Raw genomic sequence first — 230,686 nt, forward strand, 5'->3', positions numbered from 1 at the left:
GTAGGTAAATAAGAGGCAATAAACTTGTCCAACCAATCCCTCCTTCCACTTAACACTACTATATGTATGAGATGAAGAGATATGATATTCAAAGTATAAAAAAGAGAGAGTTATTTTCTCATTAAAAAACCCGACACTACTAAAAGTGTCGGGTTTGGGGTTATGAATATTAAGCACGAGATACATACTTACCTTCAGTTGTATTAATGACTAATTTCTCACCTTTATCAATGAAGAAAGGAACTTGAACAGTATAACCCGTCTCAAGTGTTGCTGGTTTTGTACCACCAGATGCTGTATCACCTTTAACACCAGGTTCTGTTTCAGCCACTTCAAGTTCAACGTTATTAGGTAATTCAATTCCTAACGTATCCCCTTCGTAAATTAAGACATGGGCTTGAGTACCTTCAGTTAGAAAATTTAATTCCGTTTTGATTTTATCGCCTGGGATTTCTATTTGATCAAACGTTTCAGTATCCATGAATGTATGATTTTCCCCAGTTTCATATAGATATTGCATAGGTCGACGCTCTAAATGTGCTTTGTTAACTTTCTCACCTGCTCGGAACGTTTTCTCTTGGATGTTACCATTTTCTAAATTGCGTAGTTTTGAGCGAACAAAAGCTGACCCTTTTCCTGGTTTAACATGTTGAAATTCAATAACTTGCCAAATTTTACCTTCTACTTCTATTGTTAACCCTGTTTTAAAATCGTTTACTGAAATCATGTTAATAACCTCCTTCTATCATTTACAATGTGATTAATTCTTTAGTTGAGAATGTTAATCTTTCATTTCCATTTTCAGTGACGACAGCATCATCTTCAATACGACAACCACCTATATTAGGAACATAAATACCAGGTTCAACAGTAACAACCGTGCCCGGCTCTAATGGGTGATCATTTCGGAAGGATAAAGATGGTGCCTCATGTACATCCATCCCCAGTCCGTGACCAGTCGAATGACCAAAATACTCACCATAACCTTGTTCCTTAATATAGTCACGTGTTAGAGCGTCTGCTTCTTTACCAGTAATTCCTGCTTTCAACCCATCCATACCACGTTTTTGTGCTTCTAAAACCGTGTGATAAATTGTATTCAGCTCATCGCTAATTGGTCCAACTGCAAGAGTTCTAGTCATATCAGAACAATACCCTTTATAAAGCGCTCCGAAGTCTAAAGTCACAAGTTCACCTGTTTGAATTTCTTTATCTGAAGCTACACCGTGTGGAAGTGCCGCTCGATAACCTGACGCTACAATAATATCAAACGATGAAGACACTGCACCTTGTTTACGCATAAAAAATTCTAATTCATTTGATACATCAATTTCTTTAACGCCTGGTTTAATAATAGTTTGTATATAATCGAAAGCAGCGTCTGCGATCTGTGCCGCATCTTTTAATATAGCAATTTCTGATTCGGTTTTATACATTCGCAATTGTTCGACTAAACCATCTATAGGGATAAATTCACTTGATAAAACCTGTTGGTACACTTCAAAGGTAGAATACGTCATATGATTTTTTTCAAAACCTAAACGTTTGATTCCAAGCTGTTCCACTTGATTAGCTACTTCTTGATGAATCGGTCCTTTATGTTCCACAAGTTCATAGCCTGTCACTTGCTCTTTAGCTTGTACAGTATAACGAAAATCTGTAATAAACACGGCTTGATCTAAAGAAACTAAAATGACCCCAGCCGTTCCCGTAAAACCTGTCATGTAACGACGGTTTTGGTCATTAGTTATAAGAAGACCATCTACATCATTCTGTTCCATCTTTTCTCGTAAACGAGTTAGCTTTTCCACATTATCTCTCCCTTTCATTCAATTGATCGATTAAAGCATACGCTGCTAATTTGTACCCCAATGCTCCGAATCCGACTATTTGACCAGAAGTAACTGCTGATAAATAGGAATGATGACGAAATGTTTCACGATTATGTATGTTCGATAAATGGACTTCAATAACAGGAATTTTGATCATTTCTACAGCATCTCGAATAGCTACACTGGTATGAGCATAACCGCCTGGATTAAATATAATGCCATCATAATGCATGGCATTTTGGAACCAGTCAATAATTTCACCTTCATGATTTGATTGTCCAACATCTAAATAAGCATCATTAGCACTCGCGATTTCACGCACCATGTCTTCAATATCAACTAAGGTCTCATTCCCATAGTGGGATTGGTCTCGTTGGCCTAACATATTAAGATTCGGACCGTTAATTAATAACCAGGATTTCATGACACCAGAGCTCCTTTGATTGATGTGTCCATCCTAAGTTTATCATAAATTGCCCTATTTTTGTCACACTTTTCTCGTAACTCGCTCCCCGTGTTGGTTATAAGATATGGTATAACCGACAAACACACCATATAGTACAAATTGACATAGTGTTGTTACAACCGTTTCTTTTGTTAAATTTTCAAGAGTTGGTACATAATCGAATAATCCATTAACTAACCAAAAAATAATTCCCCATAGTACGATGCCAAATAATAATCCAGGCAAAAGACCTCTGACTTTTCTTAATAGTGAATAATAGATGATCGCTGGTATAATAGCTAAAACACCTAGTATCACAGCACTTATTATCTCAATCCACCACGTTGACGTCCAATCACCTTCAAAAAAAGACCGAAAAATAAACGAAGCATGTGATACTTCGGTGAAGTTTAAAGCATAAGTAAAAGAGTTAAGTAATCCGAATATGACACCACCAAATAATCCCGTATAAATACTTTCCTTAATAACTGATTTTTCTCGCATTTTCATTAGCCTCCTCTCGCATTATTTTAACCTATAGAGGATCAATTCATGCATGACAAATAGCTATTATGTATAATGAATGACTTGACGTGTTATAATAGATTTACAAGTTACTAGCTGAATACGAAGAGAGGGATTACCATGACACAAACAAGAAGTAAAATTATTTTGTATATAGTCGTTAGTTTGGCAGCCATTGGTCTAATCGGTCAGTTAATAGTGAATCCACTTAACTTTATCGAAAGCATGCTTACCACGATCGGCCTTGCCGCTGTAATCGGTTTAGCTTTATATTTCATCTTAAAACGAATGAGACAAGGTGGAGTGCGTTCCTCTGGCTATCATAAAGCCGTTAAGCAATCGAAAAAGAAGTACGGTAAAGTAGATCAAAAGATGAGATATAACCAACACGTGGAAAAACCCTCTCCAATAAAAAAACAACGCAGACAAACCCATCTTAAAGTTATAAAAGGACACAAAAAATAGCGTTAGACGGTATAACCGTCTAACGCTATTTTTATATACCACATTTTAATTGAGCACCACAATTTGTACAAGTATTACAGCCACCAACATCTTGAATATGACCTTGGCGACAAACCGGACATGTATCTCCCACTTCAGATCCAACTGTTACATTCGTTGTCTCAAGCTCATGGACTGTATCCATTAAAACAACTTTTTGTTGATCGTCTTCGAATAATTCTGTTTGCTCTGAAGGCTCATTTTCTTCCGCTTTTAACGTTAAAACTTGTGAATCGCGGCTTCCATCTACATAGACTGTACCACCTTTGGCACCACCACGGTATAAACGTTGATAAACTTGTTCGACTTGATCAACACGATAACCTTTCGGTGCATTGACCGTTTTAGAAATCGAACTATCGACCCAACGTTGAATGACACATTGCGTGTCAGCATGTGCTTCAGGAGATAAGTCCATTGCTGTCACAAACCAGTCTGGCAGTTCATCTTGGCTAGCTTCTGGATTTTCTTTGAAATAGTCTTGCGCAATGTCAGCTTTCACTTCGATAAACTTGCCTAAACGTCCGCTACGATAATACGTGAACGAGAAATAAGGTTCTAATCCTGTTGAAACACCAACCATTGTACCCGTAGAACCAGTCGGCGCAACAGTTAATAAATGACTATTACGTATGCCATGATCTAGAACACCTTGCTTAATGTCATCAGGCATCTTTTGCATGTAGCCAGTATTAATAAAACGTTCACGAAGTGCTTGTGTTTCTTCTTTTGTTTCACCAATTAAGAACGGGAAGCTACCTTTTTCTTTTGCTAGTTCAATAGATGTACGATAAGCCGTTGTCGCAATCGTTTCAAAGATTTGATCGACAAGTTCATTACCTTCTTGTGAACCATATGCTGTTTCACAATAAATGAGTAAGTCATGTAAGCCCATGACACCCAAGCCGACGCGTCGCTCACCCAGTGCTTGTTCACGGTTTTTATCTAGGAAATATGGTGTTGAATCAATGACGTTATCTTGCATACGCACACCTGTTTCAACCGTTTGTTTCAACTTCGCGAAATCAGGTTGTTTTAATTGTCGATCCGCAATTGCTGCTAGATTAACTGCCGCTAAATTACAAACACTATAAGGCGCTAACGGTTGTTCACCACAAGGATTTGTCGCAACAACTTTTTGGCCATAAGCACTAGCATTTGTCTCTTTATTCGCATTATCAATAAAGAAAATGCCTGGCTCTGCTGAATAAGTCGCGCAAATGTTGATTAAATTCCATAATTCTTTCGCACGAATCTGTTTATATACTCTGGTTCCAAAGCCTAAACGTTCCCATTCACGAACATCACCAATGTCGTTCCAATTTTCATTATAGTAGGCCATCTCTTCTTCGGTGTAATTCGCAACATCTGGAAAACGTAATTCATAAACGTCATCGTTCTCAACAGCATTCATGAATTCATCCGTAATACAAACAGAAATGTTTGCACCCGATAAAAATTCTGGACTATTCACGCTGTAAGTACCACCGTCACGAATTTTCTGCTCAGCATCACGAATATTGTTCTCAGTGAAGCCACCGTGTCCTTCGATATGCTTATAGTTCACAATCCCTTGATATAGTTGCATTTCTTCATTTGTTAAAGGGGTGAAACTTAATTTATCTTTTGCTTCTTCTTGGATTGTTTCATCCTCTATGTTCTCGATTAAATATCTTAAAATACGCGGATTTTGCATTTTCGATATAATAAATTCGATTACATCAGGATGCCAATCGTTCAGCATGATCATCTGTGCCAATAATTGTTACTCGCTATTAATTAGCGGGATAGGTCATTTCTGCCCACCTCTTACACTTTCATGTAAGATCAGACTATATCTTCAAGGAAGAGAATTTTTCATACTTTCTTTGTAATTTCAGTTGACTTTCATGATACAAGTAGTTATAGATTTTCAATAAGTCAGTTAGGCTAGATAAATGCAAGTCATAGCACCCTTGTTTTTTGTAAAGACCGTTAACATGTTGTCCTATTCCATAGCTTTTTAAAAACTTTAGAACATCCATTAACAATGGCTTATTACTCGTGATACCAAACCTTGCTTTAGTATATTTTTTCGGTCCGTTCTTTCTATTATAGATTCTCTCATAAACTCGTATATGCCCATCAGCATCAAACAGACCTCTTAAAAAATGCCATTGCAATTCAGGATTATTTAAATCAATCCATTGTTCCTTTCCTGTTTTGTTTGGTGTGACTCCTAAGTTTATTAAATCATTGGCCATTTTAGTAGAAAATATCGTTAAGCTTAATTTATTTTGTTCACGGTCATTCCTTTTATTTCTAAATTTCACATTCCTATTAAGATTTAAGCAAGTTGCTATTTCATATAACAGGCTTTTATCTTGTTCGGCAAGTGTTAGAACTACTTTTTTTGATGATCTATTTATGACAATAGTCCCGTCACCTAATATAAATCCCAGTAAATAAGCTTTATTAGGGTGGTCAATATTTTCAAAAAAGTTTTCATTGTAATCATACTTTTTTGAGGCTAACTTACCAGCCAAACCTGGGGGCCTTGTATTGATAAAAGCCTTTTCTTTATTCCACCGTGAAATAGTACCTCTACTAACACCTAACTTCTTGGAAATCTCTACTTGACTTACTCCTTTATCATGCATCTGTATTACTTTTTTTATGATCTCTTCCTTGTCTCGCGCCCCATAAGGACGTCTCCGTACATTATGGTTTACTTCTTCCTTAGCACACATCAGATCACCTTCTTTAACGTGATTACTTTTATTATACTCATATTTTTGTGCTTTAGGAAGTTTCAATAGTCGTTGAACGTTCATCTTCATTTCTGAAGATGCTTCGCTGCTGATTGCCCATTGTTGCATCCTAATACTTTTTAAACGATCACGCTTGCCGTCACCAGCTACGTTGTCGTGTAATAGGCTTTAGGGGTTTCCAGCAATTCACGAGATTTATTTTTAGACGAGGCACAACAATTTACCACGTCTCGAACCGCCTTGCTCAACAAGGTGCGTCAACTTAGCAATATCATCTAGCCATGAGACAGAACCAGATGATTTACCGTTCACACCACGGGCTAATGCATTACGAGGGCGTAGTGTCGAACCGTTCGTACCAACACCGCCGCCACGCGACATAATTTCCATCACTTGTTTACGGTGATCACTTATTCCTTCTCTTGAGTCTTGAACAAATGGCATCACATAACAATTAAAGTACGTGACATCCGTATTTGATCCAGCTCCATATAGAACTCGTCCGGCAGGAATGAAATTTAACTCTGATAATTCTTGATAAAATTTATTAAACCATTCTTGGCGTTTTTCTTCTGATGTTTCTACTTCTGCTAAACCAGTCGCATTACGCAAAGCAATTTGTTCGTAATAGACTTCGAGAGGTTTATCAATAGCACTTAAAGTTTTTTCAATTAAGCCCGTTTCCTGTGCTTCTTCGTTATCTAGTACATGTAAATAATCATCATCTACTCGAACAGTGGCACGGTCACCTTTTAATTCATAAATAAATCCTGTACCACGTGCAGGGAACTTCGGATCGTCTTTCACTGTTAAAACGACAAAGTCACCTTCTTGAATCGTTCTCTTCTCCGTGTCCTTGAATGCATATCGGTCTAACATGACGAGTCGTGATACGCCTTTATGAGTCGTTGACATATCCGATGTGACCGGATGTACATTAGGAAATTGCTTAATGTCTTCATTTAATTGATCGACATTAATATGCAACCCTTTTTCTTTTACACCTTGCATTTCATGACCTCCTTCACGTAAAATCTAATCGTTACGTCTTTTAGTAACGTTTCTAATCATAGCTTATCAAAACCAAACCAAACAATCAATATATAGTGTTATATTTTGACGAATAATTCTATATATAGTGTTAAGGGCATAATATGTTATAAAAGTCAAGATAGATTATGTTAAATAATGAGAATAATTGATTAGTATTAGGTCAATTGTCTGATAGCTAATTGAGATAGAAATCCTTTGAATCAAAAGCAGAAGCCTTATATAATGTATAGTGGACTGAAAATAGAGAAAGAGGGGAACATTAGAATGGATCTTTTATTTACCATCCTGATTGTTGTAGCTGTATTAATTTTATTTTTCGTTTTTCGAAGTGTTCAAAAACAAAAACATGTTACAACCTTAACTGAAGAACAATTTAAAGAAAATTACCGAAAAGCCCAATTAATCGACGTTCGCGAACCAAATGAATATGAACGTGGTCACATCTTAGGTGCCCGTAATATTCCATTATCACAATTAAAGCAACGTATAGGGGAGGTCCGAAAAGATCAGCCTATATACTTATATTGTCAAAGAGGGTCCCGTTCAACACGAGCTGCTAATATTCTCCGTAAAAAAGGATATTCTGGCTTGCATCAATTAAAGGGTGGATTCAGTAAGTGGACAGGCAAGATCAAACAAAAGAAAAAAGGTTACTAAATAAAAATCCGTTGAGCTAACATTAGCTCAACGGATTTTTTGATTAATCACGATAATATCGAAGTATTGGTTTTCTGGCTGCAGTTGTTTCATCCATACGATCTACTACCGTTGTATGCGGAGCTTCTTGCACTGTTTCTGGGTCTTCTTTCGCCTCTTTTGAAATTTGATTCATAGCATCAACAAACTCATCTAATGTTTCCTTTGCCTCTGTTTCTGTTGGTTCAACCATTAACGCCTCTTCAACATTTAATGGGAAATAAATAGTTGGTGGATGATAACCAAAATCAAGCAGACGTTTAGCCATATCTAAGGTACGGACACCCATCTTCTTCTGATTTTTCCCTGATAAAACAAATTCATGTTTACAATGTTGATCATACGGCAACTCAAATTCTTCACTTAAACGACGCATCATATAGTTTGCATTCAGAACAGCACTTTCACTTACTTGTTTCAAGCCATCTGGTCCCATCGAGCGAATATAAGTATATGCTCGGACATTAATTCCAAAGTTCCCATAATAAGGCTTAATTCGACCGATCGAATGCGGACGATCATAGTCAAAGAAGTACTGTTCATCCCCTGTTTTAGCAATTAAAGGTTTTGGTAAGAATGGCGCTAATTCATTCGTTACACCAACAGGACCTGATCCTGGCCCCCCGCCACCATGCGGTCCAGTGAATGTTTTATGCAGGTTTAAGTGAACGACGTCAAATCCCATGTCAACCGGACGTGTGTAACCCATAATGGCGTTTAAATTCGCACCATCATAATATAATCGACCACCAGCACCATGAACGATTTCAGCCATTTCAATAATGTCTTTTTCGAACAAGCCCAATGTATTAGGGTTCGTTAGCATTAAAGCCGCTGTTTGTTCATCGACAACACGTCTTAAATCATCTAAGTCAACTAATCCGCGCTCATTTGATTTAACTGTGACCGCTTCAAATCCTGCTACCGTTGCAGATGCTGGATTCGTACCGTGTGCAGAGTCAGGGACAATAACTTTCGTGCGCTGATAATCCCCATTTGCTTCATGAAAAGCACGGATCATCATAAGTCCCGTCCATTCCCCTTGAGCACCTGCTGCTGATTGTAAGGTGACGTAATCCATACCTGTGATGTGACTTAAAGATGTTTGTAAATCATACATCAAAGCCAAAGCACCTTGAACTGAAGATTCAGGTTGATAAGGATGGATCGAACTAAGGCCTGGTAAGCGTGCTACATCTTCATTCATCTTAGGATTATACTTCATCGTACAAGAACCTAGTGGATAAAAACCTGAGTCAACACCATGGTTACGCGTTGATAATGCTGTATAATGACGCATGATTTGTAATTCGCTGACCTCTGGTAAATCTGGGTCTTCTTGTCGGATATACTGCTTCTGAAATTCATCATCTAAGTTAAAATCATCAACATCTAGTTCTGGCAAATGATATCCTTTTCGTCCTTCTTTACTTAATTCAAAAATAACCGGAAAATCTTGTTCATTAGCCATTTAGCTCACCTACTTTCGAGACAAACTGATCGATCTCATCTTTAGAACGCACTTCTGTTACAGCAACTAACATATGATGATCGTACTGTTCTTGATCACGACCTAAATCATAACCACCAATAAACCCTTCCTGTAATAACGCTTCATTTAACTCTTGAACTGGCTTATTTAATTTCACAATAAACTCATTGAAAAACGGACCGTCATATAATGTTTCAAATCCAGCACTCTCAAATGCTTTTTTCGCATAACGTGCTTTTTTCATATTTAATTCGGCCATTTCACGAACACCTTGTTTTCCTAGAGCACTCATAGCTACTGATGAAGCAAGCGCATTTAAAGCCTGGTTTGAACAAATATTTGAAGTGGCTTTATCACGTCGGATATGTTGCTCGCGAGCTTGTAATGTTAAAACAAAACCTCTTCGACCTTCATCATCTGTCGTTTGCCCTACTAACCGCCCAGGTACTTTTCTCATTAATTTTTTCGTCGTTGCAAAATAACCACAATGTGGGCCACCGAATTGTGTAGGAATACCGAAAACTTGAGCGTCACCCACAACAATATCTGCACCAAACTCGCCTGGCGGTGTTAAATAACCTAATGCAAGTGGATTACTAGAGACAATCATCATTGTTTTCTGTTGTTCACTGACGAGTGATTGAACATCTTCAAGTGGCTCAATCTGACCGAAGAAATTAGGATATTGCATGACAACACTCGCTGTATCATCATCTAGTTCTGCTTTTAACTGATCAAGGTCAGTTAATCCATTTTGGTGATCAATCTCAATTATGTCTAAGTTAAATCCTTTTGCGTAAGTATAAATCACATCTAATGATTCTGGATGAATCGCTTTCGATACAATGACTTTTTTCTTTTTAGTCTGACCGGCGCTTAAATTAACCGCTTCAGCTAAAGCTGTACCTCCATCGTACATAGACGAGTTAGCAACCTCCATGCCAGTCATCTCACAGATCATCGTTTGAAATTCGAAAATCGCTTGTAATTCACCTTGTGAGATCTCTGGCTGATAAGGTGTATATGCGGTATAAAACTCAGAACGAGAAATCACATGGTCTACTATTGAAGGGATGTAATGCTCGTAAACACCTGCCCCTAGAAATGAAGTGTGAGATTGAGTATGGCTATTCTGTTCAGCTAAACCAGCCATTTCTTTCTTAAGTTCAAACTCCGACTTTGCTGGTTTAATATTCAATTCACCAGTGAATCGGACAGGTTCCGGTATGTCTGCAAATAATTCATCAGATGATGAAACGCCAATGGTCTTAAGCATTGCCTGACGATCTTCATCTGTCATTGGAATATATCGATGTTGCATGATTTAACTCACCTCTTATCCTCTTTTATAAAATGGTGTCGGCACCACTTTTGCTGATAGCTGACGTTTTCGAACTTGCACAGTTAATAATTCTTCTTCATTTGCATAATCTACATCAATTAAAGCTAACCCTACATTTTTTCCTAATGTCGGCGACTGTGTGCCAGATGTGACGAACCCAATCACTTGGTCCTCTTTCAAGATATCATAACCATGTCGCGGAATGCCTTTATCAAGCATTTCAATACCAACTAGTTTTCGGTTTGGCCCTTCTTCTTTCTGTTGTTTCAAAACATCTTTTCCGATAAAATCATCGTCTATTTTAGTTTTCACAGCAAAACCAATACCCGCTTCAATTGGTGTGATATCTGATGATAATTCTTGACCATATAAAGCTAGATTCGCTTCAAATCGCAGTGTGTCACGAGCGCCCAAACCGATTGGTTGCAAGCCTTCTGATTCCCCTGCTTGCATAATCGCCTGCCACAAATCACGTCCAGAAGTTTCGTTAATATAAATCTCGAAACCATCTTCACCTGTATAACCAGTTCGTGAAACTAATGCTCCATGCTCAACACCTTGAATTTTAACATCATTCTTGAAACGAAAGAATTTGATATCGCTCAAATCATCTTCTGTAATCGTTTGTAAGATTGATTGAGCTTTAGGTCCTTGAAGTGCTAATTGAGCATACTGGTCTGATTCGTTTGAAATGATGACATCACCAAATTGATGTTCTAGTAACCATTCATAATCTTTCTCAGTATTAGCTGCATTAACGACTAGTAAATAATCATGTTCAGCTCGTTTGTAAACTAGAAAGTCATCAACTGTACCGCCATCGGGATAACACATCGCAGTGTATTGAGCCTGATTAATATTTAATTTCGTAATGTTATTGGTAATCATTTTTTGTAAGAACGATTCACTATCTGGCCCTTTCACCACGATCTCACCCATATGAGAAACGTCAAAAAGCCCTGCCTTCTCACGAGTTGCGTGATGTTCTTCCTTAATTCCCGAGAATTGGACGGGTAAATCCCAACCGCCGAAATCAACTGTTTTACCGCCCCACTTCTCATACTCTGGATAAATAGGTGTCCTTTTTAATTCAGTCACGTTCATTCCCCCTTGTAGAAGATTTTCACATTAAAAAAAGAGAATACCAAAGAAAGCTTGGTATTCTCTCTGTCCTTTCACCTGAAAGTTTCGCATGCAGGCCATGCTTACATCGTTGGTGGTTGATGAGTTTACATCAACACTCTCCAGAGGTGCGTCCTACAAGAGTCATGGTGCCTGAGAGATTCATACCCCTAAAAGTACTTGCTCCGTCGGCGTCACGACATAGCGCGAGCTCTCCTCTTGTAATCATTCGCTTATATTATTCAATTATTTGTGCACACTATCAATATATATGTAGAAATGGTAATCGTGCAAAAAGTATGAATAAAACTTATATGTATTATATCACAATCCATTCACACGTGTAAGCGTTATCTTAAACTTTAGGTGATTAAAATGAAACCAACAATTAAAACTGATCATCTATGGAACTCTTTTGAGCAAGCCATAGAAGGTCATCACAGTGATTGGGAAACATTTAAACAAGCTTATCAATTAAGCCAACTTCCTATATCACAACAAAATGAGTTAAAAGCATTGCAATACTTACCCAATCTAACACTATTAGATCATCAAGAAGAAGCTGTCAAAAAAGTATTGCACAATATGCACGGACGCGCCATTCTAGCTGATGAAGTAGGTTTAGGCAAAACAATTGAAGCTGGTGTGATCCTTAAAGAATTAATGATTAAGGGGCTTGTACGCCGAGCACTTATCTTAGTACCGCCCTCCCTCTTATCACAATGGGAAAGCGAATTAAATCAAACGTTTTATATACCAGCTCGAGCCAAACACCGTTCTTATCCATGGGAATCATATGAAATCGTTATTGCATCAATCGATCTAGCCAAAAAAGAGCCCCATGCCTCATCACTACAAGAGCAATCATTTGATTGTGTGATTGTAGACGAAGCTCATCGACTTAAAAATCCAAAAACGAAGAACTTTAAATTCGTTCAACAACTACAGTCGACTTATTGTTTGTTATTAACGGCAACACCAATTCAAAATTCAATCGATGATGTCTATTACTTAATGAAAATTGTCAGACCCGGACTATTGGGTGATAGACGACTGTTTCATAAGCGAGTCAATCACCGTCACGACGAAGCAATTCAGTCTCTTATACGGCAATCTATGGTTCGTACACGAAAACGTGATATCGAAACTCAGTGGGGTGAACGACATATAGACACTATGTATGTTGATTTTTCCTCAGATGAACAAGGTTTCTATGAAAAATTAGCTTCATCAGAAACCAACCATCAACTAACTGCTTTAACATATGAGCGTGAGTTTTGTTCAAGTCGTGAAGCTTTATACGTCTCTTTGCAAAAACAAGATGAACAGCATGCCATGCTAGAAGAAATCGGTCAACTTCCTCATCATGCAAAAGCATTAAAGGCAATAGAATTAATCCAATCGCTTGATGAACCAGTGATTATTTTCACCGAATACAAGTCGACTCAAGTCTATTTACAATGGTTGTGTCAACAAAATAATATTCGTGCCATTCCTTACAATGGCGATTTTAAAAAAAGCAAGAAACAATGGATGCTTCAACTGTTTCAACAACACGGAGATGTCCTCATTACAACTGATGCCGGAACTGAAGGTTTGAACCTACAATATTGTCACCATATGATTCACTACGATTTGCCCTGGAATCCAATGCGTTTAGAACAAAGAATTGGTCGTATTCACCGTTACGGTCAAACTCAGGACATTAATATTTATTATTTAATTTTATCTAATACTATTGAAGAACATATTTGGGAAGTATTATATGAAAAATTATCTGCATTTGAAGGGTTAATTGGAGAAATCGATCATATCTTAAGTTCTTATGGCTTATCCAATTTTGAAGATGAAATAACGACGATCTATGAAGAATCACGTTCAAAAGCTGAAGCGGATATTAAAATAAATAATTTAATGTCTGTCATTGAATATGAACATCTTGAGGAGGAAACAAAGGATGAAACAAACTGACCTCAAACCTTTTATTAAGCAATTTTTTACAAAACATCATGCTCAAATCAAAGATGAACGAGACGATCTTCTAACTGTTCAATTAACGAAATCTTTAGATCAACAATTAATGAACCGCCCTTTTTATTGGCAGTATGTTAATACAATGGGATTCGAAGGGGAACCCATGACCGTTTCATTCGCTTTCTCCGATCAATATGATCTGCATACTGAACGTATTCATCTTGGTTCTCCACGTCTTCATCAAATATTTCAAATCGTTAAAGATGAAGGGGTTTTTGCAACCCTATTTGACCAAACAGATTCCACTGACAACATGCTCGATCCGTGGTTTGTTTTTAATGGTTATATTCAATACCAAGGCGCATGGCTGGAAGAAGAAAGTGTTAGCGTCGGTATACTATTAACGAATGGTACAATGCGATTTGCTTGGATGGATGCCGTTATGGATATTCCGTTCAACCCTGTCATCCCTAGTTATCAGTTTAAGTTACCTATCATTATTTCACTTGAACATGGTTTAGAAAAAATTATTAACGAATTACAATCGCGTATTGAGAAGCAATCCAAAGAATTTGTTAAAGAATCATTGACGTTATACGAACAAGAGGTAAGTTTGTTAAACACACTTTCACATGAACAAGATGAGGAATCCAAACAATTTTATAATCATTCTCATGATCAAATCTATAATCGCTTATACCCTCGAATCGATATCAATTTGATTAACGCTGGATTATTTTATACCAATAGGCAGACAACTCAACGATTAACCAATGCATGATAAGTTAAGTTCAGTTATTTCAAAAAATAATATTTTCATGTTTTAAAATAAAAATCACGTGATTAATTGTTTAGTTCAACATTTAATCACGTGTATTTATTATCTTCGCTTCAAATTATGTTTTTTCATTAAATTGACTATTCATAGGACTTATTATATAAAAGATATAGACCGTTCGATTTCAGTTGCAATTTCTTTTGGACTTCGTTCATTTACAGAAACACGTATATCTGCGCATTCCTCATATAGACCCTGTCTTCTTTCAAACAAGGCTTGACGTTGTTCTTTCGATTGTTTCCATAGAGGTCGGGTATCGTCAAGTTGCAACCTTTCTTCCACCACGCTGTAACTAACTTCTAACCATATTGTTTGAAAACAGTTCTTCAAAACATCACGACTGTTCTGATTCATGACAATGCCGCCACCCGTTGCTACAATAACGTTATCTTCACAAAAATGATTTAACATTTTTTCTTCCACTTGACGAAAATACTCTTCACCTTCTTGAGCAAAAATAGTAGCGATCTCTCGCCCTTCAAATTTAGTGATTTCATTATCAAGATCAATAAACTTTCTATGATTCTGACTAGCTAATTGACAGCCGATCGTAGATTTACCTGATCCCATATATCCAATTAAAGCTATTGACGTCATGTCTCTACCACCTAAACATAAGGAGGACCCAATGAAATCTCCAGAACAATTATCGCGTGAAATTTTGCACGATGCTGTTAAACATGATGCAACTGACATTCACTTTTCCCCAGAGGATATCGAGGTTCCTATTTATTTTCGTATTAATGGCTATCGCTGGTTTTATCAGCGTATCACCATTCAAGAATACCAAACTTTAATTAGTTACTACAAATTTTCATCTGGAATGGATATTGCAGAAAAAAGGCTACCACAAGATGGCACCCTCTCCTTCCACCAAGACCAAAACGCTTATTATTTACGATTATCTACCTTACCTTTAAACGATCATGAAAGCCTCGCAATCCGAATCTTACCTGATCATTTTTTACCTACTCTTGATTCCTTATTTTTATTTAACGAACAAGGCCAAACCTTGCTAAATTGGATAAAGCAACGAGCTGGTATTATTTTGTTTACAGGACCAACAGGTAGTGGAAAATCCTCAACTATGTTTGCACTTATGCAAGAGGCTATTAAGCAGTTCGGATATCAAGCAATATCATTAGAAGACCCTATTGAAAGACGATTTGATCAAATTCTCCAGGTTCAAGTCAATGAAAATACCGGATTTAATTATGACGTTGGTTTAAAAGCTGCATTAAGACATGACCCAGATATTATTACAGTTGGTGAAATTAGAGATGAACTAACAGCCTCTTTTGCATTTAGAGCAGCATTAACAGGCCACCTCGTCTTAACAACTGTTCATGCTAAAAATGCAGTTGGCACACTTGACCGTTTAAAGGACATGAAAGTCTCGTCAACTGATTTATCACAAACTTTAATCGGAATTGCATCACAGCAACTTGTTATACTAACAGACCACGCCAAAAATAACAGAGGTCAATCAAGAGCTGCAATCGCTGAAATATTAGAAGGTGTCCAACTTCAACAAGCCATCTCAGGTATCACCTTAAATAATAAATCATCATTTAAATCATTTGATGAATTAAGTGAAATGGGGATCAATCATGGCCTTATCCAAAATGATTCGTCATCAAACATCATCAATATCTCTCAAGGACCAGGTCGACTTTCTTAACCGCCTAGCTAAACTTTTAAAACATAATTTCACTTTAAGACAATCACTACAATTCATGTTATACGACCCTAAATTTAGTTATTTGGCGAATGAATTCGTCATTCGTTTACAAAGAGGACAATCAATTGATTCTTGTTTTCGTGAATTGAAGTTCCACCCTATAGTTAATGCATTCTTATACTTTTCAACTTCATCTGGTCATATGAGCTATCACTTAATTCAATGCTATAACTTGGTGAAAATGCGCGTTGATTTTCAAAAGAAGCTCAAAGACATCACTAAATATCCGTTAATATTACTTATTCTATCTCTCGTTATATTTTTCTGTATGAGTTTATTCCTGCTTCCCGTTTATAACAATACTCTTAATAGTATTGCTCAAGGCGCTTCTTACATTTGGTTTAACTTATTTGTTTCAATTGTACAAGTCGTTATTCTTGCAGGTATTCCCCTTATACTTCTCTCCCTATTCATAATAGTTATCATCTATAGAAAGCAGTCTGTTGATCAAAAAATCAGAACGCTCGATAAAATCCCTCTAGTTAGAAACATTATTCGTTTATCAACCACTGCCCAATTTGCTTTTCATCTCGGATCTATCATTAGTAATGGGAAAACGGTTAAATCAGGTTTATTGATCATGAGCCAACAAAGTGACCTAACCATACTTGAACACTATGCTAAATCAATTTTAGCCGATTTAAAATTGGGTAGAACTTTAACCCAATCAATAACTAATCTCGAACTAATAGAAAAGGATTTTAAATTAATGATCAAACACAGTGTTGAACAGGGATCTTTAGCAGAAGATCTACAAGCTTATGCAGCTATTGCTCTGTCTTCGCTTGAAGAGCGTCTTCAAAAACTCATGATGACGATCCAACCAATTATGTATAGTTTGTTAGGAATTATGATTGTCATTATTTATGTTTTAACGTTGTTTCCAATGTTTCAATTAATTAATCATATCTAGAGGTGAATAATCATGTTAAAAAATCAAAAAGGTTTTACATTAATAGAAATGTTGATCGTTATGTTAATCATTTCAGTGTTGCTATTACTAACTATTCCAAATGTCGTTAAACACAATCAATTAGTTGATGATAAGGGTTGTGATGCATTTGTTGATTTAGTTCAATCACAAGTTCAATTATATAAATTAGACAAAGGCGAATACCCAGCGACTGTAGCAGACTTAGAATCTGACGGTTATGTTGATCAAACCGAATGTTCTAATAATCAAACAATAACAATCAGTTCTGATGGGCTTGTCAGTCTTGAATAATCCTTTACTTACTCAAAAAGGATTTACATTAGTTGAGACTTTAATCGTTTTAAGTATTGTTTTAACAGTTACCTTTATGAGCTGGACAACAATTCAATACATTCAACAGAAACAGCTGGAAACCCATTTTTTTGACACGTTCGAACAGGATATTTTCTTCCTCCAGCAGTATTCCTCAATTTACCAAAATGACCCTAAGTTACTTTTTTATCCAGAAGAACATCGATACATCATTTATTACAATCCATTTGACCCTCCTGTTATTAGTCGTGAATTCAATGATAATATTTCGTTTCGACTTTCATCTATAGGCAGTCAAATCCGTTTTAAACCATCCGGTACAATTGTGAATCCTGGTAGTTTATTTGTAACAATCGATTCTCAGGAATATCCAATTACATTTCCATTTGGAAAGGCTAGGTATTATGTTATTAAAGAATAAAAAAGGCTTTATTATGACAGATGCCCTCCTCGCACTTTCTTGCTTATTAATAATTGTCACTATTTTACTCCCTTTTATAATAAAGCTTAAAACTGAACAACATCATTTAAATCTTCAAGAAGAGGCATATTACGTCATGCAAGATTTTAAAAATACAGCAAGCATTTCAGCTAGTTTAGATACGAGCCTTGATTTGTTCAATAATCAATTCAATATCATAGCAACACCAAATAAAAACCATCAGTTAATATGTGTCGAATGGGTGAAGGAAAATGAGGAAATCGAAAACTTTTGTCAATATACTCCGCTCTAGTCAGGGGTACACTTTACTAAACGCCTTAATTGGTCTATCCATACTTCTTGTAATCCTCCCCTTCACTGCTCCATTACTCAAAACATTGGATTCAATACCGACAATCTATGATTTAAATCACTTAGAAATCCGTCAATTTGACTTCTTCATTTCATTTGAACTCAATCGGAGTCAAAAGGTTGTGATTAACGAGAACCAAGTTTCTTTTGAACGGTCTGATGGACGTGTTATAACACTTGATCAGTATCAGAACCAAATTAGACGCCAAACAAATTATCAAGGACACACTACCATGATGTTTGATGTGACTGCTTTTGCACTTGAACGATTGAATGAAAATACATTTAAAATCTCTTTCATAAAAGAGGGGAAATTAATTGAACAAGTCTTTCATCACTACAATATATCAAGCCCTGAAATCTAAACGAGGTATCATTTTCCCATATTTTCTCGTTTATTTACTTATCATATCCACGATCATAACGACAGGATTCTTACACCTTGCTTATCAAAAACAACAGGTAATTTGGAGTCAGGAGCAATTAATTATCCAAAACTTGATCACCACAGCGATTCATGACTTCAGAAAACAACTACCACCAATTACATCAGAAACGAAACAAGCTCATTATCAATACGAAACCGGAAAAGTAACGATCAATTATGATGCTTATGATAAACAATTTGTAAATCTTCACATGATTGTCACGACCAATGAAAAAATTCAATATGAACATATGACAAAAATCGTGTATAATAATAGTGTTGATACGTCATAATAGTAATGTTTAATGGGCCATAGCCAAGTGGTAAGGCAACGGTTTTTGGTACCGTCATGCGCTGGTTCGAATCCAGCTGGCCCAGTCTTTTTTTCCCAAAACGCCATTTACATTATGAATATCATCGTATATAATATGTCTGACGAGTTCCTGTACAAAGGAGGAAGAGACATGGATCGTATGTTTCGTGTTTTAGCATTTTGGACAGGTATTTTTGCCGCACTTTTCTATACTGGCGAATTTATTGGCATGTCCGTTTTATTTTTAGCACAAACGATCTTCTTTCTAGGGGTCGGTTTCTTAAACCTATCTGAACGCCTTTATATGTATATTTTTGGTGGTTATTTGACAGTATTCATGGTAGGTTTTACTTACTACGCAACATTTATACTAGAACCAGGTTTTGGTCACTAAAAAAGGTTCAACTCCTCCAGAGGGGGTTGAACCTTTTTTATTTTATGACCTTAAAAATGGGTTATCCATTTTCTCAACACCAATTGTTGTTTGTGGGCCATGACCAGGATAAACAGTTGTTTCGTCTGGTAATGTAAGTAATTTAGTATTAATCGAATGGATGAGTTCGTCATGTTTCCCAAACGGTAAATCTGTACGGCCAATTCCTAGTTGAAATAATGTGTCACCTGCTATTAAAACACTTTCTTGTTCAAACCAAAACGATACACTACCTGGTGAGTGACCTGGAGTGTGCAGAATATGAAATGAAAACGAACCAATTGAACAAGGTCCCTCATTCAGATAACCATCAGCACGTTTCGTGGCAGCGATATGACCAAGGTTAAACCACTCTGAGCCATTTAATTCTGGGTCCACTAACCAATCTCGCTCATTTTCATGAATATAAACATTTAATTCAAAATAATCACGTACGTCATCAACAGCCTCAATATGATCGAAATGGGCATGTGTTAATAAAATGGCCTGTGGTTGTAAATCATAATGATTAATGTGATTGATAATCTCATGAGCATCACCACTAGGGTCAATGATTAATGCTTGATGTTCTCGTTCTAAAATATAGCAGTTAGTCCCTATTATTCCTAATGACAAGCTTTTAATGTTCACAAAACGTTCCACCTTTTTTGTCTAAATTTTATTGAAATCACTCGACATCACATAGGATTTTCTATAAAATATACATGAGGTCTTTACGTTTAATACGCAGAATTATCGTAATCATAACAAATTGATTGTTTTTCATTCAAGGAGGATCAAACATGGAAGTCGGAGAGTTTGTATTTGCTATCATGATGTTAGTTGTTGCAGTTCTAAGTGGCTTTGCACTTGTTCGTGAAATTAAGACTCGTAACTTTTTTGCAGTTCTATTCGCAGGTGCCTCTTTAGGATTATTTGGATGGTACTCAATTATGACTATCTATAGTCAATTATTCGCAGGTTAATAACAGTCGGCTAACGATTTGATCTAATCAATCGTTAGCCGACTTTTTAATATCTTCTAACTTTAGTAATTGCATTTGTTGGTTAAAGAAAAATCGATACATAATCATTGAGATAAAAATCGCACTTATAGAAACTGAAGAGAATATACTTATTGATATAACAAGCTGATACTTGATAGCTACTATAGGGGCTACGCCACCTAAAATTAATCCTGTCATCATACCAGGAAGCTGAACCAATCCAATTGTTTTAAGCTGATCAATATTGGGAATTAAAGCAGCATTCAATGTTTTTTTAATCGAAAGATGTGCTGCTTGTTTAGGTGTTGCTCCAAGAGAAAGTGCAGCAATAAGTTGACCTCGATTTTGCTCGAATTCACTTTTTAAACGTTCAAGTGCCAATCCCATTGCCACCATACTATTACCAATTACCATGCCACTCATTGGAATGACTTCATCAGGCGAAAATGAAATCATCCCAAAGCTAAGCCACATCGTTAAGACTGTTAATTCAATAATGACCAAGCCCGATAAAATCGATATAAATACATTCGGAAACTCTTCCCCTTTTTTCCTCGCGTGAAATGTAGCTACAATGATCATGACAGACAACATAATAGGGATCCCTATTATTGGCCTTAAATCAAACAAGTAAGTTAAAACAAGTCCTACAAAAAATAACTGGGCAGTACCACGTATGGTTGACCAAATAATATCTTTCTTTAATCCAAGTGAGTAATAATAGGAAATTGTTAGTGGAATCATGACGAAAACTAATAACAAAAATAAAGAATAAGTAGGAATATCGCGTTCCATAACTGCCTCCTTATTAAGAGCGATTTAGGAATGCTTGTAGTTCTGGCGTGTTAGGCTCTTCAAGTAATTCCTCAATAGATCCTTGCTCGATAATTTCACCCTCTTCAAGGTATAACCCTTTAGTACCAATTCTTTTAGCTTGATCCATACTGTGTGTGACGAGAACAACGGTTAAATGACGCCGTTCAATTAAGTCAATCAAATCATTCTCAATCGCTGCAATATTTTGATCGTCTAATGCACTTGTTGGTTCGTCTAATAATAATACATCTGGCTTATTCGCTAAGGTGCGTGCGAGTGAAACACGTTGTTGTTCTCCACCTGATAATTCATCTACTGATTTCGAAATAAAATCATTGGGTAAGTTCACATAATCTAATAATCGATAAGCTAATTGTTCATCCCATTCTTGAAATAAATCAGGCCCGAAACGTAAATTGTCTTCTACCATTCCTTGAAATAAGTACGGTTGTTGTAAAACAAGTCCAACTTGCTTTCGTAATTGCGGAATCGAAAATTGATTAATTGAATCACCACGAAAATTAATGTCACCTTTTTCAGGATCATCCATGCGGTTAAATAAGTGTAGTAACGTTGATTTTCCAGATCCAGAGGGTCCAAAGATGACTAACCGGTCTTCTTCATTTAAATTAAAAGAAACATTTGATAAAATCAGTCGTTCTACTTGATTAAACTGGAACAATGGATTAGTCATATTAAATCTCCTTTTTCATCTCTAGTGTTCCTCTGCTAATGAAAAATAGACGAGTATTATGAAGGAACTAAAATAGTCGATATTCTAAAAAGTGATACTTGTTTTATTCACAAGTATCACTTTTTATCAATTTATTATTCATTTTCGCTATCGCTTTCAGATTCTTCGTCATCAAGCTCTTCAACTAACTCTCCATTTTCAAAATCATAAAAGCGGAATAAGTCGCCGTAGATGATCTCATCCGAATAGTTTAGTTCTTGTTCACTTTGTTCTTGAATATCACTACAATTCGTTTCCTCTACAATTTCACCAGATCCATTTTCATAACAATTGCCACCAGCATAAATGTAATCTTCTCCCACTACACGACCATCACGAAATGTGATAAAGTCTTTGCGATCATCTGCAAACAAGTCATTACCAAACATAATATCTTTTTCATTATTGACACCAAGCATATTTAATAACGTTGGTTTAAAATCAATTTGGCCTGATAAAGTTGACTGCGTTTTACCACCATCTTGACCAGGTACGTGGATCATTAATGGTACTTTTTGTAGTTTAACTTCATCATATGGGGTAATTTCCTCTTTACCGAGAAATTTAGCCATAGATTTATTGTGATAAGAACTTATGCCGTAGTGATCAGCCCCGACAATTATAATGGAATCTTCATAAATTCCTTCATCTTTTAATTGTCCGATAAATTGTTCTACTGCTTCGTCTGTGTAACGAGCCGTTTGCATATATTGATTCAAAGTTGTTGACTCTGAATCATACTTATCAATTGACGCTTCTTCTTCAGGAATTTCAAATGGGAAATGATGAGTTAATGTAATAAATTTAGCATAATAAGGCTCTTTTAATTCATCTAAATGATCTAATGACTGAGTAAAAAAGTCCTTATCATTTAATCCCCAACCGATTACATCTTCTTCTTTTACTTCATAAAATTCTTTATCGTAGAACTTCTCATATCCTAATGTATCGTACATTACATTTCTGTTCCAAAAACTTCCATTATTCGCATGAAAAGCATATGAAGAATAATCTAGCTCATCTTTGATGATTTTTTGAACAGAATTATATTCATTTTGTGCATGGGTAAAGAAAGCTGCACTATTAGGTAAAGGATACAAACCATTATCTAAAATAAATTCGTGGTCAGATGTTTTCCCTAATGCTGTTTGATGATAAAAATTATCAAAGTAATAACTCTCTTCTTTAAAATCATTGAGAAATGGCGTAATTTCTTTTCCATTTACTTTTTCATCAATGATAAACTCTTGCATTGATTCCATTGCAATATAAATGATGTTTTTACCCTCAGCTACACCAGTTAAATCGACACCTTCTTTTTCTTCGTCATCACGTACGTTTTCATTAACGTAATCATCGATCTCACCAATTTCTTCACCATCCGCAAACAGCCGTTTTGATTGAGTTGCTGTTGTCATTACAATATCGTAAACATGAAAAACAGGTAATCCGACATTTTTTACAAGATATTCTCGGTCAAACCCCCGTTGAAACAACTGTGGGCGTTCAATTTGAGCTAGTGTGAAATTAAGAGCTAAACCAGCTAATGCAACGACCACAACACGTCTTTTAAAAACTTTTGAAAAGGTTGGTAAACTGAATTGACTTTTCTTAACGAAAACAATTAACAGAATTAAATCCAAAAATAACAAAATATCAGTAAAATAAACTAGTGAGAGGACACTACTCCCTAAGTCACCAGCGTTATTGACTTGAAATAATGTTGGGATCGTAACGAAATCAGTAAAGTTTCGATAATACATTAAATTGGCAAATAGTAATATTGAAATAACAGTAGCTGTAATTAGAATAAACCACTTTTGTTTATTAGGTTTAAACCAAATAGCAATACTAAATAGAAAGAAACTAATTACGAGTGAATTCGTTATCAAAATAATTTCTTGAAATGTCGTTTCTATTGATAAATCAAAATAGAAACGATAAACCACATAAGATTTTAGACCAACAAGCAAGCTTGCCACTATAAACAGTGGCAGTCGATTTATATTTTTCATTTCTTTCCCTCCGCAACCCTAACACACCCAAACAACGTTCAGGCGTTACGAACAAAAGCACTTTTCTTAATTCCCGTTTTCCACAAAAATAAACATATTTAAACGGCTATTAACTGTTGTTCTTCTTTTCAGCACTCAATACTAACAAGGCACGTTGATATTCTTCAATAGAAATCAATCCATTTTCATATAACTCTTTTATTTCGTGTTCCATCATGATTATATCAGATTGTCGATTACCAATATAGACAAAAATTCCAAATTGTTTCAGAAGTTTTTGGATATCGATTAATGTTTCCATTAGTGTCACCTTTCATCATTCATTAAGCTCATTATAAAATTCTTGAAATTGATCATGACCTGGTTGAAGTTCAGTAGCTTTTTCAGCATGTTGAACAGCTTTTTGAGTTTCACCTGTCTGTGTATATAAAACAGCTAAATTATAATGAACTTCACCCAAATTGGGATTAATGTCTATTGCTTTTTTTAAGTCACTTTCAGCTTGATTATATTGTTCGGTTTCTAAATAAGCAATAGCACGATAAAAATAAACATATTCATGGTTTATATCTTGATTTACACTTGTCGTTAACAAATCGATCGTCTCTTGATAATTTTCTCGTTCGATTTGCTGTTGTGCTAATAATGCTAATGCTTGAGGGTTTTCTGGTTGTTTAGCATTAGAATAACCATAGAAACTCATTCCAATTAACAAACCAATAAAAACTACAAAAGTTACTCCTGCACGAAAAAGTTGACGTTTATAAGGGAGTTGAACAATTTGAGCTGCTAAAAAGCCTCCAATTAGACCTCCCAAGTGGGCCCCGTTATCAATCTGTGGCACTACAAAACCTAATGCAATATTAAGTGCTACAATAAAAAGCAGGTTTGTTCCAATTGTTTTAAAAAACAGTTCACGATAATTTATACCGAAAAATAACAAAGCCCCAAACAAACCAAAGATAGCACCTGACGCCCCAGCTGCTACTGCATCATTCGTAGCAAAACTTGCAACTCCACCAAATATTCCAGCTAAACTATAGATGAATAAGAAACGATTGGTACCATATATTTTTTCTGTTACCTCTCCTAAAAAATACAACGCTAACATGTTCATAAATAAATGGAAAGCACCAATGTGTAAAAACATCGAAGAACCAATTCGCCACCACTCTCCATCAGCAATGGCAGGGTTATATTTAGCACCCCAGTCAATTAAATGAGCCGTGTTTGTGCTCGTGCCGTTCATCTCAACAAAAGCAAAAACAAGTAGGTTCACCATGACTAATAGATATGTGAGTTTCGTCTTACCATAGAAGAATACACGATTAAACTCACGTTCCTTAGCTTTATGATAACTAATAACCTTCTGTTCTAAATAAACGACTTGACGGTCTAACTCTTCTTCTTCAAATTCAGAGGTCACAATGGTTTCATCAATCTTGGTATGCAAATTGTTAAATAAGCGAGTTAACCCTTGGCTAATCGCATTTTCATGTAGATAATAAACTGAAGTCGTTCGATGATTAGAGTCATTTGCTTGCGCTGAAGTTATCGCACCTTCCCAGTCATCAACAGGTGGAAGATCTGCGACGTAAACAATATGATGATGTTGTTTTCGTCCTCTAAACAAACGTGCGTTTTTATTTAAATAATTGATTTTTTCATTAATATCTCTTTGTAAATGATTACTCCAATCAAATAACTGATGAGCAACAGCAACAATATAGCTTTGACGTTTCTCGTACTTTTCTAAAATAACGAAATCCCGATATTCCGAAACGAGTCTAACTTCAAATTGATCGTTAATCAACTGATCAATTAACTTTAACATTCGATATCGTTCTCTTATATACATCCGCGTAACCCCGTTCTAAAATCACATACTAATTTGTCATCGTAATCGCTATTTGTTTTAAACTCATATTAGGAGTCACTATAAAAGACCCCGTTTGAATCGAACGACTATAATCATTCTCACGGAAATATTCCTTCAGTTTCGTTTCATCTTCAATAATACCTTCTTCTTGTAACTGTGAAGCTACTTCTTCAAGACCCATTCCCTGCTCAATCACCATTTCATATCCTACATTTTGAGATGGTTCACTGTTTTCGTTCCCTTTTTCTAATTGAGATATTTTGTCTTTTAATTGTTCATTATTTTTCTTTGAATTAGTTAATTCCTCATATTCAGAACTCGTTAATACGACATGATCTTGATCTTCTAAATATGATCTTGCTTCATCTTCTGTAATTGACTCCTCTTCATTATTCAACTGGCTTTCTTCTTCTGACATGGCTTCCGCTCCAGCTTCGTTGTCTATTTCAATGAAATAAACAACTCCAATGATAACGGTTGATAAAAGAAGACCCAATGAAAAAGACATGACAATTGGTTTCATATTATGCGTCCTTTCCTTCAAAGCTAAGCAAACACTTGATTGTCAGACTTTTGCTGAATGATAATCTTTACATCATCTTCTGCCAACCCTGTCTGTTGTTCAATTTCTTTTGGATTATAACCTTGTTCATACAAGTTCTTCACCTTTACAACAATAGCTGGTTCCTTATGAGTACTTCCTGCTTCCTTCGATTGGTCTTGCTTTGTATGGAAGTTAAGATCCATCGTTTCTGATAACAATTCTTCTTCTAATACTTTAATTTTATTATTAAGCACATATTGGTTTTGAATTTGATTCATAGACAATTGTTCTAACTCTTGTTCTATATCATTAAATCGATTACTCATAAAAAAGGATATAGTGAACAAACTAATACCAATAATTAATAATGTCGTTAATACATAAATCATCATTGTCACACCTTACATTAAATAGCATTCATATTACTAGTTTATCATGTTCAACAATACAAGAGAAATCTTTTCATAAGTCGAGTTATCTAGAAAATCTTCTTGAACGTATGATATAATTTTGATATGATAATTAAGTCAAATTGATTGTATAAATGAAACGGAGGGAAAACCCATGCGTGTACAAATTACACTAGCTTGCACGGAAACTGGTGACCGTAACTATATTTCAACTAAAAACAAACGTACAACCCCAGATCGTCTTGAATTAAAAAAATATTCTCCACGTTTAGGTCGTCATACGTTACACCGTGAAACGAAGTAAAACAGTAGGATTTCCTGCTGTTTTTCTTTATATTGGTAGAATTTAAAGGAGTTGTTCCTTTTGTACAAGCAAACCTTTCGTCAGCTCGCTAAACGGTTAATGGCTTACATCCCTTCTCAAGACAAACAAGATGCTCGGCAAATAATTGAAGACATTTTGTATACCACTGATATGTGGAAGCAAGCGGAGACAATTGCCATTACCATTCCCCGTGAACAAGAACTAGATACTCATCCAATTATCAATAAAGCCTGGAAGGAAGGCAAAAAAGTTGCTATTCCTAAGTGCTATCCCAAACAAGATCACAATATGAAGTTTTATGAATATACAAATCGATTAGAACTTGAAAATGTCTATTTAGACCTTTATGAACCTAAAACGGATGAAGTACGTTATATTGCACCGTCTCAAATCGACTTATTATTTGTACCAGGGTTATTATTTGACCAACAAGGCTATCGCATCGGTTATGGCGGAGGGTATTATGACCGTTATTTACCTAACTTTCATCAAACCACCATTAGCCTAGCGATGGAAGAACAACTCGTGAACTCACTACCCACTGATGAACTAGATCAACCAGTCGACTACATCATAACCAATCAAAAATTACTTACACCTTATAAAGAAAGACCGTAAACGACCTTTAGTCAAAAGTCGCTTACAGTCTTTTTTAGTTTACTGATTCTGCTTCAGTTTCTTCTTCTAAACTTTCTTCACTTGAAGCTCGTTCGTCCCTAATCTCAAAATAGGCATCTAGTGCTCTTTCGCTTATTTTATAATTTGGTGATTCGTCAGTATTCGTTCCTGCATGCGGAACAACGACCGCAAAAGCTACTTCAGGGTCATCTTGTGGCGCATAACCAACTAAATTAAGGTTATTGACATCAACACCATCAATTTCTGTTTGAGCTGTACCCGTTTTACCTGCAGCATCATATGATTTGTCTGCAAAATAACTTCTGCCCGTGCCCCCACTTTCTTGAAATGCTTGGCGGAACCCTTCCTGGACACGATCAATATAATTATCATCCATATTAATTTTGTTTAATAATTTAGGCTCCAAAGCTTCATATAATGGTCCTAACCCAGCTGTTTCTCCAGGATTATGCATTTGTTTGACTAATCTTGGTGCCATACGATAGCCATCATTAGCAATTGTTGATACATATTGACCTAATTGTAAGGTAGTATATGAGTGATACTGTCCAATCGCATACTGCATTTGCTGACCTGGTCCAGGATCATCATTAGGACCTTCATAACCAGTTGATTCATAGGGTAAATCGACCCCTGTTTCAACACCTAGGCCAAACTGAGAATAATAATTTCTTAAATCGAAGTAAGCTTGTTGACTTGTACTGATACCATCACCCCGGAAATCATATCGATCAGACCTTTCCCCATCCATACGCATTGATATGAATCCCATATAAACGTTTGATGACTCTCGAAGCGCACCAATATCATTTAAAAGACCGAGTGTACTATGAGAACTAAATGTTCCTCCATTTGGCAAATGAATCGTTTGATCTCTAATCACTTCTCCTGGTGAAATCACTCCAGAGTCCAAACCGGCAAGAACAGTTGCACCCTTAACAACCGAGCCTGGTTGGTAAGCGTTATTCACGACTTTAAATGATTCATCTGATAGCTTGGGTTCATCACCTTCTGACTCACGATTATATGTTTGACCTGACATCGCCAGTATTTCACCAGTGTTCGGTTCCATCATAACCGCCATTGCTGAACTCATTTTTCGGTTCTCATGTGGATCACCTTCAATTGCTTCCGTTAATTCTTCACCAACTATCTTATCTAAACGTTTTTGTAATTCAAGATCGACAGACAAGACTAAATCCTTGCCTCGCTCTCCTTCACGTACGAGTTCACTCGTTAAGACATTACCACTCGAATCTGTTATATGCTCACGAATTTCTTTTTGACCAGATAATTGTAATTCATATTGTTCCTCTAAACCACTTCGACCAACACGGTCATTTCGACTATAATTATGTGAGAGGAAGTAGTCTAACTGATCGTTTGGAATCCCCTGGTCAGTGCTTGATATACTGCCAATAAAATTCTTAAATGCACCATCTTCAACTAAATAATTACGATCCCAATCAGTGGTTACATTTACGCCATCAAACTTGCTTAAGTTTTCAGCTATAATTGCGTACTCTTCGTTGGAAACCGCTTCACCTCGTTTAATAATATGCGGTGATAAGGCGCTAGCTTGACTTAATTTACGAAAAATCGCAATTTGTTGTAATTTTTGATCAGAATAGTTATTAATATCTTCTTCCTTTACTCGGTCAAGCACTAATTGATATTGTTCATCACTATCCAATTCTTCTTCGTCTTCGCTCAACCGTCCATAAGCCTTATCACGGTTTTCCAGTATCCAATAATCCTTCAAATCCCTATCGGTAATGGAATCAACCTCATCATCTGTCATATCAATATATTCGACAAGGGTTTTGGCTATTTCTAAATTATCTTCAGGTTGAACATTTTTAGGTGGTGTATACGTAATGGCTAATACAGGGTCGTTATCAACCATTAACTCTCCCGTACGATCAAACATACGACCTCTAGGTACAGGATTTTTAGACGTTTGTTGATCAGTTCGGTTTATTTCCTCCTGTGCATCTTGTCCATATAATATTTGAACAACTCCTAATTGTAATATGAGTAGTGAAAACAACAAGAAGATAAGAAAAAACAATAAATTTAATCGAAGGGGTAAATGTGACTTACTTTTCTTCTGTTTCACTTTCAAACTCCTCTCCCTTCATATGCATAACTACATTATAGCATCATTTACAGTTTACGATAAGGAGTCAAGTGAAACAGTTTTTTGTCAATCTTTCGAATAAATCCGAACGAGCAACATGTTCACAATTAAATAGCCAACACCGAAAACGATAATGGCATAGGTCATCCATAATCTTTGTGGGAATACCTGAAGTCCAAGCAAAAATAGCAGCAATGAACTAGCTCGTCCGAAGTTAAGAGCAATTTCTCGAAGAATAATGTATTCGATTCGGTATTCTTTAGCCTCACTTGCTTCACCAATGACATCATACGATATCGACATGAATGGAGCAAAAAGTAATGGAAAAACAATTCCAACCATAGCACCATATACATAAAACTCATAAGATAAATCGGATTGTAATAGCCAAAACACTGATAAATACAATGTCACAGCACCAATCGTAATAAAACGCAAACGATTGGAAGGTTTAACATAGTTAGCCACAATTCGATAAGCGACCAGTGATGTCAGTGCATATATAAAGTTATAAATCCCTACGGTCATTTCACTCGTAGTACCAATATAAACAATTAAGCCGACTAAAAATAAGAATACTCCTTCCCTTGATCCTTGGAAAAAATGTGCATGCAGTAAATAACGCCAATTGAAATTTTGCTTTCTCTCATTTAAGGCAATACGAAGAAGATAACGTTCATCAACTTTCCTTCGTTCCATAAAAAAGCTACAAATAATCGCTAAGATAAATAGCGAGAACGAGATAAAGAAGATCGTCAAATATCCACTATATCCTTCTAACGAAGATATAATAAACCCAGCTGTAATGGGTCCAATCATCCCACTGAAAGACTGAAGCATGCCTAATGTGCTGTTAAAGTAATCTCGTGTATAAGGTTCTGTCACTTCAAACGTTAAAACACTAAACGCTAACCAAAAAAAGCCATACCCAGATCCAAGTAAAGCCCCAAGAAGATAATTATATTCAGCAGCTTGATCACCAAAACTTAAAACAGATATAAAAAACAAACTAATGAGCACAATTCCTAGCCGTAAAATCAAGACGCGGTCAATTCGTTTGGCCCATTTACCAAATAAAAAATAAGTCAATATTTGGGTAATGGCAATTAACAAATTATAGACAGCAACAACTTCAATGTCCTCTGATTGTTTCCAAAGAAAAATGTTAACAAAGATATTCGATAAGAAAATACCTAAAGTATATAAAAAACCGATTAACAATAATAACTTTAAATTCTTTCGTTCATTCTCTGTCACGTCTTCATTTAACTGGTTGAACAAAAGCATATACAACCCTCTTTTCTGTCTCTTATTTTTGACAGTAATGAGGTGCTTATTCAATTTGTTCAAAAATAAAAAGCTTGCACCCAGTTAATACTGGATGCAAGCTTAAAAAACGTTTATTTATTTAGCATCATTGTAACGTTTACTTACTTCGTCCCAATTAACCACATTCCAGAATGCATCGATATAATCAGGGCGACGGTTTTGGTACTTCAAGTAATAAGCGTGTTCCCAAACGTCAATACCTAAGATTGGTGTAACACCTTCCATAACTGGTGTATCTTGGTTTGGCGTTGAAGTGATTTCTAAATCACCATTTTTGACAACTAACCAAGCCCAACCTGAGCCGAATCGGCCTGTAGCAGCTGCTTTGAACTGATCTTTAAAATCTTCAAAGCTGCCAAACTTTTCATTAATTTTATCAGCTAATTCACCTGTTGGTTGGCCACCACCATTTGGTGATAGTACTGTCCAGAATAATGCATGGTTAGCATGGCCACCACCATTATTACGTACAGCTGTTTGAATATCACTAGGTAGTGAATCTAAGTTTTGTAGTAATTCCTCGAGTGATTTGTCTTGAAGATCACTATGTCCTTCAAGTGCTGCATTTAACTTCGTAACATACGTATTATGGTGCTTCGTGTGGTGGATGTTCATCGTTTCTTTGTCAATGTGTGGTTCTAATGCATCGTATGCATATGGTAGTTCTGGTAGTTCAAATTTAGCCATTATTAAATCCTCCTTTACATAATACGGTGGAAGTTTTTCAGAATTTCCACTCAATTAAAAGATTATCAATCGCAATAAGTTTATGCAAGTTTTATGCCTTAATTTAACTTATATTAAATATTTACCACATGTTTTATCAGCTTAAACATTTAAGATTCAACTTAAATGTTCAGAAAAATATGGTAATATAGGGTTATTAAGGAGGAGTTATATGAAATGCACCTATACAATAACTGGATTCCCAGGATTTTTAGCTAAACATCTCATTCGTGATTTAGTTACTAATCAATATGTTTCTAAACTTTATCTGTTAGTATTACCTTCAATGAAATCTAAAGCTCGAAAGATGATTGAAACACTAATAACTAATTATGCCATTGAATATGAAATAATCGAAACTGACATTACTGAACCATCTTTAAATTGGGAACAATCTACATTTGAAAAAGTGAGCCATGATACCACTCACCTCATTCATTTGGCAGCCATTTACGACTTAGCTGTTTCATACGAGCTAGCCAATAATGTCAATGTTAACGGCACCCATCATATTAATCAATTTGCCAAAAGTTGTCCTAATCTAGAGCATTATGTCTATTATAGTACAGCTTTTATATCAGGTGATCGGGAAGGCGTTGTTTATGAATCTGATTTAACTCAGCCTGTTTCCTTTAAAAACCACTATGAACAAACCAAATATGAAGCAGAATTATTGGTTGAAGAGATTAAAAGTCATGTCCCAACCACCATTATTCGTCCAGGAGTTGTCATAGGTGACTCTAAAAGGGGTGAAACGGATAAGTTTGACGGACCTTACTTTATACTGAACACATTAAGCTCATTACAATACGCACCCATTTTGCCTTATATTGGGCAACATAAGGCTAGAGCTAATTTCGTCCCAATTGATTATATAGTAGCTGCTTCAATACACCTATTACATAGTGAAACAGCTATTAACAAGACTTTTCATTTAACAGATCCTCGTCCATATCAAGCACAAGCTGTTTATTCGATGATTACAAACCATTACTTAGGCAGACAACCAGTTGGTCGGATGCCATTTTCATTGGCGCGGTTCATGTTACAATTCGCGATTATACGTAAATGGCTTGGTATCGCGCAGGAAGCACTCGATTACTTTGTCTGCAACGTGTACCACGATTGTAGAGAAACGTTAAATGAATTAAAAGGAACTGGTATTATTTGTCCTGACTTAGCAACATATTTACCTCAGATTATTAACTACTACAAAAAACATCAGCACGATCAAACGAAACATGTTTCAATTAAATAACATTAAAAAAAGCTTATCTAAGATAAGCTTTAAAACAGCGGAGGAGGAGGGATTCGAACCCCCGCGGGCCGTAAAGCCCCTAGCGGTTTTCGAGACCGCCCCCTTCAGCCGAACTTGGGTACTCCTCCGTTGGTATTTGAATTAATATGGTGGACCCTGCAGGATTCGAACCTGCGACCGATCGGTTATGAGCCGATAGCTCTAACCAACTGAGCTAAGGGTCCCTGTTCACATGGGGCGACCGGTGGGGATCGAACCCACGCGTGCCGGAACCACAATCCGGTGCGTTAACCACTTCGCCACGGCCGCCATGTTTCTTTAATTATGTAATAATAGCGGCGGAGGGAATCGAACCCCCGACCTCACGGGTATGAACCGTACGCTCTCGCCAGCTGAGCTACACCGCCAATGGCTCCAGCGGCAGGATTCGAACCTGCGACCAATCGGTTAACAGCCGATTGCTCTACCTCTGAGCTACGCTGGAATATATGATCTCGTCACTAAGGACAGCGACGAGATTTAATTTACCATGTTACTGAGACCTTGTCAACACGATATGCATTATCTTTTTACAAAATGAAAATTGATGACAGGTAAAGAATGATTTCTTTACCTGTCAACTATTCAAACACTAAACTAACTTTCTTCTAAATCAACCTCTTGAGCAATGTTGGACGCATGATCACCGATTCTTTCAAGGTTACTAATGATATCGACGAAAATGATACCAGCCGTCCCGCTACATTTTCCTTCATTTAATCGAAGAATATGCTTTTTACGATAAGCTTTTTCCATTTCATCAATTTCATTTTCTTTCTTCATCACGTTTCGTGCTAGTTCAGCATCGTTATCTTCAAAAGCTTTAATCGCTTTTTCCACAGTATCAAGTGTTAAGCTGAACATTTCATTTAAGTCATCCATAGCATGTTCGGTTAGATTTACTTTGTTTGCAATTTTATATTCATTTAGTTCGATAATATTTTCAAAATGGTCACCAATCCGCTCGATGTCACGAACAATATCGACGACTGATGAATGAATGGCACTATCAGTTTCGTTAATATCTTCACTGGATACTTGTGTTAAATAGTTCGTAATCTTCTTATCAAGATTGTTAATCGCATCTTCAATCGAATAAGCAATTTCAGAGTGTTTCGATTGGTTTGTATTTAAATACTCACGTGATTCTTCTAAACCTTTGATTGCTAATTGACCCATGTGTAGTGATTCACTTTTGGCTTGTGAAATAGCCATTGAAGGTGACTGGGATAAAAAGATAGGGTCAAGATGCTGTGGTTTAGATTCAACGATTCTTTCTTCACCAGGAACAATTTTTGTCACTAAATACGCAATTAATCCAATGAATGGGAATTGTATAATTGTGTTTGATAAGTTGAATGTACCATGAGCAAAAGCAATCGTCATCTTCGGTCCTAATGATAATGCTGTTGCTAACGATTCAATTAATGCTGTAAATGGCACGAGTAAGATGATAAATAATGTGGCACCGACAACGTTAAAGATCACGTGTGAAGCGGCTGCCCGTTTAGCTGCAACACTGGAACCAATCGCAGCAAATACAGCCGTAATCGTTGTACCAATATTATCACCAAATAAAACCGGCAATGCAGCATCTAAACTTATAGCATTTTCAGTATATAAGGACTGCAGGACGCCTATTGCGGCTGATGAACTTTGGACAGCAACTGTAAAGAATGCACCGATTGCTGTACCAAATAATGGCACGTCACTCATGGTTACCGTAAGATTTTCAAACCATTGTAAATCTTGAAGTGGGCTTACGCCATCACCCATTAATTTCATTCCGTAGAATAGGGCTCCAAACCCAAACACTGTCTGACCAGCATAGGTGATTTTCTTATTTTTGAAGAAGAAGAGTAATAAGGCACCTAACGCCATGATTGGCAGAGCATACGCTTCAATATCAATACCAATAATAAATGCTGTAGCTGTAGTACCAATGTTAGCACCAATAATAACACCAATTGATTGCCTTAATGTCATAAACCCTGCATTTACCAAACCAACAACCAGAACTGTTGTTGCTGAGCTTGATTGTAGTAATACAGTTACAATTATACCTGCTAATAAGCCCATGAATGGGTTCGTTGTAAAACGGTCTAATATATCACGTAGCTTATCACCAGCTGAACGCTGCAGGCCATCGCTCATATATTTAATACCAAATAGAAAGATTGCTAAACCACCAATAAAAGTAAATATGATGTCTTGAATTGAAATGCCATCCATTTGTGTCACCTCGTAGTAAAAATTTTATCGATTGTTGTCTGAACACAACAAGCCTATTATGTTCTGTAATACATGTAAAAGTAAACCCTTCTTCGTTATTCTTTACACAATCTTTACATTACGAATGAAATACCCTATTTTCTCCTAATCTAACCGTTCAACCAATATTCTGGTCCCATCAACACTAATCACTTTTATCGTTTTACCTCGCTCAATCCATTCTGCTTGTGAAACAGCATCATAACGCTCGTCATCAATGACAATCGTTCCTGTTGGTCTTAGAACAGTCTCAGTAACCCCTGTTTTCCCAATCAATTTAGTGTGTGAATCATTAATCGAATTATAACCTTGATCACTTGTAAGTTGATCCTTTAAAGTCATTTTCCCCCACATTTTTCTTTTCGGTAATTTCGGCACCTTAAGTAAAATCAGGCTACATACGGATCCCAAAATAACCCCTGCAATACTATAAGAAGCAGATAATGCGTCTGGGGCAGCAAAAGCAATCGAAAAATTCAAGACAATAAATCCAATTATCCCTAATATCCCATCATTAAGAAGTTTTCCGTCAGCTATAATCATTCCCAAACCTACAGCAAAACCGATTCCTACCAAAATTAGATCTATCGATGATAAATTGGCCGAAAAATACATACCAATAGTAATAATACCGATTATGGCTCCTATCCCTTTCATCCTAATTAATATTTCACCGAAGAAGAAGAACATAGCTAATGTCGTTAGGGTAAACAAACTCATTACACTTTCCATATTATTTTCTCTCCCTTATTCATTTTATCTTTATTATAGCAGTCTGTCTGATTAGCATGTTAAACTATATTTGTGTTATTATCATTGATGAAACTATAAAAAAAGATTTTTTCCATCACAAAAGGAGAGTTGAACATATGTCTGCGATTACTCATCGTAAAGATACAAGACCTGTTCGAGTAGGAAATGTTGTGATTGGTGGGCGTGACGATGTCATTATCCAATCGATGACAACAACAAAAACACATGACGTAGAAGCTACAGTTAATGAAATACATCGTTTAGAAGAAGCAGGATGCCAAGTCGTACGTGTCGCTTGTCCTGATGATCGTGCAGCTGACGCAATCCCTGAAATTAAAAAGCAAATCAATATTCCTTTAGTTGTCGATATTCACTTTGATTACCGTTTAGCTCTTAAAGCCATTGAGGGCGGTGCTGATAAAATTCGGATTAACCCGGGTAACATCGGTAAGCGTGAACGAATCGAAGCTGTCGTAAATGCGGCTAAAGAAAAAGGTATTCCAATTCGAATTGGTGTTAACGCTGGCTCATTAGAACGCCATTTACTTGAGAAATATGGTTATCCAACAGCAGATGCCATGGTTGAAAGTGCTTTGCATCATATTAAAATTTTAGAGGATCTCGACTTCCATGATATCGTTGTTTCTCTAAAAGCTTCTGATATTCATTTAGCCAACGAAGCATATGAAAAAGCAGCAGAAAACATTTCATACCCAATCCACTTGGGCATTACAGAATCTGGGACCTTATTCGCTGGAACTGTTAAAAGTGCAGCTGGCCTTGGTGCTATTTTGAATAAAGGTATTGGTAGTACAGTTCGTATTTCATTAAGTGCTGACCCAGTTGAAGAAGTTAAAGTGGCAAAAGAGTTACTCAAATCATTTGGATTAGCATCTAATGCTGCAACACTTATTTCATGTCCAACATGTGGGCGTATTGAAATCGACTTAATTTCGATTGCCAATGAAGTTGAGGAATATATCCAAAAGATTAAAGCACCGATTAAAGTGGCCGTTTTAGGTTGTGCTGTTAACGGACCAGGTGAAGCACGTGAAGCTGATATTGGTATCGCTGGTGCACGTGGTGAAGGTTTATTATTCCGCCACGGGGAAATTATTCGAAAAGTACCAGAAGAGATTATGGTGGATGAACTGAAGAAAGAAGTCGACAAGTTAGCTGAAGAACATTATCAAAAACAACGTGAAGAACAAGAAGTATAATAAATAAGGACCCGCCAAAATAAATTGACGGGTCCTTATTTATATTAACGGAAATACAAATAATCGAATAAGAACTGCTACTAATGCTGCTCCAATAGCAATATTACCTAGTGTATTAGCACCACGACGTTTTGCATAAATCCCCATCACTATACCAATTAAAGCGAATAAAAATGTCCAAACAAAAAACGATATAAATGATGCACTTAAAGCAATCCATCCCCAACCAGCATCAACATGTTCTTCATAATGTGATTCCTTCTCTTCTTTTTTAATTTTATCTCTATCTAATTCATCTGGATTCATGGTTGCTGTATCACTTGCAAATTCTACATCTTGATCATTTTTATCGGTGTGACTGTCAACCATTTTGACGCCTGTTACGGGGTCATATGATTGGTTAAATCCATTGTTTTGTTCGAAATAATTATCATCTTGGCTATAGTCTTTTGGTTGTTGGTCGTCGTTGCTCATAAAAATCCCTCACTTTCTATAGCTTGTCTATAGTGTGTGAGGGATATCAAAAATTATGCAGTTGATTTAATTATTATAGGCGACGCTCCGGTTTTGTTCTGCCTTTTCTTGAATTTCAACAGCATACCAACTTTCAGCATGTCCATTTTCAGCTTGATATTTCTCCAATCCACCAATGCCACGGTGATAAGCTGTGAGAGCTTCATCCCAATTTCCATACTTTCCATATAAATGGTCTAAATAAACAACCGATAATTGGATACTATAATTTGGATTGAACAATAACTCTTTTTCATAAGGTAAATTAGCCATGTCAGCAATCCATGGCGCTGTATTTTCCATAAATTGAGACATGCCGTAAGCACGTCCGTAATCAGTTGGTGGACCAACTAATTCAGGATCAAATGTATCCCCTGTTTCTACTTTAAGCAACTCATATACAATAAATGGATCGATATCATATGCTTTAGCTTTTTGCACTAAAAATAATGCCCATGATTTATCAAATTTACCATTACTATCTTCAACCATATTGTTAGCTTGTTGTTCGACTTTTTCCCAACTTTGATATGAGAAATCTGCACTCCAATCTAAGTGGACAGATTGCATAGGTTCTTTTTCAGAAGTTTCAGCTTGTTCTTCTTCTAAACGATCATTCTCATCTTCCAGTTCGTCTATAGTACGTTCATAATACAAATTATTAACAATAAACGCTGTAACGATCAGGATAATTATAAGAAAGAACAAACCATAATGCTTTAACCTCATGTCGACATCCTTTCTCTGCCTGCTTGTATTGAAAATTATAATGAATAATTAAATGGCAATCTTAAAAATCTTTAAGACCAAGCAAGTATTTCGATTCCAAGGCACAATATTCCCTTATGAACATATTAATAAACATCACGACATAAGGAGTGACATGATGATTAAAGATTTAATTCGCAGACGTTTATATCAAGCAACATCTAGAGAAGTTGTACAATATAGTCATGAGTACGGGATACCACTAACAATGGAAGAAGCATCAGCTCTTCTAAATTTTATTAAAAATGAAAAAGTCGACCCCTTTTCTCAAAAGGATCGACTTAAAACGTTACAGTATATAGAATTACAATTCGGAAAAGAAAAAGCTCATGATGCAGAGAAATTATTAAACCAGTTAATTGACCAATTCAATATTCACCACTTAATGTAATTTACTGATTCATGATTTTTTCTTTTAAATCGGGATCAAAAGTCCCTACCTTCAACATTTCGATTTCATAACGATAAGGTGGTTTTTTATCTTTCTTATCTGTACCGACAAACGGTGTTTCCAAAATTTTAGGTAAATGAGCTAACTGGTCATGATGTACAACATAATGTAAAGCATTAAATCCAATATGACCGAATCCTATATTTTCGTGGCGATCTTTTTGGGCGCCACGTTCATTTTTACTATCATTCACGTGGATAACTTTTAACCGATCCAAACCAATAATCTCATCAAATTGCTTTAAAACACCATCAAAATCGTTGACTATATCATATCCAGCATCATGGATGTGACAAGTATCTAAACATACAGATAAACGTTCATTATGCTTAACTCCATCGATGATCTGAGCAATTTCTTCAAAAGAACGACCTACCTCTGATCCTTTACCAGCCATTGTTTCAAGAGCAATTTGAACATCACGATTTTCCTCAAAAACTTCATTAAGACCCTGAATAATTTGATTAATCCCTTGTTCTGCACCTTCACCAACATGCGATCCTGGATGTAAAACAATTTGTTTCGCTCCAATTGCCTCTGTCCGTTCAATCTCAGAACGTAAGAAATTAACGCCTAATTCATATGTCTCAGGTTTATTCGTATTACCAATATTAATAATATAAGGCGCATGAATAACGATCTCATCAATACCATGTTGATTCATATGTTCTTTTGCTACCTCTATATTCAGCTCTTCAATTGCCTTACGACGGGTGTTTTGTGGTGCACCCGTATAAATCATAAAAGTATCAGCGCCATATTCTACAGCTGCTTCACTAGACCCAAGAAGCATTTTCTTCCCACTCATTGATACATGTGATCCTAACTTCATTGTTTAATCTCCCTTCTTACCTTTCCCTTTGCGATATTGATCTCGTTTAAGCTCTTTTTTTACTTTTTCTTGTTCTTGTTTCATTTTCTTTTTATAACCTGGTTTAACTTGTTTTCTTTTTTTAACTTGTTTCCATGCTTTTTGATTTAGCTCGTTTTCTTGAGCTTCTCTCTTCTTACGTTCATTCCATTTCTTAACGGGTACCCACTCACCATTTTTAATATCATAGTTTTCAAATTGAATACCACGACTTTCTAATGATTGAATTAAAGAAAGATCATCCTCTTGATAAAAACTTACGGCTGTTCCTTCAAGACCTGCACGAGCTGTTCTTCCTACTCGATGAATATAGCTTTCTTCGTCATACGGCATCTCAGCGTTAAATACATGACTAACCCCTGGGATATCAATGCCTCGTGCTGCTAAGTCAGTAGCCACTATATATTCATACCGCAGTGATTTTAAATCTTTAAGGATACGCTTTCTTTCACGAGGTTTTAAGCCACCATGAATAATGCCTACTTCAAGCCCGTGATCCATAAGCTGATTAGCTAACTCATCTGCATGTTCTTTCTTATTAACAAATATCAAAGCAATATAAGGGTGAATAAGCTTAGAGGCAGCTTCAATCATACTAGCGACTTCTCGGTGTCTTAACGGGATCAACCGATGTTCTAATTGTTCTGGACTCAAAACATTTTCCTCAATTTGTATATGACTAGGGTTCGTTAAATATTTGTTTAAAAATGGTTGTAACCCTTTCGGTATGGTCGCAGAGAATACCATCGTCTGCACGTCCTCATGCATGCGATACAAGACTTCATCAACATCTTCAATCAATCCCAAATCAATTAACAAATCAGCTTCATCAATCACGACACTGTTTATAGTCGATGGATTAATCGTTTGAGATTGCATAAAGTCAAGTATACGCCCAGGTGTACCAACAATAATATGCGGAGGCTTTTGCATTTTTTGTTCTAATCGTTGTTTATCAGTACCTCCAATGACTAATTTCGATGTCCAAGCTTCATTAGATAAAGAAATCATTGTTTTAACTTCTTCATAGATCTGCATCGCTAATTCTCTTGTTGGTGTAATAATGATCTTCTGTGTTTCTTGACGGTCCTCATCAACTTGATCACATAACGGTATTAAATAAGCATGTGTTTTACCTGTTCCCGTTTGTGATTGTCCAATGATGTTGTGTCCTTTTAATGCTTTAGGAATGACGCGGTGTTGAATATCAGTTGAGTAATTAAACCCTAGCTGATTGATCATTCCTAGCATTTCATGTGATAAATCATATGATTGAAAATAATGTTTCATAGTTATCCGAACTCCTTTTCTTTCTAAAACCAATTATAAACGACACGCTTTACAAATGCTACTCATTCAAAGATTTTGTCAAAGTGAGCTATAACGATTATAATAGCGAATAGAGATATATACATGAGGAGGCCATATTGACATGGAAGTCATTAAAATTGCGCCAAGGGGATATTGTTACGGGGTGGTTGATGCCATGGTTATTGCCAGTAATGCAGCAAAAGACCAAAACCTACCACGCCCAATTTATATACTCGGCATGATTGTTCATAATAGTCATGTTACACAAGCGTTTGAAGATGAAGGTGTTGTAACACTTGATGGTAAAGATAAAACACGTGAAGAATTATTGAAAGATATTGATGAAGGAACAGTTGTATTCACAGCACACGGTGTATCTCCCGAAGTTAAACAAATCGCGGAAGAAAAAGGGTTGACTGTTTTAGATGCCACATGCCCTGATGTCACAAGAACCCATGACTTAATTCGTGAACATGTAAATAATGGTTATGAAATTGTTTATATTGGAAAGAAAGGTCATCCTGAACCAGAAGGCGCTGTTGGTGTTGCGCCAGATCATGTCCATCTAATTCAATACGATGAAGAAGTTGAAGACCTTGATTTACCAGCAGATTCAAAAATACTCGTAACAAATCAAACCACCATGAGCCAGTGGGATGTTTACGATACGATGCTCAAAGTCCAAGAAAAATATCCACAAACTGAGATCGAACAAGAGATATGTATGGCAACGCAAGTACGACAAGAAGCAGTTGCAGAACAGGCAAAAGACGCTGATTTAACCTTAGTTGTCGGGGATCCAAAAAGTAATAACTCCAACCGATTAGCTCAAGTATCTAAAGAAAAAGCAGGTACAGAAGCTTACCGAATTGCTGATGTTTCTGAAATTCAGCTAGAATGGTTAGATCAATGTGAAACCGTAGCCGTTACAGCAGGTGCATCAACACCAACACCAATTGCCAAAGAAGTTATTAAATTCATCGAACAATACGATCCTAAGAGCGAAGATACTTGGGATATAACAAGTAAAGTTACGAAACAAAAGATTCTACCGAAAGTTAAACCTAAAAAACGCGTTTAACTTAACCGATTCATAACACAAAAGAACCCCAACCTGATTCAATTAAAATCAGGTTGGGGTCTTTTTATCCATCAATCACTCATAACTAGTGATTGATTATTAAGTGCTTTTTGATTTCGTGATTGTTACATCACAAAACAAAAAATTCATTTATTCCCACTCAATTGTAGCAGGTGGCTTACTTGTAATGTCATACACAACTCGGTTGACATGGCTCACTTCATTCGTGATTCGATTAGAGATTTTCTCTAGAACCTCCCATGGTAATCGAGCCCAATCTGATGTCATACCATCGACTGATGTCACAGCTCGAATCGCAACAGTATGATTATAAGACCTTTCATCTCCTTGGACGCCTACACTTTGAACGCCCGGTAATGCCGTGAAGTACTGCCACACATCACGTTCTAGATCATTTATTTTGATCTCTTCACGCAAAATAGCATCCGATTCCCTTACAATCTCCAATTTTTCCTGTGTAATTTCACCTAAAACACGAATGCCTAAACCTGGACCAGGAAAAGGCTGACGCCAAACAATATGTTCTGGGACACCTAGTTCTTCTCCTAATCGTCTCACTTCATCTTTAAATAAAGCTTTTAATGGTTCAATTAACTCTAAATTCATATGTTCAGGTAATCCGCCAACATTATGGTGAGATTTAATCGTTTGTGCTGTCTCAGTTCCACTTTCTATAATGTCAGTATATAACGTCCCTTGTGCTAAATAGTCAATATCCGTTAACTGATCCGCTTGTTCATCAAATACTTCTATGAACTCATTACCGATAATTTTCCTCTTTTTCTCAGGATCAGATACACCTGATAATTTATCTAAAAACCGATCTTGAGCATCTACTTTAATGACATTGATATGAAAGCCTTCCTCAAACATTTTCATCACGTCGTCTGCTTCGTTTTTCCGTAATAAACCATGGTCGACAAAAATACAAGTTAATTGATCGCCAATTGCTTTGTGTAATAATACAGCCACAACAGATGAATCAACACCGCCACTTAATGCACATAAAACATGACGATCTTGAACTTCTTCACGGATTTTTTCTATTTGCATCTCAACAACATGATCCATCGTCCACTCACCTTGGCAACCACAGACATCAAAAACAAAATGTTTCAAAATATCATTGCCATGCTCCGTATGGTTTACCTCAGGATGAAACTGAACACCATAAAATGATTTTGATTCATGACTAAATGATGCTATTGGACACGATTCATTGATTGCATTAACCTCAAACCCACGAGGAACTTCAGTCACTAAATCACCATGACTCATCCAAACAGTCTGTTGATCAGGTAAGCCTTCAAAAAGTTTCGAGGAAACATTGACTTCAATAGACGCTTTACCATACTCACGGTTCGAAGCTTTTTCAACAGTACCACCTAATTGATGAGCCATTAACTGCATTCCATAACATATACCTAAAATTGGAATGTCTAATTCAAATATGGCTTCATCCACTTGGGTGGCATTGGAATCATAAACGCTTCCAGGGCCACCAGATAAAATAATGCCACTTGGATTTAACTCCTTTAATTCATGTGCTGTTAAGCGGTTGGAATGTAATTCACTATACACCCCGATGTCTCTTAATCTTCGAGTGATTAGTTGGTTATATTGACTGCCATAATCTAATACAATTACTTTTTCCTTAATGGTTGTCATATCATTATCCCCTTTTGATTAACAAAAAAATACAATTCAACCTTTCAAAATTAATATGAAGGCAGAATTGTACAGAACAACCCACCTTCATAGTCCAGTTGTTTAAGGCAACTCGGTAGAAACACTTACGCCATATTCGTAAGTCTATATGAAAGCAACGGTTAAATTATATAATTGTTAATCGTGTGTTAAGTCTTTTCGTTAAACCGAATAATTCGGCGCTTCTTTTGTTACTTGTACATCATGTGGATGGCTTTCTTTTAGACCTGCACCTGTAATTTTGATAAATTGAGCTTCTTCTCTTAATTCGTCTAAAGTAGGTGAACCACAATATCCCATGCCAGACTTCAGGCCGCCAATCATTTGATAAAGGGTATCGGCAACAGGGCCTTTATAATCAACTCGACCTTCGATTCCTTCAGGAACAAATTTCTTATTATCCTCCTGAAAGTATCGATCATGACTCCCTTTTTCCATAGACGCAACAGATCCCATACCTCGATACGTTTTAAATCGACGTCCTTGATAGATTTCAATATCGCCAGGGCTTTCTGTTGTGCCAGCTAGCATGCTGCCAAGCATCACCGCGTGAGCACCAGCTGCAAGAGCTTTAACAATGTCACCTGAATATTTAATTCCACCATCCGCAATCACTGGAACTTGATGCTTCCGAGCTTCACTCGCACAATCAAATACTGCAGTGATTTGTGGAACACCAACACCTGCGACTACACGTGTCGTACAAATCGATCCAGGGCCAATGCCTACTTTAATAACGTCCGCACCTGCTTCAATCAATGCTTTTGTACCTTCAGCAGTTGCAACATTACCTGCAATAATATTCATGTGAGGGTACTGCATGCGAATCATACTGATAGTGTCAAGCACTCCTTGTGAGTGACCATGAGCTGTATCAATAACTAATGCATCGACGCCGGCATTGACTAATTTCTCAATTCGTTTTGACGTATCACCTGAAACACCAACAGCTGCAGCAACGAGTAAGCGTCCTGCTGAATCAACAGCTGAATTAGGATACTCAATGTCCTTCTCCAAGTCTTTAATCGTAATTAACCCTTTTAAAACTTGATGTTCATCCACTAATGGCAATTTTTCTATTCGATGTTTTTGTAAAATATGGCCGGCTTCTTCTAACGTTGTATCAACCGAAGAAGTAACAAGCCCGTCTTTTGTCATGACATCAGATATAGCAATCGAATAATCATGAATGAAACGAAGATCGCGGTTCGTAATAATGCCTACAAGCTTCAGCTCTTCCTTGTTATTCACAATTGGAACGCCAGATATACGATACTTGCCCATCAAGTGCTCTGCATCATACACCTGATGTTCTGGTGTTAAGTAAAATGGATCTGTAATAACACCGCGTTCTGACCGTTTAACTTTGTCAACTTGATCAGCTTGTTCTTCAATTGACATGTTTTTGTGGATGACGCCTAAACCACCATGCCTTGCCATTGCAATGGCCATATCAGCTTCAGTGACAGTATCCATACCTGAACTGATCATTGGTTTTTGCAAGGATAAAGATGGTGTTAATGCTGTTGATACATCCACTTGATTAGGTATCACATTAGATACTGCTGGCAAGAGTAAAACATCATCAAATGTTAACCCTTCTTTCGCAAATTTGTTCTCCCACACGATTAACTCATCTCCTTTTTTACAACTATTCATCTTAACTATATAACTCAGTTCATAAAAGATATATAGGCAATGATAAATATTAAAAGTAGATTAACAATCGCGTCAGTACATGTCAATGAACTTAAAACAAGTAAAAAGATTTCAAATATTTAAATATTAATCACCAAGAAATTGAAATGGCTCTGTCATTTGATTAGAACTAACAAACGACACATCATAACCTTTTGCTTCAGTGCGGGCCACTAATTCGCTCTTTAAGCCATCTTTCATCACTTCTTCAACATGATGTCCAGGGTCGATCATTCCAAGTCCCATTCCTAAAGCATCATGCGCTGTGTGGTAATAAACATCACCTGTAATCAGCACATCAGCGCCCTGCCGTTTTGCTTGATGTATAAATTTATTACCGTCACCACCGATTACTGCAACTTTTTTAACCTTTTTATTAGAACGGCCTACAAATCGGAGTTGGGGAACATTAAAGGCTTTCTTAACTGTTTGAGCAAATTGCTCTAATGTCGTTGTTTCATTTAGTGTTGCAATACGACCAAGACCTAACGGTTCACCATCAAGCTCTAAAGGATAAACATCGTAAGCCATTTCTTCATAAGGGTGTGCCTTGTTAGCTTGATCGATCACATCTTGTAATATAGAAGATGGAACGACTGTTTCCATACGTAATTCCTGTACTTTTTCTAATTCATCTGTAGAGCCAATATAAGGATTGGTTCCTTCTTGTGGTTTAAATGTACCAAACCCTTCACTATTAAAGGTACAATGACTATACTCACCTATATGACCTGCTCCTGCTTCAGCTAAGGCATTTCGCAATTCATCTTCATGTGATGTTGGTACAAAAACAACCATTTTATACAAAGTGTCTTGCGTAGTTGGGACCACAACACCTTCTGGTTGTAATCCTAATTGTTCCATCAACCAATCATTCACCCCACCTTGTGTAATATCTAAATTCGTATGGGCTGCATATACAGTAATGTCATGCTTGATTAGTTTATTAATGATTTTCCCTTTTTCATCATTCATATTAATCGATTTTAAAGGTTTAAAAATAAATGGGTGATGAGCAATAATTAAATCAACGTTTTGTTTAATTGCTTCATCGACTACGTTTTCTAGTACGTCTAACGTGATCATGACCTTTTCAACAGAACTATTTAAGTCACCAACTTGTAAGCCAATCGGATCGCCCTCAAAAGCTAAACTTTTCGGTGCAAAAGATTCTAATAAATTAATAATATCTTTTGCTTGTACCTTCTGTGTCATAGCTCCAACGCCTCCTCAATCCATAGTAACTCTTCTTGATACCGTTTGATTTTTTCTAGATTTGGTTCTTTAGCTTTACACATCTCATCGACAACGAGTTGTTGTTTTTTATAGGCACGAAGCCATTTCTCATAAAACGCTTGATTGGGTTGTTTCAGCATCAGTGGTCCTAAATAAATTTCTTTTTTTGAATAATGCACTGATGAATCACTATGCTTTAGCACTATTATATCGTAATAATACCCATCTTCTTCGAGCACATTTTCATATTCTATATTGTAACCATAATCTTGGGCAAACTGCCTAATCAAATGGGCATCTATATTCGGTTGCAAAATAAGGGTTTCTTGACCATTCAATTTAGATAGACCGTCAGTTAAAATATGCGTGATCAAAGCCCCACCCATCCCTGCTATCGTTACACAATCAACTTCTCCAAAATCAATGACAGATAAACCGTCGCCTAAGCGAACATCGATTTGATCACTTAATTGCCAATGATTGACCTGGTTTAAAGCTGCTTGCATAGGCCCATCATTGACTTCTCCAGCAATTGCCTTTAGATCGGCATTCTCAAGGCAGATTTGACATGGTAAATAAGCATGATCTGAACCAATATCAGCAAGTACATTACACGATTGCGGTATAAGTTGTTTTACTGTATTTAAACGTTTTGATAAAGGAATCGTCTTCATTATGAATCTCCTTTTACGACATTGATCTAAACAAAAACAAAAGCCCAGAAACTGTTGTCTGTATCATTCTTACAAACACGCTTCTGGACTTCAATCATTTCGACACTATTGTTCTGATAACCATTCGGCCATCATTTGAGCTTCTTCATCATTTGCATAATCACCAGTCATCATGGAACTACCTTCAACACCATTAGCAATAATATCTTGTAGTTCTTCAACTGAATAACGTTCACTAACGTTTTGTAGTTCAGGTCCAGTACCGCCACCTAGATCTTCACCATGGCATGACATACAGTTGTTTTCATAATGCGTTTCTGGATCACTAGATGACTGTTCTTCAGTCTGTTCACCATTTTCTGCATCATCAGCAGATTGCATTTGATTTAATCCAACACCGCTCATAACAATAATAGCTATAATTCCTAAAACAGCAATTGTCGCAAACGGTACTATAGGGTTCTTGCTCATCAGTCTTATCCTCCTTATGTCACCATATATGTATGCATAACTATTTATATTTTACTTTAAAAACAGAGATACGGAAAGAGATAAAATGTGAAATTATTATAAAAAAATCATCGATGCTAATAACATTATGCCTACAATTCCAGAAGCTGTTAAATAGTAATAGCGCCAAATAACACCAATTATAATCCATAATATACAATGAACAGCAACAACACTATTCAATATTATACCTTCTCCATATATAGAGCTAATAAACGAAATGGAGCTAATTAATAATATTAAAAAAACTAACATAACAGGTATGTGAATCATGGACGAAGATCGTCGTTTAAACCAATAAACATGACCAATTAAAATTAGTAAAATTCCAATAGATAGTGTCAAGTCAACATAAACATTCAAATCGATTACAACAGACATTAATAATGAAGTTGGGAGAAGAAGAATTAAAAAGATGAGATCAACGTAAAACAGCATTTGACGCCTTTTACGTTTTTGAACTGACTTTTCATCCTCTTCTACCCCTTCACCAAATGTGTAAAGCGCTAATAAGAAATCACAGTATTCAGCAGGTAATAGTTTCGATTGTTTCCAGTGTTTTATTTCATCGATAATGACTTTATTTCGTTCCTCATTCACGTGCTGCACCTCCGAATTGGAGAGGTTACTCAAGAAAGTCCTTTAATCGTTTACTGCGGCTAGGATGTCTTAATTTACGTAAGGCTTTGGCTTCAATTTGGCGTATTCTTTCTCGAGTGACACCAAAGACTTTACCTACCTCTTCTAATGTTCGTGTTCGACCATCATCTAGTCCAAAGCGGAGTCTCAGAACATTTTCTTCACGATCGGTTAATGTGTCTAATACATCTTCAAGTTGTTCTTTTAATAATTCATAAGCAGCATGATCTGAAGGTGATGTTGCTTCTTGGTCTTCAATAAAGTCGCCCAAGTGTGAATCATCTTCTTCACCAATTGGAGTTTCAAGTGAGACAGGTTCTTGAGCAATTTTGAGAATTTCTCGTACTTTATCAGGGGTTAAATCCATTTCCTCAGCAATTTCTTCAGGCGTTGGTTCACGACCGTAATCTTGAAGTAATTGTCTTTGCACACGGATTAACTTATTAATGGTTTCAACCATGTGAACTGGGATACGAATGGTACGAGCTTGGTCAGCTATAGCACGTGTTATTGCTTGTCTAATCCACCAAGTCGCATACGTACTAAACTTGAACCCTTTACGGTAATCAAACTTCTCAACGGCTTTGATCAAGCCCATATTACCTTCTTGAATCAAGTCAAGAAATAGCATACCCCGACCGACATAACGTTTTGCAATACTTACCACCAAACGTAAGTTAGCTTCAGATAGACGGCGTTTAGCCTCTTCGTCACCTTGTTCAATCCGAGTTGCTAAATCAATTTCTTCATCAGCAGATAACAAATCGACGCGTCCGATTTCTTTCAAGTACATGCGAACAGGATCATTAATTTTAACACCTGGAGGAACACTAAGATCTGTTAAGTCAAGATCTTCTTCTTTCGTGATTTTTTGCAAATTAGGGTCATCATTTTCGCCGATAATATCGATTCCTTGATCAGCTAAGGTTTCATAGAAGTCATCCATTTGTTCAGAATCTAAATCAAAATGACCTAATTTATCTGCAATCTCCTCATAAACGAGGACACCTCGTTTTTTACCTGTTTCAAGTAATTGTTCTTTTGTCTGGTCTAATGTTAGTTCTTGCTCTTGGTCTTGCCCTTGACCTTGTGTTTGTTCTTGATCCTGATTCTGTTGTTGTTCTGCTTCTTGTGATTCGATTGGCTTCTCAGCCATGCTACCCCTCCTTCCAAACTGGTCGCTATAGCTTGGATTTATTACTTTTCTTTCTCAATTCCAATATTTTCATACCTATTCTTGCTGCGGATTTAGGATCATTTTCTTTTTCAGCATTTTTAAGCATCGTTTCTAATGAACGAATTTCCTGATCTACATCCGCTTCTTTTAGAATGGCAAATAAATAATCATCTAATTCTTCTCGCTCTAACGTATCACTAATGGATATAAGCGCTAGTGACGACACCAGTTGTCTTAAAGTTTCTTCTGGTAAACGCTCCATAAAACGACTAACATTAGGTTCGTTGCCCTCCTCATAATATGCATAGAGATAAGTCACTAACACTTGATGCTCTTGCATGTTGAACTTAGAACCTAAACGTTCTTGAACTTGCTCAGCAACATAGCGGTTTTGCAACATATGAGCTAATAATTGTCGCTCTGCATTTTGAAATGCAGGATATATAGCGTCTCGACGTTTGGGTTGTCGACTTGATTGATTATCAGACTTAGCACGTTTAGCTTGTTCATGACGGCGATCATTTATTCTTCTGCGTTCTGCAATCTCATCTTCTAGTGTCTCACGGTATAAATTAAAGTTTTCTTCCAATTGCTTTAAATATACGTCTCGTTCTACTGCGTGATCCACCGTTGCTATCAAATCGAGCGCTTTTTCGATATAAGTCAGTTGATCTTGTTGAACATGTAAATTAAAATCTTTCTTGATAAAGTTCAACATAAAAGCAACATATGGCTCAGCAGTGCCCAAAACTTGATTTTGGAACTTATCTTCACCGTAAGATTGGATGAAATCATCTGGATCCATTTGGTAAGGTATGTTTGCAATTAAGACTTGTAGTCCCGCTTTTCTCGCAACTTCTGCAGCTCGCTGGCTCGCTTCTCTTCCTGGTTGATCTCCATCAAAGCAAATAATCACCTTTGATACATAACGGGAGAGTAAGCGAGCTTGATACTCTGTTAGGCTCGTTCCTAATGTGGCAACGCCATGCTTTATTCCTGCTTGACTTGCTTTAATCACATCAGCATAACCTTCAAAAAGTATGATTTCATCTTGTTTTTGAGCTGGTTTACGTGCTTGATGAAAGTTGTATAATAATTTACTTTTTTGGAAAAGCTTAGAGTCAGGGCTGTTTAAATATTTGGGTTCAACCCCTTCTTCAATTGCACGACCACCAAAACCAACAATCTTTCCTTGATGGTTGTGAATCGGAAATAAAACTCGACCTTGAAAGCGGTCAATGATGGTATTCCCGTCTCGTTGGCTTAATAAACCTGTATCAACTAGGCTTTGGAGCTCAAATCCTTTTTGTTCTAAAAATGAAACTAAAAACTGACTTTTATAAGGTGAATAGCCTAATTGAAACTGTTCGATATCTTGATCCTGAAATCCTCTTTCTTTTAAATACTTAAGCGCATCTTTACCATCATCAGTATAGCGTAATACATGATGAAACAACCGACCAGCCCATTCATAAGCATTAATAGCTGATTGTTCTGTTTCAGTTAATGTTGTTTCATTTGAATCAGGCATATATTGATCTGGAATCGTTTCACCACTTCGTTTAGCTAATGCTTGAACAGCTTCAACAAATGATAATGAATCAAGTTCCATTACAAAATTGATTACATTACCACCTTTTCCACATCCAAAACAATGAAAAATTTGTTTATCAGGTGAAACAGAAAAAGATGGTGTATTCTCACCGTGAAAAGGGCAAAGACCAAAATAATTTCGGCCTTTATGAGTTAGTTGTATATGCTCACCAATCACATCAACAATATCATTCTGTGATACGATTTGATCAATGAGTTCTTCTGGTATTTTTTCTTGCATATACATCACCATATCTATATTTATTCGATAGAAGTTTTTAAATCCCTTCAACTTTCGACAGTTTTTTTATCCTTTATATCCAGAATTCTCTTTAAAACCTCTAAAAACTAAATTGTTAATTTTTTATAGACATAAAGTGATAAATTTCACCACAAGTATGCATTATAACCTAAAATTTCAGTTAACGCTATTAGTTTGTTTAAATTTTATCCTTTGAATATTTCTTGCAACATAATAAAACGACCCGTCTATATTTGACGAGCCGATTAATAATTTTTTCACCTTATGGTATTTAAAATAGCGTTGGCAGTTTCTTCAACTGCTTTAGTTGAAACATTGATTGTTCGACACCCGATTTTATCAACAATCTTATTAAAATAGTCAATTTCTTCTTGAATACGTTCTTCTTTAGCATAATTAGCGCTTCCGTCTAAACCAAGCGATCTTAAGCGTTCTGTTCGAATATGGTTTAATTGTTCGGAGTCAATATTCAACCCAATACATTTACTCGGATGCACTTGAAATAATTCTTCAGGTGGTTCGACTTCTGGAACAATAGGAACATTCGCAACTTTTAATTGTTTATGCGCTAAAAACTGTGATAAAGGTGTTTTAGAAGTTCTTGACACTCCAATTAATACAAGATCAGCTTTTAAAATTCCTTTTGCATCCCGACCATCATCGTACTTAACCGCAAATTCAATCGCTTCAATTCGTTTATAATAATCTTCATCTAACTTATGAACTAGACCTGGTTGTAAAGCAGGTTCTTCATCTAAATATCCCTTTAAATTCTCAATCAAAGGCCCCATCAAATCCATTGCTACAACTTGATTTTCTTCTGCTTTTGTTTTAATTCGTTCACGAAATTCTGTTTTAACAAGTGTATAGGCGATTAATCCTTCACTTTCTTTTGCTGTTTGGACTGCCTCATCTAATGTCTCTAGATCTTCTACATAAGGTATACGTTGAATCCGCATATCTGAGTCAGTAAATTGACTAACCGCAGCTTTTACCATTAGTTCAGCAGTCTCACCAACGGAATCTGAAACTATATAAAACATTTTTGGGTTCATCACTCACCGCCCCCTTTTAAATACGATCTTGGTTAACTAAACCAACAAAAGCTTTAGTAATATTGGTCTTTGTTAACCGGCCAATCACTTCTAATCCCCGCTCATGTTCTTGAACGACAGGTAAAGCATCGATCTGATTTTCTATCAGTTTTATACTAGCATCTAATAGTAAATCATCCTTTTGACATACTTTAATTTTTGGCAATCGTGTCATAATGATATGTACAGGTACTTCCGTTAAGTCTTGTTGTCCCATACTTGTTCTTAATAAGTCTTTTCGAGACAGTACACCTACTAAGATCCCATGTTGATCAACCACGAATAATGTACCTACATCTTCTAAAAACATAGTCGTAATTGCATCATAAGCATGGGCTTGGTCGTTCACAACAACTGGCACTGAATAATAATCACGAACAGATAACTTTTTAATTTTATCAGTTAGTAATTCACTTCCCGTTTTACCTGTATAGAAATAACCAACACGCGGCCTAGCATCCAAAAATCCTGCCATTGTTAATATAGCTAAATCAGGACGTAACGTAGCCCGTGTTAAATTTAATTCATCTGCGATATTTTCACCTGTAATTGGCCCTCGTTCTTTTACTATATCGACAATTAATTCCTGTCTTTCAGATAAATCCAATTTCTTTCACCACCTCATAAAGGTCCTCACAACACAAATATTATACACTATTTCTTTATATAGTTAAAGAAAGTATAACACATTTAACTATTCTTGCTGCAAATCATTCATTTGTTTTAGAAATCGCTTCGATTTAATCGTGAATCCACCATAATAATCGTAATATTGATTTAAAATATGTTTGATTGCTTCTAGTGTCTCATTCTTAATCGAAATATCTCGAATATTTGTTATGCTTCTATGACTCATGATTCTTAGAACATGGTAAAGCTGTGGTGAAAGTTTAATACAATCCGTTGTTTGATATTGACAGTGTTCACATACCACACCGCCTGCCATAACAGAAAATCCAGCAATCGGTTGGTCTGAATGGCCATTAACACATTGGTCAACAACTGGCGCAAATCCGCCAATATAATACATTTTCATTTCGTACATTAAAGTAATAGCTAGTGGCGATTCTTCTTCCATTCTTTCTAAACTTACTAATAACTCTTGGAACAAAGCTGGGTTTGGGCTTTTTTCATCTAATAATTTAGTCGTTAGCTCAGCAATATATGTAGCGTATGCTGTTAACATGATATCTTCACGAATGTGCCTCATACTATGTAAAACTTCACCTTGATGAACAGTCCCCATACCTTTACCTATATAGAGCAAATATTGCCCATAGATAAATGGCTGCGCAACCGCAGCCATTCGACTCTTGTTCTTTTTTGCACCACGTGCTACTGCACTGATCATGCCATATTGTTCTGTTAGTATTGTTAAAATTTTATTTGTTTCCCCATAATCTTGTGTTCTTAGCACAATACCATTAATTTGCTCCATATCCTCTCACCTGCTCTTACCTTTTTACGTTAGGTTTAATCGTTGATGCATTTTGTGATGAGGTTAATGCTCTTTGATTACTTTGATTAGATTCTAATTGTTTCAAAAGCAAATATGCTTCGACATTTCCGGTTTTTTCAAACAAACTCCAAGGGATGTTAAACATTTTACTCTCCACCTTTCAGTTATTGAACTGAAATCTTCAAGCTTATGTTTCACCGAAATGAAACAGTTAATAAGTTAAAATAATTACCAATTCATACGATTAGTACTCATCTTCACGATATCCATAGTCTCGTAAGTGAAATTGACGATTTCGCCAATCCTTTTGCACTTTCACCCACAATTCTAAATAGATGCCAGTGCCTAATAAAGATTCTATATCTGTTCTCGCTTCGGATCCAATTTGTTTCAGCATTTTACCTTGCTTTCCTATTATAATCCCTTTTTGCGAATTTCGTTCCACCACAATCGTTGCTTGTACATCAATCATATCTTGATCCTCTCGTTCTTTAATCGAATCAATAACGACTGCAATTGAATGAGGAATTTCTTCGTGAGTATGATGTAATACTTTTTCTCGAATGAATTCACTAATGATAAATCGTTCAGGATGATCTGTTAAATGATCTTCAGGATAATATTGAGGTCCTTCTGGTAAATGTTTTGAGAGCACATTTAATAGTTCTTCTGTATTATTACCTTCTAAAGCAGAAATGGGAACAATGTCTTCAAAATCTAGTTGCTTACGGTACGTATCAATGATTGGTAATAATTCGTCAGGGTGTACTTCATCTATTTTATTAATGACCAATACAACGGGATTTTTCACTTGTTTTAACCTTTCGATGATGTACTCATCACCTTTACCAAAACTTTCGTCCGCATTAACCATGAACATAACCACATCTACTTCATTTAATGTGTTAATAGCGGACTGAACCATAAAGTCACCTAAACGATGTTTGGGTTTGTGTACTCCAGGTGTATCAATGAAAACATACTGCGTGTTATCAGTGGTTAATACACCTTGGATCTTATTACGGGTTGTTTGTGGTTTATCGCTCATAATGGCAATTTTTTCACCGATAACTCGATTCATGAATGTGGATTTACCGACGTTTGGGCGTCCAATAATCGCAATAAATCCTGAATGATATTGTTCCGTCATAACTTGTCTCTCCTATTCATAACTTGTTCTTCTAGTTTACTATAAATTAGATAAGATTTCATATAAATGACAAATGTCGTGGTTTTTAGTTCACTCATTAAGTTCTTTAAATAAATAAAACCCGCTATGAGCGAGTTTTAAAATGGTTATGAGATGATCTCCCAGAATTTCGGTAAGAGAATTAATAAACCTACAGTAAATGCTGTGATTGATGATATTAAGACAGCAGCTGCGCTAATGTCTTTAATTTGTTTAGCTAATTGATCATAATTAGGAAATAATACATCGGTCACATACTCTATAACAGTATTAATTAACTCAACCGTTAACACGACACCACTAACGACCACAATTATGGCCCATTCAGTCAAACTTACCTCGGCCATCCACCCCATGAAAAATACAATCATGAGAATACTGAGGTGGATTCGAATATTAAACTCCTGCTTAATGGCTGTCTTTAATCCAGCTAGAGCATAATTAAATCCGACACGATTACGTTTCATTTCGTTTCAATCCGAATGATTGTAAGATCGATTCTTGTTTTTGAAACATTGCTTTCTCATCTGCTTTTGTTTCGTGATCATACCCTATTAGATGTAATAAACCGTGCACAGATAAAAACGCAAGTTCACGATTTAAAGAATGATCATATTCATTGGCCTGAGCTTTAGCTCTATCAAAAGAAATGACAATGTCACCTAAATGAACAGGGAGGTCATCACCAACAATATCTAACTCTCCTTCTCCTTGTTCTTCGAGTGCGAATGAAATGACGTCCGTTGCATAGTCTTTCTCACGGTAATCAGCATTAATTTGTTTAATGGTTTCATCGTCCACGATTGTGACAGACATTTCTGCCGATTCTTCAATGTTTTCCTCATTTGCAGCATATTGCAAAACGTCTTCTAATAGCTTAATCAAATCATTTTCAACAAGCTCTGTTTCATCGATAAAGTCAATTTGCACAAGGACAACCTCCTTTGTTACGATTTAAGCTTCATATGCATCAATGATGCGTTGTACAAGTGGATGACGGACGACATCAGCACCTTTTAAGTAATTAAATGATATACCTTTCACACCTGACAATTTACCTTCAGTGACTCTTAATCCTGATTGTACACCTTTAGGTAAATCAATTTGTGTAATGTCTCCTGTCACAACCATTTTAGAACCAAATCCAAGTCGTGTTAGAAACATTTTAATTTGTTCTGGTGTCGTATTTTGGGCTTCATCTAGAATGACAAAAGCATCATCTAAGGTTCTCCCGCGCATATAGGCTAGGGGAGCAATCTCAATGGTGCCACGTTCCAACAATCTTGCCGTATGTTCTTTACCAATGACATCATGTAAAGCATCATACAATGGGCGGAGATATGGATCTACTTTTTCCTTTAAATCACCTGGTAAAAACCCTAAACTCTCACCCGCTTCAACAGCTGGTCTTGTCAGAATCATTCGCTTAACTTCACCGTTACGTAATGCTTTTGCAGCCATGACCACGGCTAAATAAGTTTTACCCGTTCCAGCAGGTCCAATTCCGAACACAAGGTCATTCGCTTTCATCGCCGCGACATAATCTCGTTGACCTAAAGTCTTTACACGAATTGGCTTACCGTTCTGGTTTTTAGTGATTTCATCTTCGAATAAGGTTTCAAATTGTTCAAGCTTGTCTGTACGCGCCAATTCAATACCATAGATAATATCTCTCTCAGTTACTGTAATGCCCTTTTTAACGACATTTAAAACTTTTTGTAGTAAGTCATGCACAAGCTCTATATCTTCTTTTTGGCCTTCTATTTTAATCTGCCCACCTCGTGTAATAATATTGACGGGCAAAAACTCTTCTATTTGCTTAATATTACGATCATTAGTACCGAACAGGTTTAGTGTATCGTTATGATCTTCAAGATGTAAATTAATGCTCTGTTTATCGTCTTGCATACATCAATCTCCTTGATCAATTATTTGTTTACTAGCAATATCTTCATGTACTTTAACAAAAATATCTAATTTAACTTTATCACTGTCGCGTTCCTCGTGCAAAACTTTTTGATAGACGACGTCGATATCAGAATCTAATTGACGTTTCATTTGATTTTCGATTTCTTCTTTTAATTGCTCGGATTCTTCAAATTCCTTGGTTTCAGTTTGTAAGTTATAATGGTCATGTCGCTTATAGGTAATGGGTAATTCCCAATTCAAAAAATACAATGGCCGTTCAGTTGTATACGTTAGGTTGTCCGTTGTAGGACCAAATATATCAAAACGGTCAAAAAGAGTTAATGAATAATTTGTTTCTTTATCACCTGTAAGCATCTCATAACTTTGCTTTAATGGAGAGGTAACTTGAACCCGGTACCACACATCTGCCAAGACCTCCCCCTCAGCATGGACTTTAACTTCACCCTCTTCATCCAATAAACCAGACACAAGCAGATCACCTTGATTAACCGTATCTTGAACATTGACCATGGGTTTACCCACTTCAACAAACATGGATTGGATCACACCTGTTTTAGACGCGATTAAGTCAACTGGCTCATCTGACTTAGGCTCTTCAAAAGTTTCAGATTCTTCAACAGTAATGGTGAAAGCAGTTCCCTGTTGATTGATACCAATATAAGAAAGCTCATCAATACGATTCATCACTTCTCGTTCAATATCACTTAAGGTCTCTTTATGTTGCATCCAGTTCCCCCGTTTTAAACCTAATTCATTTAAAGTTTCTGTTACATCATATCGTAACTCTTGTGATCCACCAATGACTTCTACACGCCATATTATGTTTGATAATAGCAAGATTAAGATAAATGCTAAACAAACCCCAATGACTATTGGGATTCCAAATTGTTTAAATTGTTTTCCTTTTAATAAACGTGGCCGATGAATTAGTTTTAATCGACATGAATATGTATGTCTTCTACGCTTCATTTCAAAATATGTTTGAGGTGTCACACGCAATGAAAATTGTTCATTATTTATTTGTTTTAAATCTCTAATAGGATGCCCATCATGAGCAATTGATTGAATAAGTTCATTTGACTGATTACCAGTAACTCTTACCTGAACTAATTTATAGTCATAATACTTGTCCAACTCATCACCCCTTTTTATAAATTTGATGGACTTCGCCAACTTACATTTTCAATCTGACCCTCTATTACGATTTCTTCTTTGAGTAAATTTTTAATCACTAGGTCCCTTCCAGTCACCACCATCTGAGATTGTTGTTGATTAATGATGATCTCTTGGTTTGAAAAGTGACTCAGTCCATGATGATTTTCAATATATAAGTGTAGCTGTCCGATCATTGTTACACGGGGATAATCATATACGATATCAACTGGTAATTGCCCATATCGACTTAACCAGTTGCGGAATGGTTTCGGTATCATTTTCATGAATCTTCCCCCTATCATCACCAATATATGAAAAAAGCACAGAATGTATACGCAAGACATTCTGTGCTTTAAATGTTTCATTATAATGTTTTATTGGCTTTTGATTTAGGTTTGCTCAATACTTCAGCCATCATGATACTTTCGACAATTCGTTTACGCGTAATATTTTCATGAACAGATACACGAGGGATTGAAGACTGATCACTTTGACTAATTGAACCTCGTTTAATCGCGTCCATGCCACCTATGGCATCACCATGAACACCACTTGAAGCTGGTTGATTTTCGACTTCTTCTAAACGTTGTCTAGAATCCTCCATCGCTTCATACCAGCTGGAAGTTTGGTTAGACAAATCATCCATTTTCTCTTGCGCTGTTTGTTGAACAGATTCTTTCACATCACTCACAGTTTTTTCAGGAGATGTGGATGTCTGTCGGTTTTGTTCTTTGAATACGGGGCGGTCACGAGAATCTTCTTCGTCCCCGCTCTTTTGAAAAATACTAAACAAGCCAGCGAGAATCGCAAAAATTATAAAGATGTTACTGGCGATTAATTCAATTAATCCGCCCATATGCAATCACTCTCCTTTAGAGCGATTATTTTTTATCATCACTCTCATCATTTTCATGTTTGCTTAATTTACCAATCATTTCACGCATATCAGTATCAGCTAACATGTTTTTATAATTCACGTAATCCATTACGCCCATGTTACCATTTCGTAATGCTTCAGCAAGTGCTTGAGGTACTTCAGATTCAGCCTCCACCACTTTAGCTTGCATTTCTTGAACTTTCGCAATGTTTTCCTGTTCTTGCGCAACAGCCATAGCACGACGTTCTTCCGCTTTTGCCTGAGCAATATTTTTGTCAGCCTCAGCTTGATCTGTCTGTAACATGGCTCCAATGTTTTTACCAATGTCGATATCAGCAATATCGATTGATAAAATTTCGAAAGCGGTTCCTGCATCTAAACCTTTCGATAATACGTTTTGTGAAATTGTATCTGGATTTTCTAGTACTTTTCCATGATTATCAGATGAACCAATCGTACTTACAATTCCTTCACCTACACGTGCGATGACTGTATCTTCACCTGCACCACCAACGAGTCGATCAATATTTGCACGAACAGTAATACGAGCTTTTGCCTTCACTTCAATACCATCCATGGCAACACCAGCAATAAATGGTGTTTCAATTACTTTCGGATTAACACTCATCTGAACAGCTTCTAATACATCACGACCTGCTAAATCGATCGCAGCACATCGTTCAAAGCTTAATTCGATATTCGCGCGTTGTGCAGCAATCAGTGCGTTTACAACGCGGTCGACATTACCACCTGCTAAGTAGTGGCTTTCAAGTTGATTGGTATGAACATCTAACCCAGCCTTATGTGCCTTGATTAGTGGGTTAATGACCATTTTCGGTACAACTCGACGTAAACGCATACCAACTAATGTGAAAATGCTAATACGCACCCCAGCTGCTAAGGCGCTAATCCATAGCATAACAGGAACAAATGTGAATAAGATTGCAATACCTATAATAAGTAATGCAACAATTATTAGTGGTAATAAATCCGCTAATGCTAATTCCATGATAAAACCTCCATAAATTTTCTCTTATTTTATTTCTCGAACCACAATCCGAGAACCTTCCACTTTGACAATTTTAATCAGTTTATTTCGGTCTATAAACTGACCTTCTGTTACAACATCAAGTCGCTCATCGCCAAAGATAGCTGTTCCTGACGGCCGTAAGAAAGTTAAAGCCGTCCCTTCTTCACCAATTAAATCATTTCGAGTTTGATTAGATAGATAACCTTTTTCAGAACTAGTTTGGTCTTTTAAAACAATATGTCTAAAGATGCCACGATTAGTATCTAATTTTTTAAACAAGAAAACTGCCACAAAAACCGCAAGTAAGATGGCTATACTTAAACTGATTGCCATTTGACCAATATCAGCACCAGATACTAATAAAGCGCCTAGAATAGAGACACCACCTATAGCTCCAAATATTCCACTCGGTACAAAAATTTCAATAACAATGCAGGTTAAACCTATTAGTAATAGTATCAAAGATTCATAGCCAGCAAAGCCAGCAATCAGATGGCCGTAGAAAAATAATAATAACGACGCACCTCCCATGATCCCAGCGACCCCGAATCCAGGTGAATATAGTTCAACGATTAGTCCGATACTCGCAACCGATAATAATATTGAGATTACGACAGGATTGGTTACGAAACGAGCAATATTTTCAGAAATCGTCGGTTGTGTTTCAACAACCCGAGCCCCTTCATAACCTAATTGACTAATGACATCCTCACGACTAGTGACTTTTGCTTCAGCATAACCAACTTCTACAGCTTCATCAGGACTTAAAGTTAAATATTCACCTTCACCTGCGTCCATGTCAGATAAGTCAATCGACGGATCAGCCATAGCTCTTGCATACAAAGGATCTCGGTCTTGCCGTTCAGCTGCTGCTTCCATTGCAGCAATCCACGCTGATTGAGCTTTGTCATCTGCTGCTGTTCCATCACCTGTAATGACACCTGAAGCTCCCATTGTTGAGGCGCTATTCATATATATGCTATCTGTCATTAATGCTATGTAAGAACCGGCTGACAATGCTTGGCTTTTAACATAAGCAGTAGTAGCTGTATTAGTATCAGATAGTAAACCAGCAATTTCATTTGCTGAATCAACTCTTCCCCCAGGCGTATCGATTTCAAAAATGATATGGTCAGCAAAATTCTCTTCAGCTTCTGTAATACTGCGTTCCATAAACGCCACTAAACCTCTTTCTACATCATCCTCAACTGGAACAATGTATACGGTATCATTTCCGGATTCTTGATCAGCCAATGATGATGGCATTTGCCCAGCTACTAAACATATCATTATTATAATACTTAATTGTAGCAAGCGTCGCAATTATGACCCCCCTTAATTAAACCGTCACAATTTTACGATAATACAGGCTAAAAAATAAGTGCTAAGCAAATCAATGCATCATTTCTAAATTCTTTCATGATGATCTCATTGACATGCAAAGCACCTATCTTTCTTTACCTACTGCAATCGTTCCATAACAAGATTATTGACTTTTGAACCGTCTGTTTTACCTTTAACTTTAGGCATGACAGCACTCATTACTGTGCCCATATCTTGTTTAGACGTTGCTCCGACTTCTTGAATAGTTTCATCGATAATCTCCACCAATTCATCATCGGATAATTGTTGTGGTAAATATGATTCAACAAGAGCTAATTCCTGCTCCGTTTTTTCGACTAAATCTTCACGATTAGCATCCTTGAACTCTTGGAGGGAGTCTTTTCTTTGCTTTACTTCCCGCATTAGAACTTGGAGCTCTTCGTCTTCTGTGAGCTCTCCACCCTTTTTATTAATCGCTTCATTTTGCAATGAAGATTTAATTCCACGAATGACTGTAAGCTTATCTTTCTCTTTATTGCGCATAGCTTGTTTCATGTCTTCGTTTAAACGATCAAGCAAAGCCATTAAAGTTACACCCTCTTCTTACTTTTTATTCTTTTTGGCAGCTTCTGTTTTCTTCTTCTTACGACGTTCGCTCGGCTTTTCGTAGAATTCGCGCTTACGATATTCTGAAAGCGTGCCATTCTTAGAAACCGATTTTCTAAAGCGTCGAAGAGCATCTTCAATAGATTCATTCTTTCTAACGTTCGTTTGATTTGACATGCTCTACCCTCCCTCCAAATAAAACGCATAAATCAATATGTGCCTTAGCACATCTTAAGTCATTATATTAAATATTTTCGCATTGGTCAATGTTTTAGACATCACTTGTCCAAATTGACATAAGATGAATTGAGGTGTTCATATGTATTCAATGTTGTTGCTCATCTTTGTTTTAATTGGTTTATTAATTTTTGGCTTAACTTTGATGAAAATAGGTTTTCAAACCCTAACAGAACAGTACATTGAGCGATTAGAATCAAAACTTTCCAAAAGAAATGGATTTCTGTTTGGCTTTGTTATGACATTACTTTTTCAAAGTAGTTCAGTATCCATTGCTATGCTGATGACATTTATCGGTTCTATGAAAAGATCAATTCCGTTCATTTTGTGTTATTTAATCGGCGCAAATATTAGCACCACGTTAACCACGCAACTTTTTGTGTGGAACAATGATGTATTAATGATTGGGTGTCTAATTGTTGGCTTTATCTTTGTGCTTCTTCCCTTTAAACATTATAGTTGGTTTAGTATTGGTGCTGTGTTACTAGGTATTGGCGTTATTTTTGCCACATTAAATGGTTTTGGAAACTTAACTCATGCATTATCTATGTCTCAGATCGATGCTTGGCTAGAATCACCTGATACGTCACCATTTCAACTTTTGTTTTCAGGTTTCGCCATAACTGCCATATTACAATCTTCAACGACCTTCACAGCCCTCTTAATTGGCTTTATAGAAGATGGTCCTATTTTATTACATCATATTTTATACTTGATCGTTGGAGCTAATCTTGGGACATGTATAACAGTGTTATTTTTTTCAATTGGACAAAGTCAATTAGCAAAATTAGTAGCTTATAGTCATATTGCCATAAATTCAGTGGGATTATTGTTGGTTCTAACATTTCCGTTGTTGTTTGAGACCTATATGATTGATGTTATTACGAATATGATTACATCGATTGAACAGCAAATTGTTTTCATCGCATTGTTTTATAATATAATCATTGGTTTGGTCATCTTGATTTTCTTAAAACCATTTGCTTCATTTATGAAATTATTCTATAAGCCAACTTAAAAAACCGCTGCGTTACCAGCGGTTTTTTTCTTAATAATCAGCGTTAGATTGTTCACCTTTAACGATTTCAACCCCAGATGATGCACCAATGCGTGTAGCACCAGCATTAATCATATCATTAGCATCTTCAAGGCTTTTTACACCGCCTGATGCTTTCACTCCCATTTCAGGCCCGACTGTTGAACGCATTAGTTTGATATCTTCAACAGTCGCTCCTCCACCTGAAAAACCAGTTGACGTTTTCACATAATCAGCACCAGCACGCTTAGCTAATTCACACGCTTTTACTTTCTCATCTTGAGTTAATAAAGATGTTTCAATAATGACTTTAACTAGTGCGCGATCTTTTGCTTCATCAACAACAGCTTGGATATCACGCTCTACTTCTTCATATTGACCATCTTTTAATGAGCCAATATTAATCACCATATCGACTTCAGTTGCTCCACTTTCTATTGCTTGGTTCGTTTCAAACACTTTAGTTTCAAGTGTAGTTGCGCCTAAAGGAAAACCAATAACAGTACAAACTTTAACATCAGTATCTTTTAACAGCTCATAGCAATGTGCCACCCATGTTGGTGTTACACAAACAGATGCAAATGCGTTCTCTTTTGCTTCTTGGCAAATTTGATTAATTTTCTCCGTTTGTGTATCTGGTTTTAGTTGTGTGTGATCAATTTTACTTGCTAACGATTGACTCATTGTGATCTCTCCTTATTAAATATACAATTAATAACGCTGATTTGGAAAATCAAGTATTATAATTTTCCTCTAAACAATAGGATAATACAGATAATACATAAAGTGAAGCTGTTTCCGTTCTTAATATACGACGCCCTAATCTAGCTGGTAGTACATCAGCTTCTTCACAAATGGTTAATTCATGCGGTGAAATACCACCTTCTGGGCCTATAATCAATAGGACTCGCTGGTCTGAATCAATTTGATTCATAATATCTGACAATGTCCACTCAGGTTTATGATCATCTTTTACCTCGTATTCACTTGCCACAATCATCAGGTCAAACTCACCTGAATCCACCACCTGTGACAATGATTGCAATGATTGAATGGTCGGTATCATCAGTCGATGAGATTGTTCACTTGCTTCTTTTGCTATTTTTTGCAAGCGATTTAGTTTTTTATCCTGCTTCTTATGATCCCATTTAACAATAGAACGATCCATTTGTAACGGGATGAACGAACGCATTCCTAATTCCGTACCTTTTTGAACAATGGTTTCTAGTTTATCTCCTTTGGGTAAACCTTGAGCCAATGTGATATGTGCAGGTAACTCTACTTGTTCATTTAATGCTTGTTTGATTGTCGCAACCAGTGTTTGCGTTGAGTCATCAAACTGACTCAGTTCCAATTCAAAACTTTCTTCGTTCTCATTACAGCCAATAACGATATCACCTGATGTCATACGCATGACTTTATTAATGTGATGATAATCCTCACTACTAATCGTTACTTGACCCTTATCATAATCCCATTGATCGTTTGAAATAAAGTATCTTTGCATCGTCATCCCTCATGATTCAGGTTTCTTTGCAATCATAGAAATCCATTCTTCCATTTTGTTAACTTCAATCACTTCAAAACCTTTGTCTTCAAGATCTGATCTAACAAGGTCTTTTTTGGCGTTAATAATACCTGAAGTGATGAAATAACCACCTGGTCTAATCAATTGGTAAGCTTCCTCAGTGGTTTGAACAATAATTTCAGCTAATATATTCGAAACAATGACATCAGCCTGAGTATCGACACCTTTTAACAAATCGTTCTGCAAAGCTGTCACACGATCTTGAACTTGATTTAACTTAACGTTAATCGTCGTGCTTTTTACGGCGACTTCATCAAGGTCATATGCTTGAACATTACTGGCACCTAAAAGAATAGCACCAATTGACAACACACCTGAGCCAGAACCTACATCAACCACATGATCGCCTGTTTGTATATAACGTTCTAAAGCTTGCAGGCTAAGAACAGTTGTCGGGTGAGTCCCTGTTCCGAATGCCATACCAGGATCGAGTTCAATGATAATCTCGTCACTGCTAACTGGCTCATAATCTTCCCATGTTGGCGTTATTGTAATACGATCTGAAATTTTTACAGGCTTATAATACTTTTTCCAAGCTGTTGCCCATTCTTCTTCGTTAATTTCAGAAATGGTTACATGGTTGTGGCCAATATCAATGTCAAATGTTACAAGATTGCTAACAGCTTGCTTAATCTCATCTACAGTTTCACCTAAGAAACTATTGACTGGTAGGTACGCTTTAATATACACACCTTCTTCTGGATAGTTGTCAGGGTCCAACTCATAAATCGTACCATACATGGTCGACCAATCTTTGTTTAAGTCATTACGATCTTCAATGACGACACCACTTGCACCTGCTTCATGTAGAATGTTTGAAACAGGTTCAATTGCCTCATTTGTCGTATGAATTTTAATTTCAGACCATTTCACTCAAATCAACTCACTTTAATTTCATTATTCACCTTTAAATGCGCGTTTAAAACGAGTAAATAAGTTATCTTGTTGTTCATCTAACGAATCCTCACCACTTAATTCATGGAACTCGCGGAGTAATTCTTTTTGACGGTCACTTAGATTCTTCGGCACCATCACTTTCACTAGAATGTGTTGGTCGCCTTGACCGTAGCCGTGAACATTTGGAGCACCTTTGCCTTTCAAACGGAAATGCGTTCCTGTTTGTGTGCCTGCAGGTACTTTTAATTTCACGCGGCCATGAACAGTTGGTACTTCAAGTTCGTCACCAAGTGCAGCTTGAGTAAACGTGATTGGAATTTCACATAAAATATCATCTCCATCACGTTCGAAGAATTCATGACGTTTGACTCGAACTAAAACAAATAAGTCTCCTGGAGGGCCACCATTAACACCAGCACGACCTTGAGAAGTCACACGGATTTGTTGACCATCTTCAATCCCGCCAGGAATATTGATATCGATTTTTTGGTGCTTACGAACTTTGCCGTCGCCACCACATGTTGAACATTTTTCTTCAACAAATTGACCAGTACCTGAACAATGTTGACAAACGCGACGGTTCACAACACGTCCAAATGGTGTATTTTGTTCAACATTCATTTGACCTGAACCGCCACAATGGGAACAAGTCGAAACATTTGCACCAGGCTTAGCACCTGAGCCATCACATGTTTCACAGTCTTCGTCTTTAGGAATTTGGATGGTTGTTTCTTTTCCGAAAATTGCTTCTTCAAAATCGATTTCCATCGTATATTGTAAGTCTTGGCCTTGGCGTGGCGCATTTGGATCACGACGGCCTCCACCACCGAAGAACATATCAAAAATGTCACTAAAGTCACCGAAGCCTTCAGCACCAAAGCCACCGAAGCCACCTTGGCCTTGTTGAGCACCAGCATGACCAAAGCGATCATATTGTTGACGTTTTTGATCATCACTTAAAGTCTCATATGCTTCTTTGGCTTCCTTAAACTTCTCATCAGCATTCTCTTCCTCACTAACATCTGGGTGATATTGTCTTGCTAGTTTGCGATATGCTTTTTTAATTTCATCTTTTGAAGCGTCTTGGGAAACACCAAGCACCTCATAATAGTCTCGTTTACTCAATTGAAGATCACACTCCCGTATCTTCTCGCATAAAGTTTATCTTAACATTATTATCTTTGTTTCTGCAATTTTGCTATGACTTATAGCACTCATAAATAAAGCCAAAGCCAAGTAAAACTTCGCTTGGCTTTGACTTTTTAGGATGAAACGAACGTATTATTTTTGTTCGTCGTCTTTAACCTCTTCATAATCAGCGTCAACAACATTGTCATCTTCTTGACCTTCGCCTTCTTGTTGCGCTTGTTGTTGTGCTTGCTCATACATTTTCACTGATAGGTTTTGAACTTCTTGTTCAAGCGCTTCTTTCTTCTCTTTGATCGCTTCAAGGTCTTCACCTTCTAATGCAGTCTGAAGTTCTTCTTTTGCTGTTTCAGCTTTTTGTTTTTCTTCTTCAGTGACATTTTCGCCAAGATCTTTGATTGTCTTATCTGTTGTGAAGATTAATTGATCAGCTTCGTTGCGAAGTTCAACTTCCTCACGACGTTTCTTATCGGCTTCAGCATTTTCTTCTGCATCTTTCACCATCTGTTCAACTTCATCTTCAGAAAGACCTGATGACGATTTAATTGTAATAGATTGTTCTTTATTTGTACCTAAGTCTTTCGCGCTTACACTAACAATTCCGTTCGCATCAATGTCGAATTTAACTTCGATTTGTGGTACGCCACGTGGTGCTGGTGGAATATCTGTTAATTGGAAACGACCTAGCGTCTTGTTATCAGCAGCCATTTCACGCTCACCTTGTAGCACGTGGATATCGACAGATTGTTGGTTGTCAGCAGCTGTTGAGAATACTTGTGATTCACTTGTTGGAATCGTTGTATTACGTTCAATTAGCTTAGTCATAACGCCACCCATTGTTTCAATACCTAATGACAGTGGTGTAACGTCTAGTAGGACAACATCTTTAACATCACCTTGTAGCACACCACCTTGGATTGCTGCACCAAGTGCTACAACTTCGTCTGGGTTAACACCTTTAGACGGCTCTTTACCAATTTCTTTTTGAATCGCTTCTTGTACAGCTGGAATACGTGTTGAACCACCGACAAGAATTGCTTGATCAATATTCGATGCTGACATGTCAGCGTCTTTAAGTGCGCGGCGTGTAGGACCCATTGTGCGTTCTACAAGTTCTGATGCAAGCTCTTCAAATTTCGCACGCGTTACATTCATTTCTAGGTGCAGCGGGCCTGCTTCACCTGCTGAGATGAATGGTAGTGAAATTTGTGTTTGAGCCACACCTGATAGGTCTTTCTTCGCTTTTTCAGCAGCTTCTTTCAAACGCTGAAGAGCCATTTTATCTTGTGATAAGTCAATGCCATTTTCTTTCTTGAACTCTGCAACCATATGGTCGATTAGCACTTGGTCAAAGTCATCGCCACCAAGTTTGTTGTCACCTGCAGTTGCAACAACTTCGAATGTGCCTTCGCCAATATCTAGGATGGATACGTCAAATGTACCGCCACCTAAGTCGTATACTAGAACGGTTTGATCTTGATCTTGATCAATTCCGTAAGCTAGTGCTGCAGCTGTTGGCTCATTAATAATACGTTCAACTTCTAAACCAGCAATTGTACCAGCGTCTTTCGTAGCTTGACGTTCAGCGTCGTTGAAGTAAGCAGGTACTGTAATAACTGCTTTAGATACTTCTTCACCTAAATAATCTTCAGCATATTGTTTGATGTGTTGTAAGATAATTGCTGAAATCTCTTGTGGTGTATACTCTTTACCTTCAATTTCAACTTTATAATCCGTGCCCATATGACGTTTGATGGACTGAATTGTATTTTCATTTGTAATAGCTTGGCGCTTAGCGACTTCACCTACTTGGCGTTCGCCATTTTTAAACGCTACAACAGAAGGCGTTGTACGGTTACCCTCAGGGTTTGGGATAACTTTTGATTCGCCACCTTCCATTACTGCTACACATGAATTCGTTGTTCCTAAGTCAATACCAATGATCTTACTCATCGTAATGTTCCTCCTTTTGCGTTCTATAAGTATTATTTATTCGTTAACTTTAACCATAGCTGGTCGAATAACGCGATCTTTTAGTTGATAACCTTTTTGCATCACTTCAATAACTTGATTGGATTCATAACCTTCTTCACTTACTTGCATAACAGCTTGGTGTTTTTGAGGATCGAATTCAGCTCCTTCAGCTTCAATCTCTTCAACACCATGGTCAATTAATGCTTGTTTTAACTGGTTATAAACCATTCGCATACCTTCTGCATAAGATTCGGTTGCTTCATCTTGAACATCTACTTGTAATGCTCGCTCAAAGTTATCTACAACTGGAATGAGGTCATTCACAATGTCTTGAGCCTTATATTTCAAATCCGCTTCACGCTCTTTTTGCGAGCGGCGACGGAAGTTATCAAAATCAGCTTGTAGACGTGCTAAACGGTCTTGTACAGCAGCGTTTTCTTCTTTTAACTGCTCAACCTCAGATAACTCTTCAGTCGCTGTTTCAGTTTCTTCTTGATTGTTATCTTCACCTTCATTAGGTGTTTCAGTTTGTTCAAACTCTTCTTCGACTGTAGACTGTCGATTTGTTTCTTCGCTCATTACAGTCACCTCCTACTTGATCATTTTCACCAATTGTTTAATATATCACTTTTGTTCTTGTAACAAAAGACTCACATGAAGAAACTTGGCAATATTTTTATCACCAAGAATCATGTTGGATATCTTAACCACTGACCATTTTACCCGCTCATTTAATCTTTAAACCACTTGTGTAATGACTGACTCATATGTCTTGACCATACATCAAGTAGTGAAACGGCTTTAGCATATTCCATCCGTGTTGGACCTAATAATGCAATTGTTCCGATCTGCTCATTACCGACCGTATAGGTTGCTGTAATTAGAGTGGAGTGATTCATTGCTTCCATGGCATTCTCATGTCCAATAGAAATATGAATTCCTTCTTCGTCAGCTTTAAGCATAGGAGCCATCTTTTCTTCATTTTCAAGCACATTAAATAACGAACGTGCTTTCTCAATGTCATTAAATTCTGGTTGCATTAAAATGTTCGATTTTCCACTCACATACAAACTTGTTGTCTGATGACCAAATAAAGCGTTGTGAATCAGATCATAAGACTTTTGATAATTAGACGTATATTGATTAAGTAAGTCTAAAACCTCACTTTCAATCATACGGTCAAGATAAATAATCGGGACACCAACAAGTTTTTGGTTTAAAATATTGACGACTTTTTCTAAATCACTGTGATCAATTGTATGCGGGACAGCAAATGAACGGTGTTCAACATGTCCTGTGTCTGTCACCAAAATTGCGATTGCAGATTGTTTATTAATCGGGACAATCTGTAATTGTTTCAATTTTGTTTCATATACTTCTGGTCCCAAAACAAGCGTCGTATATTGAGTTAATTCAGATAAGATGTGAGCAGAATTTTGCATGACCTTTTCCATTTCAATCATGCGATCATTAAATTGAGATTTAATCACTTGCATCTCTTCAGTCGATAAACTGAATGGTGATAACATGTGATCGACATAAAATCGATATCCTTTTTCGGATGGGATTCGACCAGATGAACTGTGGGTTTTAACTAAATAACCCGCTTCTTCTAAGTCAGCCATGTCATTGCGAATGGTAGCTGGACTGTATGAAATATGATCCTTTTTAGCAATATTACGTGACCCGATCGGTTGAGCTGTTTCGATGAACTCATCGATGATCACTTGCAAAATGAGTGCTTGTCGATCTGTTAGCATCTGCATCACTCCTGTTAGCACTTGGATGTTCCGAGTGCTAATGCTAAGTATAAGTTATCAAAATCATATTGGGCTGTCAATTGAAAACTTTTTATTCCATGTCGAGTCATCAATTAAAAACGATGCAAAGGCATCATTACCGAACAACATACCATCTCGAGTTAGGGCAATACGGTTGTTTTCATGGCTTAACCATCCTTTTTGCTTCAAACGATCAATCTCTTCTTTATACAAATCAAAAAGTGAAAAGCCATAGCGTTTTTGAAATTCTTCATCAGAGACTCCAGATTGGCGACGAAGACCTAAGAACATTTCCTCTTCAATCTGTTCTTTAAGCGATGTCGGTTCACGGTGCACAACTGGCTTCGTATCATTTTGAATATAATCATTATAATGATTAACTGGCCGTAAATTAACGTAACGCTCATCATTCAAATAACCATGTGCCCCTGCTCCAAATGCATAATAAGGAACATTTGCCCAGTACGTCAAATTGTGCTTGCTTTCATATCCTGGTTTCGAAAAGTTACTAATCTCATAGTGATTTAAACCATGCTCTTCCATGAGATCGACTAATGTATGAAACATAGCCGCTTCATCCTCTTCAGGAGGTTTGGTGAGTTGCCCTTTTTGATAGCGCATATAAAAAACGGTTTTCGGTTCAATTTGTAAAGCATAGGAAGAATAATGCGGTAAATCATAGGACAAAGCCTGTTCTAGAGTTCGTCGAAAATGGTCAATCGATTGATTAGGGAGTGCATAAATGAAATCCATACTAATATTAGTTAGACCGTATTGCTTAAGCAGTTCAACCGAACGACTAACATCAGCTACGGAATGAATTCGATTTAGTTCTTGCAAATAATCATCATCTAAAACTTGCACGCCTAGTGAGACACGATTTACACCGTATTTAGCCATTAGCTGAACATGTTCTTCTTGAAACTCCCCAGGGTTAGCTTCAATCGTCCATTCTTTTACGAATTTCGTATTAAAATAAAATGCAATTGTTTCGAATAAGCGTTCTAATTGTGGAGGCGTTAGACTCGTAGGTGTGCCCCCACCTATATAAATAGTATCTACTTCTAAAGGACCATTTTCTATATACATTCCGATTTCTTTATGAAGTGAAGATAAGTATTGATCAGCTGTTTCCTCATCATAATACATCTTAGCGAAATCACAGTAATGACATATTTCATGGCAAAATGGTATATGGATATAGACTGCTCTAGCTTCCATAGTTATCCTTCTTTCTTAATTAAATTATACAAAAACAATGAAAAGGCCAGTCCTAAAGGCTGGCCTTCGCTCATCATTCTAATCGTCATCATTCATTTCTAGTACAGACATGAAGGCTTCTTGCGGAATTTCTACTTTTCCAACCATTTTCATGCGCTGTTTACCTTCTTTCTGCTTTTCTAACAACTTGCGTTTACGGGTAACGTCACCACCATAACATTTCGATAGCACGTTCTTGCGCATTGCCTTAATTGTAGATCTTGCAATGACATTATTGCCAATAGCCGCTTGAACTGGCACTTCAAACTGTTGTCTTGGAATTAAGTCTTTTAATTTTTCTGCGATTTGTTTACCTCGGTGATAAGCAAAGTCGCGGTGAACAATAAATGATAAAGCGTCAATGGTCTCTCCGTTCAATAAAATGTCCATCTTCACGAGATTAGATGGCTTATAGCCTTTAAGTTCATAATCAAATGAAGCATACCCTTTTGTCTGTGATTTCAATCGGTCAAAGAAATCGTAAACAATCTCGGATAGCGGAATATCATAAACAATGTTTACACGATTTTCGTCCATATAACGCATATCGGAATATTCGCCACGCTTCTTCTGGCAAATTTCCATTACGGGACCAACATATTCGTTAGGTACCATAATAGATGCTGTTACAAACGGTTCTCTAACTTCATTTACTTGCTGAGAATCAGGCATATGAGCTGGATTCTCGATTTCAATCGTCTCACCGCCCGTTTGTTCTACTTCATAAATAACGCTTGGTGCGGTAGTAATTAATTGAATATTAAATTCACGTTCAATTCGTTCTTGAATAATTTCCATGTGTAATAAACCTAAGAAACCACAACGGAAGCCGAACCCTAAAGCTTGAGATGATTCTGGTTCATATTGTAATGATGAATCGTTTAATTCGAGACGTTCTAAAGCTTCTCTAAGATCATTATAATCATCAGCACTAACAGGGAAAAGTCCACAGAAAACCATAGGATTCAATCGTCGATAACCTGGTAATGGTTCATCAGCTGGTCGACTGGCGAGAGTAATTGTATCACCTACACGCGTATCTTTGACATTCTTAATCGATGCGGTTAAAAAGCCAACGTCACCTACTGATAACTCTTTTTTGCGCACAGCATTAGGCGTGAATACACCCATATCATTGACCTCAAACTCTTTTCCTGTCTGCATCATTTGGATCTTGTCGCCAATCTTAATTGAACCTTCTTTAACACATGTATACGCAATGACACCACGGTAAGGGTCATATAACGAATCGAAAATCAAACCACGTGTTGGGTCTTCGAGACCTCCAGATGGTGCTGGTATATCTGTCACAATCCGTTCCATAATTTCTTCAATACCTTTTCCATCCTTAGCAGAAGCCAATATTGCTTCATCTCCGTCGATGCCAATGACATCTTCAATTTCTTGTTTAACCCGATCGACATCCGCACTTGGAAGATCAATTTTATTAATAACGGGGATGATTTCTAAATCATTATCCAATGCTAAATAAACATTGGCTAATGTTTGAGCTTCAATTCCTTGGGCAGCATCAACGACTAGGATTGCTCCTTCACAAGCAGCTAAACTCCGTGACACTTCATATGTAAAATCGACGTGCCCTGGTGTATCAATTAAATGAAATATATAGTTTTCACCATCATTGGCACCATATTCTAATTGAACTGAATTTAACTTAATGGTAATGCCTCGTTCACGTTCTAAATCCATCCCATCAAGAAATTGTTCTTTCATTTCACGATCAGATAAAGCCTTTGTTTTCTCTAAAATTCGATCAGCTAATGTTGATTTACCATGATCAATATGAGCTATAATCGAGAAGTTTCGAATACGTTGTTGTCTATCATTAGTCAAAATTACCACTCCTGTATACGTCCATTCACTAGCTCGATTATAGCAATACCACGCATGATATTCAATTCAAATCTGTTAATCCCTTTATCCGAAACTCACAGCTAGACGATAAACAAAGTGAAATAATAGGGAAAATAATTCTTTAATATAGTGCTCAACTCTTGTTGCTAAATAAAACAACCCTTTTTCCTCTTCCGCTTCATCCTGAGTTAGTTGTTGATGTTGTTCCTGAAAAGATGATTCTTGCTCACTTATTTGCTGTTCATTTTGGACAACGTCTGAGTTATCATGATCACCCATTTGAAATCCGAATTGAAAGATGAGTAATAATACAAATAATAAACCAATTAACCGCATTCTATTCACCCTCTGATTGATTATTTTCTGCAATATAATCCGCTAGCACATCAGCAAACAGATCTAAGCTATAATTCATCTCTTCAAAATCATTATCAACGCCACCGACTTCTAGCAGTAACTTCTGTTCAGATAAATCTTGATTAAATACACCATTCGTCCCTTCACCCTCACTAATTTGAACGCCACGACTCAAGGATGGATAACGTTCCTCTAGCATTTCATGTAATTCTGCCGCAAACTCTAAATTCGCTTCATAGTCCTCGTGATCTCCCCCAACAACAAACATAAGCTTAGCGGCTGGTTTATCGTTGATTGTGGTTGTCGTAATTCGGTGAGGTTGACCATCACGGTGAATGTCTATAAAATACTCTGTTGGTTCTTGTTCATGATAATCTGCCACGACTTCACGAGCCACATCGTATGACTCATGGTATTCAAGTCCTTTTTGCTGCAAGATTTTATAAAAGTCTGTTTTCTCTACGTAAGAATCTATCCCTCGTTCTTGTAACCTTTCTTTTAACGTTACACTCAAGTCCACGACATTATCTACGTGATTGAATGCTTCATTGCTAGTAGCATCTTCGTCTAAATACGGCAAAAACGCTTCACGGTTATGAGTGTTGTAAATATAAACAGCTTCATCTTCATAAACATCTGTACTTCTTTGTTCTGATTCATCAATCTCTTCTTCTTGTTCAAATATATAATCAGGTGGAGCTGATTCAACAGATGTTGTAAATTGGTTTGTCCCACTCCCTGCTATCGCAATACGTCCTTGGTTTCCAGGAAAATTAGGCAACTCATGCCCAAATAACAACCGCAAATCTTGATAAGGCGAATTAGTTATGAGAGGTATTATTATATTTGAAAATGATAGTGTTTGATCGTGATCAGATTGTAAGTCTGCTAATACTGGTTGATCAAAGGACATCAACGTCGTTAAAGTGGATCCATCGATCTCTTGAATCCATTCGTGCATTAAATTTGTTGATGATTCTGGTGACCCTTTTGAAAACAATGGAATCACTAGCCATAAACATATAAATAGTACAACAAAAATCAACATTGGATTATGTTTAATGGCTTTAACTATAGATCTAAGAATATACAATGGTCTGTTCATACCTTTTCAACCTTTCTATTAACACTCTATTAAACCGTATGTGTTAAGTTGAAAAGGTAGAACTATTAACCGAGAAAATCTTTTGTATTATGTTGTTCTACTTGGTTGTGAAGTCCTTGGTTAATACCTGATGCAACCAGTTTTGACATATGCACAATCACATCATCTACTTCCTTAGGTGTGACTATTAAATTGTGTCCTATTGGGCTTAATACTTCTTCTATTAATTGTCTTTTTTCATCTTCACCCAACTGACCAATTAATCCTAAATATCGTTTCCTCTCTTCTTCTTCAGGTAAATCTTCATCTGTGAGTTCTTTTCGTTCTCCAAAAGTCATCCCACTCGGCGTTAATGCTTTACTGGCTTTGTCTTGCTCATCAACCTCACGTCCGAAATGCTTTAATAGATAGTCAATCGTATCACTCGTGATGGTGACAGCATCGACCACTGTCGGAATGCCTATCGAAAAAACAGGTACATTTAACGTAGATTCACTCACTTCTTTACGATCATTCCCAACTCCTGACCCTGGATGAACACCAGTATCAGATAATTGTATTGTTGTATTCACTCGATCGATCGACCTTGCTGCTAAAGCATCGATTGCGATAATAAAATCAGGTTTTACCTTTTCGACCACACCAAAAATAAGATCTGTGGTCTCCACTCCAGTTAGTCCCATTACACTTGGCGTAAAAGCAGTCAAAGGACGAAAGCCTTTTTCAACACGTTCTGGCTGTAATTTGAATAAATGATTGGTCACATAGACTTTCTTCGTTACTTGAGGTCCCAATGCATCAGGTGTTACATAATCATTTCCTAAACCGACAATAAGCCCCATCGCATCCGGATGAATATCATGGAACTCAAGCAGCCTTTCTAATTCACCAGCTAATAAAGTACCTAATTGCTTTTCGAAATCATCATTTAGTCGCCGCATCAGTTGAGATTCAATAGTTGTATAATGCCCCGGCGCTTTGCCTACACGCTCAGCTCCCTTTGAGTCAATCTTTACTCGCGTTAATTTAATATCATCTTCTTCAAATGTCTTAATCGTAATTCCGTCTAATTCTTCTTTTCGGTCCGGATTCTGTTCAACAAACATATCTCGCGCTTCTAAAGCTAAATCCGTTCGGCGATTAGCATTAATCTTAGTCATACAATACCTCCATCAATTAATAAACTACACATTATCATCTCCAAATAACATGTATTTTAAACGAAGGAGTATGCTTCTTAACTATTATCTATTGAAAACTGGTGGTTGCTTTGGTAAAATGACTTTTGTCCAAGATACGAATGAATTGGTACGGATATACTCATCAGGAGGTGAAAGAAATGGCTAATAACCCACAAGGTGAAAAACGAATTCGCATTAATGCTGATAAGCGCGAGCGTAATCAAGAACCTCGTTCTGATATGCGTACAGCTGCAAAGCGTGTTGAAAAAGCAGTTCGTAATAAAGATGTTGATGAAGCAAAACGTTTGCTTACAACTGCTACAAGCAAAATTGACAAAGCTGTTCAGCGCGGTATTATTCATAAAAACAATGGTGACCGTAAGAAGAGCAGATTAACACAAAAAGTAAACAACCTTATTAGTTAATGCAAAAAAGCGATCGCTATTAATAGCGATCGCTTTTTTATCTCGTTTGTGTTAGGTGACGCATAATGGATTGTAAGTACATTTCAATTGCTAACCACTTATCCATTTGACCTGTTTTTAATTTTTCATCAGTTTTTGCACCATCACTCAAAGCTGATTTGAGTGTTATTTCACTAAAAGCTCTCTCTCGTTTGAACGCCATCTTCACTGCATAAGGATGTACACGCATTTGCTTAGCTATTTGTTGTTGTTGGTACCCTCTGCGTTTTAAAAGTTTGCATTGTAAGATTAATCTGATTTGCGATGTAATAAGAGCTAAAAGAGCGATAGGTTCCTCATTTTGCTTTCGCAAAGCCTTCAGAATATTTAAAGCCTCCCCCAATCGATTGTCCACTAATGCATCAATCAAAGAAAATGTACTCGTTTCAGCGTAAGTACTAATTAACGGTTCAGCTTCATAGTAATTGACTTGGTTTGTACCAAAGTAAAGCGAGAGTTTATGTAATTCTGATTGTAAAGCTTCTAAATGATCGCCTACTCTTTCTACCAATAAGTCAATGACTGACTCAGACAAACTTAACTCAAATGAATCTGCCATCTGTTTAATCACATCATTCATATGACGTAAATCGGGTGGTGAACAATCAATCAGTTCACAATGCTCCTTTAATGTTTTTACAATTTTACGACGTTGGTCCAGTTTCTCATATGGAGCAATAATGATGAGTGTTGTGAATTCAGCAGGTTGTTTAATATATTCAGTTAACACATCAAGGTCATGTTCTATTTCACTTTTAGCTTGTCCTGTTAAGAAGCTCGCTCTATTTAAACTGACTATTTTATATTCACTGAAGAAAGGAAATGTTTCAGCATCATGAATTGCCTCCTGAACCGATACCGTTTCCATATCGTAATTTTGTTGGTCGACTTCAGGATCTTTTTCGCGAATCTGATTGATAATTTTTTCTGTCGATTGCTGTATAAAAAAAGGCTCATTGCCATAGAGTAAATAAATAGGGGCTACTGTGATTTTCTTCTGTTCAACAAATTGTTGTGCATGCATGACTCGTTCTCCTCTCTATAGCTATCCTATACTGATCATCGCTTTTTCACAAGAGTAAATCATGTAAAGAGAGGAGACCCAGAAAAAGTCTCCTCCCAGCATCTATATAAACACTAAAAACAAATACCCGGGATTCTTTGTTTTTAGTGTTATTTGTTGTTATAATTAGTGTGTGTAATTATAATCGAATTATCGTTGTTAGTTCTTAACAATCAAGGATTAACGACAGTCACAAATTTTTGACATTCAACAAAACATATAGATTTTTTTGAATGAATCGCTTATACTATTATTGAACTAGGAGGGATGGTCATGAACGATTTCGAACACGATGTGCAATCCAAAAATAATGACGTTGTTGATTCCATTAAAGGATTTGGCTTTTCGTTCATTTTCTTCTTTGTGATTTTTGCGATCGGCACCATTTTCACAATTTTTGCTAACTAAATGGTAATATGACTTATTTAAAAAGGGGCTATTAGTGCCTCTTTTTATTTTAATTTATGGGATAAATGGGTCTGCCGTGTGTTGTCCATCGATGAATTTTATTGTAATGGCGCCATTTTCATCTGTACGATAAACAGCAATATCATGCTTAACTAAACGGTCATAAACTTCTGGACTTGGATGATTATAATGATTGTTATGACCTACTGAAATAAGGCCTGTAGTTGGGTTTACGTGCTGTAAAAACGATTCAGATGTAGAGGTATCACTCCCGTGATGTGCTACCTTTAAGATATCAACTTCTCCTAATTTTTCTGCATTCATTAGCTCTTCTTCCACCGAATTAGTGATATCCCCAGTCATGAGTATTGAAAAATCATCATATTCAACTAATACCACAACAGAACGTTCATTTTCATCATCTGTTACTTTACCAACATCTGGAGCCAAAACAGTAAATGTGGTATCTTTCCACTTAATTATATCCCCTTTTTCTACCTGCATAGTTGTTCCATCCAAAGAGTCTAATTCTGACTGTTCTAATGAATATCGAAATAACAATTCAGGGTGAAAATCATGAATGACTTGTGATGCAGACCCAATATGATCATAATCTGCATGACTAATCCACAGACCATCGAGATGCTTAATACCCCGTGACCATAAAAATGGCTTAATAATATTCTCATAATTATCATGCGATTGAACTTCAGAGAAAGACACCTCTTCACCTGCATCAAACAAAAACACACCTTCACGATTAGGTAACTCCAACACAACCGCTTCAGCTTGACCGACATCCAACATCGTTAAATAAAGATTCTTATCAAGGTACACACTATATTGTGCAATTAACAAAATACTAATCATCACACAACCAGCTAAGGCTGCTTTTCCGAGTTCTTTTAATGCCCATAAACGCATCATGACTAACCAAGATATATAGAACAAGACAATTGCAATCATAGGTGGTTCACCAGTCACCCAAGTCGCAAAATAAGGTTGACCCATAATGGAAAAAATGGACTGAATTACTTCTTGCATACTTAGAAATACACGCTCTAATAAAAACGAAATGGGTTGAGGTAACCAGACACTAATCAGTAGTAATATACTTAACGGAATAATTAATACAGAATAAACGGGAACCATGATTAAGTTGATTAAAATGGATAATGCATTCGTGAAATGGAAATGGGTTAACTGGATCGGTAAAATGGCGAGCTGGCTTACCAAGCTAATAATCAAGGATTGACTCAACCAATGATTAGATTGAGTTAATAACGACTTAGATAACACAAGCGAAAACGTCACAACAAATGAAAATTGAAAACCTAACTGATAAATTAAATAAGGATCAATCCACAACACAACTAAAAATATAAACGAAAGAATATCCGTTGTATCTAATCGTTTTTTATAAAAAGATAAGATAATAAATAGTGCAGCCATTAATCCAGCTCGAATAACTGGAGGATTCGCTCCTGCGATGACAATATAAAATGGGATAAAGAATAATAATATGAGGTTAATACGTTCTTTGGGTAACTTTAATCCATACAGTAATACATAATAAATCATACCTAAGGTCAAACCAACATGAAGCCCTGAAATAGCTAATAAATGAGTAATATTCCAAAATTGATATACACCTAGAACTTCTTCATCTAATCCTTGTCTGTCACCAAATATTAAGGCATTTAGCCAAGCGATTGTATCCGCCTGATAGGTTTCATTTAGCCCACCCATCAAAGTCGATCGGTATTGATATAGATGGGATAGCACACTATTTCCATCGCAGTTTATAAGCGTGGGGTTATAACTAATGGCTACAATTCCTTCATTCTGTAAAAATGAACGATAGTCAAATTGACCTGGATTAGTGGCAGGATCAGGTGAGGATAATTCGGCTTCTAAATAACATGTAGCTCCATGAACAACATGACTTAATTCCGCCTCTTGGTCAAAGAACAACTGTACACGCTGGCCGTCTTCCAATTCGGCGACATAAGAATAAGATTGATCATGTATATTTTGGTCCGATTTGATTGTAACAGTGTGTTGGTAATTCCATTTTTCTTGGATTGGAGTTAATGATTGAGGAGTGGGCGTCAAGAGAAGAGATAGTGTAAATAAAATGAGAGAAGTTATTAACAAACCTCGGTTCTTAGAAAAGTATTCTAAAAACAAATAAATCAAGATACTAATCACAAGAATACCGAGGCCTGTTGGTAAATAACCTGCTACATAAAAAAGTGCAACAATATAAAGTTTTCCACGCATGGACTTATTCAGAGTACGTAAACAATTGATTCGCTTTCATTCGTAAATCTTTTAACTCCTCTTCACTCGCACCTCGTTCTTCTAACTTTTCAATAAGTGACGTCATGAAATATAATTTATCTTTTGTGTTGGTATCGATATGTAAATAATCTAATTCAACCTTCTCAAACTCGACACCCGCTTCTTGCAACAATTCAATCGCATAAGGGTGATTTTTGTAATCATGAGCGTAATATATTTTTTTGATACCACTTTGAATAATGGTTTTACAGCAATTTAAACATGGAAAATGTGTAACATATATTTCTGCTCCTTCTGTTGCTACACCAAACTTAGCACATTGTAGAATCGCATTAACTTCTGCGTGAATCGTTCGCACACAATGTCCGTCGATAAGTTTACATCCTTCATCGATACAATGGACACTACCTGATGGGCTGCCGTTATACCCTCCAGCAATAACCCGTTTATCACGAACAATCGTAGCACCAACAGCTAAGCGTTCACACGTACTACGTAATGCAAGTAAATGGCTTTGTGACATATAATATTGATCCCAAGAAATACGTTCCATCATTGTTGCCTCCTTATGACTGCAAATACCTTATCTTCATTGTATAGAACCGTTCTAACTCCGTAAAGAGAATGATTATGGAACAATTAGGTTTTCTTCGATCTGTTCTAACGTCTTCTCACCTATTCCACTTATATTTAACAATTCATCTAAAGACTTAAATGCTCCGTTTTCTTCTCTGTAATCAATAATAGTTTGTGCTTTCTTCTCACCTATTCCTGATAACGATGTTAATTCTTCTGCTGTAGCTTGATTTATTCTAATTTTCCCATCTTGTTGACTATTATCTATAGATAAATCAGGAGAATTTTGACCATCACTTACTTCAGGTATCATAATAATCATTTCATCATACACCAATTCAGCTAAATTAATTTGATGTTCATCTGCATCAGATTTTAATCCTCCAGCATACTCGATGGCATCGACCACTCTATCCCCTTCCGACATCTCATAAACACCCGGGTCATGTACCGCACCTTTAATATCGACAACTAGAGAATTTTCACTTACTTCACTAACTCTTTCGGTGCTTTCAGTTTCAGAAGAACGTTCTTCAACTATAACAGGTTGTCCCCCATTCTCGGAGGAACTTGATTGAAAAATGCTAATACCAATAACAACTAAAATCATCACAGTTGTAACAATCCATTTTTTTGGAACTAACATGTTTTGAACCTTCTTTCATATACATAGAGTTAAGTTGGTTTAGAGGAGGATGATTATGAATTGGGGAATAATCGGAACAGGTAATATGGGAACAGTATTGTTAAACGCTTTAGTCGATAGTCATGCAGTCGACCAAAAAAACATTTATATTCACAACCGGACATTACTCAAAGCTTATCGCCTAAAAGAAACTTATCCTGATGTTCATATTTTACAAACTGTTGATGCCATGGCTGCTTCATGTGATATTATATTTATTTGCACTAAACCGAAAGACATTATTTCAGTTGCAAATCGACTCAATCAAAAATTATCAGAGGACCAGCTGGTTGTTTCCATCACAAGTTCAATTTCTTTAGACCACCTGAGTCATATTCTAAGCTGTCAAACGGCAAGATTAATACCGAGCATTACCAATAGCGCGCTTCGCGGAAAAACATTGTTAACATTTAATGATTCCATAAGTGACGAAATGAAATATATCCTATGGCAAACATGTAAATTGTTCTCAACACCAGTGGAAATTAGTGAATCACGAGTGAGAATTGCATCAGATTTAGTATCGTGTGGACCTGCATTTGTCAGTTATCTTCTTGAAGAATTAATAGAAGCTGCTACAAGCGAAGCGGATATTGATAAGGAATTAGCCACGGAATTAGTGGAGTCCATGATGATTGGATATGGAGAGTTACTCAAACAAGACCATTTTGATTTAACATCTTTGAAAGAAAAAGTGATGGTTAAAGGTGGGATCACAGGAGTTGGCATGAAAGGCTTAGAGCAAAGTGTACCTGCTGGCTTTAATGAAGTCTTTATTAAAACACACACTAAATTTAATCGAGAAAAAGGCCATGTCGATGAGTGGATTAATCAATTGATTTAAAGCGATTACTATTATTTTACTTCATTTAACAAAAAAAGCAACCGATAAGTTCACTCATCGGTTGCTTTTATATTGAAGTTTTTTGACAAACATAAAAGATGCGATTGGCATTCTCTATGTCTGTCTCTCCCCAGTCGCCTGTGATTGTCTTTATTGATAAACCTTTCGATTCGAGTAATTGTCTAACCTCATTTACCGCAAACACACGTTGTGTATGCGTTTCATCAAATCGGCGGTATAACCCGTTTGATTCCTCAACAAAGAATGTTAGGTCATGCGTGATTTCTCCTGGTTGCTCTCCTGCCTCACAAAGCCAAACATAACTCAAATCTTCCCGAATTTCCGTAAACATTTCAGCATCAATCAAACCTTCAACATAAGACGAACTGTGACTATCAAAAATAAACAAGCCATTTGGATTAAGATGCTGATAGACAGTATCAAACATTTGCTCTAAGCTAGTATAATCAGTTAAATAATTAACAACATCACAATAACTCGTAATAATATCATAAGACTGTTCTAATCGCAGTTCACGAATATCGCTTTCAATCCAAGCCACTTTTTGGTCAGCGTATTGTGTCTTTTCTTTGGCAACATCAATCATCGTCTTAGATTGATCAACACCTACAATTTCATCAAATAAATGAGTCATTGAAAGGGTTAATGTCCCTGTACCACAACCAAGATCCAACAACTTCATTGAAAAATGACTTGATGATTCGCCCAATAAACTTTGTGTAAATTGAACCCACTGATTATAAGGCGCATCATCCATCAATTCATCATAAACATAAGCCATGTTCTCATAAATCATCGTTTATGACACAGACAGCGACACTTCTTCCGCGTCGCCCCATAGTTTTTCTAAGTTATAATATTGACGCTCTTCAGCATGGAAAATATGAACAATAACATCGTCTAAATCGACTAAAACCCAGCGTGCATCATCTTTACCTTCTATTTTTTTGACTTCAACACCCTGTTCTTCAACAGCATCTTTAATTCCCTTGCTAATTGCATCTACTTGGCGTTCATTTGAACCGTGACAGATTAAGAAGTAATCAGCCATAAGGGAAACTTCTCTCATATCTAGTGCGACTAAGTTTTCAGCTCGTTTATCATCACATGCTTGAGCCGCAATATTTAATAACTCTTTACTTTCCATATTATTTGTAACCTCCATTTTGGTTAATTAATTTCGTTAATCCATTATATGCTTGAAACGTATCAGGATAAACTGGTTGTCCTTGACTCATTAAGAAAAATATCGTTTGTTGTAATGAATAGTGACAAGCTTGATTTAAGTCAACTTTAGCTAATCGTCTAGCTTCGTGCACAGCCTCAAAATTTCTACCTGGCTCAATATAATCGGCTATAAAAATAATTTTTTCAATTAAACTCATTTGGTTATGTCCTGTTGTGTGCGATTTAATAGCGTTTAAAACCTCTTTATCTTTAACCTGAAACCAATAACGCACCATTTCAGCTCCAACTGGACCATGCCATAACTCATGATGATATTGAAGTAAATCTTTCGGTAAATTGGTTGACGTGACAATCCAATGTTTTAGCAAAGAAACTTCCATATGCTTGGCATAATCATGCAAAGCAGCTGCCAACCCAACTTTATAACGATCAGCATCATAATAATCCGCTAAATCTAAAGCTGTTTCAGTTACGCGTTCAACATGCTCATATCGCTTAACTGATAATGTCTTTTTTGTCTCTGCTAAAGCTTGTTCAATATTCATAAAGTCGATACTCCTTTATATAATCAAACACAGACTGAGGTAGCCCATCAGGTTTATTATGCGCGTGTAGTTGGTTTCTAATGTCGCTTGACGATACATTGACTTCTTCCATTTCAATACGTAATACTGATGAGTCATTGAAGTCAGAACCATGCCTTGAGACACCGATAAACTGAATCAATGACTTAAGTTCATCAATTCCGTACCAATTTGGTAAATAATCAACCATGTCACCGCCTATAATGAAATAGAATTGTACATTAGGATACCGATTTTTCAATTCTTTAACAGTCTCTAATGTATAGGAACGACCCTCTCGTTCACTCTCAATTTCAGTCACAAACAAATTTTGTTCATTTTCACTTAACGCGTGAAGCATATTAACTCGATGTTCAAAAGAGACATTAGCAGGTTCTTTATGAGGTGGTTGATACGTCGGCATTAACCATATTTCATCAAGTATTAGTTGCTCTAACACCGTTTGACATATTTTCAAATGACCTTGATGAGGTGGATCAAATGTACCACCAAAAATTCCTATACGACGCATCTTCGTCACACCTTTATGGGAGATCAATCTGCTTATATTCACGTGATTCACGATATAGAATAATGACATTTCCAATGATTTGAACGATATAAGCACCTGTTCCATTAGCTATTTGTTCAGCTAAATCCTCTTTACTTTCGAAATTATTTTGTAAAACAGAAACTTTAATAAGTTCTCGCTTTTCCAAAGTTTCATCAATTTGTTCAATCATATTGTCATTCAAACCATTTTTACCAATTTGAAAAACAGGCGTTAAATGGTGAGCATGTTTGCGTAGAAATCGTTTTTGTTTTCCAGTTAACACAGTGGTGTCCTCCTCGAGTTATTCATTCATAGTCCATATTTCAAATGCTTTGACCGCTTGATAGTATAACATGGATTCTCCAAAAAGTAAGGGACAACCTTCCTCATGAGCTTCTATTAACAATTTAGTCCACGTCGGCTGATAAACAATATCACTTATGATCGGATTAGACTCCAGCCCTTTCAATGCAATAATAGATTGATGATCATTCGGTGCCATACCGACAATCGTTGTATTTATAACTAAATCAACTTGAGATAAGACCGAAGCCACTTGTGACCACTTAATTGTTTCTATTTCAGGAAATATAGACGCTAATTCTGAAGCTTTCGATTGTGTTCGATTAGCAATAAGAATACGTCCTAACTGATGGGTCACTAATTGATGAGTAATCCCCTTAGCTGCTCCACCAGCACCCAACACTAAAACTGTTTTCTCCTGTCTATTTTTAAACCAATCTGGATAGTCTTGCTTAAGAGATTCAATATAACCTAATCCGTCTGTATTGTAGCCAATCAATCGTCCATTCACTATTTTAACCGTATTAACGGATTGCATGACTTCTGCGGACGTTTCTAAAGCATCTAAAAACGGAATAATCGTTTCTTTATATGGGACTGTTACGTTGAAGCCTTTATAGCCTTTGGTTATTAAATGCTCAAGCGTTTCTGAAATTATCGATTCATCTATTGAGAACAGATGATATTCTCCTGCTAAACCATTCTCCGCTAGCAATTTATGATGGATGGCAGGTGACTTCGAATGCTCTACAGATTTCCCAATTAAACCAAGCTTGTACATAAACGTAACACCCTTTATTTAGCTTCTTTATGTTTATAATTAAATGTTGATTTAGCACTTAGTTGTTGAATTGTGAGAAGCGAAGGTGGCGACTCCTGGTCAAATAAGTTCGGTCACGTCCTATGACCAACGTTGACATTAGGCCGTCCGGGCCGTCACGGGAAAAGCACGAGTCTCGACACCCCACAGGAAGCGCTTTTCTTCCGAGGGATGCACCTGCGTCTGCAAGTCAACGCTTCGAAGTAGGCTTCCTCGGTGCAAGTTGCAAGGTAGCACATTCGATGATGTAAACTGGCTCGAGCCGTGCCCCTGCATAGAAAACACTGTGAAAAACGAACGTAGTGAGATTGAACAGATGTTGCACTTGTGCCCTATGGGTAAAAGCGTCCACCGAAAGCGGATCACAAGATCAACAACTTAAATAAATATAGTCGATTATTTATATAATGGCATCGCGTACAATGATTCTAACACCCTTAGGTGCGTAGGCAGTTACAGATGTTTTCCCCTTCGGCACTGTAACCCAGCCAAGTCCAGAAAACACAATATCTTGTTTATGATTTCTATTTAACTGCAACGTCTGTGGTTCTAAAGGTGGCATCTCATCTAATGTTTCATCTGATGGAGGTGATAATAACTCCCCAGCATGTTGATCATATAATAAGTCAGCTTTATCTGTTTTAGTACGATGGATATGAATATCATTAGATACATAACAAACAAAGCCTTTACGTTCATCCACTTTATCAATATCCAAACGTGCTAAAGCGCCAAAAAACAATGTTTGGTCCGACTCTAATTGGAAGACTTTTGGTTTAACCTCTTTATCAGGTGTAATAACTTTCAAATCATTTTTTGATAAATAATGAGCCATCTGATGACGATTAATAATTCCTGGTGTATCAATAAGTGACGACTGATCATCTAATGGTATATCAATAAATCCAAGGGTAGTTCCAGGGAAATAAGATGTTGTAATAACTTGTTCTTGTTCAATTGAACGGTTAATTAAGTAGTTAATAAAAGTAGATTTACCTACATTCGTACAGCCCACAACGAAGATGTCTCTACCTTGTCTTAGTCGTTCTAGTTCAAAGGCGCATTCTTCCATATTCGTACCTGTCTTAGAACTGACTAGGTAAACATCTTTTACTTTTAGCCCGAATTCTTTTGCTACGCGCTTCATCCAATGCTTTACTTTATTAAGATTGATCGAGCTAGGCAATAAATCCACTTTATTGCCTACCAATATAATTTCGTTTTGGCCGACAAAACGGTTTAGACCGTCGACAAAACTGCCATGTACGTCAAACAAATCAACAATATTAACAACTAATCCGTCGTGGTCTCCGATTTCATGTAATAAGTTAAGGAAATCATCGTCCGTCAAGTCAACATCTTGTACTTCATTATAATGTTTTAAGCGAAAACATCTTTTACAGATAACATCTTCTCGTTCTAAAGCTGAAACTGGCGCATAACCTACCTTATTCTCATCTTCCGTTTGAATCTTAGCACCACAGCCTTGGCAGTAAATTGTCTCCATATTAATCCTCCCAGTGTAAATAACCTTTTCGTCTAAAGTATTTTAATAAACGACGTTCGACAATGCGATTAAAGCGCGTGAAAAACCCGTCAGTTTTTACAATCGGTACGACTAAAATCGTATAATATTTAGAGCGGTTACCACCAAACACATCCGTTAATACTTGATCGCCCACTACAGCGACGTCATTACGATTTAACCCCATATCTGTTCTAGCTTTATTAAATGCTTTTTGCATTGGTTTTCTTGCTTTTGAAATAAACGACACATTAAGCGGGCTACTAAAAGTTGATACACGTTCTTCATTATTGTTCGAAATAATAACCACTTGAATATCATGACTTTGTAGGCTTTGAATCCATTCAATAACCTCTTGAGTCGCATCAGGTTCATCCCATGCAACTAATGTATTATCTAAATCAGTAATAACACCCTTTATATTGTGTTGTTTTAACATTTCTGGTGTAACATTGTGGATCGATTCCACATAATCATTTGGTAGAAACCTCTTTAACAATACAGTCACCTCATAACATTTTCTCACTAATTTACATCATATACAATCAAGCGACATCTTTCAAAGATATTCTTGTTATTATTCATTACTGATTCTATAGCGTTTCTGGATCCTCTTAAGTAATCATCTTTGTTATATGAACACTTTCGTTCGACAATTCCTTTCATATTTCACATTTGTGGATAAAATAATTCACAAGATATACCCTGATTTGACAATATTCTAAAGGTATTAAAACGAATGTACCAACAGGTTATCAACAAGTTACACACATTTTATTCAAGTTGTCCAAATGACAAAGCAATGATAGGATTACTCATACAATAGTAATTCCCAGGGGGTGACAGTCATTAACGACTGAAAACTTATGGAATATTTATCTAACGAATTGTTAATCGAATCCTATCAGAAGGCCAAAGCACTGCAGCTCAATCAAGATTTTATTCAACTGTTTGAGAAAGAACTAAAAAAACGAAAATTATTTAAGGCGTTAAAAGAATCGTCATAATTTGAGTTTCTACCTATATTTAAGACTAGACACTTTACCGAGTGTCTAGTTTTTTTATTCGCTTGTGACACATAGTTTTTCTTTTCAAAAAGCTTATAATATCGTTATAATGGTTACTGTATTATTGTTGGGTTAGTTTGATTGAAAGGATGAACAGAACATGATTTTTGCTATATTTGCTCCGCTATTATTAGCATTTATAATTCCGTTATTGAGCAAATGGAAATATAAAGTACATACAGGTTGGCTGATCTTACCTATTCCATTTGCTATTTTTCTTTATTTCTTACAATATGTCGGAGCTGACTTTCAACCACAAATGGTTTCGGTTGATTGGATTCCTTCTCTCGATATTGCATTAAGTTTTCATCTTGATGGTCTTAGTTTGCTTTTTGCTTTATTAATTAGTGGAATTGGAACATTGGTTGTTTTGTATTCCATTTACTATTTAAATCACAAAGAACAACTTGGTCATTTCTATACATACCTCTATATATTCATGACGGCTATGTTAGGGGTTGTTCTTTCTGACAACGTATTTGGATTATATGCTTTCTGGGAATTTACATCCATTTCATCCTTTTTACTAATTGGTTATTGGCACCATCGTGAACGATCTCGTTATGGTGCATTAAAATCTATGTTAATCACAGTCTTTGGTGGTTTCAGCTTACTAGCTGGTATCATCTTATTATCCATTGTAACGGGCACGACAAGTATTCAAGGAATGGTTGAACAATCTGATACTATTGTGAATAGCGAATACTTCCCGTTCATTTTAATCTTTTTATTATTAGGTGCATTCACAAAATCTGCTCAATTTCCATTTCATATTTGGTTACCAGATGCTATGGAAGCACCTACACCAGTCAGTGCCTACTTACATTCAGCTACCATGGTAAAAGCCGGTATTTATTTAATGGCTCGGTTTTCACCCATACTAGCTGGTGAGCCTTATGTGTTTATTGCATTAAGTCTATTCGGTCTTGTGACATTAACTTGGGGCTCTTATATGGCTGTTCGTCAGACGGATCTAAAGGGTATCTTAGCCTTCTCGACGATTAGCCAACTTGGGATGATTATGGCCATGCTTGGTTTCGGCACCAAAGTTGCGCTATTTGCAGCCGTATTCCACATCTTAAACCATGCTACCTTTAAAGGTAGTCTATTTATGATTGCTGGAATTGTCGATCACGAAACAGGTAGCCGTGATATACGCAAATTAGGTGGCTTATTTACGTTTATGCCTATATCAGCCACTCTAGCGATTTTCGGTACGTTTTCTATGGCAGGTGTCCCACTTCCGTTTTTAAACGGGTTCTATAGTAAAGAAATGTTTTTCCAAGCATCTTTAGATAACACAGCATCTGGAGCGATCGCTGAAACATTAGTGACCATCATACCAGTATTAGCTGTTGTTGGTAGTATTTTTACATTTATTTATTCGATGTACTTATTCTTTAACACCTTCACTGGTAAGTCACAAGTTGAAGAATTACCTAAACATCCGCATGAAGCACCTAAAATGATGCTAGTTCCACCATTTATATTAGTTTTAGGTGTATTAGTCATTGGCTTATTCCCGACAATCTTCAATGAATCTCTAATCACGCATGCCGCTGATGCGGTTTATGGCGGGGAGGCTAATAAAGAAATATACTTCTGGCACGGTTTAATACCAGCATTTTATATGTCCATAGCCGTTGTCGTCATTGGTGCCATCATGTATCTCACGAAATCTAAGTGGTCCGGAGTGTATCAAGTATTACCTGGTCGCCTTAGTATGAATCGTGTATACGATTGGATGGTTGAAAAATCTGAAACAGCTTCACAGCGGATTACAAACACATACATGACCGGATCTCTCCGTCAATATATGGTTTTATTATTAACAGCCATTACCGTGATTGTAGCAGGTGTTTTAATTAAAACGAGTGGTATTAATTTCGATATGGCCGAGACTGCAAGTATTACAGCAACTGAAGTGATTGTCACCTTATTAATTGCTTCAGCTGCTATTGCGACGATCTTTGCACGTAATCGAATAGCGATCATACTTATTGTGGGAGTTGTTGGGTACGGTTTAGCTATTTTATTCGTCCTATACCGTGCTCCAGATTTAGCATTAACTCAACTAATTGTTGAAACAGTTACTGTAACGTTATTTATGCTTTGCTTTTATCATTTACCAAACTTGAAAAAAGACACATCATCTTGGTTTACGAAATCAACTAACATCATCATTTCAGTTGCGTTCGGTTTATTAATGATGGTGATTGGTATTAGTGCATACAATAGTCGCTCGTTTGATACAATTGCCCAATATTTCATCGATAACACATATAAACTCGGTGGCGGAGATAATATGGTAAACGTCATTCTAGTTGACTTTCGTGGAATTGATACTTTGTTCGAAGTCGCCGTACTATTCGGGGCTGCATTAGCGATTATTGGTATGATCAAACTTCGCCGAAATAAGGGGGCGAATTAAGATGGAAATTATCTTAACTGTGCTGGCATCTATTTTGTTCAGCACAGGAATCTATAACTTATTACAAAAACAACTTTTACGTATCATTGTCGGTACAGTGCTAATATCACATGGAGCCCATTTGTTTTTATTAACAATGTCTCAAGTTAAACGTGGCGCACCACCACTACTAGTAGATGATGTTTCGAGCTACACTGATCCATTGCCTCAGGCATTAATACTAACAGCGATCGTTATCAGTTTTGGTGTGACAAGTTTCCTACTTGTCTTAGCTTACCGAACATACACCTTGAATAAGACTGACAATATGGAAGAAATGAGAGGTAGTGATTATGATTAATTTAATCTATTTACCCATTGTCCTACCGTTACTAGCAAGTGTCATTGCAGCACTACTAACCAAAAATACAAATATAACACGTCTGTTTTCACAAATAACTTCAGTTGTATTCCTAATATTTGTTGGAGGTTTAGCCTTCTACATATTTCAAAATGGTACAATCGTTGGCCAAGCAGGTGGCTGGGCTGCGCCTTATGGAATATCCATTGTCGGAGATCCTCTAGCAATCTTATTGGTTTTAACAACGAACATTATTGGAACAGCTGCTATCTTCTACGCACCTAAAGTTTTAGAAGAGAAACAAGAGCGTTTTTATTTTTACGCTTTATATTTCTTACTTATAGCTGGTGTATCTGGCGCTTTCATGACTGGAGACTTGTTTAACTTATTTGTCTTTTTCGAAGTCCTATTGATGGCTTCCTATGGATTAATCGTACTTGGAAATGGCAAAGCCCAACTAAGAGAATCATTTAAATATGTGTTATTTAATTTATTCTCATCCATGTTATTTATTGTTTCAGTAGCGTACATTTATGCTATTACTGGAACTGTTAACTTAGCGCATTTAGCAGAACGAATCGAAACTGTTGAGCAACAAGGGATTTTAACAGCTGTAGGAATGATCTTATTCTTTGTTTTTGCTGTTAAAGCAGCGGTATTTCCTCTTTATTATTGGTTGCCAAATTCATATGTTGTGCCAAATCCAGTTGTCTCAGCACTCTTTGGTGCTTTATTAACCAAAGTGGGGATTTATTCCATTATTCGCGTTTACACGCTTATCTTTGTTCATGAGACTGCCATCACACACAGCATCTTTATTTGGCTGGCCATGTTTACGATGTTATTTGGTGTGATTGGAGCTCTATCAACACATAATGTTAAGTTAATTGTTACTTATAACATTATACCGGCAGTTGGTTTTATGTTAATGGGAATCGGCTTATATACACCTGAAGCAATCGCTGGTTCTGTTTATTATTTAATGCACGATATGGTTATAAAAGGAGCTCTATTCTTTTTAATTGGAGCACTTGTCATTGCTGCAGGCACAAAAGATTTGCGGCAAATGAGCGGTGTCATCCAAAAGTATCCTTTACTTGGTTGGATCTTCTTTATTGCTTCACTCATACTAGCAGGCGTCCCACCTTTTAGTGGTTTTATCGGTAAGATTTTATTACTTGAAGGTGGTTTACGACAAGAGGAATTCCTCCTTGTAATCGTTGCACTATTGTCGAGCTTACTCATCTTACTATCCATGATGCGCATTTTCGTTTATGGCTTTTGGGGTGAGCTTATGGATGGATTATCTAACGAAACAAAACGTATTCGACAACTAACCATTCCTGGTGTAGTTTTAGTCGGACTCGCAATCTTCTTAGGAATAGGTGCTGAACTTGTCTATCCTCAAATCGAGTCTATTTCGAATATGTTATATGAACGTACTGATTATATCAGTTCTGTTTTAAAGGAGTAGTGACCTATGGCGATACAAATTATTTTAAACTTGTTAGTCGCACTAATGTGGATGTTCTTGAGTGAAAGTTATACAACCCCTACCTTCTTTGTCGGTTATATTATTGGGATTGGCTTGCTATTTTTACTCAGACGTTTTCTTCCTGATATCTTCTACATTGTGCGTTTATATCGGATTTTCAAATTATTTGTGTTTATTTTTATAAAAGAACTGATTTTGTCGAGTGTTAATATTGTTGCTTTAGCTTATAAGCCAAAATTGAATGTCGAACCAGGCATTTTCAAACTACCTGTCGAGCTAAAAAGTAGCTGGGAAATCACTTTGTTATCATCTTTGATTTCATTGACACCAGGAACATTAAGTGTTGCTGTAGCAGAAGATCAAAGTAGTATTTACGTACATGCAATGGATTTACCTGATATCGAAGAGTCAATTAATGATATTAAAGCAACATTTGAAAAGGCGATTATGGAGGTGACACGTTAATGTTAAATGAATTTGGTAATCAATTTCTAGATATAGCATTATGGATAAGCTTCGTTGGTGTCACTTTATCCATTGTCTTACTTGTTTATCGAACGATTAAAGGTCCGACTAATCCTGATCGTGCTGTAGCTTTAGATGCTATTGGCGTCAATATGATGGCTTTAGTAGGGTTACAAGCGATCAATTTAGGAACGGATCGATTAAATGACGTTATTTTATTAAGTGGTATTCTGCTTTTCATTGGTACCATTGCCATCGCAAAATTTCTCGAAAAGGGTGTTATCATTGATCGAGATCATCGTTAGTTTACTTATATTAATCGGTACGTTTTTCACCTTTTCTGGTTCACTAGGCATCGTGAGATTCCCAGATATATTCAATCGATTACATGCCGCAACTAAAGCTGCAACGCTTGGTGTTGCTGGCGTATTATTAGGAGCCTTTATTTTCTTAGTATTTGATATTGGTATTATAAGTGGCAAGCTTATCTTAGGTATCTTCTTCGTCTTAATAACAGCACCTATTAGTGCCCATATGATTTCACGTGCGGCATATAACTCCGGTGTGGAACTTACAGAAGAGACTCGTCACGATCAATTAGAAAAAGATCAACCGTCTTAATCAGCAATCGTCCTATGATTTTAATAGGGCGATTTTTTATGTACAGGCACATTCGCTCTATATGGGCATATATTACATGTATAGACTCATAACCCTTTCTTAGGGAGTTGATACGTGTGTTAAGCCTCATGAAGCTTCTGTTCACCTTTTTACACAACCCTTATCTGTTTTTTGCTTACGTTAAAGGAAATGCCTTTCCACAACCCTTATCGTCTAAAGAAGAACAATACTATTTAGAACGATGGCAAGAAGGAGATGAAGAAGCAAGGAACAAATTAATTGAGCATAACTTACGACTAGTTGCTCATATTGCTAAAAAATATGAACAAAACAAAGAAGAACAAGAAGATCTTATCTCAATTGGAACAGTTGGTCTGATCAAAGGAGTTGAGAGTTATTCACTTAATAAAGGGACTAAATTAGCAACCTATGTGGCAAGATGTATCGACAATGAAATATTAATGTTTTTAAGATCAGCCAAAAAAACACATAAGGATGTGTCGTTACAGGACCCCATTGGCCATGATAAAGAAGGCAATGAAATCAGCTTGATCGATGTATTAAAGGCCGATCACCCTGACTTAACCGAAACGATACAAACAGCTATTGATATTGAACATATTTTCAATTATTTACATTTATTAGATGAACGTGAACGTGAAGTCATTGTAAAAAGATATGGATTAAATAAACAAAAGGAATATACGCAACGAGAAATCGCTGACTTATTACAAATCTCACGTAGTTATGTATCACGAATTGAAAAAAGAGCTCTTATGAAAATGTTTCACGCGTTTTATCGTGATCATAAAAAAAGTAAAAGTTCATCCTAACTAAATCAAAAAACAGCTACCTAATCAACATAGGTAGCTGTCATGATCATCACTGATTAATTTTTAAGATTTCTGCTATAAGTAAGGCGCTATGTTTAGCTGCCTTATCTAAGTAAGCTTCAAATGAAATATCTGAAGATTGGCCTGCAATATCTGATAGTGACCGAATAATTAAATAGGGGGTTTGATATTGATGACAGACTTGCGCAATTGAAACAGCTTCCATTTCTAGCGCTTTAACATCTGAAAAACGCTCAGCCACTTGTAAAACACGTTTATAATCAGACATAAACGAATCACCTGTTCCGATTAATCCTTCTACAACTGTAACGTCTTCAGGAAGAATACTTTTCGCACTTTGGGCTTGTTTGACTAACTGTTTATCTGAGTGAAACCTTGCAGGCATTTGTGGAATTTGACCATACGTATACCCGAATGCTGTTGCATCAGCATCATGATGCAAAGTCTCTGTTCCTATGACTAGATCGCCAACTTGCAAAGCCTGGTCAACACCACCACTTGAGCCTGTATTAATCACATAATCAGGATGAAAGCGTTCATGTAAAATCGTCGTTGAAATAGCTGCATTTACTTTACCAATGCCTGATCTTAGTAGTACTACTTCATGGCCATGTAGATGGCCAATAATAAAATGGCAATGTGCAATAGTTTCTTCTCGTTCAACTGTCATTTGAGATTTTAACCAAGACACTTCTTCGTCCATTGCACCAATTAAGCCATATCGCATATTAATTCTCCTGTTCTTATTCAGTATCCTCATTTGTTTCGTCGCTATTTTCATCATAGTCAGGATGTTTATCGTTCACTTCTAATTCTTCGATCTTCTGAGGTTGCCATCCTTCACCCTCAATCCAATCTAAATATACACGATAAACCTCTTCTTGATTGCTATCTGTTACGGTACCAATAACATGATTAGCCATACCACCGCTTTCTAAGCGCCAGAAAATAATATTGTCTTCACTTAGACCTGTTGCATACTCAATCGCATCTTCCATTTCAGCACGGTCTTGAGTGCCTTCAGAGAACTCTGAGTTATGAGGTTCTTCTTGTTCAGTACCAATTGGTTCCCAATCACGTTCAATGACACGAGTAACATTTTCTTTATCAGATTCAGTTACAGTTTCATCTGTTGGCTCCTCTGGTGAATCAGATTCAGTATCTTCTTCATTATTTGATTCTGAGTTTTCTTCTGTAGAATCATCAGAATTCTCATCGCCTTCTTGTCCACCTTGTTCTTCTTCATTATTGGACTCAGTCTCATTACTCTCATCAGACTCATTGGCACCATCTGCGTTTTCATTGTTAGACTCATTATCTTCAGTTGACTCTGTAGACTGATCAGTTGTTTGATCACCTTGCTGTTCCTCTGAATCATCCCCACCAAAAAACCAGAAACCAATCAATACAATAATAAGTAGTATGACCGTCCAAATTAATACATTCATTAGTCTTGTATTTTTTCGTCTTTTTTCAAAACGTTCTGAGCGACTATGATCCATTAACAGTTCCTCCTAACCCATTATCTTAAACAGTCCTACACCGATTCGTGTAGGACCTATATATTACTTCACTTCTTTAATTTTGACTTCAAATTCGCCACCAGGTGTTTGTACCATAACTTGATCCCCAATTTTCTTACCTAGCAAACTCTGCGCCATTGGTGAATCATTTGAAATACGCCCTTCAAACGGATCCGCTTCTGCACTACCAACAATTTGATATTCTTCAACGTCTCCATCTGGGATTTCTTCAAATACAACTGTCTTCCCTAATTGTACGATTTCGTTATTATCATCATCATTTTCAATAATAACTGCGTAACGAATCATATTTTCAATTTGTGAGATGCGCGCTTCTACAAATGCTTGTTCGTCTTTAGCTGCATCATACTCTGAGTTCTCTGATAAATCACCAAAATCACGAGCAATTTTTATACGTTCAACGACTTCTGGTCGTCTTACGGTCTTTAACTCTTCTAATTCTTCTTCTAATTTGCGCTTCCCATCTTCTGTCATATAATAGCTTTGTTCTTCAGCCATGCTTGGACACTCCTTCTTAATTCATATATCTGCATTAGCGATAATCATAATGGTTAAATTTGTTTTTTGTCAATAATACTTTTAATTTTTGTTGATAATAAATCGATTGCCACGTGGTTTTCTCCACCTTCTGGAATAATAATATCAGCATAGCGCTTAGCTGGTTCGACAAATTGCAAATGCATTGGTCGAACCACGTTCATGTACTGATCCATTACTGATTCTAGAGTTCGTCCACGTTCTTTAATGTCACGCATCATACGACGAATAATCCGTATGTCTGCATCTGTATCAACAAACACTTTAATATCCATCATATTACGTAATTTTTCGTCCTCTAAGATCAAAATTCCTTCTAAAATAATCACTTCTTGAGGTTCTACTGTAATGGTTTCGTCTGATCTTGTATGCAGTTCATAATTGTATACTGGTTTTTGCACAGTTTCTCGTCTAGATAGACGATCTAAATGATCAATTAACAAATCATTATCGAAAGCTAAAGGATGGTCATAATTTGTATTCAACCGTTCTTCAAATGGTATATGTGATTGATCTTTATAATATGAATCTTGTTCTAACATAAGAATAGATGTATTTTCAAATTGGTCACAAATAGAACGCGTAACAGTCGTTTTTCCCGACCCCGTTCCGCCTGCAACACCTATGATGATTGGTTTGTCATTCAAAACCCCTAAACTCCCTTCTCCTGAAGCTCAATAAATTTATTTTTTGACGGCAATTGCTACTCCATCACCTGTTTCCACAATTGTAGTATCATAATCAACGTGATTCACAAGCCATTGATTAAAATGATTAATTTTTTCTCCAATTGTTTGCCAACGTGAGTCATCATTTACCTCTTTAGCAACATACCCCTTAAACAGAACGTTGTCAACCACAAGGATTCCACCTGATTTTAGATGAGGATTTATTTTTTCTACGAAAGCTTGATACTGTCCTTTGGCTGCATCAACAAAGATAAAATCATATTCTTGTTCATGTGGAATTTGCTCAAGCCATTCCAATGCATCTTCAAAAACGATTGATATTTGTTCGGTTAAACCTGCTTGCTCCACATAATGAAGCGCATCTTGATACCGAGTTGAATCACGTTCGATCGTTGTAATATGAACATTAGAATGAGCTTTGGCCATTTGTATAGCTGAATACCCTATGGCTGTCCCGATTTCTAACAATCGTTTAGGCTGGTAAATTCGGATTAGTTGTTTCAAAAAAGCGATTCCATCAAGCTCCATAATAGGAACTCGATGTTCTTCTGCATATTTCTCCATCTCTAATAATAATGAGTCATTGTGTTGATTCAACGATTGAATATATTGTTTCGTTTTTTCCATAATGACCTCCGTCAATACTTCAAATATTGTCTAATTATATATTTAGACAGCTATTACTATCTCTGTTAGGTAAAGAGAACGACAAAAAGAGAGGAATGCGATGGTTGTTCGCACTCCTTGTTCATCCTAATCATTAGATGGGCGATGTTCATCAATATTAGCTTCATGTTCCTCTAGCGTCTCTGCATAATGTATTTCTCCATCATCGCCATGTAAGAAATACCTATAATTGTGATACTCAGGATCGACCGCGGCTTCTAATGCATTTTCCCTATAATTAGAAATTGGTCCAGGTGGTAACCCACGGTTTTGATACGTGTTATAAGGATGCTCAATTTCTAAATCTTCGTTAAGAACCCGTTCTTGATGTTCACCTTTTGCATATAAAACTGTTGGGTCAGTTTGTAGTGGCATTTCTTCTCTGCCTTCTTCAGGTCTCAGACGATTATAAAAGACGCCTGATACCATAAATCGAGTATCTGCTTCAGGTGCTTCATTTTCAATAATTGAAGCCAAAGTTAAGGCTTCATGAATTGTTAGATCGCGACTTTCAATTTGATCAATATAATTAAATACTTGTGTTCTTGTTTCATCTAACATCATTCGTACAACTTGATCAATTGTCGGATCTTCTTCATAGAAGGAATAGGTTAAGGCATTCAGATAACCTTCTAATGGGTAACGAACGTCTTCATTTAAGATATCATCTGATAATAAATCAGGATATTCTTCCATCAGTGTTTGAATGAACTCTTCGTCAGTCATTTTATTCATAAACTCTTCAGGATCAATGGACGTTTCTTCACCATAGATTTCAGCTATCTCTTCAAGTGTTGTTCCTTCAGGAATCGTAACGGTAAATTGTGGTTCTACCATAACCTTACCTGTCTTTAATGTTTCAACAATTTCATTCATGTTTAAACTCTTTGACATTTGATAGTCACCAGCTTGAAATCCTGTTTCGTTTTTGAACGTGACGTAATAATCAAAGATTGTTGCATTACTTATTATATTATTTTCTTCTAATATATTAGCAATGTCTTCTACGCTTGAACCAAGTGGCACACTGACCTCAATTAGTTCATCATCGTCAGGGTCAACAGGGCTCAGTCCCTCTTCTATATAATTGTAAAGGAAGTAACCACCCACGATAAATATAATTAGGAGTGCTAGAATTGCAATCACTATTATTCTTCTGGCCATGCTTGCTTCCTTTATTCGTTCAGCTTTAATATCTTCTGGATTATTGGAAGATGACAAATAACTTCCCCCTAACTTTCTTTATACCAAATAAAGTATAAAATAAAATGCGTCATTTTTCTATCTTTGTTTTAAATTTGTCGAAAATTTTATCTTAAATCAAAAAACAGACCATGTGAAGTCACATGGTCTAAGTCATCATTATTCGCTTTCTTCATCTGATTCAGTAAAGGTGGCAAGCATCTCTTCGACCATATTCCATTCTTCTTCTGTTTCAATTTGGAATAATGTTAAATCGTCTGAATCACCTTCAGCTTCTTCATAACGAAAAGCAAATACTTCGACTTCCTCTTCTTCTTCTTGTTCAGCAGGTACAGCGACTAAGTAAGATTTCTCAGTATGATCCACGTCAAATGTGAATAAAACATCAAATAAATGTTCTTCACCTGATTCATCAGGTATGATAATACGTTCTTTTTCCTGCATTGTGTCCACTCCTTTTATTAGCGGTTAGCGTCAAGATAACTTTGTAAGATCATGACAGCTGCCATTTTATCAATAACTTGTTTACGTTTCTGTCGACTCATATCAGCGTCCAAAAGAACTCGTTCAGCAGCCATTGTGGTTAACCGCTCATCCCATAGAACAACTGGTAAATCAAACATATCTTCTAAATATGAAGCAAACTCTTCACTCGCTTCACCACGTTCACCAATTGATCCGTTCATATTCTTCGGTAATCCAACAACAATTCGGCTAATCTCGTGATCCTGAATAATTTGCGACATTTGATCCTTAACTGATGAGTAATCCGATTCTGTCCAGTTCAGCGTTTTAATACCTTGAGCCGTTAAATGTAAAGCATCAGAAACGGCAATACCGATTGTTTTTTCACCGACATCCAAGCCTAAAATTTTCATAACATGTCCTCAAGAGTCTTTCGTAGTTTTCAAGTAATTCTTGACCACTTCTTCAATGATCTCATCACGTTCTAATTGAGACATTAAATTACGCGCGTCATTATGACGAGGGATATAAGCCGGATCACCTGATAATAAGTAGCCTACAATTTGATTGATCGGATTATAACCTTTCTCTTCTAATGACTGATAAACTTGGTGCAGTGTTTCATTCACCTGATTAGCTTGTGAGTCATCAGAAAACTGGTACTTCATAGTATGATCGTTTGACATGTACAATCCCCCTCGTATGACTTTACCTTCATTATATACCGAAATGCTATGAAGATAAAACCGTTTTGACATAATCTTTAGCAGTAGTAAGTGCTTGTTCAATTTTTTCAGGCTGTTTACCGCCGGCTTGAGCCATATCTGGGCGACCTCCACCGCCGCCACCACACTGTGTTGCTGCTTCTTTAATTAATTGACCAGCATGGAAGCCGCGGTCAATTAAATCTTGGGAAACACCTGATGCTAATTGAACTTTACCCTCATTTTCCATTGCTAACAAAATAATGCCAGAATTAAGCTGCTGTTTCAAATCATCCACCATATTCCGAAGAGCATTCATGTCACTAACGTCTACTTTCTGAGCAAGTAGAGGAACATCATTAATGTGTTCGATTTGCTCTAAAATATTAGCTGACTCCACATTAGCTAGTTTTTGAGTTAATGATTCATTTTCACGTTGCAAATCTTTTAACTCTTGATAAAGACCATCAATTCGTTGCGGAACTTGTTCTGATTTTGTTTTTAATTTTGATGCAGCATCATTTAATAATTGTTCTCGTACTTCGTAATATTCATACGCACCTTTAGCAGTACATGCTTCGATACGACGAGTTCCTGCACCAATCCCTGTTTCTTGAGTGATCTTGAACAATCCGATTTCAGCAGTATTATTAACATGACAACCACCGCAAAGTTCGATGCTGTAATCATCAACAAACACAACTCGAACCTCTTCGCCATATTTCGCATCAAACAGAGCCATCGCACCCATTGACTTCGCTTCTTCTAACGTATGGTTTGAAATTTGTACTTGGATTGACTCCCATACCTTTTCATTAACGATTTGCTCGATACGCTGAAGCTCTTCATCTGTTACAGCATTAAAATGAGAAAAATCAAATCGTAAACGATCAGGAGCAACAAGTGAACCTGCTTGATTGACGTGGTCACCTAACACATCTTTTAAAGCTTGATGAAGTAGGTGTGTAGCCGTATGGTTTTTAACAGTTTGTTTACGCTCGTATTCATTAACCTCAGCCTTTACAACTTGATCTAGGGTTAAAGAACCTTCAACGACCTCGATTTGATGTAAATTCTGACCGTTCGGCCCTTTCTGAACGTCCTTTACTTTCGCATAACCTGTTTCAGATTGAATAAGACCTTTATCTGCGATTTGTCCACCACTTTCTGCATAAAATGGCGTTTCAGTCAGGACGACTGTTGCTAAATCACCAGCTTGTAAATCTGTTGCTTCAGCATGATCTTTTACTAAAGCTGTTAATGTGGTTGTTGTCGATAAATAATCGTATCCAATAAAATGACTTGAAACATGAATTTGTTGTAAGACTTCATCTTGAACTTGCATAGAATCAACTTTTTGACGTGCTTGGCGCGCACGCTCACGTTGTTTCGTCATTTCTTTCTCAAAACCTGCTTCATCTATTGTAAAACCTTCAGCTTGAACATACTCTTCTGTTAATTCTTTCGGAAAGCCGTAAGTATCATATAAAGTAAATACTTCTTCTCCTGGGAAAATCGTGCTTTGTTTAGATTTTTCTGTTTGCATCACTTTTTCTAAGATCGCCAGTCCATCTTGCAACGTTTCATGGAAACGTTCTTCTTCCTTCTTCATGACTTCTTGAATAAAATCCTTTTTATTATAAACTTCAGGGTAGAAGTCATACATAATGTGTGCGACCTGATCAACTAATTGATACATAAACGGCTCATTCAAATTAAGATCTTTGGAAAAACGAATCGCACGTCTTAATAAACGTCTTAAAACATAGCCTCGACCCTCATTCGAAGGTAATGCACCATCACCAATCGCAAAAGCAACAGTACGAACGTGATCGGCAATAACTTTAAAAGCTACATCTTGGCGATTATACGTACCATAAGTCATGCCTGATAATTGCTCAGTTCTCTCGATAATCGGTTTAAATAGATCTGTTTCAAAGTTCGTTCTCGTATCTTGAATCACAGATACAATACGTTCTAATCCCATTCCAGTATCAATATTTTTCTTCGGAAGTGGGGTGTAAGTATGATCTGGATTATGATTGAACTGTGAAAACACTAAGTTCCAAATCTCTAAATAACGCTCGTTTTCACCACCTGGATAAAGCTCAGGGTCTTCTGGGTCATGACCATAATCCTCGCCTCGATCATAGAAGATTTCAGTATTCGGTCCACTAGGGCCTTCTCCAATATCCCAGAAATTTTCTTCAATACGAATAATCCTTTCAACAGGTATTCCCACTATATCCTTCCATATCTCGTATGCTTCTTCGTCTTCTGGATGAACGGTTACAGATAAGCGCTCAGGATCGAAACCAATCCATTGATCACTTGTCAAAAACTCCCATGCCCATTCAATAGCTTTTTCTTTAAAATAATCACCAATTGAAAAGTTGCCAAGCATTTCAAAAAATGTATGGTGACGTGCAGTAAATCCTACATTTTCAATATCATTAGTACGGATTGATTTTTGCGCATTTACAATCCGCGGATTTTCCGGAATGATACGACCGTCAAAATACTTTTTTAACGTCGCAACACCACTGTTAATCCATAGTAGTGTCGGATCTTCTTGTGGAACAAGAGAACGACTCGGTTCAACGCCATGCCCTTTTTCTTTGAAAAAATCTAAAAACATCTGTCTCACTTCATGTGATTGTAGTCGTTGCACGCTTACTCCTCCTTTAAATTATGTACAGTCTAATCAATGACAGAAAAAACCGTCCCTACATGTAACATGTAGGGACGGTTTTCCCGCGGTACCACCCTAATTATAGGCTAATGAATGCCTATCCACTTTAGTGACACAATAACGCTGTGCAAACGTCGGGGGTTAACCGCTCTCCAGAGTAGCTTCAGTGACCCTTCACTTAGCGTTTCTTCCAGCTTACAAAACACCTCTCTGTAAGTGGCCTGTCACCTACTCGTTCCTTCATTGATTTCGTTTAGTTTATGATTACCTGTCGTAATTATAGTGAAACGGACAAGTCATGTCAACTTATAACCTATGTAGTCTAGCCACCAAAGTGATGGTGACTAGACATTTGTTAGCGAAAGCGTTTCATTAGCTTTCGACTCGATTTTCGAAGCTGCTTCATCGTTTTATTTCGTCGAAAAAATCGATTGTTACGCATAGCATAAACGACTGCAGCACCGAGAACACCAGTCGACATGACACGACCCACTGTCATCACCAACCTTATGATTAGAAGCTGTTCTATACCGTAGGGTACGAACATTTTTAGTGTTCAACAATTACATAAAATCATAAGGCGAAAATTCTTCCTTTTCATCAACTTCCATATGATCTAAATTTGTAGCATCTGTAGAAACAAGCTCAGTCGTCGTACCATGAAAAGCATGAATTCTTTCAACTAATGTCGTCTGACGTTTAAAGGCATCACCTTTTTGCAGTCCTTCTAAAAAGATATCATAGTGTCCACAAATGATCAGTGATGATTTACCACGTGTCACAGCCGTATAAATTAAGTTTTTCACAAGCATTCGTTTAAACGGCCGAACGATGGGTAAAATAACAATCGGAAATTCACTGCCTTGTGATTTATGAATAGAAATGGCATAGGCCAACATGATTTGATTAAAATCTTGTCGCGTGTACGATACTTCTAATCCTTCAAAATCGATAATTAATTCGTCTTTTTTAGACTCTGCTTCTTTCGCATATTTAACTGCAATAATTTCTCCGATATCCCCATTGAAGACATCTTTTTCAGGCTGATTAACTAACTGAATGACTTTATCGCCTGTCCGAAAGATCGATTGAAAATGCTCGATTTCCCGTTTCTTCTCCATTTTGGGGTTAAAAATATGTTGCAAGGACTGATTTAATTCATGAATCCCCACTTTTGTCCGATACATAGGGGCTAACACTTGAATATCGCGCATCGTATAACCTTTATCCAATGCCTTCGTTACAATTTGCTCAATCGTATCAATCGCATGGTCACTGGATGTATCAATGAAGTTGAAATCTGCCTTTTTCCCTACTGATTGTTCTGGTAATTGATCATGCTTAATATCATGGGCTAATTTAACAATATAGGAATCATTTTTTTGACGATAGATCTCTTGTAATCGACAAACAGGAACTGCTTCAGATGTAAGCAAATCAGCTAAGACTTGTCCTGGACCAACTGAAGGCAATTGATCTTCATCACCAACAAAAATCACTTTCATGTCAGTCGGCACAGCTTTAAGCAATCGATTGGCTAACCAAATATCCACCATCGAAAATTCATCAACAATAATCATCTTGCCGCTCAACTGATTTGAACCATTGAATTCAAATTCTTCTTCACCAGACCACCCAAGTAAACTATGTATGGTCTTTGCTTTAAGTCCTGTTGATTCTGTTAGACGCTTAGCAGCTCGTCCTGTTGGTGCAGCCAGAATAAAATCACTCTGACGTTTCGGTTTATTTTTCTGAAATAAAGTCTCATAGCAATGGAGGATTCCTTTAACAACGGTAGTTTTCCCTGTACCAGGTCCACCAGTTAATAACATCACTTTATGATCTAATGCTTTTTTGACTGCTTCATACTGCTCTTCGCCGTAAGCAATTCCTTCTTGTTCTTCAATCTCACCGATTGTTGCTAACAATTCACTCTCGTCATATGAAGTCTCTTCTTCCGTTTCAAGTAATCGAGTTAATTGTGAAGCAACACCTTCTTCAGCAAAATACAATTGAGGTAAATACAACCGCTGATTTTCCAATACAACTAAACTTTCTTCGACTAAATGATTAAGATGATCTAATAAAGATTCCTCATCTTCTATTGTTTGGCCTTGAAATAATAACTGGTTTAAACGCTCAATTAAATGAGCTAATTCCGTATAAACATGACCATTTGATGCTTCTTCATCCAAGACATGAAGAATACCAGCTTGTACTCGTGTCGGATGATCATCTTTAATGCCCAAGAATTGTGCAATTTCATCAGCTCGTTGGAAACCGAAACCATCTACATGGAAAACGAAGTCGTAAGGATTATCTTGAAGTTGTTGAATCGTTCTTTCCGCATAAGCTTCATACAATTTCCGAGCTAATTGCAAACCAACACCGTATTTTGCTAACTCGACGGTTACTTGTTCAAAACCTTGATGTAATCTTAAATCAGCAATAAACTGCTTTTTAGTTTCACTTTTTACCCCTATGACTTCATCGAGTTTTGATTCATCACGCAAAATATCATCAACCGCATTTATGCCTAATGTGTCGACTATTTTCTTTGCTGTTTTCTGACCAATACCATAAAATAAATCGCTTGATAAATACTTAACCAAACTGTCTTCTGTTTTCGGCAGTTCTTTTTCGTATGTAAAGACACTTAATTGCTCACCAAATTTAGGATGTGTTTGCATCTGACCGTAAAAAATATAGTCATTTCCATGCGTCAATGCAGGGAAATGACCTTTAACCACTAATTCTTGCTCATCTAATTCTAAATCCGTATCCTCAACAGAAATAGACGCAATCGAAAATTGCGTCTGTTGATTTTGGAAAATCATTTGATTCAGCTGTCCTTTGACAAAGTATTGTTCAGCCATATCAAGTATCTCCCTTAAGAATCATCCTGGTTCAGTAATTCTTCAACTTGCTTTTTACCATTGCTTGCTAACACGTGCTCAGGTTGAATAGCCAATGCCTGATCAAATTGTTTTAACGCTTCTTCAGGTTTCTCGTGATATAATAGACAAACGGCTTTGTTATAATGGGCATCACTATGCTCATCTGTTAATGATAAGACATGGTCCATCTGCTTTTCAGCATCGTCAATCATATTCGCATACGCTAATGTTAAACCATATTGAAATTGAATGTCGACATCTTCATGATTCAATTCACTCGCTCGTTGCATATAAGGAAGAGCAAGCTTTGATTGTTCTTGATTTAACAAAGACATACCAAGCATAAAATAAACATCTTCATCTGCTAATCCTTGCTTCATCGCTTCTTGAAATTGTTCTGTTGCATCAGCATATTGTTCTTGTTCATAGTATAAACTACCTAACCCATAATGCGCTGCTGGAATCTCTTTTTCTAACTCCAGTGCTTTTCGATAAAATCGTTCAGCTGATTCAAATTCTTGTAAATGAACAAGTAAGTTAGCGAAATTAATAAACCCTACCGGATCCTGAGGGTTTGCTTCAATATAATCATTAAATGCCTGTGCTGCTTCTTCAAATTGCTGATTTTGCATGAATTCTATGCCTTTTTGTAATTCACTCATAAATAAATCCCTTTCTTCTCCAATTACATGCATTAAAAGTGCCACCATTCATTTGATGACACTTCCTAAAAATTAATTAACCTAAATGAGCCAATGCTTCTTCATGACGATAAGCTTCTTCAATCGTGCCTCCACCAAGACAAACGTCTCCATCATAAAATACAACAGCTTGTCCAGGTGTGATCGCACGTTCTGGTTGATCAAATTTCACGTAAACAGTTCCGTCTTCATTAGGATAAACCGTCACTGGGCTATCTTGTTGACGGTAACGGAACTTCGCGGTACATGAAAATGGTTGTGATAAGTCTTGTTCGACTAACCAATTAACCTCAACAGCTAATAAAGCGTCTGAATATAAAGCATTATGATGAAACCCTTGTCCGACGTAAAGAACATTATCTTTAAGGTTTTTACCGACAACAAACCAAGGATCACCTGCTCCACCAATGCCTAGACCTTGGCGCTGACCAATTGTATAATACATTAGGCCATCGTGTTGACCTTTAACTTCTCCAGATAAAGTCTGCATTTCACCAGGTTGTGCTGGTAAATACTCGCTTAAGAATTCTTTGAAATTCCGTTCGCCAATAAAACAAATGCCCGTGCTATCTTTTTTCGTTGCTGTAGCTAAATCGTTTTCTTTCGCAATATCGCGTACTTCTTGTTTCGTCAATTCACCTAATGGAAACATAATTTTCGGCAAGATATCTTGTGAAATTTGATTTAAGAAATACGTTTGGTCTTTGTTATTGTCGATTCCACGTAACATTTCAACTTGTCCGTCACGCTCACGTACGCGAGCGTAATGACCAGTTGCTAAATAATCAGCACCAAGACCCACTGCGTGATCAAGAAAGGCTTTGAATTTGATCTCTTTATTACACATCACATCAGGATTAGGTGTTCGACCTGATTGATACTCATCTAAGAAATATTGAAAGACTTTGTCCCAATACTTTGATTCGAAATTAACTGAGTAGTATGGGATATCTAATTGGTGACACACGCGTGCGACATCTTCATAATCTTCTGTCGCCGTACAAACACCAAACTCATCGGTGTCATCCCAATTTTTCATAAAAATCCCCACCACATCATATCCTTGTTGCTTTAAAAGTAGTGCTGTCACAGAGGAGTCAACACCTCCAGACATTCCGACCACTACTCGTGTATTTGCGTTATCTGACATTTATGTCACCACCTTCTTTAACCGATCAATAATCGGCTTAATTTTTTCAGCTACAATAGCCATTTCTTCTTCTGTATTATGAATCCCGAAACTAAAACGAATCGAATTGGTTAAGCGAGGATCCTCTTCCCCGTACATGGCTTTTAATACATGGGATGGATCAATAGAACCAGCTGTACAAGCAGAACCTGAAGACACAGCTACTCCTGCTAAATCCAAGTTCGTTAAAAACATCTCAACTTCTGTATTAGGAAAGCTTATATTGATAATGTTAGGCACACGAGCATTTAAATCACCATTTATCGTAAAGGTTATACCTTGTTGCTCTAATTCCATTAACAAACGGTTTTGTAAAGCTTCATAATGACGATCACGTTCTTCTCGTTCTCTTTCTAACACTTTTATAGCCTCATCAAATCCGGCAATAGCTAATGTGTTTTCCGTACCAGATCGCCACTTTCTCTCTTGCTCTCCACCATGTAATTGTTGTTGTAAATGAAGATCTTCCTTCTTATACAAGAACCCAACTCCTTTAGGCCCATATATTTTATGGCTTGAAGCTGTTAATAAATCAACACCTAAAGATTGGACATCCAATTTATAAACACCAAATGATTGAACAGCATCTGTATGAAAGATCGCTTGATGATCGTCTAATAATGCACCAATTTCTTGGATTGGCTGAGTAACGCCAATTTCATTATTAACAGACATAATCGTTACCAAAATTGTATCGTCACGTAACGCAGCTTTCACATCTTCAACCTTAACCTTGCCCAACTCATCGACAGGTAAATAAGTGACGTCAAAGCCGTCCTTTTCTAATTGTTCACATGGATGGAGAACAGCATGATGCTCAATAGCTGTTGTTATAATGTGTTTACCTTGATTCTGGTAAGCATAAGCTGAACCAAAAATAGCTAGATTATTAGCCTCTGTCCCTCCACTAGTAAAAACAATTGTTGAAAAAGGGGCATTGATCGCCTCAGCTACTGTTGTTCGTGCTTGATCAACTAGTTTTCGCCCATCACGACCAAATGCATGGATACTAGATGGATTACCGTAATGTTGATTCATCACAGCCATCATTCTCTCTTGCACTTCTTCATGTATGGGAGTTGTTGCCGCATGATCTAAATAGATTGAAGCCAAAATCGTCACCTTCTTTGAGCTTAAATATAAAACATATACTCTTCTTGGTATAAATCTTGGTCATATTCTGCCAAGTCTTCAAGCGTTGTGTGTTCTAAAACATCTTTAACTGCATCACGAATTCGTTTCCATAACTCACGTTTTGCGGGTTCTTCATCGTCCATTTCTTCAACAGGACGTATAGGACCTTCTAGTGTTCGAATTATATCTGCAGCAGTAATTTGTTTAGGTTCGCGCGTCAATAAATAACCACCCTTAGCACCGCGAACGCTTTTCACTAATCGCTCATTTCTTAAAGGCGCAATTAATTGCTCTAAATAATGTTCTGATAATCCATAATCTGCCGCAATGGATTTTAATGGAATCGGTTTGTCACCATAATTTTTAGCTAATGCAATCATAATGGTTAATCCATAGCGACCTTTTGTTGAGATTTTCAAACAAAGCGCCTCCTATCTAATCCTTATCTAAGTTTTATTATAACACGGTCAATTTAGCTTGCCGATTAAGTCGTATAAAAACCACAGGATATTATAGCATGTTTTAAAGACTAAATGCATTTATTCTGATTGATTTTGTCGTCCTTTTTCTTTTAGAGAATTTAATTTCTCGTAAGTTTGGGCTAATCGTTTTTCTTCTCCAATTTCTTTTGGTTTATAATACTTAGCATCTTTTAGTCGCTCTGGAAGATACTCTTGATAAACCCAAGAACCTTGATAGTTATGTGGATATTTATATTCTAGACCATGCCCTAAGTCTTGGGCACCTTGGTAATGCGTATCTTTTAAATGATCTGGAATATCATCGGTGATCCCTTTTTGAACATGTGTGATTGCTTGGTCTAAGGCCTTATAAGCTGTATTAGATTTTGGTGATAAACATAATTCGACGGTTACAACAGATAAAGGAATCCTTCCTTCAGGTAAACCCAGCCTTTCTACTGATTGTATGGCTGGCAAGACACGGGCAGTAAGAGATGGATTAGCCAATCCAATATCTTCATAAGCAATTACGAGTAAACGGCGGGTGATAGCTTCTAAGTCGCCACCTTCTAATAACCTGGCTAAATAGTGTAAAGCAGCATTCACATCACTTCCACGTATACTTTTTTGAAAACTCGACAAAAGGTTATAGTATATATCACCTTTCTTATCATGTGAAAAACCTTTATTTTTGATGCAATACGAAACCGTGTCATGATGAACGATATATGTCCCATCTTCATCTTGGTCTGATGCAAATACAATATCCTCTAACAAAGTTAAAGCTGTTCTTGCATCACCCGTAACAGAAGCAATTTGTTGTAATTGTTCTTCTGAGATATTGATTGATAAATGACCAAGCCCTTTCATGTCATCATTTAAAGCTTGGTGAAGTAAAGTCATGATTGCATCTTGGTCTAATAGTGATAATTGTTTAATTTGACCACATCGTGATCGAATTGCATTGTTCACACTATGATATGGATTCTCTGTCGTAGCTCCTACTAGGGTAATAACCCCTTCTTCCAATGCTTTTAATAAATAGTCTTGTTGACTCTTATTAAAGCGATGAATCTCATCTATGAATAAAATAGCCCCGCCACTCAATTTTGCCTTGGCAATAATCTCTTCTATATCTTTTTTGCTCGCAGTCGTTGCATTAATAGCATAAAAATCTTGATTAGTCGAGCCAGCAATAGCAAAAGCTAAGGATGTCTTTCCTGTACCTGGCTGACCATAAAGAATCATTGATGGCACGTGATTTTGTTTAATCATTTTATAAAGCGGCGTGTGCTCTCCAATAACATCGTCTTGTCCTATGACATCTTCTATTTTTTCTGGTCGCATGCGATACGCTAAAGGTTCTTGTACTAACATAGCATAACTCCTTTAATCTAGCTCTAATACTATTTTACATGATTAGGACATATTGTGACGAACATTCTTTCTCAACATGTATAAAGCGTTCATATTTTGTATATGATAGATATCGAAATCTATAATCAAGTTTTAATAATGATATAAACGAAAGGATCGATTCGACTATGGTGAAAGTACGTCAAGATGCTTGGTCACATGAAGATGATCTATTACTAGCCGAAACCGTTCTCAGACACATACGCGAAGGTAGTACACAATTAAATGCTTTTGAAGAAGTCGGGGATGCGTTAAATCGGACTGCGGCAGCTTGTGGTTTTCGTTGGAATGCCGAAGTGAGGCAAAACTATGAAAAAGCAGTAGATTTAGCTAAGAGACAACGGAAAGAACGGAAGCGAGCTAAAAAACAAACTCATTCCGAGAAACTTCCTGAACAAGGTGAAAGTTCTCAACTTCCGATTACTGTTGAGTCACCTTCTGTGCAAACAACAAGTGACACAGTCAATGATTCTACACTCGATGGAATTATTCAACAATTAGAGACATTAAAGACTCAAATGCGTGATCAAAGCGATATCGATATCATCAAAACTGATAATCAGCAATTGCGTGAAGAGAATGATCTTTTGAAAGAAGAACTTCAATCTTTAAAAGCACAATACAATAGTCTACAAGAGGATTATCAGACATTTATTACAATTATGGATCGTGCTCGTAAAATGATGATTCTCGAAGATGGTCAAGAATCTCCAGCATTTCAAATGGAGAAAAACGGTAATTTACAACAAATTGCTAAATAAAGAAAAGCGGTTATTTCCTTGTTTGGAAATAACCGCTTTTCTTATATGTAACAATCCCAATTGTGCCGTCTCTCCATTTTGTTTTGAACCCGCTCAAGGCAGGTGGGTGTCTTGTTCCACGTATTTTGTAAGTCCTCGAAAGGCATTTACGCACCATGGAAACGTCAGACTCCCTTTTTATATAAGTGTTCGGTCAAAACGTATTAGGAGTAAGACGAACACATTAGGATTGTTTCAATTGATTTTGTATTTAAATCATAGCATGAACATCACTGTGTTTCAAGCTTAGAAACCGTCGTTTTTTGTAGTAATTTTTTCCGATATTTACTCTTTCGGATCTTCATTTGTTTTAGTTGTTTTTAAGTAAAGTTCATCTAGTTGGCGCTCATCTACTTCATCAGGTGCCTGCGTCAACAAGTCTGATGCAGAAGCTGTTTTCGGAAAGGCAATTGTATCACGTAAATTTGTTTTCCCAGCTAAAAGCATTACTAAACGATCAAAGCCTAATGCTATACCACCATGAGGCGGAGCACCAAACTCTAAAGCTTCAAGTAAGAAACCAAATTGCTCTTGAGCTTCTTCTTGAGTGAATCCTAACGCTTCGAACATTTTTTCTTGCATTTCCTTCTTATAAATACGTAATGAGCCTCCACCCAACTCATATCCGTTTAATACGATATCATAAGCACGCGCCTTAACGTCTGCTGGATTATTTTGAAGCTCGCTTAAGTCGTTAGTTTGAGGCATTGTAAACGGGTGATGCGCTGCATGGTAGCGTCCGTCGTCCTCATCATATTCAAATAATGGCCAATCTGTGACCCATAAGAAATTATATTGGCTATCATCAATTAAGTCTAAGTCTTTAGCTAATTTCTGACGTAAAGCACCTAAACTGTCATAGACAACTTCAGCTTGGTCTGCAACAAATAATAATAAATCATTTGTTTCGCCATTTGTTGCGTTCATAATGGCATTAGCATCTTCTTCTTCAAAGAACTTGGCGATTGGCCCAGTCAGCTGACCATCATCCACTTTCATCCAAGCTAAACCTTTAGCTCCGTATATAGCGACAAATTCCGTCAACTGATCAATATCTTTACGAGAGAATTTGTCGGCATAACCCTTAACATTGATTGCACTGACTTTACCGCCAGTTTCTATCGCTTGTCTAAATACTTTAAAGCCACTATCTTTCACAACTTCATTCAAATTAACTAGTTCTAAATCAAATCGTGTATCTGGCTTGTCCGAACCATAACGATCCATAGCTTCTTGGTAACTTAGGCGTGGGAACGGTAAAGGTACATCCACATCTTTAACCTCTTTTACGACAGACGCTAACATTTCCTCTGTCATTTCCATAATTTCCTCTTGAGACATGAATGACGTTTCAATATCTACTTGGGTAAATTCAGGTTGTCGGTCGGCACGTAAATCTTCATCACGGAAACAACGTGTAATCTGATAATACTTTTCAAACCCGGACACCATAATAAGCTGCTTAAAGATCTGAGGAGATTGTGGTAGTGCATAAAATTCTCCTGGATGAACTCGGCTTGGCACTAAATAGTCACGTGCTCCTTCAGGCGTGCTTTTTGTTAGAATCGGTGTTTCCATTTCTAAAAAGTCTTGATTATTTAAATAATGACGTATAGCTTGAGCCGTCTGATGTCTTAGTTTCAACGTGTTTTGCATCGTTTCTCGTCGTAAGTCAAGATAACGATATTTTAGTCTGGTATCTTCATTTAGATCATTTGTACCATCGACTTTAATTGGCAAAGCTTTTGAGCTATTAACAAGTGTTACCTCATCAACAAGCACTTCAACTTCACCCGTAACCATATTAGGGTTTACTGTTTGTTCGTCACGACGCTTAACAGTACCTTTAATTTCAACAACATATTCACTTCGCAAGTTTTCTGCTGTTTCAAGTGCTTCTTGATTATGTTCGGGACTGAAAACAGTCTGAACAATACCAGAACGATCACGAAGATCAATAAAAATTAATCCTCCTAGATCTCGGCGTTTCTGTACCCAGCCTTTTAACAATACAGATTCATCAACTAATGCAGTTGTTACCTGCCCACAATGCGTTCTTTTTTTCATGGTGTACCTCCTTACAATCCTTGCTCGATTTGGGCTTTGACGTCATCAATGGCTATTGTTTTCTGTTCGCCATCTTCTAATCGTTTAATATTAGCTACGCCTTGTTCAATCTCTGACTCACCAATCACGATTGCATAGGACGCTTGATATCGGTCGGCCGCTTTAAATTGTGCTTTCATTTTTTTATCTAAATAATCTTGATCAACAATGAATCCCGCTTTTCTTAATTGGTAAACAAGTTTTGAACCAGCGAATTTGGCCTCATCACCCATTGTAATCACATAACAATCTAGCTCATCTTCGCTATCTAAACTAATGCCTTCAGCTTCAAGAGCCATAATTAATCGTTCAATACTTAAAGCAAAACCTATACCCGAAATTTCCGGACCACCAATATCTTGAATAAGACCGTTGTAACGTCCACCTCCAGATAAAGTAGTGATTGAACCAAAACCATCCGCTTCACTCATAATTTCAAATGCTGTATGCGTGTAATAATCTAAGCCACGCACTAATGCATCATCAACGACATAATCGATACCCATTGCATCTAAATGCTTTTTAACGTCAATAAAATACTGTTGAGAATAATCATTTAAGTAATCCAAGATTGACGGAGCATTCTGCATGGAAGGGTGATCTTGGTCCACTTTACAATCCAATAAACGTAGTGGATTTTGCTCTAAACGCATCTGACAATCTGAGCATAATTCATCTTCGTGTGGTTTGAAATGATCAACTAATGCTTGTCTATGGGCTTCTCGACTCTCATGATCACCTAAGCTGTTCAAAACAAGTTTGAGCGATTTTAAACCAAGATCTTGGTAACAATCCATCGCAAAAGCAATAACTTCTGCATCAATTGCTGGATCAGCACTTCCAATTGCCTCAATTCCAAACTGTGTAAATTGGCGTGTTCGTCCTTGTTGTGGACGTTCGTAACGGAACATCGGCCCTAAATAATACAATTTAGTCGGCTGTTCAGGATTACCATGCATTTTATTTTGAACATAAGAGCGCGCGACTGACGCTGTCCCTTCTGGACGTAGTGTTAAACTGCGTCCTCCACGATCCGTAAACGTGTACATCTCTTTTTGCACAATATCAGTTGTATCACCAACACCGCGTTGAAATAATTCGGTTCGTTCAAACATAGGTGTACGGATTTCGTGATAATGATAACGTTCGGATAATTGTTTTAATGTATCTTCAATGATTTGCCAAGTTTTCGTTTGTTCTGGAAGTAAGTCTTCCGTCCCTCTAGGAATATGGATGTTCATATAAAGTCCCTCCTTAAGTTTTCCTTAATACGCATTAAATATAAAAGCTTTGTTAAAGTCCGTTGTTGATATTGTGCTCCGCTTTCGGTGGACGCTTTCCGCGGGCACGGCTCGAGCCTCCTCGGAAGAAAAGCGCTTCCTGCGGGGTCTCGAGACTCGTGCTATTCCCGCAGGAGTCGCCACCTTCGCTTCTCACAATTCAACAACTAAATGCTTAATACTTTGAAATCAACACTAAACTTTAACATAGCCAATATAAAAAACGTCCCTATCAAATGATTATTTGATAGGGACGAGGTTCACCCGTGTTGCCACCCTGATTAAAGCATATTATCATATGCTTTCGCTTCGTTAACATAACGCTTAATCGCGATCGTACTTACTAGACAAGTGTGGTTCAGCACGACACCTCCAGAATGTCTTTCATGAAATAAACGGATAGGTTTATTTTCAGCCACGATAAACCCTCTCTGCAATTGTTCGGTTTCCACTACTTTTTCCTTCGTCGGTTTTATTTATTAAAATGTTTTTATTATCATATCCATATTTCATACGACTGTCAAGTTTATCATTCATTGGAGTCAATAATCAATGTTACTGGCCCGTCGTTTGTTAGGGAAACTTTCATATGTTCTCCGAAAGCTCCTGTTTCTACGGGAACTCCTAATGAACGAACTTTATCATTAAATTGTTCATACAGCGTATTAGCTTGCGCAGGTTTAGCTGCTTGCATAAAGCTTGGACGTCGACCTTTCCTTGTATCACCATATAGTGTGAATTGCGAAATCGATAAAATCTTTCCGCCAACATCTTTTAATGATAAATTCATCTTACCTTCTTCATCTTCAAAGATTCGTAAATTAGTCACTTTATCGGCGATATAGTCAAGGTCTTTTTCGGTATCTTCGTGTGTGACTCCAAGCAAAACCACTAATCCAAAATCAATTTCACCTGTAATGGTTTGGTCCACTTCTACTTCTCCGTTTACAGTTCGTTGTACTACTGCTCTCATCTTTCTACAGAACTCCTTATTGAATCGTTCGTTGGACAGTAAAGACATCTCTTATGTGTTTTATTCGTTCAACAATTCGTTTTAAATGATCCACATTTTGAATTAAAATCGTTAAGTTAATAACAGCCATTTTGTTCTTATCAGATTTCCCATTCACTGCCACAATATCCGTATTAGTTTCATTTACAACTTGTAATATTTCATTTAATAAACCATTACGATCGAATCCTGAGATTTCTAAATCGACACTGTAATTTTTACGTTGACTGCTAACATCTTCCCATTCGACTTCAATCAACCTTTTTTCGTCCTCATTTTTCATGTTTGGACAGTCTTCTCGGTGTACTGAAACGCCGCGACCTTTTGTAATAAAGCCAATAATGGGATCACCTGGTACAGGGTTACAACATTTCGATAATCGAACCATAAGATTATCCATACCTTTAACATTGACACCCATGCCTGTGGTTTTTTTACGTTTTGATTCTACTTCTTGTTGAGCTTCCAAAATTGAGTTCTCTAAATCTTCAGCACGTTCTTCTTTGACGATTTTTTCAGTTAATCGATTAACAGCCTGCTGAGTGGTTATCCCTTGGTAACCAACAGCAGCATAGAGATCTTCTAGTGAATTAATGTGTAATCTATCAACAGCATTTTGAATATTATCATCGACTAATACTTCTTTAGGAGATAATCCTAAATTCTTTATCTCTTTCTCTATTAATTCTTTGCCGCGTTCAACATTTTCTTCACGACGTTGTTTTTTGAAAAACTGTTTGATTTTATTTTTAGCTTGTGTTGTTTGTGTAATTTTAAGCCAATCTTCTGATGGTCCATATGAATGTTTCGACGTTAACATTTCCACAATATCGCCTGTTTGTAGCTCATAATCTAAAGGTTCAATCTTCCCGTTCACTTTAGCCCCGACTGTTTTATTACCTACTTCAGTGTGGATGCGAAAAGCAAAGTCTAGAGGCACGGAACCACTTGGTAGTTCAATCACGTCACCGTTTGGCGTGAACACATATACCATGTCAGAGAAGAAATCAACTTTAAGAGACTCCATAAATTCTTCGGCATCATTTGTTTCATTTTGCCACTCAAGTATTTCACGGAACCAAGCCAATTGCTTTGACATATCTTCCTGTGTATTTGTTGTCCCTTCTTTATAAGCCCAATGAGCAGCGATACCATATTCAGCGATTTCATGCATTTCTTGCGTTCGAATTTGGACTTCTAGCGGATCGCCTTTTGGCCCAATCACAGTTGTATGAAGTGATTGGTAAAGGTTTGGTTTCGGCATCGCAATATAGTCTTTAAAACGTCCTGGCATTGGCTTCCAACAAGTATGAATAATCCCTAATACTGCGTAGCATTCTTTAATACTCTTCACAATGACACGTACAGCCAAAAGGTCATAAATTTCATTAAAATCTTTTTTCTGATAAGCCATTTTTTTATAAATACTATAAATATGCTTTGGTCGTCCTGAAATCTCAGCTGAAATGCTGACATCCTGCAACTGATCTTGGATGTCATCAATGACTTGATCGATGTAGTAAACACGCTCATCCCGTTTCTGTTTCATCAAATTAACTATCCGATAATATTGTTGCGGATTAAGATAACGTAATGAAACATCTTCTAATTCCCATTTAATTGTGGAAATACCAAGGCGATGAGCAAGAGGTGCAAATATCTCTAGTGTTTCATTAGCAATGCGACGTTGCTTGTCCTCTGGAAGATGATCAAGCGTCCGCATATTATGCAGGCGGTCTGCTAGTTTAATGAGGATCACACGAATATCCTTGGCCATCGCGATGAACATTTTACGATGATTCTCTGCTTGCTGTTCTTCTTTGGACTTATACTTAATCTTACCTAATTTTGTTACACCTTCAACAAGTGATGCGACTTCTTCACCAAACTCTTCTGACAAGTTTTCGTACGTTGCTTCAGTGTCTTCTAATACATCATGCAAAAATCCGCTCGCAATTGTAGAAGGATCCATTTCCAACTCAATTAGAATGCCAGCGACTTGAACAGGATGGGTAATATAAGGTTCTCCCGATTTACGAGTTTGTCCCTCATGTGCGTCTTTAGCGTATTCATAGGCAAGTCGAAGAAACGTCGTGTGTTCATCATTCAAATAACGACTCGCTTCTTCAATGACTTCATCTATTGTTTTTTCTTCATGTTTAGCCATAACATCACCTAGGTGTAAAATAATTTATCTTTATTATTTAGAATATAAGAGAAATTGTAAAGTAGAAAATCATGATCAAACGTTAACAATACCTAAAAATAATAAAACTTGGCTGCCCCAAAAGTGGGTCAGCCAATATTCCTTTAATACTCCATTAATTTAAGTATATCATAGTCTTGTAATTTTTCACGACCGTTTAAGTAAGATAATTCAATTAGGAAAGCACAACCGACTACATTTCCACCAAGTTGTTCAACAAGGTCAATTGTCGCTTGAACAGTGCCGCCTGTCGCCAGTAAATCATCGACAAATAACACGCGTTGGCCAGGTTTAATAGCGTCTTTATGAATCGTTAAGACATCTGAACCGTATTCCAAACCATAATCTACTCTTATTGTTTCGCGTGGTAATTTGCCTTCTTTACGAACAGGGGCAAATCCTACCTCAAGTGCATATGAAACGGGACAGCCCACAATAAAACCGCGTGCTTCAGGTCCAACGATGACATCAACTTCTTTTTCTTTAGCATAAGCCACGATTTCGTCGACAGCTGCTTTAAATGCTGGACCATTGTCCATTAACGTTGTAATATCCTTAAATTTAATGCCTTCCTTTGGCCAATCCTCAACAATTGTTACATAGTCTTTAAAATTCATGTACAACTTCTCCTTCCATTTCGCGAGAATGAATTTTTGAATCAATCCATTCTTTCAATTCACGATAAGTTGAATAATATAAAATCTCATCTACTTTTACTGCGTCTAGCTTACGTTGATAAGTGGTTGATTGTTCAAGTGGTCGAAATGAAACACTTTCTTGAAAGACAATCAAACCATTAGTTATTTTAACAAAATCTAAATCAAAAAACACGTCCAACATAAAATCAAGTTTGTCATTTGACCAACTTTTAGCTTGAGCAAGCTGTACTTTCTGTTCAGAAGTAATTTGTTTATGTTTTTTTAATAATCCGTATAGTTGTTTAAAGTCATCTCTTGTTGGAATGACAGATAAAAAATGTGATTGGTCTTGATGAAAACACAGATAAACAGCATCGATATAACTATGCTTCAGTATATCTTCAAAAGCTTGTAAATTTTGAGGTAAATCAAGACAGACGATGCGTTTATACTCATCATGGCTGTCATTTATTAACTGCTCATAATAGACAGCACTATCCACACTCGGCTTCATTTTATGATTGAAATAGACAAACAGTGTTTCTTGATCATTCGTTAATTGATGTTTAACTGTATCTGGTAAAACTTTACCACGATAATCAAACAATTGCCATTCTTGACAACGAACGTCTTTTAACTTGATTTGTAGTTTTCGGTGTCCATTCCATTCATTCACTTCTATTTCACCAGCTACATCAATTTCAACACCTGGTGTCAATTTCTCAGCTATATCTCCCAGTTGAAAACCAATCATTTCGATTGAAACTTGATCTTTCATGCCCATCATCTTAATATGATTCTGATTAGCTCCGATTCGCTTGATTTGAGATAAGGTGATATTAGAAACCTGAAAAATCGGCTTTTCGTTTTCCATCCCAAAAGGGGATAACAATTCAAGCTCCTTAGGAAAATTGAGATCAATTTCGGCCCAATCAACGTCATCCTCAATCGATAGGGTTGGGATATAATCTTCTGGACTCATGACTTTTTGTGCTCGTTCATTAAAGGCTTCTCTTAACTGACTAACTTGATTAAGATCCACTGTCATACCAGCTGCTTGGGCATGTCCACCGAACTGCTTGAAATGATCTCTAATCAGCATCCCTTCTTGAAACAAATCAAATGCCGGAATACTACGGCCACTTCCTTTAGCAATTCCCGATTCTGGATCCTCGCCGAGAACAAGTGTCGGTCGATAATATTTATTAACAATCCGTGATGCAACAATTCCTAAAACACCCGGATTCCAGCCTTCACCTGATACAACAATAACGGAATCATCACGATAATAGCTTTCGATTTGTTCAAAAGCCTCTTCAGCTATTGTCTTAACGAGTTGTTGCCGTTCTTGATTCAACTGATCAATTTCTTTAGCCATATCTTCTGCAAGAACAGAATCTTCTTCTAGCAGTAAATCTACCGCTAAGTCAGCATCTTGTAATCGTCCTACCGCATTTAACCTTGGCGCAATAACAAAGCCGATATTCTCAGCTGTTAAGTTGCCTTCTAGTTTTCCTAATTGTTTTAATGCTTCAATGCCAGGTTGGCACTCTTTAGATAAAATAGATAGTCCTTGCTTGACGAGCAGACGATTTTCACCTCTTAAAGGAACAAGGTCTGCAACGGTTCCTATCGCGACATAGCTTGTTAACCATGTTGGGACTTCACCGATTAACGCATGGGCCAATTTGAAAGCAACGCCTACTCCAGCCAAATCATCAAACGGGTATTGACCCGATAAATTAGGATGAATAATCGCAAATGCATCGGGCATGGTATCTTGTGGTTCATGATGATCCGTAATGATTAGGTCAATTCCTAGCTCTTTTGCGACTGTCGCTTCATGAGGTGCAGCAATCCCATTGTCCACTGTAATGATAAGCGTACAACCAGATTCACCCAACATTCGAAAAGCTTCTTCGTTGGGGCCATAGCCTTCCGAAAAGCGACTCGGAATATAATAATCAACGACAGCTCCTAACGATTGTAACGTTGACACTAAGACAGATGTTGATGTCACACCATCTGCGTCATAATCACCATAAATAACAATGTGTTCACCTGTATCAATCGCTTGTTGAATGCGTTGAACCGTTTTTTCCATATCTTCAAATAAAAATGGATTATGTAAATCATTTATGTTCGGGTATAAAAATTGCTGTGCCTGTTCATCATTATCAATCCCTCGTTTCGCTAACATTCGTTTAATAACGGGGGAAACAGATACACTTAATTGTGTTTGATTTTCAATATTATTTAATTGCCAGTTCATTTTACTCTCTAACATAACGTCACCCCTGACCCACTCATTATACAAGAGCTTGCCAGGGGTATCAATTGACGATTACGTGTCTTATTATATTTTATCTGAATTTGCACCTTTATGTTCTGATGTCTGATCATCCTCAAGGTCAGTACTTTCATTTTGAACTTGTGATGATTCGTGTTCTGAATGAGTGTTAGCATATTTGAGTTGTCTTTGTAATTGATAAATTTTTGCAAAACTACCACCAGCGACAACTAATGCACCTAAAAGAACCGATATTAAAATAACAAGAATCAGTGGTGCTTCAGTTCGTGTAAACAGAAAATCGACGGGCACTGATTCCACATTAATCACGGCAAAAATCGCTATGATCAGTGTAAAAATAAGCGATAAAATAATCATCGTTTGTTGTTTCATATAATCTCTCCCATTCCAGAATAGTCTTTGTTATTTTATACCCTATAATAATATTTCTTAATCTTCGATCAATATAAAAAGATGGCAGACTTTCGATCTGCCATCTTTTTGACCACCTTACACTTGTGGTCCTTCTTGTTTTTTCTTCTTACGGTAATCAACTGGTTTGTCTTTGATGTTACGACCACGAGATACGAGCCATAATTGGGCACCTAGGAATAGTGATGAGTACGTACCAGCAATTAGCCCTACAATCAGTGCAAATGAGAAGTAGGTAATAGCTTGTGCGCCGAATACAAATAGCATAACAGCAGCAAACACAACCGTAATAACAGTGTTAAAGCTACGTGCTAATGTCTGCATCAAGCTCTTATTAACAATGGATGCTAATTGACTGAATGATTTCACTCGTTGTTCTATCCTTAGATTCTCCCGTATTCGGTCGTAGGTCACAATCGTATCATTGACCGAATAACCCACAATGGTCAGTATCGCAGCAATAATCGTGACATCAAACTCAAATTGGAAGATGCTGAACAGTGCTAAGATAAAGAACGCATCATGTAGCAATGCTAAGATAGCAGTTATCGCAAAGAACATTTCGAATCGGAATGTGACATAGATAATAATCGCAATAGATGCATATAAAACTGCATAGATAGCATTCATTGCAAGTTCTCTTCCAATTTGTGGTGTAACCGTACTAACGCTCGGTTCATTACCATATTGCTCAGTGAAATGATTGTTAACCTCAGCAATTTGATCTTGGTCTAATACACTATTAAAACGCACCATTGCCATATCATTTTCATCACCAGCCATGACAACTTGTGTTGGATTTAAGCCGAGCGAATCAAATTCTGATTCGACCTCTTCAGTTGTTATCGTATCATCTGATAACACTTGAACGCGCGAACCGCTTTCAAAATCAATGCCTAAGTTTAATCCAGCTGTCATTAAGAAAATGGCACCTGCTATAATTAACGCAATAGATATACCGAAAAACTTCTTACGATGTTTGATGAAATCAAATGATTTACCAAACACATGTGGGTCAACTTCTTCACCTTTGGATATATCTTTGATTTCTTCTGGTTTAACCCCGAATAATTTCGGTTTATTATTAAGTGCTTTACTGTTGACCCATAGATTTAACAGGAGACGAGTTAAATAAACAGCTGTTATAAAGCTTAATATAATACTAATAATTAGCATCGTCGCAAAGCCTTTAACTGAACTCGTTCCGAAGATAAAGAGTACAGTTGCTGCAATGATGGTTGTGACGTTAGCATCTAAAATAGTGGCTAACGATCGTTTGTTTCCTGCTTTATAGGCGGATTTTAATGTTTTACCTGCTTTTAGTTCCTCTTTAATTCTCTCAAAGGTGATAATATTGGCGTCCACAGCCATACCAACACCTAACACTAAGGCCGCAATGCCTGGTAATGTTAATACACCATTAATCAAATTAAAGACTAATAAAATGAGATAAATATAAACACTTAACGTTACCGCAGAAATAATACCTGGGAAACGATAATAACCTATGATATACAGAAGGATCAATAAGACACCTAAAGCACCTGCAATAATCGTCTTATCTAAAGCTTGTTCACCAAACTGAGCACCTACAGAGACTGAATATACTTCATTTAAATCAGCCGGTAATGAGCCAGAATTTAATAAATCTGCTAACTGTTTGGCTTCTTCAATTGTGAAGTTACCCCTTATCATGACATCGTTTCCTGGGATTGGATCATCGACTGCAGGTGCTGATAAGTATTTCGGATCTTCAGATTGTCTTTGTTCTTCGAATGAATCGCCTTCTTCATAGTCTAACCAAATGACTAGTAAATTCTCTCCTCGTGGCTTGGCGGCAACTTCTTCGGTTACATCACGAAAATTTTCGTATTCACTGTCTTCGAATTGACGCTTTGTTTCTAAAGTGACAATCGGTTGATTGGTCTCATTAAAATCTTGGGCCGCACTTCCTTCAACTAACTGACTACCGTCAAAATATAATTCATCATCGACACCACGAAACGAAATGCTGGCCGTCGTCGATAATAACTCTCTCGCTTCATTTTGGTCACTTACACCTGCTAGTTGAACGCGAATCCGATTATCCCCTTCAATATTAATTGAAGGCTCATTAACACCTAATACGTCGACACGTTGGTACAAGCTCTCTACCACCGCATCGAGCATGTCATCAGTTACTTCGTCCCCCTCATTTAATGGTTCCACTTCATATAAAACTTCAAAGCCACCTTGTAAATCTAAGCCAAGGGGAATATCTTTTGTGACTGAAGTAGTCGTTGTTCCAATAATTGTTCCTAATAATATTACAATTAAAAAGAACCCGACTATTCTACCCTTCCTTTTCATTTTTCTCGTATCCTCCTTTTATCGATCCAACGCTTTCTCTTTATTTAGTTTGTTCAGGTTCTCCATTTGTTAATGCTTCTATATGTTCCATTAAATTGCCTGTATCTTGTTGAGCTTGTACAGTTAAATAACTCATAAAAAGTTGGTCACTCATATGTAAAATGTCTTGAACAACTTCATGTAACGTTAATTCCTTATTTTTACGCCAAACTTTTTGATTCAGGCAAAACCATACATCTTCATGTGTTACTTCATCATATCCTAGTAGCGTTAATTCTTCTACTTTACTTTGAATGACATGATCTAATTCAGGGCGCCACGTTTCTACGTGTTTTTTTATCGGTTCCACCAAGAACCCTCCTCAATTTCCATTAAACGTAATAAATCCCACTCATATTTTAAAGGACTGTACCAATCAATACCTAACTAATCGAAAAACTTACACACGTTTAACATGTTATACGAATAGACAAGCATATAAATTATTGTATCGGAATTTCTTATGTTTGAGAAGGTAGGTATTCAAATTGTCTAAACAGACTTTCATAAAAGGCGCTTTAATTTTAATGATAGCAGGCATGATCAGTCGATTATTAGGTTTCATCAATCGCATTGTGTTGGCACGCATGCTTGGTGATGAAGGTGTTGGCATTTATATGCTCACACTACCTGCTTTGTTTTTTGTCATTACATTATCACAAATTGGAATACCCGTTGCGGTCTCAAAATTAGTCGCTGAAGCTGAAACGAATCAACAATATGATAAGATTAGAAAAATTGTCTCTCTCTCGTTAATCATTACTGTCTCATTAAGTATTGTTCTAACACTTTTATTAGTCGCTTTTGCACCCTATATTTCAACCTACCTCATCTTGGATGAGCGCACACATCTATCACTTCTTGCGATCAGTCCTATTATTATAATTATTGCTATTTCTGCTGTATTTCGTGGCTATTTCCAAGGGTTACAAAATATGAAACCACAAGCCATAGCCCAAGTCATTGAACAAATCATAAGAATCATCTTTGTTTTTATACTCGTTAGATTGACATTGCCTTATGGATTAGAAGCCGCTTCTGCTGGAGCGATGGTTTCAGTCGTTATTGGTGAATTTGGTTCGCTGTTATACATTTATTATTGTTATAAACGAAATAAGCAGAACATTGTCGCAAAAACTGTCAACACAGCACATTATAAGATGAAACAGCTTTATAAACGGATTCTTGATATCGCTTTACCAACAGCTGGAACACGTATCATCGGGTCCATCACCTATTTCTTAGAGCCCATATTCGTGTCACACACTTTAATCATTGCAGGCTATACCATTAGCGAGAGCACCAGTTTATACGGGCAGTTAACAGGCTATATTATGCCATTATTACTATTACCGACATTTATTACGCATTCACTATCTGTTGCTTTAATCCCTTCAATTAGTGAAGCTCATGCTTTAAATCATATGCAAACCGTTCATTATCGAATTAGACAAGCTATTAGATTGTCATTCGCTTCAGGTGGTATTGCGACGGTCATTTTTGTGTTATTAGCATCCACACTACTTCATTTGATGTATGACACTGAAGCAAGTGCTGATATGTTGACTTTTATGGCGCCGTTTTTCTTATTACTATACATCCAAGCACCTCTTCAAGCCACATTACAAGCATTAGAATATGCGAAGCAAGCGATGATTAATAGTTTAATTGGCGCTGTTGTAAAGTTAAGTACGTTATGGTTACTGGCCACACAACCTTCATTTGGTATTGATGGAGTCATGCTTTCCATCATCATTGGTGTTATAGTAGTAACCTTCTTACATATCATTTCATTGTATAAACTCATACATTTTACGATTCCATTATCTTTAATCTTAAAAATGCTAGGACTTATCTCAGTGTTAATCATAATTGGTCAACCTATATTATCAATTCTAAGTTACTTACAACCATTGTGGTATGTCATCACATCGATAGGTTTTCTTGGTATCATCTACTTACTTGGATTGGTCCTGCTTCGCATTATCTCTAAAGATGAATGGGACCAACTTAGAGCTGGACGATTTTAATCAACGAATTTCAAATCAATGTGTATAGAGCCATCTTGTTGGATTTGAGCAAATGAGATTTTATCAATTTGCTCAATCCCATGATGCTCCAATTGTTTTAGGATATCTTCTTTCGTCACTTGATGTTGATCTAAAGACTTTTCTTGCCACTTTCCATCCAAGATAATGGGCTCAAAATAATTTAATGGTTGATCATCACGTGTAAACACAGAGAGCTTGCCACTTGTTTCCAAAATGGCAAGCTCTACTTCTTTTAGATTCACAACACCTTTTTCCCTTAATTGGACCATCAAGTCATCTAGATTATATCGTTGTTTTTTCATGACTTCTTCATCTATTTTGCCATGTCTAATGATAATCGATGGCTGCCCATCCAACAAAGAACGCACGCGATGGTTTTTTAATGACAACCAAGCCGTTGCTCGCTGAATGACAAATAAGACGAGCATGGGGGTTAAGAGGACTAAAAATGAATCATCAGTCCGTTCAATCGATAAAATACCGATCTCAGCAAGCATAATGAAAATGACCAGATCCATCACACTTAATTCCCCGATCTCGCGCTTACCCATAAATCTAAAAAGTAGATAAATCGCTATATAAACCCCAATCGTACGTATAACTAATAAAATAATTTCTTCTACCATAATGTTCAACTCCAAAAGCTAATCCATAGTTAGGATGAGCCTTTGGAGTTGTAATTATACGGTCTAAAAATACCGAATGTACAAATAGCCTGAGGCAATTAATAACGATAACAACACAACTGTAAAACCATAAACCATATATCTTAAAAACGGAATACGAACGCCATTCGTACTTGCAATACCTGCTACTACAACGTTTGCAGAAGCACCTAATAGCGTACTATTGCCACCTAAGCATGCCCCTAATGCCAGAGCCCACCACATTGGGTCTGTTGCTTTCATCCCGAACTCTTCTAATTCTAATAAAACTTGAATCATTGAAGCCACATAAGGGATATTATCAAGAAATCCTGATAACAATCCAGCAGACCAAAGAATCGCATAGGAAGATTTTAAACTTTCACCCTCTGTAATTGACATAAACATAACAGCTAAATGATCTATAATACCTGTCTGCTCTAGTCCTCCTACCAAAATAAATAAACCGATAAAGAAAAACAAAGTCGTCCATTCTATTTTTGAAAAAACTATATCTGTTAAACCATCCTTTTCCGATAGCAGTAACAATAATAAAGCACTAACCAATGCAATTGTTGTCAGCTCCACATGCAGAAGTCCATGGAACATAAATGCGATAATCGTTAAACATAGAATACTGACTGACTGGTATAAGAGTGGGGTGTGTTTAAGGGCAGATTTGGGATCGACATTGCGAACTGAACGATTATTTTCAGTTTCAACCTGTTTTAATGAACGGTTAAAGAAAAGAAATAAAAGACCCATTGTCATTAAAAATATAATCACAACTATTGGAGCTAAATGCACAATAAATGACATAAAGGTTAAATGTTCTACAGCTTGTCCAATCATTATATTAGGCGGATCACCAATCATAGTAGCTGTACCGCCAATATTAGAAGAAATAATCACCATAACAAGATAAGGAAAAGCTGGCAAATTCAACTCTCGGATCATATGAATTAAAATCGGTACAAATAACAAAACAGTTGTCACGTTATCTAGTAACGCTGAGCCAACTGCTGTTAGAACAGCTATCCAAAAAAATAGTGCATAAGGCCGCTCACCAATACGTTTAATTAACCATAAGGCTATAAATTCAAAGATACCTGTACGCTGTGTAATGGTTATAAGTACCATCATAGAAAACAAGAGCACAATCGTACTCCAATCAACATAACTAGTCATCGCATCGTCAATTGTGAAAATATTAAACACAATTAATAATGCCGCACCACACAATGCGACTAAAGCACGATTTATTTTCTCTAACAATAAGAATAGATAACTTATTGCAAAAATAGCGATAGCAATAATGGCTTCCACTCTGATTACCCCTTTTCTACTAACCTAATCCATTCATACGTCTTTTTTAATCTATTCATGCATAGTTTAGAGTAAGACAAGCAAAAGTTTAGAAAAGGGTGTGGTGACATTGAATCAACGTTTGAAGGCAGTGTTACTAGGTGTGTTGTCCATTTATGCATTAATGATTACGGTAAGTTTTGTTTTAGCTTTACTCATTCGATTTGATTGGCTTAATACTGATCAGCTGACTTGGTTACCATTTATTGTTAGTACACTAATTGTTATGGTAGGTGGGGGTATCAGTGGATATTTAACCGAACAAAAAGGTTGGTTATCTGGACTACTCGTCAGTAGTTTGTACATAATCAGTTTGATCGGTTATCAATTTCTAGCGCATGATACTGGTATTTATTCAGGGCAGTGGTTACATTTCGTCATATTTATTATTGCAACGATTATTGGTAGTATTTTAGGTGTACAATTACGTGGCCAATCTAATAATACTTAACCCGAAATCCATTTGTTCATATGCATACTTATAATCTAATCATCGTTTAGGTGCAGAGTTTTTAAATAATAGTTCTGTTAAAGTTTAGTGTTGATTTCAGATGATGTAGCACTGAGTTGTTGAATTGTGAGGAGCGAAGGTGGCCACTCCTGCGGGAACAGCACGAGTCTCGAGACCCCGCAGGAAGCGCTTTTCTTCCGAGGAGGCTCGAGCCGTGCCCGCGGAAAGCGTCCACCGGTAGCGGATCACAATATCAACAACGGGCATTATCAAAGCTTGAATAATAAAAGCCGCTTCGAGTTCATCGACTCAAAGCGGCTTATTATTATGCTTTCTTTTCACGAACTGCTGAACGATCATATGTAAGCTTCTGACCTTCATTAACTTCTAATACAATCGTACCTTCGTCTAAAGCGTGCACTGTAGCGTGAAGACCACCAATAGTGATAATCTCATCGCCTTTTTCTAAGTTGTTTTGCATTTCCGTTACTTGTTTTTGACGTTTTTGTTGTGGTCTAATCAAAATAAACCAAAACAAAGCAATAAACAAGACAATTGGAAGCAACGCACCAATAATATCCATTGATTCACCCCTCCTTTCTAGAAGTTTTTAGCATCTGGTTTATTAAAACCATATTGTTCAAAAAATGCATCGCGAAAATCTCCTAAGCGATCTTCTCGAATCGCATTTCTAACTTCATCCATTAATTTTACCAAAAAGTATAAGTTATGATAAGTCGTAAGCCTAATACCTAAAGTTTCATTCGTCTTAATCAAGTGTCGAATGTAAGCTCTGGTATAATTGCGACAAGTATAACAATCACAATTTTCATCAATCGGTGTGAAGTCACGGGCAAATTTCGCATTTCTAACAGTTAGTCGGCCGTTAGATGTCATGCATGTTCCATTTCGTGCAATACGAGTTGGTAAAACACAATCAAACATGTCCACACCTCGCATAGCTCCGTCCACTAAGGAATCAGGTGACCCTACACCCATTAAATAACGAGGTTTATTATTGGGTAGCAATGGTGTTGTATAATCTAGCATGCGATTCATAACATCTTTAGGCTCACCTACAGATAAACCGCCAATAGCATAGCCCGGAAAGTCTAAACTCGTTAAATCCCGAGCACTTTGTTTACGGAGTTCTTCATATTCGCCACCTTGGATGATGCCAAACAATCCTTGCTCATTAGGCTTTTGATGAGCTTCTAAACAACGTTCTGCCCAACGGCTTGTCCGTTCAACTGACGATTTCATATATTCATAGGATGCAGGGTAAGGCGGGCATTCATCAAATGCCATCATAATATCAGAACCAAGTGAATTTTGAATATGCATCGCTTTTTCAGGTGATAAGAATAACTTCGCACCACTTATGTGGTTACGAAAGTGTACACCTTCTTCTTCAATTTGACGCATATCGCTTAAACTAAACACTTGAAAACCACCAGAATCAGTTAAAATGGATCCATCCCAGTTCATGAACTGGTGTAGTCCACCTGCTTCTTCAACAATATCTTCTCCAGGTCTTAACCACAAGTGATACGTATTTGAAAGTATTATATTCGCACCAATCGATTTTAATTCTTCTGGCGCCATTGTTTTAACTGTTGCCAGAGTCCCTACAGGCATAAACGTTGGGGTGTCAAATGATCCGTGTGGTGTATGAACTCTACCTAATCTGGCACCTGTTTGTTTACACGTTTTAAACAACTCATAAGTAATGGCCATGGTCACGTCTCCTAATCTTTATAATATGATCATCGCATCGCCGAAACTAAAGAAACGATATCTTTCTCGAATCGCTTCATGATAAGCGTGCATGATAAAATTCTGATTCGCAAAAGCACTAACTAACATAATCAATGTTGATTTAGGCAAATGAAAATTTGTAATTAAGCCATCGACGGCCTGAAACTGATAAGGAGGATAGATAAAAATATCTGTCCAACCTGAAGCTTCCTTTAATTCGCCATAATCACGCATAACCGTTTCTAACGTTCTAATTGACGTCGTCCCAACAGCAATAACGCGACCACCGTTTTCCTTCGTTGCTTTTAATTGTTCAGCCGATTCACGAGACAAATGATAATACTCTGCATGCATATCATGCTCTTCTATATCATCGACCTGAACAGGCCTAAACGTTCCTAGCCCTACATGTAACGTCAGATAAACAATATTAATACCTTGCTCACGAATCTTGTTCAATAATTCTTCAGTGAAATGCAACCCTGCTGTTGGAGCTGCAGCCGAACCAGGATCTTCAGCATACACCGTCTGATAACGCTCTTGATCATCTAATTGTTCTTTAATATAAGGAGGTAAAGGCATTTCACCAAGTTCATTAAGTACTTCTAAAAAGATGCCCTCATAGTCAAATTCTACAATTTTGCCACCTTGGTCGAGTGTCTCAACACAGGTTGCTGTTAATAAGCCATCACCAAAATGAATAGTGGTGCCTTCTTTAAATTTCTTAGCTGGCTTTGCTAATACTTCCCAGCGATCCCCTTCAATTTGGTGTAACAATAATAATTCAATACTAGCACCCGTCTCTTCTTTCGTCCCTAATAAACGAGCAGGTAATACTTTTGTATTATTGAGAACTAAACTATCTCCTGGTTGTAAGTAATCCAAGAGATCTGAAAAGGTTCGATGTTCAATCGATTCATCTTCACGGTTTAACACCATCAAATTAGAAGCCGTTCGGTCCTTTAATGGGGTTTGAGCAATTAGTTCTTCAGGTAAGTCAAAATCGAAATCTTCTATCTTCATTGTTTCTACACGTCCCTTTATTTAAACCTTCCAATAATCATGAAAATCACACTTAAAATGATACTGACAACAATTGAAGTTACAATCGGAAAATAAAACGTTGTGTTGCCTGTCTTAATCGTAATGTCTCCAGGTAATTTACCGATGAAACTCCAAATCAAGCCAATCATAATAAATAGTACGCCTATTAAGATAAAGAACTTGCCAAATCCAGTCAAGTTTCATGAACCTCCCGATTAAAATGATCATATGCTTTATGCGTTGCCACTCGCCCTCTTGGTGTACGTTGAACATATCCTTGTTGAAGTAAAAATGGTTCATAGACATCTTCAATCGTTTGAGACTCTTCTCCAATAGTAGCAGACAATGTATCTAAACCAACAGGACCACCTTTGAACTGATCAATGATACTGAGTAGATATTTATGGTCGATATGGTCCAAACCTGATGCATCTACTTGTAACATATTTAACGCTTTATTAGCACTATCAATCGATATAATGGGTTCACGATTCACTTGGGCCAAATCTCGAACACGCTTTAATAAGCGATTAGCTATTCTTGGGGTCCCCCGTGAACGTGAGGCGATTTCTTCCGTTGCTTGTTGGTCAATGTCAAATTCAAACACAGATGCTGTTCGTTCGATTATCGAACAGAGATCAGTCACTTGATAAAATTCAAGACGACTAAGGACACCAAACCGGTCGCGTAGAGGTGCTGATAATAGTCCAGCCCTCGTTGTAGCTCCCACAAGGGTGAATGGAGGTAAGTCTAACCTTACCGATCTCGCTGCATCCCCTTGACCTATAACAATGTCGAGTACAAAATCCTCCATTGCAGGATATAATACTTCTTCAACTGAGCGTGGTAGACGGTGAATTTCGTCAATAAACAAGACATCCCCTGCCTCTAACGAGGATAGAATGGCAGCTAAATCACCAGCTCTTTCAATCGCTGGGCCTGATGTCGTCCGAAATTGCACACCCATTTCTTCAGCAATAATCGCAGCTAATGTCGTCTTACCAAGTCCAGGTGGGCCGTATAATAAGACATGGTCCAATGGCTCCTCGCGCATTTTAGCCGCTTCAATAAATATTTTTAAGTTTTCTTTTGTTTTATCTTGTCCTATATATTGTCTCAGTGTTGACGGACGTAAACTTTGTTCGACTTGTACATCTTCCCACTGAGCCTCACTCGACACCATTCGTTCATCCATTCAACTCACCCTTAACGCATTAATAATTGCAGACCTTGTTTCACCAGTTCATCTGTCGAATCTGCTTGATACGATTTTAATGTTGGCGCGATTTTATCAATTTCTCGTTTCGTATAACCAAGTGTCAATAACGCTTCAATAGCCTCGTCATATTGTTGATGGTTGGGTTGTGCTTCATGCTCAATCGTCAACATATCATCAACAGATGTTTGCATCCATGCATCCACTTTTCCTTTTAAGTCTAAGATCATTTGGCGGGCTGTCTTTTTACCGACACCAGGAAATTTGGTTAAGTAAGCATCATTTTCTTGTTCAATTGCTTGAGCAAAATCATGAACAGATGTTTCACTAACGATACTTAACGCATTTTTAGGACCAATTCCTGAAACGTTTAATAATTTCTTAAATAAATCTTTTTCTTCGCTCTGATAGAAACCATAAAGCATCTGAATATCTTCACGGACATAAAAATATGTAAACAATTTAACGGATTCGTCTTGTTTGGATTGGTAACAGAGAGGGTGTGGACACCATATTTCATAACCAACGCCGTCAACATCCAAAACAACATACTCTTCGGTGATCGATGTTAGTTTACCTTGTATATATGCGTACATTTTGTTCCTCCTAGTATGTCTGAACAAACGTTCTCACTCTAGTTTAACATGTCATAGCCCATTCGTCCGCAATTTATTTTGTTACGTTTTTTTAACACACTAACTCTGTTATAGCCTAAACCATAAACTCAAAAATGCCACCTCCCCGGCTGGAAAGGTGGCTCTTTGTTTATTGCATATTATGATGAACTTCTTGCACATCATCAAGATCTTCTAACATATTAATAAGATGATCCATGTCTTCTTCGTGTTCATTCGGAATCGGTGTATACGTATCAGCGACCATTGTTAGTTCAGCAGCTGCTAATGAATATTGTTCTTTCATCGTATTGCGAACCGCTTCAAAATCTTCGGGTTCAGTAAATAATTCAAACACTTCGTCACTTGTTTCAATTTCTTCACTCCCCGCTTCAATTGCTTCTAGCATAAATTCCTCTTCATCATTCTCTATCTGGTCACGTTCAATTGCAATATAACCTTTGCGGTGAAACATAAAAGAGACACAACCATTTTCACCTAAGTTACCATTATTCTTATTAAATGCATGGCGTACCTCTGAAGCTGTACGGTTTTTATTATCGGTTAGTACATCAACCATAACGGCAATTCCACCTGGGCCATATCCTTCATAAGTGAATTCTTCATAATTCGCACCATCTAGATTACCTGTTGCTTTATTAATAGCGCGTTCAATATTATCATTAGGCATATTGTTTGATTTGGCCTTATCAACCGCCAAACGAAGTGCTGAGTTTGTTTCCATATCAGCACCGCCTTCTTTTGCAGCCACATAGATTTCTTTAGCAAGTTTCATAAAAAGTTTTCCGCGCTGAGCATCTTTTGCATTCTTTTTATGCCTAATATTATGCCATTTTGAGTGTCCTGCCATGACATTCCCCTCCCTTACTGTACAAGTTACTGAATTAAATCATAAACTCGGTAAACACGACCGTTTTCTAATTGTTCTTGGTCGTTAATTAAATTTTGTAATAAGTCGGCAACCTCTTTCGGACTCCGCAATTGATTATTGTCTTTTAATTGCTTGAAATTGTCAACGTCTTTGAACTCGTCAGTAGTTGCAGAACGAATTTCACCTTGCATATCAGTGTCCATTACACCAGGGCTAAAAGCAATGTGAAGATCATTAGAGCCTAACTCATTTGCCTCTACTGCTGATGTTTCTGTATATTGATTAATAGCAGCTTTTGTAGAACTATAAGCATTCCAACCGTAGATTGCTTTTTCTGCTGCACCTGAGGTAATGTTTATAACAGCCAAACGATTTGGATTAACTTGTGCTTTTAATGTGTTAATCAAAATCATTGGTGCTGTTAGATTCAATGTGACATGTTTAGCAATCGTTTCATTCTCTAATTGACCTACGGGACCCATAGGCGTAACCATACCTGCATTGTTCACGATCAATAATTCTTCAATTGTTTGTTGTGTTAATTGTTCAGACAAAGAAGTTGCTATGTTTTCGATTTGATCTACGCTAGACAAATCACCAGAAATATGGCGGTAATTTGGTTCGTGATTTTGTGCTAGCATTTCTAATTCGTCGACTTGCTGTTGGCGAGCAACAGAAATGACATGGTAGCCACTTTGTAATAAGTTTTTCGCTACCTCTTTTCCTAACCCTTTTGACGCCCCTGTTACAATAGCATATTTCATGATATAATCCCCCAATTATTAATATGTAGGCTCTGTTAAAGTTAATTGTTGATTTTCAAATGATGTAGCACTGAGTTGTTGAATTGTGAGGAGCGAAGGCGGCGACTCCAGTGGGAACAGCGCGTGCCTCGAGACCCCCAGAGGCCCACAGGATGTGGGTCACTTCGGCGTTTGTGATTGACGTCCGGCACTTAGCCGAAGTTCCTTAAGTGGCCGAGGAGGCTCGAGCCGTGCCCCTGCATAGAAAACACTGTGAAAAACGAACGTAGTGAGATTGAACAGATGTTGCACTTGTGCCCTATGGGTAAAAGCGTCCGCCGAAAGCGGATCACAATATCAACAACGGACATTAACAAAGCTAATATGTAAGTAAACAGGGATCAACCTGTTTACTCTTTTCGGTCTTCAATACGATTATGAAATTCTCGATTGACGTAGACGCTGACATCCGTTCGATCTGTGATGTCTTCAACTACTTTTTTCACTTCCGTTACTGCCTCTTCCTCTGTTGTTCGTGATGTCAATTGAACAGATACGTATATGTGTTTCTCTTGGACCGAAATACCAGCTTGTTTTATTTCATCTAGATGCATTACTTCTTCATATAATTTTCGTTCCATCTCTTTTCGTTCTGTCACTTCTTTAGAGACATACGGGTTGCCATCCGAATTATCTAATGTATCCTCGATTTGCTTCTCATTAAAGTATTCATGAGGGTTTTCATACATATTCAAACGAATCTGCTGTTCAGGTGTTAACTCAGCGTCTTCTTGTGATTCCATTGTGTGATCATCTTGCGTCCGATTTGCCTCACGTTCTGGGTTAACAAATGTACAGCCTGAAACCAATACAAACGAAGCCAGAATGATGATTATTGACTTAAACATGCAAAACACCTCCGTTTCATTATTTTGAAATAAGAGGTGTTAAAACATACAATTATTCGAGTGTGAAATGATGGAAATCGGGTGGTGATTTAGGTAAAGCACGTTTATGTGCTGTTCGCTCATGCATCATTTCAATTTTTTCAGCATCATTGTCACTCACTGATTCTCCGTTTAAGAAGGCGTCAATGGCATCATATGAAACACCCATTTCTGACTCATCAGTTTGACCATCCCACAATCCTGCACTCGGAGCCTTATCAACTATCTTATTCGGCACACCTAATGCACGACCTAATTCACGTACTTCTTCTTTTGTATAGTGAAGTAATGGGACAATATCAACGCCACCATCGCCATGTTTAGTGAAGTAGCCTGTGTACCATTCAGCTGCGTTGTCTGTACCCACAACTAAATAATTATAGTTAGCAGCTACAGTGTATAAGGTGCTCATCCGCATGCGAGCACGTAAATTAGCATCTGCGATTTGTTCTTTATCTGAATTCCATTCCCCTTGGTTTTCAATTTGTTGCTTAATGGTCGAGAACATTGAATCATGTTGATCCGTTAAATCAATTGTCATATGTTTAATGCCTGATTCTTCTATGACTAACTCAGCATCATCACGGTCTTGATCTGCACTTTTACAAGGCATAATGAGTCCTAATGATTGCTCAGGAAATGCTTGTTTGATTAGATACGCTACAACCGTCGAATCAATACCTCCACTCAAACCGACAACTAATCCATTTGAATTCGTTTCTTTAACGGTTTCTTGTAGCCACTGTACTAACTGGTTGATATGTTGCTCCATATACTGCTCCCCTTTGCTCCACTTTGTTAAATTTATTCTATCATAAAGAAATTAAAAAGAAAATCAAGCCGACGAATGCGACTTGATCAATTTAAAACCTTTATTGACACCCACAACCATTATTCCAGCCATAGCCATTACTCCAGCCATAAACATACGGATTCTCACGATAAAAATGAGGATGCGGAAAAGGTACTGACATTGGCTGATTAACACCATAGTGTTGATAGGAACCATTATTGTAATTAGAATTATCTTGATTTTGAATGTAAGGTGCTAATTTTTTATCAAACCATTCGTCTTCTCTTATAACCGGGATTGACCGGGGCTTTGCATGATCTGGAAACGGAAATCGTTCAGTTGAATGACTTGAACTCGTTTGCTTTTGTTTAACCTCTTGACGATTAGTTACCGCCTCTTGAGGCACTTTCACTTTCATGCCTTCTAACACTTCTGTTACATCAGATAAATGTTTATTCATGTCATAAAGATTTGATTCAGAAAGGCCATATTGTTCCGCGATTGAGCCCATTGTTTCACCTTGCTTCACGATATGAAATTTCATTATAAATACCCCCTTACTGTGAATTTAGGCGTTACCCTAATTTATGCACACAGTAAAGGGATGTTGACACATAATCTTATTCAACAAATTCAAATTCGAAGTCTAATAATCGAACAGTGTCTCCTTCTTCTGCTCCACGCTTGCGAAGAGCATCATCAATACCCATATGACGCATCTGACGCGCAAATCGTCTAACCGATTGGTCACGATTAAAGTCTGTCATCTTAAATAAACGTTCAATTTTTGGTCCAGACAACACATACGCACCGTCTGGATCACGTGTAATATGGAAACTGTCGTCATCGCCTTCATATTTGTAGACAACACGTTCATCACTAGCGTCTTCATCAGTAGTCTCGAATGTATCTTTCGGTATTTCATCAAGTGTATTAGCCACTTCAAACAACAGATCTCTTAGTCCCGTTTGAGTATAAGCGGATATCGGATAAATCGGTAGATCTTCTCCTAATTGTTCTTTAAACATTTCTAGATGTGTTTCAGCATCAGGCATATCCATTTTATTCGCGACAATAATCTGAGGACGTTCAAGTAACTTCTCATCATAAGCTTCTAACTCTTTATTAATCGTAACATAATCCTCATACGGGTCACGTCCTTCAATTCCTGACATATCGATAACGTGAACAATCACACGCGTTCTCTCAATATGACGTAGAAATTGATAACCTAAACCAACACCTTCGTGAGCTCCTGCAATTAAACCAGGTAAATCGGCCATCACGAAGCTTCGCTCATCTTCAATACGAACCATACCTAAATGAGGGTTTAAGGTTGTAAAATGATAATCTGCTACCTTTGGTTTTGCTCCACTAACAACTGAAAGTAAAGTTGATTTACCCACACTTGGAAATCCTACTAATCCGACATCTGCAAGTACTTTCAACTCAAGTTCCACATTTAATTCATCACCTGGTGCGCCTTTTTCAGATAATTCTGGTGCGCGATTACGAGAATTGGCAAAACGTATATTCCCACGGCCTCCGCGGCCACCCTCAGCAATAACAGCGCGTTGACCATGATCAACTAAATCGGCGATCACTTCCTGCGTTTCAGCATTACGAACCGTAGTGCCTGGCGGTACTGGAATCACATAAGGCTCTGAGTTTTTTCCATGTTTACTTTTGCTCATACCATTTTCACCGCGATTAGCCTTAAAATGACGTTGATAGCGAAAATCCATTAAAGTGTTTAACCCTTCGTCGACTTCTAAAACTATGTCACCACCATGACCCCCGTCTCCACCGTTAGGGCCACCCATTGCTACATATTTTTCTCGTCGAAAAGACACAAGTCCGTCTCCACCATCACCAGCTTTAACAAATACTTTGACACGATCGACAAACATTTCTTTCACCTTCTTCCTGCATTCACCCTAACGATAAATTAGCGTGATTGATACTTTTTCTACGTTTTGTACAACCTGAAGACATTCACCACTAAATGACAATCTCTTAATAAAATCTGATTGATCTTCATTCGGTAAATGAATATCGTACCGTAACAATAGTTCTTCTTCGCCTTCTATAGCAACATGAACTGACACGTCAGTCCATGCAACAATACTGCTTTCAAGTTCTGATACAATTGCTTGACCATCATTTGTTAATTTTTCGTCAAATGCCGAGAGTTCTGTTAAATCAGTATTAACCGAAAAGGTGATATTTAATTCATGCTCCATTAGGGATGTAGATAACAACCAGAAAACAAACTCATCACAATTCAACGTTTGTAGTAATCGTTCTTGCTTTAAACGTTCAATTAAGTCATTGACTTTATTAAGCGATTTTTCATGCTTTCCCATACTCCCATAGCCTTGAACGATTTGCAAATCATTCATTAAATCATGTCGGTACTGACGTAACCATTGTAAAAATTGTTGGCGTTCCATGACAATCACCTACACTAAGATTTTCCTCCATAATACCATAAATTAACGCTCAACATTTGACGAAAATAATCACTATAACTGAATATTTGTATCAAATAATCACAAAAAAACCGACTCTATTAGGCTAGAGTCGGTTTTTCATCCATTACGCTTCTTGAGCTTCTGGATAAACACTAACTTTTTTACGATCGCGTCCATAACGTTCGAAACGAACAACACCGTCTACTTTAGAGAAAAGTGTGTCGTCGCCACCAATTCCTACGTTATAACCCGGGTAAACTTTCGTACCACGCTGACGGTATAGAATAGAACCGCCTGATACGAACTGACCGTCCGCACGTTTAGCGCCTAAACGTTTCGACTCTGAGTCACGACCGTTTTTCGTACTACTTACACCTTTTTTCTGAGCGAAAAACTGTAAATTTAGACGTAGCATTACCATGCACCTCCTTAAGATTTTGAAATGTGAATATATTGTCCATAGTCTCTTTCAATCGTTTCAAGTGAGACGACCATACCTTCTAACAGTAATTGCGCTTGTTTTAACACTTCAACTGTCAATTCGTCTGGTAACGTCACATTTAAAAATCCACCATTTTCACGTTGATCGATCAATGGTTCAATGTCACATATTGAAATAACCGCATTAACAGCTCCGAATGAAACAGCAGAAGCTGCTGCACAAACTAAATCATGTCCATATGGGCCACTATCTGCATGTCCCGACATTTGAAAGCCTTTAATTGTATCATCAGGATAACGGTTTACGATTACTTCAATCATGCTGACAGTCCTTACGCATTGATTTTATCAATTGTTACTTTAGTATACGGTTGACGGTGACCTTGCTTACGCTTGTAGTTCTTCTTCGGCTTATATTTGAAAACCGTGATTTTACGTCCTTTTCCGTTACGGTCAATCTTACCTGTAACAGACGCGCCATCAACGTATGGAGTTCCTGCTTTAGCAGAGTCCCCACCTACGAAAAGAACGTTGTCGAACGTCACCTCTTCGCCTGCTTCACCATCTAGCTTTTCGACGTAGATTGACTGACCTTCTTCAACTTTCACTTGCTTGCCACCAGTTTCAATAATTGCGTACATACTTGCACCTCCTCTAATTACTCAGACTCGCCATTAAAGGTACTCAAATTGAGTTTAAAAACCTTCTCTGAGCGGTTGTAGCATGCGGGTGCTACAAAAACATAACATATAGATATTACCACGTATTAAAAAACCTTGTCAATAGACAATCCTTTATCTTCATAACGTGACAATAACCAATGAACATTACCTATTTTATATAACTGATAAGGTGATTGTAAACCTTTTTTTGTACTTATATAGAGAGGAAAATGAAATTCATGCGTTTCATGCAACATCTTTAGAAATGGCTTCATCATCGAACTGTAACTAGAATCAACTTCTAAATGGATAACATCGATTGATCGATCTTCATTAAACCAACATAATTCTTCCTCTAACTGTTGTAAGTAATAATTTTCAGTCGGAGCTAAGGTCCTTTGATCGACACCGAAGAATTGATAGCTATTAGTTACTTCTCGTTTCCTAGTCAGTTCTAACATACCAAGTTTAGTAAAACCGACAATGTGTATTGAAGCTGATTGTTGTATATTTTGATGTTTTAGAGTATTTATAATCTCTTGTTGTTCTTTGTTAGACTGCATGTTTAATAAGTCAACGATGATAGCACCAAATACATTCCGCTCTTTTAGTATCTTGGCTAATTGTGTGACTGCTTCACGATTAATCACCATGTAATCTGGCTCTGTTTGTTGATGTATTCGATAAGAACCAAAGTCGACATCTACAGCTGTTAAAGCTTCAGTCTGGTCAATCGTTAATGATGCACCACTAGGTAGTGAGATCTGACGTCGCGTTAATTCATCTGCCAATGACTCATATCCATAAGGGCGGTGATGAAGATAATGACGATCCAGATTTAAGCGATCAGACACATGAGGTAGTACGGATAATATTTTTTCTTTCATATTTGGTTCGTCAACAATAATTCGGTCGACCTCACTTAAATCCGTTTGCTGAAGTGCCGTCATAAACGGATGGCTTTGGCGATAAACCAGTCCTTTTTTAACAGGCATTTCATTTATTTGTTTATACTCGATTTTTAATCGTTCCAACCCATTTATTAGAGTTGTTTGATCCTGATGATTGGCTTTCGTTCGAACAATCAACCCTTCATCAACGTATGGAGACAATAAGTCAATTAAATAATCTCTTTCTTCGTTTGTTAGTTTATGAGATACATGAATAGATGTTTCAAACGGTGAATAGACAAGCGCGTCATCCTTTATTTGCAGTTTTGTTGTAACCGTTATATATTTAGATGGAGTAGCTAATCGTTCGACTTGAACAAGCAACCAATCGCCATGACTTACCTTTTCATCAACCATATTACGATAAGGTAAATAAGCGATATCTCCCTGTCCCACATCAATAAAACAAGCCTTCAACCGATGATCGACTTGTTTAACCGTTCCATATAAAATATCCCCTGTCTGAAAATCTGTAATCCTTTGAAATAATACATCAGCCGTTTGACCATTAATTTGATCTAAGTAAAGCTGGTGTCGTGTTTTAGTTTGTATCCAAATTTGTCTCATGATCAACACCCTGGTGAATTAAATTTATTAATTATTTAGCATAACCGAATAACCCTGTTAGACAATCATCTTCACTAAGCAAATCTTCATCTTCAATATAAACGTAGTGATAATGATTACGTTTGAATTCTTTAACAATATTCGATAATGAATAATTGGTATTTGCTCGTAATATACAAATTTGATCCCGTTTAACTTGCCTTCGTAAATGGCGTGATAATAAGTGCTTTAATAAAAATCGATCTCTCTGTCTCCACAAAAACCAATTGTCTAAAATCAAAAAAATTGAGATTCCCATCAATTGTAGGGAATACAACTGATTAATCCATAGTATACCATTTAAAAACAACAAAAAAACGATCGACCAAATAGCCATCATGATAATGGTTCGATAAAATGAAAAATACCTCTGCAAAAACAACAATAATAAACGACCGCCATCCAATGGCATGACGGGAACCAAATTAAAAACTAAGATAGCTGAATTCATCCAAAGTAATAACAGACTTAAAGCATCATTCAACCATAACATGTCCAAAACAATAATGACCGCATAAAGCCATATATGCTGCAAAGGCCCAGCAATTGTTACGAGCCATTCTTCTTTTAAAGGACGATTATAATAATCCGATGTTTCCATGACACCACCAAATGGCCAAATCACTACCCGCGTAACATCCCACCCAAAGTATTTTGCAGTTAGAACATGTCCCATTTCATGAATCAACACAATGACTAATAAACATAATAACTCTAAAAACCAGCCAAACACGTAGGAAGTAGCACCGACAATTAATAATAATGGATGTAATTCTACTATTCGTATTGTCATTTTAACGACCTAAAATGACTGGTACTGGATCAACACTTTCATTTTGATTTTCAACAGCAAAATACAGTGAAGCTTCTTCACTAGCCGCTTCAGGACTGATTGAACCTAAAGTGTCTGATGGACCAACAAATTGATAGTGGAAAACATCAATAGATGATAAATGACCATACACTGTTTCACTTCCATCCTCATGTTGAACGACAATCGTTTTTCCAGTTTCTTCTTTATTACCCGCAAATAAAACCGTCCCTTTTTCTATCGGGTGAATCGTTTGTTCTTCCGTAATATCCACTAATAAGTGATCTTCCATCGAAGTAACCTGATTTTCATTTAAACCATTGACTAACATCGCTTGATTAGGTTCTGAAGGCTCATTAACTGGAGCATCAAACCCAGTTGACACAAACATCGTTGCTATATGCGAATCATACCAAGCCTGTACAGTAGCGAAAGGCAAGTCATCAGTTAATAACTGATCGACGTGAGAATCCATCTGATTAGCCCAACTCGAGTTTGACTGACTTAACAATAGGACACCTAAAAATAAAGCTAATGCTAAGACACCTTTTCTTAAAAAGGACATCACATAAGTTGTCCAATTAAAATCATCAGATTGAGGAATAGATGTCATACCGTGCATTTCTTCATTTGATGGTAACATATTAGGGTGTTGATGCAATTTCTTACGCTCTCTCAATTTACGTTTAGCAATGTCTTCTCTAATTTTTTCGACTCGTTTATTCATAGGCCACCATTCCTTTTACCATTTGTACTAATCTATTCTTAGTAAAAAGAATTATGATGACCTAGACTACTACTACACAAAAATTCCGGATAAATGCCTTACGCTTTATCCGGAAAAGTTATTACTTCATACCTAATAATTTTTTCATTTTAAGTAGGAAGCCTTTGTCTTCATCAAAAGACATTAACGGGACAGATTCCCCGAGAATTCGCCTAGCTATATTACGGTATCCAATGGAGGCTTTCGTGTCTGGTTGAAATGCTACAGGATTACCATGGTGAGAGGCACGAATGACATCTTCATCATCCATGATGACTCCTAATAAATCGATTGATAATGTTGACACGATATCATCAACCGCAAGCATATCACCACTATCCATCATATGTTTTCTAATACGATTGATGACTAGATGAGTTGATTCTAAATTCTCCTGTTCTAGTAAACCTATAATTCGGTCAGCATCTCGAACACTTGATTTCTCAGGCGTCGTAACAACGACAGCTTTATCAGCGCCTGCTACTGCATTTTTGTATCCTTGTTCGATCCCAGCTGGACAATCGATCAATATATAATCATAATCAGGTTTTAATTGCTCGACTAGTGATTGAATGCCTTCTGGTGTTACTTCATTTTTATCACTTGATTGCGCAGCAGGAAGCAAATGAAGACAATCAAATCGTTTATCTTTTACAAGAGCTGCTTGTAGTTTACATTGACCTTCAATGACGTCAACAATATCAAAAATAATACGGTTCTCTAGTCCTAATATAACATCTAGATTCCGCAAGCCTATATCTGTATCAATTAAACACACTTTTTTATCTTGTAAAGCTAAAGCTGTCCCAATATTAGCAGTGGTCGTCGTTTTTCCCACCCCACCTTTACCTGATGTGATGACGATTGATTCTCCCATTTTAAAGTCCCCTTTCTGAAATATCCGTTAGATTTGGTCGGATTTTTTGAAGGTTATGTAGATCATCGAGTTCAATTTGGCTTGTTTCTTGATTAATAAATGCAAACTCACGCTGTGATCCTTCAACCTCATAATCAGGTGCACGACTGAGTTGATCAGCTATACGAATTTGACTAGGATTCATATAAGAAGCAGCAACCACTTCATTAGCACCATCAGGAAACCCTGCATGAACTATACCACGTAATTGACCTAGTACAAAAACACTTCCTGAAGCTGTCACGGTTGCCCCTGGGTTAACATCACCAATAATAAATATATCCCCATTCTCATGTAACTCTTGTCCTGACCTTATTGTTTTGACATAAGGTTTCAATGTTAAATGATCATACCAAGATCTTGCTTCCTCTTTTGAGATCACATTCGATTCAAATGATTTAATACCAATTGAATGTTGATCATTTAAGAGGTGACGGATTTCATCTTGCTGCCAGGTATCAAGTAAACGATTTTGTGTATGCACTTTAATACTTGTTCGTTGGTGGATCGCATCAGATTCTAATTGTTTATGGAGTTCTTCTAATAATTGATCGAACGAACATTGATCATCTAAGTAAACAATAATCCCTTCAGTTGTACCTTTCATTGTAAGGTATAAGTTCGTTTCTGTCATAATGAGGACATCCTTTGAATAAAATTATTTCTCTAGTTCATATTTCCATTTCGTTAACATAGGCTTAGTTAATGGGTATAAGATGAGTAAACCGATCACATTCACAATTAAAGTAGGGACAAGGCGTGTCGTTAGATATTCTTGGAATCCTATCATGACCTGACCAATTAAGAAATAAACGCCAAAAATGATAAGATCAGCTATGGCAACACCTAATACAACAAATACTATTGAGACAAGAAAATTTTTGTGTAAGACACGTTTTAATAGGTGAATCACATATAATGACACACCATACCCCAGTAAATATACGCCTAGAATAGATGTGAAGGTTAAATCTGTTAAAATAGCAAATGCTAGACCATTCATTAAGCCAACATAACTATGTTCACGATCATAAAAAATCATGACAATAATAGAAATGACAAGTGGCCAATGTGGTATGTATAACATACCATCTAAGAAAGTTGATGGAATAACTTCTGTTAAAACGCTTTGTAGAACCAATAAGATAAGCGTTATAAGCGGAAGTAGGAATATTTTCATGACTCCTCATCCTCCTCGCTTGGTTCTACAGTCTGTAATTCACGGTCTACTACTTTGACTTGGTTAATATCATTTAAATCTGCTGCAGGTTCAACATGAGCAATGCTTGTTAACCCATACTGATCTAATTCAATTGAACTGATTTCACCAATTAAAATTCCTCGCGGGAACACACCTCCTAAGCCTGATGTGACCACTGCCTGTCCTTCTTCTAACTCACTATCATCAGATAGGTCTCGAAAAATCAATTGATCATTTTCACTGTCATAACCTTCAATCATACCAAAGATATTTTCATTTTGATCGACTATGGCTGATACTTGATGTTCTGCACCAAAACCACTCAACAATTGAACGGTTGAAGTTAATTGTGAAGCATTAATCACTTTACCTACCATGCCTTTGGCGGTTTGAACAGCCATATTTTCTTGCACACCATGTTGACTTCCTTTATTGATTGTCACTTGTTGAAACCAACGTTCAGAACTTCTAGCAATGACTGTCGCATTCAATGTTTCATAGTCACTAAGTGTTGTATCAACATCTGCCATGGCACGTAATTCTTCATTTTCTTTTTCTAGTTCATTAACTTCATATGCAAGTGATTTATAATCTTGTAACTCTTGTTTTAACACTTGATTTTGTTCATAAACTTGACGCATATCTGATACAGAGCCAGTAAAATCAGCTATTGCACCAATTGGTTTATGAAGTACACTTTGAAACAACCCGACCGTGTCATGCGCAAATTGTGCGGGTACACTAGACGAACCATCTGACCTTAATGAATAACCAATCAAACTAACAATAATAATAATACTTAATAAAAAGACAATTAACTTTCGCTTTCTTAAAAATGATGGCATATTTTGACACCTTCTCTTAATGTTACGTATTCTCTGCTGCAATATTAGTAGTGCTTCTGATGTAATCTATATGTTTAATAGCTTCGCCTGTTCCTTTAACAACAGATGTCATTGGGTCTTCCGTAATAAATACAGGAAGGTCAACTTCTTTCTTAATCATATTTGCTAATCCATCAAGAAGTGCTCCACCACCAGTTAAAATTATTCCCCGGGACATAATATCGTTTGATATTTCAGGTGGAGCGGTAGCTAACGTATCAATAACCGTACTAACAATTTGTTGAGCAGTTTTCTCTATTACTGACATAATCTCTCCACGTGTTACCGTTACGGTTTCTGGTAGACCTGTAATTAAGTCACGACCCTTAACAACCATTTTACCACGATTGTCATCCATTTTTGCAGAGGCTAGATCAATTTTTAATTTTTCTGCAGTCGAATTTCCAATAGCAAGACTATAAGTTAATCTTATATATCCTTGAATCTCTTCATTGAGATAATCTCCTGCCACTCTAATTGATTGGCTACTAACAATACCACCTAAAGAAATAATGGCAACTTCTGTTGTTCCACCACCAATATCTACAATCATATTACCAGTTGGTTCCCACACAGGCAAACCAGCACCTATAGCGGCTGCAAACGGCTCAGAGATTATATAAACTTCTTTAGCACCTGCCTGTTTTGCTGCATCCAATACAGCTCGTTTTTCTACTTTAGTTGCCCCAGATGGCACGCAAATTATGATATACGGTTTTCTGGACCAGATGGTTTCCATATTATAAACACGCCCAATAAAAGATTGAATCATCTGGGCTGTTATTTCAAAATCCGCAATAACTCCTTCTTTTAATGGTCGAATGATTTCGATATCTCGTGGCGAACGCCCAATCATACTTTTTGCTTCGTTACCAACAGCTATAATCTCATTTGAAGGCATCTGTCTTGCGACTACAGTCGGTTCGTTTAAAACAATCCCTTTCCCCTTAATATATACCAACGTATTAGCAGTCCCTAAATCAATCGCTATTTCACGATTAAACAATGTTGTTCCCAATCTTGATCGCCCCTCTAATATAAGTGTTACTATAACGTACGCTGTCAACAAACGAAACATGAATAAGCACCACAACTTTATGCATAGACCTCCGTGTGGTGCTGAAATATTAAGTATTTATATTATACGGTATAACACGATAATTAGATAGATAAAGACTTGATGAAAATGCAATATAAGGCTAATGGACTGGAGATAAGTCCTTTATAAATAACCCTTTTCTTTTAAGGAAATAAACTTTTGGTCTCCTATAACTAAGTGATCGAGCAGTTCAATTCCAATCACTTTTCCAGATTCATATAACCGACGTGTTACTTGGATATCTTCATTAGATGGAGAGGGATCACCTGAAGGGTGGTTGTGGGCACAAATAACGGAGGCAGCGGAACGTTTAATGGCTTCTTTGAACACTTCTCTTGGATGGACTATAGAAGAATTTAAGCTCCCGATAAAAATCGTTTGCCTGTGAATGATTTGGTTTTTGGTATTCAGATAAAGCGCAACAAAATGCTCTTGATGCAACCCTCTAAAGTCTTCCATCAAGAAATTCGCACCATCTTCAGGGCTTTTAACCACATATTGCTCACGGGCTTTGTAAGTTTGAATACGTTTCCCTAGTTCAAGCGCAGCCATTAATTGTATGGCTTTCGCGTTGCCAATCCCTGTGATCGTAGTTAGTTCATTTATCGTTGCATCTCTTAATAATGAAATACCTTCAAAATGCTTTAATACATTCGTCGCAAGTGACAAAGAAGAGAAACCTTTCGACCCACTCCCTAGCAAAATTGCGATTAACTCTTGGTTAGATAATGCAGGTGCTCCCACTTCCATCAGACGCTCTCGCGGCCGCTCACTTTCAGGTACATCTCGGATCATAATAGAGTGATTACTCATTGGAAAACCCCTTTCAGTTCTTAAGTTAGCTTTATTATAATGAAACTCCTCTTAAGAAACAAAAAGGGAAAAGGCTATTTTCTAGGGTGCTGATAAGGTTTTCGACAGGTAAACATGTCATCACAAAACAAATAATCCAAGATAATCGTTTTTTTATGAAATTGATTCAAATAATAGATTCAATGTTAAAAACATTGTTGCTCGATTTAGCAACGCGCCAGAATCACCATCGGACTCTCTTGTCGTTAAATTAATCAGTTCATTTACGTATTGATCATCTTCCATAGATTGCGGATAATTACCAAGCCAACTTGTTAATTCCTCTTCCCACTCAGCATTTAAATCAGAAACTTCTAACAACGATCGGCCTTCATCTAACCATGCTTCGTTATTCTCAGTAGATGAAACCGTTTTTTCTTCAAAGGTCCAGGACGTCAAATAATAGCCATCATTTTGATTCAAATCTTTTGACTCTAAATATTTCTCAATAACTGATTGATCTACAGATTCATGAAGAGCACTAGTTAATAAATAAAATTGATCTTGGCGAGGAACCACAACGGACGGTACGGTATTTAATGATGCTTGGAAAGAACTTGCATTTTCCTCCGTACTAAATACACCTAGTTGAAAGACTTCATAGTTACCACCACCATACTGAATGGATTCGCTATCAGAATTATTTTCAGTTGAGTCTTCGTCATCTGCTGTTACTGGCGTTGGATCATCTTGAGTTTGAGTTGTAGCTGGATTAGAGATATCTAAAAAGATAAGCATACCTATACCAAATACTGCACCTACAATTAAAGCAAAAAAAGCAGATTTCAAAATGGTCCAAAGAGATAGTTTTGATATAGTTTTCTTCTTTGACTTCGGTGTTAATACTTTTTCATATGGGTTCTTTTCAGATTGCTTATTATGTTGTTGAATCGCTACTTTAACTTTTTTTCGTTCTTCCATAAGCCAACCACCTTCACTAATGTTAAGACAAGCCTAGCATAGTATTAACGAAAAAATGCACATTATTTGTCAAAGCACTTCGTCAATTTTGGACAATAAAAAACTGATTAAACGAACCTTTTAAGTTCATTTAATCAGTTCATTTTAAATTGCTTGTTCAGCAGATGCGACGCAATTCTTTCCATTACGTTTTGCACCAACATACATAGAACGATCTGCTTGTCTTATTAGTTCATCTGGTGATTCGCAGTGATCTGGATAAGTTGCGACACCCACACTAGCCGTAACATAAAGGTCAATTGGTTCGTCCTGTTTAAGCATATGACTTTTGACATTAAAAGACTCTTGAGAAATCATAGAACGGATCGATTCCGCAAACATAACTGCTTCTTCATGGCTGTATCCTTTGATTAAAACAGTAAATTCTTCTCCTCCATATCTCGCAACGAGCCCTTGTTCACCTACAAATGCTTCAATTCGTTGTGCTAATTCAATTAACACTTCATTACCTGCCTCATGCCCGTAAGTATCATTTAATTTTTTAAATGAATCAAGGTCAAACAGAATGACAGATAGTTTTTCCGTAGACTCTTTCTCTTCTAAATCTAGTGCATAACTTTCTAAATGCTCAGTAAAATATCGGTAATTATATAAACCTGTCAGACGGTCACGCTGGCTTTTATTCTTTTCTGATTGATAGTGACGAGCATTTTCGATCGCTACTGAGAGGAAGTTACCTAAAATTTCTAACAACATAAGATGATATTTCTCATAAGCATGTTTCCGTTTAGACGCTATGACTAAAACGCCAACCGTTAAATTATTTCTTAAGATCGGAACGCCCACTACACTATTAACTTCATCAGGAATTTCTAAATTCGAAATCTTATCAATTTGACTACGTTTAACTAGAATATGAGGCGATTTGTCTTGATAAATCATACCAGCAAATCCTTCTCCATATTCTAAAGAAATATCTTCTAGTTGTTTGGATTCATCATCACTAACATAACGAATCATGTTCATTGAACGAGATGAATTCGTTATGTCATATACATAGATGTAGGACATAGGTATTAATTCATGCACCTTGGCCACAAAGGTATCTAATACATCTTTAACATTCAACTTCTTAGAAAGTTCGTGTCCAATATTACTCGTGTCGTGTAAATAGCGATTAATACGTCTTCCTTTATGGTGAGTCGAAATGACTACTGATAATAGAATAGCTGGGAATCCAACAATGAGTATGGCTGCAAGGCCTATTTGTAAATAAAGAATATACAAAATCAAACCTATCGGAAAAATCATGGCTGTCACGCCACTATCGACTAATAATGATCTAGGAACACCTTCGAACTTGTTCCCTTTTACATAAACATCAATAAGCGCTAACAAGATTTGATTCACTGCAATAGAACCGATTATATAACCCACTAAAGGTATGATTTGATCCATGGTATTTAATGTTAAAACGCCATGAGTTCCGCCCAATGCATAATAAACAACTGCGGCAAATATGGACGTCAAAAATAACATCGTCGAATTTGTCGCTATTCGGTAAAACTCTGTTTTCTTTAAACGAATCTTTATGAATAGAGCAATTAATGCTAATTGAGTTAGAATGATTTCAGCAAACAGGCCAAAATATAAGAACACCGCAAAACTAACACCATTTATAAAGAATATCGTAATTGAACCGACTTGAATCGGAAAAACTGCCACAGCACACATAACAATCGCAAAAGCAATAATGTCGAACCAATATCCAGTAAAATTCGGCTCAATAGTAAAATAAAGATAAATCATAGATGGCGGAAAAATGGCCAACCAAATCAGCCAAATACTAATATTTTTCTTATCAGACATATGTAGGCTCCTTTAACCCTGATTTCGACCTTACTATTAAAACATTGTACGTTTAACCTCAGATACAAAATATAACGACCCTGTAATGACTAGAGCATCAGATGACTCCATTTGATTAATTAATTGTTTATAAGCCACTTCCCAGTCTTCTATTATGATTGTTTTTCCATTTTCATACTTTTCTTTTAGTTCATAATACTCATAATTATTGTTAAAGTCAAATGTTGTCAAGAAAATTTGTGAGAATTGTTCTGAAAATAATGACATCATTTGATCGACTGGTTTTGTTTTTAGGAAAGAGCATAAAATATAAACATTATTTTTATCATATTTTTGATTAATTGTATCAATCAATGATTGAATAGCTTCAACATTATGAGCACCATCTAATATAACATCAGGATTATGTCGAACAACCTCAAAACGTCCCGGCCATCGGGTTTTTTTCAAACCCGAACGAATGATATCTGAATCTACATGTCTATTTTCAACCTTTAGTAATTGTAAGTACGCTTCAATTGCAACAGATGCATTATTAATTTGATGGGAGCCTAATAATTGGATTTTTAAATCCTTTAGGGAAATATAATGATTAGCAAAGTCAAAAACTTCAACTAGATGATCCGATGTCTTCGCTTCGGCATTAAAATCCTGATCTAACTTAAGTACATCAGCACCATTGGATTGTACATTCTGATCAATCACATTAATTGCCTCTTGTTGTGAAACACCCGTTATAACGGGAGTGTTCGACTTAATAATGCCTGCTTTTTCAAAAGCTATATCAGCTAAACTACTTCCTAATATATCGATGTGATCATATCCAATCGACGTAATAATTGAAAGGATAGGGTGGATAACATTTGTTGAATCTAGACGACCACCTAAACCTACTTCAATAACCGCGTAATCAACTTCTTTTTCTTTAAAGTATAAGTATGCCATAGCTGTAATTATTTCAAATTCAGTTGGGTGCCCTACTTCTGTCGTTGCAATCTGTTCGCATAGCGGTTTAATTCGTTCAACCAAATGCACCAGGTCACCATCACTAATGGGTTGATGATTAAGACTAATCCGTTCATTAAATGTCTCGATATAAGGTGATGTGAAAGTCCCTACATCATAGCCGTCTTCGCGTAAAATATGGCTTAAAAAAGAAGTGGTAGATCCTTTGCCATTTGTTCCTGCGACATGAATTGTTTTTATTTGATGCTGAGGGTTTCCTAATTCATCGAGTAGCATATTAATTCTTGTTAATCCTGGTTTAATTCCAAACGGCAATTGTTTATGAATCCAAGTAATTGCTTCAGTTGCTTCCATTTCCATCACCTTTTTTCAAATTATAATATGTAAAAATGAGTTGCTACTCTATAATAAGAATAGCAACTCATTTAACATTTTATCGCACATTTTCTAATTCTGCGATACGTGCTTCAACAGCTTTTTGTTTTTCTAAATAGTCTTTTTCTTTATCGCGCTCTTCTTGAACAACTGCTTCAGGTGCTTTATTAACAAAGTTCTCATTCGCTAATTTTTTCTGAACACGTTCAACTTCACTATTCCATTTGTTAAGTTCTTCTCTTAAGCGAGTGATTTCTTCATCAATGTCGATTAAACCTTCAAGTGGAAAATAGATCTCCGCACCTGTGACGACAGCACTTTTCGCTTGTTCAGGTACTTTTAAATCAGTCTTAATCGTTAATTCTTCAGGATTACAGAAACGCTCTAAATAAACTTGATTTCGTACAAGTTCCTTAACAACATCTTCAGACTGTGCTTTGATTGCAATTTTTATTTCTTTGGACATTGGCGTATCAACTTCAGCACGAACATTTCGAACCGAACGAATAATTGATACAAGGCGTTCCATTTCTGCACGTGATTGCTGATTATTATAAGTTGAATCAACTTGCGGCCACGCTTTAACCGTAATGGATTCCCCTTCATGCGGGATATGCTGCCAAATCTCTTCTGTAATAAACGGCATGAACGGATGAAGCATACGTAAAATGTCATCAAGCGTCTTAACCAACACAGACTTCGTTGTTATTTTAGCTTTCTCATCATCACCATATAGTGGTAATTTCGCCATTTCAATATACCAATCACAGAATTCATCCCAAATAAAGTTGTATAATTGACGACCCGCTTCTCCAAAATCATATCGATCGATGTTATGTGTTACTTGTTCAATCGTTTCATTTAAGCGCGTTAAAATCCATTCATCAGCAACTGATTTCTCACCTGATAAATCAATATCTTCGTATTGGAAACCGTCTAAATTCATAATGACAAATCGAGAGGCATTCCAAATCTTATTGGCAAAGTTCCACGTTGCTTCAACCTTCTCCCAGTGAAAACGTAAATCCTGACCTGGTGATGAACCAGTAGCTAGGAAATAACGAAGTGAGTCAGCCCCGTACTGATCAATCACATCCATTGGATCAACACCATTACCTAATGACTTACTCATTTTTCGTCCTTCTGCATCACGAACTAAGCCGTGGATTAAAACATCCTTAAACGGTCGACTGTCCATGAAATGTTTCGTTTGAAAGATCATTCTTGATACCCAGAAGAAAATAATATCATAACCTGTTACTAGTACATCTGTTGGGAAATAGCGATTTAAGTCATAACTTTCTTCATCTGGCCAACCCATAGTAGAAAATGGCCATAAAGCTGATGAGAACCATGTATCTAATACATCCTCATCTTGCACCCAATTCTCTTTGTCGCTTGGTTCTGCACGGCCAACGTATAATTCGCCTGTTTCCTTATGATACCAAGCCGGAATACGGTGACCCCACCATAATTGACGGGAAATACACCAATCACGAATATTTTCCATCCAATGCAGATACGTTTTTTCAAAGCGATCAGGCACAAAATCAACTTTATCTTCTGTCTCCTGGAGTGCAATGGCTTGATCAGCAAGAGGTTTCATATTAACAAACCATTGAGTTGATAAATAAGGTTCAACTACAGCATCACTACGTTCAGAATGGCCAACTTGATGTACATGCTCTTCTATATCAAACAAAACACTTTGCTCTTGTAAATCTTTCACAATTTGCTTACGGCATTCAAAACGATCCATGCCATCATATTGAGCTGCATTTTCGTTCATCGTTCCATTTTCATGCATCACAAGAACACGCTCTAAATCGTGACGTTCACCAATTTCAAAGTCATTCGGGTCATGAGCTGGTGTGATCTTAACAGCGCCTGAACCAAACTCCATATCGACGTATTCATCACCCACGATTTCCATCTCACGACCGATAATCGGTAATATCACTTTTTGACCGATCAAATGATTATAACGCTCATCTTCCGGATGCACCGCTACAGCCGTATCACCTAACATTGTTTCAGGACGTGTCGTTGCAACTTCTATATGTCCTGAACCATCTTTAAGTGGATACTTCATATGATAAAAAGCACCTTGGACTTCTTTATATATAACTTCAATGTCTGATAGAGCAGTTTGAGTACTTGGGTCCCAATTAATGATATATTGACCGCGGTAAATCAAACCTTGTTCGTATAATGAAACAAAAACTTCACGAACGGCATTAGACAAACCTTCATCTAACGTAAAACGTTCGCGTGAATAATCGACACCTAAGCCCAATTTCTCCCATTGTGAACGGATAAAAGATGCATATTCTTCTTTCCAATCCCAAGATTGTTGTAGAAAGCCTTCACGTCCTAAGTCATGTCGCGTTTTACCTTCTTCCTTAAGTTTTCCTTCTACTTTTGCTTGTGTCGCAATGCCAGCATGGTCCATCCCTGGTAACCACAAGACATCATAACCTTGCATTCGCTTATAACGAGTAATAATATCTTGTAGTGTTGTATCCCATGCATGACCTAAATGTAGGCGTCCTGTAACATTTGGAGGAGGAATAACAACTGTAAAAGGTTCTTTGGATTCATCATTTTTCGCTTCGAAAAATTTCCCATCAACCCAATACTGATAACGATCTTTTTCCACCTCTATCGGATTATACTTTGGTGCCATGTTTAATTCTTGACCTTCACTCATTACCAAATCCTCCTTTATTCACGATATGTACAGTTTTAATAAACTAAATAAACCACAAAAAAAGCTTTTCATCCTTATAAAAGGACGAAAAGCTATTACGCCGATTTCGCGGTACCACCTTAATTTATGAGGGGGTTTCCTCATACACTCAAGTAAGTTAACGGTATTCCCGGTTTCTTCTACTTTGTTTCAAAGAAACTACATAAATTTCAGAGCGACCTTCCAGCTTGCATTGCCGAGGAAACTTTCAGCCATGGCTTCCTTCTCTATAACGGATACAACACTGTACTCCTCTCTTACTTGTATTTTTCAGAGATTTAATTTGTCTATATTGTACCCAATTTTTGTTTGATTAGTCAATTACTTTTACACGAATTTGTCTCTAGCCGCATAAATTATATCTAGGAGGGATTTCTAAAATGGCGCAATTTTATCGATATCGTTTACCACCTTGGCTTAGAAAATGTATTTTCACAATCGAACGTTGCATTTTACCGATCATGATCTTTCAATTAATACGTACCTTATTATTTCCAACAACACTGGACGTATTTCTTGCTGGTGCAATCGTGGGTATATTTATTGCTTTTTACTTAGAATGGATTTAATAGGATGATGATCCAGACCGAGTTGGAACCAATAACACGTCACCCTCTTTTAATTCAAAAGATGATTCGATGTTATTTAAGCGTTCTAACTGATGAACGGACATATCATACGAAGCTGCTATTGATGATAATGTTTCATCAGCTTGAACAAAACGAACAGTCATCTTAACTTGCTGACGCTCATCATCTTCTCTGAAAAATTTCGATAAATAGTCTAGACCTTTTTTAACTGGTGATTGATGGTCATCATTGTCGCTTTTATCTTCATCATAATCACTGTCTACATCTTCTTTTGATGATTTACTTTCATCCTTTGGTTCAGCCTTTTTATCATATTCCTTTGGTGCCTCTGTTTTATTCTTAGGTTGGTTAACAAAGTCTTTTAATGACGTTGTTTGTTTCTTATGCCATAAATCGCGACCACTTTCTTTTTCATCATTTTGTTTTTCAGATACTGGTTCAGTTTCATCATGCGTTTCGTCCTCATCTTCCTCTATAACGGGAAATTGCTTTAATTCAAAATCCGTAGTTTCTTGTTCATCAAGGATTTCTGACTCTTGTCGACTTGTATCTATGACTTGAGTACCCTCTAAACGAATAGTCGTATAAACCTTGAGTGTCTTAGGCTCAGGTATTTCGTAATCAAAATAATCAACTATAACATTTACACCTTCGTCACTGTTGACCCGTTCATAAGGTATTGAAATATCAACTGGAATCGGGTACTGAAATTCCATAAATCCGTTGTCCAACGCTCGAACTTGCTGAACACTTTGTTGATCTTCATCCACCACAATCGTATCTTCCTGTTCTACTTCTCGTGCTAAATAATCACCATGCACGATTAAAACGCCTCTTATTTGCATTGTTGACTGTTGATGAATCACATTCACATCTGGGTCAATCGCAATGCTATACAAATCTTCAATTTCTTCACCTTGGCGAAACATAATATGTTCTTGCACATCAAATTGATAAGGTACACCTTCTAATGAACTCATTGTTTTCCCCCTCTACTTAATCATCCATTACTTAATACGTATTAGCATGGAAAACAAACTATGCGCTTTAAGGGGTTAATCTTTATAAATATTTTCAATTTGTAAGATTGAAGACTTCACATCAAGGAATTCCATCTGTTCATTAATCGTCCTCATCAATTATCTAAACGATAGGCACAATAAATGAATTAATTAAAGAACATTAAGCAAAGCAAACTTCCACTTGTCCTTCTTGTTCTGCAGTTTCCAAGCAATCCGTTAGAAACTTTTTAATTTGTTGATCATCTAAGTCAATGGACTGCTGGTTAAAACGTTCAAGTCGCTTTTGAAGTTGAGACAATGCTTGCTCAATTTGTTGTTTCGAGAATGTTTTCTTAGCTCCTATGCCACTAACACCTCCGTCACACTCTTTTGCGTCTAAAAGTTGATATAAGTCGTGTGCAGAATCATTAAACATGTGAAAACGTGCATAAGCGATTTGTTGTTGTGATTGATTAACACCGTATATGTCATGTCCCATCGTATAAACAAAACCCCTTCTAAATTAAATTTTTCATAAGTTAACTGAAATAAAGTCTATTGAAATGATTGGTTGAAGCGTGGTGAAGTAGGAATCTGGGGATGATGCGAAGTCTTCAAATATATTATATATCGAACTAACGTTCTGAAACAATAGCTGTTAACCTATACTAAATCGATTAATAATCGAAAAATATAAAATTCCCGAACCGATTACGTATAAATCGATTCGGGAATGCCATTTAGAATGATTTTCTTTCTATAAATTACTTTTTGTAATGTTTAAAAGCGGACTGGATTGCTTGAATCGTTTGTTCTATATCTTCATCCGAGTGTACAGTTGATAAGAACATGCCTTCAAATTGAGAAGGTGGCAAGAAAATACCTTGTTCAATCATATGACGATAATATTCAGCAAACCATTCTAGATCAGATGTCTTAGCTGAATCGAAATCAACTACATTCTCATTAGTGAAAAAGAAGCCTAACATTGAACCAGCGCGATTGACACAAAGTGGAACTTCATTGGCTTGAGCCGCTTCTTCAATTCCAGCAACTAATCGATCTGCTTTCCTGTTCATCTCATCATAAGATTCTGGTGTTAATTCACTTAACGTCGCATAGCCAGCAGCCATAGCTAATGGATTACCTGACAGTGTACCAGCTTGATAAATGTCACCCGCTGGCGCAATCATTTCCATAATATCACGACGACCACCATAAGCACCGACTGGTAATCCACCGCCGATTACTTTTGCAAGACACGTTAAATCAGGCGTCACATTAAAATGACCTTGTGCACAGTTGTAACCGACACGAAAACCTGTCATGACTTCATCAAAAATAAGCAGTGAACCGTAATCATTCGTCATATCACGTAAATACTGTAAGAAGTCATTGACTGGTGGCACGACACCCATATTCCCAGATACAGGTTCAACAATCACTGCTGCGATATCATCACCATAATGTTCAAATGCATACTTCACGCTTTCTTGATCATTGTATGGAACTGTGATCGTATTTTTCGCGATCGACTCTGGAACACCAGGACTATCAGGTAATCCTAACGTGGCAACACCAGAGCCAGCTTTAATCAAGAGTGAATCAGCGTGGCCGTGGTAATTACCTTCGAACTTCAAAATTTTGCTTCGTTTTGTAAACCCACGTGCTAAACGCAAAGCACTCATTGTTGCTTCCGTACCTGAATTCACAAAACGTACCATTTCAATCGATGGAACGCGATCAATTAACAGTTTAGCTAATTTATTCTCATACTCTACGTTCGTACCAAAGCTTGTCCCTTTTTTCATCACATGCTGTAATGTTTCCATTACTTGTTCATGGGCATGTCCTACAATTAATGGTCCCCAACTAAGCACATAATCAATGTACTCATTACCTTCAATGTCAGTTATTTTTGACCCTTTTCCTTCTTCCATGTAGATCGGGTCAACATTCACTGAATTAAATGCGCGAACTGGTGAGTTAACGCCACCTGGCATTAATTCAACTGCTTCGTCAAATAATTGTTTTGATCGATTTGTCATTTTGAACCCTCCTACTATTCATTCAACCATCTTGCGATATCTTTTGCAAAGTACGTCATAATTAAATCAGCACCAGCACGTTTCATTGAGGTGATTTTTTCAAGAACGATTTCTTGTTCATTCACCCATCCATTTTGTGCAGCTGCTTTAATTAGCGAATATTCACCACTTACATTATAGGCGACAATCGGCTGATCATAACGATCCTTCAAATCGCGCATAATGTCCAAGTAACTAAGAGCTGGTTTAACAATTAATAGATCAGCCCCTTGCTCAACGTCAGATTGAGCTTCACGATGAGCCTCTAAGCGATTGGCTGGGTCCATTTGATACGTCTTGCGATCACCAAATTGTGGAGAACTATGAGCTGCGTCTCGGAAAGGCCCATAGAAAGCTGAAGCATACTTGACTGCATAAGACATAATCGGAACATTCGTATAACCCGCTTCATCCAATCCATGACGAATCGCTGTTACAAATCCGTCCATCATATTCGAAGGCGCAATTACGTCTGCCCCTGCTTTTGCTTGTGATACAGCAGCCTTAACGAGTAAAGGTAAAGTAGCATCATTATCGACATATTCATCATGGATGACACCACAATGGCCATGATCAGTAAATTGACATAAGCAAGTGTCTGCCATTACAACCAAATGAGGAGCAATTGTTTTAATCCGCTTCGTTGCCATTTGGACAACACCCTCATCATTGTAAGCCTCAGTTCCAACGTGATCTTTATGATTAGGAACGCCAAATAAGATAATAGATTTAATCCCTAACGATACAATTTCCTCAATTTCTTCATCTAGACGATCAATCGAGACTTGATAGACACCTGGCATAGATGGAACCTCATTCTTCTTTCCTTGTTCTTCTAAAACGAATAATGGATAAATGAGGTCATCTGTATGTAAATGCGTTTCACGGACAAGATCGCGAAATGCTGACGTTTGACGTAAGCGTCGATGGCGATCAAATTGTAATTCAGTCATGTTATCACTCCTTAAAAAAGTATTGAATCGTTTCCGCAAGTCCTTCTAAGGTATAAGTATTGGGTAGTTTAACTCGTTCAAACCCTATTTGCTCTGCATAATTAGCAGTCGTCTTTCCAATAGCGAAACAAGGCGTAGAGGTCCATTTCTCTTGTAATGGACCTACCATGTCCAGAAAGGCATCTATAGTTGATGGAGATGTGAATACAAAAGCGTCGAATACTGTTGTTTCCATTAAGTATTTTATTCGCTCTTGCTCAGTCCAATTAGTCACTGTCTTATAAACAACCAATGAGCGGAAAGGAATATTAAAGTGAATTAAAGCTTCATCAATAACAGCTCTAGATTTAGTCCCTTTTATCAGCAAAGGATATTGAGCCTTATAATGGTGAATTAATTCGTGAGCCAGTGAATCAGCATCATAAATATCAGGAATAAAATCTACTTCAAATCCATAAGACGCTAATGTTTGTCTTGTTTTCTCACCAACAGTCACAATTCGTAAAGCCTTCAGAACTTGGGAAGAAATATTCATTTGTTTAAGCCACTTAAAGAAATAGTAGATCCCATTATGACTAGTTATAACAAGCCAATCATGTTCCTTGATTTGTTCCTCAGTTGATACCGAATTCACAGGCTCAACATAATCAAACGTAATTAACGGCACCCCTTCAACATAGAAATCGCCTGATTCATGAAGCGTCAAGAATGAAGAGGCATGCTCTAGAGAACGAGATAGCAGGACATGCCGCTTATGATTACCAGTTGTCACTACTCTTCAAGCTCCCGCTTCGCTTGTTCTACAAGTTCTCTAGCACCCTGTTCAATTAGAAGTTCTGCAGCTTTACGTCCTGCTTCGATTGGGTCTTGGTCTCTAACTGTTTCTTTTAATACTGTTTTACCATCAGAAGATGCAACGAGTGCTTGTAACACGACATCCTCTCCTTCTAAGACAGCATATGCCCCAATAGGTACTGAACAACTTCCTTCTAATAGGCTTAGAAATTGGCGTTCAGCAGAAACAGTTCTCGCTGTATAATTATTATTAATCTGGCTAATTAATTGGCGTAAATCTTCGTCATCTTCACGGCACTCTAGTGCTAATGCACCTTGGCCTACAGCAGGCAAGCATACATCAGGCTCTAAGAATTCTGTGACAAGTTCAGTAGACCAGCCCATTCGTTTCAACCCTGCAGCCGCTAATATAATCGCATCAAAATCTTCTTCTTGCAATTTACGCAAGCGCGTTTCAATATTACCACGAATCCATTGAACTCTTAAGTCTGGTCGATATGCTTGTAATTGTGCACCTCTACGTAAACTACTTGTTCCAATTAACGCACCTTCTTTTAAATCATCTAATTTAACATGATTTTCTGAAATAAATGCATCGCGGTGGTCTTCTCGGTCAGGTATACAGCCAATCATTAAACCTTCTGGCACTTCAGAAGGGACATCTTTCATGCTATGAACAGCCATATCGATCTCATGATTATACATAGCTTGTTCAATTTCTTTGACGAACAAGGCCTTTCCGCCAACTTTTGATAGTGTCACATCTAATATTTGGTCACCTTTCGTGACAATTCTCTTAATTTCGAAACTGTAGTCATTTGATACTTTGTTTAATTGATCGATCACCCATTCTGTTTGAGTGATTGCTAAATTACTACGTCTTGAACCAATAATAATATTACGCACTTGATAGCCTCCTTATTTATAAACCATGGAAGTTAGACAACATCGATAAAATTAAATAATTACAAAATAAAAATAAGAACGCAAAAACATTCCATTTTGCTATCTTTTTCCCGATTAATTTATGTCTAACTCTAATATAAAGAATTATTGAATAAATGCCAATCACAACAAATGACCCAACTGTTTTAGCATCAATCCAATAAAACAGATCATCTGCCGTGTATGCCCATAACACACCTAAAATGAGTGATATTAACAACAACGGCGTTGCAAACACTGTTAATAGAAAAGATATCTTTTCAAGCTGAGCTAAATTTCCAATTCGTTTAACTAATTGACGCCATCTTTTTCTTTTTAACAGGTAAAACTGAATTAAATACAGCGTAGCGAATGCGAATGATAATGTATAAAGCGTATACGCAACAAAAGCTAAAACGATATGGGAAACAAGAATTTCACTAATAATGTAATCTGTCGCGGCTGTAGCGTCACTTGAAGCTATATTTAAAATCGATAATACCATTAATGAAAAGCCGATTAAGTTAACGATAAAAACAACTAAATCAACTTTGAAGAAATAGTTTACAACAATCGATACTAACAATATTAACCAAGCGTAAAAATATAAACCCTCAACACCATTAAACATGGCAATAAATCCATTTAAATATATATTGCTAAATAAAAGACCTGTTTGCAAAATCCAAACGAATAAAAGTAACCAGAAGGCGAAACGATTCGCCTTCCGGTTCCGTTCAACAAAATCATAGAAATACAACGTTAAGCTTAGCCCGTATAATAAGACAATGATTTCATATAATCTAATTTGTTCTAAGATAGCCATGAGAGAACCCCTCTCTCATCTATTGCATTGCCTTAACAAATTGTGCAATAGGAAGTGATTGATTGACTGATTTGTGGCTTTGGTGCTTGTTACTCTGAGTTTTAATTTCCTGTTCAACTTCCTCTTCAATTCCAAACACACGAACGAATAATTTCAACATATCGTCAGCGTGTTCTTCACCAGCCATTTCTTTCGCTTGTAAGATCGGCTCTTTAAGCATTTGGTTGACAATACTTTTCGTATGTTTGTTTAATACTTTTTTCTCTCTTGCTGTTAAATCTGGCATTTTACGTTCGATTGATGCCATTGTGTCTTGTTGAATGGTTAATGCTTTTTCACGTAATGCTGAAATAATTGGTACAACACCTAATGTTTTAATCCATTCATTAAATTCATTCATTTCTGATTCAATCATTTGATGAATTTCTTGTGCCGCTTCTTGTCGTTCCGATAAATTATGATCAACAATACCTTGTAAATCATCGATATCGTATAGGAAAATGTCATCCAATTCCTCAATATCTGGATCAAGATTCCGTGGAACAGCAATATCAACCATAAACAACGGTTTACCATGACGTGACTTCAACATAGGTTTAATAAAATCTTTATTCAAAATATAATCATCTGTACCTACTGAAGTAATCATAATATCAGCATCTTTTAAAACCGTGTCCAATTCATCCATTGAACGAGCTTGTCCAGAGAATTTAGCTGCTACTTCTTCAGCTTTTTCAACAGTACGATTAACAACTGTAATGTCTTTAACACCTGAACCATATAGGTTCTGAACAGCTAACTCTCCCATTTTTCCAGCACCCAAAATAACCACATGTTGATTTTTTAGGTTGTCAAAAATCGTTTTAGATAATTCGACAGCAGCATAACTAATTGAAACAGCATTTTGTCCAATGCCTGTTTCTTTATGAGCTTGTTTAGCATTAGTAATAGCTTGTTTAAATAATTGATTAAACATCAAACCAGACGCATCATCTTGTTGCGCGCGTTTAAATGCCGTTTTGATTTGTCCTAATATTTGTGTTTCCCCTAATACCATTGAATCTAATCCCGCAGCTACCTTAAATAGGTGTTCAATGGCTTCATTGTCTTCTTTCATGTCAATGAAATTACCAATATAATCAACATCCATTGAAAACCAATCAGCTAAAAACTTCTTCACATAATAACGACCAGTATGCAACTGATCGGCAACAACGTATAATTCTGTACGATTACATGTTGATACAATCACGTTTTCTAAAATGCTTTTTTGTTCATTTAGCTGATACATGGCTTCACTGAGTTGATCATCAGGAAAAGTTAAGTTTTCCCTTATGTTAATTGGGGCTGTTCGATAATTCATTGTCAATACAAGAAAATGCATGTATGTCACCCCTTGATTCATTTCTCTACGTCTAAATACATTGTAACAACTGCTCATATCAATTAAACTAAAAGCAGATGAACAATTTATGAAATTTTGTTCTATTATTTCTTTAGAATTATTATTAATAACTATTTGTAGACTATCACATTCGACATGATGCTTCAAGCAATTTAACTATGAAGGAGACTTATATCGTGAAACAATCGCAGTCATTTTTAGCTATCACTTTAATTGGTTTCGGTTTATATTTCCTCATTCAGCAATATGATATACCTATTTTATCACAATTTGGTAATTGGCCTTCTATATTAGTGATCTTAGGTGTCGCGTTTTTATTTAGTGCATATGGCAATAATCAACATGACAATATATTGCCTGGGATAATCTTGTTCGGTTTAGGTATTCATTTTCATCTGTTACAACATCAAGTTAATTGGATTGATCACTGGGGGATGTACACCTTAATCATTGGTATTGCATTTATTTTACGAGCTCAGAAAAAGCGACAAGGCACGATTATTGGTATTATTTTTATTGTGATTTCGTTTTTAGCATTATCAGCGTTTGCTATGCCTACATGGCTTGGCTGGTTAGATGTTGTCTTTAATATGATTGAACAATTTTGGCCAATTCTTTTAATCATCATTGGATTCTTTATGTTATTTAAGAAATAAGCTTTGTTAATGTCCGTTGTTGATATTGCGATCCGCTCTCGGCGGACGCTTTTACCCATAGGGCACAAGTGCAACATCTGCTCAATCTCACTACGTTCGTTTTTCACAGTGTTTTCTATGCAGGGGCACGGCTCGAGCCTCCTCGGCAACTAAAGGAACTTCGGCTAAGTGCCGGACGTCAATCACAAACGCCGAAGTGACCCACATCCTGTGGGCCTCTGGGGGTCTCGAGACTCGTGCTATTCCCGTGACGGCCCGGACGGCCTAATGTCGACGTTGGTCACAGGACGTGACCGCTTTTAGTCGACCAGGAGTCGCCACCTTCGCTCCTCACAATTCAACAACTAAGTGCTACATCATTTAAACTCAACATTAAACTTTAACAGAACGAAACAAATTATTTTTTATTCAATTGCCGTAGGATGATTAAATTAACTATGATTAGGCCTACACAGAAGATGAAGGGTATGCCCCATGTTTGCTGTACAAAGCCTGATACACTTGATCCAGCAACAACCCCAAGTGAAAAACAGCTATAGAACAAGCCATATGCTTTTCCGCGTAAGGTTTCATCCGTACTATTGGTGATCATTTGGTTCATGGATGGAAAGATAAAGGCGAACCCTATTCCATAAACAACCATAGCCACTATAAGCATCCATAAATTAAACGCAAAGTGTAAAACCCCCATAGATAATGCAATGATGCTTAGTCCTGCGAAGACAAGGGTGAATGGGTTAAATCGAACAAATACTATATTTAACCTTGTCATAAAAATGAATAATGCTGTAATACCGAATAAACTCAATAGTAAACCAGTAACGACCGTCGTTAATTGAAATTGATCAACCAAAATTGGTAAAGCAAATGCTAGCGTCCCATTACTTAACATTAATGTGAATGCGACTGTAGATGCTTTTAAGACTCCACGATTAGTTAAGATCGCTTGTAAGGTACTGCGGTCTAAAGTCTTCCCTTCCTGAACATGGGATGATGATTTAACAAAGCGAATACTTAACACAGCTGTTATAAGAAACACAATCGCCACTAATATAAATACATAAATAATTTGACCTGCTGCTGCCAAAGCACCACCTACTGCAGGTCCAACAATCGCCGCAATCCCTATCGAACCACCAGCGAATGCCATTACTTTTTTATTTCCAGTTTCTTTTGCCCAATCACCAATTAATGCAAAAGCTGCAGGTACTAGCAAGCCTCCGAACAACCCATGAATAAAACGAATCCATAATAATTGATCACCAGTTACAGCTAAGGGATAGAAGAATAGTGTTAAACTTACCAAAACCATGCCTATGACTATAACGGGTTTTCTTCCGATCCTGTCCACCCAATAACCACCGATCATATTACCTAAAACATTTGATAAGGAATACATCGCAACAATGATACCTGCCAATGTTTCACTTGCTCCTAAACTTAATGCATAAGGTGTCATAATAGGAAGTTGAATAAAAGTATCAATAAAAGCAATCACCACAACGACATATAAAAACCTCATATAATCCAACTCCTATCCTAACAATAATTCAATCTCATACGTCTATTATAAAATCGAATGAGTCTAAATAAATTGAGCTATATCACAATTCACCATTAATTTTGTGACAATCCAATGAAGACACGAAAAGATCCCGAATCAGTCTTCGGGATCTCCACTTATAAATACTGTTTCAATGTCTGCCAAGCTTGGTCTTTTCCTTCTCCAGTTTCCGCTGAAAATGGAATCACGACATCTTCTGGTTCCAGCTCTAATTCTTCTTTTACCGTTTTAAGATGTTTATCACGCTGAGATTTCTTTACCTTATCTAATTTCGTTGCGATCACAATCACTGGTAAGTCAAAGTACTTCAAGTAATCATACATAATCAAATCATCTTCAGTAGGCGGATGACGGAAATCCACAATTAGCACGGTCGCTTGAAGCGTCTCACGCGTCTGAAAATATTCTTCCATCATACGACCCCAAGCTTCTCTTTCACGTTTAGAAACTTTGGCATAACCATAGCCAGGTACGTCTACAAAATAAAATGCATCATTAATATTATAAAAATTTAGCGTTTGCGTTTTGCCAGGTTTACCTGACGTACGAGCTAAGTTCTTACGTTGGATCATTTTATTAATAAATGAGGATTTTCCTACGTTCGACCGACCTGCTAACGCAATTTCAGGCTTTTCATCTTCAGGATATTGAGCTTTACTAGCAGCACTTATGACGATTTCTGCATGATTGACTTTCATCATATTGCCTCCTTTGCGAGTAACGCATGGTCTAAAACCTCATCTAAGTGACTCACTTGAATAAATGTCAGCTGTTCACGGACACTTTCTGGAATATCTTCTAAATCTTTATCATTTTGAGCAGGCATTATAATTGTGGTTAACCCTGCACGGTGGGCGCTTAATGATTTTTCTTTTAAACCACCAATTGGTAGAACGCGTCCTCGCAAGGTGATTTCACCTGTCATTCCTACTTCTTTTCTTACAGGGCGATTAGTCAAAGCTGACACTAAGGCAGTTGCAATCGTGATCCCTGCAGATGGCCCGTCTTTCGGCGTAGCCCCTTCTGGGATATGGATATGGACATCATACTTTTCATAAAAATCTTTTTCTAGTTCAAACTCATCCGCTCTTGCACGAACATAGCTGAATGCAGCCTGAGCTGATTCTTGCATGACATCGCCAAGTTTACCAGTTAAAGTTAATTTACCTGTTCCTTGTACAATCGACACTTCAATCGCTAATGTATCGCCACCCGCTTGGGTATAAGCTAATCCTGTCGCTGTTCCAATTTGATTTTCACGTTCAGCTTGTCCATATCGGAATTTCGGTTTGCCAAGTAATGTCTCGAGTTGATTTTCAGTTACAACCACTCGTTTCTTCTCTTCTGAAACAATTTTCTTAGCTGCTTTGCGACAAACAGAAGCTATTTCACGTTCAAGATTACGCACACCCGCTTCACGCGTATACATCCGGACAAGTTTTAAGATAGCATCATCACGGAATTGTAATTGTGACTTTGATAAACCATTTTCCTCGAGTTGTTTTATAATTAAATGTTCTTTAGCAATATGCAACTTCTCCAATTCCGTGTAACCCGCAATGGAGATCACTTCCATACGATCTAATAAGGGTGCAGGAATAGTGGATAAATTGTTTGCAGTTGCTATAAACATCACCTTCGATAGATCATAAGGTTCCTCGATAAAGTGATCGCTAAATTTATCATTTTGCTCAGGGTCTAAAACTTCTAACATTGCTGAAGATGGGTCACCACGGAAATCGCTTGCCATTTTATCGATTTCATCTAATAAAAAGACTGGATTAACGGTGCCAGCTGATTTCATGCTCTGCATAATTCGTCCTGGCATTGCTCCGACATAGGTTCTACGGTGTCCTCTTATCTCTGCTTCATCACGGACACCCCCAAGTGAAGCTCTAACAAATTCTCGACCAACTGAACGAGCGACTGACTGAGCTAGTGACGTCTTACCTACTCCTGGTGGTCCAACCAAACATAATATCGGACCACTAGCTGAATCCGTCAATTGTTGAACGGCTAAGTACTCCAGTACACGTTCCTTCACACGATCTAAACCATAATGATCTTCATCTAAAACACGCTCTGCACGTTGTACATCTAAATTATCTTCAGTTTCATTAGTCCAGGGTAATTCAACCAACCATTCAATATAATTCCGGATGACAGAACTTTCAGCTGAACTTTGAGGAACTTTCTCATAACGATTCAATTCTTTATGTGCTATTTCCTCGATACGCTCAGGCAACTCAGCTTCTTCGATTTTTTCTTTTAACTCATCAATTTCACCTGTTTTACCATCACGTTCTCCAAGCTCTTTTTGAATGGCTTTCAATTGTTCTCGCAAATAATACTCTCTTTGAGTTCGTTCCATGGATCGTTTAACACGTTGACCAATTTTCTTCTCCATCGAAAGAACTTCTTTTTCATTTTGGATGGTTTGGATAATATAGTCGAGTCGATCTGGAACATAAGCTGTCTCTAAAACGTGCTGTTTCTGTTCAATTTTAAGGGACAAATGTGAAGTCACTATATCAGCAAGACGACTCGATTCATCAATGTCTTTTACAGTGTCATATGTTTCACTTTTTGTCTTTTTAGAAACCTTTGTATACTCACTAAATTGGTTAATTAACATACGCATCTGAGCTTGTTCTTCAGTGTCATCACCATGTTCATCATGTATTGATTCATATGTCACTGTAAAGAAAGGATCTGCCTGTTTGATTTCCTTAAGCGTCGCGCGTTCTAAACCTTCAATTAATATACGGCTTGTCCCATTTGGTAATTTCACCATTTGTTTAATATAAGCGATTGTTCCAACTTCATATAGATCATCTTGATTTGGCGTTTGAACAGATGTATCGCGTTGAGCTACGAGTAATAATTTTTGATCATACATCATGGCATCTTCTAACGCTTTGACAGAATGCTCTCGACCTACATCTAAATGTTGAACCATTGAAGGATAAATAACCACACCTCTAAGTGGTAATAAAGGAATAATCGTTTCATGATCTTGATTCATTGTTTGCACCTCCGAATACGGTCGCAACTTCTATGACAGAACTTACAGAAGCCACGATTATAACAGTAGTTTACACGTTTGTTGTTCATTTCATGATAGGTCATACACAAAGAGGGTACTCTCACCTAAACGAGGAGAGTACCCTCAAGCTAGCCAACCATCATGATTCGTTTTTATGCGCTCTCTCTAGGTGTTTCTTTGTTTTGATCAACCACTGTACCGTCACTTAGGACTAACGTTGGCTTACCATTTTCGCCCTCGACTGTTTCGCGTGTGATAATACATTTCTCAATATCATCACGAGATGGTAATTCGAACATCACATCAAGCATGATGTCCTCAATAATTGAGCGTAAACCACGCGCTCCAGTGTTTCGTTCAATTGCTTTATTAGCGATCGCACGAAGCGCATCATCTTGCAATTCTAATTCAACGCCATCAATTTCGAATAGTTTTTCATATTGCTTTGACAAGGCGTTTTTCGGTTGAGTTAAGATATCCACTAAGGCATCTTCATCTAATGGCGTTAGGCTACCAATAACTGGTAGACGGCCGATGAACTCTGGAATTAATCCATAACGTAGTAAGTCTTCTGGTAATACTTGTGTCAACAGTTCTGACTCTTCAAGCTGTTCTCCAGTTGACTCTGAGCCAAACCCAATGACACGTTCACCTAGACGACGTTTAACTGTTTGGTCAATGCCATCGAATGCGCCACCTACAATAAATAACACATTTGTGGTATCGATTTGGATAAATTCTTGATGAGGATGCTTACGTCCACCTTGTGGCGGTACACTTGCTTGTGTTCCTTCTAGAATCTTAAGCAGTGCTTGCTGAACACCTTCACCTGAAACATCACGCGTAATAGAAGGATTCTCTGATTTACGAGCTACTTTATCGATCTCATCAATATAGATAATTCCTTTTTCTGCTTTCTCAACATCATAATCTGCAGCTTGGATTAGTTTAAGTAAAATATTCTCAACATCTTCACCAACATAACCAGCTTCAGTTAGTGATGTTGCATCGGCAATCGCAAAAGGCACATTCAAAATACGTGCCATTGTTTGTGCGAGTAATGTTTTACCACTACCTGTTGGACCTAGTAGTAAAATGTTACTCTTAGATAGCTCTACATCATCTTCTTTGCTGCTTGAATTTATACGCTTGTAATGGTTATAAACAGCTACAGATAAAGATTTCTTCGCTTCTTCTTGCCCAATCACATAATCATCTAAGATATCACAGATCTCTTTAGGCTTAGGAAGCTCTGTCATTTCCTCTTGTTCTGTTGAACCTAACTCTTCCTCAACAATTTCTGTACATAAATCAATGCATTCATCACATATATAAACGCCAGGTCCAGCTACTAATTTGCGGACTTGGTCTTGTGTTTTACCACAAAACGAGCATTTTAATTGGCCTTTTTCATCACTAAATTTAAACATACTTTCACCCCATAAATTATCTGTAGTTTTACATGATATGTTTTACAAAACATTCATTCATACTACTTAACATTCTAATCAAAATACTTTTTAATTCACAAATGAAGATATTAGAACCTCATTCATTTTACACATTCCATTATGTACTTCTCAGTCGTTTAAGTCAAAAGAAAAACTTATATATAACATTATGTCTATTCTTACCAAGGTGTGTTCAATTAAACCTTAATTACTACTAGCATATGTCTTAAATCAAAAGCATTATGATGATTGTAAAACAAGGCACGTTAAAAACGCGCCTTGTTTAATATTATATTTATGCCGTTTTTGCATGTTCAGCTAAGAAGTCAATTGCTTTCTTCAACTTCAAGTCTTCATTAAGTGCTTCAGTGTTGCCACCAAGCATTTGTTTTAGCTGTTCTACATCTGTTTGATACATTGAAGCCATTTCCTGTAGTTGATCTTCAATATCTTGATCTGTAACTTCTAAGTTTTCTTCTGCTGCGATTGCTTCTAACGTTAAGTTAGTGCGAACACGTTTCTGTGCATCTTCACGCATTTGCTCTTTAAGATCATCTTCACTTTGACCAGCAAATTGATAATACATATCAAGCGTCATGCCTTGCATCTGTAGGCGCTGCTCGAATTCTTGCAACATACGGTCAAGTTCAGAATCAACCATTGCATCAGGGACTTCAACAGTAGCGTTCTCAGAAGCCTTTTCGACTAATGTTTCACGCTTTTCCTGATCAGCACTTTGTTCTTTTTGTTCTTGTAAACGCTGCTTAGTATTTTCACGTAGTTCATCTAGCGTTTCAACTTCGTCTTCTACGTCTTTTGCAAATTCATCATCAAGCTCTGGTACTTCTTTTGTTTTGACTTCATGAATTTTAACTTTAAATGTTGTTTCTTTACCAGCTAATTCTTCTGCTTGATAATCTTCTGGGAATGTTACTTGAATTTCAGTTTCTTCTCCAGCCGTTTTACCAACTAATTGCTCTTCGAATCCTGGAATGAACTGGCCAGCACCTACTTCTAATGTGTGGTTTTCTGCTGAACCACCCTCGAATGCTTCACCATCTAAGAAACCTTCAAAGTCAATAACAACTGTGTCACCATTCTCAACTTGTCCTTCTTCTTTAACGACAAGTTCAGCATGTTTCTCTTGTAGTGACTTCAATTCTTCTTCAACTTCTTCATCTGTAACAGTTGTGTCTTGCTCTTCTACCTCTAAGCCTTTATATTCCCCTAGCTCAACTTCAGGTTTTACTGTAACAGTTGCTTTGAAAATAAGTGGTTGACCTTTTTCGATTTGTTCAACATCAACATCAGGACGATCAACTGGTGTGATTCCTGTTTCTTCAACTGCTTTCATATAAGCATCAGGTAATACAATATCAACTGCATCTTGATAAAGAGACTCAACACCAAAGCGTTGTTCAAAAATACCACGAGGCACCTTACCTTTACGGAACCCTGGTACTTGAACGTCTTTCACAACTTTTCTAAAGGCTTGGTCTAATGCTTGATCGAATTCTTTCGCATCCACTTCGACCGTTAAGACGCCTTCATTACCTTCTTTCTTTTCCCATTTTGCTGACATAAATCTTCCCTCCAACATCTATTCATCTACTTTATTGTCGTTTGGTTCATGCAATCACTAATCATGCATAATGCAACTCATATATTATAACATAGAAATTTAGACGTTCAACACACATGTTTAACGAATTTTATTCACCAATTTGAGAGAAATATATTTTCTCTAATTGTTCTATATCTTTCATCCATTCTTGCTGTTCAGGTGTTGCTTCTTGATGTTTATCCACACCTTCATTTAATTGTAGATACTGCTGAGCCAACAATAAAACCGCTTCACCTAAATCGGTTACATTATTTTGGGTTGGCTGAGGAACGAACGGAAACTTTATGTACAAATATCGATACAGAATTTGTTTCAGAAATTCAAACAGGGTGGGATCGTTTTGCTCAACATCATCTAAGTAATGAATCACACTTTTGGCAAATGACGTATCTAAAACATCACTTAACTCACCTGGCCTAACGTGATCAGATTCACCAAACTTTTCGACCTCAACGGCCTCTTCAACCTTTTCTTCCATAAACCATTGGAGGATGCCTGTTTTAATCACTGGATTCAACCTTGTATCACTTAGATAGGGTTTAACCATCTCTAAATAAGGATCGACTTCGTGTTTCCGATGATAAGAAAGTAACTTCCATTGTTCCTGAAAGTTTCCATTCTCCAGTGCCTCAATAAAGTGATTGATATGTTCCACCGACTCTGTCTCAGAAGCAGAAGCACGCATATCTGCACTCACATCGTATAATTGTTGAAACGCATCTTGATATTCAAACGGAACCGTTTCTGTTTCAAATATCTCATCAAGCAAATCAATTAAATCTTGGTACTGGCTCGTTTGAAATAGAATGGTTAAGTAAATATGTAAATACTTATAATAATGATCTTGATCCTCCCGCATTAACCTCCGGCACAAACTAATCGCTTCATCATATCGAGCTAACTCGACGTATGCGATTACTTTTGCTGTAATAATGTCGTGGGAGGCTTCATTGAAATCTTCTAACTTTTTAATATGTAATAATGCTTCTTCATAATATTTCTTCTGTATAGCCTCATAGGTTTTATTCTCTAATTCCTTTCGCCATCCAGGAAACATGACCACATCTTGCTTCTCATCACTCATGTTCTCACCTCCTTCTAACGTATCTATAGTTTACCCACTTTGAATATTTCAAAACATTTAAGTACACACCTAGTGTAGCAGAAATCGGTTATTTAATTAATATTATTTTTAACCTACATAATAGTTTACAATGCGATCTACAGATGATCCATACACCTCACCGAATATATTTAAATGCACAAGCAGATAAAAAAGCTGATAAATGGGCTTAACATCAGAATAATAAGGTTCTATATGATTTGTTGACCGATAACCTTCATAGAATTTATTTGAAAATCCGCCAAACAGTTCTGTAAAAGCCAGTTCAAAATGACGATCCCCATATAGAAATGATGGATCTATGACATAAGGCTCCCCATCTTTAGAAAACATCCAATTACCACTCCATAAATCACCGTGTAAATATGAAGCATCTGGTTTTTCAGGTATTAAATTCTCGATCCGTTCTAATAATTGATGTATCTTCTTTTCCCGCTCACCTTTAATCACGCCAAGAGATTCGCCAATTTGAATTTGGTTCAACAAACGTTGGTCGCGATAATATTTATTCCAAGACCCGTATAAATCGTTAGGTTGTTTAAGTGTTCCAACATATGTAAAATGTGGATACCCAAAGTGATTATGGATCCGATTATGTAATTGACCAATCTGTTCTCCAAGTTGTCGTTCATCACCATGTTTTTGTGCGTCAATCCATTCTAATATTAAATAACTTAAATCATCATGATCATTCACATCGATCATGCTCGGCACATTGATAGTATTAGTTTCATTAATTTTATTAAGTCCTTCTACTTCTCGATTAAAAAATGCTTCTGGACCTTGCTTATTCACTTTCACGAAATACTCTCGGTCCATAGTTTGAACATAATAGCTATCATTTATATCTCCACCAGAAACTGCCTTCATTCGATTAATGGATTCACCCGTTACATCTGAAATAATTTTTTCTAAACGAACTGACATAAAAACTGTCTCCCTTGCATAAGATTTAACTAGTTTTATACTAACAGCCAATGAATATAAGTCGCTAGTTTTAAAATTTTGAGTAAAAAAACCGAACTAACTGTTTATTAAACAGTTAGTTCGGGTATGTGTTAACTATCCGTATTTTATAAAGTAGAGATTAGACTTAATTTATTGTAAACGGCGAACATGACCATTAAATTTACTTGACCAGTATGAGTTATTCATACTTGCAACAGCTACACCAGTAGAATTTTGTGCGCCTAAGAATTCACCGTTACCTAAATAAATCCCAATATGGCCGTTCTTTTTATACGTGTCGAAGAATACCAAATCACCACGTTGCATCTGACTAGATGATACGCGTTGACCTACGTGAACAAAATCGGAAGTGCTTCGACCTTGTACGTTTAAACCACCTTGTCGAAACGCCCATGTTAAGAATCCTGAACAATCAAAACCTGATGCTGACGTACCTCCCCAAACATACGGGGTTCCTTGTTGAGACAAACCTGCTTGGATGACACTTTCCATGCTGCCGTTTCCGCTTGGTGCCGAGCTTGATTGATTGCTAGAGTCATTGGATTCATTCGTATTACTTGATGAGTCATTGCTATTGTTATTCGAGTTATTATTTGAGCTGTTACTAGAATTATTATTTGACGTTTCTTGTGATGCTAAAGCTACAGCTTGGTTCTGCTCTTCAATTTCTTGTTCAATATTATTTTGAATAGAAGCTAAACGGCTATCTTCAACTTGTAATTCTTCTTGTAGGGCAACTAATTCACTTTCTTTATTTTCTAAAGTCTGAGCTTTGTTTTCTGTTTCTTCTTTTTGTGTCTCAAGTAACTCATTCATGCCAACCATTTCTTCTTTTTTACTCTCAAGTTCACTCATACGATCTTTTAATGCTAGTTCTTTTTCTTCCAATTCCTTTTGGTCGGCAATATGTTGTTCAACCAACTTCTTGTCAGAATCCATTACTTTATTGACCGTTGAAACACGAGAAACAAAGTCACCAAAGCTACTTGCACCTAAAACAACTTCAATATAATCAACACTGCCACCATTTTGTTGTAGCGATGATAATCGATTTTTTAAGACATCTTTTCTTGTATCAATTCGTTCTTGAATTTTAGCAATCTCTTGTTCTAGTTTTTCCGCTTCTTCTTCTTTAGCTTGAATTTCTTCTTTTGTTTCTTCTAACTTTTCTTCATTCTTTTCAATTGCATCATTTAATCTTTCAATCTCTTGATCTAACGTTTCCAATTCCGTTACTACATCTGCTAACTCTTGCTCAGCATCTGATAATTCTTCTTGTAATTGAGACCGTTCTTCACTGACTTCATCTTCACGTTCTTCTAAACTCGGTTCAGCATATGTATTTATGGCGATCAAACTGCTGAATGAAACAAATAAAATTGTTAAAAAGATAATTTTCCTCATGGATTCAGTCACCTCTAAATTCACTCTACTTTTATACTCTATTGCTTAGTATAACACATGTGTCACCCCTATGAATTTTACAATTATATTTCAAATTATTATATTACTATTAAATTTATTGCATTCGATTTATTTCGACAAACTATTAATTACACTTTCAATTGTGTGGTTTGCTAGATTTATAACCAGTCTCCCTAGCAGAAAAGCTAGTTTGAATAATATTATTCAAACTAGCCTTATTGTTTATTAAAATATTGATTTACCTTCTTGTTCCTCGACCCCTTGCATGTACTTAATTCGATTTTGAGTCGATGCATTCACCTGTTCATCAGCATGATAAGAAGAGCGCACTAAAGGTCCCGACTCACAATGTGAGAACCCTTTTTCTAGTGCAATCTGTTTTAAATCCTCGAACTCGTCTGGGTGGTAGTAACGTTCCACATTTAAATGTTTGCGGGTTGGTTGTAAATATTGTCCAATAGTCACAATATCAACGTTATTAGCGCGTAGATCATCCATTGCTTCTATTAATTCTTCTTTTGTCTCACCCAAACCAACCATGATACTTGATTTTGTCGGTGTATTAGGTGCTATTTCTTTAACACGTCTTAATAATTCTAATGATCTTTCATAACGAGCAATAGCTCTTACCTTTTTAGTTAATCGACGAACCGTTTCAATGTTATGATTGAATATATCAGGTCCACTGTCCATTAACGTATGTAAGCTTTCGTAATCACCTTTCATATCTGAAGGTAATATTTCGATACTACACCCTGGGTTTTCACGACGAATTGCATTAACTGTCTCAGCAAAAACAGCCGCGCCGCCGTCATTTAAATCATCCCGTGCAACAGAAGTAACGACAACATGTTTTAATCCCATGACTTTAACAGAGTCTGCCACACGTTGTGGTTCATTCCAGTCCAATTCATTTGGAAGACCCGTTTTAACTGCACAAAACCTGCACCCACGCGTACAAGTATCACCTAAAATCATAAAGGTAGCCGTCTGACGCTCACTCCAGCACTCATGAATATTTGGACACTTCGCTTCTTCACATACCGTATTAAGCCGATTATCGCGCATTAATTTCTTTAAACTTTTATAAGATTTATTCGTGTTTAATCGTGTTTTAAGCCATTCAGGTTTTCTTACATAAGTCGTTTGATCTGCCATAACATTATGCCTCCTGTCTATTTCGTTTAAAATTCCAGTTATCATTTCCATATTTAAATTTTACTAACTGGTAAACTTCATCCCACTGTTCCTTCGTTAATTCATAAGGTACTAAGTTAACATCAAATGCTTCATTAAATCCTTTCTTAAGGGCATTTTTTACATCATCATAATTCAATTCATCATGATTCAACTGATTAATTGTTGTTGCTTTCTCTTTAAACGACTGGCGTCTATGGGTTTTTAATTCCTCATTCGGAAATCGAAATAGATCAAAAAGCATCGTCGTATCAAGCGTCAATGGAATTGAACCATGCTGCAATAACACTCCATTTTTTCTTATTTGAGCATTTCCTGATAACTTCTTATTGCCAGAAAGCAACTCATAATAAGCAGGTCGCTCAAAACAAACATCGCTTCGATTTGAAGTACTAGGATCAGTTGGTGTTGCATGCTCTACTTTAATTCCTAATTGCTCAAACCCTTTCACAAGACCATGAGATAACGTATAATATGCATCTTTAATAGACGATGAAACCATTTGATGGTCTTCAGGAAGAATGATACTGTAAGTCAATTCATCATCATGCAACACGGCACTCCCACCTGTTAATCGTCTTACAAATTGACAATCATAAGCTTCAACTGATTCAAAATTAATAGTCTGCTCAACAGATTGAAATTGACCGACTGACAAACTCGGGTTAGTCCAACCATAAAAGCGTAATGTTGGTAGCATTTCACCATCTTTTTGCCATTTTAATAAACATTCATCAACAGCCATATTCACATCAGCATCTAATAGTCCATGTTCAATCACAAACCATTCTTCCGCCATTTCATCACCTCAGTATGCATTCATTAAATTGTTAGTTAGCTTACGATAGTTTTTCAAATTCATATTAGTAGCAATTCATTTCCGTTGTTGGATAGACATATAAAATACTTACAAAAAATTGTAACAATTTAAAATAGTGAAGTAAATATGAGATTCTATAATCGTTTTAATTAAATTTATGGTTAGAATATTGACAACTACAGCCTTGCTTTATATAATAAAACTTGTCGCAACAAAAATGTTGCTTATTTTGATTAAAATAATTTCATATGTGTGATGCGGGTGTAGTTTAATGGTAAAACCTCAGCCTTCCAAGCTGATGTTGTGGGTTCGATTCCCATCACCCGCTCCATTTTTTTGACGTTGTCCCGGTAGCTCAGGGGATAGAGCAACAGCCTTCTAAGCTGTCGGTCGCAGGTTCGATTCCTGCTCGGGACACTCTAAACGAACACGCTCAATCCTTTGCATGACAAGGGATTGAGCGTTTTTTGTTTTTTAACACTTTTCTTTATCAAACTAAAGAGTTTGGCTTTTTGGGGCAGAATTGGGGCAGGATTTTTAATTAACATCTTTTTTCTTAAAAAACTCACTAAAATGATCCGCTGCTAATTCATCGATCTCTACTATATTATGTCCGTATATATTCATTGTTGTTCCTATATTTGTATGGCGTGCTCGATCACTAATGGTTTTAATCGGCATACCTTTATGAATTAAATAAGTAACTGACAGATGCCTTAAATCATGAAAACGTACATTTCCTAACTCATTTTTGATTCGAAACCTTCTCCACCATTGGCTAATGGAATCAGGCCGCATTGGCTTTCCAAGATCATCTGAGAATATAAACACACGCTCAGGATTGTACCATAAATTTTGTGCTTTGAATTTTTGTAGCCGCTTCATCTTAATGCGCTCTTCTAACATTTCTGCTAGATCCTTAGGAATCGCTACATAGCCTGAAACATTGTTTTTGATATTCTTAATAACCAAACCTTCGCCGTCTGCTTCTGTTATTGATTGTTCAATATGAATAGCATATTTACCATCTTTCTTAACCAAATGCTTGTCCTCTAGCGCTGATAATTCCCCTTGTCTACATCCCGTTATAAAAGCTGTCCAAAAGATTAACTGTTTATCTTTAGGTTGATGGCTGATCAACTCAATCATTTTCCAAATTAAATCAGATGAATAATCTACTTCATGTTTGTGGTTCGTTGACGGTAGCTCTACCCCTTCAGCTGGATTAGATTTAATCAATTGCCAATCATGTGCTTTTTTTAATAAAGAGTTAAAGGCTTTGTAGCAATTACGAATACTAGACGCTGACAGATTCCCCTCTTTTCCGTCTAACCGTCTCCCATTTGTTTTCAAATCATTAACAAAATCTACTATGTGAATCGTTTTAAAGTCTTGTAATTTAATGTGACCATATTTAGGTAGAATCCGAGCTTCAATAATACGAATAACATTTTGCTTAGTATCTGGTGAGTAGTAATCATGCGCATGCTTATCCAACCACATTGGATAGAAATCTTTTAATTTTAGGTCCGTTGTTTCTATCAATTGATCTTGCAAGTAATCAGATTCCAGCTGCGACAATATCTTTCTAGCTTCCGTTTTATTTTTGGCTGTAACCGTTTTTCTAGTTCTTATTGGGTTGCCTCTTTCGTTATAGCCTGTAACAATAGACAATCTGAATTTGTTTTTCCCTCGTTTTTCTACACTTCCCATATTCAACAGCCCTCCTCATAGGTAGCTTACATCATAATTACTATATAAATAGGTAGATTTTTGATTACGATAGATCTGTTCAAGTCGATCAAATACTAATGACTTCCTAATACAAAAGGATTCAGCTAATATACCGACAATGAACGGATCATTAAAATCATAGTGTTTAATCATGTGATAAGGTAATGCAGCATACATTGTGAAGGCTTGAGCATCATTTTCTTGAAGCTCACGGAATGCATTAGGCATTAATGTTTGATGGCCTGCATGTCTTAAAATGTGGCATAGTTCGTGAAAGAATTGCTCACGTTGGATAGACTCGGGCTCTCTTGAATCAATAATGATTCCTCGATAACGCACAATCACATCAAAACGAGGCAGCATAGGTTTGCGGTGAGTATGGATATAAAAAATGCGGCCGATTCGGTCTATGTTCAAATCTTGTGGTGTCATAATTTTGTGGCGTAGATAAATGTTCCTTACAAAGTCTTCAAGTGCCGTGGTCTGATAATTTATCATTTCATCACTCTCCCTTGCTCACATTATAAGAACATATGTTCGTATTTGCAAGTTGGATTATGATTTTTAGGTAATTATTGTTATTTTAATTAGCATCTTTTGTCGAAAACCGACCATTTATAACACCTTATGCTATTATATAGCAGAAAACTAAATAGGAGATGATTACTAATGCTTTATCGTTTACCAGCAGCCGAAGATTTGACCAATGGTGAATATCAATTTTTACTAAAAGCGCAACGTGCACATGTCATCAAATTGAATTCAGATAAACATAGTGATTTTGATGTGAATAATATAGTTGAAGTTACTAGAAATATGGATGAATACTGTGTTGATGTTCAGTATTTGAACGGGGAATGGTTTCATTATTATCCAGATGGATCGTGGTCTGTTCACAATAAAAAAAGCCCCCACAAAAAGTGAGGGCTTTAACTTATTCTTGCTTATCTTTTTGTTTGACTAGTTGATATCCAAAAACCGCAGCACCTGTAATTAAAACACCCTGAACTACTGCATCTACATTCAACCCAAATAAAAGTAGCGACAGGCCTAAGCCAATCGCTAGTAAAATTCCTGGTATGAATTTGTTTGGTACGATCTCCATCTGTTTAACCATTTTACCGATTATCATAAGTACTAATATAAGTGCCAGGGTATTTCAGTCAGAATAATATAACAATAGTTATATTATTTTTGTAAAATTCCAAAAATCAAAGCATATTGTCTATGAATTGGATTGAAGATTTATATTTGGCCAAAAAACTCGAAAGTGGCATTTAAAAAAATTGACTCTAAAATTGTATCATGAGTTCAATCTTACTGAGAGGAGGTTACTGTTAGTTGTCAATTAGATGGCAAGTTAAAACTATTATTATTTTATAGGAGGCTAAAAAATGAAAAAAAGGTTTTCTTTAACTCTAATTTTTACTCTGTTGTTTTCAATGATTTCATTTAGTACTATTAATGGTGACACTGTGGAGCCAAAGACTATTGACGGTCCTGACGGTTATATTGAAATTCCCTCAAGTGTTGACGGTGCAGTTGTGCAGCACGAACAAATTTTTGACCACTATTCACAGGAGATAACTACTTACTATATGAATGAAGATGATGCTGAAGATTTTGCAAGAGAACTACGTAATTCATCTTGGTCTCAGGTTGGATCTTATGTCTCCTCTGCCTTATTAGGGCACCCTAATGGTACAATACTAGGTGGTGGATTTCTAATTGATTCATTAAGAAGGAATTCTATTGCTGAGGAAATTGAAGATTATGCTGACGGAGGTGTGAAGTTTGAAATAGTAGATCATCGCTACGGTTGGGGGTTAGGAAGTGTAGAAAATTGGAGTACTGATTGGATTAATATAGGCGAGAATAGTTACACTGAGTTAATAGACTATGATTATTATTATTAGAGTTTAATATAAAAGGGGAGATAACTTTGAACATCTATATATTGATATTACTTATTTCAGCAATACTATTTGCTATAATTAGTATTTTCACTAAAAAAACCCCTTTTTTCCCTGATTTTAGTGCAGGAAAGTATAGCAAAGAGCAAAGGGTATACTCACAAAGAATAAGTGCATGTTTAACAAGTATAGCTTGTCTTATTCTAGCAACATTAATCCACTTTAACCTTTTACTTCCTACTTTCTTTTTATTAATCCCTATAATCTGGGGCTTATTAAATGCTTTATTTTTACAAATATCTAAGAAAAACCAGAAAACGATTGAATAAGGTTTTTATCATAATCCATATGAAGATAAATTAGCCACACAATCACCTGATATTGGTAGAATAAATGTATTTTATATTTAAGTAAGGAACAAACTCAAGAACTAAAAAGAGAAGGACCGAAATTAAGATTCGGTCCTTTTTTCTTACTCATCCTTCAACTGCTTTACCATCTGATTACCCAAAACTGCAGCACCAGTAACTAAAATACCCTGAATGATTGCGTTGATAACTGGTTCTACTAAAAAAACCGCCAATCCGATACTTACACCTAATAGTGCAGTCGGAATATAGCGGTCTTCTAAGTGTTTCGTTCGTTTTAAAATCATGCCTGAAATCACTAAAACTGGAATCAACACCAGTGCCTCTTCAACGATATAGTCCATAATCTCCATATTATAACTCTCCTTTATTTAATGCTTTTTGTAATGTTTCTACTACTAAACTAGGCTCGCTCAGTTTACCGTCTACGACTGTTCCTAAGTGCTGCTGTAATTTGGTGATTGTGTTAGGTCCTAAATAGCCGTCAACATTAGCACCAATCAAGCCTTGTAATGCTTTGATGACTAAACTACCTCCACTGCCAAACTTGATGCCAGAGACAATCTTTTCGGTTACATTGTTGCGTAGTTGATTACTAATCACGCCATCAACAACTGTGTCCAATTCTTTTTGTAGAGCAGTTGTCGTTTCAGAGCCCCAGTAGCCATCAACTGAGATGTTTGTAGATGGCCGATTCAATGCGCCTTTTAAATCAACCCGAAAATGATTCATGTTGATACCAGGACAAGCTGTGCTAGCCCCGCTAAATTCTTTGTGCCCTAACACATCATCAATACTTAAATTGAAACGATCTAGTGCTTTGTGAATACGATCATGTAACGTTTTAAGCTGAGCATCAGTTGGATCGCCATTACCCACATAACAAATATGAAGGGTTGTTTGGTTGTGGCCATAAATGCCATTAGTCACAACGTCACCGTCATAGCAAAGTTGAAAGTCACCATTGCGTAATACGACTTCATGATAGCCACCGGTCTGCCAACCCTTCGACTTCCAGTAGTTTTCAAATTTGAACACGTCACCGCTATCTGTTCCTGAATGGTGTAATGCTACATTTTTCACTTGTGAGCGTTTGTCATGTCCGCCCATTGTTTGACCTCTTAAATCTTGCATTAAAATCACTCCTTATATTTAGTAGGAATTTCCTCCCTTCTTGTCGAATGTGCGTGTTAGAAGGGAGGTGTTATTTATGAAAAACATTACTAGCGAAGAAATCATAAAAATGGTTAATGAAATAAACCAGGAAAAAAATCCAAATGTCGAAAAGTATATTGATGATTTATTTACAGAGTACCTTGATATTGAATACTTGAAGGATTTCAAACTAACTGGTGAAGAACAACTAAAGTTAGAAAACGCAATAACCCATTTAATTCAAGTGAACACTTTAACGTCCGTTAAAACAACTTTAGAAGTTCTTGAAAAAATGGGCATCATCAAAAGTGAAGACAATGAACAATGAACTATGATTTTGGATCGTAATAAGTTCTTAGTTTAGTTGGTTTGACCAGAAAACCTTCAGTATTAACGTACACATTTGATCTTGATCGAGTATATTTTCTTTTAGTAGGAGTGGAAGCTCCTACTAATTTTTTAATTAATTTAATCATCCTTATCACCTCTTATTTTGGTAGAAAATCATTATCCAATTTAGCCAATAGTGTTACCAGGGAATTCAAGGGAGTCAGCTTTCATAGCAACTTTGTCTGCTAAACGACGTTCTTCGTTGTTCTTTTTCAATTCACTTACTTCTCCAATTAAAATCGAAATCTTAGATTCAAGCTCCAATAATTTTAACTCTAACTCTTCATTACTCATTTTTAGCCTCCTTGTGTAATTACTAAGCTCAATAAAGCCATTAAAATAGCGCCTATAATTAGGCGCAGAATCCAAGTCGTATTACTTTCGATTTTATCGAGCTTATTTTCTAAATGATCTGTTCGTGTTTCAGTTCGTGTCTGCCGATTCTCTAAGTCACCCACACGATTATCCAGTTGCTTAAATTCCTTTCTGGTTACATAATGTTGTTCACTCATCCTCAACCTCCTAATAAGTTATTTGAAAAAGCTTACTCAACGCTAGCGCCCATCAGTGTCCTTAAATCAATAAAAAAGAGCCCTTATTTGGACTCTAAATTATATTTCTATTCCATTTGATATTAGTATGGCTTTATAAGTAGTCGACACAATATCAACAGTTATTTCTTTCCCTATTTCTTTCAGAAAAGCCAATGACTTTTCATCGCCAATTTTGGCTTTCTCTATTTGTTGTTGTATTTCCTCATTTTCTCTAATATCTCGAGCGAGTTCATATGGATCGGTGGTATTAGTATTTTCAATTGTGTTATTTAACACTTTAACATCTTCAGAATCTAAGATATCAATCCCTACATCAAAATTCTTTATATCGTTATTTTCTGCAGTTACATTTCGAGAATTCTCTATTCTTATAGCAGTACTCTTGTTTTTATTAGTCATATAATCCACTCCTTTAGTTGGATTATAACACATCAACTACTGCATATAAGTGCTCTAAAAAATGATTGTTACACCATTGTTTTCACCCACCATGACCTTCCCTAGACATAATAAAAACGCCTAATCGGCGTCATTTTTGAGTTCGTCTCGACAAACTTTACACATATTCATTTGGCCAACTTGCTTGAGCTTGCCGTTGTTATGACCACATACGTCACAATGTTTATCAGTTGAACGTATAAAAACAGCTTGTTCATTGGAAAAAACCTCAACATTTCCGTCTTCAGCTATACCTGCTGTTTTCAGTTTTTCAACTGGTATTTCAACAACGTTACCATCTAATCGCTTTAACGTACCTAAATATTGCTGCATCTAATCACCTCTTTTAATTATCTATACGTTCCCAGGCATCGCCGTTGTGAAAATACATCCCAAGACCCTGATAGCCATCAAAATAAACTAAAACACCTGATTTGTTTGATGGTAAACTTGATTGTAACGATAGTCTTAAAATGTCGGCATTGACATCACCTACATTATCAAGTTCATTACCCATCATATCAACGCTATCGTACATATGAAGAGGGCCCCAAGACTCCATTAAGTCATAAGTGCGAATACTTTTTGTGTTAATTGATTCGGCTAGTTCACGCCCTTTCGCAAAGTTGTAATGCGAATTTTCAGCGTTATAAACTGTTGGCGTATTCCCTTCTACCATTTGAACGCCATCTATTTGCACCCAATAATCATTACCACCATTAATAATAACTTCTAACGATTCATCAGGGGCAATATCGGGTGTTGAAAACGTGTGAGCGTGTCGCTGAACTGAATAATCACTAGGCACTGTTGGGAAAACCTTACTGACCAAACGTTCTATACGTTCACCAACTGCATCCATATGCCAAACTTCTAGTCTCAAAGCACCTTCGCCTGACACATTCCACTGCTTTTTGCAAAAAGCCGAAATCGTATACTGCGTATTTGGTGCTGCGCCAACAACTTGATTAAAAAATCGACCATAGTTAACAACTAAGGCTTTCTCACCAAATATAGGCAAGGCCTCTTGTGGGTCGGGTCCAAGTTGAACGGCAACTTTAGGATTGTAATTGGCATACCAATCAAGAGAACCATAATCATTGTTATTTGTTGCGTCAACCCAGTTATGCGTCGAATCAACGTCACCCGTTGTATCTACCAATTCAAAATTATGATCGCGCAATAGATTGTTTTCGGACGTTACCTTGTACGTCATGCCTGACTCTTCTTCTAAAAGAAAGTCACCGTTCCGAACCGTGACTTCTCCAAACGTACCAGTCGCGCCTTCCAATTCTCCCGCAAACTTACCAGTCTCGGCTTGGATCTCACCGCTAAAATAACCATTTTCAAAGTGTGCATTACCGTCTAAATCAATCCAACCAACCGGATTGTCATTTTCATCGTATTGTATCAAGCCATTCACGCCATCAAATTCAAGACGTGCACCATTTGGGGCCGTTCGCAATGGCACGCTATTAACATCAACAATGCCTTCTGATAGATTAGACGCATTTGATGCATAATCTTTAGCGTTTTGTTCAGCTTGATTGATTTCTTCATGAGTATCTTCAGGCGCAGGTGTCCAATCGGTCGCTTTGTTACCTTTCTCTGTTTTTAGACTAAACAGTTCAAAACTACCACTTTCAACATAGTCAAAACGTACACTTATCCTAGCCCTAGAAAGGTTGTCAGGTACTGTCTGCGTGGTTTCTACTGTGTATTCCCCATCATTGAAATCACTTTCGTTGTTGTAACTCTCTATTGTCGGATAACTGGTAGAGCCGTCTTCAAAATCGTATATCAGTTGAAACTTTAAATACAAGTCATCGGCATTAGAATAAGTTATGTCTTGTAAGGTGAACTTAAATGAGAAAGTTACGTTTTCCCCTGCTAGTTTTGAATAGTCGTTGGCGAGTTCGTACGCTGAAAAACTTTGACCTGAACTACCGTCGAAACTATTTTTAGTAACACTTTCTACTGTGTCTAAAGCATAGTTCCTTCCACCAATTTCAACTGCGTCTACTTTTGATTGAGCGCCACTAGGTGTTTCAGCACCGACTTCATTTGCTTGCGTTGGCGTCATTTTTCTCCATTCGTTACCAATAACAACATGCGGAATATCTATATCACCAGATGTATCGACCCAAATCGGATTGTTAGATTCTTGAATTTGAGGTGGCGTGTCTGATTCGATTTTTTTCGGTTCAGCATAACCATACATTTCAGTTGCTTCAATTTTTTTAGCGATTTTAGATTGCAATTCACGCCAAACATTTTGTACTTCTTCTTCAGTAAACTCTGTAAAGTCACCTAGTTTAACCTTTTTAGCCGACTTGTCGACAATGCTACGCTCTTGTTCAAAAATGCGAGCTTCTAAATATAAAGGCGGTTCGAAGTTTGTGTCTTTAATCTTAATCGTATCACCGAATCTGATTTTTTTATTTTCAAGACCTGGAACATGTTCTAAATCAATAATACCCGCTTCAAATTCAACCACTTCATTAATGCGTTTATTGAGTTCGGTTTGCGTGTATTGTTCGAGTTCGCTTTCAGTCATGTCTTGGCGTGTTGATTGAGGCTCATACGTGTCGATTAAGTGTTGTAGATTTCCTTGCTTATCATACCAACCCCACCTTTCAAGCGCATCTTGATCTTCGACAAATACTTCTAAGCGTGTACCATCTTCACGTTCGGGGCCAACTCCAACTAAAGCAGTGTAAACATTATCCGTTTTTTCTGTTCGTTTAATGCTTGCTAAGTCTTTGCCGAATGTGACTTCTCGTCCTTGCCAACGACCACGACGTTCTAACAAATCAACAAATCGTCCTGTCACGCGATTGCCATCTATTTCAACACGAAAGCGTAATTCAGCATCAAATTCGTTTGCAATTGTTTTTAAAAACGCGAAGGGATTGCGATGGTTCTCAACGTTAAACGTAAGAATGTTTGTGATTTCAATAATGCCTGGTTGCCATTCGGTTCCATCAGTAGCGTGTCCGACCATCTGTGTAGCTGTCTGTGATTCAAACGTTTGTGGATAAATGATTGCTTGTTTTTTAAGCGATTGATAGCTAGCGTTAGCAAACACTTCTGCTTGACTATTAATATCTTTGATCGCTTCATGCATGATAAATTCACGGTATTCACCATCTTCACCAGGAATAATCAACCGATTCCGTTTTTCGAGATACTGACTAAAACGCTTATCAGCAAACGTGGTAAAGTCAAACGTTTCGAGCGTATCTTTTAGCGATTGCTTATGCACATCTTCTATGATGTATTCTTGTGTTATCACGTCTAATATTTGGTCGGTTTGGCCATCTAAAATGTGAATTTGCGACATCTTATCACCTGCCTTTATTTATAAGTAGGACGATACTTAACAGAACCTTCTACATCTGATAACAACGCCAATTCATTCTCACCCGGTGGCAATTTAAAATAAGATGCGCCAAAATCTTTTAGATCCGTCGCATCTTCGCCGTTAATTAATATAGATTCGTCTTCGTGGTCAAATGTAATCTTATCGCCTTCGCCTGCAATGTAAGGAATGCCTTCCTCATGATTAATCTTGTCAATTTTAACAGTGGCTACATTGGGATCAGTTGATGATTGCGTGCCATACCTTGAAAACGCAATGACGACTTGTTCGATCGGCGCTTGATAGTTAGAACTACGATCATACCAAGCCACATAACGTCTTGTATGATAGCCTTGAGATGAATTCCCCATCAAAATTTGGGCTACAAATCGTGTTCCTTCACGTGTCAGTTTCAGAATACCTGCAAAGTTATTCCAAACACCTCGTTCGTCACCATATTCATCAATTAAATAATGTGGCTCTGTGTAACCCAAGCGCACAATCCCTTTATGCAAAGATTGTTGATTATGACTATCACGCATTGCTAATTTTGCAACTTGTGTGCCATCTGCATCCAATAAATAAATGGCCACTTCACCAACACGATCGTATCCGTTATAAGATGATAGATAGGTAGATAGTCTAAAATCTTGCAATGACTCTGATAGAGATTGCTTAATTGCAGGTCCATGCCAACCAGAATCTTGACCGTAACTAGCAGGTTTAGTCACATCTCCATCACTTTCAATTGAACCATCAATTACATGGTCGACTTCGCCTGACTGCGCTTGTGTCCAACCAACTGTCGTTGAACCTTCAAAGGATAAAATAGATTCATATTTTTCAAACGTGTAGCTATCGACGTCAACAGGTTGACCAATCATCATATACTCATCACCATTACTTACCATCGCGAATGTGATTGGAGCTAGAACATCAAATTCAAATCTAGGTTTAGCTGCTTGTGTACCTTCTACATTGATAACCGTGCCTTGTCCTGTTAGGTCTACTTCTTTCTCTGGACCGTATTTATAAGGGTCAGAACACAAAAATGTGATTGTTGCTACTAAGCTGTTGCTATCTTCTTCCGGCACTTCATTGGACTGCGTTGTAGCATAAAAAACGGCATTCTCATCTGAAAATGCCAGTTCGTTTTTAGTTCCTCGTAGTAAGTCATTTAAACGATTATACCGATCGCGGAAGCCTTCGTTTGTTTCATCCTTGATTTGATATTTAACTGTAATTTCGCGCATATCCATTGTGTAACCATCTGATTCAATCGCGCCACTCATACCCGGTACTTCCGTTGTGTTAATTCGATTGTTCACGGTGCTTCGGCCAGCAATCGTTAACGTCTGAAAACTTCCTGTATCATCAGTTAAAACATCGTCTAAATTAATACCATTGAAGGTTGTTTTTATTGACAGCGAGGTACTTGTTGTACCTCTTTCGTTTATATCCACAAACTCGTACATAAGTACCTCCTATCCTCTGAAACTCTCTTTCAGATTCGCTTCCCTTGTCTGAACTTTAGATATATCATCCACATGTGCTTTGAATGTTCTGTTACCCATTCGCAAATTAATGTTCACAGGTTGCCTTTGAGTAAAACTAACATCAGCATTAACAGCACTCTGTACTTCCGCTTTGCTGTTACGTTTCAAGTCTTTTAGGCTTGATGTAATCTGTGATGATTTTACTTGTAGGTCAGGTTTGAATGATTTTGTTACCGCGTTACCAACATTTTCAGCAGCCTTTTTGACAGAGCGAATCTTATCGAGCATACCTTCGCTCACACCTCCGGTCACCCATCGTCCGACACCTTTATTCATTAATTTGGAAGGTGAGCTTATGCCGAAGAAGTTTGTGAATCCATCTTTAACACTTCCTGCAACACCTTTGGCGGCATCTACGGCTGCGCCTGCCATATTGCCAATACCTTTGATTAAGCCGTTGATGATATCTTCACCAATACCAACTAAATCAACGCTTTCAAAGAAGCTGAGAATGTTATCCCAAATATCCTTAACCGTATCTTTAATGGATTCCCAAGCACCTTCCCAGTCGCCTGTCAAGATGCTCATGCCAGTGTTTATGATACCTGTTGCAATATCAATACCCGACTTGATAACACCTTCAATGATGCCCCACGCAATTTGAACTGCGCCAGATATGAGAGGCCATACGGTTTGGAATAGGCCTTTTATAAATTTCAATCCTGCTTTTATAAACGACTTAACCGTTCCGAAGGTTGCAATGACAACACTCTCGATATATTTCCACGCTACTTTAATGACACCCATTATAAGGTCACCATGTTGTTGCCAAATATCTTTGAAACTATTAACAATCGTTTTGACAACATTCCAAACGGTTTTTAAGATACCGACAATTGTGTTATAAACCGTGTCCCAAACACGTTTAGCTGTATCAAGAATTTGTTGTTGATTTTCTTTCCACCATGTAACTAGGGCGCCTATAACGGTTTTGACTAGGTTAGCAATGAAGTTAACAATCGTCATGAACACGGTTTTAATCATGTTCCAAGCTTTGATAACGCCTTGTCTGAACTTCTCGTTTTCATTCCACAATCGAATAAACACGGGAATTAACAGAGATAGTACGCTAATGATTACGCCAACAGGGCCAAGCAACATTGTAAAAGCTCTACCAAGTATAGGAAGTATCTTAGATGCTATAGGCATAATCACGCCTCTTATTCGCGCGAACAAAGCAGAAACAGTCTGTATTGGCGCTTTAAGGAAATTGAATGCTTTGGTAACGACTTTCATAATCACAGAACCTATAACAGAAAATGCCGTTACAATCATGGTGATAAACGGAACTAACGACAATAACGCACCGCCTAGCACCGTTCCTGCCGCAATTAGCTTACCGATGATCGGGTTTGCTTCCATCATGCTACTTATCCATTCAAACATGCTGTTTGCCACATCTAACATAGCTGAACCTAAAGGCGCGAGCGCTACCCCTATATCAATGATAAAACCTATGATATTGCCAATTAGGTCAATTATTTTCGGGCCATTTTTCTGGACGTATTGAATGAACTGCTGAAAACCGTCGGAACTCGCTACCGTAGATGACCATTTTTTAAATGAATCCATCATATCTGACAGCGCATTGAATATTACTTCACTATTACCACTAAATGCCTTAAACAAATTAACAACACCCATGAAGGCATCGCCGAATATACTCTTGATCGTTGGTAAGTTTGTTTTGATATAATCAATAAATGACTGTAAAGATTTCGATCCTTGAATGCGCTCAGTAAAGTCAGCAAACGATTCGCCCATATCTGCAAAACCTTGTGCCATAAAATCTGTTAAAGGCTTAAATGCAACTGTTAGATTCATCAATCCTTCGATAAATCCGCCGACACCATCAACAATTTGCTGTAATATAGGTGCTGCGTTTTTGTTCAAGTATCCGAAAAATGCTTGTGCTGCTGATGAGTCCATGAACGTTTTGAATTGCTTTGATATATTAACGACGGCATCAGCCACATTATCAAACATCGGAGCTAACGAATTGACGACGGTCTCTAATCCTTCCATGGCGTTGCCAAATGCCGTAGCCGCCTGTGGCGCTATGGCATCTTGTATGTCTTTCCACGCACTTTTGAGTCCATCTAACTGCTTAGCTGCTTTTATGTTCTCTTTTGTCGCTTCTGCTGTGCCATCAATAATGGATTGTATAGTAGGCGTAGCCGCCGCACCAAAAGCTACTGCTGCTCCGCCAGCTATTCCGAATGCCGCTCCTAAAGCTACAGCCCCAGATCCTACAACTCCAATAGCATTACCAACCGCCATGACAACTGGCACCATTGATGCAATGATCGGTGCTAGCGTAGATGAAAATGAGATGCCAATACCACCTATTACACTTCGGGTTACCGTTCCGAATGACCGCATAAAATTAGCCATGCGGTTTATGGTTTGTTGGAAATTCCGTACACGTGCCTCGATTGGAATAACTATCTTATCTCGTGAAAGTGCTTTGGCTTTAGCGGTTAGTTGTGCTACTTTACGCATGAATTCAGTAATGTCGGCGCCAATTTCTTTATCTGCGTCAGGTTTTAAGAAGCTTTGCATCATCTTCTTAGCTCGTTTAATATTACGCTGCAATGGCTTAATGTCAGCATCTAGTTCCGTATCTTCCACGGATTCTGATTCGCGCTTGAACTTTTGCGTAACATCCCGAGCCGTCTGAATCGCTTTCCGAAATTTACTTGTTTTCGCTTTTAATTCCGCTTCAATACTGTATTCGGCCATCAACTCACCCCTTTCTTTTACTTATTGCGTTTCATAGCCAGTTCAGCAGGTGACAACTGCCTTCTGTCCGTTGCTTTCTCTGGTTCTTGATACTGCCCCTCAACCTGTTTTATTGCCTTCTCATAATCGAAAAAGTCTTCAAACTTCTTGAAGATATATTCCTCTTTCGGATTCTTATCTGTACCTTTATTTTCTGTGGCACTTGCGTTTCTGTTTAAAAACGCAGCCAAATGCAAGCGGTACATATCATCAATTTCTTTGTATTCTTGTGCGTGTGTTTTATAGTGGAATTCCGATAATGTCATCTCTTCCACGTCACTCAATCGTTCCATGCCAAGTTTTCGCATGGCATGGATGACAATCTCGTTATAAGTTAGCCCTCGTTTTCCACTGCTTTTACTGGACTCTTTTTCTTCATGTCTTCTGGTACTAGATTTCGGGTCATAGGTCGCTTCCCCAATTCTTCAATGACTTGCTCTCCGAATGCTTCAAAGCCTTCGTTTTCTGCAATGTCGTCAAGAATAACTTCTAAATTCTCATAGGTTTTCGGACCGTTTTTTCCGGATGCAGCCTTAATGATTTTTGAAATACCGATGATGTTACCGGATTGCAGTTTCGGCACTAGCATTTCGACTCCTTCACCCAGATTAGCCCCTTCCATTTCAAACCCTAGTTCCTTGTCGATCTCCGTCAATGTTCGTAGTCCAAATGACAATTCAATTTCTTTTCCATTAAAGTTAATATGCATATATTATTCCTCCTTAAATTTAAAAGGGAGAGCCTAAAACCCTCCCTCGTTTATGCTACTGGATCCGTTTCATCCGGTTCTGCCAATCCATCATCCGCAGGGTCTTCTTGCAGTACGTCATGGAACACATACGATAGTGTTTCCAAGTCACCTTCTGGCAAAGTGGCCCGCCCTTTTTGACGTGTCCCGGATGTTAAGAAAGTGCCTTCTACTTCGGGGTTGTCCTCGGATCCATCTGTGGTTTCCCATTCCGTGATATATCCTTGTCGGTATTCAGCGCCGAATGTCGTTGTACTGTCTGTGTCATCAACTTCTTTATCAGCTAAATCCACTTCCCACATTTCGACTGCATAATCATCTACAATCGAATCCTCTAGCATCGTAAAAGTTGGGTCTTCTTCGGATTGCAATGCTGTAATAGAAACCTCGTCCTCTAGTGCAGCTGATCCTTGAACATTTCCATCTTTCGTTGGTGTAGCCTCACGATCACGTGAATAAGACTTTGAATGTTCTGTCTGAAAAACAAGTTTAGCTGCCTCGGATGCTTCTCCGAGTTTGCGAAAATATAATACTTTGTGTACGCCGTTTGCTATTTTAGCCATTTATTTGTCCTCCTTTTTATCATTAAAAAAGCACCCTAATTAGAGCGCTTAGGAAATTCTATATTCTGCCGTAATAATGCTGTGCAACAAATCGTCATCTGTGCTGTTATCGTAAATCGTGTTGGCATTAAGCGTGTTATATTTCAAATAATAGTTTTCTAGTCTTTTGAGTTTCCTCAATGCCATTTTCAACGCATAAACCATACCGGAATGTTCAGCTCGGTTGTTAGCGTATCCCCAAACATGAATTGTCTGGGCCAGCGTGCCAGTGATAACTTGTTTATTATCCACCACATCGTCTTCTGTTGTCTCTGCTACATGAACAAAAGGGTATGCTGTTTCGGCACTGGGGAGATAGTCATACGTATCGTACCCCAGTGTTAGTGATGCGCTGAAAACAGCGTTATACAACTGTATGTCGGGTGCCTTCATTTACTTCACCAACCTGTCTAGATCAGCAAGAAACTGTTTCCTTTGCTGATTATAAGCGTCAAATAAAAACAGAGTCCCACTCATAAATCTTGTTCCCCACTCGATATATCCACTGTGCTCAGATTTAGACAATGTTTTATAATGCATTTTGTCTAATCTCTGTGTTTCGATGTTCCTTACTGTATACCCAGTTGCATAGCCTTTATTGAAACGCTGTTGCCCGTTCTTTTTAGCGTCGCCAGTCATCTCAATAGTATTATTCCTAACGATCTTATCCACATCATCGTCAATCTCCTTATCCATACGTTCCAGTTTAGAAAGCAGAGCGTCTAATCCGTCTAATTCCATGCGCTAACACCTTCCAAATAAAAAACGCTCTCTGACTTGTGCGGAACATGCCTGAGAACGTTATATTTCTGATCGCCAATCATGGCTTTATCAGCAAAGTCTTTATATGGACGCTGTAACCTTGCCGTGGCGACTTTGTGATCATATGAACCGAATACCGCCGCCGTCTTATCTAAGCTGACAGCAGACACATGAGCAGGTAATGTGATACCTTCATCGACTGCTACCTCTGTTTTACCAGTCTCAGGATTGTATTGCCTGCCTGTGGTTTTATACAAAGTTACCCGCTTATCATATCTCATCAGAAGAATCTCACCTTTCCTACTTGTTCACTCTTCGGTATATAAGTCTCCAAGATCGATAGATAAGGTATGAGGTCGTCCTCAGTGAAAGAAACGGAATGCCCTTCGACTGATTCAGAGGTCATCCCTTCGCTTCCAATTCTGTTATAGCGGTTGATCGCCATTTCTTCCACAATAAAATTCAATTCGGTGGGAATATTGTCCAATTCAGCGTGTTGCTTCAACCACACTTTTAGCCGTGCTTCAACGTTAGTGATGATAACGTTCAACTGATCATCTTGTAGGTTATCTTTGATACCCAAGACGGTTTTCACATTTTCTAAAATAGCCATTTTGATCACTTCAATTCGTTTTCGGCTTCTTCTGGTTCTTTAACCTCATCAGTGCCAACTTTTTCAATAAGTGGGGCTTTAACATCGTTTTCCTTGCTTAATAATTCGTCCAAACGTTCTTGAGACACTTCTCCCTTTTCAGGGAAAGTGTCCCCCTTTCTATAATGACGTTTGTTGTCCTGCTTATCTCTAAAAGCTCTGATTACTTGATAAGCCATGGTCATTCATCCTTTCAATTAAATTTTTATTATCCTGCTGGAGCTGCATCAGGTGTTAACTTAGCAAAGGCTCCATCTTTCACAATCATCATACCTACATCCATTGTTGCGCGCAGTGCTACCATTTCTTGTTCAAACAAGTTAACAGGAGATCCGTCTTCATTTGTAATGGTGGAAAGCTGTGCTTCTTCAGAAATGTTGTATTCGATGTTGAAAGGAATACCATAGCGCAAGTGGTCAAAGTTACCTGCATACAATGTTCCTTTCGTAAGATTAGCAGATTTCAAGTTAACAGTTGGAAGCCCGTCAATTGTTCCTGCTTGACGATCGAATAAGGAATCACCTTCCGAATCAGTTGCTGTGCGCAATGCTGTGTTGTTTTGCACTTTAGAAATCCATGCGTTCGCTTCTTCATCCTCAGAATATAACGCATCTTCTACACCTAAAAGGTTCTCGTAACTGATACCGTCATAAACAATGTTACCTGCATCAACAGCTGACTGATCAATTGATTGTGGGAATGGGTTTGCCTCATTCAAGATACCTGCTTCATCGAACTTTTTGTAAAACGCTTCTGCGATTTTAGGGCGCATGAGCTCGAAAAAGTTAGAAACATTGTATTGCAAATATTCACGAGAAACCGGGAGAATAACCGCTAACTTCTTAGCTGTCATTTCCACTTGCAGCAAGGTTGGTTTTGACGTTTGAATCTTCTCAGCCTCACCTACCCAGTAGGCTCCGGGTCCTTCTGCAAAATATTCAAAGGTTTTCTTCTTGTCTGTCATTTCCTCGTAAACACCCAGTTGCATAATCTTAGAGTTTTGCATAACATCCTCTAAAATCATTGTGTTGTGCTTGTCTGGGATAGAACCGTCTTTCTTTTCATGTACCATTACATTATCTGGGTCAAACGTCTGTGCGAAAAACTGTAGATTTAATTTCAATGGTTGTTGTTGTGCCATAATTCAAATCTCTCCTTCTTATTTTATAATTCGATTTTTCTTAGCCATTTCGGCTTTCGTTTTGTTCAAGTTGTTGTTTTTAATTTTAGAATTGCTTGCTTCTGGAGGATCTTGTCTCAACTTCTCTTTGACTGCGTTGTTGACTGCATCATCAAAAGTCTTCTTTATGTTGCTGATTGACTCTTTAATCTTTTCGTTATCCTCTAAATTCACGAGTGATTCTGCGAAGTCTGCAGGCAATCCTTCCTCTTTCAAATCGCCTTCTACTTCAGCTCGTAACTGCTTGAGATTCAATTCACGTTCTCTGTCTTCGAGTTCCTTCATACGCTTTTTATAATCAGCTTCTTCTTTCTCCGATTTAGTCATTTTAGCGTAATCTTGGGCATCCTTTTTAGCATCTTCGACAGCCTTTTGCTTTTCCTTCTCAAATTCTTCTCTCTTTTTCTTTAGAGCCTTATCGACAGCTTTACTTACAGCAGAATCAACATCTGATTGTGAATAAGTGGCTTCTTTATCATCCTTGTCCGTATCCTTATCAGTGTCTGGATCATCTTTATTTTTGTCGTCATCCTTGTCGTCGTCTTTATCGTCCTTGTCATCACCTTCAGCAAAGAATTGCAGGTTTAAAGGTAAAAACTCTCTTTCAGGTTTATCTTCGTTGAAAAAATCCATGTTTAAAACAGTGTTATCGTTATTCATGTTCATTCTCCTTATCCCGTTCAGTCTTTATCGATTAACATTTCATCGCATAAAAAATAAGCCCCTCCCAGTCTATTACAGCCCGATCAGTGCTTAACTCTATGAAACTATTCAGTTAGTCTTTAAAGCCCATACAGTATAGTATTTGAGCCTGTTTAATGTCTGGTGCTCAAAGACAGAATTATTTGGTTTGTGTTTTCTTATCAGGTGGCTTCCCTTTGTACGCTTTAGGCTCCTTTGTGGGCTTCGGCTGCGTTTCGTTCATCTTGCTCAATTCTTTAGCGATAACTTTCAATGATTGGTCTATCGATTTCAGATATTCTTCTTGGTTCATGCTATCACTCCTATAAAGAATATTTTCCTTCTCTTTCAGCAAAGAAGTTTGTTCTCCAGTCACCTAAACGCAATGCGGATGAACTTCTACAAAAGGGATGCATCGGACTGGCGTTCACTCCTGGCATCATGTCTTTAACCTTGAATATCTCACCGTTTAAATCCTCACATGTTTCGGTAGTATCATCATCAATGACAGCTATAAATTCATATTCTGCCTCGTCATTATCTTCGGTTAATGCTTCGTAGGATAGCTGTTGAGCACCCGTCTGTACTCTGGCAGTTTCTGTGATTAGTAATCTTCTAGCTTCATAGGTAGTAACATCAAATCGTTCTCTTAGGTTGCTGACACCTCTGTCTGGATGAACGCCACGAACAATAGCGTTGTTAATAATCACGTCTAATTCTTCACGCAAGCCTTCCATGTCATCCCAGATGCGCTCTGACCACGTGGCTTCATAAAAAGAAGCGCCCACTAATGATTCAAGTGTAGATGTTGTTATAGTCATATTGACATCTAATATGCCTGCTTGTCTTGCTACTTCATTGATCCCTGCTTGCTCCAGGTAATCTTGAAATGTTTGAACTTGTTCGTCAGCCATAGCAACTAAGTGAGCATTTAAATACATCATCAGTAATTCTTGCCGGCTTACTCGCATTTTCGTGTTGTATGTGTAGAGTTCTTCATTCGCTTTATCGCTGAAGTTCTTCTCTTCAACATATCGTGCAGCTGTCTTTTCAAAAGATTGCACATCAAACTCAGATACACGCTTTTTAGCTTCGGCAGGTGTGATGTTATTGTTTTCAGCGTATCGCGAGTAGAATACGTCAATTTCCTTTAAAATCTCCCGTTGTGCATTCTCGATAATCTCACGTAACTTTTCAGCTACTTCTTCATCCTTCATTTGTTCCTTTTTGATGTTTTCCTTCTCACGTTTGACCCAATAGCTTTCTTCTTCGGCCATCTAATCACCTCAATTCGCCATAAATCTAGATGACTGTGATTGACGTCGCTGACTACGTTCTTCATCAATTTTCTTTTGTTCTTCTTCTGGATCTTCCACAATCATTGGAATAATTTTCAGCTTCGTTTCCTGTGAAAGCTCCCCACCTACAGCATTAAACATATCAACTGAATCTTTTGTACTCTTAGGTAAATTAGGTGTGAATTTGTAGGTTAATCCTTCAAACTCGCCGTCGCTTGCTTCGCTCGCTAAAGCCATAACGTTGTTAATCAGCTTATATCGTCGATTTAGAGAACGCTTGAACAATCGTTCTTTGTTGATTCGGATTTGTTCCAGTCCAAACAATTTATACTTCATTGCTTCTCCCGATTGTGGTACCCCAGACTGTTCGTTGATTTTACTGTCTGTTAAATCAGGTGTGTTCGTCATCTTATGAATATCAATTTGCAACCGACTTTTATAGGCTTCACTGCCAGAAACATCGTATTGCTTATAAATATAATCCGCATCCACGTTCCCTTCTTTTCCTTCGGCATTATCGCTTGCGGGCTTAAGAAAAAGAATGTTTGCTTCCTTCATTTTCTTGGCTTCCTCTGGCGTTAGTTCCAAATTACCGCTTATCTTCAACATGGCATCATTCAAGTCGGTCATATAATTGGCTGTATCAGATTGAGCCGCGTCATATAAATCGATTAGATCAAGCACGTTCTCAAAGTCACCTTGTCTAAATCGGTTGTTGCTATGTTCATTAATCGGCACAGCTCCGAATGGATGTTCAACATCATCGTCATGTTTTAGGCTGTAATCGCCAAGATTGGACGTGTAGTAAGTGTATATTCTCTTTTCTGTATAGAGCTCTACTTTGATTTTTTGATTGTCACCATACCCCACAACAAAATACCTAACAGCGGCAACGATATTCTTCTCAATAGTGTTGTCATAGATTAAGAACGTCTCTAAAGGTGATGATAAATAAACTTTCACCTCATCATCATGATTCCGATGCAACAGTTCATAAGCTCGTCCATAAATGGATAAATCCAAAATCAAGTCAGCGTTAAGCGCTGCATCTTCAATCGTCTCGTTTATTTGTTTAATTTTCGCCTGCGTAGACTCATCTTTATGGCTCATCGCTATTGGGACACCAACTAAAAATCCTTGCATAAAATTCGATACATACTTTGCATAATTATGTCGTGCCCGATGGTCAGCTTTATCATCTTCCTTACGTCTTTGTAAAACCGATATTGCTGTATTATCACCCTTGTAATAATCGTCCAGCACATCTAATCTAGGGCGCTGGTGTTCTACGTGGTGCTTAATCATTTCGGATAGATCGTCTGTGTTTTTGACCAGCTCTTCTGCTGAATCGTGCGTATATTGGATATTTGCGTACTTACTAAAGCGCCTTTTTATACCCGAGTTTCCGTCCAGTCCGTGTTCAAATTCATTCGCTTTTTGCATGATACACCTCCTAAATGCCTAATGATTGCAATGCTTTATACGTGTCGTTGTCTTTTGGTGTTTTTAAGTGGTACTGCTCTAAGCTGTACCTAAGTGCATCGATAATATGGTTGTTAGCATCTATAGGCTCATTCAACCATTTCCCTTCTTTATCTTGCTGGAAAGTGTACGTGTTAAATTCTTCAATCGTGTGTTCACATGATGGATGAATATACACTTTGAAACCTTGTATAAATAAAATACCTTGGTTGATGGACCCCTTACCTTTAACAGATGAACGCATTCGTCTGATGCCTTTATTGATTAACTCCTGGATCAGCCTCTTCTCTGCTGAATCACCAGTGATTGGAGATTCTTTCAACCCCTTTTGCTCCAACATGTTATAAATATCATCAGTCAGCATCGCTTTTTCATAATGCTCATCGTAGATCCAGAGCTCTTTGTTCTCTAAATCAACAACGGAGCTGACCTCTGTTGTGGGATCATTTGTGAAACCAAAGTCCATCCCGTGAGCTGTACGTTGTATCTCTTTTATCTTTTGCAGTGGATTGAACTCTCTTACTTCAAAGTTCTCAAATACAAGACCTTCAGAAACGCCCCATTCACCATCAGCAACGATTCTAGCGCGCCTAGGATTCGTTCTGTGTAAGTCGAGGTATCTGTTCCTATCCACGTCATCCAGCCATTCGTTAACTCGAAAGGTCGTGGTGATAGCGAAGGTGTCTTGCTCTCTCGTCTCTGGGTCGAAAAAGACCTTCTTAAGCCAGTGTCGCTCGGACCATGGGTTAAAGGTGACTGTGATTTGTTTAAAGAAGTCGGGAGCTGGATGCGACCCACGAATAGACTCAACAACTGTCCTGAAGTCATCTTCTGTTTCTATCTGATAAGCTTCCTCGAACCATGCCCAGCAAAGAATGCCAACATCAACCGTAATTGATGTGATTTTAAGTGGATCGTCCAGTCCGCGGAATAATATCTTTTGGCCAGTCGGCTTGTAGGTGATCTCTGGCATCGATTCATTGAACTTAAATAAATGAGCAACCCCTAATTGAGAGGCTGCCCATTTCAAATCTGTATAGGTTGATTGTTTGTTCGTATTGGAATAGCGTCTAACCACTAATAGGTTAGCCCAAGGGTACTTCATAATTCGATGGATAAAGTTAAGGGCCGTGTTCTTCGACTTCTTGCTACCACGCGAGCCTTTAACAACTCTATAAAACTGCTTGTTCTTCCAGAATCGGTTGTAGCCTTTACCTATTGCTTTTTTAATTGATATTCTAGGTTGTTCTTTAGTCGTCATCTTCCGGCACATCCTCAACAAACACAGGAGTGATGTTTTCGACCTGGTGCTTTTCAGTCCACATACCATATCGCTTGCCTAATAATTCAGCCGCTTTTGTTCGAGCAACGGTATCTGATCGTTTTTCTTCTTTTTCTATACTTCCACCAAAATCACCATCGCCAACAACCATAGCGACTTCATCTTTCACCTCACCCCTCATAACAGACGTTAGATACTGAAGCACTTCATCTTGCTCAGCAATCGATTCTTTTTTGAGCTGTTCCAAGCGTTCATCAATATAAGTTTTGACAGCAGGTTTAGTCATGTTCTCTTGCCCTGTCACTCTAGCTGTCTTTGTACTATAACCTGCATTAATCGCCGCTTGCGTAATTTCACCCAAGCGAATATATTCGTCTGCAAATCGCCGTTGCTTCTCTGTTAATTTAGCCATACTACATAACACCTACCTCCCTGTTTTAATCAAATAAAAAAGCACCGCTATGGGTGCTTAATCCTGAATAAAATCGTTATAAGCAAATCTAAACAATTCATTAATTACTTTATCATCTAAATATTCTCCGTAGTCTGATGATTTATTCTTGTAATATGAATAACCATTTTCAAAGTAAATTTTACCAAAAACCAATAGTTCTTCTGTTCCCGTACCAACAAGAATATGATCAGATTTGTTTTTTAAACTCAGTGAACAATTCACAATAAAAAAGTGCGCTTCATTTTCCGACTTAATTGTATTAAAAAAACTTTTATCATTTATACAAATAGGCTTGATAATTTTATTGTATACATGTTCAAAACGACTACTAACCATCAAAAAGTTCTCAATTTTTTTACTCGTTGACATACTTTCGAGCTTTTCTTGAAGCTTTTCTTCCCAAGTCATTTTTTTCACCCCCCTTAATTCCCAACATTCGACAATTAAGAGGAAAATCCTGCATTAAACATAATAAATGGTTTCTAGATCATTCTCAGTATATTCATAAACTTGAAATCGCTTATGAGCTGTTGTATAACCATGATCGTCGTGCCATTGATCTATCTTGTTACGTGTTGGCAATCGTCTAATCATCACGCCACCTTTGTCGAGTACCCATTCTGAATGCAAATGACCTACGAATACATCACGATTACTCGCTTTAGCCCATTGTTCAGCAAATTCCGTTGCGAAATTCTCGGCTAAATCCTTCTCTTTTTTCTTATCGCCGTGATTAGCGCCGACAAAGTTATTACCGAGCATGTGAACCTTACGCTCTCTAAAATCAGCATCAACTTCTAGATGCGGATATTTTGCTTCTAGGTACTTAATAAAGCCCCAGGATAGCGACTCATCATGATTACCTTTAATGTACATGGCCGTAACCTTACCTGACCGCTTAATAGCTTCTTTGATAATAGGGTCATAGAATGTGATTGCATCTTGCCAAGCTTCCACCATTTCAGCATGTTCAATCTCTCTAGTGCTTGCCGTACGATTACGGTGATCATTGTGATGAAATAGGTCACTGCCAATTAGCAGCAATACTTCTTTGTACTGGCGATTAAGTAAGCTTAATATCTTAGCTTGCGTTGATTTATAATGCTCATAATCTGAGACGCCAAAGTGCATGTCGAATAGCGGAATGTTGAGATAGTGCGGATAATGGTTTATGTACTTTGGCTTAACGGTGACTTGCGGTGTTTGCGTTACAATATCAATTAATTTATCAAAATCGAATTGCTCACGCTGCTTCTTAACAACAACTTTAGATGCATACAATGTTTTAGTGCCGTCCTGCTTATTGTGATGGTGCCACTTACTTGAAGTCGCTTTGCTGATTTGCCATTCGACTGGATCATAGCCATGTGCTTTTAGGACCGCTTCTTCGTCCTTCATGTCCATCTCGGATAGCTCGACTAATTTGTCACTTGTTTGGGTACCGTCTTGATTAATCTCAACAGTCTCTTTATAGTCAGTAGTTTCTTGCTGCTGCTTGCTTTTCTGCTGACTCGCTTGCTTCACTGGCTTGCTAGCTGACTGATTATGTTTATTTGTACGCTGATATTTACGTCTAACAGAGACTTCTGTGAACCGTCTATTATATTCTTGGCTTAGCGTTTGCGCTATCTCTGAGAAACCTTCGCCAGATTGTTTGAGTTCGAATAATCGGTCTATGGTGTCTTGGTTCCAAGGTGTTGTACTTTGATTCGCCTTTGGCATATTGTCACCTCGTATTCATATATAACAAATGCCCAGCCAACGAGTGTGCATCATTAAGGGAGAGTGAAAATCAGCACGTCGAGAGCCAGGCATGTTATGTCGCGAATATGTTTTTTAACTATCGCTTAACTCAAGTTTAACTGATGCCGACCCCCATGCACCAAATACCGTGACATTCGTGCACTATCTTGTGGATAACTAAATCTCAATGAGGTTATAAGCGATTCTTTCTAGCTTTCTAGTAACGGTTGTTCGATCAACGTTCAAAATATCAGCTACCTTCTGCATCGAGTAACCACTCAATATTAAGCTAAGGATCATGGCTTCTGTATCATCTTCAATTCGATACCAACGATCTTGAATGTATTTTAAGTCTGTACTAATTTTTGAGTAACGCTTGATAGCCTTTTCTGTTAAAATAGCCTGCTTTTCAACCGTGCCAGTATTGTCATCTGCCTTTGGCATAACTGCTTGAATTCCATACTGGCTAACACCTACACTTTTAAAGGATTGCTGTACAACCTCATTAATCAGCTTCTGATTAGCATGATAATTCTTGATGATATAAAGGACTTTTTCGACTGTATAATAGTGGTCATTTTCAATCGTTTTTAGATTCATATTGATCACCCCTAAATTTGATTTCTAGCACATGGAATCACTGGCGCGTTACCTATAACCTGAGACGGAATTCTAGTATCTAATGACGGAATATTAGGTGCTTTAATAAAAGGGTCTTTCCTATTCTCAATCTCAATCTCAACATGTTCTAAAATTTCTTGAAGCATTTGAGAAACTCCCTTGATTACTTCTCGAAGTGCCTCAGATACTTCACGAATAATTTCGCTTATTTTTTCAACCAACGCCTCTTGGTTCATACCAGTTTCATAAATAAACATGTCATTCATTTGTTGCTTTAATGGTGTTCCTGCTTTCCAAATTAGATTGTCATTATATACGCACTTCATTTTTTCTCATCCTTTCCGTTTTCAAGCTCACCCGCTAAATATTTAAAATACTTACTCGGCTTCACTGGATTCAAAGCGCCTGTACGCTTGTCTCTTCGATGCGGATGTACTTTATGCTTGATTGTGTATTTCATCTTTCGCACTGTCTTTCACCCCTTTTGAATAAAAAAGAGCGCACAATAAGGCTAAGTGCCTCATCATGCGCTCCTCGATTGTTTCGATAGAGCTTACTATTTTTAATTTAGGACTTTAATGATCATCGTGATGACTATCGTTAATATCATTAAACCGTACACCCATTTATCATGGGCCACTATAAAGTCCCATCCCTTTTCAATTCCATTTGAAATATTATGAGTAATTGCTTCAAATAACCTGATCATTTTCATCACCTACTTCAATACGGTGTTCGATAGGGTAAATGAAATCTATAAAACCTTCTTTAAGCCATTTATTAGCTTGTATAATCCCTGCGCTGTAACCCACCAAACTTCGACTGACCTCTCTATGAATAATGAAATCGCCAACTTTCAAACTCGGCTCTGTCCGACCTACCTCAAACAACTGTTTTTCAAGTTCTGTTGCTTGTCTTATGAACTCGTAATTTTCAAATATACGTGCGCCATGTTTAGTTACTAATCCCGCGCCACCTTTATTAACTGTTTCGATTTCAAATAACTCATCGCTTTCATCCTCACTGATAGCAACAACGATATCACCTTCTTCGAAAAATGGTTCAACCTCATAACCTTCAATCCATGCTCTTGCAAATGTTTCGGCTGTTAGGTCGTTTAATGGTCTGTTAAAATTATCAAACCAATCACCGCTTAGTGTTCTCGTTAGACAATACTGAAAATCACCAAAAGAACTGCCTTTTTGATGTTCAATCGCATCAGCCTGTTTTTGCGTCAATTTAACTTTACTCATTCGTTTCACTCTCCCTATTTTTGCGTATAACTAATCTCGCAATGGATTGGTTTATTATCTTGCCACGTAATTGTCTGCTTACCGAAGCCAACACCTGGCGTGTCTATCTTCTCTAGTTTGCCGTCTATCACTCTATAAACGGCATTCTCGCTTAGATCCACTTCTGCTCTCATCTCGTCGTTCATCGAATGCCCCCTATACCGCGATTGCAATAAGCGAATAAATCAATAAAGCTAGTCCAATAATCGATAACGCATAAGCGCCTAACATTAGCCATGCCCAGTTAAATTTCATGTCTATCACTCCTTTATTGTCCCCTTCAATTCTGTAATCTTTTTAATGTATCCTTTGGTTGCCAGATAGCTAATAATGAACAGCAAAAGGGTTGGTGTCGCCAAAACTATTGAAAGAAAGATAGTATATTTATTGAACCATATCGCTAGCGCCACTAATGCGATAAATGATACAAAAGTTAGTAAGAACGTCCAAATATAAACGAAACTTACAACAGTCTCTTGCTGCTTCAACTCTGAAACGTCACGTGGCTTTAATCTACTTAACTCATCATTATTAAAATACTTTTTATATGCTCGTTCTCTCATATCCTCACTCCTTTAGAAAGGCAAATCTGAATCGTCGAGATCAACAGGCTCGCCCGCTTCTTCTAACGACTGCTTAGAGCTTTCTTGTTGGCTCTGTGTGCTTTGTTTTTGTTGTTGAGGGTTATTGCCCTGATTTTGATTACTTTGCTTTGATTCAAGGAACTGTACGCTCTCTGCAACCACTTCTGTTATGAAGATACGTTTGCCCTCTTGATTGTCATAGCTGCGTGTGGCAATTCTGCCGTCTACCCCGACCATGCTACCTTTACCCATATAGTTTGCTAGATTTTCAGCAGGCTTGCGCCAAATCACGCAGTTAATGAAGTCGGCTTCTTGTTCACCGTCTTGATTTCTAAACGGTCTGTTTACTGCCAATGTGAAATTGGCTACAGCTGTACCTGATTGCGTATAGCGTAGATCGGGGTCCTTCGTTAATCTACCGACTAATACTGATCTATTTAACATGTCTATCACTTCCCACTTAAAATATAGATTCCGCCTATGAACCACACTAGGAGCAATGCCATAATGAAGTTAAGATCCATCAGCAACACCTTCTAGTAATTCTGGGTGTTGGTATATGTTGCCGATGACTTCTAAATTTCGTATAAACCCTTGCGGAACATTAAATCCTTGTTCTAACCACTTAATTACTTGTCTCTCTGTATAGTACAGCGTATCATCATCTGAAAACCCTAAGGCGAAACCTAAATTACGTCTTTCATATTGAACAATATCCCCTTCATAAATCTCTGTTCCGTTTTTGTCTTGCAACCCTGTGTACTGCATCAGAATATTTTCTCCGTATAATGCTAGAAATTTAGATGGTGTATCTATTTCAGGATGAACTCCTTGCTGTGCCATCCAATCGCCATGATTGTTTAATACCCACGCCCTAAACTTAATTGGTCGCATTGTTACCCTCCTCTAATGCTTGACGTGCTTTCTCATCATTGTCATCATCTAATAAACGACCTTCGCCTGCCAATTTGTTTACCATACCTTCATAATAATCACGTTCCTCTTTTGCATATTCAGCTATTTTTATATTTGTTTTATGTGCTTTTTCTAAGAAACTGTTGCGTTCTTCCAGTTCCTCAACACGTTCAGCTTGCTCAATGAGCCACCCTATTCGTTCTGGCCACCCTAAAGCATTGAAATCCATCGTTTCGGAAACTAGCTCTTCATCAAATGCTTTCTTAACTAACTCCAACCGTTCATCCATTCAATCAGCTCCCTTTTTATTCTCTACCGCACAACCTGGTCGGTATACGCCATTAAGACGGCTCTTCTTCATCAAGTTTCTCTAACAAATTATCTGTAAAGGTGTGCATGGATTTTACTTGTGAAATCCTTGCGTTAAGGTTGTTTTCGTAGTCATTAACAATCTTGTCAGTCATGATTAATCCTCTTAAATACTGCAATTCAGTAATATCTAATTCCATATTTACCACCCTTTCTCAGTCTTATTGGCATTAATCATCTAAACACACAGCAACCATAGCGTGATTAGAATACTGACGCTTTTCAATTCGTCTTAAATTAGCTTGTGTCGCTAACCATCGAACTGATTCAGGTTTAATATTTAATACTTGAGCGCATTCTTTAGCCGTTCCTGATACGATAATGTCTTCACCTTTGTAAACCGTGTACTCTTTCGCCATTATTCAACCTCCCATGATCAAACAAACAAGATATAATCAAACCGCTTCGGCTGACTGAAAAACGTCTCAACATCAACCAATCGCTCCCCTTCAGCATTGCGCCACTCATCTTCTCGAACATAAACCTTTGTCATGACGCTACCTCATTGGATTGAAGCTTGTTTAACACGTCTCTCTGAAACGCTGTTGGCTTTTCACGACCGTCTAAATACCTTCCAATTTGAGCAAGCACGTAAGCATCTCGAATATTGTCTGATGGATTTCTAAATCCCCAACGATCATTAATCGGCAAAATCATGTCCTCTTTTTTGGTGTTGCCTTTGCCTGTTGCGAACTTCTTAAGACCATTTGGCGTTACCTCGACGTACCGATCAATCACATCTAAGTTGCTTAATTCAACGAGTTTAGAACGTAAGAGCCAATCGATACCGTATTGCGTTGAAACCGCAGCACCTTTCGAACCGTAAGAAAAGCCTTCGATAATGACTTTGTCGCCTTGCTCGATTTCCATGCCAACCAATTCAGCTAGTTCACCGAAACGCTCAGGATCCTGTTTGCATTTTGGTTTCAGCTCATCTTGATTGATGATGTTGCCTAACTCGTCCAATACAACAATGCCTGTTTTCGTGCTTGGATCTAAACCGATGTATCGCATTTAAACAGCCCCTTTCATTCGTTGCTCTTGTTCAATGTATGCGTCCCATTTCTTGAATGTCTGCTCAATTGGTTCTTTACGCAGCTGAATGCCTTCGCAATTTTCACAGTCACATCTTTGTAAATCATAGGCGCCTGTGATCACTTCCACCCAGACAACGCCATTTCCGTTACACATATTAAAACTCCTTCCGTCGATAATCTTGGCCAAACATTTTCACTACTTCTACGTTTTCCATAACCCTTGATAAATTACGTTCGTTGATTTTTTTCACGAGTTCTTCGCTATCTAAGTTCGTCGTATAGATCGTGCTTTTGCCTGCTCGACTATCAATCACCTCAAACAGCTTTGTTTGGGTCCAGTTATCATTTTCTTTTCGTAAGTTCGTATATTCCGCTCCCAAATCGTCTAAGACAAGTAAGTCAACAGACTGAACAAACTCCATGACTTCATACTCGGAAAAATCAGAGTTGCGGTTATGCGTTTCCTTAATCTTGCTTAGCAGTTTGGGAACAGACAGAAATAAACAGCTATAACCACGTTCCATCAAACGCTTTGTCACCGCAACGGACAAATGGCTTTTACCAGTGCCATAATTGCCATTGATAATAAAACTTTGCGGATTATCTCGCGAAAACGTTTCAGCAAAATCTTGTAATCTCTCTTTCGCCTTGGCTAGATCGTCGTTAGTAGCTTCATAGTTTTCAAATGCAGCGTCCCAAAGAGACTGATTAAGCAATGACTGTTGTCTGAACATCGTTTTGTTCTTACGCTCTATCGCTTGTTCTCGGTTTTGAATAGCCTTTTTAGCCAATTCTCTATCTTCGCATCGGCAACCGTCATGAACCGTTGTTCGTTCACCTTTTTTGGGTCCAACTGGTATCACAACTGATTTCTCTTCCACTTGCTCACCGCAACCGTCGCACACATAGTCGTTCAAAATCTCAGGTTGCGTATCTACGTTTAGAATCTTTTCAGCTGACTTCATGTCTTCACCGCCTTAAAAACCGTAATTGTATTGCTTCTGATCGCTTTGTTTATCTTGCGCTTGGGATATCTGAGTGACCTTGTTGTCATTCTGCTTTTGTGTGTAATAACGCTCCAAGATAAACCCCTTGCAGTAACCAAGAGAGTTGATTTGATCACCCGGATATTTAGGCTCAAATTCATCAAAACACTGCTCTAAATATTTAACCGCCATATCAGCAGGTATGTTTTCTTGTTCGATCTCATACGCTGCTTGCATATCTTTCGGTTTAGGATGCAATGTGCTTTTGAGCTGTAAATAGCGATCCACCAAAGCCTTTGATGTCGATGCTATTTCCTCGGTTTTTGGCGCCCCGGCATCAACATTTGGATTTTCTTCACGCGTACGTGCATCACCAGCAGCATTATTAATTCTTAAATTCTTTAATTCTTGTTCTCGTTCTGGGTTCGTTTCGGGTTCGTTTCGACTTGGTGCATAATTCTGTTCCAAGTTGTCGTTTGAATTTTCGCTAAACCCTTGATATTTCTCGTAATTTAGGATTGTGAAAAGTGTTCCAAGTTCTGTTTCGTGAAAGTCAAGTATCCCTAAATCGAACAGTTTTCGAACAGACCGTTTTATTGTGCTTTTAGCTACTTTTTTATAGCCTCGCCCTTCTTTATACTCCAGGTCTTCTTGTAACTTCGAATACGATCGTAAGTACTGACCTCTTTTTAGTTCAATATGCTTAACCTTAAAGCCGTCTTTGTGTGCTGCATTTAATATAAGAAGGGTAAACAATCTAAACGTTGTAGGATCGTTCCAGATGTCGTGTTCTAAGATCCTTCTGTGCAATTTAATCCAGCCATTCAATCGCCACCCTCCTTTCTTTTAATTTCAGCCTTCATCTTATGGATCTTGACTAATTCATAACCTGGATGGTTGTGACGGACATAAGCCGCCACATACCGTTTAAATTGTTTCCCAGGTTCCTTTGATTGTTCAGCCATCCAAACGTAATCAAAGGGAATATCTATTAATCTATTCATTGCTGTCCTCGTCAGTTTGGTTTGCTTCATCTAAAGCTTGTTGCGCTTCATCTTGATCTGATTCATTGATATTTACATCAATATAGTCTTGATCGTAAACAGATTTCGCTTCGTCTGTGATGTCTTGGCGTGTTGTTTCATCTTCTGATGCTGCCTTCTGAATCTCGACTGAAATCGGTAGATACTTCCACATGTGACGAATGACCGTTTTCTTAGCCATTTCTTCGTAATCGGTAGCCCAAGGACTATACTTAGAATTAGCTGCTTTAGATCGTTGCTTACGTTTTTCAATGTCAGCTTTCGGCATGAACTCAAATTGATAACCGCCATCTTTAAAGTGAGCCACCGCATAAGCGCCAACAAAAGCGCCTTTATTGCTATCCATTGTTGGCTTGTGCTCTAATCGCGGTTCTAAACCTAGTTCATAATCGAATGTGTCATTTTCATAAACAGCGTGAGCGTAAATGTTTTGAATTTGACCAGAGCGTCGAGCTAAATCAATCATGCCTTTGTAACCTATGATGAACTGAACTTCAGTTGTGCCTTTCTTGTTGTTCTTGAATGGAAGCAAGTAGCAATGACCAATCAATCCTGGTTCAAGTCCTAATTGCGCTGCTTGCATAACCGCGCCTAGTAGACTGCCAACTTCAGCTTTTTTCAGTTCGGGGGTTGTTCGAATCGTTGTCGTTGCCAATCGCATTAAACGATCAGCATCCATGTGTTTGGGTAATGCTTGTTCCATAGCTGGAGCCATCTTTTTCAAATAATCTTCTATTGTTTTCGGGCTATTGTTTTGCCCTTCCACTTCGCTTTGTTTCTTCTGACTTAATTGGTTTTTAACCGCTTCATTTGTCGCCATATTAATTAACCTCCTTGAATGTAAAACGTCGATAACTCGACTCTTTCGTGTATTGTTCGTATAAATCTGGATAATCCTGTTTCAGTTTCTTCTTATCAAAATTCGTGGAATTTACGGTTTTCCATTTCGCCACAAAACGATTACTAGATCCTTCTTCATGTTCACCTAAATGCTCTTTGATTTTGTTTTCATATTCTTTCTTGCGCTGCGTTAAATCGTCCATTTCTGACTTAATCACTTGCAAAGCATCAAAGTAACTATTCAATTCATTCTCTAAGTCAACTTTTTCATCATTGGTTGATTCAGGGTACATCGCTTTGAGTAAGTTCGTTGATGCGTCTGTACCGTCAATTTCAGGTGGGTTGTCCGCTAAAACATGATTGTTCCAGAAGTCTTTTGCAATCTCGATGAGCTGTTCAATGAGTTCTTCGTCTCGTTCAATCTTCTTATAAACGAATTTATTACCACCGATTAAAACCGCAATCCACCATGCATCATAATTGAGCACTGCCATATACCATTGGCACTGCAATAAATAAGGTGTTGGAATCTCGTCACCTTCCCATTGATCTTTCACGTACTCACTTGCCGTTTTAGCTTCAACACCCTCATGTTTACCAACTACCAAACTGTCAACATTAGCCAACATATATGGGTATTGCGGATGTTGAATAATCGCGTTTCGCTTACGTGTCTTGATTCCACTTCGATTGGCAAACTCTTTCAAAACAACATCTTCCATCACATCGCCCCAATACATGGCCTCTTCGTTATTGGTCATTTCAGGCACTTCGTCGATTTTTTCCATATAAACTTGAGCCGGTGACTTCCATTTATTTAAGCCAGCAATGGCAGCGATATCTGAACCACCAATGCCTTTTTGACGCCAATGCAACCAATCTTCTCGACTCATATCTTTAGTACTCGTTAATACTTCGGCCATTACAATTCAACCTCCCAAAAATCAGCGTTTTCTAGTAAATGTTCAGATAAGCACTGACGATCACAGAAGTGTTCACCGTCATAAATGACTACTTCTTCATCCCCTTGGTAAAATTCCGTATGACAATTTGAGCATTCGGCAACGGGTTGTCTTGATAAATGACGTTCCATTTCGAGCACCATACGGTTTTCCATGTCGATTCCTCCTTGCCTTCATCACGCCTAAAGGGTTATACTAGACGTGATAGAAGATTTTTATCCAGTCTTTCAAATGACCGCTCTGCCAAGCGGTCTATTTTTTTGGCCAAAAAATCATTTGTGCGTTAATGCCATCGGCTTGCATTTGTTGCGCTACACTTTGCAAATGCTTCATGTAGTTAAATTCATGTTTTAATTTACGAGCACGTTTCATAGATTTGATGAGATCTTCATTAAGTGCTAATGCGTTATCGTAATTACGATGATCAAGCTCCAGGTCCATTCGACTCAATAGATAATCGATGCAACTTTCTTCTTTTCTGATTTCAGCTTCTAATTCTTGCTCTCGATCCATTAAGCTACCTCCGCTTCAATCAAGTGTTGTTCAGCCTTGCGATAGAATATAAGTTCACGATCGTTTTTAGGATCCTGAAGATCATAAGCCTTTCGAAAGTCATCTAGCAGACTATCTAATCGTTTAATCTTAAATGGACTGTTCACTGCTTCCTGTAATCGTTTCTCCCATTTCGTTAAATCACCTAAACTCATTTGAATGCCTCCTTTATTTAATGTACTGGCGTGACTTAAGACGGTTGTTGACCTCATCCCAAAGCTCCATCCAGTCAAATCGATAGTCCTTACACATGATTGCGATTTCTTGTTTGATAAATGTCATAGCTTCAGCTGACTCAACTAGTAAATCTCTTATTTCGCTTCGCTCATATTCAGCTATCGTATTTGGGTTCTTAGCAACGTTAACGTCATCTATTTTGTCTAGTGCTTCTTGAACTTCTCGTTTGGTTTGTAACAGAACTGATGCTCTGTGTTCATCAAACGCTGCGCCATCTAACCAAGGTGATCCCCAACCTGTGTATTCATAAGCTGCTTCCATGGCTACCCTTGGATCGTTGTATTCTTCAGTGAAGTATTTCGTTAGATGCGGTTGCACTCTGAACTCTTCATTTTCCTGCTTAGTAACAGATTCTCTTGATTGGTAAGTGTCTAATGATAGTTGTAATTGTGTTTGTCCTTTTGCCTTCCTTGCTTCACGTAATCGTTTTGAAGTACGTCCTCTACCGTTTGTCATAAATTTTCCTCTCCCTTTATACCTTTTTTGATTTAGTTGATTGATAAGATGAACTTAGAAAGAACTTGCTGACTTATTTGCTTCTTCTTGTTCGCGTATCCATTCTTCAATCGATGACTGTGAAAAAATAATACGTTGTCCAAGTTTGAAATGTGGAATCTCTTTACGACGTGCCATGCGGTAAATCGTTTCGCGATTCACACCAAGATACTCAGCTGTCTGTTGAGCCGTCATTCGGTCTTGCATCTTGATCACCTCCTTGATTGACCAACACTATATATAGTGATTTTTAATTGAATTTGTACTACATAATGTGTTAATATATAGTACAACACAATATATAGTGGTTCTAATTTAAAACATCGAGGTGGTATATTTGGCTAGAAAAAGAGTATCTACAACTTCAGAAAGCGGATCAGGCAGAAACCAACGCTTTCGAGATAATTACAATAGAAAAAACATGACGCGTAACCAATTTGTCTCTCAAATTCAGAACGGAAATTACAAAAACTATCATGTGAGAAATATCAACGGTGTAAAAACACCTGTTTCTAACCCTGATCGATCTAAGAATAATAATTTAGATTAATCTTCATGCGGAACCACTATCACTGTTGTGTTTTTTTCTGAAATAATATCTCGAGATGAGATCGAAGCTAGTAAATTATTATTTGAATCAGTAATTTCTATCGAAGCAATTTTTTTATCACCCATAATAATAGGTTGTGGTAGTAAGCATTGTTCATAAATAAACCCCTTAGAATTAGCTTGTTCTTTTAAACCCTCAAGTAATTTGGGACCTACACCACGACCGTTAAAAACTTCCTGTAAATGTGAGCGAGTAATGCCAATACACTTAGCCATGTCTGACTTTGATTTGTAATACGTTTTTAAAATTTCTTTTAAATATTCCAAGTCAAGTTCTATTGTCATTTTGATCACCTCCTTTCTAGTGGTAATCCACAAATAACACAGTATTTGTGCCAATGTTCTATTTGTTCGTTCTGGCAGCGTGGGCAATCAGTCATTTACGACACCTGCCTTGGCAACCAGTGCTCAATGTAGTTGAGCGCCTGTTGTAAATCTTTACGCTTAACATCTTTGTAGCTAGCAACACCAAATCGGTCTTTAACATCTCGATAGAGCTCTCTGAATAATCGGCTTGCTTCATCTTGATCAGATGTGAAGTTGTACACTCTCTTAGCAACACCTTTTTGGAACCGTCGCTGTTCGCCGTAATCAAGCGTGATTTGCTCGTCTACTTTACGTTCTAATAAAGCAACTTTTTGCTCTGTCGCTTCCTGCTTTTCAGCTGTTTCAACTGTGAGCTTCATTGATTGAATAATGGATTGACGCTCATCTAGAACATGAACATTGTTATTTAACTTCTCTCGCATATCATGAAATGCTTTAATGTATTGTTCTTTAAATCTCATGGCTTCTTTGCCTGTATAACTCATTACCAATAAGGTGAAGCCTTGCTCCGTCATGATAATTTTGGGATATTCACGACCTCTTTCGTTGGTGTAAGCTGACTCCACGAAATGGTGGAGTGAGAATTCATTGCTACAATTTAGAGTTCTAACATCTTGCATCACTCTGTCATGTCTTTTACCAAATGTTTCAGCAACCGTCAGGCTATCCGTTACAACTTGCTGGTCTTGTACAAAAACTAAATCATTCATTGAAATCGCCTCCTTTTTTAATTGCAAAACGATCTGAAAGTTCTCGATCTTTATTAATATGATCAACCAAACTATTAGCTAAGGTTTTACCATTAAGTTGAAGACTGACGGTTGTTGTTTCAGCAGAGTCCTCTTCAAGGTCCAATGTTTGCTGCAGAAAACTAATCGCTAATTTTCTTTCTTCTTTCGTTAGTCCATTTAAAGAATCTCTAGCTTTCTTGACTTTGTTGAAGAAGATTGCATGATCTACATCGTGGTCCATTTAAAAACCTCCTATTTTTTATTCCAACCTTTTCTAGTAAGCTAGTTCTAGAAAGGGGGTGATATACGTGGCAACTAAGGTTCACGCTTGTTTAGCTGGTAATTGGGTTACTCTGAATGAAGACCCAGATTGCAAAATTGGAGAACGTTTGACCAGTCCTAATACTTGGTGGGAAGAAAATGCTAAGATTTTTAGTCCCCACAAACGTGGTGAAGAAAACACCATGTATGAGTTGGATTATGTGCATATCCACTTTAAGGGAGTGGATTACCGTATCAATCCTATTTTTATTCAAATTTCGCAAGACTGAATTAAAACTTATTCACGTGTTCTTTAATTAAATCCAGTTCATGGTCATCAAGCGTGGTATCTTTCATAAGCTTGTTGGCCTTGGATTTAAACATCGAAGAAACATGTTGATTTATGATTAACCACTGAGATTCGTCTAACTTAGAAACTACTGCTAACACTTCATCTAGTGTTTTTTCATCAACTCTCATCACGACACCTCCTGTTCTTTTTGGTTTCTGGACATTTCGTCCAAGTTTTGATTAAAAAAAAGATCATCAACTGTTTGATCTAATACATCAGCAATTCTTTTCGCTAAATCAATCCCTGGTGTTCTTTTACCTTGCTCTATCTTGTAGTAATAAGATGATGATATTCCAATAGCATTAGCTAGCTTGTCAACATCCTTATAACCTTGTTTGATTCGTGTGTTCCTTAAGTTGATGCGCATGTTTACACCCCCTAACCTTTGGACGTTTTGTCCTGTTAATTAACACTATAATGGACATAACGTCCAAAGTCAATACTTTTCTACCCATTTTGTCCAAAAACATTTTAGGTGTTGGACAAATAGTGTAAAATTAGCCTTAACGGAGGCATGAAAATGAATAAATTTAGTCACAGACTAAAAAAATTAAGAGAAAAAGAAAATATGTCTAGAGAAATTTTAGCTAATAAACTCGGTGTATCTTATTCAACTATCGCTAAATATGAGAGTGGTGTTAGAGAGCCTGATTTTTCGACGTTAGAGAAATTGTCTAGTGTTTTAGATGTCACGGTCGATTACCTTTTAGGAAAAACTGATAAAGAGCAAGGTAATGACTTCGACCCCATAGCAGAACACAACCGTCTGCTTGAAAAGTATGGCATTGAGGATTCAGGCTTCTTTGATATCGAGAAGTGGAAAGAGATGACCCCTGAACAATTGAGGGAATTGGAGTCGTATTTTAATTATATATATAGCAAGTCCAAAGGAACAGATGATAGCAATTAGAGCGCACAACACTGTGCGTTTTAATTTTTAAATCTATGGCAAATTTTGTTGTTTATTGGTGATTGTACCAATTCACATAGACTAATCTATTAAAAGGGGGAGAATTAAATGAAAAGGTTTTTAATTATGTTGGGGATCGTAGCAATGATTGCTTTCTTATCAGCGTGTAGCGAAGAATCAGATGCTGATAGTGAAAGTAATGGTGAAGATTCAGAAGAACAACAAGAAGAAACGCAAAGCGATGAAGAATCTGAAGATGATTCTAGTGACGATTCTGGAAATGATGAATCATCTGATGAAGAAAGCAGTGAAGAATCAGAAGAAACCTCTGAAGGAACAACTGAAACGGAAATAGGGGAAACGACTGAAAATGAAGGTGGAACTTTTACCCTCCATTCACGCAACCAAGAAGCGCAAACATTTGAAACGGGTCCTGTTGAGCTTACAGTCGAAAAAGTCGTTGCTGCTTCAGGCGAATTGAATGCAGAATTAGCTAACATGATGGATACAGATGAAATTGATTATATTCAAGTCGATCTTGCTGTCGAAAATACATCTGAAGAAGATATCACTTTCTTTTCAGGTCAAGGTGAAATGGCAACGAGTACTGGTGAACAGTTAGAGCCTGATATGTTAATGAGTGATCATATCGATGGTGAAATGATGGGCAACACAAATGCTAGTGGTTCCTTCTTCTACGTCTTAGAAAATTCAAATGCTGAAGATATTGAATCTGCTCGCCTAGTCTTTAGTGCACCAACGAACCAAGATTTTGAGGATATCGGCGAAGAACTAGATTTCGAGATTGAACTTAAGAAAGAATAGTTTTTGAGGCACACTAGGATTAGTGTGTCTTTTATAATTATCTCCATCAAATTTTGTTACCTGTTTATGAATACATTAATTACTATTAATAATTTCACAAAGAAGGAGTATAAATATTTATGTCGAATATTAACATTAAACAAATAATAGCTCATGATATCGATACGGATAATGATCACCCGAGATTGTTTGACCAAATTTTCAACCTCACTTCAGTTCCTAATAGAATTTTGACATTTTTTAAAGACCACATAAATGTATCTCTAAATGCAAAACAAATAAAAACTAGTCAATTTAATAGTAACTCTATTGTAAATTTAAAAACATCTGAAATTGCACAGGACTTATCAAACACTGAGGTCTTTATTCAAAAAAGTAAAGAACTAACTCAAAGTTTACACGACGCTATAATTAGCTCAACTTCTAAGAGTAGTGGAACAATCTTTTTCATAGTTTATGATATTAATGAAGTCAACCATTTAGCCATATTGAAAATGGATCCAAACAGTGGGATTCAAATTGATAAGACAAGTCTAAAATTAACTGTCCAAGAAAATATGTTACCTAATCCAGGCGACAAATTACACAAATGTGCATTTATAAAACTTGAAACGAATATTAATGACAGAAGTAATATTTATGTCTTAGATAGGCAAAGAGGACCAACAGGTGTCTCAATGTTTTTTATGAAATCTTTCTTAAACGCTGAGGAAGTTGTGAACGATAAAATTATGACAGATAGAGTTATTGATAAATTATATGAGGAGGCACCAAATATTGCCCCTGATAAAGATCCAATAGAATTTCACTTAGAAGTTGATAACACCTTCTCTAATGGAAGGCATATTGATCTTGATAATGTCCTTGACGAGTTAATAAGACCGCATATGGAAAATGAGAAAGCAAGAGAAGAATATATTGAAGGATTTAAGTCTTCCTTCAGCGAGGAATATGAAGATTATCATTATATATTTACAGTGAATAAGGAGAATACTAAAGTTGTATATTATACTGAGGAAAAAGATATCAAATTTGAATTCCCTATTCGATTTTTAAATGATATAGTAACGATTGATGACTCTAATGAAGATTCAGTTCATGTTACAATCAATAAAGATATGTATATAAAATATAAATGATTTTTACAGGAGGGATAATTTGAATATAGTTAATTCTTTCATAAATGTTATAAATTTAGCACCCTCCACTTTAACTTACGAAGAAAACTCTGAAAAAGTAACGCTGAACATTAATTCGAAACTTAGCAATATAATAGAATTTTCTAATTCCAGCGAAATTGAGTTTTTAGAGAAAAGCGATAATGTGAATTTTAATGTAAAATATCGAAAGAAGAACTATTCAAGAAATGAGCTTTCACACAGCTTTAAGCATCTAAATACAAATGAAGAAGTCGAATGCAGAGTTAATCTTAATAAGAAAAGTGAATTTCTTGGGGAAATTGTCTACTTCTTTTTAGATGAGTTCTGTGAAGATCTAAAAAATGTTAATGTGAGTTTTCTTAAGTGCAATGGCTTAGAGAAAAAATTAGTTTATATACCTATATCGAATTCATACACAAGCGGATACTTAAACCTCATTCCTATCGAGGAATTCACCGATGAACAACACATAGATGAAATACCTGAAGATAACGTGTTGGCTTATCAAAATCACTGTCAGATACTCAAATATAAAAGTAATATTGAAAGATATGAATCACCTCTCCCCCTCGAAATAAACTTTAAAAACGAAATACAAGAGGAGGAACTTGATAATTCATTTAAATATTTATTATATGTACTTATAATTAAATTAATAGCTATAAAGTCAGAGAACAACTACTTTCTTATAAATGGACAATCAACCATTAAAATCTATGATGATAACTTCTTTATACCAAATAATAGTTCTATGCTTTATGAACTTTATGATTTCATTTTTGATAAAGATAAATACTATGACAAAGTTGCAATCACAAGAAATGTTATCACCCTATATGAATTCGATAACACCAATTTAAACACGCTTGACCAGAAATTAAATCGAATATACGAGACAATCAACGCTCACTTTTCTGCATATGTACAAGACTCAATAGAAAACTTCTTTAAGAGTAGAAAGGATATAGTTAAAGAGGCATACGAATCTGGTATAATCATTCAAGAACATACAGATCAAATCGTAAGACAAATTAATGTTATTATTTTAGGTTTCTTCACGGCCATACTCTCTATTATTTTATTGTATTCCAGAGGTGAAAAATGGATTTTATTCATGGTTTTATTAATTCACATCCTTTATTTTTTCATTAGTTTCTTAATAAATCGAAAAAACTATAAGTGTAGAGATGAAGAATTAGAACATGCTTTTGACGTCTATAGTTCTGAATTTACCACACTCGACGAAAATAAAATCGATAAAATTAAAGATGATCATATAAAAAAACCACTAAAAAAATTAAAAGATAATTATAAATTGTATAGCAGAATAGCTATAAGTTTAGGGATATTAATTTTATTAATTTGTATTGGATTATTTCTAAGCATGGTATCATGGAATGATATTCATGAGTTTCTAATAGATAAAGACCATTTTTAAAAATGGTCTTTTTTTGTTGAAAACAATTTTATTTGTTCGCATAATGTTCTGAAAGGAATGATCACTACCTTCATTGATTTTGTAACATCTGCCTAAATAATTGGGGCAGAATCGGGGCAGAATTTTAGCATTTCATAATATGATTAAGTATTATAATGTATCTTAATAATTCGCAAACCTGCATATAGACAAGGTTTAAGTTTAATTAAGTATTAAGCAATAACCCCTGTTAAACAGCCTTCTAAGCTGTCGGTCGCAGGTTCGATTCCTGCTCGGGACACTCTAAAAAGTAAAGCTCAACTCTTTGGAATCAAAGGGTTGAGCTTTTTTATGTTGTTTAACCTCTCTCGATAAACTTTTGTCGAAATGTGTAACAAATTGTTTAAATGTGGTAGTATTTTAATTATGGCAAACTTTACGAAAGTAAAAGACGCAAAGCCACGGATCTAAGGCGTAAGCTATGATGGCCGGGCTGCCTTTCCTAAATTGCCAATGATGCTAAAGGAGAGACTAAAAATGAATACCGTTTTAATAGCAGATGATTCAAAGTTTATGAGAAGATGGATTACTTCAATTTTAAATCAATCAAACCAATATAAAGTCGTGGCAGAAGCTTCATGTGGAGCCAGTGCTTTAAATCAATATCTACAATACTTACCTGATTTCGTTATATTAGATCTTGTTATGGATGACCTCAATGGCCTTGATGTACTTAAAGAGATCTTACAAGAAAACCCAAAAGCAAATGTTATTATTTGTAGTTCTATGGGACAAGACGATGATATAGACCTTGCTTTAAATTGTGGTGCTAAAGATTATATTGTAAAACCAAATTTTAATTCTTTGATCCCTACTCTTAACAGCCTGCCTGTTTATTAATAAATGGATCTTTTTAATCTAAATTCTATTGCAAATGGTTCGTAGCGGTTAAAATTATCTTATCTAATTGGTCAAACGAAATAGCTAATGTTAAAATCTATGTTTCTTTCAATATTCGTTTTCTTTTTCTACTAATTATGCTATATTGATGACAATAAAATCGTTTTCTTATCAAATAGGAATAAACGTCTTAATTTTTAATATAAGATCAAGTAAATTAGTTATTACATAAAACTTCGACCAATCTGTAGAGAAAAATACGCCAAAGAATAAGTAAGACACACTAACGTTACATTCAGTGTGTCTTTTTATTTATGAGGATTAGGGGGCTATTATGATGTCTAAATCAAAAGCAGTATTTAATAAAGCAAAGCAGCGATGGAAAAAGGCTAAAGAAGAGACTGATTACAAGGAAGAACAGAGACGTCAATCTAAGAAAGAAAAAAAGAAAAATTACCAGTTTTGGTTTAATGGTAAACCTAGTTTTGCGGAAAAAATGACATACTTAAACCATCAACTAACCTTTGTATATGCTGGAAACAACTTAACAGAATACGGTAAGCCTCTTTATACCATTGATTGCAAATATGAGAATGAAAAAGTTAAGGGGATTTTAATAGCATTTAAAGATTATCTAGTATTTGTCAGCGCAACCTATAATCTAACAAGATATTTCGAATATACTCAAATTAAACATTTTGACACTTTATCTCCTAATAAGAATAGAATCGAACTCAGCTTTAAATATAATGAAAACAAGCATTTTTTTAAAGGATTTATCAAGGGAGAACAAACAGATAAGATGATAAGCACCTTAAAGGGAAAGATTGATCTAAAGCCTGATAACAAACCTAAACAACAAAACAATGCCACAACTGAATCGAATTTAAAAATTAACATTGAAAATTATGATAACAAATTAGATCAATTAGAAAAGCTAGGCGAATTAAGGGACAACGGTACCCTTACTGATGAGGAGTTCCAAAAGGAGAAACAGAAATTACTAGGTTAATAAGGAGTATCAAGAATGGAATTTATAGCATTTATTTTCTTTACTTTATTTATAGAATCTCTTGTCGCCCTTTTTAGGGGGCATTTAAACTTGTTCAAAATAATACCTATAGCAAATCGTAAATCTGCAACTATATTAACATTAACGTTCTTCATTTTATTTGTTTTAGCCGTACCAGATGACGAGGATGACTCCAGCACACTGGCTAATAATCAGTCAAATGCTAATGAAGAAGAAAAATTACAAAATAAAGAAACTGATGATGGGGAAAATTCAGATACAGAAGAAGAAAACGAAAACCAGAATGATGAAAATACTAATAAAGATAATGAAAACCAAACCGATGATAACAATACTGAAAAAGAAATTGAACAATCTTCAGAAGATGATGAACCCGAGAATGATGAACAGAATAATAATAACAACAATCAACAAGCAGATCATGATGAGCAAGATCAAAGTGGAAATAAGCAAAATAATGATGATGAAAGCCAAAACGATAATCCAACAACTGAATCTAACAACAATGATCAAGAAGAAAATGATAATAGCTCATCTAAGGAATCATCAACATCAAACACGGATCATGAAACTAATTCATCAAATGACGATGACCAATCAGATCAAAACAATAATCCAAACATGGAGCCAGCAACTGTTACACGTGTTGTTGATGGGGACACAATTGAAATAGAACTAAATGGCGAAACTGAAGATGTCAGGCTATTACTAGTCGACACACCTGAAACTAAACATCCATCAAAACCTGTTCAACCCTATGGACCTGAAGCATCTGAGTTTGCGCGAAATCAACTTACAGGTAAACAAGTTCAAGTAGAATTTGATGGTCCAAAACGTGATCATTACGATCGATTATTAGCTTACCTTTGGGTAGATGGTAAGAATTTTAATCAAATGTTATTACAAAGAGGGCTTGCTCGCTTAGCATATGTCTACGATCCTCCATATACACATATGAGTGCGTTTGAACAAGCAGAAGCAAATGCTAGAAATGCAGGTCGAGGTATTTGGAGTATAAATGGTTACGTACAGTCTGATGGTTTTAATCATGATGAACAGACTAATGAGAATGAACAACAAGATGAAGATAGTCAGCAAACTGAATAAAATGATAGTTCTTCAGAAGACACCTCGAATAGCGATAGCTCTGGTTATACTGGACCGTATGATCCAAACGGGGAAGACAAAAATTGTGGAGATTTTGATACACATGATAATGCTCAAGCTTTTTTTAAAGCTGCAGGAGGTCCTGACTCCGACCCTCATGGGTTAGATCGCGACGGGAATGGTGTAGCTTGTGAAAGTTTACCATAATACTTGGTACGGACTTTAAATAATTTTCAGTCTTAATAGAAACTCAATCAAAACGCTCAACCCTAGTAAAACAAGGGATTGAGCGTTTTTTTATGATCTATTCTGAAATATAATATTTACATCAGTTAATGATCAAAACTTTATTAAGTTTTTTAACATCTAATAGAAAACATTCATACTAAATAAAATCTCTTGTCATTATTGTTTCTGAACGGTTTCTTCCTGATGTTCATGCAATTCATCTTTTTTGATGTGTGTCACAATTGTAATGTCACTAACTGACAGTCCATTAAAAGTACCAGTATAAAGGCCTTCTTCACTTTCCTCGGCATTTACCCACTCGTGGAGACTTTCATTTTCTGCAGAAGTAATTTCAAAGGTTACAGTGGCATCAGAAAATGGTTGGTTAACTTGGTCAAGTTTACTACTAATATCTAATGTTTGTTCAGACCATTGGGTGTTTAGTGTCGTTTCCACTGTGCTAGCATGATGATGGTGACCTTCTTTATCGCTATGGTTATGACTTTCATCACTTTCCTTATTCTCATTATCTTCATTCACAGTTTCCTCAGCAACTTCATCTTCAGAACCAACTGTTACTTCATGTTTCGGCATAACATGTTGGTCTTTTGCCGTTACATGATATTGAATATGATAAGATCCACTTTCCTCAAATGAATAATCTATTTGATATTTGCCATTCTCATGATGCTCTGCTGTCAACATCTCACTCTCTTCTTTTGAGGCTGTTTTCCATACTTCAAATTCCACTTTTTGAGCATTCGTAACCACTTCTTCGTTATGTGTCACCTTGGCAGAAAGCGTTTGTTCGCCAGCATCTATTTGACTTGGTGTTATAATTTCTATTTCTACTGGCTCAATAGATACTTGATCAGAAGGTGTGTTTGATCCGTTACTCTCATCTTCGCTATCATTTCCTTGTCCACAAGCCGTTAATATCACTAAAGTTATTAGCAGGATCCATATATATCTTTTCATTATTTATCACTCCATTAATCTTGGTCTCTTCCAATATTAACATTATAATCATTTGTTTATTGTGAATTGTCTATGACTTTATTCACAATAGAAGATGCATTGTTATTCATTTGTTTGTAAACTGATATATATTTATACTTTCATTCAATCTCACTATTTATACATCAATAAGATTTTAATAGTCTACGATCATTAAAATAGTTTGTGATAAATTCTAATAGATACTGTACTCCAATCAAAAAACCGTTTTGGATTGTTTAATCCAAAACGGTTTTTAATTGACCTAACATCTGATCAAGTGCATGATGTCGATGGCTTATTTGATTTTTCACTTCTGGTCCAAGCTCTGCTAGTGTTTGGTCGTGCCCATTGGGTTTAAAAATCGGATCATAACCAAAACCATGCTGACCACGTCGTTCATCTATTATGACTCCGTGACATCGCCCTTCAGTAGTTATTGTTTCTTGGCTAGGTTCTGCATAAGCTATAACACATACGAATGATGCTTCACGTGAATCATTTGTAGTCTCATTCAAGCGCGTTAGAACCTTATCTATATTAGCTTCATCATTCTTCGCTTCCCCAGCATAGCGAGCAGAATATACGCCTGGTTCACCGTTTAATGCCTTCACTTCTAAACCTGAGTCATCAGCTAAAACAGGAACTTGATGGCGTTCAGCATAAGTTTTAGCTTTCAATACTGCATTTTCCTCAAATGTCGTACCTGTCTCTTCGACATCATCCATTTCAGGAACTTCATCTTTTAAGCTTTTAACTTTCAAATTTAATTCTGCAAACATTTCATTAAATTCATTAATTTTACCTTCGTTTGTTGTTGCAACATAAATCGTCTGAGTCATCTTAATCCTATCCTTTAATTAAATTAGCGTCATCACCTAAGGCATTTCGTTGTAATTCAAAGAGTGAAGTAATGCCGTCTGTTCCAAGTTTTAACATGTCATTTAACTGATCGTGTGAAAAAGTTGCTTCTTCTCCTGTTCCTTGGATTTCTACAAATTTTCCTTCGTCTGTCATGACCATATTTAAATCAACATCAGCTTGAGAATCTTCTTCGTAACATAAGTCTAATAAAACTTGATCTTCATCATCAATACCAACTGATGTCGCTGCAAGCATGTTGGTAATAGGCATCTCATCAATTAGGTTCTCATCAATTAAACGAGCACAGGCCATTGTAGTTGCGACAAATGCTCCTGTGATGGCAGCTGTGCGTGTGCCACCATCTGCTTGAATGACATCACAATCAACCCAAATCGTACGCTCACCTAATTTTTCTAAGTCAATCACTGCTCTTAGTGCACGACCGATTAATCGTTGAATTTCCATTGTGCGACCTGCTACTTTACCTTTTGAAGATTCACGAATGTTACGTTGAGCTGTCGCGCGCGGTAACATAGCATATTCAGCTGTGATCCACCCTTTTCCTTCACCTTTTAAAAATGGCGGAACTTTCTTCTCAACACTTGCATTACAAATCACTTTCGTATCGCCAACAGTAATTAATACTGAACCTTCTGGATGCTTCGTGAAATTGGTCTCGATCGTTGTCTCACGTAGTTGATCTAATTGACGTCCGTCTTCTCGCATGATTGTCCTCCTTAACATTTATTACTGAATGGCAAAACAAGTAATACCATACTTCATTTATAAATATATTCCTTACCCAAAATTATTTTACCGTTAATTGCATCATCTTACAACGAAAACTATACATTCAAAAAATAAGGCCATACGAATCATTCGTATGCGCCTTATCATAAACTCACTCGATACACTTGACTATTATTAAAATGGAATAATTCATCCTTAATGCGTTTTAATACCGACAAGTGACCAGTCGTTAAAATCGTCGGAATTTGTTCTTCAACTTCTATATCAGTGTTTAACAACTCATAGAAAGCTAGACTCGCACTGACTTCAGCTCCAGTTTCTAAAGCGGATGATAGTACCGTTATGTGATTATTTAAGACTGTTTCGATCAATGGCTGGAGCATCGGATAATGTGTACATCCCAATATTAAGGTATCAATCGTTGGATCATTTAAAATTGGGGATAAGCTTTCCTCAATGACTGCATAAGCTTCATCACTCGTTAGATCACCAGATTCAATTAATGGGACAAAAAGTGGACACGCCACACCTAATGTTTGAATCGACGGATTAATGCTCATTAATGCTTGGTCATAAGCTTGACTTGAAATGGTATTTTCCGTCCCAATGATAGCCACACGCTCTGTTTCTGTCGATTTAATCGCAGCACGAGCACCTGGTTCAATGACACCAATAACTGGAATGGGTAATTGTTCTTTCAGTTCATCAAGTACAATAGCTGTCGCAGTATTACAAGCCACAACTAACATTTTAATATCATAATTTAATAAGTAATTAACCATTTCCCAAGTGAAATGGCGTACTTCTTCTTCTGATTTAGATCCATAGGGGCATCTCAATGTGTCACCTAGATAGATGAATCGTTCTTTAGGTAACTGTCTGTTTAGCTCGTACAAAACAGTTAAACCACCAATACCCGAATCAATCACAGCGATTGGTCTATTCACTTTTACGACTCCTTGTCTTCTTTCTGATTTTCTTCTTGTTGTTTCATTTCCTCAAACAATTGAGTCATCGAACGACGTAAAATTTCCACTTCTTCGACTGAGTAACTGTTTAACACATCTTTTAAATATTGTTGTCGTTTATCAATGACTTCATCAATAATGTCTTTTCCTTTACTTAGTAAATGAATTCGCACGACACGGCGATCTTTAGGGTCACGAATTCGTTCGATAAGTTCGTTTTTCTCCATTCGATCGACTAAGTCCGTTGTTGTACTAAATGCTAAATACATTTTTTTCGATAGTTCACCAATTGTAAGATCCCCAGAATCTAAAAGCCATTGTAAGGCAATAAATTGAGGAGGTGTGATTGGATAATGATTTAAAATTTCACGTCCTCGTTGTTTAACCATATTAGATATGTAACGAACGTCTTTTTCGAGTTCTGCAATCACTTTAGAATCGATCGTTGAATGCAATGGGTTTCCTCCTTAAAATTTAAATATAAACTTTCTCAATCATTTTTATTAATAAACTATTTAATCTTCTCATCATAGTATAACAAAAAATCTGCTTTCAATGGTGTTAAAAGTCTAGAAGTGTTTTTTACCAATACAACCCAACATATAAATAAAAAACCGGCTAATAAATAGCCGGCCAATTACAACTGTATTTCACCAAGCCGAATTAACTCAACAACAGCTTGGGAACGCCCCTTCACTTGTAATTTTTGAATGGTATTGGAAATATGATTTCTGACTGTTTTTTCAGAAATAAACAATTCATTTGCAATGTCCCTAGTCGTTTTGTCTTCTACAAGTAATTCGAACACTTCTCTTTCTCGTTTCGTTAATAAATTACTAGGTTGATATGGTCTTGTGTCCAAGTGGTAACCCCTCCTCCATACAGAAGTGAGCTACTTCTAGCATGAGGAAATGTTTAGTCACCATAGTTTATGACAGATTAAAGCGACGCGTTCGCAACATTTGTCATGGTTTTATTAATTTGTTATTTGATCAGTATTCTGCAAGCGTTCTAATTGATCTTCCGAAAAAGGTTCTGGCTTTTGTTTCTCCGCATGAATTTGTACAACACGACCTCTGCCGGCTAAACAGATATCACCTTTTTCATTTGTCGCCATATAATGAATATCAATCGACGTGTTACCAATATGTGCTGTTTTAACAAAAACGTTAATCTGTTCTCCGAAGTAAATTTGGCTGAGATAATCGCACTGAAGATCACTTACGACAGGTATTTTTGTCGTGTTTTCGTCTAAATCGCCAAACAGTCCAATTTTATTCATATACTCAATACGTGCTTGTTCAAAATATATAAACGGAGACACATTATTGACATGCCCAAACATATCTGTTTCTGAAAAACGAATATCAATTGGTATGTAAAATGAGAAGCTTTCTTTCCATCGCTTAAACTCTTCAATATAATTAGGTGTTTTCATAAAATCCTCCATATTTACTTTAAAATTCTGACAATATTGGTTTTAAAAAAGGGCTGACCTGTGTCAGCCCTAGGAAATCTTAAACGTGATAGTCACTACCGAAGAAGCTCTTAAATGAATGCACAGTTGCTTCACGGTTTAACGCAGCAATTGATGTTGTCAAAGGAATACCTTTAGGACAAGATTGCACACAGTTTTGCGAGTTACCACAATTCTGTAGGCCACCCTCGTCTAAAAGAGCTTCCATACGTTCTGCTTTGTGGTATTCACCTGTTGGGTGTGAATTATGCAGACGAACTTGAGAAAGTGCTGCTGGTCCAATGAAGTCTGAGTTATCATTCACATTTGGACAAGCCTCTAAACAAACACCACATGTCATACATTTAGATAGTTCATAAGCCCATTGACGTTTACTTTCAGGCATACGTTGACCTTCGCCTAAGTCGTACGTGCCATCAATTGGAACCCATGCTTTCACTTGCTTAAGTGAATCGAACATTTGACTACGGTCTACCGCTAAATCACGCGTGACCGGGAATGTTCTCATTGGTTCTAAACGCACAGGTTGCTCTAATTGATCAATTAAAGCTGTACAAGACTGCATCGCTTTTCCATTAATCACCATGGAACAAGCACCACACACTTCTTCTAAACAACCCATATCCCAATAAACTGGAGTTGTTTCTTCTCCTTTAGCATTTACTGGGTTACGGCGGATTTCCATAAGTGCGGAAATTACGTTCATATTATCACGGTAAGGAATATCAAATTCCTCTTCATACGGCTGTGCTTCAGGTTCATCCTGACGCTGAATGATCATCTTAATCATTTTTTGATCTTCCGCCATACATTTTACCCCCTAAGCTTATTTTGATTTTGAATAGTCACGTTTACGTGGTGGGATTAATGAGGTATCCACATCTACATAATCAAAATCTGGTCCATTCTTATCTGAATTATAAGTCGCTTTCGTTGTTTTCAACCATTCTTCGTCATTACGTTCAGGATATTCTGGTTTGTAATGAGCACCGCGACTTTCATTTCGGTTATAAGCACCTTGTGTAATTACACGTGCTAAGTTCAACATACCTTCTAATTGACGAACAAACATAGCTGTTTGGTTAGCCCATCTTGATGTATCATGAATGTTAATATCTTTCGCGCGTTCCATTAGCTCGCCAATTTTCTCATCTGTTTTGAGTAAACTTTCATTTTCACGAACAACTGTTACGTTATCCGTCATCCACTCACCTAATTCACGGTGAATTTGGTAAGCATTTTCAGAACCAGATGTCATACCTAAAATACGTTCAAAGTTTTCTTCTTCAGCTTTAACTTTCTCATCGAACAATTCTTGTGATTGATCTTCAGCTAATTCATCTAATCCATCAATATACTTAACAGCGTTAGGGCCTGCGACCATTCCGCCATGAATACAAGATAATAATGAGTTAGCACCCAGACGGTTACCACCATGAATTGTATAGTCACACTCACCAGCTGCAAATAGACCTGGAATGTTAGTCATTTGATCATAATCGACCCATAATCCACCCATTGAATAGTGAACAGCAGGGAATATTTTCATTGGTACTTTACGAGGATCATCACCTACGAATTTCTCGTAAATTTCCATAATACCGCCTAGCTTAACATCTAATTCTTCTGGATCTTTATGTGATAAATCTAAGTAGACCATGTTTTCGCCGTTAATACCAAGTTTTTGGTTTACACAAACGTCGAAAATTTCACGCGTTGCGATGTCACGTGGAACAAGGTTACCATAAGCAGGATATTTCTCTTCTAAGAAATACCATGGTTTACCATCTTTATAAGTCCAAACACGTCCACCTTCACCACGTGCTGATTCTGACATCAGGCGTAATTTATCATCACCCGGAATTGCTGTTGGGTGAATTTGAATAAACTCACCATTTGCATAAACAGCGCCTTGGCGATATAAGTTA

At 37.1% G+C, this 230,686-nt stretch carries 263 protein-coding genes, 8 tRNA genes, 1 other RNA gene, 3 pseudogenes, 4 riboswitches and 4 other annotated features (2 of these 283 only partly in view); of the genes and pseudogenes, 52 read left to right on the forward strand and 223 right to left on the reverse strand.

The window, feature by feature from the left end:
• The 5 genes from spoIIIAA to J2S77_RS02750 form a co-directional block, all read right to left on the reverse strand.
• A protein-coding gene (spoIIIAA, locus tag J2S77_RS02730) for a stage III sporulation protein AA (RefSeq protein WP_306974426.1) crosses the window boundary here: on the reverse strand, positions 1 to 32 show its start. Its footprint begins 952 nt before the window's first position; only the first 32 of its 984 coding nucleotides appear in the window; it begins with the start codon at positions 30 to 32; the stop codon falls past the left edge of the window.
• A 137-nt stretch (positions 33 to 169) separates the two neighbouring features.
• Positions 170 to 727, reverse strand: a complete 558-nt coding sequence (gene efp / locus J2S77_RS02735; RefSeq protein ID WP_306974428.1) for an elongation factor P — start codon at positions 725 to 727, stop codon at positions 170 to 172.
• Between the two features lie 22 nt (positions 728 to 749).
• Entirely contained in the window at positions 750 to 1,811 is a 1,062-nt protein-coding gene (locus J2S77_RS02740) for a M24 family metallopeptidase (protein WP_306974430.1), read from the reverse strand.
• A 1-nt stretch (position 1,812) separates the two neighbouring features.
• Positions 1,813 to 2,256, reverse strand: a complete 444-nt coding sequence (gene aroQ, locus J2S77_RS02745) for a type II 3-dehydroquinate dehydratase (RefSeq protein WP_306974432.1) — start codon at positions 2,254 to 2,256, stop codon at positions 1,813 to 1,815.
• Positions 2,257 to 2,319: 63 nt separating this feature from the next.
• Entirely contained in the window at positions 2,320 to 2,781 is a 462-nt protein-coding gene (locus J2S77_RS02750) for a YqhR family membrane protein (RefSeq protein WP_306974434.1), read from the reverse strand.
• A 141-nt stretch (positions 2,782 to 2,922) separates the two neighbouring features.
• On the opposite strand from J2S77_RS02750, the gene J2S77_RS02755 reads away from it, so the two are divergent.
• Entirely contained in the window at positions 2,923 to 3,267 is a 345-nt protein-coding gene (locus J2S77_RS02755; RefSeq protein WP_306974436.1) for an SA1362 family protein, read from the forward strand.
• Positions 3,268 to 3,298: 31 nt separating this feature from the next.
• On the opposite strand, the pseudogene J2S77_RS02760 reads toward J2S77_RS02755, so the two are convergent.
• The 3 genes and pseudogenes from J2S77_RS02760 to J2S77_RS02770 form a co-directional block, all read right to left on the reverse strand.
• Positions 3,299 to 5,062 (reverse strand): annotated as a pseudogene (locus tag J2S77_RS02760) (vitamin B12-dependent ribonucleotide reductase); the annotation flags it as partial.
• 76 nt (positions 5,063 to 5,138) lie between these two features.
• Entirely contained in the window at positions 5,139 to 6,164 is a 1,026-nt protein-coding gene (locus J2S77_RS02765; RefSeq protein ID WP_306974438.1) for an LAGLIDADG family homing endonuclease, read from the reverse strand.
• Positions 6,165 to 6,260: 96 nt separating this feature from the next.
• A pseudogene (locus J2S77_RS02770) lies at positions 6,261 to 7,067 on the reverse strand (ribonucleotide reductase barrel domain-containing protein); the annotation flags it as partial.
• Positions 7,068 to 7,373: 306 nt separating this feature from the next.
• Between J2S77_RS02770 and J2S77_RS02775 the strand changes: the two are divergent.
• A complete protein-coding gene (locus tag J2S77_RS02775; protein WP_306974440.1) occupies positions 7,374 to 7,766 on the forward strand; it encodes a rhodanese-like domain-containing protein in 393 nt (130 codons plus the stop codon).
• 43 nt (positions 7,767 to 7,809) lie between these two features.
• Here J2S77_RS02775 and gcvPB read toward each other — a convergent pair whose 3' ends face one another.
• From gcvPB to gcvT, 3 genes are read right to left on the reverse strand one after another with little or no spacing between them, the layout of a single operon-like run.
• Positions 7,810 to 9,276, reverse strand: coding sequence for an aminomethyl-transferring glycine dehydrogenase subunit GcvPB (gcvPB, locus tag J2S77_RS02780; RefSeq protein ID WP_306974442.1), 1,467 nt, complete (start codon positions 9,274 to 9,276; stop codon positions 7,810 to 7,812).
• Positions 9,269 to 10,618: an aminomethyl-transferring glycine dehydrogenase subunit GcvPA gene (gene gcvPA / locus J2S77_RS02785; RefSeq protein ID WP_306974443.1), complete on the reverse strand. Its 1,350-nt coding sequence runs from the start codon at positions 10,616 to 10,618 to the stop codon at positions 9,269 to 9,271. Before gcvPA ends, gcvPB begins: the two co-directional genes overlap by 8 nt.
• 15 nt (positions 10,619 to 10,633) lie before the next feature.
• The gene (gcvT, locus tag J2S77_RS02790; protein WP_306974444.1) at positions 10,634 to 11,737 is read right to left on the reverse strand and encodes a glycine cleavage system aminomethyltransferase GcvT; all 1,104 of its coding nucleotides are present in this window, start codon (positions 11,735 to 11,737) and stop codon (positions 10,634 to 10,636) included.
• Between the two features lie 67 nt (positions 11,738 to 11,804).
• Positions 11,805 to 11,889: riboswitch (glycine riboswitch) on the reverse strand.
• A gap of 3 nt (positions 11,890 to 11,892) precedes the next feature.
• A riboswitch (glycine riboswitch) is annotated at positions 11,893 to 11,990 on the reverse strand.
• Between the two features lie 146 nt (positions 11,991 to 12,136).
• On the opposite strand from gcvT, the gene J2S77_RS02795 reads away from it, so the two are divergent.
• The gene (locus J2S77_RS02795) at positions 12,137 to 13,732 is read left to right on the forward strand and encodes a DEAD/DEAH box helicase (protein WP_306974445.1); all 1,596 of its coding nucleotides are present in this window, start codon (positions 12,137 to 12,139) and stop codon (positions 13,730 to 13,732) included.
• On the forward strand, positions 13,719 to 14,516 hold the full coding sequence (locus J2S77_RS02800) for a YqhG family protein (protein ID WP_306974447.1): 798 nt from the start codon (positions 13,719 to 13,721) through the stop codon (positions 14,514 to 14,516). Before J2S77_RS02795 ends, J2S77_RS02800 begins: the two co-directional genes overlap by 14 nt.
• A 153-nt stretch (positions 14,517 to 14,669) precedes the next feature.
• On the opposite strand, the gene J2S77_RS02805 is transcribed toward J2S77_RS02800, so the two are convergent.
• Positions 14,670 to 15,170 carry a shikimate kinase gene (locus J2S77_RS02805; RefSeq protein WP_306974448.1) on the reverse strand — a complete coding sequence of 167 codons (501 nt, stop codon included), beginning with the start codon at positions 15,168 to 15,170 and terminating at the stop codon, positions 14,670 to 14,672.
• A gap of 31 nt (positions 15,171 to 15,201) precedes the next feature.
• Between J2S77_RS02805 and comGA the strand changes: the two genes are divergently transcribed.
• The 9 genes from comGA to J2S77_RS02850 all read left to right on the forward strand — a co-directional run bounded on the left by comGA (position 15,202) and on the right by J2S77_RS02850 (position 19,487).
• Positions 15,202 to 16,254 (forward strand): competence type IV pilus ATPase ComGA, encoded by a 1,053-nt coding sequence (gene comGA / locus J2S77_RS02810; RefSeq protein WP_306974450.1) that lies wholly within the window; start codon positions 15,202 to 15,204, stop codon positions 16,252 to 16,254.
• Positions 16,199 to 17,227 (forward strand): type II secretion system F family protein, encoded by a 1,029-nt coding sequence (locus J2S77_RS02815; protein WP_306974927.1) that lies wholly within the window; start codon positions 16,199 to 16,201, stop codon positions 17,225 to 17,227. The genes comGA and J2S77_RS02815 overlap by 56 nt, the downstream gene beginning before the upstream one ends.
• 12 nt (positions 17,228 to 17,239) lie before the next feature.
• Positions 17,240 to 17,539 (forward strand): competence type IV pilus major pilin ComGC, encoded by a 300-nt coding sequence (gene comGC, locus J2S77_RS02820; protein WP_306974451.1) that lies wholly within the window; start codon positions 17,240 to 17,242, stop codon positions 17,537 to 17,539.
• Positions 17,532 to 17,981, forward strand: a complete 450-nt coding sequence (comGD, locus tag J2S77_RS02825) for a competence type IV pilus minor pilin ComGD (RefSeq protein ID WP_306974453.1) — start codon at positions 17,532 to 17,534, stop codon at positions 17,979 to 17,981. The genes comGC and comGD overlap by 8 nt, the downstream gene beginning before the upstream one ends.
• A 136-nt stretch (positions 17,982 to 18,117) precedes the next feature.
• Positions 18,118 to 18,294, forward strand: a complete 177-nt coding sequence (locus J2S77_RS02830; RefSeq protein ID WP_306974456.1) for a hypothetical protein — start codon at positions 18,118 to 18,120, stop codon at positions 18,292 to 18,294.
• Positions 18,254 to 18,718 (forward strand): ComGF family competence protein, encoded by a 465-nt coding sequence (locus J2S77_RS02835; protein WP_306974458.1) that lies wholly within the window; start codon positions 18,254 to 18,256, stop codon positions 18,716 to 18,718. Before J2S77_RS02830 ends, J2S77_RS02835 begins: the two co-directional genes overlap by 41 nt.
• Positions 18,672 to 19,073, forward strand: a complete 402-nt coding sequence (locus tag J2S77_RS02840; protein ID WP_306974460.1) for a basic helix-loop-helix domain-containing protein — start codon at positions 18,672 to 18,674, stop codon at positions 19,071 to 19,073. The genes J2S77_RS02835 and J2S77_RS02840 overlap by 47 nt, the downstream gene beginning before the upstream one ends.
• A gap of 13 nt (positions 19,074 to 19,086) precedes the next feature.
• Positions 19,087 to 19,158 (forward strand) — tRNA-Gln (locus J2S77_RS02845).
• An 86-nt stretch (positions 19,159 to 19,244) separates the two neighbouring features.
• Positions 19,245 to 19,487, forward strand: coding sequence for a DUF2626 domain-containing protein (locus J2S77_RS02850; protein WP_306974462.1), 243 nt, complete (start codon positions 19,245 to 19,247; stop codon positions 19,485 to 19,487).
• A 42-nt stretch (positions 19,488 to 19,529) separates the two neighbouring features.
• On the opposite strand, the gene J2S77_RS02855 is transcribed toward J2S77_RS02850, so the two are convergent.
• Positions 19,530 to 20,156, reverse strand: coding sequence for an MBL fold metallo-hydrolase (locus J2S77_RS02855; protein ID WP_306974464.1), 627 nt, complete (start codon positions 20,154 to 20,156; stop codon positions 19,530 to 19,532).
• Positions 20,157 to 20,308: 152 nt separating this feature from the next.
• Here J2S77_RS02855 and J2S77_RS02860 point away from each other — a divergent pair, with 152 nt between their 5' ends.
• Complete coding sequence (locus J2S77_RS02860) at positions 20,309 to 20,491, forward strand: DUF2759 domain-containing protein (RefSeq protein WP_306974465.1); 183 nt, start codon at positions 20,309 to 20,311, stop codon at positions 20,489 to 20,491.
• 27 nt (positions 20,492 to 20,518) lie between these two features.
• Here J2S77_RS02860 and J2S77_RS02865 read toward each other — a convergent pair whose 3' ends face one another.
• The 7 genes from J2S77_RS02865 to J2S77_RS02895 form a co-directional block, all read right to left on the reverse strand.
• Positions 20,519 to 21,307, reverse strand: coding sequence for an ABC transporter permease (locus tag J2S77_RS02865; RefSeq protein ID WP_306974467.1), 789 nt, complete (start codon positions 21,305 to 21,307; stop codon positions 20,519 to 20,521).
• A 13-nt stretch (positions 21,308 to 21,320) separates the two neighbouring features.
• On the reverse strand, positions 21,321 to 22,022 hold the full coding sequence (locus J2S77_RS02870) for an ABC transporter ATP-binding protein (RefSeq protein ID WP_306974469.1): 702 nt from the start codon (positions 22,020 to 22,022) through the stop codon (positions 21,321 to 21,323).
• A gap of 134 nt (positions 22,023 to 22,156) precedes the next feature.
• A complete protein-coding gene (locus J2S77_RS02875; protein ID WP_306974471.1) occupies positions 22,157 to 24,076 on the reverse strand; it encodes an LTA synthase family protein in 1,920 nt (639 codons plus the stop codon).
• A gap of 109 nt (positions 24,077 to 24,185) precedes the next feature.
• A complete protein-coding gene (locus tag J2S77_RS02880; protein ID WP_306974475.1) occupies positions 24,186 to 24,377 on the reverse strand; it encodes a YqgQ family protein in 192 nt (63 codons plus the stop codon).
• Positions 24,378 to 24,392: 15 nt separating this feature from the next.
• A complete protein-coding gene (locus J2S77_RS02885) occupies positions 24,393 to 25,934 on the reverse strand; it encodes a rhomboid family intramembrane serine protease (protein WP_306974477.1) in 1,542 nt (513 codons plus the stop codon).
• 28 nt (positions 25,935 to 25,962) lie between these two features.
• Positions 25,963 to 26,478 (reverse strand): hypothetical protein, encoded by a 516-nt coding sequence (locus J2S77_RS02890; protein WP_306974479.1) that lies wholly within the window; start codon positions 26,476 to 26,478, stop codon positions 25,963 to 25,965.
• A gap of 23 nt (positions 26,479 to 26,501) precedes the next feature.
• A complete protein-coding gene (locus J2S77_RS02895) occupies positions 26,502 to 26,888 on the reverse strand; it encodes a hypothetical protein (RefSeq protein ID WP_306974481.1) in 387 nt (128 codons plus the stop codon).
• Positions 26,889 to 27,063: 175 nt separating this feature from the next.
• Between J2S77_RS02895 and rpmG the strand changes: the two genes are divergently transcribed.
• Complete coding sequence (rpmG, locus tag J2S77_RS02900; protein WP_167264229.1) at positions 27,064 to 27,213, forward strand: 50S ribosomal protein L33; 150 nt, start codon at positions 27,064 to 27,066, stop codon at positions 27,211 to 27,213.
• A 60-nt stretch (positions 27,214 to 27,273) separates the two neighbouring features.
• Entirely contained in the window at positions 27,274 to 27,852 is a 579-nt protein-coding gene (locus tag J2S77_RS02905) for a 5-formyltetrahydrofolate cyclo-ligase (protein ID WP_306974484.1), read from the forward strand.
• Positions 27,853 to 27,886: 34 nt separating this feature from the next.
• Here J2S77_RS02905 and J2S77_RS02910 read toward each other — a convergent pair whose 3' ends face one another.
• From J2S77_RS02910 to J2S77_RS02920, 3 genes are all read right to left on the reverse strand, one after another.
• Positions 27,887 to 29,992, reverse strand: coding sequence for a peptidoglycan D,D-transpeptidase FtsI family protein (locus tag J2S77_RS02910; RefSeq protein ID WP_306974485.1), 2,106 nt, complete (start codon positions 29,990 to 29,992; stop codon positions 27,887 to 27,889).
• A gap of 87 nt (positions 29,993 to 30,079) precedes the next feature.
• On the reverse strand, positions 30,080 to 31,300 hold the full coding sequence (locus J2S77_RS02915; protein WP_306974486.1) for an MFS transporter: 1,221 nt from the start codon (positions 31,298 to 31,300) through the stop codon (positions 30,080 to 30,082).
• 117 nt (positions 31,301 to 31,417) lie between these two features.
• Positions 31,418 to 32,029, reverse strand: a complete 612-nt coding sequence (locus J2S77_RS02920; protein ID WP_306974487.1) for a superoxide dismutase — start codon at positions 32,027 to 32,029, stop codon at positions 31,418 to 31,420.
• Positions 32,030 to 32,240: 211 nt separating this feature from the next.
• Between J2S77_RS02920 and J2S77_RS02925 the strand changes: the two genes are divergently transcribed.
• On the forward strand, positions 32,241 to 33,326 hold the full coding sequence (locus J2S77_RS02925) for an SDR family oxidoreductase (RefSeq protein WP_306974488.1): 1,086 nt from the start codon (positions 32,241 to 32,243) through the stop codon (positions 33,324 to 33,326).
• A 38-nt stretch (positions 33,327 to 33,364) separates the two neighbouring features.
• Here the strand turns inward: J2S77_RS02925 and J2S77_RS02930 are convergent.
• From J2S77_RS02930 to J2S77_RS02960, 7 genes are all read right to left on the reverse strand, one after another.
• Positions 33,365 to 33,454 (reverse strand) — tRNA-Ser (locus tag J2S77_RS02930).
• 19 nt (positions 33,455 to 33,473) lie between these two features.
• Positions 33,474 to 33,550, reverse strand: a tRNA-Ile gene (locus J2S77_RS02935).
• 9 nt (positions 33,551 to 33,559) lie between these two features.
• Positions 33,560 to 33,635, reverse strand: a tRNA-His gene (locus tag J2S77_RS02940).
• 24 nt (positions 33,636 to 33,659) lie between these two features.
• Positions 33,660 to 33,733, reverse strand: a tRNA-Met gene (locus J2S77_RS02945).
• A gap of 2 nt (positions 33,734 to 33,735) precedes the next feature.
• A tRNA-Asn gene (locus J2S77_RS02950) sits at positions 33,736 to 33,810 on the reverse strand.
• 152 nt (positions 33,811 to 33,962) lie between these two features.
• Complete coding sequence (locus J2S77_RS02955) at positions 33,963 to 35,597, reverse strand: Na/Pi cotransporter family protein (protein WP_306974489.1); 1,635 nt, start codon at positions 35,595 to 35,597, stop codon at positions 33,963 to 33,965.
• A gap of 144 nt (positions 35,598 to 35,741) precedes the next feature.
• Positions 35,742 to 36,368: an NfeD family protein gene (locus tag J2S77_RS02960; protein ID WP_306974490.1), complete on the reverse strand. Its 627-nt coding sequence runs from the start codon at positions 36,366 to 36,368 to the stop codon at positions 35,742 to 35,744.
• A gap of 137 nt (positions 36,369 to 36,505) precedes the next feature.
• Between J2S77_RS02960 and ispG the strand changes: the two genes are divergently transcribed.
• Positions 36,506 to 37,609, forward strand: a complete 1,104-nt coding sequence (gene ispG, locus J2S77_RS02965) for a flavodoxin-dependent (E)-4-hydroxy-3-methylbut-2-enyl-diphosphate synthase (protein ID WP_306974491.1) — start codon at positions 36,506 to 36,508, stop codon at positions 37,607 to 37,609.
• A gap of 39 nt (positions 37,610 to 37,648) precedes the next feature.
• Here the strand turns inward: ispG and J2S77_RS02970 are convergent, their stop codons facing one another.
• Both J2S77_RS02970 and J2S77_RS02975 read right to left on the reverse strand, forming a co-directional pair.
• The gene (locus tag J2S77_RS02970) at positions 37,649 to 38,083 is read right to left on the reverse strand and encodes a threonine/serine exporter family protein (RefSeq protein WP_306974492.1); all 435 of its coding nucleotides are present in this window, start codon (positions 38,081 to 38,083) and stop codon (positions 37,649 to 37,651) included.
• A gap of 66 nt (positions 38,084 to 38,149) precedes the next feature.
• Entirely contained in the window at positions 38,150 to 38,851 is a 702-nt protein-coding gene (locus J2S77_RS02975) for a lytic transglycosylase domain-containing protein (RefSeq protein ID WP_306974493.1), read from the reverse strand.
• A gap of 157 nt (positions 38,852 to 39,008) precedes the next feature.
• On the opposite strand from J2S77_RS02975, the gene J2S77_RS02980 reads away from it, so the two are divergent.
• The gene (locus J2S77_RS02980; protein WP_306974494.1) at positions 39,009 to 39,281 is read left to right on the forward strand and encodes a DUF2624 family protein; all 273 of its coding nucleotides are present in this window, start codon (positions 39,009 to 39,011) and stop codon (positions 39,279 to 39,281) included.
• Between the two features lies 1 nt (position 39,282).
• On the opposite strand, the gene J2S77_RS02985 is transcribed toward J2S77_RS02980, so the two are convergent.
• The gene (locus J2S77_RS02985; protein WP_306974497.1) at positions 39,283 to 40,173 is read right to left on the reverse strand and encodes a deoxyribonuclease IV; all 891 of its coding nucleotides are present in this window, start codon (positions 40,171 to 40,173) and stop codon (positions 39,283 to 39,285) included.
• Between the two features lie 3 nt (positions 40,174 to 40,176).
• Positions 40,177 to 41,502: a DEAD/DEAH box helicase gene (locus J2S77_RS02990; protein WP_306974499.1), complete on the reverse strand. Its 1,326-nt coding sequence runs from the start codon at positions 41,500 to 41,502 to the stop codon at positions 40,177 to 40,179.
• 142 nt (positions 41,503 to 41,644) lie between these two features.
• On the opposite strand from J2S77_RS02990, the gene J2S77_RS02995 reads away from it, so the two are divergent.
• Positions 41,645 to 42,604 (forward strand): 4-hydroxy-3-methylbut-2-enyl diphosphate reductase, encoded by a 960-nt coding sequence (locus J2S77_RS02995; RefSeq protein WP_306974501.1) that lies wholly within the window; start codon positions 41,645 to 41,647, stop codon positions 42,602 to 42,604.
• Between the two features lie 150 nt (positions 42,605 to 42,754).
• Here the strand turns inward: J2S77_RS02995 and guaA are convergent, their stop codons facing one another.
• From guaA to rpsU, 23 genes are all read right to left on the reverse strand, one after another.
• Positions 42,755 to 44,293, reverse strand: a complete 1,539-nt coding sequence (gene guaA / locus J2S77_RS03000) for a glutamine-hydrolyzing GMP synthase (protein ID WP_306974503.1) — start codon at positions 44,291 to 44,293, stop codon at positions 42,755 to 42,757.
• Between the two features lie 70 nt (positions 44,294 to 44,363).
• Positions 44,364 to 44,465, reverse strand: a riboswitch (purine riboswitch).
• Positions 44,466 to 44,494: 29 nt separating this feature from the next.
• On the reverse strand, positions 44,495 to 45,958 hold the full coding sequence (gene guaB / locus J2S77_RS03005) for an IMP dehydrogenase (RefSeq protein WP_306974504.1): 1,464 nt from the start codon (positions 45,956 to 45,958) through the stop codon (positions 44,495 to 44,497).
• Between the two features lie 159 nt (positions 45,959 to 46,117).
• Positions 46,118 to 47,245 carry a Nif3-like dinuclear metal center hexameric protein gene (locus J2S77_RS03010; protein WP_306974506.1) on the reverse strand — a complete coding sequence of 376 codons (1,128 nt, stop codon included), beginning with the start codon at positions 47,243 to 47,245 and terminating at the stop codon, positions 46,118 to 46,120.
• Entirely contained in the window at positions 47,242 to 47,940 is a 699-nt protein-coding gene (locus J2S77_RS03015) for a tRNA (adenine(22)-N(1))-methyltransferase (protein WP_306974507.1), read from the reverse strand. The genes J2S77_RS03010 and J2S77_RS03015 overlap by 4 nt, the downstream gene beginning before the upstream one ends.
• A gap of 105 nt (positions 47,941 to 48,045) precedes the next feature.
• Positions 48,046 to 48,411: a cytochrome c550 gene (gene cccA, locus J2S77_RS03020; protein WP_306974508.1), complete on the reverse strand. Its 366-nt coding sequence runs from the start codon at positions 48,409 to 48,411 to the stop codon at positions 48,046 to 48,048.
• Positions 48,412 to 48,507: 96 nt separating this feature from the next.
• On the reverse strand, positions 48,508 to 49,050 hold the full coding sequence (locus tag J2S77_RS03025) for a hypothetical protein (RefSeq protein WP_306974509.1): 543 nt from the start codon (positions 49,048 to 49,050) through the stop codon (positions 48,508 to 48,510).
• 25 nt (positions 49,051 to 49,075) lie between these two features.
• Entirely contained in the window at positions 49,076 to 50,245 is a 1,170-nt protein-coding gene (gene rpoD / locus J2S77_RS03030; protein ID WP_306974510.1) for an RNA polymerase sigma factor RpoD, read from the reverse strand.
• Positions 50,246 to 50,270: 25 nt separating this feature from the next.
• Positions 50,271 to 52,100, reverse strand: a complete 1,830-nt coding sequence (gene dnaG / locus J2S77_RS03035; protein WP_306974512.1) for a DNA primase — start codon at positions 52,098 to 52,100, stop codon at positions 50,271 to 50,273.
• A gap of 278 nt (positions 52,101 to 52,378) precedes the next feature.
• On the reverse strand, positions 52,379 to 53,176 hold the full coding sequence (locus tag J2S77_RS03040) for a pyruvate, water dikinase regulatory protein (protein ID WP_306974928.1): 798 nt from the start codon (positions 53,174 to 53,176) through the stop codon (positions 52,379 to 52,381).
• Between the two features lie 16 nt (positions 53,177 to 53,192).
• Complete coding sequence (gene ccpN, locus J2S77_RS03045; protein ID WP_306974514.1) at positions 53,193 to 53,822, reverse strand: transcriptional regulator CcpN; 630 nt, start codon at positions 53,820 to 53,822, stop codon at positions 53,193 to 53,195.
• Between the two features lie 87 nt (positions 53,823 to 53,909).
• Positions 53,910 to 54,653, reverse strand: coding sequence for a DNA repair protein RecO (recO, locus tag J2S77_RS03050; protein ID WP_306974516.1), 744 nt, complete (start codon positions 54,651 to 54,653; stop codon positions 53,910 to 53,912).
• A gap of 16 nt (positions 54,654 to 54,669) precedes the next feature.
• Positions 54,670 to 54,819, reverse strand: a complete 150-nt coding sequence (locus J2S77_RS03055) for a YqzL family protein (RefSeq protein ID WP_306974518.1) — start codon at positions 54,817 to 54,819, stop codon at positions 54,670 to 54,672.
• A gap of 99 nt (positions 54,820 to 54,918) precedes the next feature.
• Positions 54,919 to 55,824, reverse strand: coding sequence for a GTPase Era (gene era, locus J2S77_RS03060; RefSeq protein WP_306974520.1), 906 nt, complete (start codon positions 55,822 to 55,824; stop codon positions 54,919 to 54,921).
• Positions 55,825 to 55,970: 146 nt separating this feature from the next.
• Positions 55,971 to 56,330, reverse strand: coding sequence for a diacylglycerol kinase family protein (locus J2S77_RS03065; RefSeq protein WP_306974522.1), 360 nt, complete (start codon positions 56,328 to 56,330; stop codon positions 55,971 to 55,973).
• The gene (gene ybeY, locus J2S77_RS03070) at positions 56,320 to 56,793 is read right to left on the reverse strand and encodes an rRNA maturation RNase YbeY (RefSeq protein ID WP_370871770.1); all 474 of its coding nucleotides are present in this window, start codon (positions 56,791 to 56,793) and stop codon (positions 56,320 to 56,322) included. The genes J2S77_RS03065 and ybeY overlap by 11 nt, the downstream gene beginning before the upstream one ends.
• Positions 56,794 to 56,817: 24 nt before the next feature.
• Positions 56,818 to 57,771 carry a PhoH family protein gene (locus J2S77_RS03075; protein WP_306974525.1) on the reverse strand — a complete coding sequence of 318 codons (954 nt, stop codon included), beginning with the start codon at positions 57,769 to 57,771 and terminating at the stop codon, positions 56,818 to 56,820.
• Between the two features lie 3 nt (positions 57,772 to 57,774).
• A complete protein-coding gene (locus J2S77_RS03080; RefSeq protein ID WP_306974527.1) occupies positions 57,775 to 58,926 on the reverse strand; it encodes a sporulation protein YqfD in 1,152 nt (383 codons plus the stop codon).
• A 14-nt stretch (positions 58,927 to 58,940) separates the two neighbouring features.
• The gene (gene yqfC, locus J2S77_RS03085; RefSeq protein ID WP_306974528.1) at positions 58,941 to 59,231 is read right to left on the reverse strand and encodes a sporulation protein YqfC; all 291 of its coding nucleotides are present in this window, start codon (positions 59,229 to 59,231) and stop codon (positions 58,941 to 58,943) included.
• Positions 59,232 to 59,311: 80 nt separating this feature from the next.
• Positions 59,312 to 59,803 (reverse strand): YqfB family membrane protein, encoded by a 492-nt coding sequence (locus tag J2S77_RS03090; RefSeq protein ID WP_306974529.1) that lies wholly within the window; start codon positions 59,801 to 59,803, stop codon positions 59,312 to 59,314.
• 25 nt (positions 59,804 to 59,828) lie between these two features.
• Complete coding sequence (gene floA / locus J2S77_RS03095) at positions 59,829 to 60,833, reverse strand: flotillin-like protein FloA (protein ID WP_306974532.1); 1,005 nt, start codon at positions 60,831 to 60,833, stop codon at positions 59,829 to 59,831.
• Between the two features lie 24 nt (positions 60,834 to 60,857).
• Positions 60,858 to 62,177 carry an NfeD family protein gene (locus J2S77_RS03100; RefSeq protein ID WP_306974533.1) on the reverse strand — a complete coding sequence of 440 codons (1,320 nt, stop codon included), beginning with the start codon at positions 62,175 to 62,177 and terminating at the stop codon, positions 60,858 to 60,860.
• A gap of 138 nt (positions 62,178 to 62,315) precedes the next feature.
• Positions 62,316 to 62,762: a GatB/YqeY domain-containing protein gene (locus J2S77_RS03105; RefSeq protein ID WP_306974535.1), complete on the reverse strand. Its 447-nt coding sequence runs from the start codon at positions 62,760 to 62,762 to the stop codon at positions 62,316 to 62,318.
• A gap of 18 nt (positions 62,763 to 62,780) precedes the next feature.
• Entirely contained in the window at positions 62,781 to 62,960 is a 180-nt protein-coding gene (rpsU, locus tag J2S77_RS03110; RefSeq protein WP_306974537.1) for a 30S ribosomal protein S21, read from the reverse strand.
• A 142-nt stretch (positions 62,961 to 63,102) separates the two neighbouring features.
• Between rpsU and J2S77_RS03115 the strand changes: the two genes are divergently transcribed.
• Entirely contained in the window at positions 63,103 to 64,038 is a 936-nt protein-coding gene (locus tag J2S77_RS03115; RefSeq protein WP_306974539.1) for a Na/Pi symporter, read from the forward strand.
• Between the two features lie 30 nt (positions 64,039 to 64,068).
• Here J2S77_RS03115 and deoC read toward each other — a convergent pair whose 3' ends face one another.
• The 12 genes from deoC to gpr all read right to left on the reverse strand — a co-directional run bounded on the left by deoC (position 64,069) and on the right by gpr (position 77,199).
• Complete coding sequence (gene deoC, locus J2S77_RS03120; protein ID WP_306974541.1) at positions 64,069 to 64,740, reverse strand: deoxyribose-phosphate aldolase; 672 nt, start codon at positions 64,738 to 64,740, stop codon at positions 64,069 to 64,071.
• 49 nt (positions 64,741 to 64,789) lie between these two features.
• Complete coding sequence (locus J2S77_RS03125; protein WP_306974543.1) at positions 64,790 to 65,563, reverse strand: RsmE family RNA methyltransferase; 774 nt, start codon at positions 65,561 to 65,563, stop codon at positions 64,790 to 64,792.
• Between the two features lie 9 nt (positions 65,564 to 65,572).
• A complete protein-coding gene (prmA, locus tag J2S77_RS03130) occupies positions 65,573 to 66,517 on the reverse strand; it encodes a 50S ribosomal protein L11 methyltransferase (protein WP_306974546.1) in 945 nt (314 codons plus the stop codon).
• A gap of 24 nt (positions 66,518 to 66,541) precedes the next feature.
• On the reverse strand, positions 66,542 to 67,666 hold the full coding sequence (gene dnaJ / locus J2S77_RS03135; protein WP_306974549.1) for a molecular chaperone DnaJ: 1,125 nt from the start codon (positions 67,664 to 67,666) through the stop codon (positions 66,542 to 66,544).
• A 156-nt stretch (positions 67,667 to 67,822) separates the two neighbouring features.
• Positions 67,823 to 69,640, reverse strand: coding sequence for a molecular chaperone DnaK (gene dnaK, locus J2S77_RS03140; RefSeq protein ID WP_306974551.1), 1,818 nt, complete (start codon positions 69,638 to 69,640; stop codon positions 67,823 to 67,825).
• 36 nt (positions 69,641 to 69,676) lie between these two features.
• Entirely contained in the window at positions 69,677 to 70,240 is a 564-nt protein-coding gene (gene grpE, locus J2S77_RS03145) for a nucleotide exchange factor GrpE (RefSeq protein WP_306974553.1), read from the reverse strand.
• A 152-nt stretch (positions 70,241 to 70,392) separates the two neighbouring features.
• Positions 70,393 to 71,421: a heat-inducible transcriptional repressor HrcA gene (hrcA, locus tag J2S77_RS03150; RefSeq protein ID WP_306974555.1), complete on the reverse strand. Its 1,029-nt coding sequence runs from the start codon at positions 71,419 to 71,421 to the stop codon at positions 70,393 to 70,395.
• 63 nt (positions 71,422 to 71,484) lie between these two features.
• Positions 71,485 to 72,663 (reverse strand): radical SAM family heme chaperone HemW, encoded by a 1,179-nt coding sequence (hemW, locus tag J2S77_RS03155; RefSeq protein ID WP_306974556.1) that lies wholly within the window; start codon positions 72,661 to 72,663, stop codon positions 71,485 to 71,487.
• Positions 72,664 to 72,741: 78 nt separating this feature from the next.
• Entirely contained in the window at positions 72,742 to 74,556 is a 1,815-nt protein-coding gene (gene lepA / locus J2S77_RS03160; RefSeq protein ID WP_306974557.1) for a translation elongation factor 4, read from the reverse strand.
• 84 nt (positions 74,557 to 74,640) lie between these two features.
• Positions 74,641 to 74,913, reverse strand: a complete 273-nt coding sequence (locus tag J2S77_RS03165; RefSeq protein ID WP_306974559.1) for a hypothetical protein — start codon at positions 74,911 to 74,913, stop codon at positions 74,641 to 74,643.
• 1 nt (position 74,914) lies between these two features.
• Positions 74,915 to 76,039, reverse strand: a complete 1,125-nt coding sequence (spoIIP, locus tag J2S77_RS03170; RefSeq protein WP_306974561.1) for a stage II sporulation protein P — start codon at positions 76,037 to 76,039, stop codon at positions 74,915 to 74,917.
• A gap of 65 nt (positions 76,040 to 76,104) precedes the next feature.
• Positions 76,105 to 77,199 (reverse strand): GPR endopeptidase, encoded by a 1,095-nt coding sequence (gpr, locus tag J2S77_RS03175; protein ID WP_306974563.1) that lies wholly within the window; start codon positions 77,197 to 77,199, stop codon positions 76,105 to 76,107.
• Positions 77,200 to 77,378: 179 nt separating this feature from the next.
• Here gpr and rpsT point away from each other — a divergent pair, with 179 nt between their 5' ends.
• The gene (gene rpsT / locus J2S77_RS03180; RefSeq protein ID WP_306974565.1) at positions 77,379 to 77,645 is read left to right on the forward strand and encodes a 30S ribosomal protein S20; all 267 of its coding nucleotides are present in this window, start codon (positions 77,379 to 77,381) and stop codon (positions 77,643 to 77,645) included.
• A 37-nt stretch (positions 77,646 to 77,682) separates the two neighbouring features.
• Here rpsT and holA read toward each other — a convergent pair whose 3' ends face one another.
• Positions 77,683 to 78,708 (reverse strand): DNA polymerase III subunit delta, encoded by a 1,026-nt coding sequence (gene holA / locus J2S77_RS03185; RefSeq protein ID WP_306974567.1) that lies wholly within the window; start codon positions 78,706 to 78,708, stop codon positions 77,683 to 77,685.
• A 312-nt stretch (positions 78,709 to 79,020) separates the two neighbouring features.
• Between holA and J2S77_RS03190 the strand changes: the two genes are divergently transcribed.
• Entirely contained in the window at positions 79,021 to 79,155 is a 135-nt protein-coding gene (locus J2S77_RS03190; protein ID WP_167261062.1) for a YqzM family protein, read from the forward strand.
• A 54-nt stretch (positions 79,156 to 79,209) separates the two neighbouring features.
• Here J2S77_RS03190 and J2S77_RS03195 read toward each other — a convergent pair whose 3' ends face one another.
• The 3 genes from J2S77_RS03195 to J2S77_RS03205 all read right to left on the reverse strand — a co-directional run bounded on the left by J2S77_RS03195 (position 79,210) and on the right by J2S77_RS03205 (position 82,681).
• Positions 79,210 to 81,438, reverse strand: coding sequence for a DNA internalization-related competence protein ComEC/Rec2 (locus J2S77_RS03195; RefSeq protein WP_306974569.1), 2,229 nt, complete (start codon positions 81,436 to 81,438; stop codon positions 79,210 to 79,212).
• A gap of 4 nt (positions 81,439 to 81,442) precedes the next feature.
• On the reverse strand, positions 81,443 to 82,012 hold the full coding sequence (locus J2S77_RS03200) for a ComE operon protein 2 (protein WP_306974570.1): 570 nt from the start codon (positions 82,010 to 82,012) through the stop codon (positions 81,443 to 81,445).
• Positions 82,013 to 82,087: 75 nt separating this feature from the next.
• Positions 82,088 to 82,681, reverse strand: coding sequence for a helix-hairpin-helix domain-containing protein (locus J2S77_RS03205; protein ID WP_306974572.1), 594 nt, complete (start codon positions 82,679 to 82,681; stop codon positions 82,088 to 82,090).
• A 55-nt stretch (positions 82,682 to 82,736) separates the two neighbouring features.
• Between J2S77_RS03205 and comER the strand changes: the two genes are divergently transcribed.
• Positions 82,737 to 83,564, forward strand: coding sequence for a late competence protein ComER (gene comER / locus J2S77_RS03210; RefSeq protein WP_306974574.1), 828 nt, complete (start codon positions 82,737 to 82,739; stop codon positions 83,562 to 83,564).
• Positions 83,565 to 83,631: 67 nt separating this feature from the next.
• On the opposite strand, the gene J2S77_RS03215 is transcribed toward comER, so the two are convergent.
• The 8 genes from J2S77_RS03215 to J2S77_RS03250 all read right to left on the reverse strand — a co-directional run bounded on the left by J2S77_RS03215 (position 83,632) and on the right by J2S77_RS03250 (position 89,045).
• Entirely contained in the window at positions 83,632 to 84,381 is a 750-nt protein-coding gene (locus J2S77_RS03215) for a class I SAM-dependent DNA methyltransferase (RefSeq protein WP_306974577.1), read from the reverse strand.
• 3 nt (positions 84,382 to 84,384) lie between these two features.
• The gene (gene rsfS / locus J2S77_RS03220) at positions 84,385 to 84,732 is read right to left on the reverse strand and encodes a ribosome silencing factor (protein ID WP_306974579.1); all 348 of its coding nucleotides are present in this window, start codon (positions 84,730 to 84,732) and stop codon (positions 84,385 to 84,387) included.
• A 1-nt stretch (position 84,733) separates the two neighbouring features.
• Positions 84,734 to 85,318, reverse strand: a complete 585-nt coding sequence (gene yqeK, locus J2S77_RS03225; protein WP_306974581.1) for a bis(5'-nucleosyl)-tetraphosphatase (symmetrical) YqeK — start codon at positions 85,316 to 85,318, stop codon at positions 84,734 to 84,736.
• Positions 85,308 to 85,868 (reverse strand): nicotinate-nucleotide adenylyltransferase, encoded by a 561-nt coding sequence (locus tag J2S77_RS03230; protein ID WP_306974583.1) that lies wholly within the window; start codon positions 85,866 to 85,868, stop codon positions 85,308 to 85,310. Before J2S77_RS03230 ends, yqeK begins: the two co-directional genes overlap by 11 nt.
• 13 nt (positions 85,869 to 85,881) lie before the next feature.
• Entirely contained in the window at positions 85,882 to 86,172 is a 291-nt protein-coding gene (gene yhbY / locus J2S77_RS03235; protein ID WP_306974585.1) for a ribosome assembly RNA-binding protein YhbY, read from the reverse strand.
• An 18-nt stretch (positions 86,173 to 86,190) separates the two neighbouring features.
• Complete coding sequence (aroE, locus tag J2S77_RS03240; RefSeq protein WP_306974587.1) at positions 86,191 to 86,973, reverse strand: shikimate dehydrogenase; 783 nt, start codon at positions 86,971 to 86,973, stop codon at positions 86,191 to 86,193.
• A gap of 439 nt (positions 86,974 to 87,412) precedes the next feature.
• Positions 87,413 to 88,519 carry a ribosome biogenesis GTPase YqeH gene (yqeH, locus tag J2S77_RS03245; RefSeq protein ID WP_306974589.1) on the reverse strand — a complete coding sequence of 369 codons (1,107 nt, stop codon included), beginning with the start codon at positions 88,517 to 88,519 and terminating at the stop codon, positions 87,413 to 87,415.
• A gap of 1 nt (position 88,520) precedes the next feature.
• Positions 88,521 to 89,045 carry a YqeG family HAD IIIA-type phosphatase gene (locus J2S77_RS03250; RefSeq protein ID WP_306974932.1) on the reverse strand — a complete coding sequence of 175 codons (525 nt, stop codon included), beginning with the start codon at positions 89,043 to 89,045 and terminating at the stop codon, positions 88,521 to 88,523.
• Between the two features lie 358 nt (positions 89,046 to 89,403).
• On the opposite strand from J2S77_RS03250, the gene J2S77_RS03255 reads away from it, so the two are divergent.
• The 8 genes from J2S77_RS03255 (at position 89,404) to sigK (ending at position 95,789) form a co-directional block, all read left to right on the forward strand.
• A complete protein-coding gene (locus J2S77_RS03255) occupies positions 89,404 to 89,544 on the forward strand; it encodes a sporulation histidine kinase inhibitor Sda (protein WP_306974591.1) in 141 nt (46 codons plus the stop codon).
• 160 nt (positions 89,545 to 89,704) lie between these two features.
• Positions 89,705 to 92,035: a Na+/H+ antiporter subunit A gene (locus J2S77_RS03260; protein ID WP_306974592.1), complete on the forward strand. Its 2,331-nt coding sequence runs from the start codon at positions 89,705 to 89,707 to the stop codon at positions 92,033 to 92,035.
• A gap of 1 nt (position 92,036) precedes the next feature.
• Entirely contained in the window at positions 92,037 to 92,375 is a 339-nt protein-coding gene (locus J2S77_RS03265) for a Na(+)/H(+) antiporter subunit C (RefSeq protein WP_167261035.1), read from the forward strand.
• Positions 92,368 to 93,849, forward strand: coding sequence for a Na+/H+ antiporter subunit D (locus J2S77_RS03270; RefSeq protein ID WP_306974595.1), 1,482 nt, complete (start codon positions 92,368 to 92,370; stop codon positions 93,847 to 93,849). Before J2S77_RS03265 ends, J2S77_RS03270 begins: the two co-directional genes overlap by 8 nt.
• 6 nt (positions 93,850 to 93,855) lie before the next feature.
• Entirely contained in the window at positions 93,856 to 94,335 is a 480-nt protein-coding gene (locus tag J2S77_RS03275; protein ID WP_306974596.1) for a Na+/H+ antiporter subunit E, read from the forward strand.
• Positions 94,335 to 94,640 (forward strand): Na(+)/H(+) antiporter subunit F1, encoded by a 306-nt coding sequence (locus tag J2S77_RS03280; protein WP_306974597.1) that lies wholly within the window; start codon positions 94,335 to 94,337, stop codon positions 94,638 to 94,640. Before J2S77_RS03275 ends, J2S77_RS03280 begins: the two co-directional genes overlap by 1 nt.
• A complete protein-coding gene (gene mnhG / locus J2S77_RS03285; RefSeq protein WP_306974599.1) occupies positions 94,612 to 94,956 on the forward strand; it encodes a monovalent cation/H(+) antiporter subunit G in 345 nt (114 codons plus the stop codon). Before J2S77_RS03280 ends, mnhG begins: the two co-directional genes overlap by 29 nt.
• 116 nt (positions 94,957 to 95,072) lie before the next feature.
• Positions 95,073 to 95,789, forward strand: coding sequence for an RNA polymerase sporulation sigma factor SigK (gene sigK, locus J2S77_RS03290; RefSeq protein WP_370871771.1), 717 nt, complete (start codon positions 95,073 to 95,075; stop codon positions 95,787 to 95,789).
• Between the two features lie 49 nt (positions 95,790 to 95,838).
• On the opposite strand, the gene mtnN is transcribed toward sigK, so the two are convergent.
• From mtnN to J2S77_RS03375, 17 genes are all read right to left on the reverse strand, one after another.
• Entirely contained in the window at positions 95,839 to 96,537 is a 699-nt protein-coding gene (mtnN, locus tag J2S77_RS03295; protein ID WP_306974601.1) for a 5'-methylthioadenosine/S-adenosylhomocysteine nucleosidase, read from the reverse strand.
• Between the two features lie 16 nt (positions 96,538 to 96,553).
• Positions 96,554 to 97,312 carry a DUF1510 family protein gene (locus J2S77_RS03300; RefSeq protein ID WP_306974603.1) on the reverse strand — a complete coding sequence of 253 codons (759 nt, stop codon included), beginning with the start codon at positions 97,310 to 97,312 and terminating at the stop codon, positions 96,554 to 96,556.
• A 63-nt stretch (positions 97,313 to 97,375) separates the two neighbouring features.
• Complete coding sequence (greA, locus tag J2S77_RS03305) at positions 97,376 to 97,852, reverse strand: transcription elongation factor GreA (RefSeq protein ID WP_306974605.1); 477 nt, start codon at positions 97,850 to 97,852, stop codon at positions 97,376 to 97,378.
• Positions 97,853 to 97,905: 53 nt separating this feature from the next.
• Positions 97,906 to 98,538: a uridine kinase gene (udk, locus tag J2S77_RS03310; RefSeq protein WP_306974608.1), complete on the reverse strand. Its 633-nt coding sequence runs from the start codon at positions 98,536 to 98,538 to the stop codon at positions 97,906 to 97,908.
• Positions 98,539 to 98,574: 36 nt separating this feature from the next.
• The gene (locus J2S77_RS03315; RefSeq protein ID WP_306974610.1) at positions 98,575 to 99,207 is read right to left on the reverse strand and encodes an O-methyltransferase; all 633 of its coding nucleotides are present in this window, start codon (positions 99,205 to 99,207) and stop codon (positions 98,575 to 98,577) included.
• Between the two features lie 126 nt (positions 99,208 to 99,333).
• Positions 99,334 to 100,467, reverse strand: a complete 1,134-nt coding sequence (gene mltG / locus J2S77_RS03320) for an endolytic transglycosylase MltG (RefSeq protein ID WP_306974612.1) — start codon at positions 100,465 to 100,467, stop codon at positions 99,334 to 99,336.
• A gap of 141 nt (positions 100,468 to 100,608) precedes the next feature.
• A complete protein-coding gene (locus J2S77_RS03325; protein WP_167261013.1) occupies positions 100,609 to 100,893 on the reverse strand; it encodes a DUF1292 domain-containing protein in 285 nt (94 codons plus the stop codon).
• A gap of 17 nt (positions 100,894 to 100,910) precedes the next feature.
• Positions 100,911 to 101,327, reverse strand: a complete 417-nt coding sequence (gene ruvX, locus J2S77_RS03330) for a Holliday junction resolvase RuvX (protein WP_306974614.1) — start codon at positions 101,325 to 101,327, stop codon at positions 100,911 to 100,913.
• Positions 101,328 to 101,336: 9 nt separating this feature from the next.
• Positions 101,337 to 101,600: an IreB family regulatory phosphoprotein gene (locus J2S77_RS03335; RefSeq protein ID WP_306974616.1), complete on the reverse strand. Its 264-nt coding sequence runs from the start codon at positions 101,598 to 101,600 to the stop codon at positions 101,337 to 101,339.
• A 46-nt stretch (positions 101,601 to 101,646) separates the two neighbouring features.
• On the reverse strand, positions 101,647 to 104,289 hold the full coding sequence (alaS, locus tag J2S77_RS03340; protein ID WP_306974618.1) for an alanine--tRNA ligase: 2,643 nt from the start codon (positions 104,287 to 104,289) through the stop codon (positions 101,647 to 101,649).
• Between the two features lie 67 nt (positions 104,290 to 104,356).
• Positions 104,357 to 104,563, reverse strand: a binding site (T-box leader).
• A gap of 102 nt (positions 104,564 to 104,665) precedes the next feature.
• Positions 104,666 to 104,809 (reverse strand): hypothetical protein, encoded by a 144-nt coding sequence (locus J2S77_RS03345; protein WP_306974620.1) that lies wholly within the window; start codon positions 104,807 to 104,809, stop codon positions 104,666 to 104,668.
• A 64-nt stretch (positions 104,810 to 104,873) separates the two neighbouring features.
• Positions 104,874 to 107,186, reverse strand: a complete 2,313-nt coding sequence (gene recD2 / locus J2S77_RS03350; RefSeq protein WP_306974622.1) for an SF1B family DNA helicase RecD2 — start codon at positions 107,184 to 107,186, stop codon at positions 104,874 to 104,876.
• A gap of 14 nt (positions 107,187 to 107,200) precedes the next feature.
• Positions 107,201 to 107,902 carry a tetratricopeptide repeat protein gene (locus J2S77_RS03355; RefSeq protein WP_306974624.1) on the reverse strand — a complete coding sequence of 234 codons (702 nt, stop codon included), beginning with the start codon at positions 107,900 to 107,902 and terminating at the stop codon, positions 107,201 to 107,203.
• A 43-nt stretch (positions 107,903 to 107,945) separates the two neighbouring features.
• Positions 107,946 to 109,058, reverse strand: a complete 1,113-nt coding sequence (gene mnmA / locus J2S77_RS03360) for a tRNA 2-thiouridine(34) synthase MnmA (RefSeq protein WP_306974627.1) — start codon at positions 109,056 to 109,058, stop codon at positions 107,946 to 107,948.
• Positions 109,059 to 110,210: a cysteine desulfurase family protein gene (locus J2S77_RS03365; RefSeq protein ID WP_306974629.1), complete on the reverse strand. Its 1,152-nt coding sequence runs from the start codon at positions 110,208 to 110,210 to the stop codon at positions 109,059 to 109,061.
• Between the two features lie 20 nt (positions 110,211 to 110,230).
• On the reverse strand, positions 110,231 to 110,650 hold the full coding sequence (gene cymR / locus J2S77_RS03370) for a cysteine metabolism transcriptional regulator CymR (RefSeq protein WP_306974630.1): 420 nt from the start codon (positions 110,648 to 110,650) through the stop codon (positions 110,231 to 110,233).
• 120 nt (positions 110,651 to 110,770) lie between these two features.
• Positions 110,771 to 112,069 (reverse strand): replication-associated recombination protein A, encoded by a 1,299-nt coding sequence (locus tag J2S77_RS03375; protein WP_306974632.1) that lies wholly within the window; start codon positions 112,067 to 112,069, stop codon positions 110,771 to 110,773.
• 167 nt (positions 112,070 to 112,236) lie between these two features.
• Between J2S77_RS03375 and J2S77_RS03380 the strand changes: the two genes are divergently transcribed.
• On the forward strand, positions 112,237 to 112,869 hold the full coding sequence (locus tag J2S77_RS03380; protein ID WP_306974634.1) for an RsfA family transcriptional regulator: 633 nt from the start codon (positions 112,237 to 112,239) through the stop codon (positions 112,867 to 112,869).
• A gap of 49 nt (positions 112,870 to 112,918) precedes the next feature.
• Here the strand turns inward: J2S77_RS03380 and ssrS are convergent.
• From ssrS to J2S77_RS03430, 10 genes are all read right to left on the reverse strand, one after another.
• A non-coding RNA gene (ssrS, locus tag J2S77_RS03385) (6S RNA) lies at positions 112,919 to 113,102 on the reverse strand.
• A 91-nt stretch (positions 113,103 to 113,193) separates the two neighbouring features.
• Positions 113,194 to 114,975, reverse strand: coding sequence for an aspartate--tRNA ligase (aspS, locus tag J2S77_RS03390; RefSeq protein WP_306974636.1), 1,782 nt, complete (start codon positions 114,973 to 114,975; stop codon positions 113,194 to 113,196).
• Between the two features lie 11 nt (positions 114,976 to 114,986).
• Positions 114,987 to 116,255 (reverse strand): histidine--tRNA ligase, encoded by a 1,269-nt coding sequence (gene hisS, locus J2S77_RS03395; RefSeq protein WP_306974638.1) that lies wholly within the window; start codon positions 116,253 to 116,255, stop codon positions 114,987 to 114,989.
• A 285-nt stretch (positions 116,256 to 116,540) separates the two neighbouring features.
• Positions 116,541 to 116,770 (reverse strand) — a binding site (T-box leader).
• Positions 116,771 to 116,823: 53 nt separating this feature from the next.
• Positions 116,824 to 117,267 (reverse strand): D-aminoacyl-tRNA deacylase, encoded by a 444-nt coding sequence (dtd, locus tag J2S77_RS03400; RefSeq protein ID WP_306974640.1) that lies wholly within the window; start codon positions 117,265 to 117,267, stop codon positions 116,824 to 116,826.
• Positions 117,268 to 117,283: 16 nt separating this feature from the next.
• Positions 117,284 to 119,473, reverse strand: coding sequence for a RelA/SpoT family protein (locus J2S77_RS03405; protein ID WP_306974641.1), 2,190 nt, complete (start codon positions 119,471 to 119,473; stop codon positions 117,284 to 117,286).
• A 143-nt stretch (positions 119,474 to 119,616) separates the two neighbouring features.
• Positions 119,617 to 120,129: an adenine phosphoribosyltransferase gene (locus J2S77_RS03410; protein WP_306974642.1), complete on the reverse strand. Its 513-nt coding sequence runs from the start codon at positions 120,127 to 120,129 to the stop codon at positions 119,617 to 119,619.
• Positions 120,119 to 122,437: a single-stranded-DNA-specific exonuclease RecJ gene (recJ, locus tag J2S77_RS03415; protein ID WP_306974644.1), complete on the reverse strand. Its 2,319-nt coding sequence runs from the start codon at positions 122,435 to 122,437 to the stop codon at positions 120,119 to 120,121. The genes J2S77_RS03410 and recJ overlap by 11 nt, the downstream gene beginning before the upstream one ends.
• A gap of 69 nt (positions 122,438 to 122,506) precedes the next feature.
• Positions 122,507 to 122,833 (reverse strand): LapA family protein, encoded by a 327-nt coding sequence (locus tag J2S77_RS03420; RefSeq protein WP_306974646.1) that lies wholly within the window; start codon positions 122,831 to 122,833, stop codon positions 122,507 to 122,509.
• Between the two features lie 117 nt (positions 122,834 to 122,950).
• Positions 122,951 to 125,221 (reverse strand): protein translocase subunit SecDF, encoded by a 2,271-nt coding sequence (gene secDF / locus J2S77_RS03425; protein ID WP_306974648.1) that lies wholly within the window; start codon positions 125,219 to 125,221, stop codon positions 122,951 to 122,953.
• A 40-nt stretch (positions 125,222 to 125,261) separates the two neighbouring features.
• A complete protein-coding gene (locus tag J2S77_RS03430; protein ID WP_306974650.1) occupies positions 125,262 to 125,570 on the reverse strand; it encodes a post-transcriptional regulator in 309 nt (102 codons plus the stop codon).
• Positions 125,571 to 125,748: 178 nt separating this feature from the next.
• Between J2S77_RS03430 and spoVB the strand changes: the two genes are divergently transcribed.
• The gene (gene spoVB / locus J2S77_RS03435) at positions 125,749 to 127,290 is read left to right on the forward strand and encodes a stage V sporulation protein B (RefSeq protein ID WP_306974651.1); all 1,542 of its coding nucleotides are present in this window, start codon (positions 125,749 to 125,751) and stop codon (positions 127,288 to 127,290) included.
• On the opposite strand, the gene J2S77_RS03440 is transcribed toward spoVB, so the two are convergent.
• Positions 127,287 to 127,937, reverse strand: coding sequence for a DUF421 domain-containing protein (locus tag J2S77_RS03440; RefSeq protein WP_306974652.1), 651 nt, complete (start codon positions 127,935 to 127,937; stop codon positions 127,287 to 127,289). The genes spoVB and J2S77_RS03440 overlap by 4 nt on opposite strands.
• A gap of 63 nt (positions 127,938 to 128,000) precedes the next feature.
• Entirely contained in the window at positions 128,001 to 129,281 is a 1,281-nt protein-coding gene (locus tag J2S77_RS03445; protein ID WP_306974654.1) for an ArsB/NhaD family transporter, read from the reverse strand.
• 109 nt (positions 129,282 to 129,390) lie between these two features.
• Here J2S77_RS03445 and J2S77_RS03450 point away from each other — a divergent pair, with 109 nt between their 5' ends.
• A complete protein-coding gene (locus J2S77_RS03450; protein ID WP_306974656.1) occupies positions 129,391 to 129,771 on the forward strand; it encodes a TIGR04086 family membrane protein in 381 nt (126 codons plus the stop codon).
• Positions 129,772 to 130,096: 325 nt separating this feature from the next.
• Here the strand turns inward: J2S77_RS03450 and yajC are convergent, their stop codons facing one another.
• The 29 genes from yajC to J2S77_RS03595 form a co-directional block, all read right to left on the reverse strand.
• On the reverse strand, positions 130,097 to 130,354 hold the full coding sequence (yajC, locus tag J2S77_RS03455) for a preprotein translocase subunit YajC (RefSeq protein ID WP_306974658.1): 258 nt from the start codon (positions 130,352 to 130,354) through the stop codon (positions 130,097 to 130,099).
• Positions 130,355 to 130,371: 17 nt separating this feature from the next.
• The gene (gene tgt, locus J2S77_RS03460; RefSeq protein WP_306974660.1) at positions 130,372 to 131,508 is read right to left on the reverse strand and encodes a tRNA guanosine(34) transglycosylase Tgt; all 1,137 of its coding nucleotides are present in this window, start codon (positions 131,506 to 131,508) and stop codon (positions 130,372 to 130,374) included.
• Between the two features lie 18 nt (positions 131,509 to 131,526).
• Positions 131,527 to 132,552, reverse strand: coding sequence for a tRNA preQ1(34) S-adenosylmethionine ribosyltransferase-isomerase QueA (queA, locus tag J2S77_RS03465; RefSeq protein ID WP_306974662.1), 1,026 nt, complete (start codon positions 132,550 to 132,552; stop codon positions 131,527 to 131,529).
• A 17-nt stretch (positions 132,553 to 132,569) separates the two neighbouring features.
• On the reverse strand, positions 132,570 to 132,770 hold the full coding sequence (locus J2S77_RS03470) for a DUF2905 domain-containing protein (protein ID WP_167260957.1): 201 nt from the start codon (positions 132,768 to 132,770) through the stop codon (positions 132,570 to 132,572).
• Complete coding sequence (gene ruvB / locus J2S77_RS03475) at positions 132,767 to 133,768, reverse strand: Holliday junction branch migration DNA helicase RuvB (protein ID WP_306974664.1); 1,002 nt, start codon at positions 133,766 to 133,768, stop codon at positions 132,767 to 132,769. The genes J2S77_RS03470 and ruvB overlap by 4 nt, the downstream gene beginning before the upstream one ends.
• An 11-nt stretch (positions 133,769 to 133,779) precedes the next feature.
• Positions 133,780 to 134,385, reverse strand: a complete 606-nt coding sequence (gene ruvA / locus J2S77_RS03480; protein ID WP_306974666.1) for a Holliday junction branch migration protein RuvA — start codon at positions 134,383 to 134,385, stop codon at positions 133,780 to 133,782.
• Between the two features lie 169 nt (positions 134,386 to 134,554).
• The gene (locus J2S77_RS03485; RefSeq protein WP_306974668.1) at positions 134,555 to 135,274 is read right to left on the reverse strand and encodes a YebC/PmpR family DNA-binding transcriptional regulator; all 720 of its coding nucleotides are present in this window, start codon (positions 135,272 to 135,274) and stop codon (positions 134,555 to 134,557) included.
• 26 nt (positions 135,275 to 135,300) lie between these two features.
• The gene (locus tag J2S77_RS03490; RefSeq protein WP_306974669.1) at positions 135,301 to 136,059 is read right to left on the reverse strand and encodes an SDR family NAD(P)-dependent oxidoreductase; all 759 of its coding nucleotides are present in this window, start codon (positions 136,057 to 136,059) and stop codon (positions 135,301 to 135,303) included.
• 389 nt (positions 136,060 to 136,448) lie between these two features.
• Positions 136,449 to 136,946, reverse strand: coding sequence for a YhcN/YlaJ family sporulation lipoprotein (locus tag J2S77_RS03495; RefSeq protein ID WP_306974671.1), 498 nt, complete (start codon positions 136,944 to 136,946; stop codon positions 136,449 to 136,451).
• 52 nt (positions 136,947 to 136,998) lie between these two features.
• Complete coding sequence (gene nadE, locus J2S77_RS03500; RefSeq protein WP_306974673.1) at positions 136,999 to 137,757, reverse strand: NAD(+) synthase; 759 nt, start codon at positions 137,755 to 137,757, stop codon at positions 136,999 to 137,001.
• Positions 137,758 to 137,857: 100 nt separating this feature from the next.
• Complete coding sequence (locus tag J2S77_RS03505) at positions 137,858 to 138,322, reverse strand: LysM peptidoglycan-binding domain-containing protein (protein WP_306974675.1); 465 nt, start codon at positions 138,320 to 138,322, stop codon at positions 137,858 to 137,860.
• Between the two features lie 76 nt (positions 138,323 to 138,398).
• Positions 138,399 to 139,688 (reverse strand): GTPase ObgE, encoded by a 1,290-nt coding sequence (gene obgE, locus J2S77_RS03510; protein ID WP_306974677.1) that lies wholly within the window; start codon positions 139,686 to 139,688, stop codon positions 138,399 to 138,401.
• Positions 139,689 to 139,715: 27 nt separating this feature from the next.
• Positions 139,716 to 140,231, reverse strand: a complete 516-nt coding sequence (locus J2S77_RS03515) for a Spo0B domain-containing protein (protein WP_306974679.1) — start codon at positions 140,229 to 140,231, stop codon at positions 139,716 to 139,718.
• A 145-nt stretch (positions 140,232 to 140,376) separates the two neighbouring features.
• The gene (rpmA, locus tag J2S77_RS03520; protein ID WP_167260937.1) at positions 140,377 to 140,667 is read right to left on the reverse strand and encodes a 50S ribosomal protein L27; all 291 of its coding nucleotides are present in this window, start codon (positions 140,665 to 140,667) and stop codon (positions 140,377 to 140,379) included.
• 14 nt (positions 140,668 to 140,681) lie between these two features.
• The gene (locus tag J2S77_RS03525) at positions 140,682 to 141,014 is read right to left on the reverse strand and encodes a ribosomal-processing cysteine protease Prp (RefSeq protein ID WP_306974681.1); all 333 of its coding nucleotides are present in this window, start codon (positions 141,012 to 141,014) and stop codon (positions 140,682 to 140,684) included.
• 11 nt (positions 141,015 to 141,025) lie between these two features.
• Positions 141,026 to 141,334, reverse strand: a complete 309-nt coding sequence (rplU, locus tag J2S77_RS03530; protein ID WP_306974684.1) for a 50S ribosomal protein L21 — start codon at positions 141,332 to 141,334, stop codon at positions 141,026 to 141,028.
• A 13-nt stretch (positions 141,335 to 141,347) separates the two neighbouring features.
• Positions 141,348 to 141,421, reverse strand: a sequence feature (ribosomal protein L21 leader region).
• Positions 141,422 to 141,459: 38 nt separating this feature from the next.
• Entirely contained in the window at positions 141,460 to 142,872 is a 1,413-nt protein-coding gene (locus J2S77_RS03535) for a ribonuclease E/G (protein WP_306974686.1), read from the reverse strand.
• A gap of 31 nt (positions 142,873 to 142,903) precedes the next feature.
• Positions 142,904 to 143,704 carry a site-2 protease family protein gene (locus tag J2S77_RS03540; protein WP_306974687.1) on the reverse strand — a complete coding sequence of 267 codons (801 nt, stop codon included), beginning with the start codon at positions 143,702 to 143,704 and terminating at the stop codon, positions 142,904 to 142,906.
• 1 nt (position 143,705) lies between these two features.
• Entirely contained in the window at positions 143,706 to 144,449 is a 744-nt protein-coding gene (locus tag J2S77_RS03545; RefSeq protein ID WP_306974689.1) for a M23 family metallopeptidase, read from the reverse strand.
• 121 nt (positions 144,450 to 144,570) lie between these two features.
• Positions 144,571 to 145,365: a septum site-determining protein MinD gene (minD, locus tag J2S77_RS03550; RefSeq protein WP_306974691.1), complete on the reverse strand. Its 795-nt coding sequence runs from the start codon at positions 145,363 to 145,365 to the stop codon at positions 144,571 to 144,573.
• A 1-nt stretch (position 145,366) separates the two neighbouring features.
• Positions 145,367 to 146,038, reverse strand: coding sequence for a septum site-determining protein MinC (gene minC / locus J2S77_RS03555; RefSeq protein ID WP_306974693.1), 672 nt, complete (start codon positions 146,036 to 146,038; stop codon positions 145,367 to 145,369).
• A gap of 24 nt (positions 146,039 to 146,062) precedes the next feature.
• Positions 146,063 to 146,584: a rod shape-determining protein MreD gene (mreD, locus tag J2S77_RS03560; protein ID WP_306974697.1), complete on the reverse strand. Its 522-nt coding sequence runs from the start codon at positions 146,582 to 146,584 to the stop codon at positions 146,063 to 146,065.
• Positions 146,581 to 147,450 (reverse strand): rod shape-determining protein MreC, encoded by an 870-nt coding sequence (gene mreC, locus J2S77_RS03565; protein ID WP_306974699.1) that lies wholly within the window; start codon positions 147,448 to 147,450, stop codon positions 146,581 to 146,583. The genes mreD and mreC overlap by 4 nt, the downstream gene beginning before the upstream one ends.
• 22 nt (positions 147,451 to 147,472) lie before the next feature.
• Positions 147,473 to 148,507, reverse strand: coding sequence for a rod shape-determining protein (locus J2S77_RS03570; RefSeq protein WP_306974701.1), 1,035 nt, complete (start codon positions 148,505 to 148,507; stop codon positions 147,473 to 147,475).
• A 204-nt stretch (positions 148,508 to 148,711) separates the two neighbouring features.
• On the reverse strand, positions 148,712 to 149,401 hold the full coding sequence (radC, locus tag J2S77_RS03575) for a RadC family protein (protein ID WP_306974703.1): 690 nt from the start codon (positions 149,399 to 149,401) through the stop codon (positions 148,712 to 148,714).
• A gap of 153 nt (positions 149,402 to 149,554) precedes the next feature.
• Positions 149,555 to 150,361 carry a hypothetical protein gene (locus J2S77_RS03580; RefSeq protein ID WP_306974705.1) on the reverse strand — a complete coding sequence of 269 codons (807 nt, stop codon included), beginning with the start codon at positions 150,359 to 150,361 and terminating at the stop codon, positions 149,555 to 149,557.
• Between the two features lie 144 nt (positions 150,362 to 150,505).
• Entirely contained in the window at positions 150,506 to 152,230 is a 1,725-nt protein-coding gene (locus J2S77_RS03585) for a sensor domain-containing diguanylate cyclase (protein WP_306974707.1), read from the reverse strand.
• 36 nt (positions 152,231 to 152,266) lie between these two features.
• On the reverse strand, positions 152,267 to 153,550 hold the full coding sequence (locus tag J2S77_RS03590) for a bifunctional folylpolyglutamate synthase/dihydrofolate synthase (RefSeq protein ID WP_306974709.1): 1,284 nt from the start codon (positions 153,548 to 153,550) through the stop codon (positions 152,267 to 152,269).
• 79 nt (positions 153,551 to 153,629) lie between these two features.
• A complete protein-coding gene (locus J2S77_RS03595) occupies positions 153,630 to 156,281 on the reverse strand; it encodes a valine--tRNA ligase (RefSeq protein ID WP_306974710.1) in 2,652 nt (883 codons plus the stop codon).
• A gap of 77 nt (positions 156,282 to 156,358) precedes the next feature.
• Positions 156,359 to 156,587: a binding site (T-box leader), on the reverse strand.
• Positions 156,588 to 156,700: 113 nt separating this feature from the next.
• Between J2S77_RS03595 and J2S77_RS03600 the strand changes: the two genes are divergently transcribed.
• Positions 156,701 to 156,889, forward strand: coding sequence for a YszA family small membrane protein (locus J2S77_RS03600; RefSeq protein WP_306974712.1), 189 nt, complete (start codon positions 156,701 to 156,703; stop codon positions 156,887 to 156,889).
• Here J2S77_RS03600 and J2S77_RS03605 read toward each other — a convergent pair.
• From J2S77_RS03605 to hemA, 8 genes are all read right to left on the reverse strand, one after another.
• A complete protein-coding gene (locus tag J2S77_RS03605; RefSeq protein WP_306974714.1) occupies positions 156,886 to 157,890 on the reverse strand; it encodes a LysM peptidoglycan-binding domain-containing protein in 1,005 nt (334 codons plus the stop codon). The genes J2S77_RS03600 and J2S77_RS03605 overlap by 4 nt on opposite strands.
• Before the next feature lie 202 nt (positions 157,891 to 158,092).
• Positions 158,093 to 158,410: a hypothetical protein gene (locus tag J2S77_RS03610; RefSeq protein ID WP_306974716.1), complete on the reverse strand. Its 318-nt coding sequence runs from the start codon at positions 158,408 to 158,410 to the stop codon at positions 158,093 to 158,095.
• Positions 158,411 to 158,675: 265 nt separating this feature from the next.
• Positions 158,676 to 159,959: a glutamate-1-semialdehyde 2,1-aminomutase gene (hemL, locus tag J2S77_RS03615; RefSeq protein WP_306974717.1), complete on the reverse strand. Its 1,284-nt coding sequence runs from the start codon at positions 159,957 to 159,959 to the stop codon at positions 158,676 to 158,678.
• Positions 159,960 to 159,973: 14 nt separating this feature from the next.
• Positions 159,974 to 160,951 carry a porphobilinogen synthase gene (gene hemB / locus J2S77_RS03620; protein ID WP_306974719.1) on the reverse strand — a complete coding sequence of 326 codons (978 nt, stop codon included), beginning with the start codon at positions 160,949 to 160,951 and terminating at the stop codon, positions 159,974 to 159,976.
• A gap of 4 nt (positions 160,952 to 160,955) precedes the next feature.
• A complete protein-coding gene (locus J2S77_RS03625) occupies positions 160,956 to 161,723 on the reverse strand; it encodes a uroporphyrinogen-III synthase (RefSeq protein ID WP_306974721.1) in 768 nt (255 codons plus the stop codon).
• Positions 161,723 to 162,652: a hydroxymethylbilane synthase gene (hemC, locus tag J2S77_RS03630; RefSeq protein ID WP_306974723.1), complete on the reverse strand. Its 930-nt coding sequence runs from the start codon at positions 162,650 to 162,652 to the stop codon at positions 161,723 to 161,725. The genes J2S77_RS03625 and hemC overlap by 1 nt, the downstream gene beginning before the upstream one ends.
• A gap of 16 nt (positions 162,653 to 162,668) precedes the next feature.
• A complete protein-coding gene (locus tag J2S77_RS03635; protein ID WP_306974725.1) occupies positions 162,669 to 163,496 on the reverse strand; it encodes a cytochrome C assembly family protein in 828 nt (275 codons plus the stop codon).
• 19 nt (positions 163,497 to 163,515) lie between these two features.
• The gene (hemA, locus tag J2S77_RS03640) at positions 163,516 to 164,880 is read right to left on the reverse strand and encodes a glutamyl-tRNA reductase (protein ID WP_306974726.1); all 1,365 of its coding nucleotides are present in this window, start codon (positions 164,878 to 164,880) and stop codon (positions 163,516 to 163,518) included.
• A 197-nt stretch (positions 164,881 to 165,077) separates the two neighbouring features.
• Between hemA and J2S77_RS03645 the strand changes: the two genes are divergently transcribed.
• On the forward strand, positions 165,078 to 165,557 hold the full coding sequence (locus J2S77_RS03645; RefSeq protein ID WP_306974728.1) for a LiaI-LiaF-like domain-containing protein: 480 nt from the start codon (positions 165,078 to 165,080) through the stop codon (positions 165,555 to 165,557).
• 397 nt (positions 165,558 to 165,954) lie between these two features.
• On the opposite strand, the gene J2S77_RS03650 is transcribed toward J2S77_RS03645, so the two are convergent.
• The 10 genes from J2S77_RS03650 to lipM form a co-directional block, all read right to left on the reverse strand.
• Positions 165,955 to 167,079, reverse strand: a complete 1,125-nt coding sequence (locus J2S77_RS03650; protein WP_306974731.1) for an MFS transporter — start codon at positions 167,077 to 167,079, stop codon at positions 165,955 to 165,957.
• Between the two features lie 158 nt (positions 167,080 to 167,237).
• Positions 167,238 to 167,819, reverse strand: coding sequence for a ribosome biogenesis GTP-binding protein YihA/YsxC (gene yihA / locus J2S77_RS03655; protein ID WP_306974733.1), 582 nt, complete (start codon positions 167,817 to 167,819; stop codon positions 167,238 to 167,240).
• A complete protein-coding gene (gene lon, locus J2S77_RS03660) occupies positions 167,819 to 170,146 on the reverse strand; it encodes an endopeptidase La (RefSeq protein WP_306974735.1) in 2,328 nt (775 codons plus the stop codon). The genes yihA and lon overlap by 1 nt, the downstream gene beginning before the upstream one ends.
• Positions 170,147 to 170,319: 173 nt before the next feature.
• A complete protein-coding gene (clpX, locus tag J2S77_RS03665; RefSeq protein ID WP_306974738.1) occupies positions 170,320 to 171,597 on the reverse strand; it encodes an ATP-dependent protease ATP-binding subunit ClpX in 1,278 nt (425 codons plus the stop codon).
• 316 nt (positions 171,598 to 171,913) lie between these two features.
• A complete protein-coding gene (gene tig, locus J2S77_RS03670; protein ID WP_306974740.1) occupies positions 171,914 to 173,200 on the reverse strand; it encodes a trigger factor in 1,287 nt (428 codons plus the stop codon).
• A 130-nt stretch (positions 173,201 to 173,330) separates the two neighbouring features.
• The gene (locus J2S77_RS03675; RefSeq protein ID WP_306974742.1) at positions 173,331 to 174,326 is read right to left on the reverse strand and encodes a hypothetical protein; all 996 of its coding nucleotides are present in this window, start codon (positions 174,324 to 174,326) and stop codon (positions 173,331 to 173,333) included.
• Positions 174,327 to 174,434: 108 nt separating this feature from the next.
• On the reverse strand, positions 174,435 to 175,292 hold the full coding sequence (locus J2S77_RS03680; protein WP_306974745.1) for a fructosamine kinase family protein: 858 nt from the start codon (positions 175,290 to 175,292) through the stop codon (positions 174,435 to 174,437).
• Between the two features lie 171 nt (positions 175,293 to 175,463).
• Positions 175,464 to 176,738, reverse strand: coding sequence for a C40 family peptidase (locus J2S77_RS03685; RefSeq protein ID WP_306974746.1), 1,275 nt, complete (start codon positions 176,736 to 176,738; stop codon positions 175,464 to 175,466).
• Between the two features lie 246 nt (positions 176,739 to 176,984).
• The gene (gene lipA / locus J2S77_RS03690; RefSeq protein WP_306974748.1) at positions 176,985 to 177,917 is read right to left on the reverse strand and encodes a lipoyl synthase; all 933 of its coding nucleotides are present in this window, start codon (positions 177,915 to 177,917) and stop codon (positions 176,985 to 176,987) included.
• 4 nt (positions 177,918 to 177,921) lie between these two features.
• Entirely contained in the window at positions 177,922 to 178,755 is an 834-nt protein-coding gene (lipM, locus tag J2S77_RS03695) for an octanoyltransferase LipM (RefSeq protein WP_306974750.1), read from the reverse strand.
• Between the two features lie 278 nt (positions 178,756 to 179,033).
• Here lipM and J2S77_RS03700 point away from each other — a divergent pair.
• A tRNA-Gly gene (locus tag J2S77_RS03700) sits at positions 179,034 to 179,107 on the forward strand.
• Between the two features lie 13 nt (positions 179,108 to 179,120).
• A tRNA-Arg gene (locus J2S77_RS03705) sits at positions 179,121 to 179,193 on the forward strand.
• A 120-nt stretch (positions 179,194 to 179,313) separates the two neighbouring features.
• On the opposite strand, the gene J2S77_RS03710 is transcribed toward J2S77_RS03705, so the two are convergent.
• Positions 179,314 to 180,489 carry a tyrosine-type recombinase/integrase gene (locus J2S77_RS03710; RefSeq protein ID WP_306974752.1) on the reverse strand — a complete coding sequence of 392 codons (1,176 nt, stop codon included), beginning with the start codon at positions 180,487 to 180,489 and terminating at the stop codon, positions 179,314 to 179,316.
• Positions 180,490 to 180,504: 15 nt separating this feature from the next.
• Complete coding sequence (locus J2S77_RS03715) at positions 180,505 to 181,008, reverse strand: ImmA/IrrE family metallo-endopeptidase (RefSeq protein ID WP_306974753.1); 504 nt, start codon at positions 181,006 to 181,008, stop codon at positions 180,505 to 180,507.
• 171 nt (positions 181,009 to 181,179) lie between these two features.
• On the opposite strand from J2S77_RS03715, the gene J2S77_RS03720 reads away from it, so the two are divergent.
• Positions 181,180 to 181,434 carry a hypothetical protein gene (locus tag J2S77_RS03720; RefSeq protein WP_306974755.1) on the forward strand — a complete coding sequence of 85 codons (255 nt, stop codon included), beginning with the start codon at positions 181,180 to 181,182 and terminating at the stop codon, positions 181,432 to 181,434.
• 10 nt (positions 181,435 to 181,444) lie between these two features.
• On the opposite strand, the gene J2S77_RS03725 is transcribed toward J2S77_RS03720, so the two are convergent.
• A complete protein-coding gene (locus J2S77_RS03725; protein ID WP_306974936.1) occupies positions 181,445 to 181,663 on the reverse strand; it encodes a phage holin family protein in 219 nt (72 codons plus the stop codon).
• A 241-nt stretch (positions 181,664 to 181,904) separates the two neighbouring features.
• Between J2S77_RS03725 and J2S77_RS03730 the strand changes: the two genes are divergently transcribed.
• Positions 181,905 to 182,426, forward strand: a complete 522-nt coding sequence (locus J2S77_RS03730) for a hypothetical protein (protein WP_306974757.1) — start codon at positions 181,905 to 181,907, stop codon at positions 182,424 to 182,426.
• Between the two features lie 469 nt (positions 182,427 to 182,895).
• Here the strand turns inward: J2S77_RS03730 and J2S77_RS03735 are convergent, their stop codons facing one another.
• Both J2S77_RS03735 and J2S77_RS03740 read right to left on the reverse strand, forming a co-directional pair.
• Positions 182,896 to 183,144, reverse strand: coding sequence for a phage holin family protein (locus J2S77_RS03735; RefSeq protein WP_306974759.1), 249 nt, complete (start codon positions 183,142 to 183,144; stop codon positions 182,896 to 182,898).
• Position 183,145: 1 nt separating this feature from the next.
• Positions 183,146 to 183,925, reverse strand: a complete 780-nt coding sequence (locus J2S77_RS03740; RefSeq protein WP_306974760.1) for a peptidoglycan recognition protein family protein — start codon at positions 183,923 to 183,925, stop codon at positions 183,146 to 183,148.
• 76 nt (positions 183,926 to 184,001) lie between these two features.
• Here J2S77_RS03740 and J2S77_RS03745 point away from each other — a divergent pair, with 76 nt between their 5' ends.
• A complete protein-coding gene (locus J2S77_RS03745) occupies positions 184,002 to 184,274 on the forward strand; it encodes a hypothetical protein (protein WP_306974762.1) in 273 nt (90 codons plus the stop codon).
• A 188-nt stretch (positions 184,275 to 184,462) separates the two neighbouring features.
• Here J2S77_RS03745 and J2S77_RS03750 read toward each other — a convergent pair whose 3' ends face one another.
• The 47 genes from J2S77_RS03750 to J2S77_RS03980 all read right to left on the reverse strand — a co-directional run bounded on the left by J2S77_RS03750 (position 184,463) and on the right by J2S77_RS03980 (position 214,050).
• Entirely contained in the window at positions 184,463 to 184,630 is a 168-nt protein-coding gene (locus J2S77_RS03750; RefSeq protein WP_306974764.1) for a hypothetical protein, read from the reverse strand.
• Positions 184,631 to 184,632: 2 nt separating this feature from the next.
• Positions 184,633 to 184,848 (reverse strand): hemolysin XhlA family protein, encoded by a 216-nt coding sequence (locus J2S77_RS03755; protein ID WP_306974765.1) that lies wholly within the window; start codon positions 184,846 to 184,848, stop codon positions 184,633 to 184,635.
• Positions 184,849 to 184,947: 99 nt separating this feature from the next.
• Positions 184,948 to 185,289 carry a right-handed parallel beta-helix repeat-containing protein gene (locus J2S77_RS03760; RefSeq protein WP_306974767.1) on the reverse strand — a complete coding sequence of 114 codons (342 nt, stop codon included), beginning with the start codon at positions 185,287 to 185,289 and terminating at the stop codon, positions 184,948 to 184,950.
• Between the two features lie 120 nt (positions 185,290 to 185,409).
• Positions 185,410 to 185,661, reverse strand: a complete 252-nt coding sequence (locus J2S77_RS03765; RefSeq protein WP_306974769.1) for a hypothetical protein — start codon at positions 185,659 to 185,661, stop codon at positions 185,410 to 185,412.
• Between the two features lie 13 nt (positions 185,662 to 185,674).
• Entirely contained in the window at positions 185,675 to 188,671 is a 2,997-nt protein-coding gene (locus tag J2S77_RS03770; RefSeq protein ID WP_306974771.1) for a phage tail spike protein, read from the reverse strand.
• 14 nt (positions 188,672 to 188,685) lie between these two features.
• The gene (locus tag J2S77_RS03775; RefSeq protein ID WP_306974773.1) at positions 188,686 to 190,164 is read right to left on the reverse strand and encodes a distal tail protein Dit; all 1,479 of its coding nucleotides are present in this window, start codon (positions 190,162 to 190,164) and stop codon (positions 188,686 to 188,688) included.
• A gap of 9 nt (positions 190,165 to 190,173) precedes the next feature.
• Complete coding sequence (locus J2S77_RS03780; protein ID WP_306974775.1) at positions 190,174 to 192,987, reverse strand: phage tail protein; 2,814 nt, start codon at positions 192,985 to 192,987, stop codon at positions 190,174 to 190,176.
• A 17-nt stretch (positions 192,988 to 193,004) separates the two neighbouring features.
• Entirely contained in the window at positions 193,005 to 193,319 is a 315-nt protein-coding gene (locus J2S77_RS03785) for a hypothetical protein (RefSeq protein WP_306974777.1), read from the reverse strand.
• A gap of 41 nt (positions 193,320 to 193,360) precedes the next feature.
• Positions 193,361 to 193,735, reverse strand: coding sequence for a tail assembly chaperone (locus J2S77_RS03790; protein ID WP_306974779.1), 375 nt, complete (start codon positions 193,733 to 193,735; stop codon positions 193,361 to 193,363).
• Positions 193,736 to 193,785: 50 nt separating this feature from the next.
• Complete coding sequence (locus tag J2S77_RS03795; RefSeq protein ID WP_306974781.1) at positions 193,786 to 194,337, reverse strand: phage major tail protein, TP901-1 family; 552 nt, start codon at positions 194,335 to 194,337, stop codon at positions 193,786 to 193,788.
• Between the two features lie 48 nt (positions 194,338 to 194,385).
• Positions 194,386 to 194,769: a hypothetical protein gene (locus J2S77_RS03800; protein ID WP_306974783.1), complete on the reverse strand. Its 384-nt coding sequence runs from the start codon at positions 194,767 to 194,769 to the stop codon at positions 194,386 to 194,388.
• The gene (locus tag J2S77_RS03805; RefSeq protein WP_306974785.1) at positions 194,770 to 195,117 is read right to left on the reverse strand and encodes an HK97-gp10 family putative phage morphogenesis protein; all 348 of its coding nucleotides are present in this window, start codon (positions 195,115 to 195,117) and stop codon (positions 194,770 to 194,772) included.
• Complete coding sequence (locus tag J2S77_RS03810) at positions 195,108 to 195,419, reverse strand: hypothetical protein (protein WP_306974788.1); 312 nt, start codon at positions 195,417 to 195,419, stop codon at positions 195,108 to 195,110. Before J2S77_RS03810 ends, J2S77_RS03805 begins: the two co-directional genes overlap by 10 nt.
• A complete protein-coding gene (locus J2S77_RS03815; protein ID WP_306974790.1) occupies positions 195,419 to 195,751 on the reverse strand; it encodes a phage head-tail connector protein in 333 nt (110 codons plus the stop codon). The genes J2S77_RS03810 and J2S77_RS03815 overlap by 1 nt, the downstream gene beginning before the upstream one ends.
• Positions 195,752 to 195,756: 5 nt before the next feature.
• On the reverse strand, positions 195,757 to 195,969 hold the full coding sequence (locus J2S77_RS03820; protein ID WP_306974792.1) for a hypothetical protein: 213 nt from the start codon (positions 195,967 to 195,969) through the stop codon (positions 195,757 to 195,759).
• A gap of 29 nt (positions 195,970 to 195,998) precedes the next feature.
• Positions 195,999 to 196,931: a phage major capsid protein gene (locus J2S77_RS03825; RefSeq protein WP_306974794.1), complete on the reverse strand. Its 933-nt coding sequence runs from the start codon at positions 196,929 to 196,931 to the stop codon at positions 195,999 to 196,001.
• Between the two features lie 18 nt (positions 196,932 to 196,949).
• Positions 196,950 to 197,630 carry a DUF4355 domain-containing protein gene (locus J2S77_RS03830; RefSeq protein WP_306974797.1) on the reverse strand — a complete coding sequence of 227 codons (681 nt, stop codon included), beginning with the start codon at positions 197,628 to 197,630 and terminating at the stop codon, positions 196,950 to 196,952.
• A gap of 181 nt (positions 197,631 to 197,811) precedes the next feature.
• Positions 197,812 to 197,964, reverse strand: a complete 153-nt coding sequence (locus tag J2S77_RS03835; protein ID WP_306974799.1) for a hypothetical protein — start codon at positions 197,962 to 197,964, stop codon at positions 197,812 to 197,814.
• A gap of 10 nt (positions 197,965 to 197,974) precedes the next feature.
• The gene (locus J2S77_RS03840) at positions 197,975 to 198,928 is read right to left on the reverse strand and encodes a minor capsid protein (RefSeq protein WP_306974800.1); all 954 of its coding nucleotides are present in this window, start codon (positions 198,926 to 198,928) and stop codon (positions 197,975 to 197,977) included.
• A gap of 9 nt (positions 198,929 to 198,937) precedes the next feature.
• Positions 198,938 to 200,392 carry a phage portal protein gene (locus tag J2S77_RS03845; protein ID WP_306974803.1) on the reverse strand — a complete coding sequence of 485 codons (1,455 nt, stop codon included), beginning with the start codon at positions 200,390 to 200,392 and terminating at the stop codon, positions 198,938 to 198,940.
• A gap of 10 nt (positions 200,393 to 200,402) precedes the next feature.
• A complete protein-coding gene (locus J2S77_RS03850; RefSeq protein ID WP_306974804.1) occupies positions 200,403 to 201,692 on the reverse strand; it encodes a PBSX family phage terminase large subunit in 1,290 nt (429 codons plus the stop codon).
• On the reverse strand, positions 201,682 to 202,125 hold the full coding sequence (locus J2S77_RS03855) for a terminase small subunit (RefSeq protein WP_306974806.1): 444 nt from the start codon (positions 202,123 to 202,125) through the stop codon (positions 201,682 to 201,684). The genes J2S77_RS03850 and J2S77_RS03855 overlap by 11 nt, the downstream gene beginning before the upstream one ends.
• A 57-nt stretch (positions 202,126 to 202,182) precedes the next feature.
• Complete coding sequence (locus J2S77_RS03860) at positions 202,183 to 202,575, reverse strand: hypothetical protein (protein WP_306974808.1); 393 nt, start codon at positions 202,573 to 202,575, stop codon at positions 202,183 to 202,185.
• A gap of 54 nt (positions 202,576 to 202,629) precedes the next feature.
• A complete protein-coding gene (locus tag J2S77_RS03865; RefSeq protein WP_306974810.1) occupies positions 202,630 to 203,889 on the reverse strand; it encodes a hypothetical protein in 1,260 nt (419 codons plus the stop codon).
• Between the two features lie 198 nt (positions 203,890 to 204,087).
• Positions 204,088 to 204,510 carry a helix-turn-helix transcriptional regulator gene (locus J2S77_RS03870; protein WP_306974811.1) on the reverse strand — a complete coding sequence of 141 codons (423 nt, stop codon included), beginning with the start codon at positions 204,508 to 204,510 and terminating at the stop codon, positions 204,088 to 204,090.
• A gap of 11 nt (positions 204,511 to 204,521) precedes the next feature.
• Positions 204,522 to 204,857, reverse strand: coding sequence for a hypothetical protein (locus J2S77_RS03875; RefSeq protein WP_306974812.1), 336 nt, complete (start codon positions 204,855 to 204,857; stop codon positions 204,522 to 204,524).
• Entirely contained in the window at positions 204,854 to 205,000 is a 147-nt protein-coding gene (locus tag J2S77_RS03880) for a hypothetical protein (protein WP_306974814.1), read from the reverse strand. The genes J2S77_RS03875 and J2S77_RS03880 overlap by 4 nt, the downstream gene beginning before the upstream one ends.
• A 223-nt stretch (positions 205,001 to 205,223) precedes the next feature.
• Positions 205,224 to 205,784, reverse strand: a complete 561-nt coding sequence (locus J2S77_RS03885; RefSeq protein WP_306974816.1) for a hypothetical protein — start codon at positions 205,782 to 205,784, stop codon at positions 205,224 to 205,226.
• Between the two features lie 14 nt (positions 205,785 to 205,798).
• Entirely contained in the window at positions 205,799 to 205,969 is a 171-nt protein-coding gene (locus J2S77_RS03890; protein ID WP_306974819.1) for a DUF3954 domain-containing protein, read from the reverse strand.
• A 114-nt stretch (positions 205,970 to 206,083) separates the two neighbouring features.
• Entirely contained in the window at positions 206,084 to 206,386 is a 303-nt protein-coding gene (locus J2S77_RS03895; RefSeq protein WP_306974821.1) for a hypothetical protein, read from the reverse strand.
• Between the two features lie 12 nt (positions 206,387 to 206,398).
• Positions 206,399 to 206,851, reverse strand: coding sequence for a single-stranded DNA-binding protein (gene ssb, locus J2S77_RS03900; RefSeq protein ID WP_306974938.1), 453 nt, complete (start codon positions 206,849 to 206,851; stop codon positions 206,399 to 206,401).
• Positions 206,852 to 206,920: 69 nt separating this feature from the next.
• A complete protein-coding gene (locus J2S77_RS03905) occupies positions 206,921 to 207,301 on the reverse strand; it encodes a YopX family phage-derived protein (protein ID WP_306974823.1) in 381 nt (126 codons plus the stop codon).
• Positions 207,288 to 207,611 carry a hypothetical protein gene (locus J2S77_RS03910; RefSeq protein WP_306974824.1) on the reverse strand — a complete coding sequence of 108 codons (324 nt, stop codon included), beginning with the start codon at positions 207,609 to 207,611 and terminating at the stop codon, positions 207,288 to 207,290. Before J2S77_RS03910 ends, J2S77_RS03905 begins: the two co-directional genes overlap by 14 nt.
• Before the next feature lie 52 nt (positions 207,612 to 207,663).
• Positions 207,664 to 207,786 (reverse strand): hypothetical protein, encoded by a 123-nt coding sequence (locus tag J2S77_RS03915; protein ID WP_306974826.1) that lies wholly within the window; start codon positions 207,784 to 207,786, stop codon positions 207,664 to 207,666.
• A 75-nt stretch (positions 207,787 to 207,861) separates the two neighbouring features.
• Positions 207,862 to 208,050 carry a hypothetical protein gene (locus J2S77_RS03920; RefSeq protein WP_306974827.1) on the reverse strand — a complete coding sequence of 63 codons (189 nt, stop codon included), beginning with the start codon at positions 208,048 to 208,050 and terminating at the stop codon, positions 207,862 to 207,864.
• A gap of 130 nt (positions 208,051 to 208,180) precedes the next feature.
• On the reverse strand, positions 208,181 to 208,705 hold the full coding sequence (locus J2S77_RS03925; protein ID WP_306974829.1) for a hypothetical protein: 525 nt from the start codon (positions 208,703 to 208,705) through the stop codon (positions 208,181 to 208,183).
• Entirely contained in the window at positions 208,706 to 208,882 is a 177-nt protein-coding gene (locus J2S77_RS03930; RefSeq protein WP_306974831.1) for a hypothetical protein, read from the reverse strand. It lies immediately after the preceding gene.
• A gap of 1 nt (position 208,883) precedes the next feature.
• Positions 208,884 to 209,693 (reverse strand): ATP-binding protein, encoded by an 810-nt coding sequence (locus tag J2S77_RS03935; protein WP_306974832.1) that lies wholly within the window; start codon positions 209,691 to 209,693, stop codon positions 208,884 to 208,886.
• Between the two features lie 12 nt (positions 209,694 to 209,705).
• Complete coding sequence (locus tag J2S77_RS03940; protein WP_306974833.1) at positions 209,706 to 210,542, reverse strand: hypothetical protein; 837 nt, start codon at positions 210,540 to 210,542, stop codon at positions 209,706 to 209,708.
• The gene (locus J2S77_RS03945; RefSeq protein WP_306974835.1) at positions 210,539 to 210,718 is read right to left on the reverse strand and encodes a hypothetical protein; all 180 of its coding nucleotides are present in this window, start codon (positions 210,716 to 210,718) and stop codon (positions 210,539 to 210,541) included. Before J2S77_RS03945 ends, J2S77_RS03940 begins: the two co-directional genes overlap by 4 nt.
• A complete protein-coding gene (gene recT / locus J2S77_RS03950) occupies positions 210,711 to 211,577 on the reverse strand; it encodes a recombination protein RecT (protein ID WP_306974837.1) in 867 nt (288 codons plus the stop codon). Before recT ends, J2S77_RS03945 begins: the two co-directional genes overlap by 8 nt.
• A 1-nt stretch (position 211,578) precedes the next feature.
• Positions 211,579 to 212,520: a YqaJ viral recombinase family nuclease gene (locus tag J2S77_RS03955; RefSeq protein ID WP_306974838.1), complete on the reverse strand. Its 942-nt coding sequence runs from the start codon at positions 212,518 to 212,520 to the stop codon at positions 211,579 to 211,581.
• Entirely contained in the window at positions 212,520 to 212,714 is a 195-nt protein-coding gene (locus J2S77_RS03960; RefSeq protein WP_306974840.1) for a hypothetical protein, read from the reverse strand. Before J2S77_RS03960 ends, J2S77_RS03955 begins: the two co-directional genes overlap by 1 nt.
• A gap of 97 nt (positions 212,715 to 212,811) precedes the next feature.
• Positions 212,812 to 213,072, reverse strand: a complete 261-nt coding sequence (locus tag J2S77_RS03965) for a hypothetical protein (RefSeq protein WP_306974841.1) — start codon at positions 213,070 to 213,072, stop codon at positions 212,812 to 212,814.
• Complete coding sequence (locus J2S77_RS03970) at positions 213,072 to 213,266, reverse strand: hypothetical protein (protein WP_306974842.1); 195 nt, start codon at positions 213,264 to 213,266, stop codon at positions 213,072 to 213,074. Before J2S77_RS03970 ends, J2S77_RS03965 begins: the two co-directional genes overlap by 1 nt.
• Before the next feature lie 13 nt (positions 213,267 to 213,279).
• Positions 213,280 to 213,804 (reverse strand): XRE family transcriptional regulator, encoded by a 525-nt coding sequence (locus J2S77_RS03975; protein WP_306974843.1) that lies wholly within the window; start codon positions 213,802 to 213,804, stop codon positions 213,280 to 213,282.
• A gap of 54 nt (positions 213,805 to 213,858) precedes the next feature.
• Complete coding sequence (locus J2S77_RS03980; RefSeq protein ID WP_306974845.1) at positions 213,859 to 214,050, reverse strand: helix-turn-helix domain-containing protein; 192 nt, start codon at positions 214,048 to 214,050, stop codon at positions 213,859 to 213,861.
• A gap of 130 nt (positions 214,051 to 214,180) precedes the next feature.
• On the opposite strand from J2S77_RS03980, the gene J2S77_RS03985 reads away from it, so the two are divergent.
• Positions 214,181 to 214,393: a hypothetical protein gene (locus tag J2S77_RS03985; protein WP_306974846.1), complete on the forward strand. Its 213-nt coding sequence runs from the start codon at positions 214,181 to 214,183 to the stop codon at positions 214,391 to 214,393.
• Here J2S77_RS03985 and J2S77_RS03990 read toward each other — a convergent pair.
• The 3 genes from J2S77_RS03990 to J2S77_RS04000 all read right to left on the reverse strand — a co-directional run bounded on the left by J2S77_RS03990 (position 214,390) and on the right by J2S77_RS04000 (position 215,751).
• Entirely contained in the window at positions 214,390 to 214,737 is a 348-nt protein-coding gene (locus tag J2S77_RS03990) for a helix-turn-helix domain-containing protein (protein WP_306974848.1), read from the reverse strand. The genes J2S77_RS03985 and J2S77_RS03990 overlap by 4 nt on opposite strands.
• A gap of 95 nt (positions 214,738 to 214,832) precedes the next feature.
• Positions 214,833 to 215,489, reverse strand: a complete 657-nt coding sequence (locus J2S77_RS03995) for a Rha family transcriptional regulator (RefSeq protein WP_306974850.1) — start codon at positions 215,487 to 215,489, stop codon at positions 214,833 to 214,835.
• Positions 215,482 to 215,751 (reverse strand): hypothetical protein, encoded by a 270-nt coding sequence (locus tag J2S77_RS04000; protein WP_306974852.1) that lies wholly within the window; start codon positions 215,749 to 215,751, stop codon positions 215,482 to 215,484. Before J2S77_RS04000 ends, J2S77_RS03995 begins: the two co-directional genes overlap by 8 nt.
• A 67-nt stretch (positions 215,752 to 215,818) precedes the next feature.
• Here J2S77_RS04000 and J2S77_RS04005 point away from each other — a divergent pair, with 67 nt between their 5' ends.
• Complete coding sequence (locus J2S77_RS04005; RefSeq protein WP_306974854.1) at positions 215,819 to 216,061, forward strand: hypothetical protein; 243 nt, start codon at positions 215,819 to 215,821, stop codon at positions 216,059 to 216,061.
• Position 216,062: 1 nt separating this feature from the next.
• Here J2S77_RS04005 and J2S77_RS04010 read toward each other — a convergent pair whose 3' ends face one another.
• Both J2S77_RS04010 and J2S77_RS04015 read right to left on the reverse strand, forming a co-directional pair.
• Positions 216,063 to 216,251 (reverse strand): hypothetical protein, encoded by a 189-nt coding sequence (locus J2S77_RS04010; RefSeq protein WP_306974855.1) that lies wholly within the window; start codon positions 216,249 to 216,251, stop codon positions 216,063 to 216,065.
• Entirely contained in the window at positions 216,251 to 216,490 is a 240-nt protein-coding gene (locus J2S77_RS04015; protein ID WP_306974856.1) for a helix-turn-helix transcriptional regulator, read from the reverse strand. The genes J2S77_RS04010 and J2S77_RS04015 overlap by 1 nt, the downstream gene beginning before the upstream one ends.
• Before the next feature lie 153 nt (positions 216,491 to 216,643).
• Between J2S77_RS04015 and J2S77_RS04020 the strand changes: the two genes are divergently transcribed.
• From J2S77_RS04020 to J2S77_RS14430, 8 genes and pseudogenes are all read left to right on the forward strand, one after another.
• A complete protein-coding gene (locus tag J2S77_RS04020) occupies positions 216,644 to 217,033 on the forward strand; it encodes a helix-turn-helix domain-containing protein (protein WP_306974858.1) in 390 nt (129 codons plus the stop codon).
• A gap of 108 nt (positions 217,034 to 217,141) precedes the next feature.
• Positions 217,142 to 217,858, forward strand: coding sequence for a hypothetical protein (locus J2S77_RS04025; protein ID WP_306974860.1), 717 nt, complete (start codon positions 217,142 to 217,144; stop codon positions 217,856 to 217,858).
• Positions 217,859 to 217,977: 119 nt separating this feature from the next.
• Positions 217,978 to 218,997 (forward strand): nucleoid-associated protein, encoded by a 1,020-nt coding sequence (locus tag J2S77_RS04030; RefSeq protein ID WP_306974861.1) that lies wholly within the window; start codon positions 217,978 to 217,980, stop codon positions 218,995 to 218,997.
• A gap of 19 nt (positions 218,998 to 219,016) precedes the next feature.
• A complete protein-coding gene (locus J2S77_RS04035) occupies positions 219,017 to 220,456 on the forward strand; it encodes a hypothetical protein (RefSeq protein ID WP_306974865.1) in 1,440 nt (479 codons plus the stop codon).
• 397 nt (positions 220,457 to 220,853) lie between these two features.
• A riboswitch (cyclic di-GMP riboswitch) is annotated at positions 220,854 to 220,936 on the forward strand.
• Between the two features lie 36 nt (positions 220,937 to 220,972).
• Complete coding sequence (locus J2S77_RS04040; RefSeq protein ID WP_306974867.1) at positions 220,973 to 221,335, forward strand: response regulator; 363 nt, start codon at positions 220,973 to 220,975, stop codon at positions 221,333 to 221,335.
• Between the two features lie 337 nt (positions 221,336 to 221,672).
• Positions 221,673 to 222,347 carry an SHOCT domain-containing protein gene (locus J2S77_RS04045; RefSeq protein WP_306974869.1) on the forward strand — a complete coding sequence of 225 codons (675 nt, stop codon included), beginning with the start codon at positions 221,673 to 221,675 and terminating at the stop codon, positions 222,345 to 222,347.
• Positions 222,348 to 222,437: 90 nt separating this feature from the next.
• Complete coding sequence (locus J2S77_RS04050; RefSeq protein WP_306974870.1) at positions 222,438 to 223,475, forward strand: thermonuclease family protein; 1,038 nt, start codon at positions 222,438 to 222,440, stop codon at positions 223,473 to 223,475.
• A 90-nt stretch (positions 223,476 to 223,565) separates the two neighbouring features.
• Positions 223,566 to 223,682, forward strand: a pseudogene (locus J2S77_RS14430) (excalibur calcium-binding domain-containing protein); the annotation flags it as partial.
• A 198-nt stretch (positions 223,683 to 223,880) separates the two neighbouring features.
• On the opposite strand, the gene J2S77_RS04055 reads toward J2S77_RS14430, so the two are convergent.
• The 9 genes from J2S77_RS04055 to sdhA all read right to left on the reverse strand — a co-directional run.
• On the reverse strand, positions 223,881 to 224,681 hold the full coding sequence (locus tag J2S77_RS04055) for a FixH family protein (RefSeq protein WP_306974872.1): 801 nt from the start codon (positions 224,679 to 224,681) through the stop codon (positions 223,881 to 223,883).
• Between the two features lie 257 nt (positions 224,682 to 224,938).
• Positions 224,939 to 225,541, reverse strand: coding sequence for an XTP/dITP diphosphatase (locus J2S77_RS04060; RefSeq protein ID WP_306974874.1), 603 nt, complete (start codon positions 225,539 to 225,541; stop codon positions 224,939 to 224,941).
• Between the two features lie 7 nt (positions 225,542 to 225,548).
• Positions 225,549 to 226,289 (reverse strand): ribonuclease PH, encoded by a 741-nt coding sequence (gene rph / locus J2S77_RS04065; protein ID WP_306974875.1) that lies wholly within the window; start codon positions 226,287 to 226,289, stop codon positions 225,549 to 225,551.
• Positions 226,290 to 226,456: 167 nt separating this feature from the next.
• Positions 226,457 to 227,260, reverse strand: coding sequence for a glutamate racemase (gene racE / locus J2S77_RS04070; protein ID WP_306974877.1), 804 nt, complete (start codon positions 227,258 to 227,260; stop codon positions 226,457 to 226,459).
• 2 nt (positions 227,261 to 227,262) lie between these two features.
• On the reverse strand, positions 227,263 to 227,670 hold the full coding sequence (locus J2S77_RS04075; protein WP_306974940.1) for a MarR family winged helix-turn-helix transcriptional regulator: 408 nt from the start codon (positions 227,668 to 227,670) through the stop codon (positions 227,263 to 227,265).
• A gap of 248 nt (positions 227,671 to 227,918) precedes the next feature.
• Complete coding sequence (locus tag J2S77_RS04080) at positions 227,919 to 228,143, reverse strand: helix-turn-helix domain-containing protein (RefSeq protein WP_167260721.1); 225 nt, start codon at positions 228,141 to 228,143, stop codon at positions 227,919 to 227,921.
• Between the two features lie 114 nt (positions 228,144 to 228,257).
• The gene (locus J2S77_RS04085) at positions 228,258 to 228,719 is read right to left on the reverse strand and encodes an acyl-CoA thioesterase (RefSeq protein ID WP_306974879.1); all 462 of its coding nucleotides are present in this window, start codon (positions 228,717 to 228,719) and stop codon (positions 228,258 to 228,260) included.
• Between the two features lie 79 nt (positions 228,720 to 228,798).
• The gene (gene sdhB / locus J2S77_RS04090) at positions 228,799 to 229,566 is read right to left on the reverse strand and encodes a succinate dehydrogenase iron-sulfur subunit (RefSeq protein ID WP_306974881.1); all 768 of its coding nucleotides are present in this window, start codon (positions 229,564 to 229,566) and stop codon (positions 228,799 to 228,801) included.
• An 18-nt stretch (positions 229,567 to 229,584) separates the two neighbouring features.
• Positions 229,585 to 230,686: the 3' portion of a succinate dehydrogenase flavoprotein subunit gene (sdhA, locus tag J2S77_RS04095; protein ID WP_306974883.1), read on the reverse strand. It continues 653 nt past the right edge of the window; the window shows 1,102 of its 1,755 coding nt (coding positions 654-1,755); its start codon lies off the right edge, out of view; it ends in the stop codon at positions 229,585 to 229,587.

Origin of the sequence: Alkalibacillus salilacus (assembly GCF_030812915.1) — a bacterium.
In the GTDB taxonomy this organism is placed as follows: domain Bacteria; phylum Bacillota; class Bacilli; order Bacillales; family Alkalibacillaceae; genus Alkalibacillus; species Alkalibacillus salilacus.

Bases quoted from the DNA above. Each gene is read 5' to 3' on its own strand.
- gcvPB (WP_306974442.1), bottom strand. From the start codon at position 9,276: ATGGCTAATGAACAAGATTTTCCGGTTATTTTTGAATTAAGTAAAGAA.
- J2S77_RS02885 (WP_306974477.1), bottom strand. From the start codon at position 25,934: ATGTATATAAGAGAACGATATCGAATGTTAAAGTTAATTGATCAGTTG.
- J2S77_RS03260 (WP_306974592.1), top strand. From the start codon at position 89,705: ATGATTTTTGCTATATTTGCTCCGCTATTATTAGCATTTATAATTCCG.
- J2S77_RS02815 (WP_306974927.1), top strand. From the start codon at position 16,199: ATGATTCGTCATCAAACATCATCAATATCTCTCAAGGACCAGGTCGAC.
- J2S77_RS03960 (WP_306974840.1), bottom strand. From the start codon at position 212,714: ATGGAAAACCGTATGGTGCTCGAAATGGAACGTCATTTATCAAGACAA.
- J2S77_RS03255 (WP_306974591.1), top strand. From the start codon at position 89,404: ATGGAATATTTATCTAACGAATTGTTAATCGAATCCTATCAGAAGGCC.
- J2S77_RS03750 (WP_306974764.1), bottom strand. From the start codon at position 184,630: ATGAGTAATGAAGAGTTAGAGTTAAAATTATTGGAGCTTGAATCTAAG.
- J2S77_RS03275 (WP_306974596.1), top strand. From the start codon at position 93,856: ATGGCGATACAAATTATTTTAAACTTGTTAGTCGCACTAATGTGGATG.
- mreC (WP_306974699.1), bottom strand. From the start codon at position 147,450: ATGCCATCATTTTTAAGAAAGCGAAAGTTAATTGTCTTTTTATTAAGT.
- ruvX (WP_306974614.1), bottom strand. From the start codon at position 101,327: ATGAAAATTTTAGGCTTGGATGTCGGTGAAAAAACAATCGGTATTGCC.
- J2S77_RS02925 (WP_306974488.1), top strand. From the start codon at position 32,241: ATGAAATGCACCTATACAATAACTGGATTCCCAGGATTTTTAGCTAAA.
- lon (WP_306974735.1), bottom strand. From the start codon at position 170,146: ATGAATCAAGATCATGAAACGATTATTCCTTTATTACCACTTAGAGGT.
- minC (WP_306974693.1), bottom strand. From the start codon at position 146,038: ATGACAGAAACGAACTTATACCTTACAATGAAAGGTACAACTGAAGGG.
- J2S77_RS02920 (WP_306974487.1), bottom strand. From the start codon at position 32,029: ATGGCTAAATTTGAACTACCAGAACTACCATATGCATACGATGCATTA.
- J2S77_RS03010 (WP_306974506.1), bottom strand. From the start codon at position 47,245: ATGACACAGAAGGTACAAGCAAAAGATATTATTAATTTATTAGAATCT.
- J2S77_RS02980 (WP_306974494.1), top strand. From the start codon at position 39,009: ATGATTAAAGATTTAATTCGCAGACGTTTATATCAAGCAACATCTAGA.
- J2S77_RS03840 (WP_306974800.1), bottom strand. From the start codon at position 198,928: ATGGCCGAAGAAGAAAGCTATTGGGTCAAACGTGAGAAGGAAAACATC.
- recJ (WP_306974644.1), bottom strand. From the start codon at position 122,437: ATGTTAGAGAGTAAAATGAACTGGCAATTAAATAATATTGAAAATCAA.
- cccA (WP_306974508.1), bottom strand. From the start codon at position 48,411: ATGAGCAAGAACCCTATAGTACCGTTTGCGACAATTGCTGTTTTAGGA.
- J2S77_RS02880 (WP_306974475.1), bottom strand. From the start codon at position 24,377: ATGGAAACATTAATCGATATCCAAAAACTTCTGAAACAATTTGGAATT.
- ruvA (WP_306974666.1), bottom strand. From the start codon at position 134,385: ATGTACGCATATATACAAGGTAAACTAACATCGATCACCGAAGAGTAT.
- J2S77_RS02865 (WP_306974467.1), bottom strand. From the start codon at position 21,307: ATGGAACGCGATATTCCTACTTATTCTTTATTTTTGTTATTAGTTTTC.
- J2S77_RS03420 (WP_306974646.1), bottom strand. From the start codon at position 122,833: ATGAAACAACAAACGATGATTATTTTATCGCTTATTTTTACACTGATC.
- J2S77_RS03945 (WP_306974835.1), bottom strand. From the start codon at position 210,718: ATGAATAGATTAATAGATATTCCCTTTGATTACGTTTGGATGGCTGAA.
- J2S77_RS03525 (WP_306974681.1), bottom strand. From the start codon at position 141,014: ATGATTGAAGTAATCGTAAACCGTTATCCTGATGATACAATTAAAGGC.
- hemW (WP_306974556.1), bottom strand. From the start codon at position 72,663: ATGGAAGCTAGAGCAGTCTATATCCATATACCATTTTGCCATGAAATA.
- efp (WP_306974428.1), bottom strand. From the start codon at position 727: ATGATTTCAGTAAACGATTTTAAAACAGGGTTAACAATAGAAGTAGAA.
- J2S77_RS03865 (WP_306974810.1), bottom strand. From the start codon at position 203,889: ATGCCAAAGGCGAATCAAAGTACAACACCTTGGAACCAAGACACCATA.
- floA (WP_306974532.1), bottom strand. From the start codon at position 60,833: ATGGAATTAGCATTAGCGGATTTATTACCACTAATAATTGTTGCATTA.
- J2S77_RS03315 (WP_306974610.1), bottom strand. From the start codon at position 99,207: ATGGAAAAAACGAAACAATATATTCAATCGTTGAATCAACACAATGAC.
- J2S77_RS04020 (WP_306974858.1), top strand. From the start codon at position 216,644: ATGAATAAATTTAGTCACAGACTAAAAAAATTAAGAGAAAAAGAAAAT.
- J2S77_RS04060 (WP_306974874.1), bottom strand. From the start codon at position 225,541: ATGACTCAGACGATTTATGTTGCAACAACAAACGAAGGTAAAATTAAT.
- minD (WP_306974691.1), bottom strand. From the start codon at position 145,365: ATGGGAGAATCAATCGTCATCACATCAGGTAAAGGTGGGGTGGGAAAA.
- ruvB (WP_306974664.1), bottom strand. From the start codon at position 133,768: ATGGATGAACGAATGGTGTCGAGTGAGGCTCAGTGGGAAGATGTACAA.
- recD2 (WP_306974622.1), bottom strand. From the start codon at position 107,186: ATGGCTGAACAATACTTTGTCAAAGGACAGCTGAATCAAATGATTTTC.
- queA (WP_306974662.1), bottom strand. From the start codon at position 132,552: ATGAAGATAGAAGATTTCGATTTTGACTTACCTGAAGAACTAATTGCT.
- J2S77_RS03765 (WP_306974769.1), bottom strand. From the start codon at position 185,661: ATGCAGCAATATTTAGGTACGTTAAAGCGATTAGATGGTAACGTTGTT.
- J2S77_RS03800 (WP_306974783.1), bottom strand. From the start codon at position 194,769: ATGAAGGCACCCGACATACAGTTGTATAACGCTGTTTTCAGCGCATCA.
- J2S77_RS03770 (WP_306974771.1), bottom strand. From the start codon at position 188,671: ATGTCGCAAATTCACATTTTAGATGGCCAAACCGACCAAATATTAGAC.
- dnaG (WP_306974512.1), bottom strand. From the start codon at position 52,100: ATGCAAGAAAAAATACCAGAAGAACTCATTGATCAAATCGTATCACAG.
- ssb (WP_306974938.1), bottom strand. From the start codon at position 206,851: ATGTTAAATAGATCAGTATTAGTCGGTAGATTAACGAAGGACCCCGAT.
- mreD (WP_306974697.1), bottom strand. From the start codon at position 146,584: ATGAAAATATTCCTACTTCCGCTTATAACGCTTATCTTATTGGTTCTA.
- gpr (WP_306974563.1), bottom strand. From the start codon at position 77,199: ATGACTAAGATTAATGCTAATCGCCGAACGGATTTAGCTTTAGAAGCG.
- J2S77_RS02765 (WP_306974438.1), bottom strand. From the start codon at position 6,164: ATGCAACAATGGGCAATCAGCAGCGAAGCATCTTCAGAAATGAAGATG.
- hrcA (WP_306974555.1), bottom strand. From the start codon at position 71,421: ATGCTAACAGATCGACAAGCACTCATTTTGCAAGTGATCATCGATGAG.
- J2S77_RS03515 (WP_306974679.1), bottom strand. From the start codon at position 140,231: ATGGAACGCCAACAATTTTTACAATGGTTACGTCAGTACCGACATGAT.
- J2S77_RS03845 (WP_306974803.1), bottom strand. From the start codon at position 200,392: ATGCAAAAAGCGAATGAATTTGAACACGGACTGGACGGAAACTCGGGT.
- J2S77_RS03215 (WP_306974577.1), bottom strand. From the start codon at position 84,381: ATGATTTATGAGAACATGGCTTATGTTTATGATGAATTGATGGATGAT.
- J2S77_RS04055 (WP_306974872.1), bottom strand. From the start codon at position 224,681: ATGAAAAGATATATATGGATCCTGCTAATAACTTTAGTGATATTAACG.
- yihA (WP_306974733.1), bottom strand. From the start codon at position 167,819: ATGAAAGTCAATCATGCAGAAATCGTCATAAGTGCTGCTAGTAAAGCT.
- J2S77_RS03710 (WP_306974752.1), bottom strand. From the start codon at position 180,489: ATGGGAAGTGTAGAAAAACGAGGGAAAAACAAATTCAGATTGTCTATT.
- J2S77_RS03610 (WP_306974716.1), bottom strand. From the start codon at position 158,410: ATGGGACATGACATATACGGTGTTAATCAATCACAACAACAAATCGCT.
- J2S77_RS03650 (WP_306974731.1), bottom strand. From the start codon at position 167,079: ATGAGGTTTTTATATGTCGTTGTGGTGATTGCTTTTATTGATACTTTT.
- sdhB (WP_306974881.1), bottom strand. From the start codon at position 229,566: ATGGCGGAAGATCAAAAAATGATTAAGATGATCATTCAGCGTCAGGAT.
- J2S77_RS03775 (WP_306974773.1), bottom strand. From the start codon at position 190,164: ATGTACGAGTTTGTGGATATAAACGAAAGAGGTACAACAAGTACCTCG.
- J2S77_RS03755 (WP_306974765.1), bottom strand. From the start codon at position 184,848: ATGAGTGAACAACATTATGTAACCAGAAAGGAATTTAAGCAACTGGAT.
- comER (WP_306974574.1), top strand. From the start codon at position 82,737: ATGAATTGGGGAATAATCGGAACAGGTAATATGGGAACAGTATTGTTA.
- radC (WP_306974703.1), bottom strand. From the start codon at position 149,401: ATGAGTAATCACTCTATTATGATCCGAGATGTACCTGAAAGTGAGCGG.
- J2S77_RS03740 (WP_306974760.1), bottom strand. From the start codon at position 183,925: ATGCAAGATTTAAGAGGTCAAACAATGGGCGGACATGACAAACGCTCA.
- J2S77_RS03300 (WP_306974603.1), bottom strand. From the start codon at position 97,312: ATGGATCATAGTCGCTCAGAACGTTTTGAAAAAAGACGAAAAAATACA.
- J2S77_RS03200 (WP_306974570.1), bottom strand. From the start codon at position 82,012: ATGGAACGTATTTCTTGGGATCAATATTATATGTCACAAAGCCATTTA.
- rsfS (WP_306974579.1), bottom strand. From the start codon at position 84,732: ATGGAAAGTAAAGAGTTATTAAATATTGCGGCTCAAGCATGTGATGAT.
- J2S77_RS03495 (WP_306974671.1), bottom strand. From the start codon at position 136,946: ATGTTTAAGTCAATAATCATCATTCTGGCTTCGTTTGTATTGGTTTCA.
- J2S77_RS03685 (WP_306974746.1), bottom strand. From the start codon at position 176,738: ATGAGGAAAATTATCTTTTTAACAATTTTATTTGTTTCATTCAGCAGT.
- J2S77_RS03540 (WP_306974687.1), bottom strand. From the start codon at position 143,704: ATGACAATACGAATAGTAGAATTACATCCATTATTATTAATTGTCGGT.
- J2S77_RS03935 (WP_306974832.1), bottom strand. From the start codon at position 209,693: ATGAAGTCAGCTGAAAAGATTCTAAACGTAGATACGCAACCTGAGATT.
- J2S77_RS02985 (WP_306974497.1), bottom strand. From the start codon at position 40,173: ATGAAGTTAGGATCACATGTATCAATGAGTGGGAAGAAAATGCTTCTT.
- mtnN (WP_306974601.1), bottom strand. From the start codon at position 96,537: ATGCGATATGGCTTAATTGGTGCAATGGACGAAGAAGTGTCTTGGTTA.
- J2S77_RS03860 (WP_306974808.1), bottom strand. From the start codon at position 202,575: ATGACTTGGGAAGAAAAGCTTCAAGAAAAGCTCGAAAGTATGTCAACG.
- J2S77_RS04000 (WP_306974852.1), bottom strand. From the start codon at position 215,751: ATGGACCACGATGTAGATCATGCAATCTTCTTCAACAAAGTCAAGAAA.
- J2S77_RS02850 (WP_306974462.1), top strand. From the start codon at position 19,245: ATGGATCGTATGTTTCGTGTTTTAGCATTTTGGACAGGTATTTTTGCC.
- guaA (WP_306974503.1), bottom strand. From the start codon at position 44,293: ATGACAACCATTAAGGAAAAAGTAATTGTATTAGATTATGGCAGTCAA.
- J2S77_RS02960 (WP_306974490.1), bottom strand. From the start codon at position 36,368: ATGGAAAGTGTAATGAGTTTGTTTACCCTAACGACATTAGCTATGTTC.
- J2S77_RS03905 (WP_306974823.1), bottom strand. From the start codon at position 207,301: ATGCGACCAATTAAGTTTAGGGCGTGGGTATTAAACAATCATGGCGAT.
- J2S77_RS03820 (WP_306974792.1), bottom strand. From the start codon at position 195,969: ATGGCTTATCAAGTAATCAGAGCTTTTAGAGATAAGCAGGACAACAAA.
- hemL (WP_306974717.1), bottom strand. From the start codon at position 159,959: ATGACAAATCGATCAAAACAATTATTTGACGAAGCAGTTGAATTAATG.
- recO (WP_306974516.1), bottom strand. From the start codon at position 54,653: ATGGAGCAAATTAATGGTATTGTGCTAAGAACACAAGATTATGGGGAA.
- dtd (WP_306974640.1), bottom strand. From the start codon at position 117,267: ATGAGAGCAGTAGTACAACGAACTGTAAACGGAGAAGTAGAAGTGGAC.
- J2S77_RS03915 (WP_306974826.1), bottom strand. From the start codon at position 207,786: ATGACTGACAAGATTGTTAATGACTACGAAAACAACCTTAACGCAAGG.
- J2S77_RS03115 (WP_306974539.1), top strand. From the start codon at position 63,103: ATGTATTCAATGTTGTTGCTCATCTTTGTTTTAATTGGTTTATTAATT.
- spoIIP (WP_306974561.1), bottom strand. From the start codon at position 76,039: ATGAACAGACCATTGTATATTCTTAGATCTATAGTTAAAGCCATTAAA.
- recT (WP_306974837.1), bottom strand. From the start codon at position 211,577: ATGGCGACAAATGAAGCGGTTAAAAACCAATTAAGTCAGAAGAAACAA.
- J2S77_RS03635 (WP_306974725.1), bottom strand. From the start codon at position 163,496: ATGGCTATCTTAGAACAAATTAGATTATATGAAATCATTGTCTTATTA.
- J2S77_RS02775 (WP_306974440.1), top strand. From the start codon at position 7,374: ATGGATCTTTTATTTACCATCCTGATTGTTGTAGCTGTATTAATTTTA.
- J2S77_RS04085 (WP_306974879.1), bottom strand. From the start codon at position 228,719: ATGAAAACACCTAATTATATTGAAGAGTTTAAGCGATGGAAAGAAAGC.
- gcvPA (WP_306974443.1), bottom strand. From the start codon at position 10,618: ATGCAACATCGATATATTCCAATGACAGATGAAGATCGTCAGGCAATG.
- J2S77_RS03535 (WP_306974686.1), bottom strand. From the start codon at position 142,872: ATGAGACAAATTTGGATACAAACTAAAACACGACACCAGCTTTACTTA.
- J2S77_RS02830 (WP_306974456.1), top strand. From the start codon at position 18,118: ATGCAAGATTTTAAAAATACAGCAAGCATTTCAGCTAGTTTAGATACG.
- J2S77_RS03090 (WP_306974529.1), bottom strand. From the start codon at position 59,803: ATGGGCGGATTAATTGAATTAATCGCCAGTAACATCTTTATAATTTTT.
- hisS (WP_306974638.1), bottom strand. From the start codon at position 116,255: ATGAACATCCATATTCCTAGAGGGACGGAAGACTTACTTCCAGAACAA.
- J2S77_RS03805 (WP_306974785.1), bottom strand. From the start codon at position 195,117: ATGGAATTAGACGGATTAGACGCTCTGCTTTCTAAACTGGAACGTATG.
- lipA (WP_306974748.1), bottom strand. From the start codon at position 177,917: ATGGCAGATCAAACGACTTATGTAAGAAAACCTGAATGGCTTAAAACA.
- ispG (WP_306974491.1), top strand. From the start codon at position 36,506: ATGTCTGCGATTACTCATCGTAAAGATACAAGACCTGTTCGAGTAGGA.
- J2S77_RS03325 (WP_167261013.1), bottom strand. From the start codon at position 100,893: ATGCAGGAAAAAGAACGTATTATCATACCTGATGAATCAGGTGAAGAA.
- hemA (WP_306974726.1), bottom strand. From the start codon at position 164,880: ATGCATTTTCTTGTATTGACAATGAATTATCGAACAGCCCCAATTAAC.
- J2S77_RS03505 (WP_306974675.1), bottom strand. From the start codon at position 138,322: ATGAAATTTCATATCGTGAAGCAAGGTGAAACAATGGGCTCAATCGCG.
- comGC (WP_306974451.1), top strand. From the start codon at position 17,240: ATGTTAAAAAATCAAAAAGGTTTTACATTAATAGAAATGTTGATCGTT.
- yqfC (WP_306974528.1), bottom strand. From the start codon at position 59,231: ATGAAAATGATACCGAAACCATTCCGCAACTGGTTAAGTCGATATGGG.
- J2S77_RS03825 (WP_306974794.1), bottom strand. From the start codon at position 196,931: ATGGCACAACAACAACCATTGAAATTAAATCTACAGTTTTTCGCACAG.
- J2S77_RS03870 (WP_306974811.1), bottom strand. From the start codon at position 204,510: ATGAATCTAAAAACGATTGAAAATGACCACTATTATACAGTCGAAAAA.
- J2S77_RS03075 (WP_306974525.1), bottom strand. From the start codon at position 57,771: ATGCAAGACGATAAACAGAGCATTAATTTACATCTTGAAGATCATAAC.
- J2S77_RS04030 (WP_306974861.1), top strand. From the start codon at position 217,978: ATGTCGAATATTAACATTAAACAAATAATAGCTCATGATATCGATACG.
- J2S77_RS03440 (WP_306974652.1), bottom strand. From the start codon at position 127,937: ATGGTAGAAGAAATTATTTTATTAGTTATACGTACGATTGGGGTTTAT.
- J2S77_RS03835 (WP_306974799.1), bottom strand. From the start codon at position 197,964: ATGAACCAAGAAGAATATCTGAAATCGATAGACCAATCATTGAAAGTT.
- rpmA (WP_167260937.1), bottom strand. From the start codon at position 140,667: ATGCTACGTCTAAATTTACAGTTTTTCGCTCAGAAAAAAGGTGTAAGT.
- J2S77_RS03910 (WP_306974824.1), bottom strand. From the start codon at position 207,611: ATGGATGAACGGTTGGAGTTAGTTAAGAAAGCATTTGATGAAGAGCTA.
- J2S77_RS03580 (WP_306974705.1), bottom strand. From the start codon at position 150,361: ATGGAAGAACGAAAAAAAGTTAAAGTAGCGATTCAACAACATAATAAG.
- J2S77_RS04040 (WP_306974867.1), top strand. From the start codon at position 220,973: ATGAATACCGTTTTAATAGCAGATGATTCAAAGTTTATGAGAAGATGG.
- holA (WP_306974567.1), bottom strand. From the start codon at position 78,708: ATGCATGCACAACAATTTGTTGAACAGAAGAAAATCACAGTAGCCCCT.
- J2S77_RS03595 (WP_306974710.1), bottom strand. From the start codon at position 156,281: ATGAGTGAAGGTCAAGAATTAAACATGGCACCAAAGTATAATCCGATA.
- J2S77_RS03995 (WP_306974850.1), bottom strand. From the start codon at position 215,489: ATGAATGATTTAGTTTTTGTACAAGACCAGCAAGTTGTAACGGATAGC.
- comGA (WP_306974450.1), top strand. From the start codon at position 15,202: ATGAAATCTCCAGAACAATTATCGCGTGAAATTTTGCACGATGCTGTT.
- J2S77_RS02805 (WP_306974448.1), bottom strand. From the start codon at position 15,170: ATGACGTCAATAGCTTTAATTGGATATATGGGATCAGGTAAATCTACG.
- J2S77_RS03920 (WP_306974827.1), bottom strand. From the start codon at position 208,050: ATGGCGAAAGAGTACACGGTTTACAAAGGTGAAGACATTATCGTATCA.
- rpoD (WP_306974510.1), bottom strand. From the start codon at position 50,245: ATGGCTGAGAAGCCAATCGAATCACAAGAAGCAGAACAACAACAGAAT.
- mnmA (WP_306974627.1), bottom strand. From the start codon at position 109,058: ATGTCAGATAACGCAAATACACGAGTAGTGGTCGGAATGTCTGGAGGT.
- J2S77_RS02755 (WP_306974436.1), top strand. From the start codon at position 2,923: ATGACACAAACAAGAAGTAAAATTATTTTGTATATAGTCGTTAGTTTG.
- J2S77_RS03980 (WP_306974845.1), bottom strand. From the start codon at position 214,050: ATGCAAGACCGAATGACGGCTCAACAGACAGCTGAGTATCTTGGTGTG.
- J2S77_RS03795 (WP_306974781.1), bottom strand. From the start codon at position 194,337: ATGGCTAAAATAGCAAACGGCGTACACAAAGTATTATATTTTCGCAAA.
- J2S77_RS03585 (WP_306974707.1), bottom strand. From the start codon at position 152,230: ATGTCTGATAAGAAAAATATTAGTATTTGGCTGATTTGGTTGGCCATT.
- J2S77_RS03885 (WP_306974816.1), bottom strand. From the start codon at position 205,784: ATGAGTAAAGTTAAATTGACGCAAAAACAGGCTGATGCGATTGAACAT.
- J2S77_RS03890 (WP_306974819.1), bottom strand. From the start codon at position 205,969: ATGAACGACGAGATGAGAGCAGAAGTGGATCTAAGCGAGAATGCCGTT.
- J2S77_RS03735 (WP_306974759.1), bottom strand. From the start codon at position 183,144: ATGGAGATTATGGACTATATCGTTGAAGAGGCACTGGTGTTGATTCCA.
- J2S77_RS03930 (WP_306974831.1), bottom strand. From the start codon at position 208,882: ATGTGTAACGGAAATGGCGTTGTCTGGGTGGAAGTGATCACAGGCGCC.
- J2S77_RS03715 (WP_306974753.1), bottom strand. From the start codon at position 181,008: ATGATAAATTATCAGACCACGGCACTTGAAGACTTTGTAAGGAACATT.
- lipM (WP_306974750.1), bottom strand. From the start codon at position 178,755: ATGGCGGAAGAATGGTTTGTGATTGAACATGGACTATTAGATGCTGAT.
- J2S77_RS03055 (WP_306974518.1), bottom strand. From the start codon at position 54,819: ATGTTTAACATCCCTTGGAGTTTGTTTGAAAAAACCGGAAATGTCGAA.
- J2S77_RS03405 (WP_306974641.1), bottom strand. From the start codon at position 119,473: ATGGCTAAACATGAAGAAAAAACAATAGATGAAGTCATTGAAGAAGCG.
- J2S77_RS03375 (WP_306974632.1), bottom strand. From the start codon at position 112,069: ATGTTAGTACAAGAACCTTTAGCGTATCGCATGCGACCAGAAAAAATA.
- rph (WP_306974875.1), bottom strand. From the start codon at position 226,289: ATGCGAGAAGACGGACGTCAATTAGATCAACTACGTGAGACAACGATC.
- aroQ (WP_306974432.1), bottom strand. From the start codon at position 2,256: ATGAAATCCTGGTTATTAATTAACGGTCCGAATCTTAATATGTTAGGC.
- J2S77_RS03925 (WP_306974829.1), bottom strand. From the start codon at position 208,705: ATGCGATACATCGGTTTAGATCCAAGCACGAAAACAGGCATTGTTGTA.
- J2S77_RS03745 (WP_306974762.1), top strand. From the start codon at position 184,002: ATGAAAAACATTACTAGCGAAGAAATCATAAAAATGGTTAATGAAATA.
- J2S77_RS03955 (WP_306974838.1), bottom strand. From the start codon at position 212,520: ATGGCCGAAGTATTAACGAGTACTAAAGATATGAGTCGAGAAGATTGG.
- J2S77_RS03990 (WP_306974848.1), bottom strand. From the start codon at position 214,737: ATGACAATAGAACTTGACTTGGAATATTTAAAAGAAATTTTAAAAACG.
- yqeK (WP_306974581.1), bottom strand. From the start codon at position 85,318: ATGAATATTGAACAAGCTTTAGCAGAGACAAAAAAGACATTATCAGTT.
- J2S77_RS03975 (WP_306974843.1), bottom strand. From the start codon at position 213,804: ATGACAAACGGTAGAGGACGTACTTCAAAACGATTACGTGAAGCAAGG.
- J2S77_RS03790 (WP_306974779.1), bottom strand. From the start codon at position 193,735: ATGCATATTAACTTTAATGGAAAAGAAATTGAATTGTCATTTGGACTA.
- J2S77_RS02860 (WP_306974465.1), top strand. From the start codon at position 20,309: ATGGAAGTCGGAGAGTTTGTATTTGCTATCATGATGTTAGTTGTTGCA.
- J2S77_RS02915 (WP_306974486.1), bottom strand. From the start codon at position 31,300: ATGCTTTTGTTCAACCAGTTAAATGAAGACGTGACAGAGAATGAACGA.
- obgE (WP_306974677.1), bottom strand. From the start codon at position 139,688: ATGTTTGTCGATCGTGTCAAAGTATTTGTTAAAGCTGGTGATGGTGGA.
- J2S77_RS03190 (WP_167261062.1), top strand. From the start codon at position 79,021: ATGAACGATTTCGAACACGATGTGCAATCCAAAAATAATGACGTTGTT.
- J2S77_RS03065 (WP_306974522.1), bottom strand. From the start codon at position 56,330: ATGAAACGTAATCGTGTCGGATTTAATTATGCTCTAGCTGGATTAAAG.
- rpmG (WP_167264229.1), top strand. From the start codon at position 27,064: ATGCGTGTACAAATTACACTAGCTTGCACGGAAACTGGTGACCGTAAC.
- greA (WP_306974605.1), bottom strand. From the start codon at position 97,852: ATGGCTGAAGAACAAAGCTATTATATGACAGAAGATGGGAAGCGCAAA.
- J2S77_RS03970 (WP_306974842.1), bottom strand. From the start codon at position 213,266: ATGAGTTTAGGTGATTTAACGAAATGGGAGAAACGATTACAGGAAGCA.
- J2S77_RS03850 (WP_306974804.1), bottom strand. From the start codon at position 201,692: ATGACGACTAAAGAACAACCTAGAATATCAATTAAAAAAGCAATAGGT.
- yajC (WP_306974658.1), bottom strand. From the start codon at position 130,354: ATGGATATTATTGGTGCGTTGCTTCCAATTGTCTTGTTTATTGCTTTG.
- nadE (WP_306974673.1), bottom strand. From the start codon at position 137,757: ATGGAGCAACATATCAACCAGTTAGTACAGTGGCTACAAGAAACCGTT.
- J2S77_RS02870 (WP_306974469.1), bottom strand. From the start codon at position 22,022: ATGACTAATCCATTGTTCCAGTTTAATCAAGTAGAACGACTGATTTTA.
- rpsT (WP_306974565.1), top strand. From the start codon at position 77,379: ATGGCTAATAACCCACAAGGTGAAAAACGAATTCGCATTAATGCTGAT.
- J2S77_RS02835 (WP_306974458.1), top strand. From the start codon at position 18,254: ATGAGGAAATCGAAAACTTTTGTCAATATACTCCGCTCTAGTCAGGGG.
- J2S77_RS03730 (WP_306974757.1), top strand. From the start codon at position 181,905: ATGAAAAAAAGGTTTTCTTTAACTCTAATTTTTACTCTGTTGTTTTCA.
- aspS (WP_306974636.1), bottom strand. From the start codon at position 114,975: ATGAAAAAAAGAACGCATTGTGGGCAGGTAACAACTGCATTAGTTGAT.
- secDF (WP_306974648.1), bottom strand. From the start codon at position 125,221: ATGAAAAGGAAGGGTAGAATAGTCGGGTTCTTTTTAATTGTAATATTA.
- J2S77_RS04045 (WP_306974869.1), top strand. From the start codon at position 221,673: ATGTCTAAATCAAAAGCAGTATTTAATAAAGCAAAGCAGCGATGGAAA.
- J2S77_RS03380 (WP_306974634.1), top strand. From the start codon at position 112,237: ATGGTGAAAGTACGTCAAGATGCTTGGTCACATGAAGATGATCTATTA.
- J2S77_RS02895 (WP_306974481.1), bottom strand. From the start codon at position 26,888: ATGATTTATGTATTAACGACATTATTAATTATTGGTATTAGTTTGTTC.
- dnaK (WP_306974551.1), bottom strand. From the start codon at position 69,640: ATGAGTAAGATCATTGGTATTGACTTAGGAACAACGAATTCATGTGTA.
- J2S77_RS03815 (WP_306974790.1), bottom strand. From the start codon at position 195,751: ATGGCTATTTTAGAAAATGTGAAAACCGTCTTGGGTATCAAAGATAAC.
- J2S77_RS03230 (WP_306974583.1), bottom strand. From the start codon at position 85,868: ATGCGTCGTATAGGAATTTTTGGTGGTACATTTGATCCACCTCATCAA.
- J2S77_RS03590 (WP_306974709.1), bottom strand. From the start codon at position 153,550: ATGGAAGCAACTGAAGCAATTACTTGGATTCATAAACAATTGCCGTTT.
- J2S77_RS02955 (WP_306974489.1), bottom strand. From the start codon at position 35,597: ATGGATGGCATTTCAATTCAAGACATCATATTTACTTTTATTGGTGGT.
- J2S77_RS02970 (WP_306974492.1), bottom strand. From the start codon at position 38,083: ATGAGCAACGACGACCAACAACCAAAAGACTATAGCCAAGATGATAAT.
- J2S77_RS03195 (WP_306974569.1), bottom strand. From the start codon at position 81,438: ATGCGTGGAAAACTTTATATTGTTGCACTTTTTTATGTAGCAGGTTAT.
- J2S77_RS03675 (WP_306974742.1), bottom strand. From the start codon at position 174,326: ATGAGTGATGAGAAGCAAGATGTGGTCATGTTTCCTGGATGGCGAAAG.
- grpE (WP_306974553.1), bottom strand. From the start codon at position 70,240: ATGAGCGAAGAAACAAATCGACAGTCTACAGTCGAAGAAGAGTTTGAA.
- J2S77_RS04015 (WP_306974856.1), bottom strand. From the start codon at position 216,490: ATGCGCATCAACTTAAGGAACACACGAATCAAACAAGGTTATAAGGAT.
- J2S77_RS02875 (WP_306974471.1), bottom strand. From the start codon at position 24,076: ATGAAAAATATAAATCGACTGCCACTGTTTATAGTGGCAAGCTTGCTT.
- J2S77_RS03895 (WP_306974821.1), bottom strand. From the start codon at position 206,386: ATGAGAGAACGAGCATATAAAAAGTATTTTAATAATGATGAGTTAAGT.
- J2S77_RS03830 (WP_306974797.1), bottom strand. From the start codon at position 197,630: ATGAATAACGATAACACTGTTTTAAACATGGATTTTTTCAACGAAGAT.
- J2S77_RS03270 (WP_306974595.1), top strand. From the start codon at position 92,368: ATGATTAATTTAATCTATTTACCCATTGTCCTACCGTTACTAGCAAGT.
- tgt (WP_306974660.1), bottom strand. From the start codon at position 131,508: ATGGCCATTACTTATGAGTTGTTTAAAACGTGTAAACAAACAGGTGCC.
- deoC (WP_306974541.1), bottom strand. From the start codon at position 64,740: ATGAGTCAATCGTTAGCAAGTAAAATTGATCACACACAACTAAAACCA.
- era (WP_306974520.1), bottom strand. From the start codon at position 55,824: ATGACGGAACAATATCATTCAGGATTTATTGCGATTATTGGACGCCCA.
- J2S77_RS02990 (WP_306974499.1), bottom strand. From the start codon at position 41,502: ATGAAACATTATTTTCAATCATATGATTTATCACATGAAATGCTAGGA.
- J2S77_RS03165 (WP_306974559.1), bottom strand. From the start codon at position 74,913: ATGCGGTTAATTGGTTTATTATTTGTATTATTACTCATCTTTCAATTC.
- J2S77_RS03040 (WP_306974928.1), bottom strand. From the start codon at position 53,176: ATGAACCCAAAAATGTTTTATATAGTTTCAGATTCCGTTGGTGAGACT.
- J2S77_RS03015 (WP_306974507.1), bottom strand. From the start codon at position 47,940: ATGAAGACGATTCCTTTATCAAAACGTTTAAATACAGTAAAACAACTT.
- J2S77_RS03760 (WP_306974767.1), bottom strand. From the start codon at position 185,289: ATGACTAATAAAAACAAGAGTACTGCTATAAGAATAGAGAATTCTCGA.
- J2S77_RS03545 (WP_306974689.1), bottom strand. From the start codon at position 144,449: ATGAATAAACGAGTCGAAAAAATTAGAGAAGACATTGCTAAACGTAAA.
- J2S77_RS02750 (WP_306974434.1), bottom strand. From the start codon at position 2,781: ATGCGAGAAAAATCAGTTATTAAGGAAAGTATTTATACGGGATTATTT.
- J2S77_RS02795 (WP_306974445.1), top strand. From the start codon at position 12,137: ATGAAACCAACAATTAAAACTGATCATCTATGGAACTCTTTTGAGCAA.
- J2S77_RS03720 (WP_306974755.1), top strand. From the start codon at position 181,180: ATGCTTTATCGTTTACCAGCAGCCGAAGATTTGACCAATGGTGAATAT.
- J2S77_RS03335 (WP_306974616.1), bottom strand. From the start codon at position 101,600: ATGTCAAACGATCATACTATGAAGTACCAGTTTTCTGATGACTCACAA.
- J2S77_RS03600 (WP_306974712.1), top strand. From the start codon at position 156,701: ATGGCGCAATTTTATCGATATCGTTTACCACCTTGGCTTAGAAAATGT.
- rplU (WP_306974684.1), bottom strand. From the start codon at position 141,334: ATGTACGCAATTATTGAAACTGGTGGCAAGCAAGTGAAAGTTGAAGAA.
- clpX (WP_306974738.1), bottom strand. From the start codon at position 171,597: ATGTTTAAATTTAGTGATGAAAAAGGCCAATTAAAATGCTCGTTTTGT.
- J2S77_RS03355 (WP_306974624.1), bottom strand. From the start codon at position 107,902: ATGCATGTAATTGGAGAAGAAAGGGATTTATTTATGAGTGAATTACAA.
- J2S77_RS04010 (WP_306974855.1), bottom strand. From the start codon at position 216,251: ATGAGAGTTGATGAAAAAACACTAGATGAAGTGTTAGCAGTAGTTTCT.
- J2S77_RS03125 (WP_306974543.1), bottom strand. From the start codon at position 65,563: ATGCAAAGATACTTTATTTCAAACGATCAATGGGATTATGATAAGGGT.
- J2S77_RS04075 (WP_306974940.1), bottom strand. From the start codon at position 227,670: ATGGTTAAACAACGAGGACGTGAAATTTTAAATCATTATCCAATCACA.
- hemB (WP_306974719.1), bottom strand. From the start codon at position 160,951: ATGACTGAATTACAATTTGATCGCCATCGACGCTTACGTCAAACGTCA.
- aroE (WP_306974587.1), bottom strand. From the start codon at position 86,973: ATGTACAAGCTTGGTTTAATTGGGAAATCTGTAGAGCATTCGAAGTCA.
- J2S77_RS03280 (WP_306974597.1), top strand. From the start codon at position 94,335: ATGTTAAATGAATTTGGTAATCAATTTCTAGATATAGCATTATGGATA.
- yqeH (WP_306974589.1), bottom strand. From the start codon at position 88,519: ATGGAGACAATTTACTGCCAAGGCTGTGGTGCTAAGATTCAAACGGAA.
- J2S77_RS03410 (WP_306974642.1), bottom strand. From the start codon at position 120,129: ATGAATTTTAAAGACTATGTAACAATTGTTGAGGATTGGCCAAAGGAA.
- J2S77_RS02975 (WP_306974493.1), bottom strand. From the start codon at position 38,851: ATGAGGTTAAAGCATTATGGTTTGTTCTTTCTTATAATTATCCTGATC.
- J2S77_RS03490 (WP_306974669.1), bottom strand. From the start codon at position 136,059: ATGAAATATGCTATTGTAACAGGGGCGTCAAAAGGGTTAGGAAAAGAG.
- J2S77_RS03485 (WP_306974668.1), bottom strand. From the start codon at position 135,274: ATGGCAGGACACTCAAAATGGCATAATATTAGGCATAAAAAGAATGCA.
- J2S77_RS03105 (WP_306974535.1), bottom strand. From the start codon at position 62,762: ATGGCTTTGCTTGATCGTTTAAACGAAGACATGAAACAAGCTATGCGC.
- J2S77_RS03965 (WP_306974841.1), bottom strand. From the start codon at position 213,072: ATGGATCGAGAGCAAGAATTAGAAGCTGAAATCAGAAAAGAAGAAAGT.
- J2S77_RS02890 (WP_306974479.1), bottom strand. From the start codon at position 26,478: ATGAAACCAATTGTCATGTCTTTTTCATTGGGTCTTCTTTTATCAACC.
- J2S77_RS03205 (WP_306974572.1), bottom strand. From the start codon at position 82,681: ATGTTAGTTCCAAAAAAATGGATTGTTACAACTGTGATGATTTTAGTT.
- J2S77_RS04025 (WP_306974860.1), top strand. From the start codon at position 217,142: ATGAAAAGGTTTTTAATTATGTTGGGGATCGTAGCAATGATTGCTTTC.
- J2S77_RS03265 (WP_167261035.1), top strand. From the start codon at position 92,037: ATGGAAATTATCTTAACTGTGCTGGCATCTATTTTGTTCAGCACAGGA.
- J2S77_RS03810 (WP_306974788.1), bottom strand. From the start codon at position 195,419: ATGAGATATGATAAGCGGGTAACTTTGTATAAAACCACAGGCAGGCAA.
- J2S77_RS03875 (WP_306974812.1), bottom strand. From the start codon at position 204,857: ATGAAGTGCGTATATAATGACAATCTAATTTGGAAAGCAGGAACACCA.
- tig (WP_306974740.1), bottom strand. From the start codon at position 173,200: ATGTCAGCAAAATGGGAAAAGAAAGAAGGTAATGAAGGCGTCTTAACG.
- J2S77_RS02995 (WP_306974501.1), top strand. From the start codon at position 41,645: ATGGAAGTCATTAAAATTGCGCCAAGGGGATATTGTTACGGGGTGGTT.
- J2S77_RS03680 (WP_306974745.1), bottom strand. From the start codon at position 175,292: ATGTCAGTTCGTTTAGAAAAAATTATTTCAGATGTAACGGGTGAATCC.
- J2S77_RS02800 (WP_306974447.1), top strand. From the start codon at position 13,719: ATGAAACAAACTGACCTCAAACCTTTTATTAAGCAATTTTTTACAAAA.
- J2S77_RS03780 (WP_306974775.1), bottom strand. From the start codon at position 192,987: ATGGCCGAATACAGTATTGAAGCGGAATTAAAAGCGAAAACAAGTAAA.
- J2S77_RS03605 (WP_306974714.1), bottom strand. From the start codon at position 157,890: ATGAGTTCATTAGAAGGTGTACCTTATCAATTTGATGTGCAAGAACAT.
- J2S77_RS03855 (WP_306974806.1), bottom strand. From the start codon at position 202,125: ATGGCTAAATTAACAGAGAAGCAACGGCGATTTGCAGACGAATATATT.
- rpsU (WP_306974537.1), bottom strand. From the start codon at position 62,960: ATGTCAAATCAAACGAACGTTAGAAAGAATGAATCTATTGAAGATGCT.
- J2S77_RS03345 (WP_306974620.1), bottom strand. From the start codon at position 104,809: ATGACAGTGGGTCGTGTCATGTCGACTGGTGTTCTCGGTGCTGCAGTC.
- J2S77_RS03785 (WP_306974777.1), bottom strand. From the start codon at position 193,319: ATGGAACGATTGAGTGACGTGGAAGAGATGACATTATCGGAATTCCAC.